Origin of the sequence: Tenacibaculum sp. AHE14PA, from assembly GCF_019278465.1 — a bacterium.
In the GTDB taxonomy this organism is placed as follows: domain Bacteria; phylum Bacteroidota; class Bacteroidia; order Flavobacteriales; family Flavobacteriaceae; genus Polaribacter; species Polaribacter bernardetii.
This window is the reverse complement of sequence record NZ_CP058983.1, coordinates 865,070-1,095,755: the sequence shown is the minus strand read 5'-3', so window position 1 is coordinate 1,095,755 and position 230,686 is coordinate 865,070. Positions and strand designations below refer to the sequence as shown.

The 230,686-nt window shown below is 31.3% G+C and carries 212 protein-coding genes and 6 tRNA genes; 88 read left to right on the top strand and 130 right to left on the bottom strand.

Features of this window, described 5'->3' with window-relative positions; genetic code table 11:
- Window positions 1–224: 224 nt before the first annotated feature.
- Window positions 225–719 carry a metallophosphoesterase gene (locus tag H0I30_RS04970; RefSeq protein ID WP_218773199.1) on the top strand — a complete coding sequence of 165 codons (495 nt, stop codon included), beginning with the start codon at window positions 225–227 and terminating at the stop codon, window positions 717–719.
- Here the strand turns inward: H0I30_RS04970 and H0I30_RS04965 are convergent.
- From H0I30_RS04965 to H0I30_RS04950, 4 genes are all read right to left on the bottom strand, one after another.
- Window positions 705–2,516 carry a tetratricopeptide repeat protein gene (locus tag H0I30_RS04965; protein WP_218773198.1) on the bottom strand — a complete coding sequence of 604 codons (1,812 nt, stop codon included), beginning with the start codon at window positions 2,514–2,516 and terminating at the stop codon, window positions 705–707. The genes H0I30_RS04970 and H0I30_RS04965 overlap by 15 nt on opposite strands.
- A 5-nt stretch (window positions 2,517–2,521) precedes the next feature.
- Window positions 2,522–3,190, bottom strand: coding sequence for a hypothetical protein (locus tag H0I30_RS04960; RefSeq protein WP_218773197.1), 669 nt, complete (start codon window positions 3,188–3,190; stop codon window positions 2,522–2,524).
- A 274-nt stretch (window positions 3,191–3,464) separates the two neighbouring features.
- The gene (locus H0I30_RS04955) at window positions 3,465–4,115 is read right to left on the bottom strand and encodes a response regulator transcription factor (RefSeq protein ID WP_218773196.1); all 651 of its coding nucleotides are present in this window, start codon (window positions 4,113–4,115) and stop codon (window positions 3,465–3,467) included.
- Window positions 4,116–4,340: 225 nt separating this feature from the next.
- A complete protein-coding gene (locus H0I30_RS04950) occupies window positions 4,341–4,778 on the bottom strand; it encodes a DUF4293 domain-containing protein (protein ID WP_218773195.1) in 438 nt (145 codons plus the stop codon).
- Between the two features lie 202 nt (window positions 4,779–4,980).
- Between H0I30_RS04950 and rho the strand changes: the two genes are divergently transcribed.
- Window positions 4,981–6,672, top strand: a complete 1,692-nt coding sequence (gene rho / locus H0I30_RS04945; protein WP_218773194.1) for a transcription termination factor Rho — start codon at window positions 4,981–4,983, stop codon at window positions 6,670–6,672.
- Window positions 6,673–6,721: 49 nt separating this feature from the next.
- On the opposite strand, the gene H0I30_RS04940 is transcribed toward rho, so the two are convergent.
- The 5 genes from H0I30_RS04940 to H0I30_RS04920 all read right to left on the bottom strand — a co-directional run bounded on the left by H0I30_RS04940 (window position 6,722) and on the right by H0I30_RS04920 (window position 12,066).
- Window positions 6,722–7,270, bottom strand: a complete 549-nt coding sequence (locus H0I30_RS04940; protein WP_218773193.1) for a 5-formyltetrahydrofolate cyclo-ligase — start codon at window positions 7,268–7,270, stop codon at window positions 6,722–6,724.
- A gap of 2 nt (window positions 7,271–7,272) precedes the next feature.
- The gene (locus H0I30_RS04935) at window positions 7,273–7,638 is read right to left on the bottom strand and encodes an MmcQ/YjbR family DNA-binding protein (RefSeq protein ID WP_218773192.1); all 366 of its coding nucleotides are present in this window, start codon (window positions 7,636–7,638) and stop codon (window positions 7,273–7,275) included.
- Window positions 7,638–8,249, bottom strand: coding sequence for a DUF4230 domain-containing protein (locus H0I30_RS04930; protein WP_218773191.1), 612 nt, complete (start codon window positions 8,247–8,249; stop codon window positions 7,638–7,640). Before H0I30_RS04930 ends, H0I30_RS04935 begins: the two co-directional genes overlap by 1 nt.
- 92 nt (window positions 8,250–8,341) lie before the next feature.
- On the bottom strand, window positions 8,342–9,613 hold the full coding sequence (locus H0I30_RS04925) for a hypothetical protein (protein WP_218773190.1): 1,272 nt from the start codon (window positions 9,611–9,613) through the stop codon (window positions 8,342–8,344).
- Window positions 9,614–9,645: 32 nt separating this feature from the next.
- The gene (locus H0I30_RS04920) at window positions 9,646–12,066 is read right to left on the bottom strand and encodes a TonB-dependent receptor plug domain-containing protein (RefSeq protein ID WP_255554305.1); all 2,421 of its coding nucleotides are present in this window, start codon (window positions 12,064–12,066) and stop codon (window positions 9,646–9,648) included.
- 919 nt (window positions 12,067–12,985) lie between these two features.
- On the opposite strand from H0I30_RS04920, the gene H0I30_RS04915 reads away from it, so the two are divergent.
- Genes H0I30_RS04915 through H0I30_RS04905 form a run of 3 tightly spaced genes read left to right on the top strand, consistent with a single transcriptional unit; the run spans window position 12,986 to window position 14,392 of the window.
- Entirely contained in the window at window positions 12,986–13,741 is a 756-nt protein-coding gene (locus H0I30_RS04915; RefSeq protein ID WP_218773189.1) for a hypothetical protein, read from the top strand.
- Window positions 13,742–13,743: 2 nt separating this feature from the next.
- Complete coding sequence (locus H0I30_RS04910; protein WP_218773188.1) at window positions 13,744–14,166, top strand: DUF5675 family protein; 423 nt, start codon at window positions 13,744–13,746, stop codon at window positions 14,164–14,166.
- Entirely contained in the window at window positions 14,144–14,392 is a 249-nt protein-coding gene (locus H0I30_RS04905) for a hypothetical protein (RefSeq protein WP_218773187.1), read from the top strand. Before H0I30_RS04910 ends, H0I30_RS04905 begins: the two co-directional genes overlap by 23 nt.
- Before the next feature lie 1,373 nt (window positions 14,393–15,765).
- On the opposite strand, the gene H0I30_RS04900 is transcribed toward H0I30_RS04905, so the two are convergent.
- The 35 genes from H0I30_RS04900 to H0I30_RS04730 all read right to left on the bottom strand — a co-directional run bounded on the left by H0I30_RS04900 (window position 15,766) and on the right by H0I30_RS04730 (window position 53,726).
- The gene (locus tag H0I30_RS04900; protein WP_218773186.1) at window positions 15,766–16,806 is read right to left on the bottom strand and encodes an RES domain-containing protein; all 1,041 of its coding nucleotides are present in this window, start codon (window positions 16,804–16,806) and stop codon (window positions 15,766–15,768) included.
- Between the two features lie 2 nt (window positions 16,807–16,808).
- Entirely contained in the window at window positions 16,809–17,744 is a 936-nt protein-coding gene (locus tag H0I30_RS04895; RefSeq protein WP_218773185.1) for a sce7725 family protein, read from the bottom strand.
- Complete coding sequence (locus H0I30_RS04890; protein ID WP_218773184.1) at window positions 17,705–18,610, bottom strand: sce7726 family protein; 906 nt, start codon at window positions 18,608–18,610, stop codon at window positions 17,705–17,707. The genes H0I30_RS04895 and H0I30_RS04890 overlap by 40 nt, the downstream gene beginning before the upstream one ends.
- Window positions 18,611–18,730: 120 nt before the next feature.
- Window positions 18,731–19,393: an ATPase gene (locus tag H0I30_RS04885; RefSeq protein ID WP_218773183.1), complete on the bottom strand. Its 663-nt coding sequence runs from the start codon at window positions 19,391–19,393 to the stop codon at window positions 18,731–18,733.
- 48 nt (window positions 19,394–19,441) lie between these two features.
- Window positions 19,442–20,107, bottom strand: a complete 666-nt coding sequence (locus H0I30_RS04880; protein WP_218773182.1) for a hypothetical protein — start codon at window positions 20,105–20,107, stop codon at window positions 19,442–19,444.
- A gap of 33 nt (window positions 20,108–20,140) precedes the next feature.
- Window positions 20,141–20,419 (bottom strand): helix-turn-helix domain-containing protein, encoded by a 279-nt coding sequence (locus H0I30_RS04875; protein WP_068704635.1) that lies wholly within the window; start codon window positions 20,417–20,419, stop codon window positions 20,141–20,143.
- Between the two features lie 319 nt (window positions 20,420–20,738).
- Window positions 20,739–21,584 carry an RteC domain-containing protein gene (locus tag H0I30_RS04870; RefSeq protein ID WP_218773181.1) on the bottom strand — a complete coding sequence of 282 codons (846 nt, stop codon included), beginning with the start codon at window positions 21,582–21,584 and terminating at the stop codon, window positions 20,739–20,741.
- A gap of 89 nt (window positions 21,585–21,673) precedes the next feature.
- Window positions 21,674–23,626, bottom strand: coding sequence for a heavy metal translocating P-type ATPase (locus H0I30_RS04865; protein ID WP_218773180.1), 1,953 nt, complete (start codon window positions 23,624–23,626; stop codon window positions 21,674–21,676).
- Window positions 23,623–23,985 (bottom strand): DUF3703 domain-containing protein, encoded by a 363-nt coding sequence (locus tag H0I30_RS04860; protein ID WP_218773179.1) that lies wholly within the window; start codon window positions 23,983–23,985, stop codon window positions 23,623–23,625. The genes H0I30_RS04865 and H0I30_RS04860 overlap by 4 nt, the downstream gene beginning before the upstream one ends.
- Before the next feature lie 55 nt (window positions 23,986–24,040).
- Window positions 24,041–24,457: a Fur family transcriptional regulator gene (locus H0I30_RS04855; protein WP_218773178.1), complete on the bottom strand. Its 417-nt coding sequence runs from the start codon at window positions 24,455–24,457 to the stop codon at window positions 24,041–24,043.
- Between the two features lie 4 nt (window positions 24,458–24,461).
- A complete protein-coding gene (locus H0I30_RS04850) occupies window positions 24,462–24,800 on the bottom strand; it encodes a P-II family nitrogen regulator (RefSeq protein WP_218773177.1) in 339 nt (112 codons plus the stop codon).
- Window positions 24,801–24,914: 114 nt separating this feature from the next.
- Entirely contained in the window at window positions 24,915–26,174 is a 1,260-nt protein-coding gene (locus H0I30_RS04845; protein ID WP_218773176.1) for an efflux RND transporter periplasmic adaptor subunit, read from the bottom strand.
- Between the two features lie 16 nt (window positions 26,175–26,190).
- Window positions 26,191–30,606, bottom strand: a complete 4,416-nt coding sequence (locus H0I30_RS04840; RefSeq protein ID WP_218773175.1) for a CusA/CzcA family heavy metal efflux RND transporter — start codon at window positions 30,604–30,606, stop codon at window positions 26,191–26,193.
- Between the two features lie 123 nt (window positions 30,607–30,729).
- On the bottom strand, window positions 30,730–31,041 hold the full coding sequence (locus H0I30_RS04835; protein WP_218773174.1) for a DUF6660 family protein: 312 nt from the start codon (window positions 31,039–31,041) through the stop codon (window positions 30,730–30,732).
- 138 nt (window positions 31,042–31,179) lie between these two features.
- On the bottom strand, window positions 31,180–31,674 hold the full coding sequence (locus tag H0I30_RS04830) for a heavy-metal-associated domain-containing protein (RefSeq protein ID WP_218773173.1): 495 nt from the start codon (window positions 31,672–31,674) through the stop codon (window positions 31,180–31,182).
- 35 nt (window positions 31,675–31,709) lie between these two features.
- Window positions 31,710–33,485: an efflux RND transporter periplasmic adaptor subunit gene (locus H0I30_RS04825; protein WP_218773172.1), complete on the bottom strand. Its 1,776-nt coding sequence runs from the start codon at window positions 33,483–33,485 to the stop codon at window positions 31,710–31,712.
- Window positions 33,475–33,966 (bottom strand): DUF305 domain-containing protein, encoded by a 492-nt coding sequence (locus tag H0I30_RS04820; RefSeq protein WP_185781728.1) that lies wholly within the window; start codon window positions 33,964–33,966, stop codon window positions 33,475–33,477. The genes H0I30_RS04825 and H0I30_RS04820 overlap by 11 nt, the downstream gene beginning before the upstream one ends.
- A 17-nt stretch (window positions 33,967–33,983) precedes the next feature.
- Window positions 33,984–34,700, bottom strand: coding sequence for a PepSY domain-containing protein (locus H0I30_RS04815; RefSeq protein ID WP_218773171.1), 717 nt, complete (start codon window positions 34,698–34,700; stop codon window positions 33,984–33,986).
- Between the two features lie 3 nt (window positions 34,701–34,703).
- Window positions 34,704–35,294 carry a DUF2911 domain-containing protein gene (locus tag H0I30_RS04810; RefSeq protein WP_218773170.1) on the bottom strand — a complete coding sequence of 197 codons (591 nt, stop codon included), beginning with the start codon at window positions 35,292–35,294 and terminating at the stop codon, window positions 34,704–34,706.
- A gap of 4 nt (window positions 35,295–35,298) precedes the next feature.
- Window positions 35,299–38,025 carry a heavy metal translocating P-type ATPase gene (locus H0I30_RS04805; protein ID WP_218773169.1) on the bottom strand — a complete coding sequence of 909 codons (2,727 nt, stop codon included), beginning with the start codon at window positions 38,023–38,025 and terminating at the stop codon, window positions 35,299–35,301.
- A gap of 12 nt (window positions 38,026–38,037) precedes the next feature.
- On the bottom strand, window positions 38,038–39,393 hold the full coding sequence (locus H0I30_RS04800) for an APC family permease (RefSeq protein ID WP_026775403.1): 1,356 nt from the start codon (window positions 39,391–39,393) through the stop codon (window positions 38,038–38,040).
- Window positions 39,394–39,398: 5 nt separating this feature from the next.
- Window positions 39,399–39,692, bottom strand: a complete 294-nt coding sequence (locus H0I30_RS04795; RefSeq protein ID WP_026775404.1) for a hypothetical protein — start codon at window positions 39,690–39,692, stop codon at window positions 39,399–39,401.
- Between the two features lie 13 nt (window positions 39,693–39,705).
- On the bottom strand, window positions 39,706–40,539 hold the full coding sequence (locus H0I30_RS04790) for a universal stress protein (RefSeq protein ID WP_188598390.1): 834 nt from the start codon (window positions 40,537–40,539) through the stop codon (window positions 39,706–39,708).
- Between the two features lie 6 nt (window positions 40,540–40,545).
- Complete coding sequence (locus tag H0I30_RS04785; protein WP_218773168.1) at window positions 40,546–41,037, bottom strand: nuclear transport factor 2 family protein; 492 nt, start codon at window positions 41,035–41,037, stop codon at window positions 40,546–40,548.
- 20 nt (window positions 41,038–41,057) lie between these two features.
- Window positions 41,058–41,615, bottom strand: coding sequence for a potassium channel family protein (locus tag H0I30_RS04780; protein ID WP_026775407.1), 558 nt, complete (start codon window positions 41,613–41,615; stop codon window positions 41,058–41,060).
- Between the two features lie 445 nt (window positions 41,616–42,060).
- Window positions 42,061–42,612: a DUF3347 domain-containing protein gene (locus H0I30_RS04775; RefSeq protein WP_218773167.1), complete on the bottom strand. Its 552-nt coding sequence runs from the start codon at window positions 42,610–42,612 to the stop codon at window positions 42,061–42,063.
- A gap of 21 nt (window positions 42,613–42,633) precedes the next feature.
- Window positions 42,634–43,086 (bottom strand): heme-binding domain-containing protein, encoded by a 453-nt coding sequence (locus H0I30_RS04770; protein ID WP_218773166.1) that lies wholly within the window; start codon window positions 43,084–43,086, stop codon window positions 42,634–42,636.
- Window positions 43,087–43,635, bottom strand: coding sequence for a DUF3347 domain-containing protein (locus H0I30_RS04765; protein ID WP_218773165.1), 549 nt, complete (start codon window positions 43,633–43,635; stop codon window positions 43,087–43,089). It lies immediately after the preceding gene.
- Window positions 43,636–43,679: 44 nt separating this feature from the next.
- The gene (locus H0I30_RS04760; protein WP_218773164.1) at window positions 43,680–46,013 is read right to left on the bottom strand and encodes a multicopper oxidase domain-containing protein; all 2,334 of its coding nucleotides are present in this window, start codon (window positions 46,011–46,013) and stop codon (window positions 43,680–43,682) included.
- 86 nt (window positions 46,014–46,099) lie between these two features.
- A complete protein-coding gene (locus H0I30_RS04755; RefSeq protein WP_218773163.1) occupies window positions 46,100–46,666 on the bottom strand; it encodes an AraC family transcriptional regulator in 567 nt (188 codons plus the stop codon).
- Between the two features lie 3 nt (window positions 46,667–46,669).
- Complete coding sequence (locus H0I30_RS04750) at window positions 46,670–47,887, bottom strand: TolC family protein (RefSeq protein WP_218773162.1); 1,218 nt, start codon at window positions 47,885–47,887, stop codon at window positions 46,670–46,672.
- Window positions 47,884–51,612, bottom strand: a complete 3,729-nt coding sequence (locus H0I30_RS04745) for an efflux RND transporter permease subunit (protein WP_218773161.1) — start codon at window positions 51,610–51,612, stop codon at window positions 47,884–47,886. The genes H0I30_RS04750 and H0I30_RS04745 overlap by 4 nt, the downstream gene beginning before the upstream one ends.
- A gap of 108 nt (window positions 51,613–51,720) precedes the next feature.
- Window positions 51,721–52,134, bottom strand: coding sequence for a hypothetical protein (locus H0I30_RS04740; protein WP_068704607.1), 414 nt, complete (start codon window positions 52,132–52,134; stop codon window positions 51,721–51,723).
- Window positions 52,135–52,188: 54 nt separating this feature from the next.
- A complete protein-coding gene (locus tag H0I30_RS04735) occupies window positions 52,189–53,448 on the bottom strand; it encodes a site-specific integrase (protein WP_218773160.1) in 1,260 nt (419 codons plus the stop codon).
- A 203-nt stretch (window positions 53,449–53,651) separates the two neighbouring features.
- Window positions 53,652–53,726: transfer RNA gene (locus H0I30_RS04730), tRNA-Pro, on the bottom strand.
- Between the two features lie 175 nt (window positions 53,727–53,901).
- Between H0I30_RS04730 and trxB the strand changes: the two genes are divergently transcribed.
- Window positions 53,902–54,840: a thioredoxin-disulfide reductase gene (gene trxB / locus H0I30_RS04725; protein WP_218773159.1), complete on the top strand. Its 939-nt coding sequence runs from the start codon at window positions 53,902–53,904 to the stop codon at window positions 54,838–54,840.
- A 58-nt stretch (window positions 54,841–54,898) separates the two neighbouring features.
- On the opposite strand, the gene H0I30_RS04720 is transcribed toward trxB, so the two are convergent.
- The 8 genes from H0I30_RS04720 to H0I30_RS04685 form a co-directional block, all read right to left on the bottom strand.
- Window positions 54,899–55,258 (bottom strand): cupin domain-containing protein, encoded by a 360-nt coding sequence (locus H0I30_RS04720; RefSeq protein ID WP_218773158.1) that lies wholly within the window; start codon window positions 55,256–55,258, stop codon window positions 54,899–54,901.
- Between the two features lie 16 nt (window positions 55,259–55,274).
- On the bottom strand, window positions 55,275–57,116 hold the full coding sequence (locus tag H0I30_RS04715) for a PLP-dependent transferase (protein ID WP_218773157.1): 1,842 nt from the start codon (window positions 57,114–57,116) through the stop codon (window positions 55,275–55,277).
- A 150-nt stretch (window positions 57,117–57,266) separates the two neighbouring features.
- Window positions 57,267–57,914, bottom strand: a complete 648-nt coding sequence (locus tag H0I30_RS04710) for a class I SAM-dependent methyltransferase (RefSeq protein WP_218773156.1) — start codon at window positions 57,912–57,914, stop codon at window positions 57,267–57,269.
- Between the two features lie 28 nt (window positions 57,915–57,942).
- Window positions 57,943–59,163 carry a cyanophycinase gene (locus H0I30_RS04705; RefSeq protein ID WP_218773155.1) on the bottom strand — a complete coding sequence of 407 codons (1,221 nt, stop codon included), beginning with the start codon at window positions 59,161–59,163 and terminating at the stop codon, window positions 57,943–57,945.
- A 311-nt stretch (window positions 59,164–59,474) separates the two neighbouring features.
- Window positions 59,475–61,271, bottom strand: coding sequence for an acyl-CoA dehydrogenase family protein (locus H0I30_RS04700; protein WP_218773154.1), 1,797 nt, complete (start codon window positions 61,269–61,271; stop codon window positions 59,475–59,477).
- A gap of 18 nt (window positions 61,272–61,289) precedes the next feature.
- Window positions 61,290–62,480, bottom strand: coding sequence for an acetyl-CoA C-acyltransferase (locus H0I30_RS04695; RefSeq protein WP_218773153.1), 1,191 nt, complete (start codon window positions 62,478–62,480; stop codon window positions 61,290–61,292).
- A 5-nt stretch (window positions 62,481–62,485) separates the two neighbouring features.
- Complete coding sequence (locus tag H0I30_RS04690) at window positions 62,486–64,891, bottom strand: 3-hydroxyacyl-CoA dehydrogenase/enoyl-CoA hydratase family protein (RefSeq protein ID WP_218773152.1); 2,406 nt, start codon at window positions 64,889–64,891, stop codon at window positions 62,486–62,488.
- Window positions 64,892–64,909: 18 nt separating this feature from the next.
- Window positions 64,910–65,368, bottom strand: a complete 459-nt coding sequence (locus H0I30_RS04685; RefSeq protein WP_218773151.1) for a MarR family winged helix-turn-helix transcriptional regulator — start codon at window positions 65,366–65,368, stop codon at window positions 64,910–64,912.
- Between the two features lie 189 nt (window positions 65,369–65,557).
- Here H0I30_RS04685 and H0I30_RS04680 point away from each other — a divergent pair, with 189 nt between their 5' ends.
- From H0I30_RS04680 to H0I30_RS04665, 4 genes are read left to right on the top strand one after another with little or no spacing between them, the layout of a single operon-like run.
- The gene (locus H0I30_RS04680) at window positions 65,558–66,487 is read left to right on the top strand and encodes an ABC transporter ATP-binding protein (RefSeq protein WP_218773150.1); all 930 of its coding nucleotides are present in this window, start codon (window positions 65,558–65,560) and stop codon (window positions 66,485–66,487) included.
- A gap of 3 nt (window positions 66,488–66,490) precedes the next feature.
- Window positions 66,491–67,813 carry an ABC transporter permease gene (locus H0I30_RS04675; RefSeq protein ID WP_218773149.1) on the top strand — a complete coding sequence of 441 codons (1,323 nt, stop codon included), beginning with the start codon at window positions 66,491–66,493 and terminating at the stop codon, window positions 67,811–67,813.
- 13 nt (window positions 67,814–67,826) lie between these two features.
- On the top strand, window positions 67,827–68,672 hold the full coding sequence (locus tag H0I30_RS04670) for a mechanosensitive ion channel family protein (protein ID WP_218773148.1): 846 nt from the start codon (window positions 67,827–67,829) through the stop codon (window positions 68,670–68,672).
- Window positions 68,673–68,719: 47 nt separating this feature from the next.
- Window positions 68,720–69,883, top strand: a complete 1,164-nt coding sequence (locus H0I30_RS04665) for a sigma-54 dependent transcriptional regulator (RefSeq protein ID WP_218773147.1) — start codon at window positions 68,720–68,722, stop codon at window positions 69,881–69,883.
- 100 nt (window positions 69,884–69,983) lie between these two features.
- Here the strand turns inward: H0I30_RS04665 and H0I30_RS04660 are convergent, their stop codons facing one another.
- From H0I30_RS04660 to H0I30_RS04650, 3 genes are read right to left on the bottom strand one after another with little or no spacing between them, the layout of a single operon-like run.
- Window positions 69,984–70,190 (bottom strand): hypothetical protein, encoded by a 207-nt coding sequence (locus H0I30_RS04660; RefSeq protein WP_218773146.1) that lies wholly within the window; start codon window positions 70,188–70,190, stop codon window positions 69,984–69,986.
- Window positions 70,171–70,533 (bottom strand): hypothetical protein, encoded by a 363-nt coding sequence (locus H0I30_RS04655; RefSeq protein WP_218773145.1) that lies wholly within the window; start codon window positions 70,531–70,533, stop codon window positions 70,171–70,173. Before H0I30_RS04655 ends, H0I30_RS04660 begins: the two co-directional genes overlap by 20 nt.
- Window positions 70,533–70,892 (bottom strand): YtxH domain-containing protein, encoded by a 360-nt coding sequence (locus tag H0I30_RS04650; protein WP_218773144.1) that lies wholly within the window; start codon window positions 70,890–70,892, stop codon window positions 70,533–70,535. The genes H0I30_RS04655 and H0I30_RS04650 overlap by 1 nt, the downstream gene beginning before the upstream one ends.
- 155 nt (window positions 70,893–71,047) lie before the next feature.
- Between H0I30_RS04650 and H0I30_RS04645 the strand changes: the two genes are divergently transcribed.
- Window positions 71,048–72,583 (top strand): GH3 auxin-responsive promoter family protein, encoded by a 1,536-nt coding sequence (locus H0I30_RS04645; RefSeq protein ID WP_218773143.1) that lies wholly within the window; start codon window positions 71,048–71,050, stop codon window positions 72,581–72,583.
- Here the strand turns inward: H0I30_RS04645 and H0I30_RS04640 are convergent.
- Window positions 72,580–73,149, bottom strand: a complete 570-nt coding sequence (locus H0I30_RS04640; protein WP_218773142.1) for a hypothetical protein — start codon at window positions 73,147–73,149, stop codon at window positions 72,580–72,582. The two genes, H0I30_RS04645 and H0I30_RS04640, sit on opposite strands and share 4 nt — an antisense overlap.
- A gap of 265 nt (window positions 73,150–73,414) precedes the next feature.
- On the opposite strand from H0I30_RS04640, the gene H0I30_RS04635 reads away from it, so the two are divergent.
- The 3 genes from H0I30_RS04635 to H0I30_RS04625 all read left to right on the top strand — a co-directional run bounded on the left by H0I30_RS04635 (window position 73,415) and on the right by H0I30_RS04625 (window position 74,781).
- On the top strand, window positions 73,415–74,056 hold the full coding sequence (locus tag H0I30_RS04635) for a peroxiredoxin (protein WP_218773141.1): 642 nt from the start codon (window positions 73,415–73,417) through the stop codon (window positions 74,054–74,056).
- A gap of 77 nt (window positions 74,057–74,133) precedes the next feature.
- Window positions 74,134–74,442, top strand: coding sequence for a co-chaperone YbbN (locus tag H0I30_RS04630; RefSeq protein WP_218773140.1), 309 nt, complete (start codon window positions 74,134–74,136; stop codon window positions 74,440–74,442).
- An 81-nt stretch (window positions 74,443–74,523) separates the two neighbouring features.
- Window positions 74,524–74,781 carry a hypothetical protein gene (locus H0I30_RS04625; protein ID WP_218773139.1) on the top strand — a complete coding sequence of 86 codons (258 nt, stop codon included), beginning with the start codon at window positions 74,524–74,526 and terminating at the stop codon, window positions 74,779–74,781.
- 81 nt (window positions 74,782–74,862) lie between these two features.
- Here H0I30_RS04625 and H0I30_RS04620 read toward each other — a convergent pair whose 3' ends face one another.
- From H0I30_RS04620 to H0I30_RS04610, 3 genes are all read right to left on the bottom strand, one after another.
- On the bottom strand, window positions 74,863–75,021 hold the full coding sequence (locus H0I30_RS04620) for a hypothetical protein (protein ID WP_218773138.1): 159 nt from the start codon (window positions 75,019–75,021) through the stop codon (window positions 74,863–74,865).
- Complete coding sequence (locus H0I30_RS04615; protein ID WP_218773137.1) at window positions 75,014–76,450, bottom strand: sodium:solute symporter; 1,437 nt, start codon at window positions 76,448–76,450, stop codon at window positions 75,014–75,016. Before H0I30_RS04615 ends, H0I30_RS04620 begins: the two co-directional genes overlap by 8 nt.
- Window positions 76,451–76,569: 119 nt before the next feature.
- Window positions 76,570–77,199: an NAD(P)H-dependent oxidoreductase gene (locus H0I30_RS04610; RefSeq protein ID WP_218773136.1), complete on the bottom strand. Its 630-nt coding sequence runs from the start codon at window positions 77,197–77,199 to the stop codon at window positions 76,570–76,572.
- Window positions 77,200–77,443: 244 nt separating this feature from the next.
- Here H0I30_RS04610 and H0I30_RS04605 point away from each other — a divergent pair, with 244 nt between their 5' ends.
- The gene (locus H0I30_RS04605) at window positions 77,444–78,715 is read left to right on the top strand and encodes a DUF2851 family protein (RefSeq protein ID WP_218773135.1); all 1,272 of its coding nucleotides are present in this window, start codon (window positions 77,444–77,446) and stop codon (window positions 78,713–78,715) included.
- 49 nt (window positions 78,716–78,764) lie between these two features.
- Here the strand turns inward: H0I30_RS04605 and H0I30_RS04600 are convergent, their stop codons facing one another.
- The 5 genes from H0I30_RS04600 to uvrA form a co-directional block, all read right to left on the bottom strand.
- Window positions 78,765–81,200 carry a zinc-dependent metalloprotease gene (locus H0I30_RS04600; protein ID WP_218773134.1) on the bottom strand — a complete coding sequence of 812 codons (2,436 nt, stop codon included), beginning with the start codon at window positions 81,198–81,200 and terminating at the stop codon, window positions 78,765–78,767.
- A gap of 132 nt (window positions 81,201–81,332) precedes the next feature.
- Window positions 81,333–83,786 (bottom strand): thiamine pyrophosphate-dependent enzyme, encoded by a 2,454-nt coding sequence (locus tag H0I30_RS04595; protein WP_218773133.1) that lies wholly within the window; start codon window positions 83,784–83,786, stop codon window positions 81,333–81,335.
- Between the two features lie 117 nt (window positions 83,787–83,903).
- Window positions 83,904–86,687, bottom strand: a complete 2,784-nt coding sequence (locus H0I30_RS04590) for an aminopeptidase (RefSeq protein WP_218773132.1) — start codon at window positions 86,685–86,687, stop codon at window positions 83,904–83,906.
- Window positions 86,688–86,778: 91 nt separating this feature from the next.
- Complete coding sequence (locus H0I30_RS04585) at window positions 86,779–87,489, bottom strand: TIGR00730 family Rossman fold protein (protein WP_255554306.1); 711 nt, start codon at window positions 87,487–87,489, stop codon at window positions 86,779–86,781.
- A 66-nt stretch (window positions 87,490–87,555) separates the two neighbouring features.
- Window positions 87,556–90,378, bottom strand: a complete 2,823-nt coding sequence (gene uvrA / locus H0I30_RS04580) for an excinuclease ABC subunit UvrA (RefSeq protein ID WP_218773130.1) — start codon at window positions 90,376–90,378, stop codon at window positions 87,556–87,558.
- A 108-nt stretch (window positions 90,379–90,486) separates the two neighbouring features.
- Here uvrA and H0I30_RS04575 point away from each other — a divergent pair, with 108 nt between their 5' ends.
- The 24 genes from H0I30_RS04575 to H0I30_RS04460 all read left to right on the top strand — a co-directional run bounded on the left by H0I30_RS04575 (window position 90,487) and on the right by H0I30_RS04460 (window position 111,907).
- Entirely contained in the window at window positions 90,487–90,714 is a 228-nt protein-coding gene (locus H0I30_RS04575; protein ID WP_218773129.1) for a PspC domain-containing protein, read from the top strand.
- The gene (locus H0I30_RS04570) at window positions 90,711–91,715 is read left to right on the top strand and encodes a TrkA family potassium uptake protein (protein ID WP_218773128.1); all 1,005 of its coding nucleotides are present in this window, start codon (window positions 90,711–90,713) and stop codon (window positions 91,713–91,715) included. The genes H0I30_RS04575 and H0I30_RS04570 overlap by 4 nt, the downstream gene beginning before the upstream one ends.
- On the top strand, window positions 91,715–92,614 hold the full coding sequence (locus H0I30_RS04565) for an SDR family oxidoreductase (protein ID WP_218773127.1): 900 nt from the start codon (window positions 91,715–91,717) through the stop codon (window positions 92,612–92,614). The genes H0I30_RS04570 and H0I30_RS04565 overlap by 1 nt, the downstream gene beginning before the upstream one ends.
- An 87-nt stretch (window positions 92,615–92,701) precedes the next feature.
- Window positions 92,702–94,318: a sodium:alanine symporter family protein gene (locus H0I30_RS04560; RefSeq protein WP_218773126.1), complete on the top strand. Its 1,617-nt coding sequence runs from the start codon at window positions 92,702–92,704 to the stop codon at window positions 94,316–94,318.
- Window positions 94,319–94,329: 11 nt separating this feature from the next.
- The gene (locus tag H0I30_RS04555; protein ID WP_218773125.1) at window positions 94,330–95,229 is read left to right on the top strand and encodes a helix-hairpin-helix domain-containing protein; all 900 of its coding nucleotides are present in this window, start codon (window positions 94,330–94,332) and stop codon (window positions 95,227–95,229) included.
- Between the two features lie 26 nt (window positions 95,230–95,255).
- A complete protein-coding gene (locus H0I30_RS04550) occupies window positions 95,256–96,422 on the top strand; it encodes an acyl-CoA dehydrogenase family protein (protein WP_218773124.1) in 1,167 nt (388 codons plus the stop codon).
- Between the two features lie 309 nt (window positions 96,423–96,731).
- A complete protein-coding gene (gene rpsU / locus H0I30_RS04545; protein ID WP_028888499.1) occupies window positions 96,732–96,929 on the top strand; it encodes a 30S ribosomal protein S21 in 198 nt (65 codons plus the stop codon).
- A gap of 87 nt (window positions 96,930–97,016) precedes the next feature.
- Window positions 97,017–97,904, top strand: coding sequence for a tyrosine-type recombinase/integrase (locus H0I30_RS04540; RefSeq protein WP_218773123.1), 888 nt, complete (start codon window positions 97,017–97,019; stop codon window positions 97,902–97,904).
- A gap of 14 nt (window positions 97,905–97,918) precedes the next feature.
- Window positions 97,919–98,227, top strand: a complete 309-nt coding sequence (gene hpf / locus H0I30_RS04535) for a ribosome hibernation-promoting factor, HPF/YfiA family (protein ID WP_218773122.1) — start codon at window positions 97,919–97,921, stop codon at window positions 98,225–98,227.
- A gap of 99 nt (window positions 98,228–98,326) precedes the next feature.
- A tRNA-Thr gene (locus H0I30_RS04530) sits at window positions 98,327–98,400 on the top strand.
- Window positions 98,401–98,442: 42 nt separating this feature from the next.
- Window positions 98,443–98,525, top strand: a tRNA-Tyr gene (locus H0I30_RS04525).
- Between the two features lie 71 nt (window positions 98,526–98,596).
- Window positions 98,597–98,669: transfer RNA gene (locus H0I30_RS04520), tRNA-Gly, on the top strand.
- A 17-nt stretch (window positions 98,670–98,686) separates the two neighbouring features.
- Window positions 98,687–98,759, top strand: a tRNA-Thr gene (locus H0I30_RS04515).
- Between the two features lie 75 nt (window positions 98,760–98,834).
- Window positions 98,835–100,022, top strand: a complete 1,188-nt coding sequence (gene tuf, locus H0I30_RS04510) for an elongation factor Tu (protein ID WP_218773121.1) — start codon at window positions 98,835–98,837, stop codon at window positions 100,020–100,022.
- 56 nt (window positions 100,023–100,078) lie between these two features.
- Window positions 100,079–100,150: transfer RNA gene (locus H0I30_RS04505), tRNA-Trp, on the top strand.
- A 53-nt stretch (window positions 100,151–100,203) separates the two neighbouring features.
- Complete coding sequence (gene secE, locus H0I30_RS04500; protein WP_218773120.1) at window positions 100,204–100,395, top strand: preprotein translocase subunit SecE; 192 nt, start codon at window positions 100,204–100,206, stop codon at window positions 100,393–100,395.
- 2 nt (window positions 100,396–100,397) lie between these two features.
- On the top strand, window positions 100,398–100,946 hold the full coding sequence (gene nusG, locus H0I30_RS04495; RefSeq protein WP_218773119.1) for a transcription termination/antitermination protein NusG: 549 nt from the start codon (window positions 100,398–100,400) through the stop codon (window positions 100,944–100,946).
- Window positions 100,947–101,011: 65 nt separating this feature from the next.
- Window positions 101,012–101,449 (top strand): 50S ribosomal protein L11, encoded by a 438-nt coding sequence (gene rplK, locus H0I30_RS04490; protein WP_218773118.1) that lies wholly within the window; start codon window positions 101,012–101,014, stop codon window positions 101,447–101,449.
- A 20-nt stretch (window positions 101,450–101,469) separates the two neighbouring features.
- Window positions 101,470–102,159 carry a 50S ribosomal protein L1 gene (rplA, locus tag H0I30_RS04485; RefSeq protein ID WP_218773117.1) on the top strand — a complete coding sequence of 230 codons (690 nt, stop codon included), beginning with the start codon at window positions 101,470–101,472 and terminating at the stop codon, window positions 102,157–102,159.
- Between the two features lie 21 nt (window positions 102,160–102,180).
- Complete coding sequence (gene rplJ / locus H0I30_RS04480; protein WP_218773116.1) at window positions 102,181–102,696, top strand: 50S ribosomal protein L10; 516 nt, start codon at window positions 102,181–102,183, stop codon at window positions 102,694–102,696.
- A 48-nt stretch (window positions 102,697–102,744) separates the two neighbouring features.
- Window positions 102,745–103,116, top strand: coding sequence for a 50S ribosomal protein L7/L12 (gene rplL, locus H0I30_RS04475; protein ID WP_218773115.1), 372 nt, complete (start codon window positions 102,745–102,747; stop codon window positions 103,114–103,116).
- 236 nt (window positions 103,117–103,352) lie between these two features.
- Window positions 103,353–107,165 (top strand): DNA-directed RNA polymerase subunit beta, encoded by a 3,813-nt coding sequence (gene rpoB / locus H0I30_RS04470; RefSeq protein WP_218773114.1) that lies wholly within the window; start codon window positions 103,353–103,355, stop codon window positions 107,163–107,165.
- A gap of 107 nt (window positions 107,166–107,272) precedes the next feature.
- Window positions 107,273–111,544, top strand: coding sequence for a DNA-directed RNA polymerase subunit beta' (rpoC, locus tag H0I30_RS04465; RefSeq protein ID WP_218773113.1), 4,272 nt, complete (start codon window positions 107,273–107,275; stop codon window positions 111,542–111,544).
- Between the two features lie 54 nt (window positions 111,545–111,598).
- The gene (locus H0I30_RS04460) at window positions 111,599–111,907 is read left to right on the top strand and encodes a DUF3467 domain-containing protein (RefSeq protein ID WP_218773112.1); all 309 of its coding nucleotides are present in this window, start codon (window positions 111,599–111,601) and stop codon (window positions 111,905–111,907) included.
- A 49-nt stretch (window positions 111,908–111,956) separates the two neighbouring features.
- Here the strand turns inward: H0I30_RS04460 and H0I30_RS04455 are convergent, their stop codons facing one another.
- Window positions 111,957–112,643, bottom strand: coding sequence for a Crp/Fnr family transcriptional regulator (locus H0I30_RS04455; protein WP_218773111.1), 687 nt, complete (start codon window positions 112,641–112,643; stop codon window positions 111,957–111,959).
- Window positions 112,644–112,746: 103 nt separating this feature from the next.
- Here H0I30_RS04455 and H0I30_RS04450 point away from each other — a divergent pair, with 103 nt between their 5' ends.
- The 13 genes from H0I30_RS04450 to H0I30_RS04390 all read left to right on the top strand — a co-directional run bounded on the left by H0I30_RS04450 (window position 112,747) and on the right by H0I30_RS04390 (window position 126,927).
- Window positions 112,747–115,119 (top strand): heavy metal translocating P-type ATPase metal-binding domain-containing protein, encoded by a 2,373-nt coding sequence (locus H0I30_RS04450; protein ID WP_218773110.1) that lies wholly within the window; start codon window positions 112,747–112,749, stop codon window positions 115,117–115,119.
- A gap of 39 nt (window positions 115,120–115,158) precedes the next feature.
- Complete coding sequence (locus tag H0I30_RS04445) at window positions 115,159–115,491, top strand: cupin (protein ID WP_218773109.1); 333 nt, start codon at window positions 115,159–115,161, stop codon at window positions 115,489–115,491.
- 3 nt (window positions 115,492–115,494) lie between these two features.
- Entirely contained in the window at window positions 115,495–116,160 is a 666-nt protein-coding gene (gene deoC / locus H0I30_RS04440) for a deoxyribose-phosphate aldolase (protein WP_218773108.1), read from the top strand.
- A complete protein-coding gene (gene hemN, locus H0I30_RS04435) occupies window positions 116,160–117,521 on the top strand; it encodes an oxygen-independent coproporphyrinogen III oxidase (RefSeq protein WP_218773107.1) in 1,362 nt (453 codons plus the stop codon). The genes deoC and hemN overlap by 1 nt, the downstream gene beginning before the upstream one ends.
- Window positions 117,522–117,641: 120 nt before the next feature.
- Window positions 117,642–117,809, top strand: coding sequence for a cbb3-type cytochrome oxidase assembly protein CcoS (gene ccoS, locus H0I30_RS04430; RefSeq protein WP_218773106.1), 168 nt, complete (start codon window positions 117,642–117,644; stop codon window positions 117,807–117,809).
- A gap of 59 nt (window positions 117,810–117,868) precedes the next feature.
- Complete coding sequence (ccoN, locus tag H0I30_RS04425; RefSeq protein ID WP_218773105.1) at window positions 117,869–120,067, top strand: cytochrome-c oxidase, cbb3-type subunit I; 2,199 nt, start codon at window positions 117,869–117,871, stop codon at window positions 120,065–120,067.
- A 78-nt stretch (window positions 120,068–120,145) separates the two neighbouring features.
- A complete protein-coding gene (locus H0I30_RS04420) occupies window positions 120,146–120,313 on the top strand; it encodes a cytochrome C oxidase subunit IV (RefSeq protein ID WP_081411167.1) in 168 nt (55 codons plus the stop codon).
- A gap of 11 nt (window positions 120,314–120,324) precedes the next feature.
- Window positions 120,325–121,455, top strand: a complete 1,131-nt coding sequence (locus tag H0I30_RS04415; protein ID WP_338056302.1) for a cbb3-type cytochrome c oxidase N-terminal domain-containing protein — start codon at window positions 120,325–120,327, stop codon at window positions 121,453–121,455.
- Between the two features lie 25 nt (window positions 121,456–121,480).
- Window positions 121,481–122,902: a cytochrome c oxidase accessory protein CcoG gene (gene ccoG / locus H0I30_RS04410; RefSeq protein ID WP_218773104.1), complete on the top strand. Its 1,422-nt coding sequence runs from the start codon at window positions 121,481–121,483 to the stop codon at window positions 122,900–122,902.
- Window positions 122,903–122,987: 85 nt separating this feature from the next.
- Entirely contained in the window at window positions 122,988–123,434 is a 447-nt protein-coding gene (locus tag H0I30_RS04405) for a FixH family protein (RefSeq protein WP_218773103.1), read from the top strand.
- Entirely contained in the window at window positions 123,434–124,132 is a 699-nt protein-coding gene (locus H0I30_RS04400) for a sulfite exporter TauE/SafE family protein (protein WP_218773102.1), read from the top strand. Before H0I30_RS04405 ends, H0I30_RS04400 begins: the two co-directional genes overlap by 1 nt.
- An 82-nt stretch (window positions 124,133–124,214) precedes the next feature.
- Window positions 124,215–125,048 (top strand): universal stress protein, encoded by an 834-nt coding sequence (locus H0I30_RS04395; RefSeq protein ID WP_218773101.1) that lies wholly within the window; start codon window positions 124,215–124,217, stop codon window positions 125,046–125,048.
- A 46-nt stretch (window positions 125,049–125,094) separates the two neighbouring features.
- Window positions 125,095–126,927: a DUF885 family protein gene (locus tag H0I30_RS04390; RefSeq protein ID WP_218773100.1), complete on the top strand. Its 1,833-nt coding sequence runs from the start codon at window positions 125,095–125,097 to the stop codon at window positions 126,925–126,927.
- A gap of 81 nt (window positions 126,928–127,008) precedes the next feature.
- Here H0I30_RS04390 and H0I30_RS04385 read toward each other — a convergent pair whose 3' ends face one another.
- The 9 genes from H0I30_RS04385 to H0I30_RS04345 form a co-directional block, all read right to left on the bottom strand.
- Window positions 127,009–127,716 carry a DUF4369 domain-containing protein gene (locus tag H0I30_RS04385; RefSeq protein ID WP_218773099.1) on the bottom strand — a complete coding sequence of 236 codons (708 nt, stop codon included), beginning with the start codon at window positions 127,714–127,716 and terminating at the stop codon, window positions 127,009–127,011.
- A 39-nt stretch (window positions 127,717–127,755) separates the two neighbouring features.
- Window positions 127,756–129,063: a DUF819 domain-containing protein gene (locus tag H0I30_RS04380; RefSeq protein WP_218773098.1), complete on the bottom strand. Its 1,308-nt coding sequence runs from the start codon at window positions 129,061–129,063 to the stop codon at window positions 127,756–127,758.
- A gap of 31 nt (window positions 129,064–129,094) precedes the next feature.
- The gene (locus H0I30_RS04375) at window positions 129,095–129,754 is read right to left on the bottom strand and encodes a DUF2490 domain-containing protein (protein ID WP_218773097.1); all 660 of its coding nucleotides are present in this window, start codon (window positions 129,752–129,754) and stop codon (window positions 129,095–129,097) included.
- Between the two features lie 73 nt (window positions 129,755–129,827).
- Entirely contained in the window at window positions 129,828–133,061 is a 3,234-nt protein-coding gene (locus tag H0I30_RS04370) for a hypothetical protein (protein ID WP_218773096.1), read from the bottom strand.
- A gap of 120 nt (window positions 133,062–133,181) precedes the next feature.
- A complete protein-coding gene (locus tag H0I30_RS04365; RefSeq protein WP_218773095.1) occupies window positions 133,182–133,346 on the bottom strand; it encodes an Arc family DNA binding domain-containing protein in 165 nt (54 codons plus the stop codon).
- A 2-nt stretch (window positions 133,347–133,348) separates the two neighbouring features.
- Entirely contained in the window at window positions 133,349–134,272 is a 924-nt protein-coding gene (locus tag H0I30_RS04360) for a S9 family peptidase (protein WP_218773094.1), read from the bottom strand.
- Window positions 134,269–134,754 (bottom strand): DUF6141 family protein, encoded by a 486-nt coding sequence (locus tag H0I30_RS04355; RefSeq protein ID WP_218773093.1) that lies wholly within the window; start codon window positions 134,752–134,754, stop codon window positions 134,269–134,271. The genes H0I30_RS04360 and H0I30_RS04355 overlap by 4 nt, the downstream gene beginning before the upstream one ends.
- 2 nt (window positions 134,755–134,756) lie before the next feature.
- Window positions 134,757–134,915 (bottom strand): DUF4177 domain-containing protein, encoded by a 159-nt coding sequence (locus H0I30_RS04350; protein WP_218773092.1) that lies wholly within the window; start codon window positions 134,913–134,915, stop codon window positions 134,757–134,759.
- Between the two features lie 32 nt (window positions 134,916–134,947).
- A complete protein-coding gene (locus H0I30_RS04345) occupies window positions 134,948–135,808 on the bottom strand; it encodes an SPFH domain-containing protein (protein WP_218773091.1) in 861 nt (286 codons plus the stop codon).
- A gap of 122 nt (window positions 135,809–135,930) precedes the next feature.
- On the opposite strand from H0I30_RS04345, the gene H0I30_RS04340 reads away from it, so the two are divergent.
- The 6 genes from H0I30_RS04340 to H0I30_RS04315 all read left to right on the top strand — a co-directional run bounded on the left by H0I30_RS04340 (window position 135,931) and on the right by H0I30_RS04315 (window position 141,034).
- Complete coding sequence (locus H0I30_RS04340) at window positions 135,931–136,719, top strand: S1/P1 nuclease (RefSeq protein WP_218773090.1); 789 nt, start codon at window positions 135,931–135,933, stop codon at window positions 136,717–136,719.
- A 129-nt stretch (window positions 136,720–136,848) separates the two neighbouring features.
- Window positions 136,849–137,361 carry a TlpA disulfide reductase family protein gene (locus H0I30_RS04335; protein WP_218773089.1) on the top strand — a complete coding sequence of 171 codons (513 nt, stop codon included), beginning with the start codon at window positions 136,849–136,851 and terminating at the stop codon, window positions 137,359–137,361.
- A gap of 2 nt (window positions 137,362–137,363) precedes the next feature.
- Window positions 137,364–137,987, top strand: a complete 624-nt coding sequence (locus H0I30_RS04330) for a thioredoxin family protein (RefSeq protein ID WP_218773088.1) — start codon at window positions 137,364–137,366, stop codon at window positions 137,985–137,987.
- A gap of 122 nt (window positions 137,988–138,109) precedes the next feature.
- Window positions 138,110–139,159: an NAD(P)/FAD-dependent oxidoreductase gene (locus H0I30_RS04325; protein WP_218773087.1), complete on the top strand. Its 1,050-nt coding sequence runs from the start codon at window positions 138,110–138,112 to the stop codon at window positions 139,157–139,159.
- 12 nt (window positions 139,160–139,171) lie between these two features.
- Window positions 139,172–140,095: a citrulline utilization hydrolase CtlX gene (gene ctlX / locus H0I30_RS04320; protein ID WP_218773086.1), complete on the top strand. Its 924-nt coding sequence runs from the start codon at window positions 139,172–139,174 to the stop codon at window positions 140,093–140,095.
- A 75-nt stretch (window positions 140,096–140,170) separates the two neighbouring features.
- The gene (locus H0I30_RS04315; protein ID WP_218773085.1) at window positions 140,171–141,034 is read left to right on the top strand and encodes a flagellar motor protein MotB; all 864 of its coding nucleotides are present in this window, start codon (window positions 140,171–140,173) and stop codon (window positions 141,032–141,034) included.
- Between the two features lie 63 nt (window positions 141,035–141,097).
- Here the strand turns inward: H0I30_RS04315 and H0I30_RS04310 are convergent, their stop codons facing one another.
- The 6 genes from H0I30_RS04310 to H0I30_RS04285 form a co-directional block, all read right to left on the bottom strand.
- Complete coding sequence (locus H0I30_RS04310) at window positions 141,098–141,541, bottom strand: hypothetical protein (RefSeq protein ID WP_218773084.1); 444 nt, start codon at window positions 141,539–141,541, stop codon at window positions 141,098–141,100.
- A gap of 63 nt (window positions 141,542–141,604) precedes the next feature.
- Window positions 141,605–144,520 carry an FAD-binding and (Fe-S)-binding domain-containing protein gene (locus tag H0I30_RS04305; RefSeq protein WP_218773083.1) on the bottom strand — a complete coding sequence of 972 codons (2,916 nt, stop codon included), beginning with the start codon at window positions 144,518–144,520 and terminating at the stop codon, window positions 141,605–141,607.
- Window positions 144,521–144,540: 20 nt separating this feature from the next.
- Window positions 144,541–145,191, bottom strand: coding sequence for a diphthine--ammonia ligase (locus H0I30_RS04300; RefSeq protein WP_218773082.1), 651 nt, complete (start codon window positions 145,189–145,191; stop codon window positions 144,541–144,543).
- Window positions 145,191–145,649 (bottom strand): Lrp/AsnC family transcriptional regulator, encoded by a 459-nt coding sequence (locus tag H0I30_RS04295; protein ID WP_255554307.1) that lies wholly within the window; start codon window positions 145,647–145,649, stop codon window positions 145,191–145,193. The genes H0I30_RS04300 and H0I30_RS04295 overlap by 1 nt, the downstream gene beginning before the upstream one ends.
- Window positions 145,650–145,715: 66 nt before the next feature.
- Window positions 145,716–147,143 (bottom strand): VOC family protein, encoded by a 1,428-nt coding sequence (locus H0I30_RS04290; protein ID WP_218773081.1) that lies wholly within the window; start codon window positions 147,141–147,143, stop codon window positions 145,716–145,718.
- A gap of 621 nt (window positions 147,144–147,764) precedes the next feature.
- On the bottom strand, window positions 147,765–149,411 hold the full coding sequence (locus tag H0I30_RS04285; protein WP_218773080.1) for a M1 family metallopeptidase: 1,647 nt from the start codon (window positions 149,409–149,411) through the stop codon (window positions 147,765–147,767).
- Between the two features lie 96 nt (window positions 149,412–149,507).
- On the opposite strand from H0I30_RS04285, the gene H0I30_RS04280 reads away from it, so the two are divergent.
- From H0I30_RS04280 to H0I30_RS04265, 4 genes are all read left to right on the top strand, one after another.
- The gene (locus H0I30_RS04280) at window positions 149,508–150,308 is read left to right on the top strand and encodes an SDR family oxidoreductase (protein ID WP_218773079.1); all 801 of its coding nucleotides are present in this window, start codon (window positions 149,508–149,510) and stop codon (window positions 150,306–150,308) included.
- 65 nt (window positions 150,309–150,373) lie between these two features.
- Window positions 150,374–151,027 carry a fructose-6-phosphate aldolase gene (gene fsa, locus H0I30_RS04275; protein ID WP_218773078.1) on the top strand — a complete coding sequence of 218 codons (654 nt, stop codon included), beginning with the start codon at window positions 150,374–150,376 and terminating at the stop codon, window positions 151,025–151,027.
- 276 nt (window positions 151,028–151,303) lie between these two features.
- Window positions 151,304–152,956: a 2-succinyl-5-enolpyruvyl-6-hydroxy-3-cyclohexene-1-carboxylic-acid synthase gene (gene menD, locus H0I30_RS04270; RefSeq protein ID WP_218773077.1), complete on the top strand. Its 1,653-nt coding sequence runs from the start codon at window positions 151,304–151,306 to the stop codon at window positions 152,954–152,956.
- 1 nt (window position 152,957) lies between these two features.
- Window positions 152,958–153,407, top strand: coding sequence for a DNA-binding protein (locus tag H0I30_RS04265; protein WP_218773076.1), 450 nt, complete (start codon window positions 152,958–152,960; stop codon window positions 153,405–153,407).
- A 69-nt stretch (window positions 153,408–153,476) separates the two neighbouring features.
- Here the strand turns inward: H0I30_RS04265 and H0I30_RS04260 are convergent, their stop codons facing one another.
- Window positions 153,477–154,718: an alpha/beta hydrolase-fold protein gene (locus tag H0I30_RS04260; RefSeq protein ID WP_218773075.1), complete on the bottom strand. Its 1,242-nt coding sequence runs from the start codon at window positions 154,716–154,718 to the stop codon at window positions 153,477–153,479.
- A 92-nt stretch (window positions 154,719–154,810) separates the two neighbouring features.
- On the opposite strand from H0I30_RS04260, the gene H0I30_RS04255 reads away from it, so the two are divergent.
- From H0I30_RS04255 to ftsY, 7 genes are all read left to right on the top strand, one after another.
- Window positions 154,811–155,650 (top strand): 1,4-dihydroxy-2-naphthoyl-CoA synthase, encoded by an 840-nt coding sequence (locus tag H0I30_RS04255; RefSeq protein ID WP_218773074.1) that lies wholly within the window; start codon window positions 154,811–154,813, stop codon window positions 155,648–155,650.
- A gap of 273 nt (window positions 155,651–155,923) precedes the next feature.
- Window positions 155,924–156,532, top strand: coding sequence for a fumarylacetoacetate hydrolase family protein (locus H0I30_RS04250; protein WP_218773073.1), 609 nt, complete (start codon window positions 155,924–155,926; stop codon window positions 156,530–156,532).
- A 40-nt stretch (window positions 156,533–156,572) separates the two neighbouring features.
- Window positions 156,573–157,823, top strand: a complete 1,251-nt coding sequence (locus H0I30_RS04245) for a competence/damage-inducible protein A (RefSeq protein ID WP_218773072.1) — start codon at window positions 156,573–156,575, stop codon at window positions 157,821–157,823.
- A 256-nt stretch (window positions 157,824–158,079) separates the two neighbouring features.
- Window positions 158,080–158,319, top strand: a complete 240-nt coding sequence (gene rpmB, locus H0I30_RS04240; protein ID WP_218773071.1) for a 50S ribosomal protein L28 — start codon at window positions 158,080–158,082, stop codon at window positions 158,317–158,319.
- A gap of 27 nt (window positions 158,320–158,346) precedes the next feature.
- Window positions 158,347–158,529, top strand: a complete 183-nt coding sequence (gene rpmG / locus H0I30_RS04235) for a 50S ribosomal protein L33 (protein WP_028887391.1) — start codon at window positions 158,347–158,349, stop codon at window positions 158,527–158,529.
- A gap of 37 nt (window positions 158,530–158,566) precedes the next feature.
- On the top strand, window positions 158,567–158,719 hold the full coding sequence (locus H0I30_RS04230) for a DUF4295 domain-containing protein (RefSeq protein ID WP_218773070.1): 153 nt from the start codon (window positions 158,567–158,569) through the stop codon (window positions 158,717–158,719).
- A 237-nt stretch (window positions 158,720–158,956) separates the two neighbouring features.
- Entirely contained in the window at window positions 158,957–159,910 is a 954-nt protein-coding gene (gene ftsY / locus H0I30_RS04225; protein WP_218773069.1) for a signal recognition particle-docking protein FtsY, read from the top strand.
- 76 nt (window positions 159,911–159,986) lie between these two features.
- On the opposite strand, the gene H0I30_RS04220 is transcribed toward ftsY, so the two are convergent.
- Window positions 159,987–160,706 carry a hypothetical protein gene (locus H0I30_RS04220; protein ID WP_218773068.1) on the bottom strand — a complete coding sequence of 240 codons (720 nt, stop codon included), beginning with the start codon at window positions 160,704–160,706 and terminating at the stop codon, window positions 159,987–159,989.
- 296 nt (window positions 160,707–161,002) lie between these two features.
- Between H0I30_RS04220 and rimO the strand changes: the two genes are divergently transcribed.
- Both rimO and H0I30_RS04210 read left to right on the top strand, forming a co-directional pair.
- Window positions 161,003–162,355, top strand: a complete 1,353-nt coding sequence (gene rimO, locus H0I30_RS04215) for a 30S ribosomal protein S12 methylthiotransferase RimO (RefSeq protein WP_218773067.1) — start codon at window positions 161,003–161,005, stop codon at window positions 162,353–162,355.
- Window positions 162,356–162,419: 64 nt separating this feature from the next.
- Entirely contained in the window at window positions 162,420–163,157 is a 738-nt protein-coding gene (locus H0I30_RS04210; RefSeq protein ID WP_218773066.1) for a diphthine--ammonia ligase, read from the top strand.
- A 312-nt stretch (window positions 163,158–163,469) separates the two neighbouring features.
- Here the strand turns inward: H0I30_RS04210 and H0I30_RS04205 are convergent, their stop codons facing one another.
- Together H0I30_RS04205 and H0I30_RS04200 are read right to left on the bottom strand one after the other, a co-directional pair.
- Window positions 163,470–163,850 carry a DUF6122 family protein gene (locus H0I30_RS04205; RefSeq protein WP_218773065.1) on the bottom strand — a complete coding sequence of 127 codons (381 nt, stop codon included), beginning with the start codon at window positions 163,848–163,850 and terminating at the stop codon, window positions 163,470–163,472.
- A 10-nt stretch (window positions 163,851–163,860) separates the two neighbouring features.
- Window positions 163,861–164,415 (bottom strand): PAS domain-containing protein, encoded by a 555-nt coding sequence (locus tag H0I30_RS04200; protein ID WP_218773064.1) that lies wholly within the window; start codon window positions 164,413–164,415, stop codon window positions 163,861–163,863.
- A 136-nt stretch (window positions 164,416–164,551) separates the two neighbouring features.
- Between H0I30_RS04200 and H0I30_RS04195 the strand changes: the two genes are divergently transcribed.
- The 4 genes from H0I30_RS04195 to H0I30_RS04180 all read left to right on the top strand — a co-directional run bounded on the left by H0I30_RS04195 (window position 164,552) and on the right by H0I30_RS04180 (window position 170,128).
- Window positions 164,552–165,322 (top strand): TIGR02757 family protein, encoded by a 771-nt coding sequence (locus H0I30_RS04195; RefSeq protein ID WP_218773063.1) that lies wholly within the window; start codon window positions 164,552–164,554, stop codon window positions 165,320–165,322.
- A gap of 87 nt (window positions 165,323–165,409) precedes the next feature.
- On the top strand, window positions 165,410–166,165 hold the full coding sequence (locus H0I30_RS04190) for a LytTR family DNA-binding domain-containing protein (protein ID WP_218773062.1): 756 nt from the start codon (window positions 165,410–165,412) through the stop codon (window positions 166,163–166,165).
- Window positions 166,143–169,157 carry a histidine kinase gene (locus tag H0I30_RS04185; RefSeq protein WP_218773061.1) on the top strand — a complete coding sequence of 1,005 codons (3,015 nt, stop codon included), beginning with the start codon at window positions 166,143–166,145 and terminating at the stop codon, window positions 169,155–169,157. Before H0I30_RS04190 ends, H0I30_RS04185 begins: the two co-directional genes overlap by 23 nt.
- Window positions 169,158–169,651: 494 nt before the next feature.
- A complete protein-coding gene (locus tag H0I30_RS04180) occupies window positions 169,652–170,128 on the top strand; it encodes a hypothetical protein (protein ID WP_218773060.1) in 477 nt (158 codons plus the stop codon).
- Window positions 170,129–170,305: 177 nt separating this feature from the next.
- Here the strand turns inward: H0I30_RS04180 and H0I30_RS04175 are convergent, their stop codons facing one another.
- From H0I30_RS04175 to H0I30_RS04165, 3 genes are all read right to left on the bottom strand, one after another.
- On the bottom strand, window positions 170,306–170,857 hold the full coding sequence (locus H0I30_RS04175) for a CPBP family intramembrane glutamic endopeptidase (RefSeq protein ID WP_218773059.1): 552 nt from the start codon (window positions 170,855–170,857) through the stop codon (window positions 170,306–170,308).
- Window positions 170,858–170,905: 48 nt separating this feature from the next.
- Window positions 170,906–171,568 (bottom strand): ABC transporter ATP-binding protein, encoded by a 663-nt coding sequence (locus H0I30_RS04170; RefSeq protein ID WP_218773058.1) that lies wholly within the window; start codon window positions 171,566–171,568, stop codon window positions 170,906–170,908.
- A gap of 85 nt (window positions 171,569–171,653) precedes the next feature.
- Window positions 171,654–174,116: a DUF5916 domain-containing protein gene (locus H0I30_RS04165; RefSeq protein WP_218773057.1), complete on the bottom strand. Its 2,463-nt coding sequence runs from the start codon at window positions 174,114–174,116 to the stop codon at window positions 171,654–171,656.
- 218 nt (window positions 174,117–174,334) lie between these two features.
- On the opposite strand from H0I30_RS04165, the gene sucC reads away from it, so the two are divergent.
- Complete coding sequence (gene sucC / locus H0I30_RS04160) at window positions 174,335–175,531, top strand: ADP-forming succinate--CoA ligase subunit beta (protein ID WP_218773056.1); 1,197 nt, start codon at window positions 174,335–174,337, stop codon at window positions 175,529–175,531.
- A gap of 90 nt (window positions 175,532–175,621) precedes the next feature.
- Complete coding sequence (locus H0I30_RS04155) at window positions 175,622–176,185, top strand: hypothetical protein (RefSeq protein WP_218773055.1); 564 nt, start codon at window positions 175,622–175,624, stop codon at window positions 176,183–176,185.
- Between the two features lie 127 nt (window positions 176,186–176,312).
- Here the strand turns inward: H0I30_RS04155 and H0I30_RS04150 are convergent, their stop codons facing one another.
- The 18 genes from H0I30_RS04150 to H0I30_RS04065 form a co-directional block, all read right to left on the bottom strand.
- Entirely contained in the window at window positions 176,313–177,401 is a 1,089-nt protein-coding gene (locus H0I30_RS04150; RefSeq protein ID WP_218773054.1) for an ImmA/IrrE family metallo-endopeptidase, read from the bottom strand.
- 27 nt (window positions 177,402–177,428) lie between these two features.
- Window positions 177,429–177,761, bottom strand: coding sequence for a type II toxin-antitoxin system RelE/ParE family toxin (locus H0I30_RS04145; RefSeq protein ID WP_218773053.1), 333 nt, complete (start codon window positions 177,759–177,761; stop codon window positions 177,429–177,431).
- A gap of 144 nt (window positions 177,762–177,905) precedes the next feature.
- Window positions 177,906–179,894, bottom strand: a complete 1,989-nt coding sequence (gene uvrB / locus H0I30_RS04140) for an excinuclease ABC subunit UvrB (RefSeq protein WP_218773052.1) — start codon at window positions 179,892–179,894, stop codon at window positions 177,906–177,908.
- Window positions 179,895–179,962: 68 nt separating this feature from the next.
- On the bottom strand, window positions 179,963–180,244 hold the full coding sequence (locus H0I30_RS13070) for a T9SS type B sorting domain-containing protein (RefSeq protein ID WP_370624110.1): 282 nt from the start codon (window positions 180,242–180,244) through the stop codon (window positions 179,963–179,965).
- A 153-nt stretch (window positions 180,245–180,397) separates the two neighbouring features.
- A complete protein-coding gene (locus H0I30_RS04130) occupies window positions 180,398–182,179 on the bottom strand; it encodes a hypothetical protein (protein ID WP_218773051.1) in 1,782 nt (593 codons plus the stop codon).
- An 81-nt stretch (window positions 182,180–182,260) separates the two neighbouring features.
- The gene (locus H0I30_RS04125) at window positions 182,261–182,785 is read right to left on the bottom strand and encodes a hypothetical protein (protein WP_218773050.1); all 525 of its coding nucleotides are present in this window, start codon (window positions 182,783–182,785) and stop codon (window positions 182,261–182,263) included.
- 124 nt (window positions 182,786–182,909) lie between these two features.
- Window positions 182,910–185,648, bottom strand: a complete 2,739-nt coding sequence (locus H0I30_RS04120; RefSeq protein ID WP_218773049.1) for a T9SS type B sorting domain-containing protein — start codon at window positions 185,646–185,648, stop codon at window positions 182,910–182,912.
- Window positions 185,649–185,710: 62 nt separating this feature from the next.
- A complete protein-coding gene (locus H0I30_RS04115) occupies window positions 185,711–190,234 on the bottom strand; it encodes a T9SS type B sorting domain-containing protein (RefSeq protein WP_218773048.1) in 4,524 nt (1,507 codons plus the stop codon).
- A 51-nt stretch (window positions 190,235–190,285) separates the two neighbouring features.
- Window positions 190,286–191,134 (bottom strand): ABC transporter permease, encoded by an 849-nt coding sequence (locus H0I30_RS04110; protein ID WP_218773047.1) that lies wholly within the window; start codon window positions 191,132–191,134, stop codon window positions 190,286–190,288.
- A 10-nt stretch (window positions 191,135–191,144) separates the two neighbouring features.
- Window positions 191,145–192,041 (bottom strand): ABC transporter ATP-binding protein, encoded by an 897-nt coding sequence (locus tag H0I30_RS04105; protein ID WP_218773046.1) that lies wholly within the window; start codon window positions 192,039–192,041, stop codon window positions 191,145–191,147.
- 121 nt (window positions 192,042–192,162) lie between these two features.
- A complete protein-coding gene (locus tag H0I30_RS04100; RefSeq protein WP_218773045.1) occupies window positions 192,163–192,861 on the bottom strand; it encodes a response regulator transcription factor in 699 nt (232 codons plus the stop codon).
- A 10-nt stretch (window positions 192,862–192,871) separates the two neighbouring features.
- Window positions 192,872–194,437 (bottom strand): sensor histidine kinase KdpD, encoded by a 1,566-nt coding sequence (locus tag H0I30_RS04095; RefSeq protein ID WP_218773044.1) that lies wholly within the window; start codon window positions 194,435–194,437, stop codon window positions 192,872–192,874.
- Between the two features lie 109 nt (window positions 194,438–194,546).
- Entirely contained in the window at window positions 194,547–195,137 is a 591-nt protein-coding gene (gene coaE / locus H0I30_RS04090; protein ID WP_218773043.1) for a dephospho-CoA kinase, read from the bottom strand.
- Window positions 195,137–196,060 (bottom strand): CdaR family protein, encoded by a 924-nt coding sequence (locus H0I30_RS04085; protein WP_218773042.1) that lies wholly within the window; start codon window positions 196,058–196,060, stop codon window positions 195,137–195,139. Before H0I30_RS04085 ends, coaE begins: the two co-directional genes overlap by 1 nt.
- A gap of 80 nt (window positions 196,061–196,140) precedes the next feature.
- The gene (yajC, locus tag H0I30_RS04080; RefSeq protein WP_218773041.1) at window positions 196,141–196,461 is read right to left on the bottom strand and encodes a preprotein translocase subunit YajC; all 321 of its coding nucleotides are present in this window, start codon (window positions 196,459–196,461) and stop codon (window positions 196,141–196,143) included.
- Window positions 196,461–196,928, bottom strand: coding sequence for a DUF1573 domain-containing protein (locus H0I30_RS04075; protein WP_218773040.1), 468 nt, complete (start codon window positions 196,926–196,928; stop codon window positions 196,461–196,463). The genes yajC and H0I30_RS04075 overlap by 1 nt, the downstream gene beginning before the upstream one ends.
- 38 nt (window positions 196,929–196,966) lie before the next feature.
- Entirely contained in the window at window positions 196,967–197,905 is a 939-nt protein-coding gene (gene nusB, locus H0I30_RS04070; RefSeq protein ID WP_218773039.1) for a transcription antitermination factor NusB, read from the bottom strand.
- A gap of 77 nt (window positions 197,906–197,982) precedes the next feature.
- A complete protein-coding gene (locus tag H0I30_RS04065) occupies window positions 197,983–199,083 on the bottom strand; it encodes a Glu/Leu/Phe/Val dehydrogenase (RefSeq protein WP_218773038.1) in 1,101 nt (366 codons plus the stop codon).
- Between the two features lie 161 nt (window positions 199,084–199,244).
- Here H0I30_RS04065 and H0I30_RS04060 point away from each other — a divergent pair, with 161 nt between their 5' ends.
- The gene (locus H0I30_RS04060; protein ID WP_218773037.1) at window positions 199,245–200,999 is read left to right on the top strand and encodes an ABC transporter ATP-binding protein; all 1,755 of its coding nucleotides are present in this window, start codon (window positions 199,245–199,247) and stop codon (window positions 200,997–200,999) included.
- Window positions 201,000–201,080: 81 nt separating this feature from the next.
- The gene (locus tag H0I30_RS04055) at window positions 201,081–201,458 is read left to right on the top strand and encodes a PUR family DNA/RNA-binding protein (protein WP_218773036.1); all 378 of its coding nucleotides are present in this window, start codon (window positions 201,081–201,083) and stop codon (window positions 201,456–201,458) included.
- A 135-nt stretch (window positions 201,459–201,593) separates the two neighbouring features.
- Here the strand turns inward: H0I30_RS04055 and H0I30_RS04050 are convergent, their stop codons facing one another.
- From H0I30_RS04050 to H0I30_RS04040, 3 genes are read right to left on the bottom strand one after another with little or no spacing between them, the layout of a single operon-like run.
- Window positions 201,594–202,640, bottom strand: a complete 1,047-nt coding sequence (locus H0I30_RS04050) for an isochorismate synthase (RefSeq protein ID WP_218773035.1) — start codon at window positions 202,638–202,640, stop codon at window positions 201,594–201,596.
- The gene (locus tag H0I30_RS04045; protein WP_218773034.1) at window positions 202,637–203,488 is read right to left on the bottom strand and encodes an alpha/beta fold hydrolase; all 852 of its coding nucleotides are present in this window, start codon (window positions 203,486–203,488) and stop codon (window positions 202,637–202,639) included. The genes H0I30_RS04050 and H0I30_RS04045 overlap by 4 nt, the downstream gene beginning before the upstream one ends.
- Window positions 203,489–203,905 carry a PaaI family thioesterase gene (locus H0I30_RS04040; RefSeq protein ID WP_218773033.1) on the bottom strand — a complete coding sequence of 139 codons (417 nt, stop codon included), beginning with the start codon at window positions 203,903–203,905 and terminating at the stop codon, window positions 203,489–203,491. It lies immediately after the preceding gene.
- A gap of 56 nt (window positions 203,906–203,961) precedes the next feature.
- On the opposite strand from H0I30_RS04040, the gene H0I30_RS04035 reads away from it, so the two are divergent.
- Both H0I30_RS04035 and H0I30_RS04030 read left to right on the top strand, forming a co-directional pair.
- Window positions 203,962–204,462 (top strand): plasmid pRiA4b ORF-3 family protein, encoded by a 501-nt coding sequence (locus H0I30_RS04035; protein ID WP_218773032.1) that lies wholly within the window; start codon window positions 203,962–203,964, stop codon window positions 204,460–204,462.
- A gap of 3 nt (window positions 204,463–204,465) precedes the next feature.
- Window positions 204,466–205,086, top strand: a complete 621-nt coding sequence (locus H0I30_RS04030; RefSeq protein ID WP_218773031.1) for an L-threonylcarbamoyladenylate synthase — start codon at window positions 204,466–204,468, stop codon at window positions 205,084–205,086.
- 395 nt (window positions 205,087–205,481) lie between these two features.
- On the opposite strand, the gene H0I30_RS04025 is transcribed toward H0I30_RS04030, so the two are convergent.
- Both H0I30_RS04025 and H0I30_RS04020 read right to left on the bottom strand, forming a co-directional pair.
- On the bottom strand, window positions 205,482–206,480 hold the full coding sequence (locus tag H0I30_RS04025) for a glycosyltransferase family 2 protein (protein ID WP_218773030.1): 999 nt from the start codon (window positions 206,478–206,480) through the stop codon (window positions 205,482–205,484).
- Between the two features lie 338 nt (window positions 206,481–206,818).
- On the bottom strand, window positions 206,819–207,262 hold the full coding sequence (locus tag H0I30_RS04020; RefSeq protein ID WP_218773029.1) for a type I restriction enzyme HsdR N-terminal domain-containing protein: 444 nt from the start codon (window positions 207,260–207,262) through the stop codon (window positions 206,819–206,821).
- A gap of 103 nt (window positions 207,263–207,365) precedes the next feature.
- Here H0I30_RS04020 and holA point away from each other — a divergent pair, with 103 nt between their 5' ends.
- The 3 genes from holA to H0I30_RS04005 all read left to right on the top strand — a co-directional run bounded on the left by holA (window position 207,366) and on the right by H0I30_RS04005 (window position 209,768).
- Window positions 207,366–208,367 carry a DNA polymerase III subunit delta gene (gene holA, locus H0I30_RS04015; protein ID WP_218773028.1) on the top strand — a complete coding sequence of 334 codons (1,002 nt, stop codon included), beginning with the start codon at window positions 207,366–207,368 and terminating at the stop codon, window positions 208,365–208,367.
- A gap of 280 nt (window positions 208,368–208,647) precedes the next feature.
- Window positions 208,648–209,313 carry a hypothetical protein gene (locus H0I30_RS04010; RefSeq protein ID WP_218773027.1) on the top strand — a complete coding sequence of 222 codons (666 nt, stop codon included), beginning with the start codon at window positions 208,648–208,650 and terminating at the stop codon, window positions 209,311–209,313.
- Between the two features lie 2 nt (window positions 209,314–209,315).
- Window positions 209,316–209,768, top strand: coding sequence for a DUF1569 domain-containing protein (locus tag H0I30_RS04005; protein ID WP_218773026.1), 453 nt, complete (start codon window positions 209,316–209,318; stop codon window positions 209,766–209,768).
- Window positions 209,769–209,837: 69 nt separating this feature from the next.
- On the opposite strand, the gene H0I30_RS04000 is transcribed toward H0I30_RS04005, so the two are convergent.
- The 13 genes from H0I30_RS04000 to H0I30_RS03940 all read right to left on the bottom strand — a co-directional run bounded on the left by H0I30_RS04000 (window position 209,838) and on the right by H0I30_RS03940 (window position 221,712).
- Window positions 209,838–210,215, bottom strand: a complete 378-nt coding sequence (locus tag H0I30_RS04000; protein WP_218773025.1) for a DUF2200 domain-containing protein — start codon at window positions 210,213–210,215, stop codon at window positions 209,838–209,840.
- A gap of 127 nt (window positions 210,216–210,342) precedes the next feature.
- Complete coding sequence (locus tag H0I30_RS03995; RefSeq protein WP_218773024.1) at window positions 210,343–210,948, bottom strand: MarC family protein; 606 nt, start codon at window positions 210,946–210,948, stop codon at window positions 210,343–210,345.
- Between the two features lie 111 nt (window positions 210,949–211,059).
- Window positions 211,060–211,992: an NAD-dependent epimerase/dehydratase family protein gene (locus H0I30_RS03990; RefSeq protein WP_218773023.1), complete on the bottom strand. Its 933-nt coding sequence runs from the start codon at window positions 211,990–211,992 to the stop codon at window positions 211,060–211,062.
- A gap of 39 nt (window positions 211,993–212,031) precedes the next feature.
- Window positions 212,032–212,763, bottom strand: coding sequence for a tRNA-uridine aminocarboxypropyltransferase (locus tag H0I30_RS03985; RefSeq protein WP_255554308.1), 732 nt, complete (start codon window positions 212,761–212,763; stop codon window positions 212,032–212,034).
- Window positions 212,764–212,823: 60 nt separating this feature from the next.
- Window positions 212,824–213,483 carry a hypothetical protein gene (locus tag H0I30_RS03980; RefSeq protein WP_218773022.1) on the bottom strand — a complete coding sequence of 220 codons (660 nt, stop codon included), beginning with the start codon at window positions 213,481–213,483 and terminating at the stop codon, window positions 212,824–212,826.
- Window positions 213,484–214,371: 888 nt separating this feature from the next.
- The gene (locus H0I30_RS03975; RefSeq protein WP_218773021.1) at window positions 214,372–215,031 is read right to left on the bottom strand and encodes a hypothetical protein; all 660 of its coding nucleotides are present in this window, start codon (window positions 215,029–215,031) and stop codon (window positions 214,372–214,374) included.
- A 54-nt stretch (window positions 215,032–215,085) separates the two neighbouring features.
- Complete coding sequence (locus H0I30_RS03970) at window positions 215,086–215,937, bottom strand: IS3 family transposase (RefSeq protein ID WP_218773467.1); 852 nt, start codon at window positions 215,935–215,937, stop codon at window positions 215,086–215,088.
- Window positions 215,937–216,308, bottom strand: coding sequence for a transposase (locus H0I30_RS03965; protein WP_218773020.1), 372 nt, complete (start codon window positions 216,306–216,308; stop codon window positions 215,937–215,939). Before H0I30_RS03965 ends, H0I30_RS03970 begins: the two co-directional genes overlap by 1 nt.
- A 227-nt stretch (window positions 216,309–216,535) precedes the next feature.
- Window positions 216,536–217,204: a hypothetical protein gene (locus H0I30_RS03960; protein WP_218773019.1), complete on the bottom strand. Its 669-nt coding sequence runs from the start codon at window positions 217,202–217,204 to the stop codon at window positions 216,536–216,538.
- 268 nt (window positions 217,205–217,472) lie between these two features.
- Window positions 217,473–218,150: a hypothetical protein gene (locus H0I30_RS03955; RefSeq protein WP_218773018.1), complete on the bottom strand. Its 678-nt coding sequence runs from the start codon at window positions 218,148–218,150 to the stop codon at window positions 217,473–217,475.
- A 275-nt stretch (window positions 218,151–218,425) separates the two neighbouring features.
- Window positions 218,426–219,220 carry a hypothetical protein gene (locus H0I30_RS03950; RefSeq protein ID WP_218773017.1) on the bottom strand — a complete coding sequence of 265 codons (795 nt, stop codon included), beginning with the start codon at window positions 219,218–219,220 and terminating at the stop codon, window positions 218,426–218,428.
- 617 nt (window positions 219,221–219,837) lie between these two features.
- Window positions 219,838–220,884: an AI-2E family transporter gene (locus H0I30_RS03945; RefSeq protein ID WP_218773016.1), complete on the bottom strand. Its 1,047-nt coding sequence runs from the start codon at window positions 220,882–220,884 to the stop codon at window positions 219,838–219,840.
- Between the two features lie 234 nt (window positions 220,885–221,118).
- Window positions 221,119–221,712: a hypothetical protein gene (locus H0I30_RS03940; protein ID WP_218773015.1), complete on the bottom strand. Its 594-nt coding sequence runs from the start codon at window positions 221,710–221,712 to the stop codon at window positions 221,119–221,121.
- A 311-nt stretch (window positions 221,713–222,023) separates the two neighbouring features.
- Between H0I30_RS03940 and H0I30_RS03935 the strand changes: the two genes are divergently transcribed.
- Window positions 222,024–222,482 carry a helix-turn-helix domain-containing protein gene (locus tag H0I30_RS03935; protein WP_218773014.1) on the top strand — a complete coding sequence of 153 codons (459 nt, stop codon included), beginning with the start codon at window positions 222,024–222,026 and terminating at the stop codon, window positions 222,480–222,482.
- 149 nt (window positions 222,483–222,631) lie between these two features.
- Here the strand turns inward: H0I30_RS03935 and H0I30_RS03930 are convergent, their stop codons facing one another.
- The 4 genes from H0I30_RS03930 to H0I30_RS03915 form a co-directional block, all read right to left on the bottom strand.
- Window positions 222,632–222,958, bottom strand: a complete 327-nt coding sequence (locus H0I30_RS03930; RefSeq protein WP_218773013.1) for a multidrug efflux SMR transporter — start codon at window positions 222,956–222,958, stop codon at window positions 222,632–222,634.
- 67 nt (window positions 222,959–223,025) lie between these two features.
- Window positions 223,026–223,856, bottom strand: a complete 831-nt coding sequence (locus tag H0I30_RS03925; RefSeq protein WP_218773012.1) for a WG repeat-containing protein — start codon at window positions 223,854–223,856, stop codon at window positions 223,026–223,028.
- A 135-nt stretch (window positions 223,857–223,991) separates the two neighbouring features.
- Window positions 223,992–224,441, bottom strand: a complete 450-nt coding sequence (locus H0I30_RS03920) for a MarR family winged helix-turn-helix transcriptional regulator (RefSeq protein ID WP_218773011.1) — start codon at window positions 224,439–224,441, stop codon at window positions 223,992–223,994.
- A gap of 61 nt (window positions 224,442–224,502) precedes the next feature.
- Window positions 224,503–224,934 (bottom strand): hypothetical protein, encoded by a 432-nt coding sequence (locus H0I30_RS03915; protein WP_218773010.1) that lies wholly within the window; start codon window positions 224,932–224,934, stop codon window positions 224,503–224,505.
- A gap of 305 nt (window positions 224,935–225,239) precedes the next feature.
- Here H0I30_RS03915 and H0I30_RS03910 point away from each other — a divergent pair, with 305 nt between their 5' ends.
- Together H0I30_RS03910 and H0I30_RS03905 are read left to right on the top strand one after the other, a co-directional pair.
- The gene (locus H0I30_RS03910) at window positions 225,240–225,395 is read left to right on the top strand and encodes a YqaE/Pmp3 family membrane protein (protein ID WP_218773009.1); all 156 of its coding nucleotides are present in this window, start codon (window positions 225,240–225,242) and stop codon (window positions 225,393–225,395) included.
- Window positions 225,396–225,398: 3 nt separating this feature from the next.
- Window positions 225,399–226,025 carry an SDR family oxidoreductase gene (locus tag H0I30_RS03905; protein WP_218773008.1) on the top strand — a complete coding sequence of 209 codons (627 nt, stop codon included), beginning with the start codon at window positions 225,399–225,401 and terminating at the stop codon, window positions 226,023–226,025.
- A 191-nt stretch (window positions 226,026–226,216) separates the two neighbouring features.
- Here the strand turns inward: H0I30_RS03905 and H0I30_RS03900 are convergent, their stop codons facing one another.
- The 3 genes from H0I30_RS03900 to H0I30_RS03890 all read right to left on the bottom strand — a co-directional run bounded on the left by H0I30_RS03900 (window position 226,217) and on the right by H0I30_RS03890 (window position 228,438).
- A complete protein-coding gene (locus H0I30_RS03900; protein ID WP_218773007.1) occupies window positions 226,217–226,705 on the bottom strand; it encodes a hypothetical protein in 489 nt (162 codons plus the stop codon).
- Window positions 226,702–227,271: a hypothetical protein gene (locus H0I30_RS03895; RefSeq protein ID WP_218773006.1), complete on the bottom strand. Its 570-nt coding sequence runs from the start codon at window positions 227,269–227,271 to the stop codon at window positions 226,702–226,704. The genes H0I30_RS03900 and H0I30_RS03895 overlap by 4 nt, the downstream gene beginning before the upstream one ends.
- Before the next feature lie 138 nt (window positions 227,272–227,409).
- On the bottom strand, window positions 227,410–228,438 hold the full coding sequence (locus H0I30_RS03890; protein WP_218773005.1) for a hypothetical protein: 1,029 nt from the start codon (window positions 228,436–228,438) through the stop codon (window positions 227,410–227,412).
- A 193-nt stretch (window positions 228,439–228,631) separates the two neighbouring features.
- On the opposite strand from H0I30_RS03890, the gene H0I30_RS03885 reads away from it, so the two are divergent.
- Window positions 228,632–230,263 carry an ABC-F family ATP-binding cassette domain-containing protein gene (locus tag H0I30_RS03885; RefSeq protein WP_218773004.1) on the top strand — a complete coding sequence of 544 codons (1,632 nt, stop codon included), beginning with the start codon at window positions 228,632–228,634 and terminating at the stop codon, window positions 230,261–230,263.
- Window positions 230,264–230,686 lie beyond the last annotated feature (423 nt).

Below are 230,686 nucleotides of genomic sequence, written 5' to 3'. Positions count from 1 at the left end.
TGGCTATTTAAAGAAATATAGTCTATTTCTTTAAAATGAAGAATAGGTAGGTTGTTAATATTTAATTTGTAAACATAGGTTAACATCAAAACTTTTAATGTGTTATATGTTTATGGCTCGTTAAAATGAGATAAATACAAGTGCTCCATTAGTGCATTAATAATAGATTCATAATTATATATTATGGATCTATTTTTTATGCACTATTTATTAGTTTTGTAGTAATGAAAAAGATACTCTTACTTTCTGATACGCATAGTTATATTGATGATCAAATATTAAAGTTTGTAAAGCAAGCAGATGAGGTTTGGCATGCAGGCGATATAGGTGATTTAAATGTTACGGATACTTTAAAAAAACACAAACCTTTACGCGCTGTTTATGGTAATATTGATGATAATGATGCGAGAGCAGAATTCCCTTTAGATAGTAAATTTACTGTTGAAGGTATTACTGTTTGGATTACGCATATAGGTGGATATCCAAATGCATATAAACCGAGAGTAAGAGAAGCGTTAAAAGTTGATACACCCAAAATATTTATCAGTGGACATTCGCATATTTTAAAAGTACAATACGACCAAAAATTTAATTTACTACACTTAAATCCCGGCGCTGCAGGTAAGCATGGTTTTCATAAAGTAAGAACAATGCTCCGTTTTGAGTTAAATTTTGGTGAAATTACAAATATGGAGGTTATAGAGTTAGCTAACCGATGAAAATTGAAATGGTTTTTGTTGCTGGATAGGGATGATTATAGAAACTTTAGTTCCTTTGTTATCTTCTGAATTAATAGTGAATTTACCGTTCATCATTTCAATTCTAGCTTCTATTTGGTTTAATCCGATGCCATTATTTTTAAAAGAAGAAGATGAGGTTGAAAATCCAACCCCATCATCGTTAACAAGAACAGTTAGTTGATTCTTCTCTTGTTTTATAATTATTTGAGCATAATTAGCTTTACTATGTTTTAGAATATTATTAGCAAGCTCTTGAATAATATTAAACACTTTTATTTCAAATTCTTGATTATACCTATTGATGTTTAGGGCGCTAACTTTAAATTTTAATTCGCTGTTAGAGAATTTCTTAGCAACATCTTTTAAAGCATACTCTAGCCCGAATTTTAGTAATATAGAAGATACAAGGTTGTGTGATAAATCTCTTACTTTTTGCGAAGCCTCTAATATTATAGCTTGTGTTTTTTCTATCTCTAAAGGAGTAACTCCTTTAAATTGTTTTTTTGTGGCGCTTAAATGCATGTTTGCAGACGATAGTAATGCGCTAACGTTATCATGTAACGTTTCCGCTATTTGTTTTCGTTCAGATTCTTTACCGTCTATTGTAGCATTTAATATTTTTGTTTGAGCATCTGATTTTATTTTTTCGATACTCTGCTGTTGTTTTAAGCTGTTTTCAGATAGTTTTAATTGCAAGTTGTCTTTACGTAACTTATAGTTATAAACCAATCCACCAGAAATAACAATCACCAATAAACTTAAGGCGCCAAAGAGTAAGGTGGTTTTGTCGTCTTTAGCTTTTATTAATTCAGTTTGGTTTTTAACTAAATTATTTTTTTCTTTTTCAAGATCAATTATTTGTTTAGAATGAATTTTTTCAATCATTTTTCTAACTTCACTATCTCTAAGGTTGTCTTTTAAGTCATATGCTTTTTCTTGATACTCGTATGCTTTGTAGTCTTTAAGTAAGTACAGAGTCCAAGCTAAATTATAAAAAAGCTCTTCTTTAAATTTTGTAGCATTAATAGAGTTTGTTTGGTTCACTAACTCTAATCCCTGAAAATAAATTTTTTTTGCTTCTTCATAGTTCTCTTCAATTAAATAGATGCTAGCTAGGTTGTTAAGAGCAGAAGCTTGAAAAGGTTTGTTATTTGTGTTTTCATGAATTTTAATAGCTTTTTTTAAATTTTTTTTAGCCTCTTCAAGTTTTTTTGAGTTAATTAAAATAACAGATAAATTAACATAAGCTTTTGCTTTAATCGATTCAATATTTTGATTTAATGCGTTAATAGCTATTATTTCACGATAATATTTTTCAGCATTGGCATTATCATTGAGATATGAATAATTGCTTCCAATACCTAATAAGGTTTTTGCAAGTTTTTCATCATTATTTGTAAAGTTGTAATCAATATTTTTTTTATCATTAATTAAGCGTAAACAGTCTTTATAGTAGTTGATGGCTTTTTTGTAATTTTTTGTTTTTTCGAATATTTTTGCAACTAAAAAAGTAGATGAAAATTGAATTTCTATATCGTTTTTGTCTTTTCCGAGTTGTATTAATTGCAATGATTTTTCAAGAGCCTTAGTATATTCTTCCTGTTCGTATAATAATTTATATAAATTATGTTTTTTATATAATAAAGAATCTTTTATTTGTAGAAACTCTTTTTCGCTAGAAAAAGAATTTACTTTGCTTTTTCTAGTGAAAGAGTAGTTTATTATTGTAAATAATAATATCGTTATTATAATATTTTTAAAAGAGGTGATTTTCATTTAATTTATAGGAAATCATTTCCTTGTATAGATAATCTTGGTTTTTTCTTGCTCGTAGGTTCTTCAGATCTCCCTTCATATTTATGATTAACAAAATCTAATTTAATTAAATTAGTTGTATTCATCTCTAATTGTCTTGAGAACTCCTGTTGTTTTGCTTTTCCGGTAGCTAAATGTACTTCGTAAGTTTCTATTTCTTCATTATAAACGAATTCTGTAGTAACGTTATTATTAACTGTAAAGTTAAGTGTAAATGTGCCATCTTCATTTTTAGCAATACTATATGAACTTAAAAATTCGGTAACACTACCTTTATGAAACTTAATATCTTCATCTTCAATAGATATTTGCATACGTTTCCCTTTGTTAGCATCTAAAAAACCTATTTTTAATTGGTCTTCCTCAATATTAAAGTCATTGCTGTGTTTAATAGCTGTCTTGTGGTTTGCTTCAGATAAGATGATGTCATTAGAATTTTCAGTGTTTTTAACGGTAGTTACATCTGTGTTTTCTGCAGTGTTGAAGTCTATAGAATAAGCACCGTTAGCATCTCTTTTTAACGTGTATGATTGTAATAAATTTTCAGGATTTGTATCTATAACTTCGTCTTGGTTAGATGAACATGAAGCAAATATTAGACTAAATACTAATAAAAAAGGAGTAAAATTTTTCATGATTTTTAGTTTTAAATTATTTTAAAAGATTAAAAAAATAGCGATGCAATTAAAATATGTGAATTCCAATTGGCATTTAATTTTAGGGGTAAAAGAGAACAAGATAAAAGGTTTTCTATTTTATGCTACTACTAACACTTACATCGCTATAAATTATTATTACTATTATATTTTTTTATTTAGTAGTTATTAGCGATGTACTATTGATAAAGTATAGATTTCGGGGGACATTTTCTTTATTACGGGGGATAAAAGAAAACATTTTGAAGGGTTTCTATACTATATCGTTTCTTACAGCGTACATCGCTAAACCTACTACGTTTTTTACTTTTAATTTTTTATATAAACTTCTACGGTATGTTTCAACAGTTTTAATACTAACCAATAGATGCTCTGCTATTTCAGTAGAGTTTTTTTCTTCAGCTATTAGCTTTAAAACTTCAACTTCTCTTTCTGTTAAGTTACCATACCTTAATCCTTCTTCTTTTATCTTAGCTTCTGTTACATATAGCTCTAATAAGCTACTTTTTACGTCGTCACTAAAATATTGTTCACCATTGTAAACACTTCTTACAGCATTAATAATATGGTCACTAGCACAGGTTTTGTCTATAAAGCCGTTTGCTCCTAATCTTATTATTTCTTGCACTAGTTTTGGGTCGCTTAAACTAGATAGTATCACTGTTTTAATTTTTTTTCTACGCTGTTTAAAGGCTTTTAAAACTTCAATACCATCCATTTCTGGCATGTTAATATCTAAAACTAACACATCAGCTTTGTTTTTAGCAGACCAGTCTACTACTTGTTTTCCTGTTAAAGAGTATCCTTCTATTTCAAAGTCCTCCTCAGTATTTAATAAGGCGATAACTCCATCTATTAAGATTTTGTGGTCATCGGCTATGTGAACTTTAATCTTCTGATTCATCGTTGTTACGTTTACAAATCTATAATATAAAAATAGTGTGTACAATACCCAATAACCCTATTTGTCATCTAAGGGTTAACCCTAACGAAATAGGGTTAACCCTATTTTTGTTAACATTTCTTTAACATTTGGAATGTGGTTTGAGTGATATCGATACGTGACAAAAATAGAAAACCGAGATATAAATCTCGGTTTTTTCGCACTAAATATACTAAGATGTTAGGTTTATCGTAATCTATCGACAGATTTTACAAGATCTTCATCCTTCTTAATGGCTTTATTTGCTAAAACTAACAGCAAAATAACAATGACAGGAAAAAACATCCCAATACCTTTCTCAGAAACTAAAGCTTCTCCAGATAATGTTTGTGACAGATATATCAATATGCCTAATAAAAAAAGGTTTATCAATATGTTTAAACGCCCTAAAACAAATTGCAACTGACGGTTTTTAAATAAAAACAAGGTTACAAATGATAATAAAGCTGAAGCAAAAAATAATATAGGAGCTGTTTTTTCTAAAACAGAAACTCCTGAAAATAGATCGACTATATATATAGGTAGGTTAGTTTGAGAATTAGTCCAAAGACTAAAGATAAACGTTAAACCTGCAGAAATAATTCCTGCAATTAATAAATAGATAGATTGTTTTCTTTGTATCATATTTTTTATTCGATAGCAAATGTAATATTTCTTTTTAGAAAAAGAAATATTACAAGTTAAAATATTTGTATATATTTGTCACGTAAGTAACTGCACACGTCGATAATTATGTAGCCCCTATATAATTACAATCAAATTAAAACTTAAATACAACTATATCTTTTTTTCATAAAGGATTATATATAACTTAATTATTTTACGAATGTTCGAGATTTCGGAATTAAAAACTAAAAAACTAATAGATTTACAAACAATAGCAAAAACTATAGGTTTAACAAAAGTAAGTCAGTTAAAAAAGTTAGATTTAGTTTATAAAATTTTAGATGCACAAGCTGAAACTAGTGCAAATGAAGCTAAACCTGTAGAGGAAAAGCCTAAAAGAAGAAGAATAGAAAAATCTGAAGAAACCCAAAAACAGCCAAAAGAAAAAGTTGTTAAAAAGGTAGCTGTTAAAGCGGAAAAAAAAGAAACTCCAGTTGTTAATAAGGTTGAAGCGGTTAAAGATAAAGTCTCAGAAGAAAAAGAAGTTGTTGAGGTTAAAAAACCAGCTCCAAGACCAAGGCCAAGACCAAGAGCAGAGGTAGAAGCAAAGAAAAAAGCTTTAAGTTCAGAGCAGCAAGCAGAACCTAAAAAACAAACAGAGACAAAAAAACAAGCTACACCGACACCAAGGCCAAGAGCACAGGTAGAGGCAAGCAAGAAGTCGCAACATAAAAATCAGAATGCTAAAAAATCACATAACAAAAGTGGTAATAAGTATAGAGATCCTGATTTTGAGTTTGACGGTATTATAGAAAGTGAAGGTGTGTTAGAGATGATGCCAGATGGTTATGGATTCTTACGCTCGTCAGATTATAACTACTTATCATCACCTGATGATATTTATGTTTCGCAATCACAAATAAAATTATTCGGATTAAAAACCGGAGATACTGTTTTAGGTAATGTACGTCCACCAAAAGAAGGTGAAAAGTATTTTCCTTTAATTAGAGTATCAAAAATAAATGGATTAAATCCTAATATTGTTCGTGATCGTGTATCTTTTGAACACTTAACTCCGTTATTTTCTGAAGAGAAATTCAACTTAGCAGAAAGAGGAAGTTCATTATCTACAAGAATTATCGATATATTTTCTCCAATAGGTAAAGGGCAGCGTGGTATGATTGTATCACAGCCAAAAACTGGTAAAACAATGTTATTAAAGGATGTTGCCAATGCAATTGCAGCAAATCACCCTGAAGTATATCAAATTGTTTTATTAATTGATGAAAGACCAGAAGAGGTTACAGATATGAAACGTAATGTGCGTGGAGAAGTAGTTGCATCTACTTTTGATGAACCTGCAGATAAGCATGTTCGTGTTGCAAATATCGTTTTAGAAAAAGCAAAACGTTTGGTAGAATGTGGACACGATGTGGTAATTTTATTAGATTCAATTACGCGTTTAGCAAGAGCTTATAATACTGTTGCGCCTGCTTCAGGTAAAATATTATCTGGAGGTATAGATGCTAATGCATTGCACAAACCAAAGCGCTTCTTTGGTGCGGCTCGTAATATTGAAAACGGTGGTTCGTTAACGATTATTGCTACAGCACTTACCGAAACTGGTTCGAAAATGGATGAGGTTATCTTTGAGGAATTTAAAGGTACTGGTAACATGGAATTACAGTTAGATCGTAATATTTCTAATCGTAGAATTTATCCGGCTATTGATTTAATTAAATCAAGTACGCGTCGTGATGATTTATTATTAGATGAGAAAACTGTTCAGCGTATGTGGGTGTTGCGTAAATATTTAGCAGATATGAATCCTGTTGAAGCAATGACATTTATTAATGACAGAATTAGAGTTTCTAAAAATAATGAAGAGTTTTTAATTTCTATGAACGGATAGTTCACTGAAATATAATTTATAAAAAATCCCGCTGCAAAGCGGGGTTTTTTTATTTAGGAACAATAATTTGATGTAAAGGAATATCAAATTTATGAGTATCTTCTATTTTTTGTGTTGGAGGGAAAAAATTAAGACCAATCGTTTTGGTATCTTTTCTGCAAGCGACTAGAAATCGATCATAAAATCCTTTTCCGTAGCCAACTCGGTAGTTTTGTTTATCAGAAATTAGCATGGGCACAAATACTAAGTCGATTTTTGTTACCTTAACTTCTTCTGCATTTATAGGTTCTGGAACTCCAAATTTATTTACAGCAATTTTGGTGTCTTCTTTTAGATAAAAATGAGAAAGTGAATCGTCAGTAAAATTACATTGACTCACAATAATTTTTTTATCCTTTTTCCTGAAGAAATCAATAATTGGTTGTGTATCAATTTCATTGAACTTCCGCATCGATAAAAACAAGTGAACATTATTGATATCGTTAAAATCTATATCGAATATTTGTTGATATATGCTTTCTTGAAACTTTGTTTTTTCAACCTCAGTTAAGTTTTTTCTCTTCTGTTTGTATAATTTTCTAAGATCTGATTTTAGCATTTTCACATCGCTTTTAATTCTTCTTGCAGTTTTCTTGTTAAACCTTTTACAATTAAATCATAAGAATGATCTATTAATTGAAAAGCAAAATCGTCAGAAACATCGTTATTTAAAGTAACAGTATTCCAATGTTTTTTATTCATGTGCCAACCAGGGTTTATACTTTCATATTCACCTCGAAGTTCTAAAGATTTATCAGGGTCGCACTTTAAATTTACCTTAGTTTCTCCTTTTTCCCAACTATCCAACCCAGTTAAAGCAAACATTTTATTCATTACTTTAAAAACGAGTGTAACCTCATCAAAAGGAAAATGCTCTGTAACCCCTTTTTTAGTAATACAATAATCTCTTAGCTGTTCTATATGCATTATTTTGATATTTTTTTAGTAGATTCAGGTATTTCTAGCGTAGAGAAATCTAGCTTCCATCCAATTGTTTCTACAAGGTTTTGCATTAAAGAGATAGCCTCTAAAGCTTCTTTGTTTGCAGTTTGCATTAAGTTGCTTTCTGGTATTTTTTGTAAAATATGCTCTTTAGCTTCTTTGTTTACTGTTGTTAAATCATCTGAACTAAACTTGTTTAATAATCCGTTTTGAATGTCGTAAAAACGCAGGTTAGGTTCAACCGAAAAAACTTCTGGCTCCGGAAATTCTGATAAGATTAATATTTTTTTCTTGGTATCGGTATGCATTTTAATTTTTCTAAAATCAAAACCAATATGCACTTTCGCATTAATTAAAATAATAGCTTTTTTCTTACTAGTAAACAAACCTAAAAACTTTTCTTTAGAGTTTTCATGATGATAAATTTCAGCGAATTCTCCTTCGATAGTGATTAACTTAGATACCTTTTTAATTTTATCAAGTAAGATAACAGATTGCTTCTCAGTTAAACTTTTTTTAGTTACTGATGAAAATTTTTGAAAAATAAAATAAGCGCCAATTGCTCCGCCTATTAAGCCTAAAAAAAGTAATTCCATAAATACGAATTTACGTAAAATATGGTGGAGAATAAAAAGGCTTAAGAAAAATCTTAAGCCTTTTATTGAGGGAATAGCAACGTTTTTTTAGATTAATAGATACCTATATAAAATGAATCTGCTCCATTATCAAGTTCGGCACCTTTTGTATAGCCATCAGGTGAAGTACTTTTAGGATCGAAACTATATATGTTCCCTTTTTCACCAAGAGGAGCAATAGCCATATGAAATTTACCATCTTTACCTAAAACACCAGATTGATAATACCACATCCATAAGTTGCTAGGTACATTTAGTTTTACAGCAGTATTGTTATATAAATCAATTCTTGTAACTCCCCAAGGTGTTGTTTTATCGCTGCCACTTCCTATCGAAGCATCATAATAGGGTGCATAAGCAATACCGTTACCAACATAATACCATCCGTTAGCACCAACTTGTGTCATTCCTAATGCAGTAGATAAGTCTAATTGATATGTGTCATCATAGTTTCCGTTTTTAATACGAACTAATTTTGCAGGGTTAGAAGTTAAATGATAAATATCTCCTTTTTCATCTACATGATATACAGGAGCTCTGTAGCCATAAGTAGATCCTTTAGCAACTTCAGATTCTAGTAATACAGGGTTTTTTAAAGAAGGATAATCTACAACTAATGTAGTAGCTTTGTATTCATCGGTTCTAATATTTTCATCAGTATTTGGATCATAACCTCTTTTGGCTACACCGTAATAAGCTTTTCCGTTTTGAATTGTTGGATTGTCAATTCTCCAAATATGTAAACCATCTGCTGTTTGTGGTATTGCTACCTCTTCTTTTTCAGCTAAAGATAAATCTGCAAGTTCAATTCTCTGTAAAATTGCTTTCGCGTCTGTATGTGTGTATACGTCATCTTTATATATTTTTTCGGTATTAATAGCATGTACTAGTGCATCATCTTCGTTAAGAACTTTCCATCGAGGGTAAGCGGTTCCCATTGCTACTTGAACACTTGTTTCTTCTAGCTGAGTGTAATTTGAAGCTCCGTTTATTTCATATTTATAAAGTATACCACCACCATAACTAAGGTTGTATAAAAATTTACCAGAAGGAGTACCGTAAATTCTTGCCGTACGTACCGATGGAACCTCAAAACCTTTACCTTTAAAAGAAATAGAGCCTTCTTTTAATTCAGGAAAAGCCTGAACGAAAGTAGCAGAGTTACCCGTAGATCCTACTCCAAAAGCTACGTTGTAAAATTCTTGAGTACCTGTAGGTGTTTTATCTTCGATAGTATCATTTGATTCGCAACTTATAAACAAGGTACTTGCAAAGGCAGTTGTTAATAGCAATGATTTGCTTATTGATATTAAATTTGTTTTCATAATTGTAATTTATATTTAGATTTAAAATTTGATTAAAATAGTGGTCTATACGTAAGTTTTAAATAAAATGACCTGCCTGGTTTTTGCATAGCCCAATTATCAAAAACTTGCTTGTCGGTGATGTTTTTAGCATTAAAACTTAAGGATGTTTTGTTGTTAGGAGCTGTGTAAGAAATACCTAAATCATGAAGTGTTTGTGTTGGTATGTAGGCTTTTCCTTTGCTAGCTAAGCTTTCCCAGTTTCTGTAGAATTGATGTGTATATCCGAAATTGTAATTAATAGATAGTTTTGAGTTTTTCTTTATAAAGTCATTGAATTTGTATTCTACATAAGTATTTGCAGTTAAATACGGAGCATTTCTTAATCGGTCTTTATAATAAATATATTCTGATCCAAATTCATCATATCTTAAGTTATAACGGGCATTAAAATTAGAAAAATTAGAAGTGATAAATAAGCGATTGTTATAGTTGTACTTTAATTCAAGATCATAACCAGTACTTTTTACTTTACCTAAATTTTCAAAGCCATAGGTGTCTGAAATACTTCCGCTAATTCCTCTTGTAATCAGGTTTTTTATATCTCTTATAAAGAAATTAGTTTCAATATTAAAATGATGTTTTTTTGTAGTGTAAGTTCCTAAAAGAAACCCTAGGTTAAAATTCGTACTTGTTTCTGGTAAAAGAGTATAAGTTGGTTGGATGTTATCACTAGTATTTCCTAATAATTCTGAAATACCAGGCATTCGCAATGCTTTTTCGGCAGAAGTTAATAGGGTTATTTTAGGGGTTATAGCAAACGAAATAGCTGCTCCGTAACCATTGTGACTAATGTCTTTTTTATAAGTAGTAGCAACAATTTCTTGTCCTGCCTTTTTAGGGTCAGATAGTTTTACATCTTGTTTGTACTGTTTATAGAAGAGGTTTGTTTTTAGCTTTTTTGTAAAAAAATTACTTTCATAAGAGTAGCTAATTATTTGCTTGGTAAGATATCTTGTATCTGTTAAATCTCTTTCTGCTTGTGGACGTAGTGGATCGTCAATATCTCTTGTAAATCTGTTATAAAAGTAATGTAGCCCTATTTTATGCTGAGGATGTAGTTGGTAGTAAAGCCCTGTTCTATTGGCTATATTAATTTCTTTGTTTTCAGCTAATGTAGCATCACCTGCTTCTCCGCCATTACTTTGCCAATTAACAGGATCGCCATTATTATCTCTTATGATTTTTCCTAGCCAACTATACATATAAGGAACGGTGTCAATTACAGTACGGTTTGTATGAGAAAAAGAGGTAAAGGTGTTAAGAGATAAACCATCGATTACGATATCCTTTTTTCGGTACTTAAAAGATAGCATCTTACTAGTACGTTTGCTTTTTCTATTGCCATATACAATATCCATAACAGGACCTGTTTGTATATCATTTTCCATGTCAGATATTATTAAACCTAAAGTAATTTCATCGGCCCATTTTATTGAAGTATATCCAATGTTTGTTTTTATTCCTTTAGATTTATATTTGTCATGAAAACGTTCTGCTCTCACGTATTTTATTTTCCCTGTATTTGGGTTTATAACATAAACATTATCGCCCCAAACCTCATAATTATTATCTGTACTATTTAAAAAAGTTGAAACATCTATATTGAAGTTTGTTATAGGGTTTCTGTAGCCACCATCAATATTAACTTGATGTGTATTAAAAGATCCATATGAATATGATGCACTAAGATGTGTATCAATACTTTTTTTAAGAATAATATTAATACCGCCACCCAAAGCATCCTCTGTTAACTCGGCAGGCAAAACACCTTTGTAGGTTTCAATGCGTTCTATCATTGCGGGAGGAATACTTGACAAAGAAAAAGACTCCCCGTAATTTCGAATCGGAATTCCATCAATAAAAACCCTAACAGAATTACCGCTTAAACCATTAAGATTAAAATGTGTGTGAGAACCAAGTCCTCCACTTTGTCTTATTTTAACGCCTGCTGTTCTACCTAAAATTTCGGTTGATTGTAGGTTTTGAATAGCTAACTTTTGAGTGTTCGCTATAGCAACCGAAAACCCTTTTTCTTTAATAACTTTCCCTTTAGACTTACTAGTTATAGTAACATTATCTAACGTGGTGCTTTCGTTGTTTTCTAAAACAATAGTTAAATGATCTGATTTTTTAGTTAAATCTACCTCTACTGTAATTCCATTTGTTTCGTAGGCTTTAATAAAAACAGTGTATTTTCCGGCAGGAATATCAGAGAAAATAAAATTTCCGTTCTCATCTGTATAGGTGTTTTTACTTATTTGTTTAATATAAACCAAAGCTAGTTCAGCCGGTGCACCATTTTTATAGACTACTTTACCGGTTAAGCTTTTTAACGAAGCTTCTTTTGGTGTTTTACTGTAACAGTTAAAACTTATTAGAAGTGATATTGATAATAAATATAAAGCGTTCAAAATTTATTTAGATTAGATTTAAATAGCGAGGCAAATATAATTATTGTTTTTATTTAGATTGGTTAAAAATTAAATATTTTTAATTTATTTTGAAATAGCTAGTTCATAGGTCTGATAAAAAAATAATGTGTTTTATAACAGGTCAATAGCAGTGTAAATCAGATTGAAGTATTTAGTTTTTTCAGCAATGAAAAGAAGGTAAGCTTTGAGAAATAACAGAAAAAACAATATTGTAGTTCTTTTTAAGGCAGAAAACGTCTAGGATTTATAAAATAACGTAGATTAATTTGTTGAAGGAGAGTGGGGGGTAAAACAAAAAAGACTTAAGAAAAATCTTAAGTCTTTTAGTCGGGGTGGCAGGATTATAACTGCTTCCCGTTTATGTTTAATAATCAATAAGTTATGTAATTTTCAAATTACGTGGTAACCGAATGGGTAACTTTATTGATAAGAACTTTCGCTTTGTATTAGTTTACACTTGAGCGATGCAAATATAGCAACCTCAACTTAACAATACAACATAAATTTACGCAAATTTTATGAAAAATAAAAGTAGATTGTAACTAATTAATATACTGATTAATAACTTCTATTTCTATACCTGAATACTCCGAGAATTCACGTATAGTAACAAATTGATGAGGTTCTTTGTCTTGTAATTTTCGGATAGTTTGAAGTAATTTACGCCCATATCGCTCGCTCCTACCTGTTATAAGTTGGATATCTTTTGCATATATACATATTCGTTTGCGATTCATAAGGCTTTATCTAGGGCTTATCTATGCTTTTTCATACAAATATAAAGCCATCTGTGGTTTATTTGGTAAAATCGGTTTATATAGCATTTAACGGAACTTGATTTTTTAATACCTGAATACAAGTTAGTTGTTTTGTTTTATTAATCAAAAAATGAAATATTATGGCAAGACAAACAGGAATTATTAAATTAAAAGGAACTATCGGTGGTATTTCTTTTTACAAAACAAGTGATGGACATCTAGCACGCGAGAAAGGTGGTGTTGATGCCAGTCGTATTGCAAATGATCCTGCGTTTCAGAGAACGCGTGAAAATGGGTCGGAATTTGGACGTGCAGGAAAAGGTGGAAAAGTATTGAGAAATGCTATTCGTATTCTTTTGCAAAATGCAAAAGATAAACGTGTAGTTTCTCGATTAACAAAAGACCTTTTAGCTATCATTAAGACAGACACGACCAATGATAGAGGTTTAAGAACCTTAACAGAAGGGGATTTTAACCTATTATTAGGTTTTGAATTCAATCTAAATGGTAAATTAGGTACTACTTTATTTACACCTTTTGTAAATGCGTTTGACCGTGTTTCTGGGGATGCAACTTTGGACATTGCTCCTTTTTCTCCAACTTTAAGAATTGCAGCTCCTTCAGGAACAACACATTTTAAAGTGGTTATGGGTGCTGCTGAATTGGATTTTGAAAATGAATCTTCAGTTTCTGAAAATGACGAAACAGCTATTCTGCCTTACACATCTGCAGATACAGCAGCTATTGCTTTAACGGCATCATTAACTACTAACTCTACTGTAGATGTTGTTCAGGTGCTTGGTATTGAATTTTATCAAGAAGTAAATGGGCAAATGTATGAGTTAAAAAACGGTGCTTACAATGCCTTATCTGTTGTTACTATAGATACTCCATAATTATGGATTTAATACTCTATAGAGCGTATTACAAAGAGGGTACTAATGGTACTCTCTTTTGTTCTGATACCTTTTTATGTCACACAATAGAGCTTCCCTGGAAAAACAACAAGCGTAATTTATCGTGTATTCCAGAAGGCTCTTATGAAATCGTTACAAGGTATTCTAAACGTTTTCAAAATCATCTTTTAGTTAAAGGTGTAAAAAACAGACGATTGATTTTATTTCATCCAGCTAATAATGCTTTAAAAGAATTAGAAGGATGTATTGCACCAGTAACCTATTTAAGTAATATAGGTATGGGAACTCAATCAAGACCAATGATGCAAAAACTATTGTCTTTGGTACATCAAGCAAAAGACCGTAAAGAATCTATTTTATTAACTATTAAATCACAAAATTATGAACATTGTAGAACGTTATAAAAAACCAACTCCGAAGTTTTTCAAAATTTTAAGAAATATTGGTATTGCTTTAGCAACAGCTGGTGGTGCCATTATTGCAGCTCCAATCACAATGCCTGCAATTGTTGTAACTATTGCAACTTATATGACAGTTGCCGGAACAGTTGCCACAGCTGTAAGTCAAGCAGTTGTTAAAGATGAAGGTAAATCTGAAATTAAAGCTAATGCAACTAACGATGGACCATAATACAAAAGCTAGTTTTTTGGGTGGTATTTTCTTTTCTTCAGTAGTAAATATTGGTGTTGAAGATTTTATCACTACCAGTATTTTAGCTATTGTTGGCGCAACAGTTAGTTTTTTTGTTTCAATTTTTTTGAAATTTTTATACGAAAAGCTTAAAATTAAACTCAAAAAATAGTTTTGGAACTACAAACCCAATAACATTAATTTTAAAAGAGAAACGAAAAAAGCCTAAAAAAAAAGGAAAGAGAAAGCAGAGAACACCAAGCACGATAGTGCTTATCTTTGTTTTCTCTTTCCTTTTTTCAATAATAAATGTTATCTCTTTACGGGGTAACGTGACGTAGGTGGAAGTAATTATTGATGTTGAGGTTGGAAAAAATAAATTAAGTGCATTATGATAATAATGTGCTCTTTTTATGTCCTGTATTTAATAATTAACTCTAATTTTTTACTTAACGAAATGAAGCAAACAAAGAATTTTGATAAAGAAATTAAATGAATTTAGCAGGATTTTTGTGCAGATGAATGAGATAAGAAAAAAATATACGTTTTTTATCGTTTTTAAAAGTTGAGAATTGCGGATGAATTGCGCGCAAAGGCATTCTCAAATTTTAAAAATGTTAGCCAAATGGCGACTGAATGCCGAAGTATGAGTAAGGAAATAATTAAGGTACGTAGTGCGCTGGCAGCAGCGATAATAAGTGTATGGTTTTTTATTTGCATTGTTCTATTTTTCTGATTGGTTTTATTAAAAGTGAATGCTTCGAAAATGTATTTACTGTAACTAAATTTCTATTTTAAAAATGTTGTTTTTATGATTTAAGAATTCGTATTTACTTTTAGTGAAACCAATTTCATCTTATTTTCTTGGCAAATAAAAAATTATACTCTTATTGGCTATTTTTGATTTTATAGGTGCTTTAGAATTACTCTTAATAGTTCTAATTTTTAATGATTTTTAAACTTAATTTATTGAAACTAAAAGGCACTTATAAAAACAATGCAACAATTCCAAAATATTGTTTAAAAATCTAAATGTTATTCATTATTTCCAATGTGAGCGTTGGATGAGTGGATATTTTACATAATAGCAGTTATAGCTACTAAAATATAATAAAATGCCGTAGGCAACCATTGAAAAGATTTTTGCTACTATAACTTCTATTATGTAACATAGCTTGGGATAGCGTTTAAATTATTAGCTTTTGGCAATGTGCAGCTCTTTGCAGTTGTGTAATGAGGCACGAATGAAACAAGCTGTAATGTGCTGCATAAGTGTGGCAATTTAAACGCTATAAAGGAATGGCGAGGGGAACAAACTAAAAGACAGAGGATTTTGAGGAACGAAAAAACTGGGTTTTAGTTTGTGGGGGAAATTATATAGCTGCTTTATGGTGCAAATCAATACCTTCAATTTCATAAACTTGTGTTGTAATACAATTTAATTTTTCAGGATTAAAAATTGCCAAATTATATCCTTCAGAATATAAGGAACTTTGATATTCTACTCCGTCAAAACCTAATGATTTAATGAACTCTGAAATATATTGAGTAGGAATATAATCTAATTGTTTATCTAACTTACGAATTGGTAATGAAATTTCTTTTTGTAATGTTTGAATAAAAGGAACATAAATTAAAAAATCTTCAATTGCTTCATTTTCTGACCAAGGAATTGGATCATCTTTTGGATTCCTTAAATTTAAAATTTTTAAATCTTCTTTTAACTGAAATTCGCCAACAGTTACATAATCAAAGAGTGAAGCTCTTGTTTCATATAAAGATGTTTTAAGTGTATCTGCAACATATAAATAAGAAATACCTTTAGGGTTTGCTCTACCTCCAGTAGTAACTTCTTTTGGTGGATTACCCATTTTATCTGGCGCAAAACCTTTCTTGTCTGAAATACGACAACGGTAAAATATTCTTCCTTTTTTAATTTCTTTATAAAAACTTTCGTGCTCAAAAAAATTGGCTAGTTTTTTTAAATCTATTGTATTTTGAATGTGGTAACGATTTGTATATTTTATTTCTTCTTTAAAATCTTCCCAAATACCGTGAATTTGATTTGTTTCAGAGAGTAATTCTATCTTAATTTCAGAAGATACGTTACTATTAAATAATTCGGTAATATCTTCCATTTCATCTATAAAAATTGCTTTAAATAGTTCTTTGGAATCTTCAACTATATCTGTAGTAAGGTTAAAATCTTTTTTTAAAGATTGTGCTATATCTTGGTTAGAGTTAGCATCAACAGCGTATAAGGACAAGAAATTTCTAAAAAAAGGAATTAACTCTCTAGCTGTATAAATAGATACATTTGTTGATTTACAAAAATTACAGTTACCAACTCTATCATCAGCATTTATTATACTAATGATATAATCACTAGTAAAACAGTTTACACAACAATTCATAACTAAATGTTTTTAATTACTAATTCGATGTGATTCATAATTGACAACTTTTTTAAAGTGCCAAGACCAGGAAAATGACCTCTTTGGTGCAAATCTCGAAAAGTATTTACTGCATTTGTTTGTATATCTTGTTGGTTACACCAAGTAACTAACTTATGTATAGCTTCAGAAAATTTACCACCAATATCTGATACATCACCATTAGAGTCAGACACAAAATGTTTTACTCTTATTCTATCATTACCATCTATATAAGATAAATGTATTGCTACAGCTCTAGGTAAAAATCCTGAATCGGAATAATTATCACCTATAGTAAGAAAATCGCCAAAACCAACAAAACCATCTTCTTGATAATATTTGTATTCTTCAGAAAAGCTGCTTTCTAAATCAAGATAATCTGCATTTTTAGGCATTTCCTTAAAATAATCATCTAGTGATACACGCGTGTTTTGAGCAAACTCTCTATAATATCTTCTACTTGTTTTAGAGAAGTAAATTAAGTTATAAACGATATTAAGATTTGTAGTAAGTAATTCTATATTATTACCGGAAACTTCAGAATTGTGAATTAAGGTAACACCATTAAAATTAAAATTCAAAGCACCTATAAAATCAATAAATGTTTGGATATTTCTTTCGGATTTATCATCCATAATAACAGCTAATTGGAAGTTCTCATAGCCTTGTAAACTTTCTGAAACTACATTAATAATTTCTTGATGCTTTCCTTTTAAATCGCCAACTCTAGGGTTTATAATAATATTAAAATTAACATTTTTAGAGGCTAATTCTTTTAATGTTGATTTAAAAGTTGATGTACTTTTAACTGGTTCTATTACTGGTGAAGTTTTTAATATATCATCTGAAAATATCGAGCATAAATCTCTTAATGCGATTAATTCAAATTGTTTACCTCTAACATATGGGAAATACATACTTTGCTTTTTTGGGATAAAAAATTATCTAACTGTTGGTATTCATTATCAGAAAAGTTTAAAGAATAACATATATGTTTTAATGCTTCTGGAATTTGTCTTTTTTTAAAACTTTCTGGGTTAGAAATATTTCTAAACTTTAATTTTTGAATTACTAATTTTTGAAATTCTAAAATATCAATATTTTTTGACAACTTAAGACATTCTCTGAATATTTGTGTATTAGGCACATTTGGCACAACATTAAAATATGATTTAATTATACTTAAATATTCGTCTTTTCTTAATGTTTTAAATAATGTTTCGTGGTTAAAAACTGATTGATTTACTTTTGCTTCTTTTAAAGTTTTAAGTGCATTTCTATTAGTTAATTCAATAATACCAATATTAGAATTGTAATATTTTGTCAATAAATTAGGAATGTGTTTAGAACTTGTTACAATGTAAATTTTATCAGCAAATTTCTCATAATCTGATATTTGTTTATCTAATTTCTCTAAACCATCAAGCTCTGTTTTTATTTCATAAACACGAGCTTCACCATTTAAAAGCACAAAATCTGCAATAGAATTACCTACTTTAAATTCATTTAAAGCAATGGTATTTTTAAGACTATATTTTTTAATTAAAAGCTTGTTAATTAGTACGTTTTTATAGACATATTCATTTTTATAAACCTTTAATAATGATTTATAAATTTGATTAAGCACCTCAAGATTAGTAGTATTCTCATTAATTTTAGCATATCTGTTTATACGGTAAAATGTATCAAAATAATTATCTTCTCTTACTATTTTTTTAAAATTAGAGGCAGAAAATATTTGAGCTAAACTTCTTATTTGGGTAATGTCGCTAGTTTTGTCCATTATTCAACAAATTTACAAATTTCATTAAGAAGTCGTATAATTAACGACTTTTTCTGTTATAGATTTAAAACACGTCTATTTACTTATTATTGTTTTCAATATTTAAAAGCTATTAAAAATTTAACCACGTTTGTCTTTACTGCTTGAATCGAAACTTATTAAGTTAAACATTTGTCGCATTCTGGAACGTACACGATTACCATATCTTTCTTCTAATTCTTGTGCATTGAGATTGGTTGTAGCGTGAGTTCTTATTTTTCTTTTTAGGAATAAATCGTAACGAGATAAAAGAATTTCTCCCATTACATTACAATCTTTACCAAAATGACGACCAGTTGATTCAACACCTAAATCATCAAAACAATAAAAACTACTATTACCATATTCTTCAATAGTTTTGTAACCAATATTATTAAATGCGAATGTGATATTTCTAGCAGGAATTAGTTCATACGGTTTTTGATGTGGTACCATAAACCTTAATAATTTCATTAAGCTTGTTTTACCACAACCTACTGGACCAGATAATAAAATACCTTTGTATGGATCTATTTCTAATTTTTTGCAAGCTTCAAAATCACTTATAAAATAGACACATAGTTTATATAAAATAACCTCATCTTCTTCATAGATTTTAAAGTTTTTACCAAAGAGCAGTTTTCCTTTTGCATCAAGATAAATTAATATTTTTTTGAAATCGTATGAAATATTATTGTTATTAAATTCTCCTAATTGGTATTGAACACCTCCTTCTTTTATAATATGTGGTTGTATCTTATTCATAGTTTTAGATAGTGAGTTACTGAAATAAGCGCCTTATGACGCAAAGCGTTATAAAGGCTCATTGTAGTTTTTGTTTTTACTTGTCTTTAGGTTGTCTTGATTTTGGCTAACTGCTTTTTGACTTATTTTTGTTTTTATTTCTTCAGCTTTTAGCATCCAATTTTTAGCAGTAGCTTGCCAATTGACAATTTTTGTTTTGCCTCCTACTTTCCAACCAATACCTTGATAATGATTAAAAAATTTTTGAGCTTCAATTATTGGCCATTTTTCTTTTTTAAAAAAAGTAATAACATCATTTTCATTTTTTGGCTGGTCAAGTTTATTAATGTTTTTATTAGTTTGTATATGTTTATTATTAGATACCAGTGCTTGTCCGTTTATAGGATTGTATGAGTCCATAACTTGTTTATAACTTGTCTCAAAATTGAACATCTTAATTTTGCTTCCCTTAAATGGATTGTGTGATGGATAGTAAATAATATACTTCCAATGATTTAGCTCTTTAATACATTTATGATATGTTGATTTAGAGCCTATCTTTGAAAAGCTCATTACTTCTTCTCGATTGATATAAAATTCGTCTAAAAACCGATTGTTATTCCATATTTGGAATAATGCTATATATAAACTTATATGTGTTGGATTTAAACGGTTGTCTTTAGAGAATTGAATAAATACACCTTTTAGGTGTTTTATATAATTAACTTTTTGCATAGAATAGGTGTTTTAGCTGCACTTAAAGTGGCATTAAAACTTGTTGTGTATTCTATTGTCTTGCATTACTTTTTGAATATCATCATAATCGTAATAAATAACACCACCAACTTTAGTGTATGGTAACGTTCCGTTAATTCGTAAGTTTTGTAATGTACCTGGTGAAATACTTAACAGGTCGCGAACTTCTGGTGATTTTAACCATTTTTTAGTGGCTAAACCAGTTTTGTTATTGATGATTGTTTTAATACCTTCTAATAATTCTAATTTGAATTCGTGAAGATCTTCGGTTGTAATAATTGTTGCTGCCATAGTAAACGATTTAAGTTAAAAACAGCTACCACATCAAACTTTCGTTATCAATGGCAGCTATTAAATTGATTTAATTCACGAGTTAGAATGTTTTTCTTAAATAGGTATTCGTGAATCTGCGATTTGACTTTCGTTTAGCAAATATGAAGTGAATTATTGAGTGTTTTTCACAAGTTACACCCAACTTGGGTGTTTTTATATGCTCATATTTAATGAATTATATTTATGTGTTTTAATATTTTACTTGTAAAATATAGGTATTAAAAAAGAGCAAATTCTATGAAAATTATTTGCTCTTTAAAACACCCAAGTTGGGTGTCTATTCATCAGATTCTAGCATTTTATCTACTAAAGATTCTTTTAGTTTATCAATGAATTTTGTTTGATTTATTTTGCGTGAACGGATTTCTAAAAAGGTTCTATAATAATCACCCAAACTAACGTTAAACATTTGTTCGCAAATTAAGGCTACCTCTTTAATATCTGCTGTTCCACTATTTATTACTCCAGAACTATGAAGTGCATAAATGAGTTCTATTAAATCTGTTTTATTACCTGTCCAAAATAATTTTGACTGCTTTTGAAAAGCGTTATAATTTGCTTCCATACCATTGTTATTTTCAAGTTTATCAATTTCAGTTTTTAAATAAATTATTAACATATCATAAGCAAGAATTGTTGCTACAGTAGAATCGTGGCTTGTAGAAAATTTATCATCTGCGAAAAAAGAAAGAGAATCTGGAAATAAACGAATATTAGCTTTTCCTCTAATAAAATATTCGTTATCCAAAAAAGTAGCACCTCGTCTATAATAATGATAAAACTCTAAATTATCATTAAAATAATTTTGCAACCTATCTATATGTTTGTTAAAATACTTTACTTGAGATTTGTTACTACTTCTTGGTCTTTTACTTTCAATGCTAAATAATTTCACATAATAAATTAATTTACTAAAAACTTGAGGCTTAATATTTTTGAAAAAATAGATTTCATCAGAAGTTGATGTTGATTTTCGTTTTAACAAAAGTTCTCTTATTTGTTCAAGAGCTCTTTGAGTTACTTTAATACCTTCTTCAGACTTTTCTAAAACACCTTCAATTTCTTTTTCTAAAAAATCTAAATTAGAATCTAATTTTTTTACTATTCTTTCAATCTTTTTCAACTTACAGTAGTTATGAGGACAATAAATCTGGTTTGTTTAAAAATACTTTACTTTAAAAAAATTAAAATAAATACAATGACTTTAATTATTTAACGCCATTGCATTCGTTGTAATCTTACAGCATTCAAAATTGCTAATAACGCAACACCTACATCAGCAAATACAGCTTCCCACATTGTTGCTAAACCACCTGCACCTAATATTAAAACAACTATTTTAACACCAAAAGCTAAAATGATATTCTGCCAAACAATTTTTCGAGTAGAACGACTAATTTTTATTGCTCTAACCACTTTTGAAGGTTGGTCTGTTTGAATTATGACATCTGCTGTTTCAATAGCGACATCACTTCCCAAACCGCCCATTGCAATTCCAACATCACTCGCTGCTAAAACTGGTGCATCATTAATACCATCACCTATAAAAGCTATTTTGTTTGCTGGATTTTGCTTTAAAATTTCAACTTCATTTAATTTATCCTCTGGTAGTAAACCTCCTTTAGCATTTTCAATATTCAATTCTTTTGCTACTTGTTGGGTAATGGATTCCTTATCTCCAGAAAGCATCATTATATTATTAATACCAACTTTATGTAAGGCTGTAATTGTTTCTTTTGCGTCCTCCTTTAATTCATCTGCAATGACAACATAACCTGCAAATGTATTGTCTATAGATACTAATACTATAGATTCTACAATAGTTTCTGTTTCCTCTAAAACTTTAATATTATTAGCTGTCATTAGGGCTTTATTACCAACTAAAACAGTCTTGCCATTCACGATACCTTTTAAACCTTTACCTGCTATTTCAGTAACTTCGGAAGCCTCATAATCTGCACCTTCATCTTTATATTCCAAAATGGCTTTTGCAATAGGATGTGTGGATTGTTCTTCCATAGCCATCAGGTATTTCATAAATTCGGACTCGTCCCAACCAATAGCTTTGATTACTTTGATTTTGAAAACTCCTTTTGTAACTGTTCCGGTTTTATCCATAACCAACGTATTTATTTTGGTCATTGCATCGAGAAACGAAGCGCCTTTAAATAAAATTCCGTTTTTTGAAGCTGCACCCAATCCTCCGAAATAACCCAATGGAATAGAAATTACCAAAGCACAAGGACAAGAAATCACAAGAAAAATTAAAGCTCTGTATAACCAATCTCTAAAGACATAATCATCTACAAAAAAGTATGGTAGAAACGTAACACCTATTGCTAAAAACACAACTATTGGCGTGTAGATACGTGCAAATTTTCTAATGAATAATTCTGTTTTAGATTTTCGAGCTGTGGCGTTCTGTACCATATCCAAAATTCTTGCAATGGAACTGTCTTTAAATTCTTTGGTGGTTTCTATTTCAATTACACCGTCCAAATTAATGCTGCCTGCAAAAACTTTTTCACCTTTTGCAATCGTATCAGGTTTACTTTCTCCTGTTAATGCAGCTGTGTTGAATGAACCTTTTTTGGAAAGTAGAATACCATCTAAAGGAATTTTTTCTCCCACACGCACTTGCACTTGTTCGCCAATTTCAACCGTTTCTGGACTCACAGACACATAATCATTGTTGCGATATACCAGAGCTTCATTTGGTCTTACATCCAATAATGCTTTTATATTTCCTTTTGCTCTGTTAACAGCTGCATTTTGAAATAGTTCCCCAACTGCGTAAAACAACATTACTGCAACACCTTCAGGATATTCGCCAATAATAAACGCACCAATAGTAGCAATGGACATTAAAAAGAACTCTGTAAACACATCTCCTTTTTTAATACTTTCCCATCCTTCTTTTACTACAGGAAGACCTACTGGCAAATATGCTATACCATACCATACAATACGCAACCAATCTTTAAAAAATGCAACATCAAAATAATCTAAAGCAATGCCAATAATTAGCATTGTAAAACTTATGATTGCTGGAATATAGGCTTTAATTTGACTTGAATTGCCACTATGATCGTGACCATCATCGTGACTATGTTGTTCTTCTGAATCTGGTTTTAAATCTCTTAAATTGACTTTCTTTTTTTTCATTTTGAATTGAATAAATTTTTAATATCATTAGGAATAGGCATACGTTTTAATGGTGGTACATTTGCACCTCCTGTATTGCCGATTGGTATGTGATTAATGAACGATTTCCAACCTCCAACAATTAATCTTATTATTTGTCCAAATACTTCTTTGGTGTTTTTTTGCATTAAGCCAAACTTTAGCATTAACCAATGTGAATAGGTATGCTCAATAGGATAAGATTGACCTATAATGTGACTTCTTTCTAAATGATACCACGCATTAGTAAAATCACTGTTAGCCAAAGCAACTTCAAATAAACCAAGTTCTTTATTATAAGCATCTTTTAAATACTTTGGTATTTTATAATTCAGTTTCATTATTATCTCATTTGATTGTAAAAATATAATACCAATACGTGCAATGGAAGTGCAATTATTGTCCACTACATTTATCACAAATACCTTTTACCACCAAGTTTACGTTTTCTGACACAAAACCATCTGGTACTTTTATTTGAGGAATTTTATGCTCTGTTAAGCAAATAGTTTCATTACAGTTATTGCAATGAAAATGCAAATGCAAATCAGTTTCAATTTCACAGCTGCAATCTTGTTCACACAGTGCATATTTAGTAATACCCGTCCCATCATCTATTTGATGCACAATGCCTTTATTTTCAAAAGTTTTAATAGTTCTGTACAGTGTTGTTCTATCAGCTTTGGCAAATGCATTTTCTATGTCACTTAAAGTAACAGCTACTTTTTTACTTAATAGAAACTGTAAAACCAACAGGCGCATAGCCGTTGGTTTTACTTTATTGTTCTCTAATATTTGCTCTATATTTTCCATACTGCTATAAATTATAGCGTTTTAAGGAATCTCCAGTTTTAATTTGAAAGGCATCCTCGATATTTGCTATATAGATAATGCCGTCTCCAGGTTCTTCCGTTTTGCCATTTTTTAAAATTATTTCAATGGCAGCTTGGGCTTCCTCATTTTGACAAACTAATTCCAACTTAACCACTGGACTATCGGTAATATGAAAATCCAAGGAAGGTCTTGCTCCTTTTGATTTGAATGCGCCAGTACCTTCGGCTTGTGAAAGGGTCATACTTTTAAATCCATTATCGGTTAGTGCTTCAATGATTTTTTGGATACGGTTCGGTTTTATAAATGCTTTTATTTCTTTCATATTATAAATTTTTAGAATGTTAATCGATTTTGAACCGAGCCTGTTTTTTAATTTTTAACTAACTAATTAAGACGATAAACAAACTCGGAATCAAAATCTTTGATTGTTATTGAATTAATGTCCGTGTTCCAGTTCGCCCTTGACCATTTCCGAAGACAGGTTATAAGCTCCGTTTATCACGACTTTGGCATCCTTTGAAACTTCGGCAGGAAGATTGACTTCAACAAAGCCTAAATCAGTAATACCGACCGTTACGGGTATCATTTTGAATTTCATTTTGCCCGCTTCCATTTCTTCATCTTCATCCAAAATGAAAATGAAGGATTGCTCGCCTTCTTTTATAATGGCAGCTTCCGGTACGGCAAAACCCTTTTTCTCGCCCTGCACTATGCGCCCTTCCACATACATACCCGGCAATAGGTTTTTATCCTTGTTTTCAATATCTGCCAGAACTTCCAAAGCTTTTGGGTCTGTATTGAAGGTTTTACCAACAGACCGAACGGTTGCTTTAAGCAGTTCATCTGGACGAGAGGCCGTGGAAAAATATATCTGTTGCCCTTGCTTGATTTGCTTTATGTCCTTCTCATATACTTTGAAGTTGACATAAATTTTTGAGTTGTCGCTTATCGAGAACATTTTGGATTGTTGTGCCACGTAATCGCCAAGGCTAATCATTACTTCATTCACATACCCACTTATAGGCGAGGTAATGGGAACAGCGGAATATATCTGTCCTTCCGCCACTTTGTCCGGGTTAATGCTCAACAGTCTCAATTGGGACCGCAAACCATTGACGCTGGATGTTGTAGAACGAAATTTTGACTGTGCCATTTGAAATTCCTTGCCAGAAGAAACACCTTTATCATAAAGAGTCTGCTTGCGCTCAAAATCCTGTTTCAAAAAGACCAATTCATCATTTTTTTCCTGATAATCTTGTTGCATTGCAATGATATCAGGGTGTTCTATATATGCCAACACCTGTCCTTTGCTTACGTTATCTCCGGGTATTACTTTTATGGAACTCACATTTCCACCAACAAACGGACTGATGTTCGCCTTGTCCTGTGGGAAAAGCTCCAACGTACCTGTTACTTTAATGTTGTTCCCTAAATTCCGTTCCTCCAAAGGTTTCATTTCCAAACCGATGGTTTCGGCCTGTTGTTTTGTAAGTTCGACAACGCCTTCTTCCTCGCTGTGTCCACCTTCTTCCTCTCCTTCATCGTGACCTTCTTCGCCGTGCGCATCCTCTTTGGCTTCATTGGTTTTTGATACGCCTTCAGCTTCGTTATGCCCAAGTTCAGATTTTTGGGCATCGTTACAACTTATAAACATAAGTGCAAATAATACGGTACTTACTAATAGTATATTCTTCATTTCTCTTTTTTTAAGGTTATAAATTGCCCAATTGATATTGCATATCAATGGTTTGTTGGTTATACTGATTGATGTATTGTAAATGGTTTTGTTTAATGCGGATGGCACTATTGAGAATCGTGATGTAATTGACGTAATCTATTTCGCCTTCTTTAGATGCCAATTGTGCGGTGGTAATTTGTTCTTCTGCCAAGAGTAGTGCACCTTCTTCGTAATATTGCAAAATCTTCTTTGTTTTTTCAAGGGATTTGGTCAATTGCGACACACGACTTTCCGTGACGGCCTTTTGTTCCAAATATTGATTCTCTGCTACCATTGCGTCTGCCTTGGCTGCCTTGACCCTCGACTTCTGCGGAAAAAACCACAACGGAATACTAATACCTGCCTGATAGGTGTTGAAGCCTGACACTTCATCCACAACCTGTCTGCCATACGATAAGCTGAATTTCGGTAGGAATTGTGATTTCTCAACGCCCACGTTTGCTTTACTTACTTCGGCATTTTGCAAGGCATATTGCAACATTGGGTTATTCGCTACCGAAGTGGAATCTAATGTCGCCATAAAATCCAATGTTTTGTATGGTTCACTAATCGTTTCAATGGATTCATCCGTTCCCAAATATTGTTTTAAGGCACGTTTGGCTATTTCAATATCATCAAAAGCTTGTTGCCTTAATACTTGAATCTGTTGAAATTCGGAAGAGGCCGAAATAAATTCCAACTTACCTGTTTCTCCAGTATCATACCGAAGCTGGGCAGCGGTCTTAAAATTGGCATAAATACTGTCCAATTGGTCTGCAAAGCGCAACTGTGCCTTGTAATAATTTATTTGGTCATACGCCTGCATCACATTACGCACCAATTGTTGTTCACTTGCCACATAAAACTTTTCTCCCAAGGCAATACGCTCTTTGTAAAACTTCGATTTTGAAAATCCGGAAAGCAAATCAATATTGCCCTGTTGTACACCAACGGTGGTCTGTACTCCAGGAAGATTATTGCCATATTCTTCTTTGCCCGTGAAAACTTGGGTGCTACCAAGGTCAAAACTGGTGCCTTTCATAGCCTTTTCCCGTTCAATAAAAGCTTGGCTCTCTTTAAGGGATGGATAATTCTGTTTTGCCAGAGCAATGGCCTCATCAATGGTCAATGTTTTTGGAATTGTACCATCTTGATTGATGTCTTGGGCAAACGCAGTTCCAGAAGCCATCAAACCGCCAACCATCAATAATACAGTTACAATATTCGTTGATTTGTTGACATAACTTACATCTCCATCGTTATTGTTTCGTTCCTTTCTCGATTCGAGCCAATAATAAAGAATAGGAATAACCACCAAGGTCAGAAACGTTGCCGTAAGCATTCCTCCAATTACTACTGTCGCCAAAGGCCGCTGTACTTCTGCACCACCAGAGGTAGAAATAGCCATTGGGATAAAGCCCATAATTGTTGTAATAGCTGTTAATAAAATGGGACGTAAGCGTTCGTGCGTTGCTTCGTATATTCGTTTTTTTAAGTCTGTCATTCCACTATCTTTTAATTCATTGAATTTGTTTATGAGTATGAGTCCGTTTAATACGGCAACTCCGAAGAGCACTATAAACCCGACTCCGGCAGAAATACTGAAAGGCATTCCACGAATCAACAAAACGAAAACACCACCAATGGTCGCCAAAGGCACTGCCATATAGATCATCAAGGCTTGCGTAACTGAATTTAAAGCAAAGTAAAGCAGAACAAATATTGTTAATAGAACGATTGGAACTACAATCATCAATCGGTCTGAAGCACGTTGAAGGTTTTCGAAAGAACCTCCGTAGGTTACAAAATAACCTGGTGGCAGTTTCACGTCCGTTTCCAATTTTTGTTGAATTTCCTCAACCATCGATTTTACATCGCGCCCACGAACATTGACCCCTACCGAAATACGACGAGAGGTATTGTCCCTTGAAATCTGCATTGGCCCGGGCTTATAGCTGATATCTGCAACCTCCTTTAAAGGTACTTGTGCACCGTTTGGCAGGTCTATGAAAAGGTTTTTTAAGCTATTGATGTCTTGTCTATATTCCTCTGCCAAACGAATGACCACATCAAACCTTTTTTCGCCTTCAAAAATTACACCTGCTTCTTCTCCAGAAAATGAAGCACTTACATAATCATTCAGTTTATCAATGGTTACACCGTATTGTGCCATTTTAGCGCGGTTATATACCACCGTCATTTGTGGCAAACCGCTTGTAGCTTCCACATTGAGGTCAGCCGCTCCGGGAACAGTTCTGATGACTGCTGCGATTTCCTGTACCTTGTCGGCTAACACACCCAAATCTTCTCCGTACAGTTTGATTGCCACGTCCTCACGAACACCGGTAAGCAATTCATTAAAACGAAGTTCCACAGGTTGTGTAAATACGAAATTTACGCCGGGAACGACTGATATTTTTTCTTGTATTTTTTCTATGAGTTCTTCTTTACTCTCTGCAGAAGTCCATTTACTCTTATCTTTTTCAAGAATAATATAACTATCGGCAATATCCATAGGCATTGGGTCTGTTGGTATTTCAGCCACACCAATTCTTGAAACTACTGTTTTTACTTCCGGAAACTCATTGATTAAATTCTGAAGTTTCTCTGAAGCCTCAATAGATTCTGTAAGACTGCTCCCCGGTTTTATCAATGCTTGAAATGCAATATCGCCTTCATCAAATTTAGGGACAAATTCTGCTCCCATATTGCTAAAAATAAATCCTGAAATCAAAAGCAAGGCAACCGCGCCTATAACCACACCTGCCCGAAAGCGAAGTGCAAAATTTAATATAGGCAGATAGATACGATTCAGGACATCCATAATTTTATCACTGAACGTATCAATCTTGTTTTCAAACTTGGCGAACCAACTATTTTGATTTTTAGCAGGTTTTAAAAATAATGATGACATCATTGGCACGTAGGTAAGACAAAGGATAATTGCCCCTAAAACGGCAAAACCAAATGTAAATGCCATTGGTCGGAACATTTTCCCTTCCACACCGGTCAAAAATAGAATCGGTGTAAAAACTATAAGAACAATTAGTTGACCGAAGAAGGCAGAATTCATCATTTTACTTGAAGATTCATAGGCGATTTCATCCATTTCAGCTTGGTTGATGGCGGTTGTGGATTTTTTCATCCGTTGATGAATGTGGAAAACCGCCCCTTCCACGATAATCACCGCACCATCTACAATAATTCCAAAATCGATCGCACCCAAGGACATTAAATTTGCCCAAATGCCAAATTGTTTCATCAAAATAAATGCAAATAATAGACATAAAGGGATTATCGAAGCTGCTATCAAGCCACCACGGAAGCTTCCTAAAAGCAAGACCAAAACAAATATGACGATTAGGGCTCCTTCTATTAGATTGGTTTTAACGGTACTTGTGGTTGCCTCAATAAGTTCACTTCGGCTTAAAAAAGCATCAATATAAACGCCTTCCGGCAGGGATTTTTGAATTTCTACAATACGCTTTTCCACATTTTCGATCACGTCGCCTGGGCTTTCGCCTTTCAGCATTAAAATTTGTCCACCAACAGTTTCGTGTCCATCTTGGGTAAACGCACCATAACGCACTTGATTACCATAGCCTACTTTTTCGGCGACATCCCGTATTAAAACAGGGCTTCCTTTTTGTGTGGTTACAACTGTATTTTTCAAATCCTCGATACTTCGTGCCAATCCTTCGCCACGGATAAAATTGGCTTGGTGGTTTTTTTCAATGTAAGCACCACCAGTATTGGCATTGTTGACTTTCAAGGCTTCAAAGACCTGATTCATTGTAATACCGAAACTTTTCAGCTTATTAGGATTTATTGCAACTTCATACTGTTTTACATAACCTCCAAAAGCATTGACCTCAACGACTCCGGGGACTAATGCCATTTGACGTTTTACAATCCAATCTTGGATGGTACGAAGCTCCATTGCATCGTATTTATCTTCGTAGCCCTCTTTTAATTTTAAGGTGTATTGGTAGATTTCGCCCAGACCTGTAGTTATTGGTGCCATAAATGGCGTGCCGAAGCCTTCGGGGATTTCTCCAGCAACTTCGGTTAATTTCTCTTGTACCAATTGCCGGGGAAGATAAGTGCCTGCCTCGTCCTTAAATACAATGGTAACCACGGACAGCCCAAAACGGGATACTGAACGCAGCTCGATAACGTCAGGAAGATTTGCCATTGCCAATTCTACCGGATAGGTAACAAATTGCTCAATATCTTCAGTACCTAAATTTGGGGCCACTGTAATAACCTGTACTTGGTTGTTGGTAATATCGGGTACAGAACCCAGATTTATAGTGGCCATAGACCAAATGCCCGTACCAACCAATGTCACTATAAATAAGCCAATAATAAATTTATTATTAATGGAAAATGAAATGATTTTATTAATCATAGAAAATGTATTAATTCAGTTAAATTTTTCGATACAATTCTGATATAAAAAATAGAATTAAACGAAATGAAAAGAACCATATAGGCTCAAAAATTGGATATTGTTATCCTTTAAAAAACTGAATTATGCCCTTGGTGGCTGTAAAATGGAAGTAGTAAAATCTTTTTCTGTACTGTTTAAGTAAAGAAAATTTTGTGTAGAAATGTAAGGAAAATCAAGTTTCAAATCTGCAAATTGATAATATGTTGCATTAATATGGCAACATTGGCAAATACAAAAAGGCGAACATAAATCTGAATCTTGGTGTTGATGGTCATCATCCATAGATTGTGAGATTTCTGTTTTAGCATCATCATCAGACGCGACATAATCTGCACAAGGTGCTAAATTAAGAGCGAAAATATAAATTGATAATATAAATGCTATTGATTTCATTATTACAAATATATAAATTATTTAGTGCAATGGTTGTGCAAATAAAATGATTAGTCTTTATTTCATTAAATCAAATTAGAATTTTAGCTTAATATAATTAAAAAAGAGCCTTCCGAAAAAGACTCTTTCATTATTTGCTTAATGGTCGTGATTTGAATGGTCTTCTGATTTCATTTCACTTGACTGATTCATCAACATTTCGTGATCGTATTTACAACAACCTGGTAGATTTTTGTAGGCTTCTTCACTACCAGCTACTTTTTCAGTATCGTAACCTGAAGCTGCTATTGCTTTATGGATTGCCATTGCATCGGTTTTTGTTTCATCAAAGGACACATCAATCTTCTTTTTATCTACATCCCAATTAGCACTTGCAACACCTTCAACACCGTTAGCTGCTTTTTCGATAGTGTTTTTACACATTCCGCAATTTCCTCTTACACCAAAAGACAAATCTGTCATTGCCATATCTTTTGACATTTGTGTAGTGGTTGTTTTTGTTTCTTTTTTTGTTTGACTATTACAACTTGTTACACCTAAAGCTGCTATAACAGCTATACTTAAAATTACTTTTTTACTCACGTCGATTACATTTTTGTTTTTGTGTTCGTGATTTTTCTTTGAAAAATTCATTGTTTTAAAATTTAATTGTTATTATTTGTATTTAATTATTCTATAACTTGTTTTACCTCTCCACAGGTTAGCATTGCTTCGCCAAAATATGGATTGATTACTTTTTCTTCTTTGCTTAACCAATAGGCACCTTTATTACTATCTGCCATTGGACAAAACTCTACATATACCTTTTCATTGATACCAAATAGTTGCACAGCTTTAATTAAATGCGAAGACAAATGTTTAAAATGATTTCTTTGCTCTTTTATATTTGCTGCTTTAGAAATAGCAATTGTTGAAGATTTAATTTCTTTTACTAATGACATCCAATGATTATGAGCTTCATCTTTAACTAATTTCATATCCACATTATTCAAATTATCAAGTAAACTATTTGCATTTTCTGATGCTTTATTTGAGTTATCTTTAACAAACGCATCTTTTAAATTAATATAGCTTTCAAATACTTTTTTTAATTGTTTCTGAAATGCTTTTGATACTTCCAACCGTTCATTCATATTGGTATGGTCTGTATTATTTTTTGATGAATTACTATCCATACCTAAATGTCCTTCGTGACCAGTCATTACTTTTCCTCCATCTTTATTCATCATAGATTTTTTTCCTTGTAATTGTGCTGCTGCATCAACTGTAAAAGTTCCGTTGGTTACAATTTCATCACCATTTTCTAAACCTTTTAATACTTTGTAATTACTACCTATTTGGTTACCTAAAGTTATTTGACGCATTTCAAAAACTGGTTGATCTGGATTGGTTTTTATATATACTACAGAGCGTTCACCTGTCCATAAAATGGCAGATGAAGGCACGAATAATGATTTTTCTTTAGTAGAGGTTACCCCTTTAATTTTCCCTTCAATAAACATTCCTGGTTTAAATACTTCGTCTTTATTATTAAGCACTACTCTTAATTTAACAGTACGTGTTCTGTTATCTAAAATAGGATCAATAAAATCTACTTTACCTTTAAATTTTTTATTAGGATAAGTATTTGTTGTTACGTTTATTTCTTGCCCTTTTTTAAATAAGTCTATTTGGTTTTCGTACACATCAAAGTTTCCCCAAACTGAATTTAAGTTTGCAATTTTTAATAATGGTTGCCCTTGTTTTATATAATCGCCTTGCTCTACTAATTTTTCTGTTACAGTACCAGAGATAGTTGCGTAGACAGGAAAATTTTCTTTTACTTTTCCTGTTTGTTCTATTTGATTGATTTGCTTTTCAGAAAGTTTCCATAATTTTAATTTATTACGAACTGCTTTATATAATGCCGGTTGCGACTCTTTTAATGAAGCTGCTGTAATTAATTCTTGCTGTGCTGCATATAATTCTGGTGAATAAATGGTTGCTAATAATTGCCCTTTGTTTACTTTTTCTCCAGTAAAACTGACATTTAAGCGTTCAATTCTTCCAGAGAAATAACTGACTTGCACAGCATTTGCTTTTTCATTGGCAACAATTTTACCTGATAGTTTAATACCGTTATCGTCTGATTTACTGCTACCTACAATTGATGTTTGAATGTTGGCCAACGCCATTGCATTTTTTGTTAATTTGAATTGGTCTGCTGCTAAACCATCTGCTCCAGCTTCGGCAGGAATTAAATCCATACCACAAATAGGGCAATCACCAGGTTCTGGTTGCATAATTTGTGGGTGCATTGAGCAAGTCCATTTTTGATTGGTTTCTGCTATTTCATCGTGATTATGTTCAGTTTCTTTGTTTGATGAACCACCGAATAACAACCAACCTAATACCACGCCTACTACCAGTAAACCTGCGTATATGACTATTTTATTATTTTTCATTCTCTAATCGTTTTATCATTGCTTTCATTTCTTCTATTTCCTTCTTTTGAGCTTTTATAATGTCCTCTGCCAATTTTTTAACTTCCGGATCTTTAATATCTGCGCGTTCACTGGTTAAAATAGCAATAGAATGATGTGGTATCATTCCTTTCATCCAAAGGATATCACCAACAGTTGATTTTTGGTCTCGTACCAGTCCCAATGCGCCAAGAAAGAGCACAATGCTACCTATTACAATGCCTATATTTTTCTTTTTATCATTATACATATTTTTCATAAAGAAAAACATGATTAATGCCATAGTCGAAATACCCAGACAAACCATATAAAATCTGGTTAAGCTAAACCAGACATGGTCAAATTCATAGGTATTGAGATACATAGTAATGTACATTGCTATAAATGATGACCCTAGCATTAAAAAGAACTTTGTGTAATTGCTCATTCCTTTGTCGTTATTAGTGTGTTCATTTGAATTCATAATCTTTGGTTTTATAGTTAAACTTTACTTTTTCTGTTTTTAAATATTTTTCTAATTGAAGGTGAAGAGGTAAACCACAATAAGAAACCGCTTAATACGGTTATTAACCCTAATAGTGAAAATGCTCTCAAAACAAGGGTATTAAAATTGTCTCTGCCTTCATAGTCCATAGTATGTGTCATCCATAAAAAATCAAACCAACGCCAAGAACGATGTCTTACGGTTTGAAATTTACCATCGTTTACAGAAACATAGGCTTTTAGAGCTTCATCGGTTTTATATGAGATAACATAAGCAGGTAGTAGTTTTTCTCGATACTCGTGATGTTTCCCAGTTTTAGTTATTTGTTCAACAGATTCTACCTCTAAACCACCTTTCATATGGTTTTTGGCAATATAGAGTGCCTCATCTTGCGTAATACTATTTTTTGGCAAACCATCAAAAGCATTATACAACTTGTTTTTATTAATCCAATAGTAAGGTGAATTGCCAATATCCCTTAATTCTATAGTATTTACACCTTCAGCTATACTAAGTTTTGAAGGACTTATTAAATTATTAAACGCTTTGGGTTGATACTCCAAATTTTTAAATTGATCTCCATGTATTTCATCGATGTTTGTCCAACTGAAGTATAAACCACTAATGGTCCAAAATAGGAATTGAATTCCTAAAAAGAGGCCTAAATACCTGTGTGTTTTTCTAATTTTTAAAGCTGTATGCCTTTTTACCATTTTCTATTTTTTAATTGCAAAAGGAAATTCGAGTTTAACTTTTTCCCAAGCCATCGAAATAGTTCCACTTTTATCATTTATTTTGTTGACCTTATACTCTAAATGTTCTGTGATTTCCTCTGATAATGTTGGTGTAATTTTAAATCGAATAACATCATCTTTTTCGTTATACTCATCTTTACCATGTTGCTCCCAGTTTTTATTAATCATCACAGTCCAGTCTCCTTTTGATGGAATTGTAAAAAAACCATATTTCCCTTTAGGAAGCGTTTCTCCATTAATGATTAAATCTTTATTGGTTTCTAACCATGTAGCCATATGAGCGCCTGCTTGCCATACTTGGTCATAACCAACTAAACCACCAAAAATGATTCGGCCTCTTACTCCTGGTGAAGAATAATCAATATGAATATGGGCATCACCTATCATTGCCATAGTAGATTGGTGTGGACTTAATACTTTCTTTTTTGGTATGTTCTCTTTTACTGATTTTGTAGGATGGTTTTTATGTTCATAATTATCTGTTTTTTTAGTTTCATTTTTACAACTAAAGATTGTTGTTATTAATACAAGTACGATTACTAATTTTTTCATATAATTATATTTTAATTGTTTTTAACCTTAATGCATTCACAATTACAGAAACCGAGCTAAAACTCATTGCTAATGCTGCAATCATAGGAGATAATAATATACCGAAAAAAGGAAATAAAACACCTGCAGCAATTGGTACACCTAATATGTTGTAAATCAATGCAAAAAATAGATTTTGTTTGATATTTTTCATCACACTATCACTTAAATTTCTTGCTTTTACAATACCGTGTAAATCGCCTTTTACCAATGTGATCATCGCACTTTCTATAGCAACATCAGTTCCAGTTCCCATTGCAATACCAACATCACTTTTTGCTAAAGCTGGTGCATCATTAATTCCATCTCCAGCCATAGCAACAACATTGCCTTTTTCTTGTAATTTTGCTACTTCTTTTAATTTATCTTGAGGTAACATGCTCGCTTTAAAATCAGCCAAATTTAATTCTGTTGCAACTGCTTGTGCTGTATCATGGTTATCTCCTGTTAGCATAATAACTGCAATGCCCATATTTTGTAATTCTTTAATGGCTTTAGCACTTGTTTCTTTTATTTTATCACCAATAACTACATACCCAACAATGTTTTGAGCAACTGATAAATAAGAAACTGTTTTTCCTTGTTTTTGGAAAGAAGAAGCTTTTTCTTTCATTACTGATGAGATTTTTGCGTTTGCATATTCCATCATTTTAGGATTCCCTAATGCTACTTTTTTATCATTAATAAGGGCTTCAACACCTTTACCAGTAACAGCAGAAAAAGAATTAGATTTTAGAATTTCTGCATTTTGTTCTTTACCATATTTTACAGTAGCTTCTGCTAAAGGATGCTCACTATTTGAATTTAAAGAAACGATATAATTTAAAACCTCATTTTCAGAATAATTATCATCGAAAGAACCAATTTTTTCTACAGTTGGTTTTCCTTCCGTAATTGTTCCTGTTTTATCAATGATTAGTGTATTTACTTTGTCTAATTTTTCTAAAGCTTCCGCATTTTTTATTAGCACCCCATTTTGAGCACCTTTACCAACACCAACCATTACAGACATTGGTGTTGCCAAACCTAATGCACAAGGACAAGCAATAATTAAAACTGCAATTGCATTTACTAATGCATATACATATGCTGGTTCTGGGCCCCAAATTGCCCAAACAATAAATGTAAGCACAGAAATTAAAACCACTATTGGAACGAAGTAACCAGAAACGGTATCTGCTAATTTTTGAATTGGCGCACGACTTCTACTGGCATCGTTTACCATATGAATAATTTGAGAAAGTAAGGTATCACTACCCACTTTTTGGGCTTTCATTAAAAAAGACTGATTCCCATTTATGGTTCCACTACTTATTTTATCGCCTTCTGATTTGTTTATAGGAATTGGTTCTCCAGTAATCATAGATTCATCAACAGTTGTATCTCCTTCTGTTATTTTTCCATCAACAGGAATTTTATCACCTGGTTTTACTTTTAGAATATCATTCAGTTCTATTTTATCAATAGAAACTTCAACTTCTTCGCCATCTACTATTTTGGTTGCTTTATTAGGTGCTAATTTTAAAAGTTCTTTTACAGCAGAATTTGTTTTACTATGCGCACGAGCTTCTAATAATTGCCCCATTAAAACCAATGTTAAAATTACAGTTGTAGCTTCAAAATACACATGTACAGCACCAAATTCTGTTTTAAATTGATCTGGAAAAACATCAGGAAAAAGCATTCCGAAAACACTAAATAACCAAGCTACACCAGCACCAATGCCGATAAGTGTAAACATATTTAGATTCCAAGTTTTTATACTTTTATAAGCACGTTCAAAAAACATCCAAGTCGCATAAAATACTACAGGAATTGATAATACAAACTGAATCCAATTCCAGTTCTTCTGCTCTAAAATATCGTATAATGGATTATTCATTAGCATTTCACTCATTGCTATAAAGAAAATTGGCAATGTAAACGCAACTGCAATCCAAAACTTTTTAGATAATTTTTTATATGTTTTTTCTTCGGCAGAACTATCAGCCTCCATTGGCACTAAATCCATTCCACAAATCGGGCAATCACCAGGTTCATCTTTTACAACTTCTGGGTGCATTGGGCAGGTCCATTGTTCTGTATTTGTAGTTGATAAATTTTGTTCTTCCACTAAATCCATACCACAGACTGGACAATCACCAGGTTTGTCATACGTTTTTTCTCCCTCACAATGCATTGGGCAATAAAAAGTACCTGTTCCTGTTCCTTTTCCTTTAGCTGCTTGTTTTTGTTCTTCTTTTATATGTTGGTGTTCTCCTTGTTTGTGAATACTATAACTACCACCATCCTTTTTTAAAGCTTCTTGAAAGATTTCTAATGAAATATGAGATTCCATTTCTATAGTTGCTTCAGCTTTCTTTAAATCAACGGTTGCTTTTGAAACACCAGCTACTTCTGAAAGTGTTTTTTCTACATGACTTCTACAACCATTGCAAGTCATTCCATGAATGTGATACTTATGTTTCATTTTATCATTATTTGGAATAAGAATACCATATCTGTCTCCATCATTTTTTAAAGCATCTTGAAAAGTTTCTAATTTAATATGAGCATCCATTTCTATGGTTGCTTCAGCTTTTTCTAAATCTACAGATGCTTTAGTAACACCTTCAACTTTTGAAAGTATTTTTTCTACATGACTTCTGCAACCATTGCAGGTCATTCCTTTTATTTTATATGTGTGTTTCATAATTTTAAAGTTTTACATTTTCATCATTTCTTCTTCATCCATTTCCATTCCCATTTTCATATTTCCATCTTTATCTGTGTGTGTTTTCATGAAAAGAAATTGAAACAGAAAAACAAGAGCTATTCCTATACTTGCTACTACAAGTACAAAAGGGTCGTTAACATATTTTAAATAAATGAATGCTGATAAAATAACAATATCCATTACTATTGCTATTATTGGAATAATTGGATTAAATTTTACTTCTTTTTTAAGGTATCTAAAAAGGCCCCAATGAATAGCAATGTCCATAATTAAATAGAAAATAGCACCAATGGAAGCTATGCGAGTTAAATCGAATAAAATAGTTAGTAGTATGGCTAAAGAAACAGTAAAAATTAACGAGGGATTTTTAAGTTTCTTCATTTTGTTCATATCAGGTACTTGTTTCATATTACCCAACATGCCTAACATTCTGGAAGCAGAATATATGCTGGCAATTACACCAGAAACTGTTGCTACAATAGCCAGTAGAATTGTTAAAATTGAACCCCATTCACCAAACAGCGGTTTTGCTGCTGCTGCTAAAGCATAATCTTTTGCTATTATAATTTCTTCAACACTTAATCCACCAGCAACCGACAATGCTAAAACAACATAGATAATTGTACAAACAGCAATTGAAATAATAATGGAACGCCCCACATTTTTATGTGGATTTTTAATGTCACCACCTTGATTTGTAATCGTAGTAAACCCTTTAAAAGCAAGAATTGACAATGCCAAGGCAGCTACAAATCCAAATCCTTCTGGTAAAGCTTGACTATTAGATGCTACATAATTACCTGTTATGGTTGGCAAACCTGAAATTATTAAACCAGAAATTGCTAACAATGAAATGCCTGCTACTTTAATTATTGCTGTAAAAGTGGCTGTAACTTCAATAATTTTATTACCAGAAATATTTATTATATACGCTACTCCAATAAGAATTACACCTAATATGGATGCATATCCAGAATATTCTGGCGGAAATAAGCGTAAAGTATAAGCACCAAAAGTACCAGCAACTAAACTTTCGGCAACTACCATTGATATGTACATTAATAGAGAGAAAGAACCTGCAGCTGTTCCAGGACCAAATGCTTTTGTTAAAAATTTTGCTACACCACCAGAAGAAGGATATGCGTTTGAAAATTTAACGTAAGAATATGAACTAAAACCAACTACTATTGCACCTGCTATAAATGCAATTGGAAACAAGTCACCTACTAACTCTGCAATTTGACCCATTAGCACAAAAATACCTGCGCCAATCATTACACCTGTACCCAAGGAAACAGAGCCTAATAATGAGAGTTTTTGGTTTGTTTTTTTTAGTATGTTCATTTTATTTATTTTAGTTTTTTTCGCATTGCTTCAGAAATGTTTTCTGCATATACACCATAAGCATCTACCAACAATCCTTTAATTCCATTTTTAGATGAAATAGCGTAAAGAACGCTGTTATCATCAGTACTGCTCATTCCTTCAAAACGATGCATTTCATCTACATCAAAATCTTCTGGATGTAATTTTAATTTTAATGAGTTACATTCTATATGTTTTGGGCACATATTTAGGTTATACGTGTATCCGTTTGCTTGTAAAGTGCTTATTGCTTCAGAAAGAGTGTCGTAGCTTTTCATTATTTTAATTTATTTATAAATGAATTGTCATCACAGGTTTTTTCGAGTTATTTGTGATGTTTTCTGCAATACTTTTAGAGAATATATTAGATAAACCACTTCTATTATGTGTATACATTGCTACTAAATCTACTTCATTATCTTTTTGAAAAGTTTCGATACCTTTTAAAATGGTAGATTCATTATAAACGTGCATTTCATAATTTTCTAATTCTGGAAAGTTTGTTAAAAATTCTCTTATTGGCACTATACCATTTTTAATATTATTAAAATCTTTATTTGTATTGATATTTAATAAGTGAATTTTTGAATTACATTTCTCGGCTATTTTAACAACTTGTTTAAAAGCATTAGACATATCTTCCTTAAAATCAGAAACAAAAACAATGTTTTTAAAAGGAAATAGTGTAGCCTCTTCTTTAACAACTAAAATTGGGACGTGGATATCTCTAATAATTTTTTGAGTATTGCTCCCAAAAAATTGTTTTGAGAAATCTTCTTGTGTGCCTTTACTACCTGTTATTATGAAGTCGTGATGAAAATTGTGAGAATGTGCAGAAATTGCTTTTACATCTGAAATAAACTCCAAGAAAGTCCTCGATTTTAAACCTTTGTGTTCCGCATCTTTATCAAGACTTCTTAACTTGCTTTTGGCAATGCCAATCTCTTTTTGAGTATCAGGATAATTATGCTCGTCTGTTTTGTTTAACTTAACCCAGTCTACTGGTGTATGCATTTGATGTAAAAAATGAATTTCAGCATCAAAAAGTGTGGCAATTTCAATTGCTAAATGAGCTGCTTTATCACAAGTTTTTGAAAAGTCTGTTGGAACTAAAATATTTTTCATAATCAATTAGATTTTTAGTTTTTTAAATGAGGTATGAGAATGAATTATCTTCCATTTTCCATCAATTTTTTGCAATATTGATGTTGCTACTCCCTTACTTTTAATGGTTCTTTCTTTTGTGCCTTTGGTTTTATTCCCCTTTAGAACTATAGTGTAGATGTAATTTTCAGTTGTATAAGCATAGGACGAATTTACAGTTGTCTGAATCTCATAATCAGAAAAAATAAAACTTTTAAAATGTCCTAATTCTGGTCCTAAATGGTGAGATATATATTCTTTGTATGTACCTTCTAATTTTCCTTGCTCGAATATGATAGCATCTGGTGTAAAGAGTTCAAAGGTGCCTTTTGTTGTTAAATTTTGTATTGCATCTTTATAAGCTTTCATTACGGCTTTTACTTCCTTTATGTCTTTAGTGTAAGAGGTGTCCTGTGCATTTGTAAGATTAACTGTTAAAAGGAAAACAGTTAATAGAGTAATAAATTTAAGTACTTTCATAATTTAAGTTTTAAAAAGGATTATTTGTTTACATGGATTCTATTGATGTTTGCAATACCAAAAACTAAAACGAAAAAGCTTAAAACAACTTCTAAAATAACAATTAGTTTTCCTGATATAGAAATGGGTACAATATCTCCATAACCAACAGAAGAAAAGGTTATAAAACTGAAATACAAAAACTCGAAAAATTGTAAGAAAAACGAGTTATTGGGAATCGTTTCGAATTTAAAATTTGCTGAATTTAAAATATATAACGCCTGGTAATCTGCTGAAAATGATAGCACAATTAAAATAATTAAGATTCCAAATAAAGTAAGAATGTGTGTCAGTTGATGACTTTCTCCTATTATTTTACTTAACTGTGTAAAAGTTAACCTTACAATAAAAATGGTTTTAAAAAATGCCAAACTAACAATTAAAAAAGGTAGAAAAATACTGTCAGAATCTACAACAATCCATAAGGTATAACTTAAAGATGAAGCAATAACTATGCTGGTAGTAAGTATCACTTTTTTAAATAGTTGTTTATAAAAGTCTGTACTTTTAGATTTTTCTACAGTGTTTTCTTTAGGCATTTTAACTTATTTATTAACTAAATAATTGAAGTACAAATGCACCACCAACTATTAAAAATAATATTATATATACTATATAATTGAACCATTTTTTTATATTAGACTTATTTTCTGTGGCTTGAGAATCGCTTTTACAACATTCTTTCATTTTAATCTCTTATTAAAATAATACTCAAAAATGAGAGTTAGACTGTATCCAATCAACCAAAAAAAATAAGACTTTCTCTCAAATTCAAGCATCTTTAATTAAAATTTTATTTTTCAAATTTATTGTGCCTAACTAGGGAAAGAGCTATTACCAAACTTTAGCATTAGTTACCTTCCCAAACTAGGACTTTTCTAACATCATAAAATCGGGATTTCAACTAAAAACCAACCAACAATAAAAAGTTTCAATTCCTTATTATGAATTAGATATCTGTTTAATTGACCAAATAGATATTTACTAATTATTAATTTCTCTTTGTACCTTTCCGCATTTAAGCATTTTGCTTCCATAATATGGGTTACGCACTTCTTTATTCATACTTAACCAAGCACTTCCTTTTTCATACATTGGGCAATATTGCTCATATAATTTATTAGAAGTACCAGTTATAGCAACCATATCTATAATGTCTTTACTTAAAACCTTAAAATGTTCTCTTTGGTGTGCTATTGGGCTTTTAGATATGTGCTCTGCGTGTTCTATAGCATCAACAATAATATCCTTTAATTCTATTTTTTGAGCATCAGTATATTTAGAAACATCAAAATTGCTTAAACTTTTTTCTAAGGAAGCACCCAATTCTTTTGCTTTTGATTCATCATCTGAAACTAATGCATCTTTTAACATAAAATAATCAGCAAGAACTGCTTCTGCTTTAGAATCTTGCATTTTACTATGATCCATTTTCATATTTCCGTGGTCGTGATTCATCTTTTCTTTTCCCTGTGCATTTATAAAAGAAAATGCTAATGATAGTATTGCTACTATACTTATTTTTAAATTTTTCATTTTTATATATTTAATTATTGTTTATAAACTATCTTTTAATTGGGTGATAAAATTGATTATTTCATTCGTCTCTTCGTTTGAAAACTTTGCATCTTTATGAATTAACGTGTAAGAATCTAAAGGCATCTCTTCGCTTTCTATTTGTTTTATAATTGAACGAAGTTTACTTGCTTTTCTTCTGCTTGACAACGAACCCCATTCACTAAAATTCAATTCTGCTTTTCCGTTTTTAACATGATCTTCTAAAAACCAAGCCACTGGCTGTATTTTATTATACCAAGGATAGGCAGTATTATTACTGTGGCAATCATAGCAAGAAACTTGTAACTTGCTTTTTATGTTATTTGGTACTAGGTTAACCAACATAAAATCGGTTTTTAGTACAATATCACTTTGGTTGCGTTCTGTGGGAATAAATTGTATTCCCACAAAAGCGACCAATAAAATCAACAATATGATTTTAACTATTTTCATTTAGTTAATTTCTCTTTGTACTTTTCCGCATTTAAGCATTTTACTACCATAATAAGGGTTACGCACTTCTTCATTCATACTTAACCAAGCACTTCCTTTTTCATACATTGGGCAATATTGCTCATATAATTTATTAGAAGTACCAGTAATAGCAACCATATCTATAATGTCTTTACTTAAAACCTTAAAATGTTCTCTTTGGTGTGCTATTGGGCTTTTAGATACGTGCTCTGCGTGTTCTATAGCATCAACAATAATATCCTTTAATTCTATTTTTTGAGCATCCGTATATTTAGAAACATCAAGACTGTTTAAACTTTTTTCTAATGAAGCACCCAATTCTTTTGCTTTTGATTCATCACCTGCTACTAAAGCATCTTTTAAATTGAAATAAGCGGTTAAAATTGCTTCAGCTTTTGCGTCTTGCATTTTCATTTTACTGTGATCCATTTTCATATCTCCGTGGTTCATTTTTTCTTTTTTCTGTGCATTGGTAAAAGAAACCGTTAACAATAATATTACTACTACACTAATTTTTAAATCTTTCATTTTATTTGTTTTTAAATTTATATTTGATTTACTACTATTCATTCTTAAAATCTTACTGATAATCCACCACCACCGCCAAAACGATTGTCGTAACTCGCCATTAAAGAGAAATTTCTTGATAGCATATATTCTGCTCCTGCGCTCCAAACTGTTTCTGAAGTGAAATCTTTATTTGTTGGTAAAGTATTTACAAAACCTAAATCTATTTGATATTCATAATAACCGAAAACAGACAGTTTAGGAAAAATCATTATACTGCGTCCTAATCCAATTCTTGGTCTTAATTTATTATCTACTCGAACATCTAAATTGAATAAGTAAGGTGTTAAATAGCGAAGACCGACAACTGCTGTAGTGTTTAATTTGTCTAAACTACCACGTGTTTCATTTTCTATATTTACCCCACCAAATACTCTTAAATAATCGTGTAGATAGCGTTCATAAGTAAATTCTCCTTCCAAATTTTTGTTCCATCCGTATTCGAAAGATGCATTAAATTGATTTCTTAAATTAGAAGTTGTTAAATTAATTGCTGTGTTATTTGAAGCAATATCTGCCAATCCCCAAGAATACCATTTATCTGTTTCTGCGATAATTTTTGAAGCTGGAAATTCATCCATTCTTGGATCTCTTGGGGTGTCATAAGACATTACTCTTGCCATACCACCCATCATATGGTAAAGAATATGGCAATGGAAAAACCAGTCGCCAGCTTCATCTCCATTATTTCCATAAAACTCTAAAGTTACTTTTTGCATTGGTGGCACATTTACTGTATGCTTTAATGGTGAATAATCACCATTTATATTAATTACTCTAAAAAAGTGACCGTGTAAATGCATTGGGTGGTGCATCATTGTAAGGTTATTGAACGTAATTCTTGTTACCTCTTTATTATTTATTTTGATATTATCAGCTTCAGATAATGGCACACCATTCATACTCCAGATATAACGATTCATATTTCCTGTAAGGTTTAATAAAACTTCTTTTACAGGAACATTTTTATCGTAGTTGGTTTTCTCTGGCGACTTCAAATAATCGTAGTTATATTCAGCAAATAGATCCATTCCTTCCATTTTCATTGCTGGCATAGTATTCTCTTTTTTCATCTCCATTCCTGTCATATTAGAATGGTTCATTTTACTCATTGCCATAGTATCTTTTGGTTTGTTCATATCCATCCCAGACATTTTGGAATGATCCATCTTCATTTCTCCATCCATTTTATCCATCTGCATACCATATTCAGCTTTTATTTTAAATCGTTCATCTTTACTTGGACGATATTTTAATGCGTGTGCACCCATTTTCATATCCATTTTTGCCATTTTCATCATCATTCCAATTTTGTCTGGCTTCGGAATTTCTTGTGCTTTTAAAACTTTACCAGTTCCCAAAAATGCTGATGCTGTACCAGAACCATCTTGTGCTGTAATTTTAAATTCTATTTTTCCGTCTTCAGGAATGGTTACAATAAAATCATATGCCTCTGCTATACCTATAAACGTTTTATTCTTTTTAACGGGTATAACATCTAATCCATCCGCAGAAACCAACAGTGGATCTTCGCCACCAAAAGTCATCCAAAAAGAGGTTGAAGCACCACCATCAATAATACGTAACCTTACTTTTTCGCCAGGTTTAAAATCTGCATACTCAATGTTTTCTTCCCCATTAATTAAAAACGCTGGATAATATACATCTGCAATATCTGCTCCTTCCATACGTTGTCTCCAGAAATTAAGTTGTGCACCAAATGCTCCACGAGCAATCACTTTATTTAATGGTGTAGCTGTTCCTTTTTTGATACCATACCATTCGTTACCTCTTTTCAAATTTTTAAGAACACTCATTGGTTTTTCGTTAGTCCAATCAGATAACATCAATACCAATTCTTTATCATATTCTAACGATTTTTCTTTAGGTTGAATAACAATGGAGCCATAAACACCACTTTGTTCTTGCAACATCGTGTGAGAATGGTACCAATAGGTACCAGATTGTTTTATTAGGAATTCGTATTTCTGTGTATGCCCAGGTTCTATAGGTGGTGTATTTAAGTATGGAACACCATCATAAAAATTTGGCAATAAAAGTCCGTGCCAATGCACAGAGGTTTCTACACTCATTTCATTTTTTACATAAATAACTGCATATTCTCCTTCTGTAAATGCTAAAGTTGGTCCAGGAATTGTGCCATTAACGGTCATTCCCATAACATCTTTTCCTGCTTTATTTACAGTTGCTTCACGTAAAGTTATGGTGTGTTCTCTTACTGGAAGGTTGTTTATATTTCCTTCTGTTACTTGTTTCTCTTGTGCAAAAACTATGGTAGTTAAAGCAATAAGAAAAATTGAAATTATTTTAGTTTTCATTTTATTATTCATTTTATTATTCATTTTGTAAGTAATCAAAGTTACTACAGAACAAAAAGGTATTGTATTATAATTATGGTTCATATCTACACAATTTGGTCTAAAGGATTCCTGAAATTTCTCTGCTCATTTTTGTAAGATGATAAGCTCATACCAGTTTCATTTTTAAATTGACTACTAAAATGGTTTACATTGCTATAATCTAATTGCTGACTTATCTCTGTAAAATTATTTTCTTGCAATTGAATCAACTCTTTTGCCTTTTCTATTTTTAACTTTATAAAATACTTTTCTATGGTAATATGCTCCTTTAAAGAAAAAATTTTACTGATTTTTGAGTATTCTAAATTTAATTTTAATTCTAAATATTTAGAAAGTGTTTTATCTAATTGTAATGGTAATTTCTGCAATAATTTAATAATTGTTATTTTAGTTTGTTCTACTAACTTTTCTTCCTGTCCTAATAAAATTTCAAAACCATTTTCTTCTATAGCAGTTTTAATTTTTTCGAAATCATTTTCTGACTCTTCCTCGAAAATTATAGCACCAAGCTCAATATGTTTTAGTTCAATATCTAACTTTTCAAATTTTGTTTTAATGAACATTATACAGCGATTACAAACCATGTTTTTTATAAAAATTTTTCTTTCCATAATTTAATTGGTTAGATAATTAATAATTGTGGTTTGTACGAAGTAAGATTTTATAGATTCTATTTGATTCATTTCAAACTTCAATTGTAACTCTTGAATATCTAAAACATCATTAAAATCTATAGTACCAGTTTCGTAGTTTTTAATTAGAATTTCTTCTGCACTTTTAGCTTGTTTCAGATTTTTAGTTTGTGTTTTATAACTAATTCTTGCAGAAATACGTTCGTTTTTTGCTTTATCTAAAAACGTTTCTAATTTATTTTTTCGTTCTTGCTTCTGTGCTAAAACTTCTTCTTGTTGTAAGCTGTTTTGTTTGGTTTTTGATTTATAACTATTATTAAAAATAGGAATAGAAAGGGTTACCATTGGCATCAAAATATCTTTACCATTATCACTAAAACTAATATTTGGACGTTCTGTAACATTTATATAGTCTAAACCAAAACCAATCATTGGAGCGCTTTCTTTCTGATTTAATAATTCTGATTTTTCTATAGATTGATACAATCTATCGTACTTTAATAATTCTGGATGAACTGATAAATTATTAGTTTTGGTATCAAAATTTTCTGCAGGAAAATTCAAATCACTAACAACATTTATAAAAATTGATTTATCACGATTCAATAACTTATTGAAGGTAGTTTGTTCTGCTAAATACTGTTGATTTAAAATTGCCAATAATTGCTCCATTTCATTTTGGCGCATTTGCAAACGCAATACATCTACCATAGATGCCTTATTAACTTCAACGGATGTTAATGCTAATGTTTCATAAGTTTGAAGTAGTTTTATATTTTCTTTTAAAACATTTTGCTTTGCTTTATTTGCATACAAATTATAATATGATTGGGAAACTGAAGTAATTAGTTTTCGCTTGGCAATTACAATATCTTCATATTTAACCTTTGCCATAGAAGAAACATAGCTTTCTCTGGAAGTAATTGTACCAAACCAAGGCAACATTTGTTTCACAGAAATTCTAAAACGTTGTGCACCAGTTCTGGTTTCTGGTTCACTTACAAAATACCCAACACCAAATTCAGTATTTGGCAATGTATTTACTTCATTCACTTTTTCTGATGCAATATTATATTGCAGTTCAAATTTTTGAATTGCTGGATTGTTTTTAAGAGCTTGCTCAATAAGTACATTTAATTCTTGTGCATTTGAAAAACCAAAAGCCAAAAAACTTATGAGTGTAAAAATTAAATTTTTCATTTGTTTGCTTTTTTTAATTTGAATTCTTCTCTCCAACTATATAAAACAGGTAAAAGAAAATAAGATGTAATGTCTATGACCATTCCTCCAAAAATTGGAATCGCCATTGGAATCATAATATCGCTACCTTTTCCTGTAGAGGTTAAAACTGGTAATAATGCTAAAATTGTTGTAACAGTAGTCATTAAACAAGGACGAATTCTTTTTTCTGCAGCTTCCAAAGCTGAAGCTCGTATGCTCTTTTTATCTGCAGGTTTTTCACGTTTAAAAGTTTGTGTTAAATAGGTTGCCATAACTACACCATCATCTGTAGCAATACCAAACAATGCAATAAAACCAACCCAAACTGCCACACTTAAATTGATGGTTTTCATATTAAATAAGTCTCGCATATTTTCACCAAAAAAGCTAAAATTGAAAAACCAATCTTGCCCATATAACCAAATCATAATAAAACCACCTGCAAAAGCAATGGTTATGGCTGTAAAAACCATAAATGATGTAGCAACCGATTTAAACTGGAAATATAAAATCAAGAAAATAATTGCTAATGCCAATGGAACAATAACAGACAGTGTTTTTTCTGCACGTAATTGGTTTTCATAAGTTCCCGTAAATTTATAACTGATGCCTTTTGGAACCGTTAATTCACCAGAATCTATTTTTTTTTGAAACAATTTTTGTGCATTTTCTACTACATCAACTTCTGCAAAACCATCTAATTTATCAAACAGTACATAACCAATTAAAAAAGTATCTTCACTTTTTATAACTTGTGGACCTTGCTCATATCTAATCGTTGCTAACTCACTTAAAGGAACAGGATTCCCTTTTTCAATAGGAATATAAATGTCTTTTATCGATTCAGGATTATTACGCAATTCTCTTGGATAACGAACTCGAATACCATAACGTTCTCTTCCTTCCACAGTTTGAGTTAATTGCATACCACCAACTGCAACTTTTAGAACATTCTGAACGTCTTCAATAGAAATTCCATAACGTGCTATTTTTTCTCTATCAATATCAATCAGTAAATATGGCTTACCAACAATTCTATCTGCAAAAACAGCTTCTACTTTAACACCTTCTGCTTGTTTTAAAAGGCTCTCTAATTGCAAACCAAAAGCTTCAATTTGTTTTAAATCTTGCCCTTTTACTTTTATTCCCATTGGTGCACGCATACCTGTTTGAAGCATTACCAATCTTGTTTCTATGGGTTGTAATTTTGGAGCAGAAGTAACGCCTGGTAATTTGGTGACTTTGACAATTTCATTCCAAATATCATCTGGAGAACTAATTTCTGATCGCCAATTTCTGTAGTATTCTCCATCTTCATCTTCGATAAGTTGAGACCTTTCGACTGCGCTCAAGGAGACATTTTCAGTATTATTTGGATTTGTTACAAAACCACCATTTTTCAATTCAAAAGCACCATCTTCATTTACTTTATAACGTTGTCTTTTTCCCTCTGAATTTCTCATATATTCAGTTTTATACTGAATCATATTTTCATACATTGACAAAGGTGCAGGATCTAAAGCAGATTCTGTTCTACCAGCTTTACCAACCACAGTTTCAATTTCTGGAATGGTTGCTACTGCCATATCCAATTGTTGTAAAACGCGTTTATTTTCTTCGACACCAGAATGTGGCATTGAGGTTGGCATCAGTAAAAAAGAACCTTCATTTAAAGAGGGCATAAATTCTTTACCTGTGTTATAAAATATCCAAAATCCAAATATAAGAACTGATGTTGGTATCATTAAAAACAACACTTTATTTGCTAATGCCCATTGTAGAATTTGACTATAATATTTTCTAAAAACTGAAAATATTCCTAAAATACCAAAGCAAATAATGGCTACAAAAATTAAGTTGATAAAGATACTTCTGTCAAAACCTAGTGGTCGCCAATATTCTGCAAGTAAGAATATAATAGCAGTACAAGAAATAATGATATTTATAAGGTTGTTATTTTTCTTGTTTAGTTTTCCTATAACAACTAATAAACCATTAACTCCAAAAGCAATTAGAATTACACCCAACCAATAACCACTAATTGTAATTACAATACCAGCCACTATTAAAGCGATATTTATAATATGATTAAAAGATTTTTTTAGTGTTGTTTTTCTGAATAAATAAGCTGCAAAAGGGGGAATTAAAAACAAAGCAATAACCAAAGAAGCTGATAGTGCCATTGTTTTTGTAAACGCCAAAGGTCTAAATAATTTTCCTTCTGCACCAATCATTGTAAAAACAGGTACAAAACTTATAATTGTTGTTAAAACTGCTGTTAAAATGGCACCAGAAACTTCTGCAGTTGCATTATAAATTACTTCGTCTGTAGTATATTTTGTTCCATCTTCACGAGTTTGTAACTTTTTATCATCTAAATGACGAATCATATTTTCGGCGAGAATTACGCCAACATCAACCATAGTTCCTATCGCAATTGCAATACCTGAAAGTGCTACAATATTTGCATCCACATTAAATAGTTTCATCGTTACAAAAACCATTAAAACTGCAACAGGTAATAAACCAGATATTAAAATAGAAGCTCGAAGATTGAAAACCATTACAATAATTACCAAAATGGTAATCAAAATTTCTAATGTTAACGCTTCATTTAGTGTGTCTAAAGTTTCTTCAATTAATTCTGTCCTATCGTAAAAAGGAACAATAGTTACTTGTGATGTTCTACCATCAGCTAAAACTTTTGTTGGTAAACCTCCTTTTAATTCTTCAATTTGAGCTTTTACATTCGTAATTACTTCCATAGGATTTGCTCCATATCTTGCAACTACGACACCTCCAACAACTTCTGCACCTTCTTTATCTAACAAACCTCTTCTTGTTGCAGGACCTAAAGAAACTTTACCAATATCTTTTATTTTGATTGCTGTAAAATCTTCGGATGTAACTACTGCGTTTTCAATATCATCAATCGATTTTATATATCCTAAACCACGAACTAAATATTCAGCTTGATTGATTTCTAAAGTTTGTGCTCCAATATCTTGATTGCTACTTTTAACGGCTTTTACAACTTGATTTAAACCAATATTGTATTGACGCATTAATTCTGGATTCACGTCCACTTGATATTCTTGAACATAACCACCAATTGAAGCAACTTCAGAAACGCCACTTGCAGACGACAATCCGTATTTTACGTAGTAATCTTGAATACTTCGCAATTCTTGTAAATCCCAACCACCAGTAACGTTTCCTTTTTCATCACGACCTTCTAAAGTGTACCAAAATATTTGTCCTAAACCTGTGGCATCTGGACCCAAAGCAGGATTAACACCTTCGGGTAATAATCCGCTTGGTAACGAGTTGAGTTTTTCTAATATTCTACTACGACTCCAGTAAAACTCAATATCTTCTTCAAAAATGATATAGATACTTGAAAAGCCAAACATAGACGAACTACGAATGGTTTTTACTCCTGGAATACCGAGTAAAGATGTTGTTAATGGATAGGTTATTTGGTCTTCTATATCTTGTGGTGAACGACCATCCCATTTAGTAAATACTATTTGTTGGTTCTCTCCAATATCGGGAATAGCGTCTACAGCTACAGGGTTACTTGGTAAAAATCCTGTTTCCCAATTAAATGGTGCATTTACCGTTCCCCAGCCTATAAAGAGAACAAGTAATAATACTGCTACGAGTTTATTTTCTATTAAAAATTTGATGCTTTTATTTAGCATTGTCTTTGATTATTAAACAGTTAGACATAGGTGTTAAGAAAACACCGAATACAAAAAATCATCCTTATGACATACAGCCATAGGATAAAACAGTCTAATGTTTAAAAATCAAATTAAATAAGTCTCGTCAATCTTGAAGATTTGCTTGACGACAAGTGGTGGTTCGTATTCTTCGAAAGAAGATACGTTATTATCTAACCCTTCAAAAAGGTTAATGTAAGTATATACGAAAGAAGCAATAAATACCTGCTGCTCAAAAGTAATTTTATCAACTTGAAGTTGTAATTCATTTTGACCATCAACAGCTAATTGTTCATCACTACAACAATTCTTTTTTGTTATAGAACACCCATCAGTTAATGGGTTTTCCATTTCCATTCCACAGGTTTCTGCTTTATGGAATATAGCTGTATCCATTAAAGTATCTCCACAATAGTGCATATCTACAGTAAATGACATTGTAGAAAATAACACTACAAAAGCCATTAAAAGTGACATTATTTTATGGAATACTTGTTTCATATTGAAAACAAAGGTATAAAATTTAATTCAATTTGAATAGATTTTAACTTTGCTTTAAATAAAACTTGATTGGTTTTTGGTTGTTTTTACACCTTTCTCAAATTTTGCTCTTAATGTTTTCATATCATCACTTACCTTACGTTCAATCACTTTAGCATAAATTTGTGTTGTTGAAATGCGAGAATGACCTAAAAGTTTAGATACTGTTTCAATAGGTACGCCATTACTTAAAGTTACTGTTGTAGCAAATGTATGTCGTGCCAGATGAAATGTTAGATTCTTTTCTATTCTGCATAAATCTGCTATTTCTTTTAAATAAGCATTTAATTTTTGGTTTGACATTTTTGGAAATACAGTAGCATTTGCTAATGCTTTTGGATTTTCTTTATACTTATTAATTAAAGTAAGTGCTTTAGGTAGTATAGGAATTCGTAAGGCATTATTTGTTTTCTCTCTTTTCATAATTAACCACAACTCGCCATCTATCCCATAATTAATATCACTTGCTGTTAAGTTTATTACATCAATATAACTCAAGCCGGTGTAACAGGCGAAAACAAATAGATCCTTTACTAATTGTAATCTTTCAATTGAATAATCTTTTTCTTCAATTTCGTTCAATTCCATTTCAGTTAAATAGCCTCTTTCTACTTTTACAAATTTAGATTTGAAGTTTATAAACGGATCTCTTTCAATCCATTCCAGTTTATAAGATAGTGTAATCATTTTTCTAAAGCGTTCAATATGCTTCATTACAGTATTGTTACCCATTGGTTTTTGGTGATCTGTGGGTGTGAAATTTCTTAAGTATTTTTCAAACTTTAAAATGAAATTATAATCCAATTGCTTTAAATACATATCTGTAACTTTATATTTTACAAAAATGAAATCTGCAATGTACCCTTGTGTTGTGAAGTAATTTTTTTGAGTACCCCATTTGAGTTTCCCTACCATATCTTCATTATGATATTTTATGATATCATTTAAAGAATAATTTTGTTCATCTTCTTTTAGGTAACGAGCCTTAACGGTTTGAGCTGAAGTAATCTTACCTTCGGATTTTAATTCGTTTTTGGATTGGTGAAGCTCTGAAGATACCTGGTCCAAATATGCGTTAATAATTCGAGCCTCTTGGTTGGTTCCTTTTACTTTGTTTTTGGCAGAGCTCCAAAATTCAATTTTAATTTTTCGTTTGAGGCTAATTTCTGCTCTTTTCCCATTTACCGTTATACGTGCATAAAGAGGTGCTTTTCCATTTTTAGCTTTTGATAGTTTGAGCCAAAACAGAATACTAAACGTTGTCGAAGTTTTCATATCTTTCGTCTTTAGTTAAACATTTGTTTACTGACGAAAGTCAAATCAATAATTCGGTTACCTATATACCTATTATAAAATGGTAACCGAATAGGTCACTTTTTTAATCAAATAATATCAAATCTTATGATTGCTTAAAAATCATAAAACCTCGATAATCTTACGATTACCAAGGTTTTGATGTTAATTGATTATTAATTTTGTCGGGGTGGCAGGATTCGAACCTGCGACCTCCTCGTCCCAAACGAGGCGCGATGACCGGGCTACGCTACACCCCGAATAATTATCGGTGTGCAAATGTATAAAAAATAAACACATCTGAAACAAAAAATATTAAAAATTTTCAGAAAAGAATATAGCTTTAGTTTATTGCCTAATAATCAAAATATATATTAAAAAAAGATAATAGAACTAAAAAAAAATTACATTTGTAATTCCAAAAAAATTAAGACGATGGCAGAAAAAATTAAATGTTTGATTATTGGTTCAGGACCAGCAGGATACAGTGCTGCAATATACGCTGCAAGAGCAGATATGAAACCTATTATGTATACAGGTATGCAAATGGGGGGGCAGTTAACAACAACTACCGAAGTAGATAATTACCCAGGATATCCAAACGGAACTGATGGAACAGCAATGATGAACGATTTACAAAAACAAGCTGAACGTTTTGGTACAGATGTTCGTTTTGGAATGGTTACAAAAGTTGATCTAAGTACAGAGATTGGTGGTATTCATAAAGTTATTGTTGATGAAACTATCGAGATAGAGGCTGAAACAATAATTATTTCAACAGGTGCAACAGCTAAATATTTAGGATTAGAAAGTGAACAACGTTTAATTGGTGGTGGAGTTTCCGCTTGTGCTACGTGTGATGGTTTCTTTTATAAAGGACAGGATGTTATTGTAGTTGGAGCAGGAGATACTGCAGCAGAAGAAGCAACGTATTTAGCAAATATTTGTAATAAAGTTACAATGCTAGTGCGTAAAGATCATATGAGAGCTTCTAAAGCAATGCAGCACCGTGTAGATAAAACAGCAAATATTGAAGTATTATATAATACTGAATTAGATGAGGTTTTAGGAAAAGATGTTGTTGAAGGTGTTCGTGTTGTAAACAACCAAACAAAAGATAAAAAAGAAATCGCAGTTACAGGAGTTTTTATAGCGATTGGACACAAACCAAATTCTGATTTATTTATAGATGTTTTAGATATGGATGAAGTTGGTTATTTAATAACCAAAGGAAAGTCTACGAAGACAAATTTACCAGGAGTTTTTGCAGCAGGTGATATACAAGATAAAGAATACCGTCAGGCAGTTACTGCGGCAGGATCAGGTTGTATGGCAGCTTTAGATGCTGAGCGTTATTTAGGAGCTTTAAAATAAGTAACTAAGTTACTCTTAGAATAAAAAAAGCTTCCAAATTTGGAAGCTTTTTTTATGATTAATATTTTTGTTCTTCTATTGATTTCGTAATAGTCGACTCTGTAGTTCCTGTATGTTTGGTTGTTTTACTTTCAATAAGCATAATCAAACATTCTTTTTTTGCGGATACTCGATGATTTACGCCTTTTTTAACAACAAATAAATCTCCTTTAGTCATTGTAAAACTAGGCTCATTTTCAATTTCCATTAATAAAGAACCTTCAGAAATAAAAAACAGTTCATCTTCGTTTTCATGATTATGCCAAGGAATATCTTCTCCTCTAATCTTCGCTAATTTTACATATTGATCATTAACTTCTGATATTATCTTAGGAGAAAAATAATGTTCTATAGTTTTAAATTCGGCGTTTATATTCATGATAGGAAGATTTTAACTAGATGTTTTTTACAAAATCTAAAAACACTTTTTTATGACGGTCAAGATCCATATCAGGAGAAAGAGACACGCGTGCAATATAATCTTTGTCACCTTCTTTAGTGGTTCCTTGTGTTGATGTTGCTGGTATCGTCCAATAACAACCTTTTAATTGTCCGTAACTTACACAGTATTTACTTTCATTCGGAATCTCAGTAATCATTAAATTGATTAACTTTAAATTTAAAGCTCTTTTATAGGTTTCTCTTTCTTCATCAGAATTTCCTTTTGTTGGAAGATCTAAAGAAAAAACAGAAGGAGTAAAGCCTTGTTCAGCTAATTCTTCTGATACAAAATTAATTTTAGCAGCAGGTAAAACCTCCTGAATAAAGTTTACAAATTCACGGGTGTTTTTATAAGCATCTATAATTCGCTGATTCATAGAAGGCATTTGTTTTGCTAATATTTCATACTGAAACTCTGTAGCTTCATTATCGCAAAGATTTAAATGCATTTCTATTTTATCGATTAATGCAGTTGTTTTTTCGTTACCAATACAATAACCAGCAGTACATTGTCCACCACTAGGAAATTTAGATCCACTAGCAAAAGAAATTGTTCTTACAGTTGATAGAATTTCATTTTCACCTAAAAAATGAACATTCGGACAAAATGTTTGATCTAGAATAAAAACAGGATCAATGGCTATTTCTCCAGAAGAAGTTGTGCGTTTTTTACTTAAAACTTCTTTCAATTCTATAAGGTTAGGAACTTCAACTCTAGGGTTTGTAGGTATTTCAGCAATAATATACGGAACAGCATCTTGGCTAGCGATTTTTGCCAACACAATTTCAATACTCTGTACCATATCATTATCACCATCTACCGGTAAATCTACAATTTCAACATTTTCAATACAAGCAGCAACACGCCTTGCTTGGTCATTTGTTCCTCCATAACAATTAGGTGGTACAATTATTTTTATATCTTTTCCGTTATTTTTCTCTAGGGCGTCATGTATCAGTCCCATTAAAATAGCATACTGAATAGATAATCCGCTTGATGCTACTAATGGTTTTGTATTTGCTCCAGTAATTTTTTTAATAGAATTTAAAACACTCGCTTTATTTGAACTATCAATTTTTTCATTTTCAATGGATGTTTTGCTCGTTAAAGCTTTTAAGGCCATAAGAGAATTACTAGGTGTCATAGCAACAGTTTCTCTTCTTCTTACATGCTGAATATCTGAAATATAACTTTCGTTCTTCTCGCCGTTTATAACTAAAACACTTCCTATTTGAGAATGAATATTGATGAAAAAATCAATAGCAGTATTTAAGTTAAGTGAACCAGTTTCATCTTGCTGAGAAATGAATATTGTGCTACCATCAAATTCAGGAGTTTCAGCTGTTTCTTTAAGTTGCTTCAACTCAAATTTATAACCATAAACATGCTGAATAGTTTTAATATCAAAATAGTCAGGTAACTCACCTTTATAAACTATTTGAGTGTTTTTATTTTCTAATAAATTTTTTCTTAAGATTGCTAAAACAGGAACTGTCTTAGAATCAAAACTAATTACGTTTTCTGATTTAAGGTTGTTTAAATTGGCAATTCCCCATTCTAAAACACAAGATAACGGGTGTCCTAAACGAATATAATCATATGCAGTTGGTAACTGATCAAGTGCTTTTAATTCAGAATTATTATTGTTGTATAAAGTTTCAAACTTCTCTAAAAATTCTGTTTTTGCTAATTTTTCATTATAAATATCTAATCGATGTGTTGTAATATTTAACCAACCTGCTGGCATATTTTTTAGTACATCTTTAATATAATTTACTATTTTATTCTCTTGCATAATATTCACTTTTAATAGGTTGCAATATACGTTAATTAGATTTTTTTAAAAATATTGCAACACGTTTTGTTAAGCTTTGTTTATCGCTTATTAACGTTATTTTATTAATGTTTTATAAGTAGTCAAATAAGAATAGTTTACTTACAATTATCATTGTTTATTATTGCTTTTTTTTGCAATTAATATAGTGTGTGTTTCAAAGGTTGAATCTGATTTTTTATACTCTTTTTCAATTATGTTGGTAATAAGCATATTATGGAGTTTTAATTCTTTTTTGATCGTTTCTAATTCATGATAATAAAAGTAAACGCTGTTTCCTGAACTCCCTGATATGAATCCTGATTTCTCGGGATACCCGTTTACAAAACTTAAATATAAAACACCTTTATTATCTAATATGTTAGCACAATCTGAAATAAGTTTTGAGCAATCTTTTTTTGATAAATAAGGAATTATAAATCCGCATATAATTCCATTAAAAGTATTTTGTACTGTTTTTAAGTTTCGGCAATCTAAAACCTGCGTTTTAATAGTAGGATTATTCTTTTTAGCTAGGCTAATCATGTTCGTTGAAACATCTGTAGCTAAAATTTTTAGAGTAGGGTTAAGGCGTAAAATTTGATTTGTAATGTTTCCTGGTCCACAACCAATTTCAAGTATAACCGTATTTTTTTTAGATAGTAAATCGCAAAATATTTTATAAGTGCCGTTGTATAAGTCAAGCTCCATAAACTTCTCCTCATATTGTTTTGCAATAATATTCCAAGTTTTGTGTGTTTCTATATATCGATCTTCCATGTGATATAAAATATTTGTAAAACAGCTATTATTCGGTTTTATTAAATTTTCGGTTCTTACTATTTATAAATTGATGTGTTCGTTTATTAAAACTAATAATTTTACCTAAGCTATCTCTTTTAAAATGAAACCATAACTCTGCATCAACATCAAAAAATATATCTTTATCATAAGCATAAATCGGAATTGATTTTCGAATGATATTTCGCCTTACAACCTGAAACTTAAGGGTGTCATTTTCAATTAAAATGTTATTCCACAAAACTTTACTTTTTTCAAAGAGATAATTACCAACATATTTTTTTAGTTCTTTGGAAGTGATTTTTTTGGGGTTAATAAATTTATTTCGTTGTACTCGTCTTTTTTTTAGATTATACTTTTCACCATTTTTTAAAACATAAAACTTATTTTTCCCTGTTTCTGATGAATCTATTTTATTAAAATAATTAGACCAAAAAGTGTTGTCGTAAATAGCAACATATTTATCTCCAATTACTTCAAATTCATTTTTATGAACAATAATAGCCGTGTTTTCATCAACACCGATACCCAATAATTTTGGTTCAACTTTTAATAACTTAAACATATCATACTGTCGGTTTCTTTCTAAGTGATGTTGGTCGAAAGCTGTGTTTGTAACAAAACCAAAACCAGTATTAAAATCATTAAAGATTTTATAATTATCATTTGGTTTTCGTCCACCTCTTGCTAAATAAGAACCTTGAATAGAAGCACCAGCGGAATGACCGCCAATAATACCGCCACGATTTAAAACATTCTTTAATTCGGTATGTGTTTTTGTATTTAAATAAGCAGCCGAAGTTCTAAACGACCTGCCACCGGTAAGCCAAACAGCAGTAGCAGTTTTTAACGGTTTTATAAAATTATTACTATTTGAAATAAGTGTGTCTCTTGTATGCATAAACTTAATACTGTCAAAACCACGAGAAATAAATTGTCTTTCTAAAATTTTAAAATCAGGATCGTAATTTATCGAGTTTTCATCAAAAGCAGTTGGGATTACCACAAGTTTTGCCGATTTTTCTCCTGCTAATTCATAAAATACTTGCCACATTTCATCAGTCATTCCTCCTCCACCAATTAAAAGCGTTCCATTTTTAGGGCCAATAGATTCATTTTTAGTTTGATTTAATTTATTCTCTTTATGACAACTAGTGAAGAATATGATGAAAATTAAAAATATTGGCGCTAGGTTAAAATTCTTGAATACTACTTTTCTGATTTTCATAATGTGTTTTGTTTCTATAAGTAACCTTATTGAGTTATAAATAAGAAGAAAGTTTTATTTTTTTGTTGGATGGTTTTTTTAAACAAAAACTATTGTTTAAAAATACTATTAATAACTTAAAGTTAAGGGAATAAAAAAAGACCGTCAAAAATTAATTTGACGATCTTTAAACAAACAACTAAATTCTAAAACCTATAAAGTTTAAGAAGATTTTAAATCAGTAATTAGCTATTACAGTTAGATAACAAATTGTTACGCTAACAACTTTGGCTAATTATGAAATATATTATTACTTAATTCCTCTTAGAGGATTAGAAGCAGTACTTATTTTCTGCTTTTAATTTTTCTGCAATAGTGTTACGTAACTCAACTACGTTAGGGTAGTTTGCGTACTTTGTAAAACGCTTAAGACCCATTAACATCATACGTTGCTCATCACCTTCTGCAAAAGAAATAATTCCTTCTTTAGCATTTTTGATAATGATATCTACAGCGTTGTATAAATATAACTGAGACATTGCAATTTGCTCTTTTTGAGAAGCTTCACCAGAACGTTTTGCATTCTTTTCAGTTCTTAAAATAGCAGATTCTGCCATGTAAACTTCAATTAAAATATTAGAAGCAGCAGTTAATAATTGTTGGTGCTGTTCTAAGTCTGGTCCGTATTTTTGAATGGCACCACCGGCAACCATTAAGAATACTTTTTTAAGCTTCGCGATGATTTCTTTTTCTTCAGCAAATAACTCTGAGTAATCTGGAGTATCAAAAGAAGGAATACCTAATAATTCGTTACCAACAGCTGTTGCTGGCCCTAATAAATCAACATGACCTTTCATTGCTTTCTTTACTAACATACCAACAGAAAGTAATCTGTTAATTTCGTTAGTTCCTTCGTAAATACGAGCAATACGAGCATCTCTCCAAGCAGACTCCATTGGAGTTTCTTCTGAGAATCCCATTCCTCCAAAAATCTGAATTCCTTCATCAGCACAATCTTGTACATCTTCAGAAACAGCAACTTTTAAGATAGAACATTCGATTGCATATTCTTCAACACCTTTTAATTCAGCTTCTTGATGACTGCTTCCTTCTGCTTCACGCATTGAAATTCTGTCTTCAATATTTTTAGCAGCTCTATACGACGCAGATTCACCTACGTAAGAATTAGTTGCCATTTCAGCTAATTTCATTTTTATAGCACCAAACTCTGCAATAGGAGTTTTAAATTGCTTACGTTCTGTAGCATATTGTGTAGCGTAAGTGATTACTCTTCTTTGAGAATCTAAACAAGCAGCGGCTAATTTAATACGACCTACATTTAATGCATTCATAGCGATTTTAAAACCACCACCACGAGTAGATAACATATTTTCTACCGGTACTAAAGTATCGCTAAAGAATACTTGACGCGTAGAAGAGGCACGAATACCTAATTTGTGTTCTTCTTCACCTAAAGTGACTCCGTTAGGATTTGCTTTGTCATATTCTAAGATAAAACCAGTAATATTTTTGTCATCACCAATACGAGCAAAAACGATAAAAATCTCAGCAAAACCTGCATTCGAAATCCACATTTTTTGACCGTTGATCTTATAGTTTTTTCCGTCTTCAGTTAACTCGGCAGTTGTTTTACCAGAGTTTGCATCCGATCCAGCACCTGGCTCTGTTAAGCAGTAAGCACCAAAACGCTCACCCATTGCTAAAGCAGGAACAAATTTTTGTTTTTGTTCTTCGGTACCATATAAAGTAATTGGCATTGTACCAATACCTGTATGCGCACCAAAAGCAGTACTAAAAGAACCTGTACCACTTGAGATATAATCACAAGTTAACATGGTAGAAACAAATCCCATTCCTAATCCGCCATAAGCTTCAGGAACAGACACACCTAAGAAACCTAATTCACCAGCTTTACGCATAGTTTCTTCGGTTAAAGCATAATCTTTCTGTTCGAAACGTACTTTATGAGGAATGATTTCACGGTCGTTAAATTCTTTAACCGCTTCTTTCATCATTACTTGTTCTTCAGAAAAATCTTCTGGTGTGAATATATCTTCACATTTTGTTTCTTTTACAAGGAATTGACCTCCTCTTAATAAATCTGCCATTTTTGTTATTTTTTGTTGTTAGTTTAAGAATTCGAAAATACCTGCAGCACCTTGACCAGTACCTACACACATTGTTACCATTCCGTATTTTCCTTGCATATTACGCTTGCGCATTTCGTCGAATAATTGAACAGATAATTTTGCTCCAGTACATCCTAATGGGTGTCCTAATGCAATTGCTCCACCATTTACATTAATGATGTCTGCATCTAATCCTAATTCGCGAATTACAGCTAATGATTGCGAAGCAAATGCTTCGTTCAATTCAATTAAGCTAATATCTTCTTGTTTTAATCCTGCTTGCTTTAATGCTTTTGGAATTGCAGCAACTGGTCCGATTCCCATAATTCTAGGTGGTACTCCAGCGGCAGCATAACTTACCATACGAGCAATTGGTTTAAGGTTTAATTCTTTCACCATATCTTCACTCATAACCATTAAAAAGGCAGCACCATCACTTGTTTGAGATGAGTTACCAGCAGTAACACTTCCGTTCGTAGCAAATACTGGCTTTAAACGTTCTAAACCTGCAATGTTAGATCCTTTACGAGGTCCTTCATCTTTGGTTACTGTATATTCTCTTGTTGCGCGTTTTCCGTTTGCATCTACATAAGTTTCTTCAACTTTAATAGGAACAATTTGATCTTGAAAACGGTTTTCTTCTTGTGCTTTTAATGCTTTTAAATGAGATTGTAAAGCAAACTCATCTTGGTCTTTACGAGAAACGTTGTATTTCTTAGCAACTTCTTCTGCAGTATTTCCCATACCCCAGTAATAATCTGCATGACCAGCTGCAACTGTATCGTAGTTTAATTCTGGTTTAAATCCTGTCATTGGTACAGAACTCATACTTTCAGCTCCACCTGCAATAATACATTCAGCCATTCCTGATTGAATTTTTGCAACTGCCATACTAATAGTTTCTATTCCTGAAGAACAAAAACGGTTTACGGTTACTCCAGGAACATCCTCTGTTTTTAATCCCATTAAAGAGATTAAACGTGCCATATTTAAACCTTGAGAACCTTCTGGCATTGCATTACCAACAATTACATCGTCGATACGACTTTTGTCAAAATCAGGTAACTGCTCCATCATATATTCGATAGTTTCAGCAGCTAATTCATCAGCTCTTTTAAATCTGAACGCACCTCTTTTAGACTTTGCTATGGCGGTTCTATATCCTTTTACTATATATGCTGTTTTCATATTTCTTAGTTTCTTAATGGTTTACCAGTTTTTAACATGTGCTGAATACGCTCTAATGTTTTGCGCTCTGAACATAAACTTAAGAAAGCTTCGCGTTCTAGGTTTAATAAATACTGTTCAGAAACTTTTGTTGGTTCTGATAAATCTCCACCAGCCATTACGTAGGCTAATTTATTTGCAATCTTCTGATCGTGTTCTGATATAAAATTACTTGCTTGCATAGAATCCGTTGCTACCATAAATGCACCTAATGCTTGTTTACCAAGAACTAATACATCTTTACGTGCAGCAGGTTGTGTATAACCAGCTTCAGCCATTAATACAGCGTGCTTTTTAGCTTCAGCAATTTGACGTTCTCTGTTTACAACAACTACATCTTTTCCTTTTTCTAATAATCCTAAATCGAAAGCTTCATAAGCAGAAGTACTTACTTTAGCCATACCAATAGTTAAGAAATACTCTTGTAATACGTTTAACTGAACATCTCCGGTACGGAAAGTGTCAGAAGCACGTAAGGCCATTTCTTTAGAACCACCACCACCAGGGATAACTCCAACACCAAATTCGACTAATCCCATATAGGTTTCAGCAGCGGCAACTACTTTATCTGAGTGTAATGATAATTCACATCCACCACCTAAAGACATACCATGTGGTGCAGCAATTGTAGGAATAGAAGAGTAGCGCATGCGCATCATTGTATCTTGAAAATACTTGATAGCCATGTTTAATTCGTCATATTCTTGCTCTACAGCCATCATAAAAATCATTCCGATATTTGCTCCAACCGAGAAGTTTGCTCCTTGGTTACCAACAACTAATCCTTGGAAATCTTTTTCAGCTAAGTCAATCGCTTTATTTAATCCAGCTAAAACATCGCCACCAATGGTGTTCATTTTAGATTGGAATTCACAGTTTAAGATTCCATTTCCTAAATCTTCAATAACAACTCCTGAGTTTTTAAATACTTCGGTAGTTTTACGAATATTATCTAAGATGATAAATGAATCTTGACCTGGCTTTTTAGTTTGTGCTTTAGAAGTAACATCATAAAAGTAAGTTGCTCCTTCTTTAACTGTATAGAAAGAAGTTTCTCCTTTAGCTACCATTTCGGTAACCCAAGCAGCTGGCTCTTTTCCTTCAGCTTTTATTAATTCGATACCTTTTTCTACACCTACAGCATCCCAAATTTCGAAAGGTCCATTTTCCCAACCGAAACCAGCTTTCATAGCATCGTCAATCTTATATAATTCGTCAGAAATTTCTGGAATTCTATTTTGAACATACGCAAACATTGCTGCGAAGTTTTTACGGTAAAATTCACCCGCTTTATCTTTTCCGCCAACTAATACTTTAAAGCGATCAATTGGTTTGTCAATAGTTTTTGTTAATTCTAAAGTAGCAAAAGAAGCACGTTTTTTAGAACGATATTCCATCGTATCTAAATCTAACGTTAAAATTTCTTTCTTTCCTTCAGCATTTACTGATTTCTTATAGAAACCTTGCCCTGTTTTACTTCCTAACCATTTATTGTCCATCATAGTGTTAATGAAACCTGGTAGTTTAAATAATTCGTGAGCTTCGTCGTTAGGGCAGTTTTCATAAATACCGTTAGCAACATGTACTAAAGTATCTAAACCAACAACATCAACAGTTCTGAAAGTTGCTGATTTTGGGCGACCGATCACCGGACCGGTTAATTTATCAACTTCTTCAACAGTTAACCCTAATTCTTTTACTTGGTGAAATAAAGATTGAATTCCGAAGATTCCAATTCTGTTACCAATAAAAGCAGGTGTATCTTTAGCTAATACTGAAGTTTTTCCTAAGAATTTAGAACCGTAATCCATTAAGAAGTCAGTTACTTCTTGTTTACAATCAGGACCAGGAACAACTTCGAATAATTTTAAATAACGTGGAGGGTTAAAAAAGTGAGTTACCGCAAAGTGCTTTTGAAAATCTTCACTTCTTCCTTCATTCATAAATTTGATAGGAATACCTGAAGTATTAGAAGTAATTAAAGTACCAGGAGTACGATATTTTTCTAATTTTTCGAAAACGATTTTTTTAATATCTAATCGTTCAACAACAACTTCCATAATCCAATCTACATCGGCAACTTTAGCAATGTCATCCTCTAAATTTCCAGTAGTAATTCTACTTGCAAATTCTTTTTTATAAATAGGAGATGGCTTTGATTTTAAAGAAGCTGTTAAAGCGTCATTAACCAAACGATTACGAACAGCTTTGTCTTCTAACGTAAGTCCTTTTGCTTTTTCTTTGTCGTTAAGTTCTCTAGGAACAATGTCTAATAATAAGACTTCAACGCCAATGTTAGCAAAATGACAAGCAATACCGCTTCCCATAATTCCAGAACCGACGATTGCTACTTTTTTAATTCTTCTTGTCATTTGTTTATAGGTTTGTTTTTATACAGCTTTTTTATTGGTACTATTATATACCGTTTTTTCTGTAATAAGTTTGTTTATGGTTGTTGTTACTTTAAAAAATAAATTTAATTCTTCTTCAGTAATATGTTTTCGTACTTCGTTGTTAAATTGATAGACATGACCTTTTGAAATTTGACGCATTTCTTTACCGTAATCTGTAAGTTTTATAATAACGCTTCTTCCATCGGTAGGACTTTTTTCTCTGCAAACAACACCTTTATCTTCCATTGTTTTTAATAACCTAGAAAGGCTTGTAGGCTCCATTCCCATTAACGGACCTAAAGCAGTTGATGGAGTTCCTTTTTCAAAATCTATATTCAATAAAACAAAAGCAGTTGCCATCGTACTGTCATGCTTTGCAGCTTGCTCATTGTACATTTTTGCAACAGCTTGCCATGTGGCTCTTAGTTGGTGATCTATTGATTTATTTTTATCCATGTGAAGCCAAAGATACAGAAATTTATTATGCATGCATAGTATTTTTGAAAAAAGTTATGCGTGCATAGTAAATTTAACACTGAATTAATATGTAACGTTTGCTTTAAAGATGTTACTAATCAATGTAAAAATATGTAAGTTTGTCATTGCTGGTTTGCGACAAACAGCAGCTAATCAACTATAAAATCGATGAATAATTTATTAGAAATTAATAATGTAGTAAAGCGTTACGGTGATTATACGGCGTTGAATAATGTGTCATTGCAAATTCCTAAAGGAAGCGTTTTCGGGCTTTTAGGACCAAACGGAGCAGGAAAAACATCTTTGATTAGAATCATTAATCAAATTACAATGCCTGACAGTGGTGAAATTATTTTAGATGGAGAAAAACTAGCTCCTAATCATATAGAGTATATTGGTTATTTACCAGAAGAACGTGGTTTGTATAAATCGATGAAAGTTGGTGAGCAAGCTTTGTATTTAGCACAGTTAAAAGGATTGAGTAAAGCTGAAGCCAAAAAACGACTGAAATATTGGTTTGATAAATTTGATATTGGTGCTTGGTGGAATAAAAAAATTGAAGAGCTTTCTAAAGGAATGGCACAAAAAATACAGTTCATCGTAACGGTATTACATCAGCCCAAATTATTAATTTTTGATGAGCCTTTTTCTGGTTTCGACCCGATTAATGCACAATTAATAGCAAAAGAAATTTTACAACTTCGCGATGAAGGAGCAACCATAATATTTTCTACACACAGAATGGAATCTGTAGAGGAAATGTGTGATTATATTGCTTTAATAGATAAATCTAACAAGATTTTAGACGGTAAGTTAGATGATATTAAAAAAGAGTTTAGAACAAATACTTTTCAGGTAGGTGTAAACACGGCAAATCCGAAAGATGTTGAAGCTAAGTTGAAAGAGAGCTTTAATGTGCTACCAGCTGATTTTAAATTGTTAAATGATGGATTAAAATTAAATGTACAATTAACCAACGGTAATTCAGCAAATGATTTATTGTCATTTTTAACAACCCAAGGACAAGTACAGCATTTTGTTGAATTAATACCAAGTGCCAACGATATTTTTATTCAGGCAGTAAATAAAAACAATTAAAAGATGAGCAGATTACGATTAATTATAGAACGTGAGTTCATTGCTAAGGTTAGAAATAAATCGTTTATAATGATGACTTTTTTAAGTCCGTTATTAATGATTGGTATGGGTGCGCTGGTTTTTTTCTTGATGAAAAAAAATGACGAAAAAGTTAAGAAAATAGTTTATGTAGATGAGTCAGGTTTGTTTTCTAAAGATATCTTTAAAGATTCTAAAACAGTTAAATACGAAGATTTTACAGCACTCGGAATTGAAGAATCTAAAAAGAAGGTAGAAGATGGTGATTATTACGGAGCGCTATACATCCCTGAAATAGATAGCTTGGAAGTATTGGCAAATTCAATTGAGTTTTTCTCAAAAGATTCGCCAAGTATGTCAATCATGGGGAATTTAGAAAGCAAGGTTGATAAAACATTGCAAAACGAAAAATTAACAAAATTCGGCATTGATTTAGCACAAATTAAAGCATCAAAAATGTCGACAGATATAAAAATGTTTAATTTCTCAGGCGAAAAATCTTCTAAATTAATAAACGGATTAAAAATTGCAATGGGTGGTTTAGCTGGTTATTTATTAATGATGTTTGTGATGATTTATGGTACTTCGGTAATGCGAAGTGTTATTGAAGAAAAAACAAGTAGAATAATTGAAATAATTGTTTCTTCAGTAAAACCTTTTCAGTTAATGTTAGGTAAAATTATAGGTAATGCATCTGCAGGTTTGTTGCAATTTTTCATTTGGGGAATTTTATTGTTGATATTTAGTTTAGTAGCTTCATCAGTTTTTGGAGTTGATATGATAGAAATGCAATCTGCAAAAGTACCCGCAGAACAAATGGAAGCGATGCAAAAAGCAGCAGGAGGTAAAGGTGAAATGATTATTCAGGAAATACTTAGGTTGCCTTTGTTAAAAATGTTTTTCTTATTTATTTTCTATTTCTTAGGAGGTTATATGTTGTATAGCTCATTATTTGCTGCAGTAGGAGCCGCAGTTGATAATGAAACCGATACACAGCAATTTATGATGCCAATAATGTTGCCTTTAATTTTAGGAGTATATGTTGGTTTCGCTACAGTAATGAACGATCCTCATGGGCCTGTATCCGTAATTTTTTCATACATTCCTTTTACATCACCAATTGTAATGTTAATGCGTATTCCGTTTGGTGTAGCTTGGTGGGAAATAGCAATATCAATGTTAATCCTAATCCTTACATTTATGCTAATTGTATGGTTTGCAGCAAAAATTTACCGCGTAGGTATTTTAATGTACGGTAAAAAACCAACGTATAAAGACTTATGGAAATGGATTCGTTATAACGGTTAAATAATTATTTAAAATGAAAGATATATTAAAAGAGATCACAAGTTTTTTAAACATTAAAGTGCCTTTAGGGGGCAAGGAAATAGATATAACAGTAAAAACAATTTTATTGTTAATTATAGCCTTTATAATAGTAAGGTTTATTCTTAAGTATTTTAAAAAATTTGTAAAGAATAGGTTAGAAAAAGAGGATGAAAATAAGTTTGATACTATTTTTTCTTTTGCAAGTTGGCTTCTTTATTTAATTGTTTTTTCAATAAGTTTATCTTCTGCAGGAGTTAATTTAAGTGCTATATTAGTAGCGTCATCAGCATTATTAATAGGTATTGGTTTAGCATTGCAAACTTTTTTTCAAGACATTATATCTGGTGTTTTTATCATTCTTGATAAAAGTGTACATGTGGGCGATATTATAGAGTTAGATGATAAAGTTGGTAGGGTAGAAGAAATAAAACTGCGTACTACAAGAGCTGTAACGATTGATAATAGAGTATTGGTAATTCCTAATCATAAGTACTTAACGAATAGTTTGTATAATTGGACTCAAAACGGAACCACAACTCGTGAAAGCGTAAAATTAGGTGTAGCCTATGGAAGCGATGTGCAGTTGGTTAAAAAATTATTGTTATCGGCAGCAATTTCTCATCCAAAAGTTTTTAGTCATCCAGAGCCAGTAGTATTTTTTGAAAATTTTGGAGATAGTTCTTTAGATTTTAAACTTGTTTTTACATTAAATGATAGTTTTCAGGCACAAATACCAAAGAGCGAATTACGATTTAAGATAGATGAATTGTTTAGAGAAAACAATATTTCAATTCCGTTTCCTCAAAGAGATATTCATATTATTGAAAAGAAAGCATAGTGGCTTGGTTCTTACATTTTAAAAATTATTAAAAAGATAATACATATATGTCGAAAATATTAATAATAGAAGATGAAGCTGCAATCCGCAGGGTGTTAAAAAAAATTATTTCAGAAGAAAATGATGCGTATCAGGTTGAAGAAGCTGAAGACGGATTATCAGGATTTGAAATGATTAAAAACAATGATTATGATTTAGTTTTATGTGATATTAAAATGCCAAAAATGGATGGTGTTGAGGTGTTAGAAAAAGCTAAAAAAATGAAACCAGAAACGTCTATAGTAATGATTTCTGGACATGGAGATCTTGATACCGCTGTAAATACGATGCGTTTAGGAGCATTCGATTATATTTCTAAGCCGCCAGATTTAAATCGTTTATTAAATACGGTTCGTAATGCTTTAGATAAAAAAGAATTGGTTGTAGAAAACAAGCGGTTAAAAAAGAAAGTAAGCAAGAATTACGAAATGATTGGTGAGAGTGATGCGATTACTCACATTAAAGAAATTATTGAAAAAGTAGCAGCTACCGATGCACGCGTTTTAATTACTGGTCCGAACGGAACCGGAAAAGAGTTGGTGGCACATTGGTTACACGAAAAATCAGACAGAGTAAAAGGGTCAATGATTGAAGTGAATTGTGCTGCGATTCCGTCTGAATTAATAGAAAGTGAGCTGTTTGGTCATGTAAAAGGATCTTTTACAGGAGCAAATAAAGATAGAGCAGGTAAGTTTGAAGCCGCAAATGGAGGAACTATTTTCTTAGATGAAATTGGTGATATGAGTTTATCGGCGCAAGCAAAAGTATTGCGTGCTTTGCAAGAAAATAAGATTCAGCGTGTAGGCTCTGATAAAGATATAAAGGTAAATGTGCGTATTGTAGCAGCGACCAATAAAGATTTAAAAGAGGAAATTGCAGAAGGAAGATTTAGAGAAGATTTATACCATCGACTAGCGGTAATTTTAATAAAAGTACCAGCATTAAATGATCGAAGAAATGATATTCCGTTATTGGTAGATTTCTTTTCAGAGAAAATATCAACAGAACAAGGAATGCCAAAGAAAGGCTTTTCGAAAAGTGCCATTAAATTGTTGCAAGAATATGATTGGACAGGTAATATTAGAGAGTTGCGTAATGTCGTAGAACGTTTAATTATTCTTGGAGAGAAAGAAGTGTCAGAAAATGATATAAAATTATTTGCAAGTAAATAGGGATAGTAAAATTACGATTAAATATAAATACCTAGAAGATGTTTTAAAACATTTTCTAGGTATTTTTCGTTAAATAAAATTCCTGTATTCATATAGCACGTTATTTCATCATTTTTTTTGCAAAATTATAAGCACCTAATTTACCAAGATTTGTTGCCAATGTTCTTATCCAATTAGCAATTGACAAATCTTCTTTTAACTGCTCTTTTATCAGTTTAATTTCTTCAACAGAAATATCACGTTTAAGACGTAGTTTTTTTAATTCGGTAGTTATTTCTTGGCTGTTTTTATAGTGTTTCTTCATCATCAAAATATTTTTCAGATAAACTTTTAATAACAAAGTTATCTATACGGTTTCTTACTAAATACGCAATAAGTCCAAAAACAAAAAACAGTAATGCAACTAATATATATCCTAAAAAAGGATTGTTTAAATACTTACCAATAACTGATGACATTGCAACAGCTAAAAATATAAAGGCAATAAGTATAAAAATACCTATAATAGCAAAATTAAAAATCATGCTAAGAGAAGAGGTTAAAACCTGAAAAACTTTTAACTTATAGTATTTTTCAGAATTTTTAATAAAATCTTCGCCTTTTTCGATCGCTCTTTCTGAATTTGTGTGTAAAGATTTAAAAACAGACATTATTTAGTTTGTAATTTTTTATTCTTAGCCTTTAATGTTTTAAGACGCAATTCTAAGTTAGAGATTACATCTTCAGCCTTGTAACTAGCGTCCGTAATAATGGTGTCTAATTTTTCTTCTAACGTATGACTTTTTGTACTTAAAGTATCAGAAACATTGTTTTTTAAAGCTTCAGCTCTTGTAGCAACTTCGTCTTTAAGGTGTGTAGCTTCTGTAACAATAGTTTCTTTTGCAGAAACAGCGCCATCTGCTATTTTTTGTCTTGTTTTACTTCCTTTATCTGGTGCAAATAACACCCCAATTCCGGCACCAACTGCCATTCCTACTAATACTCCAAAAATATTTTTATCATCACTCATGTTTATCTTGTTTTTAGGTTAATAATTATTGATACTACAAAGGTAATTGAGAAGAGAAGCAAGGCTTGACTCAAAAAATATTAATGTTAACTCAATAGCTATTTTTATGCTGTTTAATGCTTTTTCTTGCTTATTTTTGATAAAAATTAAGGTTTATGGCAGTTTTAGGAGGTATTATAAAAGGAATTATTGATATGGCAAACGTATTAGTAAAGAGTGATAATCATATAGAAAATCAAGAAAAGGTTTTAAATGACTTATTAACTACAGCTAAAAATACACAGTTTGGTAAGCAATATAAATTTGAAGAGATCTTAAAAACACCACAATTAGCAGTTCCGTTTGCTAAAGAAGTTCCTTATTTTGATTATGACACAATGAATAAAGAGTGGTGGTTTAAGTTACATGAAGGACAAGAAAATGTAACATGGCCTAATAGTCCAGATTATTTTGCGTTAAGTTCAGGTACAACAGGATCAGAAAGTAAAAGGATACCTGTTACTAACGAAATGTTAGAAGCTATAAGACAATCTGGAATTAAACAAGTGTTGGCTCTTAAAAACTTCGATTTGCCTTCTGATTTTTTTGAGAAAGAAATTATGATGTTGGGTAGTTCTACCGATTTAAATCAACGAAAAGATGACAAAGAAGAAGGTGAAATAAGCGGTATAACTGCAAGTAATATTCCGTTTTGGTTCAAAAGTTATTATAAGCCAGGTGAAGATATTGCTAAAATTGGAGACTGGGATACACGTGTACAAAAAATTGCTGAAGATGCAGAAAAATGGGATATTGGTGCTTTAAGCGGTATTCCTTCTTGGATAGAATTAATGTTGCAAAAAGTAATAGCATATCACAACCTAAATAATATTCACGAAATATGGCCAAACCTTCAAGTCTATACTTCAGGAGGTGTGGCGTTCGGCCCATATGAAAAAAGTTTTAAAGCTTTATTAGGAAAAGAAGTTACGGTGATAGATACCTATTTAGCATCCGAAGGATATATTGCAACACAAGTAAGACCAGAAACAGACGCAATGCAGTTAAATACAAATGAAGGTATTTATTTTGAATTTGTTCCTTTTAAACCCGAGTATATACTCTCGGACGGATCGTTAAAAGATGACGCACCTTCTGTTGGCTTAAAAGATGTAGAATTAAATCAAGATTATGTTTTAATAATAAGTACGGTAAGTGGTTTGTGGAGATATCTTATTGGTGATACAATTGAATTCACGGATGTTGAAAGAGCAGAAATTAAAATTACAGGTCGAACTAAGTTTTTCTTAAACACGGTTGGGTCGCAATTATCTGTTAATAAAATGGATGCAGGAATGAAGCATTTAGAAGAGCAGTTTAATACACAAATAACAGAATATACTATTTGTGCAAAACGACATAAAGATGATGAGTTTTATCATACTTGGTATATCGGAACAGATTTAAAAGAAGATGAATCGCTAGTTGCTGAAAAATTAGACACATTTTTAAAAGAAGCAAATAAAAATTACAAAGTAGCGAGAAGTAAAGCTTTAGAAGGGGTAAAAGTGAATATAATACCTGCTGCTATTTTTCATAGTTGGAGCGAGAGAAATAAGAAAAAAGGAGGTCAAGTAAAAATGGAGAGAGTTATGGGAAGTGAGAAATTTACAGAGTGGGAAGCCTTTGTAAAAGAAGCTTTAAAAGCTTAAGGTTTTAAAGTAACATTATCACGATCGTTAACTAGTTGCATAATTTCTTCTGGAGATAAATAATAACGCTTCATTCTGTTTTTATATGTTTGTGTTATATCGGCATGATTTAAAATGAAGTTTTTAGTTTTCATAATATAATCTTCCATTCCTTGCTGAACAGCAAAATGATCCGCTTTTCTTTCGGCGTTAATAATGTGTTTTTCGAGAAGGATATATTTAAAACCAAACCATATTAATTGAGAATTACTCATTTCTTCATAATCCATAATATGCCCAAGTTCATGACCAATCCAACCAACAAACACATCATAAGGAATATCTCTTGTTCTTAATTCGGTACCTGAGATTTTAAATTTTTCGCTGATGAAAATAACATAATGCCTTGGTTTTTTTCCGAATAAAACGGTTAAAAACTCAGGTTGCGCTTGCATAGTCGATTTTTTAATGTCCTTTTTAAATTTAAAAGTAATAGGTATGTTTTCTAAAGAAGGAAAGTACGAAAGTGCTTTTGTAACCTTGGTTAAAATTTCTTTAGGAATTGTTTTGTTTTTTAAATTGCTCATAGGTATAATTAAGTTGCATCAAAAATAATAGAAAAACTACAGTTAAATTAACGTATATAAAACTATAATTAACTCTTTTAGCTTATATATTTAAAAAGATAAGCTAAAAACTTGAAATAGTATAAAGTAATAACTGTAACTGTTAGGTATAAGTAAAATTGATATAAATATAAAAAATTAGCATCAATTTTTTTCTGTTCTACTTGTTTTGCTTGGTATATTTGTACTCGTTAAAATGAATAATAATCAATAAAAAAATATAAAAATGGCAACAGCAGTAGGTAAAAAATTTCCAGATTTAAATGTAGATGCAATGAACGAAATGGGAGATACGTTCAAAATAAATGTTTTAGAAGAAGCAGTAAATAACAAGAAAAAAGTATTGTTATTCTGGTATCCAAAAGACTTTACTTTTGTTTGTCCTACCGAGTTACATGCTTTTCAGGCAGCATTAGGAGAATTTGAAAAAAGAAATACAATTGTAATTGGTGCCTCTTGTGATACTCCAGAAGTTCACTTTGCATGGTTAAATCAATCAAAAGATAACGGAGGAATTGAAGGTGTTACATACCCAATTTTAGCAGATAGTAATCGTAATTTATCATCAATCTTAGGGATTTTAGATATTTCTGATGAGGTTTTTGATGAAGCAACTCAAACAGTACAAGTTGTTGGAGATAATGTAACATATAGAGCTACTTATTTAATTGATGAAGAAGGAACTGTTTTTCATGAAGGAATTAACCACATGCCAGTAGGTCGTAATGTAAATGAATTTTTACGTTTAATTGATGCTTATGCTCACGTTCAGAAAAATGGAGAAGTATGTCCTGCAAACTGGGAAGAAGGTAAAACAGCAATGAAGCCAAACGCAAAAGGAACAGCTGAGTATTTAGCAGCAAACTAATAATACTAAGAAAGGAGCACGTTCGTGTACTAATTGGGGGATGAAATACACGAACTCCTTTTTAATAAAATAAAACTATGGTACAAGAATTAAGTCAAGATAATTTAGCAGATTTAGTAGCAAACAATAAAAAAGTAGCGGTACAGTTTTCGGCAACTTGGTGTGGTAATTGTCGTATTATGAAACCAAAATTTAAGAAATTAGCTTCTGAAAATGAAGCAATGGTTTTTGTAATTGTTGATGCAGAAAAATTTCCTGAAAGCAGGCAATTGGCAGATGTAAGTAATTTACCAACTTTTGCCACTTTTGTAGATGGTAAGTTTGTAAACCAAGCACAAACCAATAAGTTTGATGTGTTAAAAGATTTAGTAAACGAAGTAATATAATTTCTATCAGCCTGCGCAAAGTAGCGATACTATAATAATAAGGTCTCAACTTTGCTAGACCTGAAAAAACAGAAAAAAATTATGAAATTACCAATTATAAAACACTTAACTTCATTTATTGAAGAAAACGATCAGGATTATATACTAGAAACGATTGAAACATTAGAGGCCTTAACAGAAGTTTCGTCATTAAAAGATGAAGAGTTAGATGTTATTGGTGAGTTGATATCTAATATGTATGGTGCTATTGAAGTTGATAAAATGATTAAAGATGGTACCCCTAAAAAAGAAGCGTTAAATAATTTTATGAAACGTGTTTTAGGATCAATTGATAAATAGTTTTAAGATTTATATACTAAAAATCCCGAGCGTTAAACACTCGGGATTTTTTTGTTGAAGTATTGCTTGAAACAAATAAAGCTATTCCGTTTCTTTTTGTTCGTTCATCTTTTTTACAAGCGCTTTTAAACGCTCTTTATTTCGTTGTTTTTCGAGTTTTACCTTGCTCTCTTTCTGTTTCATTAAGCGCGTATGTTTGGCTTTATTAACAGTGTTTTTTGCTTTTCCTTTTTTAGGCATTTTTAGATTTTTTTATAGCTAACAATCCGAAGAAAGTAATAAATCCGTTTAATACTAATACAAAGAATCCGAAGTCGAAATTTAATTGCGACTTGCTAAAAATACTTATCAAATAAGTAAGTATTGGCGATGCAATGCAAATAGCAGGAACTAACTTGTCTTTTACATTTAGCTTGGTAAATAACCCGAAGGCATATAAACCTAATAATGGCCCATAAGTATAACCTGCAAACTGAAATATTTTAGCAATCACGCTGGCATCAGCAATAAAATATTTAAAAACTAAAATTGTTGCAATTAATATGATTGAGAATAAGATATGTATTTTTTTTCGTGTTCTTTCTTGATTTTTTTCTTTTTTATCAATTTCTAAAATATCAATACTAAAAGAAGTTGTTAAAGAAGTTAATGCGCTATCGGCACTTGAATAAGCGGCAGCTATTAATCCTAGTAAAAAGAATAAAGAAGTTGCTAAGCCTAACTCGCCACTCATGGCAATCGTTGGAAATAATTGATCTTTGTGTGCGTTAATTTCGTTTGTAGTAGCATAATCGGTTAATAAAACACCCAATGCTAAAAAGAAAAAGTTTACAATTACTAACACAAGCGTAAACCAAAACATATTTTTTTGTGCATCTTTTAAGTTACGACATGTTAAGTTTTTTTGCATCATGTCCTGATCTAAACCTGTCATTACAATAGCTATAAATGCACCTGAGAAGAAGCGATTCCAAAAGTAATTTCCAGATTTCCAATCATCAAAAAAGAACATTTTAGATAATTTATTTTCGGATATATAAGAGGTTAAGCTTTCTATTTGCATTTCATCTTTAATGGTAACAATGCAAACTCCTACGGCGATTAGCATAAATAAAGTTTGCAAGGTATCTGTCCAAACAATCGTTTTTATTCCTCCTTTAAAAGTGTATAACCAAATTAATAAAATAGTAATGGTTACGGTTACCCAAAACGGAATTCCGTATGCATCAAACAAAATTAATTGCAATACATTGGCTACTAAAAATAATCGAAAAGCAGCACCTACAGTTCTTGATAGTAAGAAAAAAGAAGCTCCGGTTTTATAGGAATATCTACCAAAACGATCTTCTAAATAGGTGTAGATAGAAGTAAGGTTTAGTCGGTAATATAACGGGAGTAATATCAAACCAATAACAGCATAACCAACAACATAACCCAATACCATTTGCATATAGCTCATTTGCTGTCCTTCAATCCAACCAGGAACAGAAATAAAAGTTACACCCGATAAAGAAGCGCCAATCATACCAAAGGCAACTAAATACCAAGGAGAAGAATTATCTGCTTTAAAAAAAGTATTATTGTTTGCCGATTTACCAGTGATGTAAGAAATAAGAATTAGTACCCCAAAATAGGCAAGAATAAGGAGTATTATGTGTAGTGGTTGCATACGGTTTAATTATGAATTACGAATGTACTAAATTGTAATTGTAAATTAAATGCAAAGGGTTTAATAAATTTTAAATGAACGGAATTGAAAGATTTCAATTCCGTTCATTTATTTTAAGATTACATTTCTATAATTACGTCTTCTATATTTTTACGAACCTTTTTTAGATCTTTCATATAATCGTCTTCCGCTCTAAAACCAACAGGCAATACTAAAACAGATGTTAAATTATGTTTGTCTAAACCTAAAATCTCATCATATTTTTCAGGAATAAAACCTTCCATTGGGCAAGAGTCTATTTGCTCGTTTGCCGCAACAGTCATTAAATTACCCAAGGCAATGTATGCTTGATTTTTGTTCCAAATAGTTAATTCTTCTTGCTTTTTGCTAGCTATTGAAGAACTCAACATTTCTTTAAACGGATTTAAAATTTTATCAGGAGTATTTCTGATGTTTTTTACCAATGAAAAATAAGAATCAATATCATTAGTAGTGTATTCTTTCGGAATACATAAAACCAATACATGTGACGCTTGCAATACTTGTGGCTGATTCCATGAATGAACAACTAGTTGCTCTTGAATTTCTTTGTTTTGAATTACAACCATTTTAATTGGTTGCAATCCGTATGAAGTAGCTGTTAAATTAAAAGCTTCTTTTAAAATGTTTATTTGTACTTCTGAAAGTGATTTATTTTCGTCGAATTTTTTAACAGCATAACGCCATTTTAAATTTTCTATACTGTTCATTCTAATTTATTTAGATTACAAAATTACAATAGCTTTTAATAAAAACAACTATTTGATTATTATAAAAATTGATGAGCCAATAAATTTAATCTTTGATTTTGTTTTACTCTAAAACTGTTAAAGTAGAATAAGTTGCTTTTTCTCTGATTAATACTTTTATAGAGAGATTTAAATTACTGATAAAAAGTGATTTCGTAATATTTTTATATCTTAATGGTCAAAAAATAATTGCTAACTCCGGATTATGAAAGAAGATTTTCTACACTTTTTATGGCAAAATAAGTTGTTTCCTTCAAACAGCTTAAAATCTGTAGCTAACGAAACGATTCAAATAATTAAATCTGGTATTCATAACACAAATACTGGACCAGATTTTTTAAACGCACATCTTAAAATAAATAATCAATTATGGATTGGGAATGTTGAAATTCACATCAACTCATCTGATTGGTATTTACACAAACACGAAGAAGATAAAAACTATGATGCCGTAATTTTACATGTAGTTTGGCAACATGATTCAGCTGTTTTTATGAAAAATAATAAGCCATTACCAACTCTTGAGTTGCATGGTTTAATTGATAAAAACGTACTTAATAATTATCAATCGTTATTTTCTAAACAACTTCGTTGGATTCCGTGTGAGCAACAAATTAATGAAGTAGATTCTTTTTTGATGAGTAATTGGTTAGAGCGATTGTATTTTGAGCGATTAGAAAACAAGGCGGTATTAATAAAAGAGTTATTAGTGAAATCAAATAATGATTTCGAGAGTGTTTTATTTCAGTTATTAGCTAAAAATTTTGGATTGAAAATTAATGGAGAAGCTTTTTTACAGTTAGCGCAATCGTTTGAGTTTTCAATTTTAAAAAAAGTCCGTTTTAATGAATTCCAATTGTCAGCTTTATTATTCGGTCAAGCAGGATTTTTAGAGAGTGAAGTGGAAGATTCGTATTTTATTCAATTAAAAAACGAGTATGCATATTTAAAGCATAAATATAAGTTACTGCCAATTTCTAATAGTTTATTTCAATTTTTTAGAATGCGACCAACAAATTTTCCTACTATTCGAATAGCACAGTTAGTAGCGTTGTTTTTTAAATATCAAAATTTGTTTTCTAAATTGATGGAGTTAAATAAACTAGAAGATTTTTATGATTTGTTTTCAGTAGCAATAGCTGATTTTTGGAAGACACATTATACGTTTGAAACCGAATCAAAAAAATCAGCAAAAAAACTCACAAAATCATTTATAGATTTATTGTTGGTAAACACTGTTTTGCCGTTAAAGTTTGTGAACGAACAAATTAGAGGAGAAGTAAATAGTGACGGTTTTTTTAAATTGATGCAACAAATAAAGCCAGAGAGAAACTCAATAATAACTAAGTTTTCAGATTTAAATATTACAGCTAAAAATGCTTTTGAAAGTCAGGCTTTATTAGAGCTTAAAAACAACTATTGCGCAAAGAAACGTTGTTTACAATGCGCAATAGGTACTAGTTTGTTAAGAAAGTAATAATGTTATATCGAGCGGAGTCGATAGTTAAAGATTGCTCGAGATACTATTATTTTTTAGGGTTTAAAATTGCATCAATCTTCGCGATACAGTCTATGTAATGGTATTTTGTAATACTATTTACAGCTCTTTTACTAGCATTGTTTGTTAAATACTTTAAAGAAGTTAACTCACCGCGAGAAATTGAAGAAATATCAGAGTTTTTAGCACTTTTGCTATTTAGTAAAATACCTAGTCTGTCAATAAAATTCTTTTGTAAATTTCTTCTATAAACAGTTACGTTTTTAGTTGAATTAGCTTCTGAAAAAACACCTTTTCTAAGATCTTTAACCATATCTGCTGCAGCATAAAAATCATCACTAGTAACTTCCGAATTAGTCATTCTTTGTAAGCGGGATTCACTCAATAAACTACTTAAATGACGATTTTGTAAACGCCCCATTCTTTCAACATAGCCCGTGTGATTAATGTTTGCTAAAATATTTTTATCTAATAACCAATTTGGTGTGGTGAAGGTGTTTTTTAATAACCAATTTAACGATTTTTTTTGTTTGCTTTTTGCTAATACCGAATACACATTACCTTGTTGATTAGGTTTTTTGTTGTCTTCAAAAACACCACCAATATTACCAACTACATGGTTTATATAACGATTCCAAACGCTTAATAATTCTCCGTATAACTCATTTAAATCGGTATAATCATTAGTTTGGTCAGAGGTCCATTCAGGTAAATTTGTAGCAACGATTTTTAGGTTTTTAATTCCGTAAGTACTTGCTTTTATTAAATCGTTTCCAATACCTTCAGTTTGTGAAGCAGGGTCAAATCCACCCCTACGTTGATAGCCAAATTTATAAATAGGATCACCTGCTTTTTCATCAATCCATTTATCTAAAGTTTTTACTTCGTCTTTAGGAGTCGTAGCAGTAGGAATTACACGGTATCCCCAATTAATTGAGTAATGATCATAAGGTCCTAACTGACGAATAAAACGAATGTTTTTATCTTCAGGTTGTGCTACGTAATTATAACGAGCATAATCCATAATAGTTGCTGCGATTCCGTTTTTTTGAGTAAAATCACCATCTCGTAAAGATTCTGTTGGGTATGCATAACTTGCGGCCATATTATGAGGTAAACCTAATGCATGACCAATTTCGTGCGCAATAACCATTCGCATCATTTCTCCAATTTCTTCATCAGGAGTATCTAAGGTTCTAGCAGAAGGATTTGCAGCACCAGTTTCTAATAAATACCTGTTTCTGTATGAACGTAAATGATTGTGATACCAAATAATATCACTTTCAATAATTTCACCAGAACGAGGATCAGAAACACTTGGCCCAACGGCATTTCTTGTAGTACTTGCCACATATCTTATTGAAGAATATCTAATATCTTCCATGCTAAATTCTGGGTCTTCTTCCTTGCTCGGTGGCATCTTCGCCATAATAGCATTTTTAAATCCAGCAGTTTCAAAAACTCCAGCCCAATCATCTACACCTTGTTTTATGTATTTGCGTAATTTTTTTGGCGTTGCCGGATCTAAATAATACACAATTGGTTTAATAGGTTCAACCAATTCTCCTCTTGCGTAAGCTTCTTTATCTTTTGGTTCTAACCTCCAGCGGCTAATATACCTTTTACTATCTGCTTTTAATTTTTCTGAATTATAATCTACTGTTCCAACAGTAAAATACCCAACACGTTTGTCAAATAAACGCGGTGTCATAGGTTTTTCTGGTAGTAAAATCATTGACTGATTCATTCTGATACTAATGGTACCTGCATTTCTGTTTGAAGGTGGTTTACTTGCATCAAAAGTAAAATCTTGTATAACTTCAATATTTTTAGGATAACTTTTTATGGTATTGATAAAGCTTCTTTTGCTATCCAATTTTTTTACTTTGTATTGGGTTCTTGATCTACTTCCTATTCCGCTAATTGCTTTAACATCTGAAGAGAAAAATCTAGTAACGTTAATTAAAACAGCAGAAGAATCTTTGCTTTCTGTTTTGATATCAAACGCATATAAAATAGGTTCTAAATTGTTTGATTTTACCGATTTGTAAATTGGTAAAGAATCGTTTGCAATGGCATTATAAGATTTTATTTTTAGGAGGATTTTCTTTTTAAATTGCTCCCAAACGACAACTTGTTCGTTTGTTTTTGAACCAGCATTTATATAACCTCCTCCAAAATTTGAAGGCAATTCTTTAATTCGACTTACTAAAAGCATTTCTTTTCCAAATAAACTTTTCGGAATTTCATAAAAGTATTCTCCGTCGTTTTCATGAACTTTAAATAAACCTTCGTCAGATTTTGTGTCTTTTTTCACAAAATCAGAGTATTTTTTTGTCTTATTTTTAGGTTTAGATTTCTCGGTTGAAGTTTCTTTTTTATTCTTTGATTTTCGTCTTTGCGCATTTATTTCTGAAGGAAAAACAAATGCTAATAATAAAGATAATATTAGTAGTTTTTTCATTGTTTGTGTTGAGTTTTTAATATAAAATTTACTAAAATACCAAAAAGGTAGAACTTTTAAACTTATTGTTTTGTTAAAAAAAATCCCAAACATTTACGTTTGGGATTTTTAATGATTATTGTAATATTATGCTTAGTACAAGCTTTTAAATTTAGCAGGATTTGCTTCATTCATAATCTCGTATACTTTCTCAAAAATATCTTCAGCAGATGGTTTAGAGAAGTAATCTCCGTCTGTACCATAAGCAGGCCTGTGTGCTTTTGCAGTTAAGGTTTGTGGTTTACTATCTAAGTGTTTGTATCCATTTTGATTTTCTACAATTTCTTGTAATAAATAAGCAGAAGCTCCACCTGGTACATCTTCATCAACTACTAATAAACGATTTGTTTTAGCAACCGACTTTACTGTATCGTGATTTAAATCAAAAGGTAATAAACTTTGTGCATCTACAATTTCGATATCGATACCTACTTGTGCTAATTCTTTAGCAGCTTCTTCTACAATTCTAAGCGTAGAACCGTAAGACATTACAGTAATATCTGTTCCTTCTTTTATTGTTTCAACAACACCAATTGGCGTTTTAAATTCTCCTAAATTGGTAGGTAATTCTTCTTTTAAACGGTATCCGTTTAAACATTCTACTACTAAAGCAGGATCATCACCTTCTAATAAAGTGTTATAGAACCCGGCAGCTTTGGTCATGTTTCTTGGAACCAAAACATGAATTCCGCGAATATTATTTATAATTCCACCCATTGGCGAACCAGAATGCCAAATACCTTCTAGTCGGTGACCACGAGTACGAATAATTAACGGTGCTTTTTGTTTACCAAAAGTACGGTAACGAAGTGTTGCCAAGTCGTCGCTCATAATTTGTAAAGCGTATAATAGATAATCTAAATACTGAATTTCAGCAATTGGACGTAAACCACGCATTGCCATTCCAATACCTTGACCTAGAATTGTAGCTTCACGAATACCTGTATCAGAAACTCTTAGTTCGCCATATTTTTCTTGCAAACCTTCTAAACCTTGATTTACATCACCAATATATCCAGCATCTTCTCCGAAAATTAAAGCTTCTGGGTATTTATTAAAGATAGCATCAAAATTATCACGCATAATAACACGTGCATCTACTAAGTTTTTCTCAGCAGCATATGTTGGTGTTTCAGCAGTAATTTTTTCTGTAGCTAATGCTGTTTCACTTAATAGGTGAGCAGAAAATTTTACAGCAGCATTATCTATAGATGCTTTAATAAAGTTTTGAAGTGTTGTTTTTTCTGCAAAATCTTCATCCTTTAAGTAACGTAATGTTTTACGGGCAGCAACCAAAATATCTTTTCTGATAGGTTCAGTAATCGCCGATAAATCATTTTTATATTTATTGATAAATGAAGCATTGTTACTTTTTTGAGCTACTTTTTCTAGTAAATCTACAGCAGCAGCAACTTCTTCTTTTATTTCATTTGTGTAAGCACTCCAAGCATCACGTTTTGCTTTGCTAACTTCTTTTTTAGTTTCTTTTTCTATTTTTATTAAATCCTCTTCAGAATCAATAAATTTTAAAGTAGTTCCGTCTTCATTTTGTAATTCGAATTCTAAAATCCATTTACGCATCTGAGCAAGACAATCAAATTCTTGTTCCCACTGTAAACGCTCTGCAGATTTATACCTTTCGTGAGAACCAGAAGTAGAGTGTCCTTGTGGTTGTGTTAATTCTTTTACATGAATTAAAACAGGTATATGTTGTTCTCTTGCAATTTTTGAAGCTTTGTTATAAACATCAATTAATTGTACATAATCCCATCCGTTTACAACAAAAATTTCGTAACCGTTTGTATCGCTTTCTTTTTGAAATCCTTTTAAAATTTCAGAAATACTTTCTTTTGTCGTTTGATGTTTTGCGTGTACTGAGATTCCGTATTCATCATCCCAAACATTCATTACCATTGGTACTTGCAACACACCAGCAGCATTAATAGTTTCGAAGAATAAACCTTCAGAAGTACTTGCGTTACCAATTGTACCCCAAGCAACCTCATTACCTTTATTAGAAAAATCAGTAAAACCTTCTAAACCATCTACATTACGGTAAATTTTAGAAGCTTGTGCTAAACCTAATAAACGTGGCATTTGACCTGCGGTTGGAGAAATATCTGCAGAAGAATTTTTCTGAGCAGTTAAGTTTTTCCAATCTCCGTTTTCATCTAAAGAATGTGTAGCAAAATGTCCTCCCATTTGACGACCAGCAGACATTGGCTCGGCATCTATATTTGTATGACCATATAATCCAGCAAAAAATTGTTGAGGAGTTAATTGGTTAATTGCCATCATAAAGGTTTGATCACGGTAATAACCAGATCTAAAATCTCCATTCTGAAAAGCTTTAGCCATCGCTAATTGTGGTACTTCTTTACCGTCACCAAAAATTCCGAATTTTGCTTTACCTGTTAAAACTTCTCTACGTCCTAATAAACTACATTCTCTACTTAAGCGTGCAATTCGATAGTCGTTTAAAACTTCATTTTTAAAATCTTTAAAAGAAAGTTGTTGAGTGTTAGCTATTTCGGTCTTTTGCTTCATTATCTTCTGGTTTTGGTGTGCTTACAAAGATAGTTTTTTTAGTTGAAATTTAAAAATTTCAACTATTACTGAATATTCTTCAAAAAAATCAAAAAAAAAGAAGTTTTGTTGAAGTATCTATAATAATCCTCTTCTAAGGAAATTATAAATTCTGTCAATACTTGTGGTGATTACAAATCTAATCTTTGTAGGATATGCTTCTTGTGTAACCTCAAAACCTTCGTTGGTGTAAATAGGAAAGTAAAATTCAAAAATATTAGGGATAAAATTTAAACGTATTCCGTTCTCGTAAAAAAAGTTAGGTGAGGTATCTCTATTTTTAAGCATTGCAACATCATTATAAAATTCTGCCCATTTATATACACTAACACTTGTGTTTATTGATGTTATTAATTGATTCGAAAATTGAGGTTTACTATATTTTGATTTAAAACCAGCTTGATCAATTACAAATTGCTGACTAAAAATTCCTTCGTTTTCAGAACGCCCAAATAAGTTTTGTTCAAATAAATAATCAGAACCACGATTTAATCCGAAGCTAAAATAATCTCCTTCAGATTTGTTATGTAAAAAAAATCCTCCAAAAAAACGAACATCAAAACTTTTGTCCGCCGAGAAAAATTTACGATAACGAAAATCGGTTGTTATTTTACTAAAACTAGAGTTTAATTCCGCATTAATAGCATATTGAGTTCTTTTAATTGCATTAAAATTAGAGTTGATATACCTTAAGTTAAGAACATTATATTTATCACTGGCCTCTTTGGTTTTGCCTAATTCCACTTGTTTATTGACGCTAATTAACCTGGCAATAAAAAGTTTTAATCCGTTTTCGCGCAATGTATTTCTCCTAAACTGAATGCTAACAGAAGGAGCAAACGTAGTGTAATATAACTCTGGTGCATAGTGAAAACTACTTCCGCTAAAACCATAACGAATTTTATAAATTTTAGTTTTCTTAAAAAAATGATTGTAAGAAAAACCGTAGGATCCTGAAAAATTATTGCTTTTTGTACTGAAATTGGGCGTTAGGCTAAATTCGAAATTATGGCTTATCACAGCTTGATTATTGATGTTTACTCCTAAAATTACACCGTCATATAAATTATATTTAAAATCGGGATAATAAAATAATTGATTGTAATAAGGGTTTTCAACATCTGTAAAAAACTGAAAATCTATTGGTTTATTGATAAGTGTATTGTTAACATTTCTGAAATTATCGAGGGAATTATATTCCGGGTAAATGTTTTCGTAATTTAAAGCAAGTTTATCAAAACCTCCTTTTTTAATTTTAATTGTTTTTATAGAATCGGTTCCTGTAACCCATTTTTTAAATATAACCTTCTTTTTTTGGATACCGTATAAAGCTATTGGAGAAGGTATATTTCTTTTGTTTTTTATAGTAACAAGTAAAGAGTCTTTTCCTCTCGTTGTTTTTATTTTAGAAATCTTGTAATCTATTTTTTTACTAGTCTTTAAATAATCATTAAAAAACCATTCTAAATTTTTTGAAGTGTTTTTTTGAAGTAACTCTTTGAATTGATTACTGTTTGTTTCTTTTAATTGATTTTTAGCGTAGAATTCTTTTAAAGACTGAGTCAAAGTATCACCTCCGATATAATCTTGAAGATAGAGCAATCCTAACCCAGATTTGTATTCGCTAACAACCTTTTGGTTAAAATTAGAAAGAGAGTCAGAAGGAGTATTTAATGGTTGGTCATAAAATTTACGTGCACTAAATTGATATACAAAAGAGTATTTATCATTTTGCTTTAGTTTTGATAAATTATATGTTTTAATAGGCCAGTATTTAGCGTATTTACCCAAAACAGTAATATTTGGATAATACTCATCAATATACTTCATCATTAAAAAAGTTTCTAAACCATTTGTAAGCCAATAATCTGTTCGCTGGTTTAGTATTAATGCATCATTTATATATCTTTTAGAAAGTGCTTTAAAAAAGTTGATTTCCCATCTAAAATTCTCAGGAAAAGGTTTAAGCCATCTAGGAAGTCCGTAAATTTCATGTAACGAATTTTTTTTAATGGTGGCAGCATCAATAAAAATTTCATTATGTGGATGTTTGCCTAAAAAACCCTCAATAAAGTCAATTTGTTTATTTATTATTTTGGCAGTAGTGTCTCTAGGTATATTTTTTAAATTTGTGTCTGTTATTATTTTTTTGTCTTTTAATTTAAAGGATTTGAATTGATTTAGGGAGTCAATGTGAAGAAAAATATCTTTTCTTTTTTTACCTTTTAAATAATAGAGCGTGTTACTCTTTTGCTTAATTTTCTTTTGAGGCAGATTACTTTCAATAGTATATTTTTTAGGAATAGAAATGTTTATAGTGTAGTTTGTTAGGTTTTCATATAAATCATCAATATTTAAATTGCTCATCAGTTGCCATTTTTTATTATAAACAGCAGGTGTAATATGCCAAAATCGTAAGTGATATCCGTTTTTAGTTTTTCCGTATCCTGTAAATTTAGCACTTGGAATTTTCACAATATAATTTGTAGCTATAATTAAGCTGTCATTTGGTTTTAAAAGACCTTTTAAAGGTATTTCAATTATATCAGGCTGATTTTCTTTTACATTAAAAGTAGCTTTTTTATTGTTTACTGTAATCTCATGTATTTTGGTAAAACCTTTATCTTTTTCTTTAGAAAAGTAAAAGTCTTTTTTATAATCTTCTATAAGACGTTTTCCTAGTGGAGTATTTTTGTCTTTATAACTATTAGACCAGTTATGTAAAAAAATAGTATTTAATGTATCTGAAGAATTATTATAGTAAACAGTTTTTTGATTGATGTGAAGTAAATCCTTTTTATCATCTAGTTTTGCATCTATTTCAATAGTATTCGTTTGCGCTGTTACTGTATAACAGGACATGAAAAGTGAGATAAAAAAGAGGAGTAATTGATGTTTCAAATTAAAGATAAAAGCTCGTTGAAGAATCAACGAGCTTTTTATGTAATTATTTTTAAAAGTTTGGTTTTAATTCGTTTTTCTTGTAAAATTTATTAAAGTGCTCTACAGCTTCATCAGCAGTATCAACAACTCTAAATAAATCTAAATCTTTTTCACTAATATTACCTTCTTCTAACAAGGTGTTTTTTATCCAGTCTAATAAACCTGTCCAGAATTTTGTTCCTACCAAAACAATAGGAAAACGACCAATTTTGTTAGTTTGAATTAATGTGATTGCTTCAAAAAGCTCATCCATAGTACCAAAACCACCTGGCATTACAACAAAACCTTGAGAATATTTTACGAACATAACTTTACGAACGAAAAAATAATCGAAGTTTAAGTTTTTATCACGGTCAACCCAAGGATTATCGTGTTGTTCGAAAGGTAATTCGATATTTAATCCAACCGAAGTTCCTTTTCCTCTATGCGCTCCTTTATTACCAGCTTCCATTATTCCTGGTCCACCACCGGTAATTACTCCAAATCCGTTTTCAGTTAATTTAAAACCAACTTCTTCAGCTAGTTTATAATAAGGGTCATCTGTTTTTGTTCTTGCAGAACCAAAAATAGACACACAAGGTCCTATTTTACTTAATTTTTCGTACCCTTCAACAAACTCGGCCATGATTTTAAAAATAGCCCAAGAATCGTTTGTTTTTATTTCATTCCAAGTTTTTGGTTGTAATTTTTCTTTAATTTTTCTGTCATCGTTCGGACTCATACTCATAAATTCTTTTATAATTAATGTAACAAATTATATTGCTAATTTACATCTTTAGCAAGCTTGCTAATTTAGTTCTTTTTTTAAAAACTTAGCAGTATAACTAGTTTTATGTTTGGCAACTTTTTCAGGAGAGCCCGTGGCTAAAACATTTCCTCCATTTTTCCCACCTTCCATACCGATGTCAATAATGTAATCAGCAAGTTTAATTACATCCATATTATGTTCAATAATTAATACGGTATTTCCTTTATTTGCTAATTCATTTAAAACATCCATTAAAACACGAATATCTTCAAAATGCAAACCAGTGGTAGGTTCATCTAAAATGTAAAAAGTGTTTCCGGTATCTCTTTTTGATAATTCTGATGCTAGTTTTATACGTTGTGCTTCTCCACCAGAAAGTGTAGTTGATTGTTGCCCTAAAGTAATATACCCTAAGCCAACATCTTTAATTGTTTTTAGCTTGCGATATATTTTAGGAATATGCTCAAAGAAGTTAGTGGCTTCATTAATCGTCATGTCTAAAATATCAGAAATCGATTTTCCTTTGTAACGAATTTCTAAAGTTTCTCTATTAAAACGTTTTCCTTGGCAGGTTTCACATTCTACCTGAACATCTGGTAAAAAGTTCATTTCAATAACACGAACTCCGCCTCCTTGGCAAGTTTCACAACGACCGCCTTTTACATTAAAACTAAAACGACCAGGTTTATAACCGCGAATGGCAGCTTCTGGAGTTTTAGCAAATAAACTACGGATTTCTCCGAAAGTACCTGTATAGGTTGCAGGATTTGAGCGTGGAGTTCTACCAATAGGAGATTGGTCAATATCAATTACTTTATCGATATGCTCTAAACCTTCAATTTTTTTATAAGGCATTGGTTTTTTTACACCACGATAAATATGGGCATTTAAAATAGGATATAATGTTTCGTTTATTAAAGTAGATTTTCCGCTTCCTGAAACTCCGGTAACACAAATCATTTGGCCTAAAGGAAATTTTACAGATACATTTTTTAAGTTGTTTCCGGATGCTCCGGATAGTTTAATAAAATTTCCGTTGCCTGCTCTTCTTTCTTTTGGAACAGCAATTTCTTTTCTTCCCGTTAAGTAATCTGCAGTTAAAGTGTTGTGCGATTTTAAATCTTCAAAAGTTCCTTCACTTACAATTTCACCTCCGTGAACACCTGCACCCGGACCAATATCGAAAACAAAATCGGCTTGTTCAATCATGTCTTTGTCGTGTTCTACAACTAAAACTGAATTACCAACATCACGTAATTTAATAAGTGATTTTATTAGTTTTTCATTGTCTCGTTGGTGTAAACCAATACTTGGCTCATCTAAAATATATAAAACGCCAACTAATTGGGAGCCAATTTGGGTGGCTAATCGAATTCGTTGTGCTTCACCGCCAGAAAGTGATTTAGAAGTTCTGTCTAAAGTTAAATAATCTAACCCAACATCTAATAAAAACTGAATTCTAGTTCGGATTTCTTTTAGTATTTCAGATGCAATTATTAATTGTTTTTCAGAAAGGCTACTTTCAATATTTTTAAACCAAGTAGCTAGCTCGGTAACATCCATTTGTGCTAAATCACTAATGTTTTTATCAACAACTTTAAAATGGAGCGCTTCTTTTTTTAATCTTTTACCTTCGCAAACAGAACAGTTAACTTCATCCATAAAGTCTTTTGCCCAGCGTTTAATAGAAGTGCTTTCTGCATTTTTATGTTGATTATCTATAAATGCTATAATTCCTTCAAAATCTATTTCGTAATTTCTAGTTACACCAAGATCTTTAGAGTTGATTTCAAATTTATCATTACCACCGTGTAAAATAATATGCATCGCGTCTTGCGGGATTTTATTTATCGGGTCGGTAAGTTTAAAATTGTGTCTATCGGCAATAGTTTGTAATTGTTTAAAAATCCAACTACTTTTTTGTTCTCCTAAAGGAATAATTCCACCTTTTTTAATAGAAATAGTATGATCTGGAATTACCTTTTTCTCGTTAATTTGATTGGTAATACCTAAACCGTTACAATTAGAGCATGCACCTCTTGGTGAGTTGAATGAAAATGTATTTGGTTCTGGATTCGGGTATGCAATTCCGGTTGTAGGACACATCAATTCGCGACTAAAATAACGAGGCTTTTCATCGTCAACATCAACCACCATTAAAATATTATTTCCGGTATATAAAGCTGTTTTTATAGTTTCTTCTAAACGTTTTTCTGATTTTTCGTTTACAATTAAACGATCTATAACTACTTCAATATCGTGAGTTTTGTATCGGTCAAGTTTCATTCCTTTTACAATCTCTTTTATTTCTCCGTCTACACGAACGCGGACAAAACCTTGTTTAGAAATTTGTTCGAAAAGCTCTCGATAATGCCCTTTTCTAGATTTAATTAAAGGCGCAAGAACTGCGATGCGCTTTTCATTAAAATCTTTTAAAATTAGTTGCCTGATTTGCTCATCAGAATAACTCACCATTTTCTCGTTTGTATTGTAAGAATATGCATCCGAGGCACGAGAAAAGAGTAAACGAAGAAAATCGTAAATCTCGGTAATAGTTCCTACGGTAGAACGCGGACTTTTATTAGTCGTCTTTTGTTCGATAGAAATTACGGGCGATAATCCATCAATTTTATCAACATCAGGTCTTTCTAATCCGCCTAAAAACTGACGCGCATAAGCAGAGAAAGTTTCAATATATCTACGCTGTCCTTCAGCATAAATAGTATCGAAAGCTAATGATGACTTTCCGCTACCACTTAAGCCAGTAATAACCACCAGTTTTTCTCGAGGTATTTTTACATCGATGTTTTTTAAATTGTGAGCGCGTGCTCCGTATACTTCTATGTACTCTTGTTCTTTCAAAGTGAGATTTTTACGAAAAGCAAAGTTACAGAAACCAAATTTATTTTAAAGCCGATGTTATAAACAAATCATTGTAAATTGGTACCTTGCAATGAAAATAAGTTAATTATGAAATTTATTCATTCGGTACGTCATTTTTTTGAACGCCATGGTTTTGCAGTGTCTTCAAGGTTGGCAGATCGTTTAGGTATGCGAGCTACCAATGTGCGATTGTTTTTTATTTATATATCTTTTGTAACCGTGGGTTTATCTTTTGCTTTGTATTTAACAATGGCATTTGTATTAAAATTAAAAGATATGATTTACACTAAAAGAACCTCTGTTTTCGATTTATGATAAATAATGTATTTAAATCAAGGTTATACAAAGCAATCTTATTTTCAGTATTAATTTTATCAATAGGAGTAGGAGGGTATTTAATAATATTCAATTATTCTTTTATTGATGCTTTATATATGACTATAATTACCATAACTACTATTGGTTTTGGAGAAGTTCATCCTTTTGGTACAGGAGAAAAAATATTTACGATAGGTTTAATATTATCAAGTTTATTTATTTTCGGTTATGCAGTATCCTCGTTTTCTGAATATTTAATTAGCGGTCAGTTTTTTCGTCAACTAAAAATAAAAAAAGTGCAAAAAAAAATAGAAAAGTTAAAAGGGCATACTATTGTTTGTGGTTATGGTAGAAATGGGAAGCAAGCAATAGCTAAATTAAATAGCTACAAAAAAGACGTTGTTGTTATAGAAATGCATGAGGATATTATAAAGCAATTAGACGAAAAAGGAATATTAAATATAGAGGGAGATGCAACAACCGATGAAGCATTATTAAAAGCAGGTATTTTAAATGCCGCTAATTTAATTACCGTTTTACCTTCGGATGCTGATAATTTATTTGTAGTGTTAACAGCAAATCAATTAAATAAAGACTCAAAGATAATAAGTAGGGCGTCTAAAGAAACTTCTTATAGCAAGCTTAAAATAGCAGGAGCAGATAATGTAATTATGCCTGATAAATTAGGAGGTGCGCATATGGCATCTTTAGTTGTTACGCCTGATGTTATAGAATTTGTAGATAGATTAACTATAGAGGGCGATACAACAGCGAATTTAGAAGAAATAGCGATAGATAACCTGCCTAAGGAGTATTTAAATAGCACCATTTTAGATTTAGATTTGCGTAAAAAAACAGGATGCACTGTAATTGGCTATCGAACTACGGATAAAGAATATATCATAAATCCAGATGCTTCGGTAAAGTTAACAGCAGGCGCAAACTTAATTGTTCTAGGTCGCCCAGAGCAAATAATTAAATTAAGAGAGTTGTTTTAATGAAAAATATAGTTGTTACCGGAAGTAATGGTTTACTTGGGCAAACCTTAGTAAACCTTTTATTAAAGGATAAAGAAAAATATACTGTAAGCGGATTTTCTAGAGGGGAAAATAGAAGTGGTAAAACCAATTTTAAATATGTTTCTGTTGACCTTACTGATAAAAAAATACTTCTTAAAAACTTAACAGCATGCAAGCCTGATGTTATTGTTAACACGGCAGCAATGACAAATGTTGATGCTTGTGAAGATGATAAAAAAGCATGCGATCTATTAAATATAGGTGTTGTAGAATTGTTAAAAGAATATTCAGAAGTAAATAACATACATTTAATACATATATCTACCGATTTTATATTTGATGGTGAAAGTGGTCCTTATAAAGAAACCGACACTCCAAATCCGCTAAACTATTACGGAGTATCTAAATTGAAATCAGAAAATATTTTAACAGCCTCTAAAATAGATTATGCGATTCTTCGCACTATTTTGGTATACGGCAAAGTGTTTGATATGACCCGAAGTAATATTGTATTGTGGGTAAAGAAGAGTTTAGAGGATAAAAAACAAATTACAATTGTTAAAGATCAATTTCGTATGCCTACTTATGTTGAAGATTTGGCGCAAGCGTGTAAAATAGTAATAGATAAAAAGTCTACAGGGATTTTTAATATTTCATCAAACACGTTATTAAGTATTTATGAGATTGCACAGCAAATAGCAGATGTTTTTAAATTAGATAAAAGTTTGATTAAACCGATAGCAACAAATGATTTAAATCAAAAAGCAATTAGGCCATCTAAAACAGGATTTGATTTATCTAAAACAAATAAAGAATTAAATTTTCAACCAAAATCATTTAAAGAAGATTTGCGAAAATTTAAAGAAAAGATAATGTAAAGCCACATTTAACGCATAAAACTTGTCGGAAGTGCATTTTTTTTAGGATATTGCGCATTACAAAATATAAAAACTAACATATTTATTATGAAGAAAAGACTTCTTACGTTGTTATTATTAATAACACCGTTGTTAACATTTGCACAAAGCAGTACTACAGATAAAATTGATACAATTTTTAAAGATTATACAGGTTGGTTTGTAAAAGCTATATTCTATGAAATTCCTTTCTCAGAAACTTTTCAAATACCTTGGGTACTTATCGTGTTAATAGGAGGAGCTTTATATTTTACTTTTTATTTTAAATTTATTAATTTCACAGGCTTTGTGACAGCAATTCAGGTTGTTAGAGGTAAATACGAAGATATTGAAAAGCACGGAGTAGATAAATTATACGGAGATCAAACTCCAGGAGGAGATGTTTTTGAAACTATAAAAGATGAAGGAGCTGACGGAGAGGTTTCTCACTTCCAAGCATTAACAGCTGCATTATCTGCAACGGTTGGTTTAGGTAATATTGCAGGGGTTGCAGTAGCATTATCAATAGGTGGTCCGGGAGCAACATTCTGGATGATCATAGCTGGTTTATTAGGGATGGCTTCTAAATTTGCAGAATGTACTTTAGGTGTAAAGTATAGAGATGTTGGTGAAGATGGTACTGTTTATGGTGGTCCAATGTATTATTTGACAAAAGGATTAAAAGAAAAAGGAGCAGGAGGCTTAGGTAAAGTATTAGCAGTTTTATTTGCAATATTTGTTATTGGAGGTTCTTTTGGTGGTGGAAACATGTTTCAAGCCAATCAAGCAGCTGCACAGTTTACCAAATTATTTGAATTAACAGGGCCAAATGCAGGAATGTATTTTGGATTAGTAATGGCGGCATTAGTAGCTGTAGTTATTATTGGAGGAATAAAAAGAATTGCCTCTGTAACAGAAAAAGTAGTGCCTTTTATGGCAGGAATATATGTGTTAGCAGCTTTAATTATTTTATTTGCTAATTATTCATTGATAGATGATGCTTTTATGTTGATATATGAAGGAGCTTTCTCTGGATTAGGAATTGCAGGTGGTTTAATTGGAGTAATGATTCAAGGTATTAGAAGAGGTGCTTTTTCAAATGAAGCAGGTGTAGGTTCTGCAGCAATTGCACACTCAGCAGTTCGTACAAAATATCCAGCGAGTGAAGGTATTGTTGCTTTATTAGAGCCATTTGTAGATACAGTGGTTATTTGTACAATGACAGCTTTGGTAATTATTATTACAAATTTCGACGGGCAGTTTATGCAGTATGGTGTAGAGATTAAAGAAGGAGTTGAATTAACAGCAATAGCGTTTGATTCTGTAATACCTCACTTCTCAATCGTATTAACAATTGCAGTTATTTTATTTGCATTTTCTACAATGATTTCTTGGTCTTATTACGGTATGCAAGGATGGAAATTTTTATTCGGTAAAGGAAAAATTACTGATTTAGTTTATAAAGTATTATTTTTAATGTTTGTAGTTATAGGTGCTTCTATTAGTTTAGGTGCAGTAATTGATTTCTCTGATGCAATGATTTTTGCAATGGTTGTACCAAATATTATAGGTGTAATTATGTTATCTCCGGTTATTAAAAAAGAGTTAATAAAATACACCAATGCAATTAATAAGAAAGAAGAAGCAATTGAAGATGGCGCTATAGATGTTAACGATCATATGTAAAATTCTTTAAAATGAAAATATTTAAATCCCATTTCTGGTATAACAAACGCCAAAGAAATGGGATTTTCTTTTTGATATTTATTATAGTTATTCTTCAGTTTGTTTATTTCTTTTCAGATTTTTCTTCGGATCCAATAACGGATACAAGTTCAAAAGAGTTACTAACTTTTCAGAAACAAATAGATAGTTTAAAGAGTGTTGAACTAGAAAAAAGGAAACCTAAAACTTATCCCTTTAACCCTAATTATATTACCGATTTTAAAGGAGAACAATTAGGAATGTCTCTTCAAGAAATTGATAGATTGCATGCTTACCGGGCACAACGTAAATTCGTAAACTCAGCACAAGAGTTTCAGGAAATAACAAAAGTGTCAGACAGTTTATTAAATAAGATTTCACTTTATTTTAAATTCCCAGATTGGGTTGTAAAACGTAATAAGTTAGCATCAAATAATAAATCAAAAGTTAATTCAGTGTATAAAGAGACACCGAGTAAAAGAACTTCGGTAACAACTGATGATATAAATAAAGCCACACAGCAAGATTTTGAAGCTGTTAATGGTGTTGGTGAAGTGATTTCAGAAAGAATCATAAAATATCGAAAAAAACTACAAGGTTTTTCTTTTGCATCACAATTAAACGAAGTGTGGGGAGTTGATAAATCAACTGTAGCTAGAGTTGTAAAAAGGTTTAAGATTTATGAAAAACCACAAATTCAAAAAATAAATATAAATACGGCTACTTTTAAGGAGGTTTTAAAAAATCCATATATTGATTACGATCTCTGTAAAAAGATTTTTGAATATAGAGATGAGGTAGCTGAACTTCAAAATATTGTGGAAATAAAAAACATTGACGGTTTCCCTATTGAGAAATATGACAGAATAGTTTTATATTTGAAAGCAGAATAAACAAACAACAAACAGAATATATAATTATGAATAGTATGTACTTTACTGAAGAACATGACTTTTTTCGACAGAGTTTTAAGGACTTTTTGCAAAAAGAAGTTGTTCCTCATATAAATAAGTGGGAAAAAGACGGAACCGTTGAGCGTTTCATTTGGAAGAAATTCGGGGAAATGGGTTATTTCGGATTAAATCAACCAGAAGAACACGGTGGTTTAGGTTTAGATCTTTTTTATACTGTGATTTTTTTAGAAGAATTACAAAAAATAAATTCAGGTGGTTTTGCAGCAAATATGTGGGCGCACGCTTACTTGGCAATGACACACTTAAATAAAGAAGGAGACGACAGAATCAAAAAAGAATATTTAACTCCCAGTATTAACGGAGATATGATAGGATGTTTATGTATTTCTGAACCTTTTGGTGGTAGTGATGTTGCAGGTATGAGAACTACTGCAATTAAAAAAGGAGATACCTATGTAATTAACGGATCTAAAACATTTATTACAAACGGTGTGTATTCTGATTACTTAGTAGTTGCAGCAAAAACAAATCCGGAGGATAAACATAAAGGAATGAGTATTCTTTTGGTAGATAGAAATACACCAGGAATTTCATCAACAAAGTTAGATAAACTAGGTTGGAGAGCTTCAGATACGGCAGAAATTGCATTTGATAATGTAGTAATTCCTGCAGAGAATTTAATGGGCGAAGAAGGAAAAGGCTTTCCGTATATAATGCAGCATTTTGCTTTAGAGCGCTTAATAATGGCAATCAATGCACATGCAAGAGCTGAGTTTGCTGTAGATTATGTGATAACATATATGAGCGAAAGAGAAGCTTTTGGTAAAACATTAGATAAGTTTCAGGCGTTACGTCATAAAGTAGCAGAGATGGCATCTAAAGTTGATATGTGTAGAGAATATAACTATTCGATTACAAAAAGACTAAACGAAGGTGTTTATGTGGTAAAAGAGGCGAGTATGAGTAAAATGCTATCCACAAAAATGGCAGATGAGGTTATATACGACGCTTTACAGTTATTAGGAGGTTATGGTTATATGGAAGAGTATCCGTTAGCACGTTTATTAAGAGATAGCCGTTTAGGACCAATTGGTGGAGGTACTTCTGAAATTTTGAAAGAAATTATCGCAAAAATGATTATAGATAAGAAAGAATATAAGCCAGCAACCTAATATTGTTGATTGTCGTTTTTGCGAAAATGCATTTTCTGCATCGCAAAAATGATCATAGATAAGAAGGAATATAAACCAGCAACCTAATTTTACCTTTACATTGAAGATATTTTGGGCATTCCCTTTCAGGTCGCGCTTTACACTATATCTTTTTTATAAAAAAAATAAAAAAGGATGCCGTTTCAATCGCTAATGCGACAGTGAAATTTAAAATAAGTAAAAATTTAATTGTTAATTAAAAAAGACTCAGTACATTTGCAGTCCTAAAAATAAAAATTTAGAGACTACAATGAAGGGAGGTGCTAACACATGTTAATTATTCCAATTAAAGAAGGAGAGAATATCGATAGAGCGTTAAAACGTTATAAGCGAAAGTTCAGAGACGTAAAAATCTTAAGACAATTACGCGACAAAAAACAGTTTAACAAACCATCTGTCGTTAAACGTGCTCAAATGAAAAAAGCGTCTTACGTTCAAGGATTAAGAACGAAAGAAGAAGTAAGCTAGAAATAGTTTATAAAGAGTAATATAAAACCTGTGTTGATTTATCAATACAGGTTTTTTTGTATATTTATTTCAATAAAAACAAAACCAATGCTTGTAGCAGCTTTCTTAAAATATTTAGAGCACGAAAAAAACTATTCTATAAACACTATAAATGCGTACCGAACAGATATTGTAGCATTTAAAGATTTTTGTGTGGCTGAATTTGAGCAAGAAGAGTTAACGACAATTCATTACAATCAAATTAGAACATGGATAGTGAGTCTTGTTGATAAGCAAATTTCGAATAGAAGTATAAATAGAAAAGTGAGTTCTTTAAAAACTTTTTACACCTTTCTTCAGAAAGTAAAAGAAGTTGAAGTTAATCCGTTAGCAAAACACAAAGCACTAAAAGTTCAAAAAAAAATACAAGCACCTTTTGATGAAAAAGAAATACAAAAAGTATTGGCTATTTTAAATGAAGAAGTAGATTTTGAATCAGTAAGAAATAAGTTAATAGTAGAGTTGTTGTATTCAACAGGTATGCGAAGAATAGAGCTGATTAATATTAAAGAAAAAGATATCGATTTTAGTAGGCAATTAATAAAAGTTTTGGGTAAAAGAAATAAAGAGAGGTTTGTAGTGCTGTTGCCGTCTATCTTAATTACTTTAAATCAGTATTTAGCGTTAAAAAAAGAAAAAGAATTAAAAGGAGTAGAGGAGCTTTTGATAACCAAAAAAGGGGTTGAAATTTATGAAACTCTTGTGTACCGAATAATTAATTTGTACTTTAGTAGAGTGTCCACAAAAGCAAAAAAAAGCCCACATATATTAAGGCATGCTTTCGCAACACATTTACTTAATAATGGTGCGTCGTTAAATTCGGTTAAAGAATTACTAGGGCATTCAAGTTTAGCCGCTACCCAAGTGTATACGCATAATAGCTTGGAGCAGATAAAAAAAGTGTTTAACAAGGCTCACCCTAGAGAGTCAAAATAAAGATTTAAAAAATTATGAAAGTATTCACGCAGTCAGTAAACTTTACAGCAGATAAAAGTTTGATAGATTACATTGAAAAGAAGATAGAAGGTTTAGAGAAGTTTCATGATAAGATAGTTGATGTAGAAGTTTTTTTAAAAGTTCAGAAAACAAGTGAGAAAGAAAATAAAATTACAGAAATAAAAATAAATATTCCGGGAAGTGAATTGATGGTTAAAAAACAAAATAAAACCTTTGAAGAGGGTGTAAATATTGCTGTTGACTCATTAAAAAGAAGCTTAAAAAAATCAAAAGAAAAGCATCGAGATTCATTAGTATCATAAAAAGATAAAAAATAATCTAAAAAAGCTTTAGAATATAAAAATTACTTTATACATTTGCAATCCGTTAGAAATAGCGGATTGTTTTTTATGACAATAAAAGCCGATGTAGCTCAGCTGGCTAGAGCAGCTGATTTGTAATCAGCAGGTCGGAGGTTCGAGTCCTCTCATCGGCTCAAAATAAAGAAAGTTCTTTAACATAGTTTTAAATTACCAAAGGGGAGATACCAAAGCGGCCAACTGGGACGGACTGTAACTCCGTTGTCTTACGACTTCGCAGGTTCGAATCCTGCTCTCCCCACTTTTTTAAAACCGATTAGTTAATATATCAAGCTTCAACTTTTGATTATTAATGAAAGGTTTTAAAAATACGCGAAAGTAGCTCAGTTGGTAGAGCGTCAGCCTTCCAAGCTGAATGTCGCCAGTTCGAACCTGGTCTTTCGCTCTATAATAATTATCCAGGCCGGTGTAGCTCAGTTGGTAGAGCGCATCCTTGGTAGGGATGAGGTCACCGGTTCAAATCCGGTCATTGGCTCTTTTTTAGAGTTTTTTTAAAAAAGAATTTAAAGTAACACTAAATATATTTAACTAAGAATTAAAATTAATAATCATGGCAAAAGAAACTTACGATCGTTCGAAGCCCCACTTAAACGTTGGTACAATTGGTCACGTAGATCACGGTAAAACTACATTAACTGCTGCTATCACTAAAGTATTAAGTGATGCAGGATTCTCTGAAGCTAGAGATTTTGATCAAATCGATAATGCACCAGAAGAAAAAGAAAGAGGTATTACAATTAACTCTTCTCACGTTGAATATGCAACTCAAAACCGTCACTACGCGCACGTAGACTGTCCAGGTCACGCCGATTACGTAAAGAACATGGTAACGGGTGCTGCTCAAATGGATGGAGCTATATTAGTAGTAGCTGCAACAGATGGTCCAATGCCACAAACTCGTGAGCACATCTTATTAGGTCGTCAGGTAGGTATTCCACGTATGGTTGTTTTCTTAAACAAGGTGGATATGGTTGATGATGAAGAGTTACTTGAGTTAGTTGAAATGGAAGTAAGAGAATTATTATCTTTCTATGAGTATGATGGAGATAATGGTCCTGTTGTTGCTGGTTCTGCTTTAGGAGCTTTAAATGGTGAACAAAAATGGGTTGATACTGTTTTAGAATTAATGGCACAAGTTGATGCATGGATCGAAGAGCCTTTAAGAGAAACTGAAAAGCCTTTCTTAATGCCTATTGAAGATGTATTCTCAATTACAGGTCGTGGAACTGTTGCTACTGGTCGTATTGAAACTGGTATCATCAATTCTGGTGAAGCTGTAGATATTATTGGTATGGGTACTGAGAAGTTAACTTCTACAGTAACTGGTATCGAAATGTTCCGTCAAATCTTAGATAGAGGTGAGGCAGGAGATAACGCTGGTATCTTATTAAGAGGTATTGCAAAAGAAGATATTAAAAGAGGGATGGTAATCTGTAAGCCAGGTTCTGTAACTCCACACGCTAAGTTTAAGGCTGAGGTGTATGTGTTGAAAAAAGAAGAAGGTGGACGTCACACTCCATTCCATAACAACTATCGTCCACAGTTTTACGTACGTACAACTGATGTAACAGGAAATATTGTTCTTCCTGATGGTGTTGAAATGGTTATGCCTGGTGATAACTTAACTATTACAGTTGATTTAATCCAACCAATTGCATTAAACTTAGGTTTACAGTTCGCTATCCGTGAAGGTGGTAGAACAGTAGGTGCAGGTCAGGTAACTGAAATTTTAGACTAATCAATTAGTTTACATTATAAAAAGGAGTCTCTTAAATGAGAGACTCCTTTTAAAATACGGGCGTAGTTCAGCGGTAGAGCACTGGTCTCCAAAACCAGGTGTCGGGAGTTCGAATCTCTCCGTCCGTGCATAATCAAAACGAGTTGCGATTAATATCGTAACTCGTTAAAAGGATAAGAAAATGAATAACTTTATACAATATATTAAAGGTTCTTTTGAAGAACTAAATACAAATATGACTTGGGCATCTCGTGAAGAGGCACAAAAGTCTACTGTTGTTGTTGCTGCATTTACAATTGTTTTTGCTTTAGTAGTAGCAGGAGTAGATAAAGTTTTTCAAACAGGATTAGATAATTTCTTTAAAATGTTTTAATGATGGCTGATTCAGTAATGAAATGGTACGTAGTTAGAGCAGTAGGAGGACAGGAAAATAAGGTTAAAGCCTATATTGAAACTGAAATCGCTCGTTTCGGATTGACAGATTACGTAAACCAGGTAATTGTACCAACCGAAAAAGTTATTCAAGAAAGAAACGGAAAAAAAGTTAACAGAGAGAGAGTTTATTTTCCGGGTTATGTAATGGTAGAAGCTAATTTAGCAGGTGAAGTTCCTCACGTAATTAAGTCAGTGACAAATGTTATTGGTTTTTTAGGTGAAACTAAAGGAGGAGAGCCAGTGCCTATGCGTAAATCAGAAGTAAACAGAATGTTAGGAAAAGTTGATGAACTTTCTGTAAAAGATGAAAATATTGTAATTCCTTTTAATATAGGAGAAACAGTAAAAGTAATCGATGGTCCTTTTAATGGTTTCGACGGGGCAGTTGAAAATATTAATGAGGAGAAGCGTAAATTAGAAGTAATGGTTAAGATTTTCGGTAGAAAAACTCCATTAGAATTAAATTATACGCAAGTAGAAAAAATATAATCGTTACACCTATATTTAGATGTGTTTAAAGCTTCCATTTTAAACAAATCATTAAATCTTAAACAATGGCAAAAGAAGTAAGTAAATTAGTTAAACTACAAGTAAGGGGAGGTGCTGCGAATCCGTCGCCACCAGTTGGACCCGCTTTAGGTGCTGCCGGTGTTAATATCATGGAGTTCTGTAAGCAATTTAATGCACGTACACAGGACAAACAAGGTAAAGTATTACCTGTCGTGATTACTGTTTATAAAGACAAATCTTTCGAGTTTGTTGTAAAAACACCACCAGCTGCAGTACAATTATTAGAAGCGGCCAAAATTAAGAAAGGTTCAGGAGAACCAAATAGGAAAAAAGTAGCAAGTGTTTCTTGGGATCAAATTCGAGGAATTGCAGAAGACAAAATGGTTGATATGAATGCCTTTAAAGTCGAATCTGCAATGAAGATGATTGCCGGAACTGCTCGTTCTATGGGATTAACAGTAACAGGTGATGCACCTGCTTAAACTTTAAAAGATATTTAGAAATGGCAATTACTAGAAAGCAAAAAGAAGCTCGTTCTAAGGTAGATAGCTCTAAAGTTTACAGCTTAAAAGATGCATCAGCTTTAGTTAAAGAAATTACAACTGTAAAGTTTGACGCGTCAGTTGATTTAGCAGTACGTTTAGGAGTAGATCCACGTAAAGCAAATCAAATGGTACGTGGAGTTGTAACATTACCACACGGAACAGGTAAAGATGTTAAAGTATTAGCATTAGTTACTCCAGATAAAGAAGCTGAAGCTAAAGAAGCGGGAGCAGATTATGTTGGATTAGATGAGTACCTTCAGAAGATTAAAGGAGGTTGGACTGATGTTGATGTTATTATTACTATGCCTAGTGTTATGGGTAAGTTAGGACCATTAGGTCGTGTGTTAGGACCAAGAGGTTTAATGCCTAACCCAAAGACAGGTACAGTAACTATGAACGTTGCAAAAGCAGTACAGGAAGTTAAAGCTGGTAAAATTGACTTTAAAGTTGATAAAACTGGTATTGTACATGCTGCGATCGGAAAAGTATCATTTGATGCTCAGAAGATTCAGGAAAATGCAAATGAGTTATTACAAACGTTAATTAAATTAAAGCCAACAGCGGCTAAAGGAGACTATATTAAGAGTATTTTTATGTCTTCAACTATGAGTCCTAGTGTTGCTGTAGATGAAAAATCTGTATCATAAGGCAGTTAAAACTTTTTAATTATGACAAGAGAAGACAAATCACAAGTAATACAAGATTTAACAGCAAGATTAGCAGATACAAGTATCATTTATTTAGCAGATATTTCTGCTTTAGATGCAGTAACTACATCTAACTTACGTAGAGCATGTTTTAAAGCTGGCGTAGAATTAGCTGTTGTTAAAAACACTTTGCTTTCAAAGGCAATGGAAGCTTCTGATAAAAATTTCGGAGATTTACAGGATGTTTTAAAAGGTAATACTTCAATGATGATTGCTGAAGTTGCAAATGCACCAGCAAAAGTTATTAAAGAGTTCAGAAAAAAATCAGACAAACCTTTATTAAAAGGAGCATATGTTGAAGAGGGAGTTTATGTTGGAGATGACCAATTAGACTCACTAGTTAACATTAAGTCTAAAGAAGAACTTATTGGAGATATTATCTCGTTATTACAATCACCTGCTAAGAATGTTGTTTCAGCATTACAATCAGGAGGTAATAAATTATCAGGTATTTTAAAGACGTTATCAGAAAAATAATTTCGCGCACTAATAAACTAAATAATAAAAATTTCAAAAACAATTAAAATGGCAGATTTAAAAGATTTCGCAGAGCAATTAGTTAACTTAACAGTAAAAGAGGTTAATGAATTAGCTGATATTTTAAAAGATGAGTATGGTATTGAGCCAGCAGCAGCAGCAGTAGCAGTAGCAGGTCCAGCAGCAGGAGGAGATGCAGCAGAAGAGCAAACTGAATTTGATGTAATCTTAAAAGCAGCAGGTGGTTCTAAATTAGCTGTAGTAAAGTTAGTTAAAGAATTAACTGGATTAGGTTTAAAAGATGCTAAAGCAATCGTTGATAGTGCACCAGCACCAATCAAAGAAGGAGTATCTAAAGATGAAGCAGAAGGTCTTCAAAAATCTTTAGAAGAAGCAGGAGCTGAAGTAGAGCTTAAGTAAGCTATACTCCCGAGTTAAAACGGGATAAAACAATTAAGGTTTAGGTACTAGGAACTCATGTTTCTAGTCCTAAACCATTTTGTGTATATATTCGTTCTTTATTTTATTACTGTTTTACACTAGTGATAATACGACTATAAAGAGCTGATTTTAAGTCAGCAAAGCAATTAAAATTGCATTATTGAAACGAAATAGTTTCAAAAAATAATATTTTTAATTTAAAAATAGCATCTCTTTTGGCAACGATAAACACTACTGAAAGAATTAACTTCGCATCATCGCAATTAGGTACCGACTATCCAGATTTTCTAGATATACAGGTAAAGTCATTCCAAGACTTTTTCCAATTGCAAACTAAAGCAGATGAGCGTGGTGAAGAAGGTTTGTACAAAACCTTCATGGATAACTTTCCGATTACAGATACACGTAATCAATTTGTATTAGAATTTTTAGACTACTTTGTAGATCCACCTAGATATAGCATTCAAGAATGTATAGAAAGAGGATTAACACATAGTGTACCATTAAAAGCAAGATTAAAGCTTTATTGTACAGATCCTGAACACGAAGATTTTGAAACAATTGTTCAAGATGTGTATTTAGGTACAATTCCTTACATGACTAATTCTGGTACCTTTATTATTAATGGTGCAGAAAGAGTTGTGGTTTCTCAGTTACACCGTTCACCTGGTGTTTTCTTTGGACAATCTTTCCACGCAAACGGAACCAAGTTATACTCTGCAAGAGTAATTCCTTTTAAAGGATCTTGGATAGAATTTGCAACTGATATCAATCAAGTAATGTACGCTTATATTGATAGAAAGAAAAAATTACCAGTAACTACGTTATTCAGAGCCATCGGTTTTGAAAGAGATAAAGATATATTAGAGATCTTTGATTTAGCGGAAGAAGTAAAAGTTTCTAAAGCAGGATTAAAGAAGGTATTAGGGCGTAAACTAGCAGCTAGAGTTTTAAAAACTTGGCATGAAGATTTCGTTGATGAGGATACAGGAGAAGTTGTATCTATTGAGCGTAACGAAATAGTTTTTGACCGTGATACTATCATAGAAAAAGAACATATTGATGAAATAATCGATGCAGGTGCTAAAACTATCTTATTGCATAAGGTAGATAATGACATGGCAGATTATGCAATCATTCACAATACATTACAGAAAGATCCTACCAATTCTGAAAAAGAAGCAGTAGAACACGTATATAGACAATTACGTAATGCTGAGCCGCCAGATGAGGAAACAGCAAGAGGAATTATTGAAAAATTATTCTTCTCTGAACAGCGTTATAGTTTAGGTGAAGTTGGTCGTTTTAGAATGAACACCAAATTACAGTTAAACGAACCAATTGATCAGAAGGTATTAACAAAAAATGATATTATTACGATTATCAAATACTTAATTGAGTTAATTAACTCGAAAGCAGAAGTAGATGATATCGACCACTTATCTAACCGTCGTGTAAGAACTGTTGGTGAACAATTAGCAGGTCAGTTTGGTGTAGGTTTAGCTCGTATGGCTCGTACTATTCGTGAAAGAATGAATGTACGTGATAACGAAGTATTTACTCCGATTGATTTAATTAATGCGAAGACATTGTCTTCAGTAATTAATTCGTTTTTTGGTACTAACCAGTTATCTCAATTTATGGATCAAACCAATCCATTAGCAGAGATTACGCACAAACGTCGTTTATCTGCACTAGGACCTGGAGGTTTATCTAGAGAAAGAGCAGGTTTTGAGGTTCGTGATGTTCACTATACACATTACGGTCGTTTATGTCCGATTGAAACGCCAGAAGGGCCGAACATTGGATTAATTTCATCTTTAGCTGTATTTGCAAAAGTTAATAATTTAGGTTTCATCGAAACGCCTTATAAAAAGGTAATAGAAGGAAACATCGAATTAGATCAAGAGCATATATATTTAAGTGCTGAAGAAGAAGAAGGAATGAAATTTGCACAATCTAATCTAGAGATTAATGCAGATGGAGATTTTGTTGGAGATAAATTAATTTCACGTGAAGGGGGAGATTTCCCTGTAGTTACACCTACTGAGATTGATTATATGGATGTTGCTCCTAACCAGATAGCATCTATTTCAGCGTCGTTAATTCCTTTCTTAGAGCATGATGATGCCAACCGTGCATTAATGGGATCGAACATGATGCGTCAAGCAGTTCCATTATTACGTCCAGAATCACCAATTGTAGGTACAGGATTAGAGCGTAGAGTTGCTAAAGATTCTCGTATCTTAATCAATGCTGAAGGTGCTGGAGTTGTTGAGTATGTTGATGCTAATAAGATAAAAATTAAGTATGATAGAACTGATGAAGAGCGTTTAGTAAGCTTTGACTCTGATGATATTTCATATAACTTAATTAAGTTTAGAAAAACGAATCAAGGTACGAACATTAACCTTAAACCAATTGTAAAAGTTGGTGATAGAGTTGAAGAAGGTCAAGTACTTTGTGAAGGTTATGCAACACAAAAAGGAGAATTAGCTTTAGGTAGAAACATGAAAGTAGCCTTTATGCCTTGGAAAGGGTATAACTTTGAGGATGCGATTGTAATTTCTGAAAAAGTTGTTCGTGAAGATATTTTCACTTCTATACATATTGATGAATATTCTTTGGATGTTCGTGATACGAAATTAGGAGCTGAAGAATTAACAAACGATATTCCTAACGTTTCTGAAGAGGCTACAAAAGACTTAGATGAAAACGGAATGATTCGTATTGGAGCAGAGGTAAATCCTGGTGATATCTTAATTGGTAAAATTACACCAAAAGGAGAATCTGATCCAACTCCTGAAGAAAAATTATTAAGAGCTATCTTTGGTGACAAAGCAGGTGATGTAAAAGATGCATCATTAAAAGCTTCGCCATCATTAAGAGGTGTAGTAATTAATAAGAAATTATTCAAACGTGCTGTAAAAGATAAAACAAAACGTGCTCGTGATAAAGAAGCAATTGCAACTTTAGAGGCATCTTATGTTCATAAGTTCGAAGATTTAAAAGATGTATTAATTGAAAAATTATTCAATTTAATTACAGGAAAAACGTCTCAAGGTGTATTTAATGATTTAGGAGAAGAGGTTTTACCAAAAGGTAAAAAATTCACTCAAAAAATGTTAAATTCTGTTGGTGATTTTACACACTTACACGGAACTTGGACGACAGATAAAGACTTAAATAGATTAGTTGTTGAATTAGTTCACAATTATAAAATTAAAGTTAATGATTTACAAGGTTCTTTACGTCGCGAGAAATTTACTATTTCAGTAGGAGACGAATTACCAGCAGGAATCTTAAAACTTGCAAAAATTTATGTTGCTAAAAAACGTAAATTAAAAGTAGGAGATAAGATGGCAGGACGTCACGGAAACAAAGGTATTATTGCTCGTATTGTAAGAGCAGAAGATATGCCTTTCTTAGAAGACGGAACACCAGTTGATATCGTATTAAATCCATTAGGAGTACCATCTCGTATGAATATTGGTCAGATTTATGAAACAGTTCTTGGATGGGCAGGTCAAAAATTAGATCAAAAGTATGCTACACCAATTTTTGATGGAGCAAACATTGATCAGATTAATGCCTTAACAGATGAAGCAGGAATTCCACGTTACGGACATACATATTTATATGATGGAGGTACAGGGAAACGTTTCGATCAACCAGCAACGGTAGGTATAATTTATATGATTAAGTTAGGTCACATGATTGAAGATAAGATGCATGCGCGTTCTATCGGACCTTACTCATTAATTACACAACAACCATTAGGAGGTAAAGCTCAGTTTGGTGGTCAGCGTTTTGGAGAGATGGAAGTTTGGGCACTTGAAGCATATGGTGCATCGAGTATCTTACGTGAGATCTTAACAGTGAAATCTGATGATGTATTAGGTAGAGCCAAAACTTACGAGGCAATCGTAAAAGGTGAAACTATGCCAGAACCAGGTTTACCAGAATCTTTTAACGTATTAATGCACGAACTGAAAGGTTTAGGATTAGACGTTAAATTAGAGGAATAACAAACAGTGAAATATTGGTAGGTAATTATTTTAATTACCTACCAATAAATCATTTTAAATATACGCTTCATTAGAGGCAAATTTTTAATTCGAATCCATTACTCATTATGGCAAGAAAGAACGAAAAATACACTGTTAAAAAGTTTAACAAAATTTCAATTGGTTTAGCATCACCAGAGTCTATTTTAGGCGCTTCAAGAGGTGAGGTTTTAAAACCAGAAACTATAAACTACCGTACACATAAACCAGAAAGAGATGGTTTATTCTGTGAACGTATCTTCGGTCCTGTAAAGGATTATGAATGTGCATGTGGTAAATACAAACGAATCCGTTATAAAGGAATTATTTGTGACCGATGTGGAGTAGAAGTTACTGAGAAAAAAGTACGTAGAGATAGAGTAGGTCACATTAATTTAGTGGTACCTGTAGCTCACATTTGGTATTTTAGATCATTACCTAACAAAATGGGATACCTTTTAGGTTTGCCATCAAAGAAGTTAGATATGATTATTTACTACGAACGTTATGTAGTAATTCAACCAGGTGACGCTAAAACTGTTGACGGAGAGCCATTACAAAAAATGGACTTCTTAACAGAAGAAGAGTATTTAGATATTTTAGATACACTTCCACAAGAAAATATGTATTTAGATGATACAGATCCTACGAAGTTTATTGCTAAAATGGGAGCTGAATGTTTAATTGATTTATTAGAAAGAATCGATTTAGAATCATTATCATTTGAATTACGTCACAAAGCAAATACAGAAACTTCTAAACAACGTAAAAACGAAGCTTTAAAACGTTTAAATGTTGTAGAAGCTTTTAGAGATTCTCAAAAAAATAGAGAAAACAACCCAGAGTGGATGATTATGAAGGCGGTACCAGTTATACCACCAGAATTACGTCCGTTAGTGCCATTAGATGGTGGTCGTTTTGCTACTTCAGATTTAAATGATTTATACCGTCGTGTAATTATCCGTAACAATCGTTTAAAGCGATTAATGGAAATTAAAGCACCAGAGGTTATTTTACGTAATGAGAAACGTATGTTACAAGAATCAGTAGATTCATTGTTTGATAACACACGTAAATCATCTGCAGTAAAAACTGAATCTAACAGACCATTAAAATCTTTATCTGATAGTTTAAAAGGTAAACAAGGTCGTTTCCGTCAAAACTTATTAGGTAAACGTGTTGATTATTCTGCACGTTCGGTAATTGTTGTTGGACCAGAATTAGCATTATCAGAATGTGGATTGCCAAAAGATATGGCAGCAGAATTATACAAACCTTTTGTTATTCGTAAGTTAATAGAAAGAGGTATTGTAAAAACTGTAAAATCTGCAAAGAAAATTATAGATAGAAAAGAACCTGTTGTTTGGGATATTCTAGAAAATGTAATTAAAGGGCATCCAGTTTTATTAAACCGTGCACCAACATTACACAGACTTGGTATACAAGCATTTCAACCAAAATTAATTGAAGGAAAAGCAATTAGATTACATCCACTTGCTTGTTCTGCCTTCAATGCCGATTTTGATGGGGATCAAATGGCAGTTCACTTACCATTAGGACCTGAAGCTATTTTAGAAGCACAGTTATTAATGTTAGGATCACACAATATCTTAAACCCTGCTAATGGTGCACCTATTACGGTACCATCTCAGGATATGGTATTAGGTCTTTATTACATGACTAAAGAAAGAAAGTCTACTCCAGAAGTGCCTATTAAAGGTGAAGGATTAACTTTCTATTCTCCAGAAGAGGTTATTATAGCCTTAAATGAAGAAAAAGTAGACTTAAATGCAGGTATTAAAGTTCGTACACACGATGTTGTAGATGGACAAGACGTTACTAGAATTATAGCAACAACAGTTGGTAGAGTTTTATTTAACGAAAAAGTACCAAAAGCAGCTGGATATATCAATGAGGTTTTAACTAAAAAATCATTAAGAGGAATTATTGGAGGGATTTTAAAAGTTACCAACATTCCTGCTGTAGGAAGTTTCTTAGATGAAATTAAAAATATGGGATATAGATATGCCTTTGAAGGAGGTTTATCATTCTCATTAGGAGATATCATTATTCCAGAAGAAAAACATAGCATGATTGCAGAAGCTAATAAAGAAGTGGATGTAATTGTAGGAAACTACAACATGGGTATGTTAACACAAAAAGAACGTTATAACCAAGTAATTGATGTTTGGGGATCTACGAATAATAGATTAACAGAATTATCTATGAAGCGTTTACGTGAAGACCAACAAGGATTTAACTCAGTATTTATGATGTTAGACTCTGGAGCACGTGGATCTAAAGAGCAAATTCGTCAGTTAACAGGTATGCGTGGATTAATGGCAAAGCCTAAAAAATCGACAGCTGGTGGTGGAGAAATTATTGAGAATCCAATTCTTTCTAACTTTAAGGAAGGATTATCTATTCTTGAATATTTTATATCAACACACGGTGCACGTAAAGGATTAGCCGATACCGCATTAAAAACAGCCGATGCAGGATATTTAACACGTCGTTTAGTAGATGTATCTCAAGATGTAATCGTAAACGAAGTTGATTGTGGTACTTTAAGAGGGTTAGAAGTAGCTCCATTAAAGAAAAATGATGAAATCGTTGAATCTTTAAGTGATCGTATTTCAGGTCGTACATCATTACATAATGTTTATGCTCCAAACTCTGAAGATCTTTTAGTTGGTTCAGGTGAATTAATTACACCTAATTTAGCTGATAAGATTCAAGCATCAGGAATTGATAAAGTAGAAGTTCGTTCTGCATTAACATGTGAATCTCAAAGAGGTATTTGTGAAAAATGTTACGGACAATCTTTATCAACAGGTAAAAAAGTTCAAAGAGGTGAAGCAGTTGGTGTAATTGCAGCACAATCTATTGGAGAGCCTGGTACACAGTTAACATTACGTACATTCCACGTTGGTGGGGTTGCAGGTAACATTTCTGAAGAGAATAAGTTAATTGCAAAATTTGATGGTAAAGTTAAGATTGAAGATTTACGTACTGTAAATGGTAAAGATAGCGAAGGTAAAGAAATTGAAATCGTTATTTCACGTACAGCTGAAATCAAAATCATCGATAAAAAGACGGATATTGTATTAAGCACAAATATTATTCCTTATGGGTCGATTATCTTTAATAAAGATATAAAAACCATCAAAAAAGGAGATGCAGTATGTCAATGGGATCCATTTAACGGAGTTATCGTATCAGAATTTGATGGTAGAGTTAAGTTTGACAATTTAGAGCAAGGTATTAATTACTCTGTTGAAATTGATGAACAAACTGGTTTCCAAGAAAAGGTAATGATCGATTCTAAAAATAAGAAAATCATTGCTTCATTAATTATTGAAGATGCTGATGGTAATGCTTTACGTTCGTATAGTTTACCAGTAGGTGCTCACTTAATGGTTAGTGATGGCGACAAAGTAGCGTCTGGTCATACATTAGTTAAGATTCCACGTAAGTCTGGTAAAGCAGGGGATATTACAGGAGGTTTACCACGGGTAACAGAATTATTTGAAGCACGTAACCCATCTAACCCAGCAGTAATTGCTCAGATTGATGGTGTAGTATCTTTTGGTAAAATTAAGCGTGGTAATCGTGAGATTATTATTGAATCTAAAACAGGAGATATTACTAAATATTTAGTGAAATTATCTAACCAGATTTTAGTTCAAGAAAACGATTTCATTAAAGCAGGTATGCCGTTATCTGACGGAGCAACAACTCCTATAGATATTTTAAATATTAAAGGACCTTCTGCAGTACAAGAATACTTAGTAAACGAAATTCAAGAAGTATATCGTTTACAGGGTGTGAAAATTAATGACAAGCATTTCGAAGTAGTAGTTCGTCAAATGATGCGTAAAGTTAGAATTATTGATTCTGGAGATACTTTATTCTTAGAGAATCAATTAATTCACAAAAACGACTTTATTACAGATAACGATGCTATCTACGGAATGAAAGTTGTTGAAGATGCTGGAGACTCAGAGAATTTACAACCAGGTCAAATGGTTTCAGCTCGTCAATTAAGAGATGAAAACTCAATTTTACGTAGAGCAGATAAAAACTTAGTAGCCGCTCGTGATGCTCAGCCAGCAACAGCTGAACAAGTATTACAAGGTATTACTAGAGCTTCGTTACAAACGAAGTCGTTTATATCAGCAGCGTCATTCCAGGAAACGACTAAAGTATTAAACGAAGCCGCAGTAAACGGTAAAATAGATACCTTAGAAGGATTAAAAGAAAATGTAATTGTTGGTAAACGTATACCAGCAGGAACAGGAATGAGATCTTACGATCGTCAGATTGTTGGACCTAGTGATGAAATGGAGAAAAATTTATAATTTCTAATACAAAAGGCCTCTAAATTTTAGAGGTCTTTTTTTATAACTTATATTATGGAAGAAAATAAAGATCCACAATTAAATATTGAATTAGATCAGGATGTTGCTGAAGGAACATATAGTAACTTGGCAATTATTAATCATTCAGTGTCTGAATTTATAGTAGATTTTATAAACATAATGCCGGGTGTACCTAAGGCAAAAGTAAAATCGAGAATTATTTTAACACCGCAACATGCTAAAAGACTAACAAAGGCTTTGGCGGAAAATGTTAGAAAATTTGAACAAGCCCATGGTGAAATAAAAGATTATGAGCAAGTACCAATACCGATGAATTTTGGAGGAACAACCGGTGAAGCTTAAAAACTTAAAACGTCTATTATTAGACGTTTTTTTTGCTTTAAAAAGAAAATTAAAACCCTGTAGAAATATCTTTTAAACCTTTATTATCAAGTATAAAAACTTCCTTTCCTTTTAAATTGATTAATTTTTTCTTTTTAAATTCAGAAAGTAAACGAATTGCTGATTCGGTAGCTGTACCAATAATATTAGCAATATCTTCTCGAGATAAAAGTATATCTAAAGCTCCATTTTCATTTTTAGCAAATCTTTCATCAAGACTTAGCAATGTTGCAGCTAAACGTTGTTTAACAGTTTTCTGAGCCATATCAACAATAAAATTATCAGCGGTTTTAAGAGATGAAGCCATGTTTTTAAGAATATCCATGGTAAACTTCGGATTATCTTCTAAATCTCTCACAATTTCTTCTTTTGGAATAAAACAAATTTCCATATCATTTACAGCAATGGCTTTTAAGTTAGAACTTTCGTCGTTTATTAAGCTACGTTCTCCTAATAAATCTCCTTTTCTTACCAAATTTACAATTTGATCTCTACCATTGTCACTCATTTTCGAAACCTTACAAACACCATCTTTAATACAAAAAACACCATTTATATGTTCGCCTTCTTCAAATAAAACGGTTCCTTTTTTTATTGTTTTAGACGTTTTACAACCAGCAATCCTAACCAATTCATCTTTTGTAAGTGATTTTAAAGAATTAAATTGACGAATGATACATTGTTCACATTTGCTCATGGTGGTAGTCTGTTAAGGAGATTCAAAGATAGCGAAAAGCTGATAAATATCATATTTTTATAAGGGTTGATATATGATCTTTGTAGTAGGCAAAAGAGTAAATATGGAAAACACAATATGTTTTCATTGTGGTAACGAATGCGATACTAAAACCATTTCTGTAAAAGAGAAGTTTTTTTGTTGCAATGGATGTAAAACGGTTTTTGAAATTTTTTCAGAAAACGATTTAACATGTTATTATGATTTTCAAAACAATCCAGGAGCTATTCCTGAAGAAATTAAGGGGAAATACGATTTTCTTGACAACATAGCTATTGTTGATAAACTGTTAGAGTTTAATGACGGTAAGATACATGTTGTAAATTTATATATTCCACATATACATTGTAGTTCGTGTATTTGGGTACTAGAAAATTTGCACAAACTCCAAATAAATATTAGTGCTTCGCAAGTTGATTTTCCTAAAAAGACAGTACGGATTACGTATAATTCTGAAACCATTTCATTAAAAGAAATAGTAGTACTGTTAAGCTCTATAGGCTACGAGCCTTATATTAGTTTAGAGGATTATGAAGTAGGAAAGAAGAAGGTAGATCGAAGCTTAATTTATAAATTAGGCATCGCTGGATTTTCTTTCGGAAATGTAATGTTTTTATCATTTCCAGAATATTTTGAAGTATCCGGTTTTTGGTTAGAACATTATAAAGGAATCTTTCGTTGGTTAATGTTTATATTCTCATTGCCTGTAGTTTTTTATGCTGCGCAGGATTATTTTATTTCGGCTTATAAAGGATTGCGTTCTAAAATTTTAAATATTGATGTTCCGATTGCCTTAGGCGTCGCTGTTTTATTTATAAGAAGTTCGGCAGAAATTATTTTTGATTTAGGAACAGGTTTCTTTGATTCTTTAACAGGATTGGTTTTCTTTTTACTGTTAGGTAAGTTTTTTCAGCAAAAAACTTACAATTTCCTGTCTTTCGAACGTGATTATAAATCGTATTTTCCGATTGCTGTTACAAGGATTTCATCCGAAGGAAAAGAAGAAAATGTACAGATATATGATGTTGAAAAAGGAAATAGACTGCTAATTAGAAATCAAGAATTAATTCCCGTAGACGGAATTTTGATAAACGGTGATGCTAAAATTGATTATAGTTTTGTTACAGGAGAAGCAATTCCTGTATTAAAGAAATCAGGTGATAAATTATTTGCAGGGGGAAAACAATTATCTGGAATTATAGAAATGGAAGTTTTAACGTCGGTTTCACAGAGTTATTTAACACAATTATGGAGTAACGATGTGTTTAAAAAAGATAAAAATTCGTCTTTTAAAACATTAACAGATCGTATTAGTCAGCATTTTACAATTACAATATTATTAATCGCATTTATTGCTACTGCATTTTGGTTGTATTTTGATGCAAGTAAAGCGCTAAATGTATTTACGGCAGTGTTAATTATAGCGTGTCCGTGTGCCATTGCTTTAGTTGCACCGTTTACTTTAGGAAACATGTTGCGTATTTTAGGTAAGAAGAAATTTTATTTAAAAAATGCTACTGTGGTAGAGCAATTAGCAGCAATTGATAGTGTAATTTTTGATAAAACAGGAACTTTAACAACCAGTAAAGAAAATGAAATTGATTATAAAGGTGTTGAGTTGTCATCCGAAGAAAAAGCACTATTAAAAAGTACGTTGCGAGCTTCAAACCATCCGTTAAGTAGAATGTTATACGGTTCTTTAAAAGAAGAAATGATTTCTGTGACCAATTTTAAAGAGTTTACTGGAAAAGGGATTGAAGCTACATCAAAAGAAACCAAAATAAGAGTTGGATCTTCTTCTTTTGTGAAAAATACGGAAGAACAAATTAATCTAGATACCTCTGTTCATATTCGTGTGAATGATGAATATAAAGGAAAGTATATTTTTAAAAATGCCTATAGAAACGGTGTTGGAGATTTGTTTTCTGAATTAAATTTTAACTATAATTTAGCTGTTGTTTCTGGTGATAATGAAGGAGAAAAGAAATATTTAGAAACGTTGTTACCAAAAAACACTTCGTTTTTATTCAATCAAAAGCCAGCAAATAAATTGCATTATGTGGAAGAATTACAAAATAAAGGAGCGCATGTAATTATGATTGGTGACGGACTTAATGATGCAGGGGCCTTGGCACAGAGTAATGTCGGAATTTCATTGTCAGAAAATATCAATGTGTTTTCACCTGCTTGCGATGCTATTTTAGATGCTTCTAAATTCAATCAAATAGCGAGTTATATGAAAGTTTCAAAAAAAGCAATTAAAATAATTAAGTATAGCTTTATACTTTCTTTATGTTATAATTTAATAGGATTGTATTTTGCAACAACAGGTCAGTTAAAACCTGTAATCGCAGCAATTTTAATGCCTTTAAGTTCTATTAGTATTGTGGTATTTACAACTGTTGCAACAAATTTATTAGGAAGAAAAATAAAATAGTAATTACCAAATCCGTAATGGATATTTAATAAAAAATATATGAAGATAGCATCATTTTTAGAAGAGGTAAATTTCAATGAAAATAAGCCAGCAGTGTCATTATTACTGGATACTGATTTTTCGAAAGAAATACGAATAGTATTCAAAAAAGGACAGATAATGAAAGATCATCAGGCGCCTTTTTCTATTATTGTTCAGGTATTAAAAGGTTGTATTGATTTTGGTTTAGAAGGAGAAGTAAAACAATTAAATACAGGTGATTTAATTTCATTAGAACCAAAAATAATTCATAATCTTACAGCTGTAGAAGAGAGTGTTGTGCGATTAACTTTATCGAAATTAGACACTATAAAGAGAGTTAAAAACATATAAATTATGCAAATAAATAAATATATAGATCATACACTACTAAAAGCAACAGCCACAGAAAGTGAAATTGTAAAGCTATGTGCCGAAGCCAAAGAGCATAATTTTTATGCCGTTTGTGTAAACGGATCGTATGTTAAATTAGTAAAAGAAGAGTTGCAAAACACGAATGTGAAAATTGCGGCTGTAATCGGATTTCCTTTAGGAGCGATGACTACAGAAGTAAAAGTTTTTGAAGCACAAAATTGTATTGAAAACGGAGCATCAGAAATTGATATGGTTATTAATATAGGTAAATTACTAGATGGCGAAATTGCGTATGTTGAAAATGAGATTAGATTGATAAAAGAAGCTATTGGTAAAAACACATTAAAAGTGATTTTTGAAAATTGTTATTTATCAAAAGGACAAATTAAAGAGGTATCGCAATTAGCGGTTAATGCAGGAGCAGATTTTATAAAAACATCTACAGGATTCGGAACAAGCGGAGCAATTACAACTGATATTCAAATAATGAAAGAAGTTACGAATGATAAAGTGCAAATAAAGGCTGCCGGCGGAGTGAGAGACAAAGAAATTGCTGAAGAATATATTACTATGGGTGTAACTCGTTTAGGAACATCATCGGGAGTGTCTTTAGTTACAAAAGGAGTCTCAGATAAAGGTATATATTAATGAATTCACTTATACAAAAATATAATATTCCGGGTCCAAGATATACGAGTTATCCGACGGTTCCGTATTGGGATAACGAAACGTTTTCGAAAGAAAACTGGATTGAAACATTTAAAAAATCATTTATACAAAGTAACGCTACAGAAGGAATTAGTATTTATATCCATTTACCTTTTTGCGAAAGTTTATGCACATTTTGTGCCTGTCATAAACACATTACAAAACGTCATGAAGTGGAAGAAGATTATATAGACACTGTTTTAAAAGAATGGAATTTATATACTGATTTAGTAGATGAAACACCTATTATAAAAGAGATTCATTTAGGTGGAGGAACACCAACTTTTTTTTCAAAAGAACAGTTAAAAAAACTTATTGATGGATTATTTGTTAACGCAAAAAGACATGAGAATTACGAATTTAGTTTTGAAGGTCACCCTAATAATACGACAAAAGAACAACTACAAACCTTGTTTGATGTTGGCTTTACACGTGTAAGTTATGGTGTACAAGATTATAATGAGAAAGTACAAAAAGCCATTCATAGAGTGCAGCCTTTTGAAAATGTGGAGAAAGTAACGCGTTGGGCAAGAGAGATAGGTTACGCATCTGTTAGTCACGACTTAATTTTCGGATTACCATTTCAAACTAAAGAAAATGTAATTCACACGATTAATAAAACGAAAGAATTACAGCCCGATAGAATTTCTTTTTATAGTTATGCACATGTACCTTGGGTAAAAGGTGTTGGTCAACGAGGGTTTAACGAACAAGATTTACCAAAAAATGAAGAGAAGCGTGAATTGTATGAAATAGGTAAGGAGCTGTTCGCCGAAATGGGTTATGTAGAAATAGGGATGGATCATTTTGCTTTAAAAACAGATTCTTTATATAAAGCAACTCAAGAAAAAACATTACACAGAAATTTTATGGGCTATACAGCCAATAAAACACAGTTAATGGTTGGTTTAGGAATGTCGGCAATATCAGATTCTTGGTACGGATTCGCACAGAATGTAAAAACGGTAAAAGAATATCAAAAAATAGTAAACGAAGGAGAAATTCCTGTTTTTAGAGGACATATTTTATCCGAAGAAGATTTAATTATCCGAAAGCATATTTTAAATATTATGTGTCATTTTTCCACTTCGTGGGATGTTGAGCATTTACAGGTGAAGAATATTGAAATCCTTTTAGAAAAATTACAAGAAATGCAATCAGACGGTTTGGTTTCTATAGCAGGAAATATTTTAAAGGTTCCTGAAAAAGCAAGACCATATGTGCGTAATATTTGTATGGCGTTCGATAAAAGATTACATAAAAATAAGCCAGAAACGAAGTTGTTTTCAATGACTATTTAATTATATAACTCGAAGAAATTCTTCGAGTTTTTTTTATTTTAAAAATAACGAAACATGACAAATGTCATATTTTAAGAAAAGCTTCACAAGTATCTTTGATGTATAATTATCAGGCAAGATATGAGCGTTATTTACTTACTACTTACACTAAGTATTTTAGTGGCATTAATTTTTTTTATTGCATTTATTGTTTCAGTAAAAAATGGGCAGTACGATGATTCGTACACGCCATCTGTTCGTATGCTTTTTGATGACGAATTGGTCAAAGATGAAACAAAAAAGTCTTAGACTGTTTTTATGAAAATGAATAAAAAAAACTAACAATAGATATTAAATTCAATTAAATTATGGAAATGCAACAATTTTATTACGATAATAAGATCGTAAAAAAATTCATTTATGCCACACTACTATGGGGAATTGTAGGTTTCTCAGTAGGTTTATTACTGGCATTAATGTTTTTATTCCCAAATATTACAGACGGAATTTCGTGGTTAAGTTTTGGTCGTTTACGTCCGTTACACACCAATGCCGTAATTTTTGCATTTGTAGGAAATGCAATTTACGCAGGAGTTTATTATTCGTTACAGCGATTGCTTAAAGCACGTATGGCGAGTGATTTTTTAAGTAACTTTAATTTCTGGGGATGGCAATTAATTATTGTTGCAGCTGCCATAACACTTCCTTTAGGATATACAAGTTCTAAAGAATATGCAGAGTTAGAATGGCCTATAGATATTGCAATCGCATTAGTTTGGGTAGCTTTTGGTGTAAACATGATTTGGACAATCTTACAAAGAAGACAACGCCATTTATATGTAGCCATTTGGTTTTACTTAGGAACCTTTGTAACCGTTGCAGTATTACATATCTTTAATAGTTTAGCGTTACCTGTTAGTTTCTTAAAAAGTTATTCAGTGTACGCAGGTGTTCAAGATGCCTTGGTGCAATGGTGGTACGGGCATAACGCCGTAGCATTTTTCTTAACAACCCCGTTTTTAGGGTTGATGTATTACTTTGTTCCAAAAGCAGCAAACAGACCCGTATATTCATATCGATTATCAATCGTTCACTTTTGGTCGTTAATATTTATTTATATCTGGGCAGGGCCTCACCATTTATTATATACCGCTTTACCAACTTGGGCACAAAATTTAGGGGTTGCATTTTCAATTATGCTACTAGCACCTTCTTGGGGTGGAATGATAAATGGATTATTAACACTTCGTGGAGCTTGGGATAAAGTACGTACAGATCCTGTTTTAAAATTCTTTGTAGTGGCAATTACCGGTTACGGTATGGCAACTTTTGAAGGGCCAATGCTATCTTTAAAAAATGTAAATGCAATTGCACACTTTAGTGATTGGATTATTGCACACGTTCACGTTGGTGCTTTAGCTTGGAATGGGTTTTTTACTTTCGGGATGATTTACTGGATGGTTCCAAGAATGTTTAAAACAAAATTATACTCTACAGCATTAGCTAATTTCCATTTTTGGATTGGTACTTTAGGAATCATAATGTATGCATTACCAATGTATGTTGCAGGTTTTGTACAAGCATCTATGTGGAAACAATTCAATCCAGACGGTACATTAGCATATGGTAACTTTTTAGAAACAGTGGCTGAAATCATCCCAATGTATTGGATGCGTGCTATTGGAGGTAGTATGTTTATTGTTGGGGCATTTGTAATGCTATACAATATGATAAGAACTGTAAGATCTGGTAGCGATGTTACTGATGATTTAGCAGAAGCAGCTCCGTTAACAAAAGTGTCTAAAAACAGAACTAAAGGAGAAGGATGGCATACTTGGTTAGAAAGAAAACCAATCAAATTAACCATTTACGCAACTATAGCAATTTTAATAGGTGGTGTTGTTCAGATTGTGCCAACATTATTAGTTAAATCTAATATACCAACAATATCTAGTGTAAAACCATATTCACCTTTAGAATTAGAAGGACGTGATATTTATATTCGTGAAGGATGTGTTGGGTGTCACTCTCAAATGGTGCGACCATTTAGAAGTGAAGTAGAGCGATATGGAGAGTATTCTAAAGCAGGGGAATTTGTATACGATCACCCGTTCTTGTGGGGGTCTAAACGTACAGGGCCAGATTTACATAGAATTGGAAGCAAATATTCTGATAGTTGGCACTTAAATCATATGTATGATCCACAAAGCACCTCACCGGGTTCTATTATGCCAGCGTATCAATGGTTGGTCAGAAATAAATTAGATAAAAGTAATACGGAAGGGAAGATGAAAGCAATGGTTTCTCTTGGTGTTCCTTATTCAGAAGAAGAAATAGCAAATGCGCAAGCCAATATGGATGCACAAGGAACTAAAATTCAAGAAAACTTACATCAAGATCCTGATTTTGCTAAGAGCTATGCTTCAGATAAAAAGTATGCAGCCGAAAATGGCCAAGTTTTCATAGAAATGAAAGATCGTGAAATTGTCGCTTTAATTTCTTACCTACAAAGATTAGGTACTGATATAAAAGTAAAAGATGTTCAAAAACAATTAAGTAGACAATAGTCTAATAAATTATAAATAACATTTAAGAACAAGTGTTAAAATATTAAAAATTCACTAAGCGAGTAAAAATTAGAAATTATGTTAAAATTCGTAAAAAACCATATGGAGAGCATTACAGGTATAGAAATATACCCGATGATCTCATTAACAATATTCTTTACCTTTTTTATGGTGTTATTTTGGTGGGTGTTTACTGCCAAAAAAGAATATATAAGTAAGGTAAGTGATTTGCCTTTAAATGACTAAAACAAAATATTATGAAAAAATATATTCAATCAATAGTATCTTTTCTTTTTGTTTTTTCAATGCCATTTATTTTAGCAGCGGCATTTAAGGCATATGAAGAACCTTTTAATTTTTTAGAAAATTCGTTAGTCTGGTTTATAGCAATTGGTTTTGGTTTGGTGGTGCTTTTAAAAGAGGTTTTATCGAACACCGTTGTAAATAAAGCAAATGAGTTAATGCCAAAGAATTACACAAGAGTGCAATCTGTAACCTCATTTCTGTTTACATTTTTAACACCTTTTGTGCTAGCAAAGGCTATAAGCTCTTATGAAAACCCATATAATTTCTTAGAAAACCCTTTAGTTTGGTTAGGTCTTATTGCCTTTGGTTTTGTTTGTATCGCTAAAGAAATACTTACAATTACTGGTGTTAAGAAAATAGAGGAGGTTGCTATGATTAAAGCAGGAGTAAATCCTGATGAAGTAGATCATTGGGCTTGGGCTAGAAAGTTAATTACTAAATGGACAGAAGCTAAAGCAGTAGAGCAAGAAGAAGAAATTATCTTAGATCATAATTATGACGGAATTAAAGAGTTAGATAATAACTTACCGCCATGGTGGGTATACATGTTTTATGCAACGATAATTTTTGCTGTAGTATATTTAGTAAGGTTTGAAGTACTAGATGGTTATACGCAAGAGATGGAATATGCAGAATCTGTTGCAGTTGCTAAAAGAGAATTAGCAGCTTATAAGTCAACATCAAAAGATGCAGTTATCGATGCTGAAACAGTAACATTTTTAACATCAGAAAGTGATTTAAAAAGAGGTAAAGCAGTATATAACTTAAACTGTGCTGCTTGTCATATTGGAGATGGAGGTGGAGGAATAGGACCTAATTTAACCGATGAATATTGGTTGTTAGGCGGCGGAATTAAAAACGTTTTTGCAACGATAACTAATGGTGGTAGAGACGGAAAAGGAATGGTTGCCTGGGGCAAAACATTAAAGCCTGTAGATATTCAAAAAGTAGCAAGTTATATAATGTCTATGCAAGGTACCACACCTGCAAATCCTAAGGCAGCACAAGGTGATTTGTATAAAGACGAGTCGCAACAAGTAACAGAAGAGGTTACAGCAATAGCAAAAGATAGTTTACAATAATAGTATTTGGTTTTAATAGTTAACAATGGAGACACCCAAGAACGAACAATTTAGAGATAGTATTGGTACCATCAATAATGAAGGTAAGCGTGCTTGGGTATATCCTAAAAAACCAAGCGGACGTTTTTATAAGTACAGATCGTACGTTAGTTATTTTTTATTACTGATTTTATTAACTGCGCCATTTATTAAAATTAATGGAAACCAGTTTTTATTATTTAATGTAATAGACAGAAAATTTAATATTTTCGGATTTCCTTTTTGGCCACAAGATTTTCACTTATTAGTGGTTTCAATGATTGTGGGCGTTGTTTTTGTAATTCTATTTACCGTTGTTTTCGGACGTATTTTCTGTGGATGGATTTGTCCGCAAACCATATTTTTAGAGATGGTTTTTAGAAAAATAGAATATTGGATTGATGGAGATAGAGGAAAACAAATCCGTTTGGAAAAACAACCTTGGAATGCCGAAAAAATTAAGAAACGACTATTAAAATGGTTCCTGTTTTTTATCATTTCATTTTTAATTGCTAATGTGTTTTTAGCCTATTTAATAGGTGGTGATACGGTTATTGATTATGTAACAGGTAATCCGTTAAATAATACAAACACTTTAATTTCTTTATTAATATTCACGGCAGTTTTCTACTTTATTTTCACATGGTTTAGAGAGCAGGTATGTATTATAGCTTGTCCGTATGGTAGGTTGCAAGGTGTTTTATTAGATAATAAAACAATTAATGTTGCTTATGATCATGTACGTGGAGAAGGGGTAAAAGGAAGAGCAAAATTTAATAAAAAAGAAGACAGAGCAGCTAGTGGAAAAGGAGATTGTATTGATTGTTTTCAATGTGTAAACGTATGCCCTACAGGAATTGATATTCGTAACGGTACGCAATTAGAATGTGTAAACTGTACCGCTTGTATAGATGAATGTGACCATATGATGGAAAACGTTGGTTTGCCAAAAGGGTTAATTCGTTTTGCAAGCGAAGAAAATATTGAAAAGAAAACACCTTTTAAATTTACGGCCAGAATGAAAGGATATACTGCCGTTTTAGGAATTTTAATAGCCGTTTTAATAGGAATGTTATTTTTAAGAAATGATGTTGAAGCTACAATTTTACGATTACCAGGGCAATTATATCAACATAAAGAAAACGGAATTATTAGTAATATTTATACCTATAAAGTAATTAACAAAACAACCAAGCAGATTGATGATGTAAGTTATAAGTTACTTTCTCATAAGGGAAAAATAGAAACGGTAACACATCAAAGTTTTGAAGTTCCGAAGCAAGGATTAGCAGAAGGAACTTTGTTTATAGAATTACATCAATCAGAAATGAAAAAAGAAAAAGTAAATCTTAAAATAGGTGTGTATAGTGGTAATAAGTTAATAGAAACTACTAAAACTAACTTTTTAGGACCAAGAAGTTATCGATAATAAATTTGTCATTACGAGGAAGTAATCTCTTAATAAATTAGCAGATTGCTTCATTTTATTCGCAATGACGTTAAAAACAAGAAAAATGAAACTAAACTGGGGCACAAGTATAGTAATCGTAATTATTGCATTTATGAGTTTTATAATGTATTTCGTTATATCAATGAGTACAGGTGAAAATTACAATCACGATTTGGTAACTGAAAAGTATTATCAAAAAGAATTAGAATTTCAAGAAAATATTGACGCAACAAAAAATGCAAAAGATTTAAAAGAAAATATTATAGTAAAAAGAGTACCGGAAGGTTTAAGGATCTATTTTCCAACAGAATTTAATCCTACTGATATTAAAGGAAAAGTGTTCCTATATAGACCATCTAATAAGCAATTAGATTTTGAAATACCTATTTCAATTTCTAATACATATTTGCTCGTGCCTGAGAAACGTTTGTTAGGTGGTCGTTGGAACATTACTGTTTCTTGGAACTATAAAAATAAGACATATTTATATCAAAAAGAATTAATTTATTAATGTTTATATCTGCGATCATATTTGGTTTGGTAGGTAGTTTTCATTGTATTGGTATGTGCGGGCCAATTGCTTTTATGTTGCCCGTTGATAGGACAAATAAGATAAAACAGTTTTTTCAAATACTTAGTTATCACTTAGGGCGTTTATTCACCTATAGTTTAATTGGTTTGTTGTTTGGTTTTTTAGGGAAAGGTTTTTATTTCTTCGGATTTCAACAGCAACTTTCAATTATAGTAGGTGTTTTAATGATTTTGACTATTGTTTTACCAAAGGCTTTTCAGAAATATAATTTTTCAAAACAGCTGAATAGGTTTATCATGAAAGTTAAATCAGCTCTTGGAAAAGAATTAAAGAAGAAAGGAAATGATACTTTTTTTACCATCGGTTTTCTAAACGGATTTCTTCCTTGCGGATTGGTGTATATGGCTGTTTTCGGCGCACTAGCAACAACGAATGCTTTGTCTGGAAGTTTATATATGTTTATTTTCGGATTGGGAACAATTCCGTTAATGACCATCGTTATTTATGTAGGTAATTTTGCGAACGGATTAGTGCGAAAAAGAATTCAACAAGTAATTCCGTTTGTAGTTGTTTTTATAGGTGTTTTATTTGTATTACGAGGTTTGGGTTTAGGAATTCCTTATGTTTCACCTTTACCTGTAACCAATTTAGTAAACACAGTACAAGGTTGCCATTAAGTTAATTACGTATCAAAAATCTTCTTTTTTCTGATATAAATTTAGTAACTTTATAGGAGTAGTTAAACTTAAAAAACACATTATGAAAAAAATAATAATCCCTGTCGATTTTTCGATTCATTCAGAAAATGCATTACAAACAGCTGCTTTTTTAGCAAAAGAGAATAATGCAGAAATTGTAGTAGTTCATATGTTAGAATTATCAAATTCATTAATTAATCAATCAGATGAATCAGCTAATCAAGAAACTTTTTTTTATTTAAAATTAGCAGAAAAAAGATTTAAAGAATTCCTAGATAAAGATTATTTATCGGATATTAAAGTAACGCCGATAATTAAGCATTTTAAAATTTTTAGTGAATTAGATGAATTAGCTAAAGAAGAAAATGTAGATTTAATTGTAATGGGTTCGAAAGGAGCTGACGGATTAAAAGAGATGTTTATTGGTTCTAACACCGAAAAAGTAATTCGCCATGCGCACGTGCCTGTAATGGTTATTAAAGAACAACCAATTACTAAAAAAATAGAAAAAGTAGTTTTTGCATGTGATTTTACCAATGACGATGTATCTCCTTATATAGAAGCTAAAGCTTTTTTTAATAAATTAGGAGCTAAATTACAACTAGTATACATAAACACACCTACCACAAAATTCAAAAACACGAAAGAATTAGAAGAAGAAATGAAAGTGTTTTTTAATAAAGCCAATGAAAGTGCGAGCAGTATTAATGAGGTTAAAATAATTTCTGATTACTCGGTGGAAAAAGGAATTTTATATTTTGCTAATGCAAGCAATGCAGATATTGTTGCTGTAGCCACTCATGGTAGAAAAGGAATTTCTCATTTCTTTGAAGGTAGTATTTCAGAAGATATTGCTAATCATAGTAAATTACCAATAGTTTCATTTAAAATATAGTGTTCATCTAATTTTGTATCTTTTCCGATATAAAATAACTACAAAGATGAAACTAAGATTAATTACAATTTCAGCTTTAGTTTTTACTTGTTTTTTACAATCGTGTAAAGAAGATGTAAAAACTAAAGTTATTACTAAAGAAGAAATTTCAGAACATTCCAAAAAAGCAAATACCTTTTTCGACGAACAATTTAAAGGACATTTAAATCGTCACCCAATGGATCAAACCTACTTAGGTATTAAAAAAGATGCAGATAAATGGAATGATATTTCTGATGCATTTGCTAAAGAAGAATTAGTACATACCAAAAATGCATTAACATGGTTAAAGGATTCTTTAAACGTAACTAAGTTAAATGCAAGTACTAAGTTAAGTTATGATTTATTTAAGCAGCAGCTAAAGAATGAAATAGCAGATTTTAAATATCGTTTTCATACATATCCTGTAAATCAAATGCACGGAATGCAGTCTGAAATTCCGGCATTTTTAATAAATATGCATCAGGTAACATCAACCAAAGACGCTGAAAATTACATCGCCAGATTGCACAATTTAAAACCTTTATTTAGTCAATTAGTTATTAACTTAAAAGAACGAGAAAGTAAAGGCATTATGCCTCCTAAATTTGTTTTTGCAAAAGTATTAGAAGATTCTAAGAACTTGATAAAAGGAAAACCTTTTGATAATTCAAGTAAAACAAGCACATTATTAAACGATTTCACGAACAAAGTGAATAAACTAACTATTAATGCCGAAGAAAAAGAAGCATTGATCGAGAAAGGAATTGTGGCTTTAAAAGAAGGAGTTTTACCAGCATATAAAAACTTAATTTCAACTTTAGAAGCTCAAGAGAAAATAGCAACTACAGATGCTGGCTCATGGAAGTTTCCTGAGGGAGAAGCTTTTTTTAACAATGCTTTAAAAAGAACTACAACAACGAACTTAACATCAGAAGAAATTCATGAAATAGGTTTAAAAGAAGTAACTCGTATTCATGATGAAATGCGTGTTATAATGAAGGGCACAGGTTTTGAGGGATCTTTAAAAGAGTTTTTCGAATTTATGAAGAAGGATAAGCAATTTTATTATGCCGATTCTAAAGAAGGAAGACAGGTTTATATGAAAGAAGCAACGCATATGATTGATAGTATGAAAACTCGATTAGACGAGTTGTTTATAACAAAACCAAATGCTAAGTTAATTGTAAAAGCAGTAGAACCTTTCAGAGAAAAATCAGCAGGAAAAGCATTTTATCAACAGCCAGCAATAGATGGATCAAGACCTGGTACTTATTACGCTAACATGTATGATATGGCAAGTATGCCGTCTTATCAAATGGAAGCTTTAGCTTATCATGAAGGAATTCCTGGTCATCACATGCAAATAGCAATTGCACAAGAACTACAAAATGTACCCATGTTTAGAAAGTTTAGTAGTTACACTGCTTATATTGAAGGGTGGGGATTATATTCTGAATATATTCCTAAAGAAATGGGTTTTTATGCAGATCCATATTCCGATTTTGGTCGTTTAGCAATGGAGCTTTGGAGAGCTTGTCGTTTGGTTGTTGATACTGGTATTCATACTAAAAAATGGACACGTGAACAGGGAATTAAATATTACACAGATAACACTCCAAATGCTGAATTAGATGCCGTAAAAATGGTGGAACGTCATATTGTAATGCCAAGCCAGGCAACGGCTTATAAAATAGGAATGTTAAAAATATTAGAGCTTCGTGAAAAGGCAAAAGAAGCTTTGGGAGATTTGTTTAATATTCGCGAATTTCACGATGTAGTTTTAACCAATGGTCCGTTACCTTTAAATGTTTTAGAGAACTTAGTTGATGTGTATATCAATAATAAAAAAAACAAGTAAACAATGGTTGTAACATAACTGTTAAACAAAAAACTCGATACAATTAGTATCGAGTTTTTTTAAATTTATGAAAAGAAGCCATTATTTAGCGCCTTCTTCAGCTTTTATTCGGTTGATAAACTTATTTAAGCGTTTACCATAATTAGAGTTCTTTACTTTATCGGTTAAATTATTATTAATAGTATCTAATAAAATAATATTAGCATCAAATAATTCAGTTAAAGCAATATATGGTGCAGCTTCACTATCTGCATTGTTTTTAGCAAACTGAGTCGTAAATAAAAAACGTTTACGTATCATTTTTTTGTAATCTGAGTCTAATTTTGCAATTAATTCTTCATCATTAGCTTGACGAGCTTCTAAATTTTTCTTAACAAAATCTAATCGCCTATCTTTAAATCTTTGGTCAAAATCACGGTATTTATCCATTACTTCTTGATTTTTAGATCCTTTTATTTCTGGACTAAAACCAAACTCTTCTAATTTATCGTTGATGGTGATTTCTCCTTTTTCACCAAAAAACATCAATCTCTTTTCATCGGTATTTCCATCAAAAGTTAAATAATACATTTCAGGAGACTCAACATTATCGGTTAAAATAAATTTATCATCGCCTAATAACGCTACAGAATCTACAGATACTATTAAAGTATCGTTCATTTTCTGAAGGTACAATGTACCTTTTTTTAATCCTTTAATTTGACCTTTAACAATCATGTTTCCTTCTTTCTTAGAAGAACAAGCAAAAGCTAATATTGAAAACGCACAAATGGCGATAAGTTTTTTCATGTTATTTTAAATTTAGAGTTGCAAATATGCAGAATTCTCTTATAAAGTAGCAGATATTTCCATTAAAATTGTACATAAAATTGCACCAACAGTTCCAATTGCATATCCAAATACCGCTAATAAAACACCAACAGTTGCTAATGAAGGATGAAATGCTTGTGCCACGATAGGGGCAGAGGCAGCACCACCAACATTTGCTTGGCTACCTACAGCTAAGAAGAAATAAGGGGCTTTAATTAATTTAGCAACTAAAATTAACAAACCAGCATGAATTGCCATCCAAACAAAACCGATAGCTATTAAACCAACATTATCAAAAATCATTGTTAAATCCATTTTCATACCAATAGTTGCTACTAAAATGTAAATAAAAATACTTCCTATTTTACTAGCTCCTGCTCCTTCATAATTTTTTGCTTTGGTGTATGATAAAACAATAGCAATAATGGTTGAAATACTAATTAGCCAAAAGAAGCCTGAGCCTAAAAAGGTAAAAATATTTCGCCACGTTTCTGACTGAATTTCAGCAACTAAATCGCTAAAAAACGAACTTAAAAAAGAAGCTGCAAAATGCCCAAAACCAACAGTTCCGAATGCAATAGCTAACATAATCATAAAATCAGTTAACGTAGGGTTTCTTTTAACGCCTTGTGTAAATTTAGACACACGTTCTTTTAAATCTTCAATAGCTGAGGTGTCTGCACCTAACCATTTGTCAATTTTTTCTTTTCTACCAATTCCTATTAATAAAATAGCCATCCAAACATTTGCAATTACGATATCAACAAATACCATTCCGCCATATTTGGCAGGATTATATTGGTAAATTTCTAGCATTGCAGTTTGATTTGCTCCACCACCAATCCAACTTCCTGCCAGTGTTGAAAGTCCACGCCAAACTGCATCAAAATCTGCACCACCAACTGTTTCTGGAGAAAATAAAGATATTAATAAAATAGCAATTGGTCCACCAATAATAATTCCGACTGTTCCTGTAAAAAACATAATTAATGCCTTAGAACCTAAGTTGAAAATTGCTTTTAAATCGATACTTAATGTCATTAAAACTAATGCTGCAGGTAGTAAAAAACGACTAGCAACATAATACAATTGAGATTTTCCTTTTACAACTTCACCAGTTACGGTTGCAGTTTCCCATTCGGGAGAAATCACGCCAAAAGTAGTGAAAATAGCAGGTATAAAATAAGCCATAAAAAGACCTGGTACTATTTTATAAAATTTAGGCCAAAATCCGTCGGTTTTAGATTCTGTATAAAATACAAATCCTAAGGAAATCATTAAAATTCCGAATACAATTGCATCGTTTGTAAAAGTTGGTGCGCTCATGTTTTAATTAGTTTTTTGCTAAAGTAGGTTTTTATTTCTTCTTACGATGATCTGTGCTAATAGCAACACCTAAGAGAATTCTATTAAAATTACCGTCACCATTTACATTTATTCTTTGGTAGCCAACTTTAAATGTTGTTTTTTTAGATGAGTGATATTTAAAACCTGCGCCCAACCAATTTTGATTGTAAGCTTCATCATCAAAATCAAAAAATACTTCATTGTATAAATAAGTACTCCACTTTTCGTTTAAAGGATGGCTTAACCCGATTTGATAGCGTAAAAAATGAGAAGTTGTTGAATTAAAAAAACGTTGTTCAGCTCTAAATCTATGAGCAAAACCAAGTTTGTTTATTTTATGTTTGATATTAAAGTCTTCATAAATACGGTGTTCATTAACTTCACCTCCGTCAACGTCAAAAGAACCATCGGTATTTAAATACGAATAGCCTAAAGTAGCGCTCATATTTTTATTGATTTTGTAGTTTCCACCTAATCGACCAATAAATTGCTGTAAATCATCACCAATTTCAAAAAAACGAAAATGAGCCATCGTTTTTAAACTCAACTTATCAGAAATTTGATGAGAACCGTTGTACATATACCAAGCTCCTAATTCGTTTTGAGGAGTGTTCTGAGCGGTGTTTTTTAATGAGAATAAAATAATAAAGATAAAAATTGCTTTTTTCATAATGTATGTAATTTTAAAATCTCCTACGCTAAAGGGTAGGAGATTTTTAAATTTAATTAAGTTTCAAAAATAATTAATTTATAGAAAAAGTACTAGTTTTTTTGAAAGGAGAAATTTCAATTTTTTCAACAGTCGATTTATACTTTTTCCAATCTTCAGAAAAGAAAATATTTGTTTTTTCTATTCCTTTAGTATAAGATTTTTTAAACTGATTTATTAATTGTTTTTCAGTTGCTGTTTGTTTGCCAAATCTACTACCAACATACCAACGAGCTGTACTAAAACGATTGTTTATTGTAACTTCAGGATTGCGAGTAATTCCTTGTCTTTTATCAATTGTACCTAAATACATTGCGATTAAAGTATCAATTTTTTTGATGATTTCTTTTGATGCTTTTATTTCTACCTTGTATTTCTTTTTATCTTCTTTGGTAAATTTAGATTTTAAAGAAGTTGCTGTGTTTTTACTTTCTACCAATTGTTTTACAACACTTGCCATTTTTTCTTGATAGGTTTCCAACTCTTTGCTAGCAGCGTATTTTTGATTGATAGCTTCATCTGATATTTGTAATCTAGGATCAAATTCAACTTTAATAATTTGTTCAGAAACGGCATCTCCAAAAGTCATTTTTAACTTGTAAACTCCTGGTTTTACAGTAACACCTCCAGGTTCTCTAGTTTGCTTTCTGATGCGCCTTGAAGCTCTAGCAACACCTTTTTCTCTTAGATACCACGTAGTTTTGTGTAATCCGTTTTCTTTAGGGGTTTTAAATTTCAAGGTTCTTATTTTTCGAGTTCCATCAAAAATTTCTAGTTTAATAGAATCGTGTTTAATCTTGTTTTTATCTTTTTTAGAGTTATCAGCCGCGCTCGAATTGGCCTCTTTTTTGTTTTTCGTTTTGTCTTGTTTCTTGCTTTTATCTTCTTTTTTCTCAACTTTCGGATTGTTGATGTAATAAGAAATTTGTGCACCACGTTTTCTGTTTTCACCTTGATACATAGCATCGGCACCAAACCTACTTCCTGTTGGCTGTTGGCTAGCTGCCTGATAAGCAGTTGGTGGAGCAAACAAGGTTAATTTTTGATTGGTAACATTACTTTTTGCCATAGCACGTAGTGGGCGAATATCATCTAAAACCCAAGCAGCTCTACCAAATGTACCAATTACTAAATCGTGCTCACGAGGATGAATTACTAAATCTTTTACAGGAACAGTAGGGAACCCGTTTGTCCATTTAGTCCATTTTTCACCAGCATTTAAAGAAATGTATAATCCGTCATCGGTTCCTAAAAACAATAAATTTTCATTTTCAGGATCTTCAATAATACAAAGCGCATAGCTTTCTACATCGTTTTCATCAACAATACGTTGCCAAGTTTTTCCGTAATCTTTAGTTCTGTATGCGTAAGGTGTGTAATTAAAACGTCTGTAATCGTTGGCAACTAAAAGTGCTTCACCTTTATTTTTGTTAGACGCTTTTATTTGTGTTATCCAAGAGTTTTTAGGTAAGTCTTTAATGTTGTTAGTAACGTTTGTCCAAATTTCACCACCGTTTTTTGTGATGTGAACTTGTCCGTCATCAGTAGCAGCCCATAAAACATCTTTTTGTAAAAGAGAAGGCTCAATCACTAAAACGGTACAGTGATTTTCAGCACCAGTAGCATCCATCGTTAAACCACCACTTTCTGCTTGTTTTAATTTTTCTGGATTATTGGTTGATAAATCAGGCGAAATCACCTCCCAAGTTAATCCTTTATCGGTTGATTTATGCACAAACTGACTTCCGAAGTAAATTGTTGAATTATCAAAAGGATCAATATTAATAGCTGAATTCCAGTTGAAACGTAATTTTACATTCGCATCCTTATGGGTTGGTTTTACGTTGTAATTATTACCTGTTTTATAATCGTATCTAGAAACAGAACCTTGCTGACTCATCGTCCATCCATAACGCGAATCATCTTTATCAGGAACTACATCAAATCCATCTCCAAAACTTATTTCTTGCCAGTAACTATTTCTAATTCCTTGAGATTTCCAGACATAAGCAGGGCCGCGCCAAGAACCGTTGTCTTGCATTCCTCCGTAAACATTATACGGATATTCATTATCAACATTAATATGATAAAATTGAGCAACAGGAAGATTTCCTATAAAACGCCAAGACTTTCCGCCATCTTTGGTGATGTTTAATCCGCCATCATTACCATCAATCATAAATTTTCCATTCTTCGGATGAATCCACCATGCGTGATGATCTGGATGGATTCCGTTATCAACACCGTAAGCAGGCATTAATTGTTTGAATGATTTTCCGCCATCTTGCGAAACATTGATGTAGGTAAAAACGGTATATAATCTGTTTTCATTCTGCGGGTCTACATAAATTTCCGAATAATAAAAAGGACGATTTCCAATACCTGGTTTATCGTTTATTTTTTTCCATTTAAATCCGCCGTCTTCACTTTTATAAAGCGCGTTCTTTTTAGCTTCAACTAAAGCATAAATCACATCTGGATTGTTAGGAGCAATGGCAACACCAATTCTACCTAATTCTCCTTTCGGAAAACCTTCTTTTTCGGTAATTTGCTTCCAGTTTTCACCACCATCGTGTGTAATGTACATTCCGCTTCCTTTTCCACCAGACTTAAAAAACCAAGGATCGCGTTTGTGTTCCCACATGGCAGCTATTAATTTATTAGGATTTGACGGATCCATAATTAAATCGGCTGCACCTGTTTTTATATTGTTGAATAAAATTTGTTTCCAAGTTTTACCACCATCAGTAGTTTTATAAACGCCACGTTCTTTATGCTCACCCCAAGGCGAACCAATGGCACCAACATACACAATATCAGGATTTGTAGGATGAATAATTACACGATGAATATGACGTGTTTTTTCTAACCCCATAGCTTTCCATGTTTTACCAGCATCTAACGATTTGTAAATTCCGAAACCACCATTTAAACTATTTCTAGGATTTCCTTCACCAGTTCCTGCCCAAATAATACTCGGATTTGATTGCTGAATTGCTATAGCGCCAATAGAAGCAGTTAATTCTTTTTCGAAAATAGGTTCCCATTTAATTCCGCCCGAAGTAGATTTCCAAATTCCTCCTGATGCAGTACCAACGTACATTATTTCGGGATTCGTTTCTACAACATCAATGGTTGTTACACGTCCCGACATTCCTCCAGGACCAATGTTTCTAGGTTTCATGTTTTTAACTAAATCCATCGAAAATTCTTGAGAAAACACAAGCGATGTAATAAGTAAAAATAAGACAGAAAATATTCTTTTCATTATAGTTAGTTTGATTTGCAGAACAAGTTACAAAATAGAAAACCACTCAATATTTACCGAGTGGTTTTTAACATTTTATTAAGATTTTGGAAGTGAATAAAATTGCTTCAAAAATTAAATTTATTCGTCTTTCTTTTTAGGTTCGCGTTTGGCTTCCTTCAATGCTTGCATTAGCATCCATTCTATTTGGCCGTTTGTAGAACGAAATTCGTCAGCAGCCCATTTTTCAATAGCTTTAATCATATCTTCGTTTACGCGAAGCGCAAATGCTTTCTTTTTTGCCATAGTTATTTTTTTACAAAAGAGACAACGGTTTTAATCAGTTTATCGGATAAAGGATAATCAGCAGAAAAATAAGAATTCATGTTGTTTTCATCTTTATCAATATGTTTTAACACATGATTCATATTTTCTATAACTACTAATTCAGACTTCGAATTAGATATATGTAATGTTTTTGCATCTTCTATTGACACTTGTAAATCTTTCGTTCCGTTAATGATTAATACAGGAATATTTATTTTTTTAATCTCTTCGGATGGATTGTATTGCATCCAGCTTTTAAAAAAAGGTGTATTCTGTGGATTAAACATTGTTACTAAAGAAGGATTTACTTTTTTTATAGTACCAGTTTCTTTTAATTCTTTAAAATGTTCTTGTAGCGTATTAACAATAAGCGGGTTTTTGGTTTTCATTTGATCAACTATTTTCTGATCGATAAAACCAGACGGCCCTGCTAATGAAATGTATTTATCACTGTTTTTACTAGCTAACATTGCTACTAATGAACCTTGACTGTGACCGATTAAAACAATTTCTGAAAACCTGGTATCATTTTTAAAATGGGAGATTACTTTTTTTGTATCAGAAATAAAAGAGTCAAACAAGATTCCTTTTTTTAATGCTGCCATGTTTTTTTTATTAGCAGTTCTCTTATCGTAGCTAAAAAAAGCAATGTTATGTTGGTTAACGCTGTCGCGGAATTGTTTTATATAGTTGGCTTTAACGTAAGGAAGTTGGTTTCCGTTTCGGTCAACATTTCCAGAACCGTGAATCCAAATTAATAACGGAGTTTTATCCTCAGAATACGTTAAGGTTCCTGGTAATTCAATTCCGTTATTTTTTATTAATATTTCTTCAGATTTTACTTGAGCAAAAGCAACTACAATACTAAAAGTATAAAAAATAATAAGCGCGATTATTCTAATCATGATAATTTGTTTTTATAGGTTTCTAAAACACGAGTAGCTTCATTTTTTTTCTGAGAACCAATTAAGAATTTTTTACCATTTTTAAACTCGAATAAGATGCCAATATTTCCTTTTACAGTATATGAGTTTAGCTTAATTCCCCATCCGCCGTAATCGGTAATTGGTTTGTATTTTATAACTCGAACATTTTTAATGGTTTCCCATTTAATTATCTTAAATTTAGATTGAATAGGAGAAAAGCGATAATAAATTCCGGTTTTATCTATTCTTGTTTTTAATTTTAAATAGAAGAAAAACACTGTAACTAATAAAAAAACACTACAGGTAATTATTAAAAAATTATTTGATGTAGGCTTGCTTCCGAAAGGAGTTTTTAATATCAACTGTTGATAAATACCAAAGAAGAAAAATAAGTTTAGGCCTAAAAACACAAGCCAAATCCACCATTGTGTAAAACGTTGTTCTTCTTTAAATATTTTCATTATTACCTATTCTTGTTACGTTCAAATATAATGCCCCCAGTACTTTGAAATATGTTATTTACAACCCAACCTTCTCTTGCATATTGATTTAAAAGATCTTCATACTTCTGAGTTCTATTCCTTATTCCTAATTTTGGTTGTACCACTTTATATTCTTTCATAATATGTTATTTCTTGATGAATTATTTTTTTTTTAATGACTTAAAGTTCCTGCGTTAACTACTGGAGAAGCTTCTTTATCACCACATAAAATAACTAATAAATTACTAACCATAGCAGCTTTACGTTCTTCATCTAATTCAACAATTTGTTTTTTATTTAATTCTTCTAAAGCCATTTCAACCATTTCTACAGCACCTTGCACAATTTTATGACGTGCAGCAACAATTGCTGTTGCTTGTTGGCGTTTTAACATAGCGCTTGCAATTTCTTGTGCATAAGCTAAATAACCTATACGAGCTTCTAAAACTTCGATTCCGGCGATAGATAAGCGCTCATCTATTTCTTTTTCTAAAGCTTCACTTACTTCATTTACACTAGAGCGAAGTGTAATATCTTCATCGTGCCCTTCATCAGCAAAATTATCATAAGGGTACATGCTTGCTAGTTTACGTACTGCTGCATCTGTTTGTACACGAACAAAGTTTTCATAATTATCAACATCAAAAGCAGCTTTATAAGTTTCCGTAACACGCCAAACTAAAATAGTAGAAATCATTACAGGATTTCCTAATTTATCATTTACTTTTAAACGCTCGCTATCAAAATTACTCGCTCTTAACGAAATTGTTCTTTTTTTATATAAAGGATTCGCCCAGTACAAGCCATTGTCTTTTATAGTACCAACATATTTACCAAAAAGTAAAATAACTCTAGAATTATTGGGGTTAACTAAAATAAAGCCAAACATTCCTATAAGTCCAATTATAGCAATAGGAATAAAAATTGGAGTTTCATTTATTATAGATGTTGTAATTCCGCCAAAGAATAATGTTAAAACTATTAGTAACATTAAATAACCGTTTGCTGGTTTTATTATTTTTTCTGCTTTCATGTTTCGTTTGATTTATTGTGATATCATTTTGATATTGTAAAGATATGCTTAATTTTTTGTTAAATCCAAATTTCCAAATGAATATTTTTATATTTTAGCAAAAAATTAAGATAGTTTTATTTATGAAAACGAAAATATTATTAGTGTTATGTGCTTTTTTTATAAGTGCTTCATCTATTGCCAATAATGATGATGTTTGGGGTCAAACAGGTCATAGAACAACAGGTAAAATTGCCGAAAACAACCTGACAAAAAAGGCAAAAAGAAAAATAGCTGCGTTATTACAGGGTGAGAGTTTAGCTTTTGTATCTACGTATGCAGATGAAATAAAATCAGATAGAAAAACATTTGGTAAATATTCTACTTGGCATTATGTAAACATGCCTTTTGATGTTAGGTACGAAGCATCTGAGAAAAATCCAAAAGGTGATTTAGTTACCGGAATAGAAGAATGTGTAAGAGTTTTAAAAGATGAAAAAAGTTCGGTTGAAGACAAGCGTTTTCATTTAAAAATGCTAGTACATTTAGTAGGAGATCTTCATCAGCCAATGCATATTGGAAGAAAGGAAGATAAAGGAGGAAATGCTACTCAAGTTCAATGGCACGGAAAAGGGTCAAACTTACATAGAGTTTGGGATACCGATATGATAGAAGGTTGGAAAATGAGTTATGTTGAACTGGCAGAGAATGCTAAAGATTTATCAAAAGAACAAATAAAACAGATTCAAAGAGGAAGTGTAGTTGATTGGGTACATGATACACACGGAATAACTAAAAAAGTATATGGATCAGTAAAATCGGGAGATAAATTACGTTACCGTTATTCGTATGATTATTTTCCCGTTGTTAGAGAACAGTTACAAAAAGGAGGTTTACGTTTAGCTAAATTATTAAACGAGATTTTTTGCTAAAAATCATTTTTTTAAATAAATACAAAAGCTCGAAAGGTAATCTTTCGGGCTTTTTAGTTGTTAATATTTCGTTAATTAGGCTTGTTTAAAAATATAATCAATTAATTTAGAGGTAAATAAAAATGAAGCATGTATGAATTTCGATTTTTAATACTTTTTGTTTTGATAATTTCTTCTTGTAAAAAGGATCAAGAAACAAAAGAAGCGTCAACAAAGCAAAATGAAATAATCACATTAAATTATAACGAGTTAAAGCCGTTTTTGCATAAAAATGATGATAAAACGTATGTGATTAATTTTTGGGCTACATGGTGTTTGCCTTGTGTAAAAGAATTGCCAGCTTTCGAAAAACTAAACAAAGAGTTTAAAGATAAAAATGTTGAGGTTATTTTAGTGAGTTTAGACTTTTCAAAACAAATAGAAAGTAACCTAATTCCGTTTATAAAAGAGAAAGAAATAAAATCGAAAGTATTGCACTTCGAAGATAAAAATGAGCAATTCTGGATTCAGGATATAGCAGATAGTTGGTCGGGATCAATACCTGCAACACTTATTTATACTAAAAATAAGAGAAAGTTTTATGAGCAATCGTTTCATTACGAAACCTTAAAGAATGAATTACAAACCTTTTTAAATCAATAAATATGAAAATTTTTAAAATAGTATTAATGTTTGTTGTAATTGCAACAATTTCAGCATTTACAATAAATGAAACGAAAGGATATAAAGTAGGAGATGTAGCGTCAGACTTTAATCTTAAAAATGTAGATGGTAAGATGGTTTCTTTGGCTAATTTTAAAGAAGCTAAAGGTTTTATTGTTGTTTTTACCTGTAATATGTGTCCGTATTCTGTAGCAAACGAAGATCGTTTAAATGCTTTGGATAAAAAATATAGTAAAAAAGGATATCCAGTAATTGCTATCAATCCAAATGATCCTGAAGTATCAAAAGGAGATAGTTTTAACGACATGAAAATTCGTGCAAAGGAAAAAGGATTTACTTTTCCTTATTTATTTGACGAAGGTCAAAAAGTATATCCAATGTACGGCGCAACAAAAACACCACATGTGTATATTTTAAATAAAACAGCAGGTAAATTAATTGTTGAATATATAGGCGCTATTGATGATAGTTCTAGAGACGAAATCAATGTATCTGAACGTTTTGTAGAAGATGCTGTAGATGCTTTGTTAAAAGGTGATAAACCTGCTAAAAAATATACCAGAGCAATAGGTTGTTCAGTTAAAGATAAAAGATCTTTAAAGTAAGAGAAGCAAATTTATAAAATCTTTAAAAGAATAAAATACTACCTAAAGACTATATTAAAATTATAGTTTCTAGGTAGTATTTTGTTTTTACCTTTGGTGTGTAAAACGATAAAGAAGAACAAATGTTAGATTATGTAATAATTGGAGGAGCACAAGCAGGATTATCGATGGCTTACCATTTAAAAAAAATGGAAAAAAAGTTTGTAGTTATTGATGGTGAAAAAGAGATTGGCGCTTCTTGGTTAAATAGATGGGATTCTTTAAAATTATTTACACCTACGGAGTACAATCACTTGCCTGGTATGAAATTTAACGCTTCAAAAGGGCATTATCCTACTAAATTTGAAGTTAGTAATTACTTTAAATCATATGTAGAAAAATTTGAGATTCCTTTACAATTAGATACGCTAATTACCTCTGTAAGAAAAAATGAAAAAGGGTTTTATGTTTCTTATAAAGATGGTGAAATTCAAACCAAAAATGTAATTGTTGCTACAGGGCCGTTTCATATTCCGTACACACCGCCGTGTCATAAGAAAATATCAGAAACTGTTTCTCAGATGCATAGCAACTACTATAAAAGAGTAGATCAATTACAAAAAGGAGATGCGTTGGTTGTTGGAGCAGGAGATTCTGGGTATCAAATTTTAGATGAAATATCTAAAGATAAAAACAGAACCGTTTATTTTTCTGGAAACACAAACGTAAAATCATTACCACAACAGTTTTTAGGTAAAACACTTTGGTGGTGGTTTACTTTAATTGGTTTTTTAAGTTATAGTAAATATAGTTGGATTGGTAAACGAATTAACTCATCTGTACAGCCAGTGATTGGTACAGATGTTAAAGAAATTTTGTCTAGAGAAAATGTAATCGCTGTTGGAAGAACAAAAGATGCTTTAAATAGTGAAATAGAGTTCGAAAAGGATAAAATATCAACGATTAAAAATATTGTTTGGGCAACTGGATATCGCCCAAATTTTAAATGGATAGAAGGTTTGGAGTTAGACGAAGATGGTTATCCTAAAAACTATAGAGGCGTAAGCAATATAAACGGCTTGTTTTTTATTGGTTTACCTTGGATGTTTACTCGTGGCTCTGCAACTTTAGGTGGCGTTTCAAAAGATGCCAAATATTTAGCAGATATTATTAGCAAGAAAAATAAACAATAATACTTTAAGAGTATGCAACAAACTACCAATACTATTTTAATGGTTCGTCCGGCTAGTTTTAGAATGAACGAGCAAACAGCTATAAATAATTATTACCAACAAGAATTGTCTGGTATGCTGCCCGCTACAATTAATGCAAAAGCACAGCAAGAATTCGATGCTTTTGTAATTAAGTTAAAAGCTTTAGGTATTAACGTTATCGTTGTTGAAGATACTAAAGAACCAGATACACCAGATGCTTTGTTTCCTAATAACTGGATTTCTTTTCACGAAAACGGAGATGTTGCTATTTATCCGATGTTTGCTGAAAATAGGCGTTTAGAAAAACGAGAAGATATATTAGAAATATTAGAAGAAAAAGGTTTTGAAATTAAAAATGTAATTGATTATTCTGCAGCCGAAGAAGAAGGTCTTTTTTTAGAAGGAACCGGAAGTATGATTTTAGATCGTACATATAACAAAGCATATTGTGCTTTATCGCCAAGGGCGGATGAAGAATTGTTCATTGAGTTTTGTGAAGATTTTGAATACACTCCTGTAGTATTTACAGCAAACCAAACTATAAACGAAAAACGAGAAGCTATTTACCATACGAATGTAATGATGTGTGTGGCAGAAAATTTTGCTATCATCTGTTTAGAAGCTATTGATGATAAAAAAGAAAATAAAAACGTGTTAAAACATTTAAAATCTGATAGAAAAGAAATAATAGCTATTACCGAAAAGCAAGTAAATCAGTTTGCCGGTAATATGTTACAAGTAAAAGGGGCTAATGACCAACGTTATTTAATAATGAGCTCATCAGCATATAAGTCCTTGACAAAAGAACAGTTACAAAAAATAGAAAAGCACAATGCAATTATTCATTCACCATTAGATACAATAGAATTTTGTGGAGGCGGAAGTGCACGTTGTATGATGGCAGAGATATTTTAAAATAACAAGGGTTGTTTATACTATAAGAGATAATAATACGTTTAACATTACTTAAACTATTAAAAACAATCAATAATGAAAAAAGTATCCCTTCTATTAATTGTCGCAATTATTGCAACATCTTGTGTTTCTAAAAAAAAGTATGTTGAGTTAGAACAACGATATACCAACACTAAAGGTACTCTTCAGAAAACAGCATTAGAAAAAGAAGAACTAGAAGCTAAGTTTGCTAAAATTGAAAAAAGAGTAGACAACTACAATACCAAAATAAACTCTTTAAAAGGAATCAATTCAAACCTTAAAGAAGAAAATGATGTAAAATTAGATATGGTTGAAGGAGCTGTAATATCTAATTCGATGAAAGTTAAAATGCGTAAAACTTTAGCAAATGTTGATGCTGCTGAATTAGCAGAAGCTAAAACATTAAAGGATTCTATGGATTTAGCAGTTTCTTATAAACTTAAAAAATCAATTAATGTTCCTGAATTACAAAACTCTGACGATATTAATGTAAATATCGATAAAACGGTAGTAATGATATCTATTTCAGATAAAATGCTATTTAGAACCGCTAGTTATAAGGTGAATAGTAGAGCATACAAAACGTTAAAGAAGTTAGCAGAGATTATCAAGTCAGAACCAAGCATGGATGTAATGATTGAAGGGCACACCGATTCAAGAAAAATTCATAATGATGTAATACAAGATAATTGGGATTTAAGTGTAAAAAGAGCTACATCAATAGTTCGTATTTTAGAAAAAAAATATGGCGTAAACCCTAATAGATTAATTGCTTCGGGTAGAGGTTCATCTTTACCTTTAGTAGATAATAAAACAAGCGCAAATAGAGCTAGAAACAGAAGGACTAAAATTGTTATTTTACCTAATTTAGATAAGTTTTTTGGTTTATTAGCAGAAGAAGAGGTGATTCAGCCATAGTATAAAAGACTTTTAAAAAAAACCTCCGATCTTAATCGGAGGTTTTTTTGTGCTTTAAATTGATTAAATAATTACTGGCTTATAGTTTTTATAATATTGCATTAAAATAAAAGAACAAATAACTGAAGAAGCAATTCCCTCAATAGCTAAAGCGAATACAACTAAACCAAGACTTAAATTTTGTCCCCAGAAAGCAGAATCTTCTAAAATATTTATAAGAGAAGGGTTTATGAAATCTACATAAAATATTAGGCCTATAATCGTAAATCCAACGGCAACAATAGAGGTTCCTATACCAACAGAAAAATTATTAAAATATAAAGATTCTTTATTTGCATTGATATTCGTTTTTATGGCATTGTTTATTCCCCAAAGAACAAAGGCAAAGTTTAAGAAACGTAATTCTTGAACATGATCTAAACCTAAAACTTTCATCAATAGAAAAAAGCCGACGATCCCTGCAAAAATTAATAAAGCATTGTTAATTATTATTTTAGTACTACTCATAACATGGTGTTTTAAATTAACATATGCTTAAAAATACAAAATAAATGCATGAAAATCAACTAATTAAATAAAGGCTTCTTTTAGGATCGTAATTGGGTGTTTAGCAATGCGCTTGGTTCCGTCATAAATTTGATGGCGACAACTCGTTCCTGCTGCAGCAATTTCTGTTTCTATAGTGCAGTTTCTAATTTTTGGAAATAAGGTGTCTTCACCAACTTGCATACTTACTTTATAGTGTTCTTTTTCGTACCCAAAACTACCCGCCATACCACAACAACCAGTGTTCATGATAGTAACTTTGTAGTTCTTCGGGATATTTAACATCGTAAAACTAGCGTGTGTTGATGATAATGCCTTTTGATGACAATGCCCATGAATTTTAAGTTCCTTGCTTTTTAAAGTAAATAAAGAGGTGTTAATATTGCCTTTTTTAATTTCAGAAGCTAGAAACTCTTCAATAGTAAAAACATTTTTAGCTATTTTTTCTGCGGATGATTTATCTTCAGCTAAACGAATATATTCATCTCTAAAAGTTAAAATAGCAGAAGGTTCGATTCCTATTAGTGGAGCTTCATCAGAAATTAAATCTTTAAAAATAGCAACATTTTTATTCGCCAATTCTTTGGCTTCTTTTAAAAATCCTTTAGAAATATGGCTACGACCGCTTTCTTCGTGTTTATTATATTTTACTTCGTATCTTAATTTTTTTAGAACTGTTACAGCGTCTTTACCAACTTCGGCATCGTAAAAATTAGTAAACTCATCGTTAAATAAATAAACAGTTTTTTTAGAGGTCATCTCGTCTGCGCTCGAAGTGGCAATTTGTTTTTTTAACCAACTATCTAAAGGCTGCTTTCCTAATTTAGGAACCGAGCGTTGTATGGCAACTCCCATTATTTTTTTAGCCAATAATGTATTGGTTAAAAAGTTTGTTATTGTAGGAACTTTACTTCCTAATTTATTATATTTTGCATTATTTGCAAATAAACTACTACGAAAAGAATAACCGTTGGTTTCTTGATATTGATATAGAAATTCGGCTTTCATAGAAGCTATATCAACATTACTTGGGCATTCTGTAGCACAAGCTTTACAACTTAAGCATAAGTCTAAGACTTGTTTTAATTCTTTAGAATCGAATTTGTTTTCGGCAGTATTATTTGTTAAAACTTCACGTAACATATTGGCTCTTGCTCGTGTAGTTTCTTTTTCATTTTTGGTAGCTCTGTAACTCGGACATAATGTTCCGCCAGCTTCAGGAGATTTACGGCAATCACCAGAACCGTTACATTTTTCAGCCAATTTTAAAATACCTTCACTTTCAGAAAAATCTTGTAATGTTTTTATAACAGGTTCTTTTCTGTCGATTTCATAACGCAAGTTTTTATCCATCGGAAAAGCATCTGTAATTTTTCCTTTGTTAAATACGTTATTCGGATCGAAAGCTTTTTTTATTCGTCTTAATAATTCGTAGTTTTTATCGCCAATCATTAATGGAATAAACTCTGCACGTACAATTCCGTCACCATGTTCACCACTAAACGAACCTTTATATTTTTTTACAAGTTGGGCCGTTTCAGTTGTTATCTTTCTAAATAAAACAACATCTTCTTGCTTTTTTAAATTCAATATCGGGCGTAAGTGTAATTCCCCAGCTCCAGCATGTGCATAATACACGGCATCTTGCTGGTATTTATCCATTATTTGGGTAAACTCTTCAATATATTCTGGTAAGTCATTTAAAGCAACTGCAGTGTCTTCAATACAAGCAACGGCTTTCATATCTCCCACAATATTACCAAGTAAACCTAATCCGGCTTTTCTTAAATGATGCACTTTGGCAATGTCATTTCCATATACTTTCGGATAATGATACCCGAAGTTATTTGCTTTTAAATCTTTTATTAATTCGTCTGCTTGTATTTCTGCTTCTTCAATAGTGTTTGCAGAAACCTCTAGCATTAAAACAGCTTCAGGATCGTCTTGTAAAAAGAAGCGATTTTTAGCTTGTTCTCTATTGTTTTTGGTGCAATCTAAAATTACTTTATCCATTAATTCACACGCATATAATTTGTGCTTCATAGCGGTTACGGTAGCTTTTAAGCTTTCATTTACACTCGTAAAATGCGGACAAACCATAATGCTATAAGTAGGTGGTAAGTCGTTTAAATGAATGGTGATTTCGGTTGAAAAAACTAACGTTCCTTCACTACCAGATAAAAATTTAGCGGTATTAATAGTAGGTTCATTTCCACCGAATAAATCAGAGGTTAAAAACTCATCTACTGCATAACCTGTATTTCTACGATGAATTTCTGGCTTAGGAAATTCATTTATTATTTCTTGTTGAATTGCTTCTTGAGAAAGTTCTGTATAAATGGTTCTGTAAATAGTACCTTCTAAAGAGTTCTCTATTTTTTTTTGGTTGAATTCTTGCGAAGTAATTTCGGTAAAAAGAACATTACTTCCGTCAGATAATAATCCTTCGATAGCTAACACTTTATCGCGTGTAACTCCGTAACGAATAGAAGTGCTTCCTGATGAATTATTCCCCACCATACCGCCAATCATGCAGCGGTTAGAAGTTGAGGTGTTTGGACCAAAAAATAATCCGAAAGGTTTTAAGAATCTGTTTAAATCATCTCGTATAATTCCTGGTTGAACAGTGATGGTTTTTTGCTGCTCATCAAAAGCTAAAATATTGGTAAAATGTTTAGAAACGTCAACAACAATTCCATCACCAACACATTGACCTGCCAAAGAAGTTCCTGCAGCCCTCGGAATTAAAGTGATGTTGTTTTTTGTAGCAAAATCAATTAAAAGTTTAAGATCTTCACTATCCTTCGGATAAGCTACAGCTAGCGGAATTTTACGATAAACTGAAGCATCTGTGGCATATAGAGTTTTGTGTAAATCATCAAAAAATAATTCACCTTTTAAACTCTTTTCTAAATCTAGTAATTGTGTTGTTTTTGCCATTATCTAAGCACCTAAAAGGTTTACAATATTGTTTTTAAATAGTAGTATTTATCGTTCTCAATAACATGAACTTTGTTTACTACTATTTTATGTTTAAAAAAAGGAGCATTTAAAACCATAGTGTGATATTCTCCATTTTCTCCACAAATATCAATATTTAATTTCTTTTTTAAATCATTAATAGCGGTTTTATCAAGAGTTCTACCAATCCAATCGCTAGTTAAATCTTCTTTTTTTACTAATGAAAATATTACTGTAAAATCATTCGTAATTAATTCGTTTAGTATATAGATTCTTTCTTTTTTCCATAAAGGATTATATACTTTCATGCCAGATTTTAGCGAGCACTCTTCAATCCAATTAGTATGTCCATCGACTTCATCAATATCACCAGTAACTAAAGTATCAATCTTATAATTTTTTTTTAATTGTTGGATAGTATTTTCGTAACTTTCTTTTATCGGAGCTGTTACTGTTAGTAATAAGTGAGGAATGCCAATAGCTTTTACTTGTTTTTTTATCAAGTGAATTGGATGTGCTTTAAAGTCAGGGTTTTTAGGAGCAAAGGTTATTAAATGTGTAATTGTGTAACCTGCTTGTTGCGCTTTAAAAAAGGCCAAAGCACAATCTTTTCCTCCTGTCCATAAAACTGCTGTTCTATTATTTGTCATTATTCTATGGGTATATTTCTCTTAAAGCAAGTATCAAAACAAATAAAAGTATCGGTCCCTGCAACACCATTTATTAAATGAACATTATCGTACAATATTTTTTGTAAATGTTCATTGTCAGTAGCGTACACTAATATAAAAATAGCATAAATACCCGATACAAAATTACATTCGGTAATTTCTGGGATTTTTTTTAATTCATACATTACGTCTTTTGCAAAACGAGCTTCTCGTAAACGAATGCCAGTATAAGATTTTGTTTTGTAACCTAATTTGTTTTCCTCTAAAACAAATTCGGCATTTTTTATAACGCCTTCAGCGGTAAGTTTTTTTATACGTTGGTGTACTAAAGAATTTGAAACTTTTAATTCTTTAGCTATTTGAGAGTATGCTTTACGAGCGTCTAACCGTAACTTTAATAATATCTGCTTGTCTATATAATCAAATTGATTTTTCAAAAGAATGATTTTGTTATATTCTATTAGTATGAGTTCAAATTATAAAAAACACCAACTTTTTTAAAGTTAAGCATTTATTTGAGCTAAACACTTTTCAATCGTTTTGTCTTGTGTATTTTCATACCAAGTTGTTAATTTAAACACAGATTCTCCTAAATGTTTTTCAAATAATAATTGATTAGAAGTTTCTTCATATTCTCGTTCGGCATCATCTGTACCTAAGTTTGAAGCGAAAATTCCTGCTGCACTTACGGGTAAGAAATCTTCATAAACCATTGGTTCAGTAGTTAAATAACCATCTTTTAATAATTGGTTTACGTCTGATTTTGTATGCGTTTTATCTTTTGATAAACTTTTTATTTTATCAGTAGTAAAGTAATGGAAATAGGCTAATTCTTCTGATTGTAGTTCTTGATAGGTGTCAGGGAATTTTTTAAAATTTTCTTTTAATAATTGGTTGTACTTTAAAGCATTTTCAGCATTTGGAGATCCACCAATTGTTTTACGTGTTTTATCTAATAACTCATTATATAAGTCTTGTCCTTTTTTGGTTAATGCCACACCGCGCTGTTCAATTTCTCCAAAACGAGCTTTATGTTCTCCTGTTTTTTCAGTTCCTGTTTTACCTTTAAAAGTTACTTTTTCAGTTAAAGCTTTAAAACTTGTTTGACGAAGTAAAATTGGACACTTTCTTGTTGGTGGTCCTTCTATAATATCTTTTGGAGTAATATTGCGAGCTTCCATAGAACTTTGCACCTTATCAATATCTAAAGTTCTTGGTGTTAGGTGATTGATGTGAGGGCCTTTAAAAGCAACCACATCAGCAATTAATCTGTGCTGACCTACTAATGCTTCGTACATTTCGTGATCTACTGTAGCAGTTTCATGCCAACGAAAAGTTTCTAGCGCTTCTTTAACAAAAGTATCGGCATCTTCTTTATTTAAACCATTTTCTTTTTCAGATTTGTCAATTAATTCCAGCGCTTTTATAGTGAAAATTTGACGGTTTTCTAAAATAGTTTCAATATTAGTACGCAGCTTATCATCATCAATTAGGTCTAAACGTAATAAAGAAGTGAAAATTCTAAAAGGAGCTTGGTTAAGTGCTGTGTTCTCTATAGCTCTAAACGCTGTTGAATGAACAGGAACACCAGCGGAAGCTAAATCATAATAGCCAAGAGGAAACATTCCCATAACTTTAAATAGGCGCCTCATTGTAAATAACTCATATGGTTTACCTAAGCGAATTGCTCCGTGACGCTCCATATTTAAACGAGTAATTTCTCCAGTACGTTCTAATTGTTCTTTTATTTCTTTAGATCCTGAAATAACATTGTTGTTAATTTCCTGAACTAAATCAAGTAGTTCACCGTAAAGAGGTACTTCATTTTTATACATATCAGACATCGTTTTAGAGAAGCGATTACGAATGTATTCGGGTGAGACAAATGTCTTTTCAGTCTTTAAACTTTGTACAGTATTTATTGATGACATAATTTGTTTAATTTTAACGCAAAATAAATAAATTTAATCCTTAATTTATGTTTTAAAAATTAATTTCACTTAATAGTGGTTGTTTATGTGTTGTTTTGGTTTTAAAACTGTGTTTATTTTAAAAGAAAAATAATTTTAATTAAAAAAGAGATTTTAAAAAATCAATTTGACTTTTTATAAAACAAGTACTCTTTAGACGATTAGATGAATAAATGTTTTACGATAAATTATGATTTTTGCGACGAGAAAAAAACTTTATCTCTAATTAATTTTGTAGATAGAATTTTAGGAGGTAAAATATGAAGGAGGTTTGGAGTTTTTTGTAAAAACAAAAACATCCATTTTATACAAAATGGATGTTTTTTTATAGTTTACTTTTAATTAATTATTGATAGCATAACTTGCTGCTTTCCCTAATTCTGATAATTGACTCATTGTTGTTTTAAAAACACCTAGTCCCCACTTGTGTAATTGTTTAGCCATAATGTAATAGTTTGTGTTAAAATTTCCCTTACACAAATTTACATGTTTTAATTGGTTGTTTTGCAGTGTTATAAGTCGTTTTGTGTAGTTGGTATTAAATAATGTATAGTTGGTGTTTCTACAGTTGTTTTGTAAAACTTACTTCACTTTTTTGCTTTTAACATAAAAATTGTCATCAACTATAATTTCGTTAGAATTAATGCTAATAGTTAGCCATTTTTCAGTCGGATTTAACTGTTGTTTTTTATCATTAACAAAAATGTTTAAAGGCATATTAAAATCAGCAACAACACTATTCCAGCGATAAGAAAGCTTATTGTTCTCTATTTTATATTCAAAAACAGGAATTTTAACAGTACGTAAATATTGATCAAAAATGGTGCTTAAATCAATTCCGGATTGTTGCGAAATATAGTTTTCAACTTGTTTAGTATTTACGGTTTTATGATAAAAAACAGTGTTTAATCCGCGTAAAATTTGTCGCCATTTTTCATCATCATTAATTAAGGTTCTAATGTTGTGTAGCATGTTGGCTCCTTTATAATACATGTCTCCAGAACCTTCACTATTTACATTGTATTGACCAATAATAGGAATATCGTTCTGAACACTTCTACGAGTTCCGATTACATATTCTTTTGATGCTTTTTTACCGTAGTAATAATCTAAAAATAAGTTTTCAGAATAGGCAGTAAAGCTTTCATGAATCCACATGTCAGCAATATCAATGTTGGTAATGTTGTTAGCAAACCACTCGTGTCCAGATTCGTGAATAATAATAAAATCGAATTTTAAACCCCAGCCTGTTCCTGATAAATCTCTACCTAAATATCCGTTCATATATTTATTTCCGTAGGTAACTGAACTTTGGTGTTCCATTCCTAAATACGGAGCTTCTACCAGTTTAAAACCATCTTCATAAAAAGGATATTTTCCAAACCAATGCTCAAAAGCTTTCATCATTTTTGGAGCATCTTTAAATTGTTTTTTTGCTTTTTCTAAATTATCACGCAATACATAATAATCCATATCAAGCATTCCGTCCTCACCATTATATTTTTCAGAAAAATGTACATAATCACCAATATTTACATTTACGCCGTAATTATTAATTGGATTATTTACAAACCAATGATAAGTTGTTGTATTGTCATTATGTTGCTCAGTTTTACGTAATTTCCCGTTAGAAACATTCATTAAGTTTTTAGGAACACGTACGCTAATTGCCATGCTATCTACTTCGTCATACATGTGGTCTTTATTAGGCCACCAAACACTAGCGCCTAAACCTTGGCAAGAGGTAGCAGCAAAATGATTTCCGTTTTCATCTTTTTTCCATGAAAATCCGCCATCCCAAGGAGCATTTTTTGCAACTTTCGGATGTCCCTCGTAATACACATCTAACGAATTTATATTTCCGATTTGTTGAATGTCTTTTAAATGAATAAAATGCGCATTTCCGTCGGTAACTACTTTTAATTTTTTTCCGTTCTGAATTACTTTCGTAATTTTTAAAGGAGCCTGCAAATCAATTTGTAAAACATTGTGAGGTTTTAAAACTTTATACTGTACCGTGTTTTTTCCGTTTATAAATTTCTTGTCAGGATTTACGGTAATGTCTAAATGATAGTAAGTTAAATTCCACCAAATTCTTTCAGGGGTGATTGATCCACGAAGTGAATCTTGCTTTGTAAATGTTTTAGTGTGTTCGAATAACGATGTTTGTGCTAATAAACTAAAACTAATTAGAAAAAATAAAATACTAAAAATTGATTTTTTACTCATAACGATTGTGTTCTTACAACGAGTTGCTAATATAAGTGTTTAAAGTCTTTTTTTATTATAGCGAACTTTAAGATATTTGTATAAAATTAAAAATTAATGTCGAAAGTAATATTAATAACAGGAGCTTCTTCTGGAATAGGAAAAGCAATTGCTACTTATTTACACGCTAAAAATTATACAGTTTACGGTACAAGTAGGAATCCTGCTAAAGTAAAAGTACCTTTTAATATGGTTGTTTTAGATGTTACGGATGCTAAAACAATTGATTCTGCAGTAAGTACAGTAATTGAAAAAGAAGGCAAAATAGATGTGTTAATTAATAATGCAGGTAAGGGAATAACAGGATCGATAGAAGATACTCCTACTGATGAAATGCGTGCTAATTTTAATACTAATTTTTTCGGCGTTATAGATGTGGCTAAAGCTGTATTACCCCAAATGCGAAAGCAAAAATCGGGAACAATAATAAACGTTACTTCGATAGCAGGTTATATGGGATTACCTTTTAGAGGTATTTATTCAGCAAGTAAAGGTGCTTTAGAATTGGTAACGGAAGCTTTAAGTATGGAGGTTAAAAGTTTCGGAATTAAAGTAATAAATGTGGCGCCAGGAGATTTTGCAACCAATATTGCATCAGGAAGATTTCATACACCCGTCTATGAAAACTCAGCATATAAAGAGGCGTATACAGAGAATTTAGCTTTAATGGATGGTCATGTAAATTCAGGAATGGATCCGAAAGTGATGGCAAAAGCAATTCATCAAATTATAGAGAAAAAAAATCCTAATATTCATTATAAAATAGGCGGATTTATGGAGAAATTCTCAGTTGTTTTAAAACGAGTTTTACCAGATAAAGTTTATGAAAAGCTGTTAATGAACCATTATAAATTGTAAATTTGCAAGGCTTTAGAAAGCAGGATTTTAAATAAATTAGAACACAATCATATAATATATATAACATGAAATTTTTTATAGATACAGCTAACTTAGATCAGATTAAAGAAGCACAAGCTTTAGGTATTTTAGATGGTGTAACCACAAATCCGTCTTTAATGGCAAAAGAAGGAATTACAGGAGAAGTAAACATTATAAACCACTACAAAGCAATTTGCGAATTAGTAGAAGGTGATGTTTCTGCTGAGGTAATTTCAACAGATTTTGATGGAATGGTAAAAGAAGGGGAAGCTTTAGCTGCTTTAAATCCTCAAATCGTGGTAAAATTACCAATGATAAAAGACGGAATAAAAGCTTGTAAATATTTTTCATCAAAAGGAATTAAAACAAACGTAACGTTAGTGTTTTCTGCAGGTCAAGCTTTATTGGCAGCAAAAGCCGGCGCAACGTATGTTTCTCCGTTTATTGGGCGTTTAGATGATATTTCTACAGACGGATTAAATTTAATCTCAGAAATTCGTCAAATTTATGATAACTATATGTTCGAAACACAAATTTTAGCTGCATCTGTGCGTCATACAATGCATATTATTGATTGCGCTAAATTAGGTTCTGATGTAATGACAGGTCCTTTAAGTGCTATTGAAGGTTTGTTAAAGCACCCATTAACTGATATTGGTTTAGCAAAGTTTTTAGAAGATTATAAAAAAGGAAACTAGAAAATAGTTATTAGTGTTTAGTTGTTAGGACGAACTCATTGCTAAACACTAATAATTTAAAGGTTAAAAATAATTAGAAGCTATTTCTTGCTTTTCACTATATCTTTTTTATGAAAAATAAAAAAGGATGCCGTTTCAATCAGGGCTAACCTTGTTTAGTAACAAATAGCAAAATTAAGAATGGTTTTTAGTATTTAGTTTATTTTAGTTTTTGGCGCTCACTAATAACTAACTACTAAACACTAATAACTTTTAAATCTTAAAAAGATTTAAAGAATGTACCCTAAAAAAGAACTCGCACAATTAGTTATTTCAGCTTGTGATCAATTTAATATTGATACAGTTGTAATATCACCAGGATCAAGAAACGCTCCGTTAACTATTGGGTTTTCAAATCACCCAAATATAGAAACGTTAAGTGTTGTTGATGAGCGAAGTGCTGCTTTTTTTGCTATGGGAATTGCACAGCAAAAACGCAAACCGGTGGCAATTATTTGCTCATCAGGTTCGGCGTTGTTAAATTATTATCCCGCAATAGCGGAAGCTTTTTATAGCAATATTCCGTTAATAATAATATCGGCAGATAGACCTAAGCATTTAATTGATATTGGCGACGGACAAACCATTCGTCAAGAAAATGTATTTGAAAACCATATTTTGTTTTCTGCGAATTTAGTAGAGGAAAAAAATCAATTAGAAAATAATAGCGATTTATTAGCAGAGGCATTACAAACGGTAATCACTAAAAAAGGGCCAGTGCATATTAATGTTCCTTTTAATGAGCCGTTGTATGAAACGGTTGCTGATTTAAAAGAATTTAATTTTCCGAACGTCATTGCGAACGAAGTAAAGCAATCTGTTAACTATCAAAAACTAGCTGAAATTTGGAATGCATCCACTAAAAAAATGATTTTAGTGGGAAGTAATTTTCCGGATGCTGAATTACAAAATATACTTAATAGGTTTGTTGAAGATGAATCAGTGTTGATTTTAACAGAAACAACTTCAAACTTATACCATCCAAAATTTATCAATGCGATTGATAAACTTATTTTTCCGCTAACTGAAACTGACTTTTTAGAATTACAACCCGATCTTCTAGTAACTCTAGGAGGAATGGTAATTTCTAAAAAAATAAAACAGTTTTTAAGAAAGCATCAACCAAAACAACATTGGCATATTGATGAGTTAACGGCAATGGACACCTATCATTGTTTGTCTGATTTTATACAAGAAAAGCCTGTTGATTTTTTACAAAAAATAGAAGGAAAAAAAAACATTATAAAAAGTAACTATCAAAAAGATTGGTTAGTTGTAAATAAAGATAGAAACGCTAAACATGATCATTATTTAGCTGATTGCGAATATTCTGATTTAAAATCTTTTGAAGCTGTTTTAAAATTTATTCCTGATAATTATCAGGTGCAAATTAGCAATAGTTCGATAATTAGATATTCTCAACTGTTTAATTTAAACGCGACCTTGCGCGTGTTTTGTAACAGAGGTACAAGTGGAATTGATGGAAGTACAAGTACAGCTGTAGGAGCTGCATTTGCAGATAAAGAACCTGCAGTTTTTATAACCGGAGATTTAAGTTTTTTTTACGATAGTAATGGGTTGTGGAATACTAATATTCCGAAAAACTTTAGGATCATTATATTAAACAATGATGGAGGTGGGATTTTTAGAGTAATTCCCGGGCCTTTGTCAACCAATGCGGCAAGGTATTTCGAAACTCCGCATAGCTTAACTGCTGAGCATTTGGCAAAAATGTATAGTTTTAATTATATGGCTGTTTCTAATTTAGAAGAATTAAATATTGGGTTGAAGGATTTTTATAAAACATCAAATCATCCAAAAATAATGGAGATTTTTACTCCGAAAGAAATAAATGACGTAGTTTTAAAGAACTATTTTAAAAACTTATAAAATGGAATTAGAAGACGGATTACAAGAGGATTCACAAAATAGATTACAAGAAGGAGATCAGGTAAATTTAAAAATTATTGAACAAACTCCATTAGGATATACTGTTTTAATTGATGATGAATTTGAAGGTTTGTTATTTAATAACGAAGTGTATCAAGATATCGAAGAAGGTATGGAAACTTACGGTTATGTTAAAAACATCAGAGAAGACGGTAAGATTGATATTTCTTTACGACCTCAAGGTTTTAGAAATGTAATTGATACAGATGCAGATGTAATTCTTAGAAAGTTAGATGAAAAAGGTTTTTTAATGCTTACTGATAAAAGCTCTCCTGAATCAATTAAGTTTAGATTGCAAATGAGTAAAAAAGCTTTTAAAAGAGCTATTGGTGGTTTGTATAAGGATAAGAAAATTGTTTTAAAAGAAGATAGAATTGAGTTGTTAAAATAAGCAAACAAAGACAAAATAAAAACGGCGATTTAATTATTAAGTCGCCGTTTTTATTTTAGATATACTACTTTATTTATCGTCTTCTTTTTCCTCTTCATTATCATCCTCTTCAGGAAAATCTTCAATAATTTCTTCTTTAGGTTGACTTTCTTTAAGATCTGTTACACGTTTAATATTTTCATAAAAAGCATTCGCATTTGGGTCCGAAGGTTCCATTTTACCATAAGCAGCTTTGTAGTAAAACTCTGCTTTTTCGTAATCTTTTCCTTTTTCGTAATACTTTCCTACATAAAAATCACCAATATGAGAATCAGGATATTTAATCATTACAAAATCACCTAAAACACGCAAATAATCACCATCTAATTTATCAATAACAATTCCTTCAATGGCAAAAATATCATCTAAACGAACATTTAAATTCGATCCATATAAATATTGAATATCTAAATATTTTTGTTCAACATATTTTATAGCCTCTAAAGGACCTAGCTCCTTAATATTTGTCTCAAATTCGTTTTTAGTAATCTTAGCATATAGATAAAACATTTTCTCGAAAGCTCTTGGTATTGTTTCACCAATAACAGATAAATAGTTAGGTGCATTCGTGAATTTATCGAATGTAATATGCATGTTTTTAGCATTAAAAGAAGATAAGTAAGTTCCTATTTCGCTAAATCGATCGTTTTGTTTCGGATTTATATACTCTTTATTGTTACTAGCATAGATAAAATAAGAGTTGTCGATAGTTCCTAGTCTATCTAAAGAATATGATTGAATTCTGCTAGCGCTAAACTGTGTAAGTTCGGGCGTAATACAAAGATATGAGTTAAAAATTGGCTGCGCATCTTTTAAGAAATAAGTAACAAAATCGGCTGCTTTTCCTTGACCTGCAATGGTCATGAAAGGAGAAGTTCTGTAGTTTAATTCCATATGCGGAATCAATTCGTTCTTTATAAATTTTTGAAATTTTTCGGCAGTTGTCGTTAAAGCATTGTTTGAAGGAATAATAGAGATATCTTCATTGTAGGTATTGCTCATATTTATTCCAACAACTATTTGTCGTGGAGCTTTATCTGTATTAGCATATAATTTAGCATTACCCACATACATGTCAAAAAGATATTGATCACCTAAAACAATAGCTAAAGGATAACTAACAGTTTCATCATTATCGTAGTTTTCAGGAATGTAAATTTTTACAGATCTACCTTTCGTAAATTCGATAGAATTAATTTTTTCGGTAATTATTTTTTGCGAAAAAAGGCTGGTACTTAGTAATAAAGTAACTAAAAAATATAGTTGTTTCATAAGATTCGTATTATATCGTTCAAATATAGAAAAGAAAAACAAAGTTATTATGTTATTTTTGCTCTACTTACTAACGATAATATTTTAAAATTATGATACAACCTCAATGGAAAGTTGCCAAAGAGTATGAAGATATTACTTATAAAAAGTCGCACAATGTAGCGAGAATAGCATTTAACCGTCCAAATGTGCGTAATGCATTTCGTCCGCATACAACATCAGAATTGTTAGATGCTTTTCAGGATGCGCATGAAGATACGAATATAGGAGTGGTATTGTTATCTGCGGAAGGGCCTTCAACTAAAGACGGGATTTGGAGTTTCTGCTCTGGTGGAGATCAAAATGCACGTGGTGAAAAAGGATATGTAGGTAAAGACGGTTATCATCGTTTAAATATATTAGAAGTACAGCGATTAATTCGCTTTATGCCAAAAGCAGTAATTTGTGTGGTTCCGGGTTGGGCAGTTGGTGGCGGACATAGTTTACATGTTACTTGTGATTTAACTTTGGCAAGTAAAGAACACGCTATCTTTAAGCAAACCGATGCTGATGTAACTTCGTTTGATGCAGGATATGGATCGGCATATTTAGCAAAAATGGTAGGGCAGAAAAGAGCTCGTGAAATTTTCTTTTTAGGAAGAAATTATTCCGCGCAAGAAGCGTATGATATGGGAATGGTAAATGCGGTTGTACCTCATGACGAATTAGAGCAGACAGCTTTTGATTGGGCACAAGAGATTTTAGAAAAATCGCCAACATCTATAAAAATGTTGAAGTTTGCAATGAACTTAACAGATGACGGAATGGTAGGTCAGCAAGTATTTGCTGGTGAAGTTACACGTTTAGCATATATGACAGATGAGGCTAAAGAAGGTAGGGATGCATTTCTTGAAAAAAGAAAACCAAACTTTCCAAAAACTTGGATTCCATAGAGCGGAGTATTTAGTTTGCTATCGCAACGAAGTGGAATGAAATAATCTATGTAAAAGATTGCTTCATTTTATTCGCAATGACGTTCTAGCTTAAAAATTAATCATGTCATTACGATGAAGCATGACGAAGTAATCTTGTGGTTATATTGCTTTATTTTATTAGCAATGACGTTCTAGCTTAAAAATTAATCATGTCATTACAAGGAAGTATGACGAAGTAATCTTATGGTTAGATTGCTTCATTTTATTCGAATAGACACCTTTATTTTAAATATGAAAATAATTTGTATTGGGCGTAATTACGCCAAGCATATCGAAGAATTAGCAAATGAAAAACCAGAAAATCCTGTTGTTTTTCTGAAGCCAGATTCAGCAATCCTTCCGAAGAAAATGCCTTTTTTTATTCCGCCTTTTTCTAATGATATTCATTATGAAGTGGAGATTTTGGTGAAAATAAATAAAGTAGGAAAACATATTTCTCCTAAATTCGCTCATAAATATTATGACGAAATAGGATTGGGAATTGATTTTACGGCACGTGACGTGCAAGCAAAATGTAAAGAAAAAGGATTGCCTTGGGAAAAAGCAAAAGCTTTTGATGGTAGTGCCGTTATTGGAACATTTTATCCGAAAGAAGATTTTAACTTAGATAATTTTTCTTTTCAGTTACATAAAAACGAGGAGGTAGTTCAGGATGGAAATTCAGTATCGATGTTATGGAAAATAGATGAATTGATTAGTTATGTGTCGCAATATTTTACCTTAAAAAAAGGAGATGTTATTTTTACGGGAACACCAGCAGGAGTTGGCGCTGTAAAAGAAAATGACATTTTAACTGGTGTTATTGAAGGTAAACAAGCTTTTGAAATTAAAATAAAATAATTATAAATTCCGCTTTTGCGGGATTTTTTTTAATAAGCATATGAACGCAGAAATAATAACAATTGGAGATGAGATTCTTATAGGTCAAATTGTGGATACAAATTCACAATGGATTGGGCAGGAATTAAATAAAATAGGCGTTTCAGTATATCAAATAACCTCTATTCAAGATGAAAAGCAACATATTTTAAATGCTTTAAAAGAAGCGGAAAGTAGAGCAGATATCGTAATTATAACAGGAGGCCTTGGCCCGACAAAAGATGATATCACTAAAAAAACAATTGCCGAATATTTTAAAGACGATGAGGTTGTTGAGTATCAGGAGGTAATTGAACATATAAAAAGTTTATTCAAAAAAATAAAGCACCCTTTTAACGAAGTGCAAAGATACCAGGCACAGTTGCCATCTAAGGCAACTTTATTAATGAACTATTTCGGTACCGCGCCAGGTATGTGGTTTTATGAAAATAATACTGTTTTTGTTTCATTGCCAGGCGTGCCTTATGAGATGAAAGGATTAATTACGAATGCGGTATTGCCTAAAATTCAAGAAAAATTTAAATTACCATTTATATCGCACACAACAATAATGACGGTTGGTGTTGGTGAAAGTGTTATTGCCGAAAGAATTGAAGCGTGGGAAAATAACTTACCTGCACACATTAAATTAGCGTATTTGCCATCGTTTGGTAAAGTAAGATTGCGAATTTCAGCAAAAGGAGCTGATAAAGAATTTATAGAAAAAGAAGTCGCAAAAAGTGTTTTTGAGCTAAGTGCCTTAATTTCTGACGTTATTGTTGGTTATGATGAAGAAGCATCTATAGAAAGTAGTGTAGGTGGTTTGTTAAAGAAATTCAATAAAACGGTAAGTGTTGCTGAGAGTTTAACAGGTGGTAGAATAGGAGCTGATTTAGTTTCTGTGGCAGGATCTTCTGCTTATTTTAAAGGAGGTTTTATTACCTATACGGCAGAATTAAAAGAGCAATTACTAGGAGTGCCAATGCAATTAATTGAAGAATTTACAGTTGTAAGTAAAGAGGTTGCTAAAGAAATGGCAATTGGTTGTTTAGAGCAGTTAAAAACGGATTATGCCATTGCGGTAACAGGAAACGCTGGGCCTACTACAGATAATAACAATAAGAATGTAGGGTTGGTTTATATTGCTATTGCCGAAAAAAATAATGTAGAAGTATATGAGTTTGATTTTGGGCAACCGCGAGAGAAAGTATTAAATAGAACAGTTACAAAAGCACTAGAGTTGTTGCGAGAAAATGTTTTAAAAAAAAAATAAAGTGTTGTTCTTAAGTGTCTTGCTGTTAATATAAAGGTCTTTCTATAATAGTCTTCAAATATTTGATAATATAAGTTATATTTATTAAAATAATTTGTAAATTTGCCGACTGTTACGATTCCGATGGGCTAGATGCTTAGCTTCAGTTAGAATATATCAAAAATAATAAGAATTTAAATGAGTTTTTTTTGCGCAATCAATATAAATGCGTAAATTTGCACCTCGTTTAGAAATAATACTAAAAACTGTCAAGAAGATGTCTAGAGTTTGTGAACTTACAGGAAAAAAAGCTATGGTTGGGAACAATGTTTCTCACGCATTAAATAGAACTAAAAGAAAATTTAACGCTAATTTAATGACTAAGCGTTTTTATATACCAGAAGAAGATAAATGGATTACTTTAAAAGTATCTGCTTCTGCATTAAAAAATATTAATAAAAAAGGAATCTCTGCAGTAATTAAAGATGCTAGAGTAAACGGTTTCTTAACTAAGTAATTCCTTACTAGATAAAATTTTACAGAGATGGCAAAAAAAGGAAACAGAGTTCAGGTTATTTTAGAATGTACTGAACACAAAGCAACTGGTAAACCAGGAACTTCACGTTATATTACTACAAAGAACAAAAAGAACACTCCAGATAGAATGGAATTAAAGAAATTTAATTCTATCTTAAAGAAGATGACAGTTCATAAAGAAATTAAATAATTATAAGTTTTTTTAAACTTTAAATAACCCATATAACATGGCAAAGAAATCAGTAGCATCGTTACAAACAGGCGCAAAAAGGTTAACTAAAGCGATTAAAATGGTAAAATCTCCAAAAACAGGAGCTTACACATTTGTTGAAGCTATTATGGATCCTGCAAAAGTAAATGATTTTATCGCGAAAAATTAATACTTTTACTACAAAATAAACAAAAGCTACTTTCATTAGAGAGTAGCTTTTTTTTTGTGCTAAAAAACTGTATTTTTGAGCGTTACCCTTCGGGTCAGGCTTTTGGCAGTCGCTCTCTGCGAGGAGCTTCAACAATGCCGCAATCCTTAACGCGAAAGTAATCGTGTAATGACAATTTGACTATATAATAAGTTTGGTATAGTTTTTAACCTATATAAACGATTATAAAATTTAACTATGAGTTTTTTTAAGAAAATCTTCTCAAAAGAGAAAAAAGAAACATTAGACAAAGGATTAGAGAAAACAAAATCTAGTTTTTTCTCTAAACTATCTAAAGCTGTTGCCGGAAAAACAACAGTAGATGATGATGTTTTAGATAATTTAGAAGAAGTATTAGTCTCTTCTGATGTTGGTGTAGATACTACGTTAAAAATTATCGAAAGAATTGAAACTAGGGTTGCTAAAGATAAATACGTAGGAACAGAAGAGTTAAATCAGATTTTAAGAGAAGAAATTGCAGGTTTACTTTCTGAGACAAACACAAAAGACGATACCGAATTTACCGTTCCAGCAAACACAAAGCCATATGTAATAATGGTGGTGGGAGTAAACGGAGCAGGTAAAACAACTACGATTGGTAAATTAGCATCTCAGTTTAAAAAGCAAGGATTAAAAGTTGTTCTTGGAGCAGCAGATACGTTTAGAGCGGCTGCAATAGATCAATTACAGGTTTGGGCAGATAGAACAGATGTTCCTATAATTCGTCAAGAAATGGGTTCTGATCCTGCTTCTGTAGCGTTTGATACGGTAAAGTCGGGTGTAAATCAAGATGCAGATGTAATAATTATAGATACCGCAGGTCGTTTACACAATAAAGTTAATTTAATGAATGAGTTAACGAAGATTAAACGTGTAATGCAAAAGGTGATTCCAGATGCACCACATGACGTTTTATTGGTTTTAGACGGTTCTACAGGTCAAAATGCTTTTGAACAAGCAAAACAGTTTACCAAAGCAACAGAAGTTACTTCTTTGGCAGTTACCAAATTAGATGGAACAGCAAAAGGAGGTGTTGTAATTGGTATTTCAGATCAATTTAAAATACCCGTAAAATATATCGGAGTAGGAGAAGGAATAGACGATTTACAAGTGTTTAATAAATACGAGTTTGTAGATTCTTTTTTTAAATAGGTGTCATGATAATAGAACAAAAAAAACTCCTTGAAAGGAGTTTTTTTGTTTTAAGCTATAAGCTTATAATCTACAGTTAAAAGACTTTTATAGTTAAGCGTAGCATTACTCTTACGGATTCTAAATAAGATTTTTGTATATTAGTTACAGTAGTGTTTTCTAATAATTTTTGTTTCATTTCATTTGATGCTCCAAAGAAATTTGCACCTATATCAAACCCATAATAATCATTTCCAACTCCAAAACCAGTGGCGTATTGTGCATGTTTAATTATCTCATCATTTTGTAAAAAAATAGATTTTGTTCTACCAACTTGTCCAAAGAAATAGAAATCAGAATTTAGATTTGGTTTTAATTGAGTTTCAAAGAAATAACCTTTATGGTTTATATTTTCTCCAAAATAGTACTTGTCATAACCAGTAGAGTTTATTCCGCCTGAAATTACAATACCAGGTGTTAAATAATAATCTAGTTTAATTTCTCCACCGCCATTATTTTGTATAAAATCTATTTCACATCCTGCGCATATAGGTACAGCTTTACCGTCAACCAAAATTCTTTTACCATTTTCATCCTTTTTATCACCACTAACGAGTATATTCCATCCAAAAATAAAAACATTACCTATGGAGGGTAATACTTCTCCTTTTAAAGCAAATGATAGGTTCATTTTTCTCATTAGCAAATTAAGTGTTGTCTCTTCTTTGTTTTTTTTGAGGTAGGAATACTTTTTACTTTGAGCTTTTAAATTTAATGTGATAATACTAAAGACTGTTACGAGTAGTATTTTTTTCATAGTTTTTTTGTTTTACTTAAGAATTTTAATCAATGTTTGTGCCGTTTATTTTAGATTTTCTTATTTTTTAATGTTAATTAGTTGTGTTTTTATAGTTTTATATATTGTTTTACTAGGTATAAGCGTTATAATAGTTGACTAATAGAATGTTTTTATTTAAATTAAATGTATTGAATAATAGTTTTTAATTTTTTTAAAAAGAAAACCCTTTGTAAAATAAGGCCATGCTTCTTTTAATTTTAAAATAGAAAGATATATTTAAAACGTATCTTTGCACTCTAAATTTTTATAGTATAATGCGCACAAAATCACCAAAGCAAAATAAAATAAACGTAGTTACCTTAGGCTGTTCTAAAAATATTTATGATAGTGAAGTTTTAATGGGACAATTAAAAGCCAACGGTAAAAACGTAGTTCATGAAGACCCAGAAGATGATGGTAATATTGTTGTAATTAATACTTGTGGTTTTATAGGTAAGGCTAAAGAGGAAAGTATTGATACTATTTTGCATTATGCACAGCGTAAAGAAGCAGGAGAAATAGACAAAGTATTTGTTTCTGGTTGTTTAAGTGAGCGTTATAAGCCAGATTTAGAGAATGAAATTAAAAATGTAGATCAGTATTTTGGTACACATGAGTTACCAGAATTATTAAAAGTATTAGAAGCAGATTATAAACACGAGTTAATTGGTGAGCGTTTAACAACAACACCAAAACATTATGCTTATTTAAAAATTGCTGAAGGTTGTGATCGCCCATGTTCTTTCTGTGCAATTCCTTTAATGAGAGGAAAACATAAATCGACACCAATTGAAGAAATTGTTATTGAAGCTACAAAGTTAGCAAAGAAAGGAATTAAAGAATTGATGTTAATAGCACAAGATTTAACCTATTACGGATTAGATATTTATAAAAAACGTGCTTTAGCTGATTTATTAAAAGAATTGGTAAAGGTTGACGGAATAGAATGGATTCGTTTGCATTATGCGTTTCCTACAGGTTTTCCGATGGATGTATTAGATGTAATGAAAAACGAACCGAAGGTTTGTAATTATTTAGATATTCCGTTACAGCATATAAACACCGAGATTTTAAAATCGATGAAGCGTGGTACAACCCACGAAAAAACAACATCGTTGATTCATAAGTTTAGAGAAGCGGTGCCAAATATGGCAATCCGTACTACTTTAATTGTTGGATATCCGGGAGAAACTGAAGAGCAGTTTCAGGAATTAAAAGACTGGGTAGAAGAAATGCGTTTTGAAAGAATGGGAGCTTTTGAGTATTCTCATGAAGAAAATACTGGTGCTTTTGTTTTAGAAGATGATGTACCTGCGGATGTAAAGTTCCGTCGTGTAAACGAAATTATGGAAGTACAATCTCAAATTTCTTGGGAATTAAATCAAGCAAAAATCGGAAAAACTTTCCGTTGTTTATTTGATAGAAAAGACGGAGAATATTTTTACGGTCGTACAGAATTTGATTCGCCAGATGTAGATAACGATGTAATTGTAGATGCTACGAAACATTATATAAAACTAGGTGAATTTATAGATATTAAAATTGATGAAGCTGGTGATTTTGATTTGTACGGAACTCCGTTAGTGAAGCAAGAAAAGCCAACGAGCTTAAATCAAAAGAGAAAATAATTAAGAATTCAAAATCCTGCTTTTAGCGGGATTTTTTATGCTTTAAATTCTATAATTTAGCCTTATGAAAAAAGCATATTTTAATTGGAGTTCAGGAAAAGATTCGGCATTTGCATTGTATAAAGTATTGCAGCAAAAAGAATATCATATCGAAAAGTTGATAACGAATGTAAACGAAGATTATCAACGTGTTTCTATGCACGGACTTCATGAAAACTTATTAGAAGCACAAGCAGAAAGCATTGGTATTCCTTTAGAGAAAATATATTTCCCTGCGGATGTAACGATGGATTTGTATAATGAGAAAATGCTTGAAAAAACTGCAGAGTTAAAATTAATAGGATTAAATCATGCTGTTTTTGGAGATATATTCTTAGAAGATTTAAGAAAATACAGAGATACAAAATTACAAGAAGTTGGTATTACAGGCGTGTATCCGTTATGGAAACAAGACACGAAAGAATTATTGAGAGAATTTTTAGCACTCGGTTTTAAAACGATTACGGTTTGTGTAAATGCTAAAAAACTAGGAGAAGAATTTGTTGGTAGAATCATTGATGAAGATTTTATAAATGAATTACCAGATGATGTTGATGTTTGTGGTGAAAATGGTGAGTTTCATACTTTTTGTTTTGACGGACCAATTTTTAGTAAACCAATTGAATTTGAAATAGGTGAGAAATTGCTAAAATCATATACGTTAAATAAAGATGATTCTCAGAACTGTCATAAAGGCACGTCAGAAAAAGTTAAAAATTACGACACTAGTTTTTGGTATTGCGATTTAAAACTAAAAGAATAAGAGCCTGTTTAAACTTTTAATAAAGTGTTTTTTTAGATATAAACGTCATGCTGAATTTATTTCAGCATCGCATAAAATTAAGAAGGATGGCAAAATAGGATGTGAAACTGAAATAAATTCAGTTTGACGGATTCGGTTTTTAGGGTGAAATATTTTTTAACAAGTTTTAATTTTTTAAAATTGTATCATAGGTTTTTAGCCCCGATTGAAGCATTTGTTTGAGCTCTTTTTTTGGTTTTTTTTCAAAAAAAAAGCGAGTGCGTAAAGCGGGAAATAGCTTCAAATAAATTTATAGCTAGTGCTTATTTTGTTTTAAAAGAGTGCTGTTATAAACTTTAAAACTGATGTTGCTGGAGTGTTTTCGTAACACGTTTTGCAGTTGTTGTACATAAACAGGCAATCTATTAAATCGGTAAGCATGTGTAGTAAAAGACCGATACCAATTATGCGATATGGTTTTTTAAAGAACAATAAAATTACGTAGCCAATCATGGCGAAATAAGAGTGAAAAAGATGAAAGCCGAAGCTGCATCTGTTCGGCTGAAATATTGGCGTAGATAATAAATGATCTAAATCTACCAGCATGGTTGCTATTAAAATTAAGTAGACTTTTTTCCAATCACTTTTAAAAAATAAATAGGCAATTATAAGCGGAAACCCGAAGTGTAAGAAGTAGTGAATAAATGTTTGCATCTTAATAAAGTTAAGCAACTTCTCTTTCTAAGGCTAAAAAATGAGTGGTTCCTGATCTAGAAAACAACGGAAAAACATTCAACTCACATTTGTAAGTAGATTTGTCTTTTCTGTAATTAACAATAACTTCTTTAAATGGTTTATTGGCTAATATTTTTTTACGAATGCTACTTTTTGTAGCTTCAGATGTTTCTTTGCCTTGTAAAAAGTTAGCTGTTTTTTGCAAAGCATATTCTTTGTTGTAGCCTGTCATTTTTTTAAAGCCATCGCTAACCCAAATTATTTTCTTGCTGGTGTTTGTTATTACAAGAGATTCGTAAACATTGTCATTTAAAATTTCAGCAATTTCATTTTTCCAGTTAAAATTATTTGCAAGTGCTTTAAGGCTGTTTATATCTTCTTTGGTTTTGTTATCGAAAAATAAATCGTGTATTCCCCAACTTAATAAATTAATATTTTGTTTTGGAGATGGTTGTATTAGCGCCTTAGTTTCTGCATACTTTTCTTTGCTTAAAGAAGATAGGTACACATCTAAGCACATCATGTCTAACAAATTATTTTTCATAGAAGTTAAGTTAATTAATATTGTAAAAGTAAGGAATTAATGTTTTTAAAAATCTTTAAACTGAATAATGTACAACATATTTTGTCTTGGATTATAGCTACTTGTATAAAGACATACAATATGATTATATTTGAATATGAATTTAGATTTTAAAGAATTAAAAGAGTTTTTAGACGACAAAGTTATTGAGTTTAATACTCCTAATTTTATAGCTGAAGACCCTATTTCTATTCCGCATAAATTTTCATTAAAAGAAGATATTGAAATAGCTGGTTTTTTAGCAGCAACAATTGCCTGGGGTAATAGAAAGATGATTGTTAAAAACGGGAACCGTATAATTGATTTACTAGATAATTCGCCCTACGATTTTATAATGAATCACCAAGATTCTGATTTAGATAGGTTAGAGGGGTTTGTTCATAGAACTTTTAATCCTATCGATTTAAGGTTTTTTATAAAGGCTTTAAAAAATATTTATGAGAACCGTAACGGTTTAGAAGCTATTTTTACAAATCATGCTTCAGAAGATTCTTTGCAGCCAGCAATTCATGAGTTTAAAAAAATATTCTTTGAAATAGCGCATCCGGCAAGAACAACAAAACATGTTTCGGATCCTTATAAAGGTTCTGCTGCTAAAAAAATTAACATGTGGCTAAGATGGATGATTAGAAATGATGAAACAGGGGTAGATTTTGGACTTTGGAAAGGTGTTTCTCCTTCAGTTTTATCATGCCCTTTAGATGTTCATTCTGGCAATGTAGCACGAAAGTTAGGAATGTTAACTCGCAAACAAAATGATGCAAAGGCATTATTAGAATTAGATACCTCTTTACGAAAATTAGATAAAGATGATCCGGTGAAGTACGATTTTGCTTTATTCGGATTAGGTGTTTTTGAGAAATTTTAAAATAATTAGAATAACTTTAAAACGGCTATTTGCAGCGTAAACTAATTCAGAAATGTATAAGATCTCTAATAAACTAAATTTACAGCTATGATAAAAACAATTATTGTTGATGATGAATACAATGCTAGAGAGTTTTTAGAAAAGTTATTAAATAGATATTTACCAAATCAGTTTTTAATACTTGATAAATGCGAAAGCGTTGATACAGCTATTGTAGCTATTGAGAAGCACGAACCTGAATTAGTTTTTTTAGATATAGAAATGCCTAATAAAAACGGATTTCAATTATTAAAAGAAATTGAAAAAAGAAAGTTTGATGTTATTTTTACAACAGCGTATTCTGAGCATGCTATAAAAGCAATTAAAGAAAACGCTTTAGATTATTTATTAAAGCCTATAAACTATATAGATTTGTTAGAAACGGTTAAACGTTATAAGCTAACATTAAAAAATAACGTTCAGGATAGTAATTTAAAAGAGATATTAAATCAAATAGATATAGGTGATACTAATTTTAATAAAATAGCCTTACCAACAGATTCGGGTTATGAAATTGTAAATCCTAATAAAATATTATACTGCCAAGCAGATAGTAATTACAGTTCTGTAACGCTTGTAAACGGTAAAAAAATAACGTTGTCTAAAACATTAAAATATATTGATGAATTATTGCCGAAAACTAATTTTCATCGAATTCATAAATCGTACTTAGTAAACTTAAACCATGTTGTTCGTTTTAATAAAACGGTAGATTTATATTTAGAATTAAATAACGGAGAACAGCTACCAATAGCATCAAGAAAAAAAGAAAGCTTTTTAAATGCGATACTTCATAAAAAATAAACTACTAATTTTTGTTTGTTTGTTGTGCTATCAGTTAGCATTTACACAAACATATACTTCTAAAAACTATACTACTTTAGATGGTTTACCTAATAAAAGTATTTATGCTATAAAAAAAGATAGTAGAGGTTTTTTGTGGGTGGGTACTGGTGCTGGCATTTCCAAAATTAACAATGATGTAATCACAAATTTTTATGAGGAAGATGGTTTAGCATATAATAATTGTTGGGCTATTGAAGAAGATAGTAATAAAAACATGTGGTTTGGAAGTTATGGAGGAGGTTTAACTTTTTTTGATGGTAAAAATTTTTCAGTCTTAAACACATCAAGCGGATTAATTAATAACCATATTCGTAAGTTGTTTTCTTATAAAGAAGATGTTTTTGTAGGTACAAAAAACGGTGTATCTGTTATAGATATTAATTCTAAGAGTATTACAAATTTAGTGTATGAAAAAGATGATAGGTTTCAAGTAATGGGCTTCTTTGTATATGAAAACGAAGTTTATATTCAAACTTACCGAAGTGGTTTATGGAAATACGATAAAAATAATAAGAAACTAATCTTTTTACACCATAAATATAATAGTGTTTTTTCGATATTTAAGTTGGATAACGCGTTGTTCGTTAGTTTTGATGGGTTTGCTTACAAAAACAAATCTATTAAGAAATTTAATATTCAAGATTATATAAGCGGAATTAAACCAACTAGTGAGTTTGGAAATAGCGTTTTTTGGAGTTATACAGCTGATAATAAACAAAATATCTACGGAGTTGCAGATGGGATCAATTATCCTACTGGCGGACTTTATGAAGTATCTAATAAACCGGTATCAAAGCAAAACACTTTGTTAAATATTAAGAGCACCAAACAATGGTGTATTGATTATGATAAAAGCAATAATAATTTATATGTTGGTACTTTAGATAAAGGAGTGTTTAAAGTTAATTTGAATAAAGAAATAGCCTTTTTTAATGAGGTTAAAAATGTTATAGACATAGAAGTTAAAGATACTATAACTTATGTTTTATCAGAAAAAGGATTATACATAAAATCAAAAAATAGTACTAGTTATATTTTACCTAAAGATTTTTATTCAAAAAAAAACTATTTTTTTAATCATAATAAAACACTAATATCTGAAGAAGATGCAAGGGGTCAATTTCAAAACAATAGTCTTAAAAATATAGAATTCAGAAGTATTAAAAAAATTAATGATGATATATGGGTTAATACTACAATTGGATTATTTAAACTGTCTGAACAGAACTCAATAGAAAAATATTTACCTATTTACACAGATTCGTTTTACTTTACATCAAAAAATGCTGCTTTTTTTCAAAGACCTTACTCACATGTTTATGCATTAGAAAATCTTCATAAAAAGGTAGAAACAATCATTTTTGATCTTAAAAATAAAGAGAATCCTAGAGATGTTGTTTCGATTGAGAAAGTAAACAATCAGTTATATTTCTTATCAAAATCTTCAGGTCTTTATAAATATCAAAACGAAAAATTTATTTCATTTCTAAAAAATGATATTTGGGATGAAAAAGAACTCACTCAAGCTGTTGTTAATAATCAAGATCAATTAGTAATAGGTACCTCTAGAGGTGATGTTTTTATAACTGAAACCTTAGATTATTTTAAAGTAGTAAAAACTATTAAAAATAAAAATATTATAGGTAATAGTATCTTATTTTTAAAAATATATAATGATTATTTAATTATAGGAACCGAAAGAGGAATTAATCTTTATAAGGATGATAATATCACTTTTTTAGATAAAGAGCAGGGTTTAAATAATACATTATTTACATCGGCAGTTATAGCTAAAAATAAATTATTGGTTGGAAGCGAAATTGGATATTACGATATAGATTTAGATAAAGTTATAGCGAATCATAAAGCAAAAACATATAATTTTAGTATTACAGATATACAGGTAAATTATGAGAAAATAGCTTCGTATAATTATCATTGGTTTCAATACTTTAAAAAAACGATAGAACTACCATATAATAGAAATACAATATCTTTTACATATGTGGTTAAAAACCATCCGTATCCTAATAAATTAAAATATAGGTATAAAATAACTTCTATTGAAAATAGTAAATGGAGTAATTGGACTGTTGATAATACAATACATTTAAACTATTTAAAAAATGGTAATTATAATGTAATAGTAGAAGTTAAAGATTACAGTACTGGTCAAACCTATGCTGAAAATATATTAGAAATAACGATACTTCCTCCTTTTTGGAAAACATGGTGGTTTATGTGTATTTGTATAATTGTTGTACTATTTGTTCTTTATAGTATTTATAAGATTAGAGTTAGAAGAATTAAAAAAGAAGAAGTTTTAAAAGAAGCTATTTATAAAAGAGTATCAGGAACTAAAATAGAAGCTTTACAAAGTCAAATGAATCCTCATTTTATTTTCAATGCAATGAACTCTATCCAGAATTTTATTATTGATAACGATATCGATAATTCATTAAAATATATGGGAGAGTTCTCTAAATTAATACGAAAAACACTTTATAATTCATCACTTCAATATATTAGTTTAGCAGAAGAAATTAGTTATTTGCAAACGTACATTGAGTTAGAAAATTTACGTTTTCAAACTAAAATTCATACTTCAATAATTTCTAATAATTTAGATACAGAAGAAATTGCAGTTCCACCAATGTTATTGCAGCCAATAATAGAGAACGTATTTAAACATGCCTTTAATATTAAAGTTGAAAAACCATTATTAACAATAGAATTTACCCAAAATAATGATTCACTAATTTGTGAAATTACGGATAATGGTAGCGGCTTTGATGCTAATAGTACAAAAAGTAAATCAAAAGGAATTAAGTTGGTAAAAGAGCGTTTACATTTATTAAACCTACCAGAGGACTCGCTAGCAATAACATCAATAGCTTTAAAAGGTACGGTAGTAACGGTAACTTTAAAAATGCGTACGTTAAATAATTAGTAATAAAATAAGTGTTTTATTTCTTTTTCTTTGAAGTATAACATCTACTGTTGATTCAATAAAAATTTCTTATTTAATATTAAAAGTGAACTAAAACTGTGCTAGGGGGAATAGTTTTTTGCTTTATATGCTATCAGTAGAATTTTAATTCTAAAAATAAAAAAGAGCTTATGGAAATATCATTACACAGAAGAAAAAGAACATCTAATAGTTTAGTAACGGTTAAGTTTTTAATTATACCTGTAATACATGGAGGTGTTATCTACTGGCTTAAAAAAGTTTAAGTAGTAAAACATTTTAATGGGTTTTCTTATCAGATAACCAATGTACAATCAGTGTAGGTTTTTGCTAGTTATAGTTATGATAAACTAAATCGCTAAAACTACTTTATAAGAAAAATAGAACGATTACTGTAAAAACCTATGCGTTAAATAAGTAGCGAAAAAATATGTGTTTTATTTCTTTTTCTTTGAGGAAACTTTAAAATAAATAAAATGAAAAAAACATTACTTTTTACATTACTATTATTAACATTGGCTAGTTGTTCTTCTTTAAGAACAGGGGTGTCATCTATACCAATGTATGCTCCTAAAGCAGAGATAAACCCTATCAGAGCAAATGTTGATATTGACATGGATAAAAAACTAGTAGGAAAATCAACATCTTCTTACTTTTTATTATTTAGAGTAAATGGAGATAATAAGTTTGCAGATGGAATGTCATATTCATCAGAGTCTAAATTATCAGGAATTTTAAATGCCAGAGAAAATAAAACAAAATCTTCAGCAGCTTATAATGCTTTACATAATTCAGGAGCAGACATTATTGTTCATCCTAATTATGTTGTAGAGATAAAGAATTATATTTTGTTTAAGCAAATTAATGTAACTGTTTCCGGGTATGCAGGTTACTTTAAGAAATTTTATCAAAAAGAGTATTCTGATAATGATGAGGAAACAGTAAGAAAGTAATAAAACAACAACCTACTGTTAATAAAAAAGATACTTTTAAGAATATCATCAATGAAGTGTAAAAGATAAAAAAAAGGGGATTTATCTTAACTTTTAAATGTTATGAAAATTAAAAGGTTTTAGTAAAAAATTCTCAGTAGGTTGTTCTTAAAATAGCACATTTATATGTGCTATTTTTTACATTAAATCAGTAGTAAAAGTAATTAAAACAAAAAACACATTATAACTAGCGTGTAAAAGCATACTCCAGGTTAAACCGAAGCGAACTCTAATAAAACCTAAATAACCGCCTAGTATAATCTGCGGTGCTACTAAAATAGGCGCAAGTAAAAGTACATTTGTTGTTATTCCGAAATTAGATAAATGGATAAATCCAAAAATTAAAGCGAAGGCATAAAAAACTACTTTAAAATATTTCTTACTTTTAAATAATGTAATAGGAGCTCTAAATAATAATTCTTCTAATAAAGGGGCCGCTATTCCTGCATATAAAAAGACTTTTATTTTAGACATTCTTTTCATTAAATCTTCCATGGCATGCGTATTCATGTCAACTAAACCCAAATACTCTATTAAAGCAAATAAAGGTGTTAAAGCTGCACCTGTAAGTATGCTAATAATAAGTAAATGCAAGAATTTTTTGAATCGATAAGAATTCTCTTGATTTGTATCTTTTTCTAATACCGGGTTTTTTAAGTACCCAACTAATTCTTTAAATGTATCTTTCATAATAAACTTTATTTACTTGTTAGTAGTAAAAAAGATTAGTTTGTTACATTAACCTACAATGACTCCATCTTTCATAGTTAAAGTACGATCGGCCATTTTAGCCAATTCTTTGTTGTGGGTAACCAGTACAAAAGTTTGTCCGAATTTATCTCTTAACTCAAAAAATAAGTTGTGTAAGTTTTCTGCAGAAGTAGAATCTAAATTACCAGAAGGTTCATCAGCAAAAATAACTGAAGGTTCATTTATTAAGGCTCTAGCAACCGCTACACGCTGTTGCTCACCGCCAGAAAGTTCATTAGGTTTGTGGTTTTCTCTATGTGACAAGCCTAAGAAAGACAATAATTCTTTAGCCCTTTTTTCGGTAGTTATTTTAGATTTGCCACCAATAAAAGCAGGAATACAAACGTTTTCTAAAGCTGTAAATTCAGGTAGTAATTGATGAAATTGAAAAATAAAACCAATGTGTTTGTTTCTAAAAGACGAAACTTCTTTGTCACTTAAACCTTTTATAGCACTATTGTTAACCAATAACTCATAGTTTTTATTTACTTGAGGTTTATCTAAGGTTCCTAAAATTTGAAGTAATGTAGTTTTTCCTGCTCCCGAAGGACCAACAATAGCTACAATTTCTCCTTTTTTAATATGAAGATTAACACCTTTTAAAATTTCAACTTCTCCATAATGTTTATGGATGTTTTTAGCAATAATCATAGTTATATATTCAATGTAACGAATGTATAAAAAAGAAATCAGATAACGTTTAAAGGTTATCTGATTTCAAGTTATATATAAGAAGTTAAAAAATGTTTTTCAAGTTGTTGTAGTCGATAAAATACACAAAACGAACAGAAAATGTATGTCGGTTAGACTCTTTTAAAAGAGAATTTAAATTCTCAGAAAAGTTCTGATTTGCATTATCATTAAAGTTTGATATAGAATTTCTGTAAAAAGCAATTAATTGACTACCAGGAGCAAATTGCCACAAATAATTTACATCTAAATTCCAACTATTAAAATTTGTATCATTGTTATCATTGTAATCACTCGGTATTAATTCACCTTCGTTACCTAAAGTATAATATTGGTTTTCATAAGGTACTTTACTCCAATTATGTCTAAAAGACATCGAAAGAGATGATCTTGTACTAAAACTATATTTACCTGTTAAAGAATTATTATAAGTGGTCCAATCTCTTTGTCCGAATATTGTTTCATCTAAAAAAGGTGCAAGCGTAGCGTTTTCATCTATGTCGCTCTGACTAACTTCGGTAGTAAAACCCTGATCGTTATTAGTTTGATTATACCTAAAGGCATAAATTAAAGAAAATTTATTATTAAATCGGTATCTTGGTGATACTCTAAATCCATAACCTTCTTTAGGATTGTCTTTAAAAAAGTTGTAATACCAATCATAATCTATGGCAAACTTTTTTCTGTAATCAGTAGATCCCCAATGATTAATATTTACTCTTTGTGGTCTTTTAAAATAGATACCACTTGTGTTACCTTGCCTTGGTTCGTTAAAATCTTTACTTTCACTATTGTAGTTTATGTTTCCACCAAAACCAAAACGATTTTTGGTTTGTGCACGAAAAGATAAATTTTGATATCTACCAATATACGTACCTGATTCATGTAAGAAATTAATATTGTAGGATGTACTTATTCTGTAGCTATTAAATATTCCCTTAGGTTTTAACGTTTCATAAGAAGCAAAACCATAAAGAGTTTGTTCGTTATTGTTAAATAAAATACCTAAATCATTTGGATTAAAATCTTTATTTTCAAAATTATAACCAATTTCACCTCTCCAATTACCAGATTGTTTACCTACACTAGTATCAAAAGTATAACCGGTGTTAGGGTTGTCTTCATCGTCATAAATATTACTCATTTTAAAAGAACCATCAATATTGTAATTACTTCCTTTATCCTCAACATGCCATAGTAAACCAGAAACGTTTGCGTCTCTAAAGTTACCATTTCTAGTAACATTGGTATTAATTAATGTAACTGATGAATTTTGATTAAACTGTTGATCTAGCACTAAAATATTATAGTTAGAAAATGGATTTAGAACCTCTGTTCTGATCTCTTTTGTGTCGTTATTCTGAATTTTGGCTTCTGTTACGTCGGTAATTGCGTTAAAAAAACCAATACCCAATCCTTTTTTTGTTCTTCCAGAAATTTTTATAGCATTTAGCATTTGAACTTTTTCAGGAGAATCTATTAAGGTTTCGGTGTTTTCATCTACAGAAGCAGATGCAATGGGAGCGCCTCCAATTCGACGAGAGTAAAATAAACGACCTTTGGTAAACAGCTCAGTTCCTTCTGTAAAAAACTGTCTTTGTTCAGAAAACTGCTGTTCAAAAGGCCCTAAATTTAAACTAACATCATCAAAACCAACTTGCCCAAAATCAGGAATTAAAGTCGCATCTAGTGTAAAATTTTCGGTAAGACCATATTTAACATCCATACCAACACTCCAGTCAAAATCAGTTTTCCCTTCAAAAGAAGTTGTTGTTGCTGATGCATATGGATAAAAATTTAAACGAGTAGGAGGTGTAATGTTTTTAAAATTTTCAATTAAACCATCATACTGTGTCCAGCTTCCTTGTGTGTTATCAATAGGGTTCCAAGTAAAACGTGCATTTAAGTTTTTAACTTCTCTATGAAAATTTACACCCCAAGATTGTATTGGTCTGTTAGCAAAACGCAAAGCACGATAAGGTATTTTCATTTCTACAGCCCAATGATCGGCATTTACTTTAATGGCGCTTTTCCAAACGGCATTCCAATTATAATCTTCATTTCCAGATGAAACTTTCGAATCTACCTGAACGCCAGATGCTGTTACAATAAACATAGTAGGGTTTTGCCCGTCATCATTTGGGTTTATCATCAACATAAAAAAATCAGAATTCCCAATATTGTCTCTACTGTTAAATTCAGCAGGTATTAAGGAAGTATCGGGTGTATACATTTTAGCACTCACATAAATAGCCTGATCATCGTACACTAATTTAACTTCTGTTTTATGAGTGTTTGGTGCTTTTTCGCCATTTGTAGGGCGCAGCATTATAAAATCTTTTGCAACAGGCACGTTGGTCCATAAAGCTTCATTTATAATTCCGTCAATCTTTGGGGGAGAAGACACGCGCGTAGCGTTCATTTTTTTTCTATTCTGATTAATTTCTTGAGCTTTAACTCCTTTAGAAAAAAACAAAATAACAAATAGTAAGGTGGTACTTTTATACATAGTTAGTTTGTAGCGTAAAATAATTTGCGAAAATATTTATGAATTACGCCTGTAAATCATAAAATCATGTTAATTACTTTAAAGACATGTTAAAAAAAGAACTGTTACAGTTAAAATGTTAAAGAAATGTGAAAATAAAAGTTGTAATAATTATTGTAAATAGTAATGTATTATAAATTGAATTTGTATTTTTGTTCGACTTTAAAAATTCATATCTAATGAACTTACACGAATATCAAGGTAAAGAAATATTAAACAGTTTTGGGGTTCGTATTCAACGCGGAGTTGTTGCAAATACACCAGAAGAAGCTGTTGAAGCGGCAAAGAAATTAACAGAAGAAACAGGTACAGGTTGGCACGTAATTAAGGCACAAGTACACGCAGGTGGTCGTGGAAAAGGTGGTGGAGTTAAGTTGGCTAAAAACTTAGATGAGGTAAAAAGTATTTCTAATGATATTTTAGGAATGATGTTAATTACTCCTCAAACTTCAGCTGAAGGTAAATTAGTAAACCAAGTTTTAATCTGTGAAGATGTATATTACCCTGGTGCAAGTGAACCAGATGAATATTATATGTCAGTTTTATTAAACCGTGCAACTGGTAGAAACATGGTTATGTATTCTACAGAAGGTGGTATGGATATTGAAACTGTTGCTGAAGAAACACCACACTTAATTTTTACAGAAGAAATTGATCCTGCTTTAGGATTAATGCCTTTTCAAGCACGTAAAATTGCTTTTAACTTAGGTTTAAGTGGTGCTGCATTAAAAGAAATGACAAAGTTTGTTACTGCTTTATATACTGCGTATGTAAAATCAGATTCTGCAATGTTCGAAATTAACCCAGTGTTAAAAACATCAGATGATAAAATAATGGCTGTTGATGCTAAAGTTACTTTAGATGAAAACGCTTTATATCGTCATAAAGATTATGCTGCAATGCGTGATATTCGTGAAGAAAATCCTATTGAAGTAGAAGCGAAGGCTGCAGGTTTAAACTATGTAGATTTAGATGGTAATGTTGGATGTATGGTAAACGGAGCTGGTTTAGCAATGGGAACTATGGATTTAATTAAACAAGCAGGTGGTGAACCAGCTAACTTTTTAGATGTTGGTGGTACTGCAGATGCGGAACGTGTTGAAAAAGCTTTCGGAATTATCTTAAAAGATACGAACGTAAAAGCAATTTTAGTAAACATTTTTGGAGGAATCGTTCGTTGTGATCGTGTTGCTCAGGGAGTTGTAGATGCTTACAAAAGTATGGGAGACAGAATTAATGTACCTATTATTTGTCGTTTACAAGGAACAAATGCTAAAGAAGCAAAAGAATTAATTGACAATAGCGGAATGGAAATTATTTCTGCTACTGAGTTTCAAGAAGCAGCAGATAAAGTTGCAGAAGTTTTAGGAGCTTAATAATTAGTTTTTAGTTAAATATATAGGAAAACCCTCACTTTTAAAGTGAGGGTTTTTTGTTTTATCTTGTTGCACTATAAATACTACATAATGAGAAAATTATTAATCTTTATTTTACTTCCTTTTCAATTACTAGCACAAGAAAAATCAAATTCCGTCTTGTTTTGGAATACTTTACAAACTCATTGTGGAAAAGCATTTGAAGGAAAAATAATAGCAGGAGCAAAAGAAGGCGATGGATTTACAGGAGAGAAATTAGTAATGCATGTTCGTTCTTGTGAAAACAATACAATTAGAATTCCGTTTTTTGTTGGAGATGATAAATCTCGTACCTGGGTTTTTACGATGAGTACCGATAAGTTAATACAGTTAAAACACGATCATCGACACAAAGATGGCTCGGAAGATAAAATTACGCAATATGGAGGTTCAAACCCCAATACTGGATTACCAAACATTCAGTTTTTTCCTGCGGATAAACATACAGCCAATTTAATTCCGTATGCTTCTAATAATGTTTGGTGGGTTACTATAGATGAAACTAGTTTTACGTATAATTTACGTAGAATAGGAACCGACAGATTGTTTTCTGTAAAGTTCGATTTAACAAAAGAAATAGAGACTCCAAGTGCTCCTTGGGGAAGTGAAGATTAATTTTTGACTATTACGTCAATAATTGCTAAAACGATACTATATAAATATTTTAGCTACTGATTGATTTTTTAAGAGATATGGTTATTATTTTTAGGTTTCGTTATAGCGGATGTTGGGCATTCTTTTTTTAGGCTAATGTTATAGGTACAAAAAAATCATTCCCTTCTCCATAGGCAATTATTTGTTTATGTTGTAGTCTTCCAATTATAATTGCAGGGTGAGTTTTAAACTTTTTCGAATAATTAACTATGTCATCTTTTGTGATTTTTTTATTACTCAGAATTTCTTTTTCCTGACTCTCTGTTAATAGCCAATTCGAAGCAAATGAATCAGCTTGTTTTTCAAATTCTTCATTCTCACCATCAATATCTATATTTTCAATTGAGATGTATTTTTTTCCATGTAATAAAATATGTCCTATTTCATGGAAAAATGTAAACCAAAAAATATCATTTCTTCTAAATCGCCCACTTAACTGAATTAATGGAGTGTCATTTATCCATCTTGTAGAACCATGAATTGCGGCTTTTGGTAAACAAGGGGTATGTACAAGTTTAATTCCAACTGACATACACAAACTTTGTAGCTCTAAGAAATAGTTATCAGGTTGATTAGCCATTAGTTTTTTTACTTCAGGAAGTATTTCTTTAAGTTTAATCTTGCTGTATTCTTTACTAACTATTTTAGAGGCTTGTATTTCACCTTGTCTTAACCAAGAAGCTATTACAGATGCATTTTCTTGATTTTTTAACGAAATTCTAAAAGCAACCTTCGTGCGTTGATTATAATAATAGTCTTCAAAACCTTTTTGAGAAGCTACATTAAAAAAGTTAAATAAGTTGATAACTTTCTCTTTAGCAACTCTTGTTTTAGGTACCCATCCCAAATTAGCCATTTTTGGATATGGAAAAGTAGATGACCATTCTATGGCATTCTCTATATTAGCTTGATAACTAACTCTAGCCTTGTATTCATCATAATTTTTTTGTGCTTCAAGCCAAAAATGAACAGGTATATTTAAGACTTGTTCGAATAATACAGCCATGTCAGGAGTAATTGAACTCTCTCCTTTTAAAACTGCTGAAATTGTTTTTTCAGGTTTTCCCGTTTTAACAGCAAATTCTTTAGCTCTAATACCGTTTTCTTCTAACGACTCTATTAATATTTCTTTAGGATGTGTTACGCTTTCTGGATAATATTTGTTGATTGTTTCCATAATAAATAAACGTTTAAATGTTTTTGTTTAGTGGTAATCATCAATTTCAATAATTTCCACCCCTTTAATTTCTACCCAAATATACTTTCCGTCATTATCGATTGGTATAGGGGGTTCTTGTGGTTCAAAAATTAATCTATAAGGATGGTCTAGGTCACAAGCCCATTGCCCTTTTCGATCACTTGTTAATTCATGAAACCTACCTGGTTGAAATCTTACATCTTCTAAAGTTTTTGAAGCTTTTAATTGATCGAGCCTCTGTTTATATTTTTTGAATCTTTTTTCACCTAATTTTTTTGACCCTGTTCGATCATTATTGGCATATTTTTCTAATTTATTATCGCTAAATTTTAAATCCATTGCAAAGATATAAAATTATTAACATTATGTGTTAATTAAAATGTTAATAATATTTTTTCATAAATGATATCCATTATTTCAATGATGGATATCATTTTCTAGCTAATTTACTTGTTTTAACTTTAATAATCAACGCAAATATTTCTACAAATTCTTTCTCAAAATAGCAATTTCATCACGCAATTGGGCGGCAACCATAAAGTCCAATCCTTTGGCGGCTTCTTCCATTTGTTTGCGTTTGGCGCGAATACGTTTTTCTATTTCTTCTTTAGGTAAATATTGTAAATCTTGCTCTGCAGCTTTCTGTATTGCGTTATCGTATTGATAAGTAGCTGTGGTATCTTTAGAAAGCGTATTGTCTAGTTTTTTATTTATTTGTGTTGGTTTAATTCCGTTTTTAGTATTGTAATTAATCTGTTTTTCACGCCTACGATCGGTTTCATCCATGGTGCGTTGCATACTATTGGTAACTTTATCGGCATATAAAATTGCGAGCCCGTTTACATTTCTTGCTGCTCTACCAACAGTTTGGGTAATAGATCGGTGGCTACGTAAAAAACCTTCTTTATCAGCATCTAAAATAGCAACTAATGATACTTCAGGTAAATCTAAACCTTCACGAAGTAAGTTTACACCAATTAAAACATCAAATATTCCCTTACGTAAATCTTGCATTATTTGTACGCGCTCTAACGTATCAACATCCGAATGTATATAACGACAACGAACTTGAATTCTGGTTAAATATTTAGCCAATTCTTCAGCCATTCGTTTGGTTAAAGTGGTAACTAAAGTACGTTCGTCTTTTTCTACACGAATTTGAATTTCTTCAATTAAATCATCAATCTGATTCAAACTTGGACGCACTTCTATTACAGGATCTAATAATCCGGTAGGGCGAATTACTTGCTCTACAAAAACACCTTCGGTTTTTTGCAATTCATAATCGGCAGGCGTTGCAGAAACATAAATTACTTGATTTTGAAGCATTTCAAATTCATCGAACTTTAACGGACGGTTATCCATCGCAGCAGGTAAACGGAATCCGTATTCTACCAAGTTTTCCTTTCTACTTCTGTCACCGCCATACATGGCATGTGTTTGCGGAATGGTAACATGGCTTTCATCAATAACCATTAAATAATCTTCCGGAAAATAATCTAATAAACAGAACGGGCGCGTACCAGGATCTCTACCATCTAAATAACGAGAATAGTTTTCGATACCCGAGCAGTAACCTAATTCACGAATCATTTCTAAATCGAATTCGGTACGTTCTAATAATCGTTTAGCTTCTAGATGTTTACCGATTTCTTTAAAATAATCGACTTGTTTTACCATGTCTTCCTGTATTTTATGAATCGCATTTTGCAATACATCAGGCGAGGTAACAAATAAGTTTGCAGGGTAAATAGTTAGTTCGGTTAATTTTTCAATTACTTGATTGTTCTCAATATTAAAAGTTTCAATTTCTTCAATTTCATCACCAAAAAAATGCACACGATAACCGCTATCTCCGTACGACGGATAAATAGTAACAACATCACCTTTTACTTTAAAAGTTCCGCTTTTTATCTCTATTTCAGTTCTAGAATACAAACTGGTAACCAATTGATGTAAGAATTTTGTGCGCGAAATTTGCTGATCTACTTCAATCGGAATTACATTTTTCTTAAACTCATTCGGATTTCCGATACCATACAAACAAGAAACAGATGCAATTACAATAATATCTCTACGACCCGAAAGTAGGGAAGAGGAAGTGCTAATTCGCAAACGTTCTATTTCATCATTTATAGATAAATCTTTTTCGATAAAAGTACCTGTAACAGGAATATATGCTTCTGGTTGATAGTAATCATAATAAGATACAAAATACTCTACAGCATTGTTCGGAAAAAATTGCTTAAACTCAGAATATAATTGAGCTGCCAATGTTTTGTTGTGTGCCAACACCAAGGTAGGTCGGTTTACTTCGGCAACAACATTGGCAACAGTAAAGGTTTTACCAGAGCCCGTAACACCCAATAATGTTTGGTGTTTCTCGTTGGAATCTAGTCCGTTTACTAATTGTTTTATTGCTGTAGGCTGATCTCCTGTAGGTTTAAAATCTGAGTGTAATTCAAAGTCCATACAACAAAAATACGGATAGTTTTATTGATATACTATTGATGATTTAGAAGTAATTTACATGGTAACTATTATTTTCTTAACAACGAAAAATGACTTTTTTTTCTGCGTATTTTTCCGTTTTTATCAAGTAGCATAGCATCGTACCAATAATCTGTAGAAGGTAGTTTTTTACCGTTATAAATTCCTCCCCAACCTCGGTGATCTTTACTAGGTATTACTGCAACTCTTTTACCGTAACGATCGTAAATATTTACGGTAATCGACTGAAAAAAATCATTATCAATACCTAATATTTTCCACGTATCATAAACTCCGTCTTCGTTAGGCGTACAATGTTTCTGAAAGAATATAATAGGTATTTCATCAGAATAAGTTGTTCCGCAACCATTTTTATCTCTTACCTGTATGGTATAGATTCCACCTTCTAAATTCGAAAATGTATGACTAAAATTATTTATTCCGTCAATGAAATTATTAGAATCATTTAAAGCATATTCATAATTTCATTCGCCTGTTACGGTAATTGTAATGCTATTATCATTTAAAGTATCATCTGTCGTATCAATATTAACAATAAAAGCTTTGCTTGATGTAGTTACGGTAAATTTGTTATATCCCACGCACGAGTTTTCTAAAAGTGTATTTGTTGAATAGGCTTCAACTTTATATATTCCTTCTTCGGAAGCTAAATAAACAGCGTTTGTTGCATTGGTAATTAGTAGTCCGTTTTTATACCATTGATACGTATCGGAAACAGTACCTGTTGATGCATCTAAAGTTACCGTTGCAATTGGTAAAGTGTCTTTTGGAATATTAATACAAAGAGGAATGGGAATTGAATTTCCTTGTGGATTTGGTAACGAATTCACAACTAACTTAAAACTAGTAATCGAAAAACAAGAGCTAGCAGGTATTGGTGTAATTCGTACAAAAATGTCTGAATCGTTTGTAAATAAATCATCTTCGTAAGGTGCAACTATCGCATTTAATTGCGCATTTGCATCGTTAAGAGTTCTATAAAAATCAATTGTATGTGTGTTTGTTGTAATTGTAGGATTAAGTGTTGTTATCTCGGTTATTTTTAAAGAGAAATCATAAAAACCTTCCCCAGATCCTAGACTATTTGTAGCATCAGGATTATTGGCATTTAAATCAGTTTCACAGATATAAACATCGGTTAAGTTAGTGTTTGATGTTGTTGAATTTGTAACGCTTAAGGTAATATCGCCTAAAGCAAAACAATTAGAATTGTTTGCCGGATTGAAACTCACACGAACAACAAGTGTTTCTGGATTTGTTTGGTTTATATAATTTGTTTTAGGTAAAGGATTTAAAAAGTTGATATCGGACTGCTCAAAAAAATCGACATTAACATTCGTGGCATTGTTTGTTAATTGCGCTTCTTGGGTTGTTAAATCGAAATTTGTTCTTCCATCAGAAGGATCGGTATCACTATCACATTGATTAAATATGGGAATATTTTGAATTGTTGGTTGTGGCACAAATTCAATATCAGTGCTCGCAGTTAAAGTTGTGTTACACGCATTATTTAATTCGATTGTGAGGTTATAATTTCCGTCACCAAAATTAATATAATTTGTTGTTAATATAGAATCGGTTCCGATAATATTTCCATCTTTTTCCCAACTATATGTTGCACTGGGTTTTATTCTACCAGCCTTTAAACGATAATCTCTACCAGCACAAAAAAACTGTTTTCCATTACTAATTATTGCACCATTGTCTGCATTTAAAATAGTTGTAGGTAAAAAGTACGACTGTATGAAAGGAGGAAGGCCTTGAGAGGATTCTCTTCCGTTTAAACTAACACCATTATGCACATAATTTATAGTATTTTTATTACTTTCAGGCGAGTTGATTACACTCAAATAATTTTGTCTATTCACAGCATGATAAATTTTTCCGTTAGGTCCAATTTGTAAAGCTGCCCTAGAGCCAGAATAGGTGTAAAAAGCATTACCTCTTGAGTTGTTAATTGTATTTATATCGGCATTAGAAACATCAAATTGATATAAGTTTGCTTGACCACCATTAGAAGATGTTCCTGTAGAAATATAAAGTTTGTTTCCTGAAATTGAAAATTCTACTCCGTAACCATCACTAAAATCTAAGTCTAAACTCCGCTCATTGCTAACGATACCTGTAGTGGTATTAAAATCATACAAAAAAGAACCAGATTTAGCAGCTGCCATTGCTAATTTTGTTCCGTCGGGCGATATTTTTAAATAACCTCTACTAGATAATGTGCCTAAAGTTGTATTCATATTTGATTGAATAGGCGTGTTGTTAACTCCGGCAGAAGTTACTTCATAAGTATAAAAACGTTGTGTATCGGCAGTAATTACTCAAAAACTATCACAAGTTTTGCCAATAACAGCGGTTATTTTTTCTGTAGCAGAATTGATTAAAGGGATGTTTTTTGTGGTGATATCTCCATTCCCCCCATTTAAACTCATATTTATAATAGAGTAGTTTACTCCGTTAAGATTATTTTCTTGAGCATCAACAGTAAAAAGGTAAAATATACTTGGTATTGTTGGGTTTAGTACAATTAAAGCAGATTGAGAGCTTGAGCTATTTCCTAAAAGTCCAATTCCGTTTGGCATTATTGTGTGATTTCTATTCCAAACAGTTGCTCCGTCAGAATAAAAAAGAAGATTTCCGTTTTCATCAGCAATAGAAGAGCATCCTTCAAAAGTGTTTAATTGCCCATTTGTAAGCGCAATAGGATTGCCTGAGCTAAAAACAATACCAGCATTTCGGCCAAAGTACCATATGTTGGCTTCTTGTTGAGTAAAAGCTAAGGATGTGTTGAGGAGAAGAAAAAAAGGGAAACTATTTTTTTCATTCTTTACTATTTTGTTATACAAATTTACATAAAGAATTAGGTTTGACTGTCAGGTAAATAACTGATTATGTACTAAATTTTACATATATAAAGCCCTAATGAAATTTATTAGGATTTTGTTTTGTTATAAAAAGTGTTTTATATAATTACTGCTTTCGGAGAGAGAAGTGGCCCTTTTTGTCTATTTTTTTATCATTTAAATCTGTTAGTTTTGCATGAAACCAATAGTCATTTGATGGAAGATTTTTGCTGTTAAAAGTACCATCCCAACCTTTGTCAGCATTTTGATTATTAAAAGTATATACTATTTTACCGAAACGATCAAAAATTGAAATATTAATTTTTTTAAAGAACTCAGGAGTAGCTCCTCTTATAATCCAAACATCATTTATATCGTCATTATTAGGTGTGAAAAACTTAGGGAAACCAATCACACCAACATTTGTTTGTATAGGAGGTTCGCAATTATTAATATCTCTAACATAAATAGTTCTTACACCAGGTTCAACATTGTTAAAAGTGTGATTTAATCCGTTGTTAAAGAATGTTATATTATCAAGAGAGAATTCATAACTACTATTTCCCTTAAGATTAACAAAAATAGTATTGTTTTCATTTTCAGTATCCACTACTATTTGGTTAAAAATTGGAGCATCTAGGTTAATAACTGAAAACTCTTGGTAGTTAGCACATTCAATACCGTTTTGATTTTTATAAACAGTAAGAGAAAAATTTTCGATTTTTGTAAGTGTAAATTCTCTCTGGCTAGCGATTATATTACCCGATTGATCTCTCCATTCAAATCGATCATTTGAAACACCACCATCTAATATTATAGGTGGTTGTGAGCTTGGATTGAAGCATAAGGTATATCTATCCTTTATTTTAATTATAGGTACAGTATTAACGATAATTTCAACAGGCTCTATTCCACCGCATCCCAAATCTGTATCTATTCTCACATAAATTGTTGTAGAAGAAGAAATAAAAGGTTTTCTTATGTCAATTAAATTAGAAGTGGTTTGAGCTTCAATTAAAGAAGGGTAAAATCTAACTTCTTCTTTATTAATTAAATTATATTGAGTTTTAATTTCTTCTTTTTTCTTTTTTAAATTAAAAGCTCCTTTAGAATCATTATTTATTTTATCGCTGCTATCACAAGTATAATAATTAGGTATAGAATCAAGTTTTACAAACTTAGATTCAATAAAAAAGTTAGTAATGTTAAAACAGCCTTTGTTAGATATTACTTTAACAAAAAGTTCTTGAGGATTACTTTCATTTAAAAAGCTTTCAGGGTTTGAAATTTTATTTTCGTCATTTTCGGCATCTAAAATATTTTTATAAAAAACAAATTCTGTTCTAGAGGTATTTATAACAACTTTATTGTTAATGTCATTTAAATCGAAATAATCGATACCGTCATTATTAGCATCGCATTGGATTAGTTCTTGATTAGCAATGACTTCAGGTAATGGGTAAACAATAACTTCCTTATAGAAAGGGGTTACTGTACCATTCATTGTAACCAAAGCGGTTACAAGGTATTTACCTGGTGTTGTATATTTATGGTTAGTTGATAGCCCTGAAGAGGTAGTGCCGTCACCAAAATCCCAGGTAGCAGAAGTTATAGTACTGTATGCGTCTAGGCTAAAATCAAAAATATCACTGATACATCCATTTTCAGAAACAATTCTATTTCTAAAATAAGATTGAATAAAATTAGGTAAGCCCCTGTATGAAAATCCGTCTCCTAGATTTATTGCGTCATGCTGATAATCACAATCTTCACCAAGTTTATTTGGTTCGTTAATAACACCAATAGTTTTATAGGGTATTATGTCAAAACCAGTATAATAACCCTCATCGCTAAATATATTTATACTGGTTGATTGAGCTACATATATTTTACCATCAGAAGCTAACTGTATTGAGCTAGGACTTCTGATAGAATTAGGAATAGGAAATAAACGATTACCTCTATAATTTTCTTCAGGATGATTAAGTGGTAACTGCATAATATAATAAACACCACTACTATGCTTAGATGGATAATACAGTAGTTTAGAATTTGGTGAAAAAGAAACACCGTAGCTAGAGAAACCTTCTGTAAAAGAAGTAAGTAAGGTTATGTATTTGTATCTAGATAAAGAACCTGTTGTGCTATTAAAATTATATAAATATATAGATGTTCTAGCAGATAAAGCTATTTTACTACCATCAGGGGAGGCTTTCATTTCACCTATTATTTTTTCTGTTCCTCTACTAAGTTCAGTCTTTACAGGTGCTCTTTCAACGCCATCTTTTGTTACTCTATACGCGTGAAAAAGATGATTCATACCTTCATACGACTCACTTCCATAAGTTATCACCCAAATATCTTTTCCGTTTTTGTGGTGTACAGCTGTAATTTTACTACTAGTAGAGTGGGTTAATCTCATGTTTTTATATTTTACTCTTCCTAAAGGATATCTGCTAGATATTTCTATTTCAGAGAAATAAATACCTGGGTATTGTAAAGGTGAATTTAACTCTGTAGTTCTAGTCGTAAAAATATAAAACGTAGAATCGCTATTAGGTTTAGGAACTATTATAGCGGGTTGTGCATTTTCTGGTTCGCCAATTAAGTTTTCACCATTTATCATTATTTGATGATTCTTATTCCAAACTGTTTGTCCGTTTGTATATAAAACTAAATTACCTTTTTTATCTGAAATAGATGAAGAGCCCTCATGGGTATTCATTTCACTATTGTTTAAAATATCTAATTTACCCTCGTTAAAATGCAAGCCAGCTTTATCTCCAAAATACCAATTATCAGCTTCTCGTTGAGAAAAGCAAAACAGGTAAGAAAATAACAATAAAAAGGTAAAAAACTTATTCATAGCAAATGATAATTTTAATACGGTTAGCTAACTTACAAAAAAAACATCTGTTTATTAGTTAATTATCTTCTCAATAATGAAAAATGTCCTTGGTATTGGTGACTTTTTCCATTTCTATCTACAAGTTGAATTTTAAACCAATAATCGTTAGATGGTAATAGTTTGCCGTCATAAGTTCCGTCCCAACCTTTATCATCTATAGAAATAACAGCAACTACTTTACCTTGTCTATCAAAAATAGTAATATTACTAGAAGGATAAAAACTAGAGTTAGCTCCTTTTATTTTCCAAGTATCATTTTGACCATCTCCGTTTGGAGTTAAGAATTTTGGATATTCAACGACAGCTATTTCTAACTCAGCATCTGGCTGACACCCATTTTTATCTCTAACCAAAACAGTATAAAAACCACCTAATATATTATTAAATAAAGGCTCGTCTTGAAAACCGGTTATACTATTATTTTCATCAATAATAGCAAACTCGTAATCACCGATACCTAAATTTTGATTCTCGGTAATTATTTTAATTGAGTAATTATCTAATCCACTATTATTTGTGTCGTCAATAATAACAAGATCATCGCTTGTTAAAGTTGGACTTATAGATTCGTTTACGATGACTTCTCTGTTTCTTTTACAGCCAGTACCATCTTGCATAGTAGCAGATATAATATAAGTTCCGCCTACTGTTGCATCGTAAAAAGCATCAGTACTAAGAATTGTAGGATCCCCTTTTAATGTCCACTCATAATTATATGTTGCAGCAGGATTTATAGGTTCTAACCTTGTTTGAGGATTGTTTAAACAAACAATTACAGGCGTATCAACAGTAAAATCTGGTAATGGATTTATGATAATGTTAAATGTTAAATCATCATGAACACATGAGGTATTATTATTTACAACTCTAACATATATTGTTTGATTGTTTACTGTATTTTGATATTTGTTATCATTTAAAGCATTAGCCCCAGATTGCACATCTGCTAAGTTTTCATGAAATGTAACAGTGAAATTACTGTACTCACTAGCGGTATAGTTTGTTAATATTTCAGGGATTTTATTTTTTAGCGTAATATCTCCGTTAATTCCGTTTGCATCATCAGAATTTGTATCGGTATCATTATCACAATCTATATAGTTTGTGGCTGTGCTTAAAGGGATATTAGGTTCTGGATATATTACTAATTGTAAAGTAGCAATACCATATCTACAATTTGTCGTTGTATTTAAAATGCTAATGTAAATAATTTCGGTAGCAGGATCATCGCCTGATAAATCTGCAGGAAAATTGGTAAAAGCAGGGTCGTTTGTATAACTTGTTTTGTTAAGAGGCAATACACCATCAATAGCATTATCACGAGTTCGGTGATAGGTAATATCATATAAACTAGCATCTCTACCGTTAAGAACATCGATATCTCTTTCTGATAAATTAATGTCTTGCGCAAGTCTGTTTCTAGAGTCACCATCACTTGCTGTAGCAATATCACAAATTTCTAGATCAGGAATTGTGTTGGTAATAGTTGGTAGTGGATTTATAATAATATCAAAAGAGGTGTGACCGTTAAAACAACCAGTAATATCGTTCACAACACGTACATAAACGGTTTCTAGATCTCTTGTTTGATTTGTATAGGCAGTATCGTTTAGTATAGGTGAATTCCCTGAGTTAGCATTTGCTGCTGAGGTGTGAAAGGTAACGGTAAAGTCTGTAGTTGATTGCGAGCCTCCTAAAATATCATTAACACGATCTCTTAAATTTATGTCATTATTTTGACCATCGTTAAAAGAACCACTATCAAAATCATCACAAAGATTAAAATCTAAAACTTTATTGTTAACAGGAGGTTGTTGTGCTAAAATTGTAAAGCTCCCTAAGCCTTGGCAATCATTATTTGTTTTGTCGATTATTTTTACATACAAAGATTGCGATGTTAGTGCAGGAACATTTGTATTACGGTAGTTTGATGTATTTATTATATTGTTAGTTATTGCATCTCTATCTGCAATAGTTTCAAAAATTAACACATCTAAATTAGGTCTGTTTGCTACTGGAAAAGTAGCTTTAATATCAGTTTCAACAGAGCTAAGGTCGAAATAAGTAATTCCATCTGTATCATTATTGTTAATAGTGTCATTACCATCAACATCTAAAAAATCATCACAAACAGCAAATTCTTCAGTATAAGCAACATCTGAGGCAAAACCAACAACAATTTCTATCCTTGAAATTCTATAACAAGTTTTATTGGAAATTGTTCGTACCCAAAGAGTATCACCATTAGTAACAGGATGAGCTGTTTGGTTTATTATTTCGGCAGTATTATTTATAGCATCGTTTTCAGTAGGGTAGTATTTATAAGTTTCGTTTGCATAGTTTGTAGAAATACTTTTTTCAGCTAAAGTTAAATTCACTGTAGTTATTAAATCGGCATCTGTATCGCACTGTCTTAAGGTTACAATATTATTTGCAATTACAGGAAGTGGATCAACAATTAAATTAAACGATTTAGAAGTGTCATTACAAGCAGTATTATTAATGTTTTCAACGCGAACATAAATTAGTTGAGAGTTAACAGAAGTATTACTATAAGGGATGTTTTTGTCTATAACATCTGTGTTTTTATCAGTTTCAGCTCCAGATAAAGTTGTATGATATGATATTTCGTAAACGGCAGGATCTAGAGGGCCTAAAATTTCAGCATCTTTTGTGTTTAATAAAAAGGTAGAAATAAACCCATCAGTATCCGTTCCTATTGAAGTGTCATCACATTGTTCATAATTTGTAGGGGTTTGTGGAGTGGGATTTCCTGTGACAGCTAAAGTGAATTTTTTTATATCATAACACGCATTTGGTGCAGTTATATTGTGCATTCTTGCATAAATAGTTTGATTGTTAAATGCAGTTGGATTTGTATACGGATTTGTAAGTTCATTTATATTAGCGTCAGCATCAGTTTGAGATAAAAAATATTTTACTTCAAAAACAGCTGGGTCCTGACCATTTAAAACCTCAGTAGTTACGTCATTTTGCAAATCGAAAGTATTGAAACCATCATTGTCAATGTCACAAAAGAAAACATTAATTGGTTGCGTAGCAGAGGTAGCTTCGTATACTTCTAATTTAAAAATACCTTCTAATGTTGTTGTGTCGCCACAAACATCGGTAAGTGATACTTTTAATTTGTAATCACCTGTATTTGATATGGCTAAATTAGTTAGGTTAAGGTCTTTGGTGGTTGATATAGGTGTTGTATTAGTATTGTAAAACCACTCATATGTTATTACAGATCCGACCTGAGCAACAACATCTTCAGGAGAAACACTTAAGTCTTCACCAACACAGTTTTGCTCTGTTTGGTTATTAAGAATTTTGCCTGTTGTAGTGTCTGTAATTTCGATAGGAAGTAATAGAGATGATAAAAACGGAGGTAACCCCTGTGTAGCAAATGCTCCTCCTAAATCAACTGATTGATGAGAATAATTACAAGCAGCTCCTAATTCTTCGGGATTGTTTACGACACTTATCTTTGTACTTTTATCACTAGTCCAATATATTTTACTATCAGGGCCTAGTTGAAGTGCACCTCTTGTGTTGAAATATGTGTGAACTGTATATCTAGAAGTATTAACATCTGTTAATGTTGGTTGTGTTATATCGTACTGAAAAAGATTTTCGTTAGCACCATTAAATTCACCTGTAGAAAGATATAGCCTTCTACTAGAAGTTGAAAATTCAACTCCGTATGCATTTTCAAAGTTAGTGTTTAATGATTGTGGAGTTGCTTCATTGTTAAAATTAGATACTTTACCTGTAACATCATCAAAATCGAATAAAAAAGCTCCTTCTCTCATATTAGCCAAAACGAGCTTGGTGCCGTCTGGAGATACTTTTAAATAACCTCTTGGGTCATTAGCAAATAAACCGTTGATATTTGAAACAACAGGATTGTTAATATCTACACCATTTTCATCAACTTTATAGGCGAAAAAAGTGTTGTTAGTAGCAAAAGAAATTACCCAATACGTATTACATGCATCTGCTCTTACGGCTGTCACTTTTTCGCTCCACTGATCTTTTAAAGCACTTGTATGAAGTTCCGTTGGGCCATCTGTAATATCACCAAATCCACCATCTTTTGTCATGTCAACAGTATAATACCAAAACCCATATTCACCACCATTGGGAGTTCTAGCACCTACAGTAAAAAGATAATAAATATCATCTTTTTTTGGAGCAGGAATGGTTAGAGCTGATTGTGAACTTGATGAATCTCCTTTTAATGTTTGTCCACCAGAAGTGGTGTCAGAAAAAGGCATTGGGTTATTATCTTTATTCCATATAGTTAAATTTCTTGCATCCGGATTTGGGGCACCAACATAAAAAAGTAATTCACCTTTTGAATTTGAAAAAGACGAACATCCTTCTACTGTATTAAGTTCGCTATTAGCTACAGGTATTGGTGAACCTGAGTTAAAATCTAAAGCAGCATTGGCACCAAAATACCAAAAATTGGCTTCTTTTTGACTAAAAGCAGAAATCGTAATTAAAAAAAATATAGAGAATAGTAGTTTTTTCATTCTTAGGTGTTTTCTTACTGAAAATAGAACAGCTAAACTACTGAATACCCTCTATAAATCTCGTTTTTTTAACAATAAAAATGAAGCATAGATAAAAATAAGCGTCCAAATTAAAACTATAACAATATTAATGTAATTTACAGAGTAGTCTTTAGTAAAGTTTTCACCTATTTGATTGGCAACCGATTTAACAGCTCCTAACCTAGTAAATGGTTCTTTTATCAGGTTAGCCATAGCTTCTAAAGGGAAAAATTGCATTACTGAATTAACCGCTTCCTCAGTACTTGTTTTTAGGTCTTTAAAAGTCCAATATAAATAACCTTTAAAAATACTTTCTATAATTAACCATACCACCATTGCTGCAACAGCAAATGCTGATCGTTTAATTAATATACCTAAGAATAGGCCAAAAGAAAAGAAACCAACTAGTTTAATAAAAAAAGCAAGAAGGTAGTTTAAGTCAGAAAAAATAATAGATAACTCATTGAAGTCAGAGTAAATAGCGCCTAATATTAACGAGGTAACGAAAACAAAAATAGTTGAGATAAAAGCAAATGCTATAACGGTGTAGAATTTTGAAAGAATGAATTCTTTTTTGCTTAAACCATCAATTAAGTTTTGTTTTAATGTTTTATAACTGTATTCATTAGCCATCATAGAAACAATTACAAGTAGTAAAAAGAATTTAAAAGTGGCTGCCATATAAGTATTAAAATGCCATATGTAAGGAAAGTTAAAAATGCCTTGATCTGCTAAATGAAATTTAATTGGACCAATATCAAATTTAATAGCTGCAATTAAGGCGATTGAAGTTAATAAAGCAAAATATATGATTGATAGAACTTTACTAGCTCTACTGTATTTAAGTTTATGGAATTCTATATATAAAAGACGTAGCATGTTTGTTGAATTAGTTATTTGTTAAATCTAAAAATTGTTGTTCTAAGCTTAGTTTTCGCTTAACTAAGTGGGAAACAATTACTCCGTTTTCGTATAAGTGTTTGTTTAATTGCGAAGCAGAAATTTCATTTTCTAAACGAGCAGTTACTAAATCACCTTCAACATCAACTGTTGCTATTTCGTAATAGTTTTTTAAAACATTTACTAGTTTATCTATATCATCATCTGTTTTAACTTCTATAACTCCGTTTGAAACAACCATATTGTCAACGCTACCACTATACAGTTTTACTCCGTTTCTTATAATAAGAACATGTGTACAAACCTTTTCAACTTCGTCGAGTAGGTGAGATGCAAGTAAAATTGTAGTTCCGTTTTTGGCAATATCTTTAATTATTTGACGAATTTCATGAATTCCTTGTGGGTCTAATCCATTAGTAGGTTCATCTAAAATTAATATTTCAGGATCATTTAACAAAGCAGAAGCAATTGCTAAACGCTGTTTCATACCTAAAGAGTAGGTTTTAAATTTACTGTCTTTTCTTTCGAAGAGGTTAACTACTTTTAATTTTTCATCAATTTTATCGGCTGAAACTCCTTTGATTTTACAAATTAATTGTAAGTTCTGAACAGCTGTCATGTATGGGTAAAAATTAGGGCGTTCAATAATGGCACCTACTTTTTTTAAAGCTTCATGAGTAGATAGCTTTCCATCAAACCAACTAAAACTACCAGATTTTTCGTTAACTACATTTAAAATAATACCTAAAGTAGTTGATTTTCCACTTCCGTTAGGCCCTAAGATTCCGTAAACATTTCCTTTTTTAATATCAAAAGAAAGGTTGTTTACCGCGTGGACTTTTCCGTATTTTTTATCGAGGTTTTTTATTGATAAAATTGTTTCCAAGTTTTTCGGTTTTGTTGATTATGTGTATTCGACGACTAACTAAAATTAATGTTACAATTTATAAAAAAGAAAAGACTTCCTGGGAAAAGGAAGTCTTTATTAATAGTTTATGATTTTGTGCTTATATTTTTTCTAATAATCTAAATCCTTCACCATGAATGTTAAGTATTTCAACATTTTCATCGCCTTTTAGGTATTTACGGAGTTTAGCAATATAAACATCCATACTACGAGAAGTGAAATAATTATCATCTCTCCAAATTTTTGTTAACGCTAATTCACGTGGCATCAAATCATTTTTATGAACAGCCAACATTCTTAAAAGCTTGCTTTCTTTTGGTGAAAGTTTTTGAGCTTCGCCACCATTAAGTGAAAGATGACGTAGTTTAGAATTAAAATCGAATCCACCAATTTTAAACTCAAACTCATCTGTATCGCTAGATTTTTCGTTTTCTTTACGTTGTAAAATAGCTTTTATTTTATGTAATAAAACTTCAGAATCGAAAGGTTTATTTAAATAATCGTCAGCTCCTACTTGGTAACCTCTTAAAACATCTTCTTTTAATGTTTTAGCGGTTAAAAATATAATCGGAATTTCTTTATTGGTAACACGAATGTCTTGCGCTAATGAAAAACCATCTTTACGAGGCATCATAACATCTAAAATACATAAATCATATTCTCCGTTTTTAAACATGATTAACCCATCTATCCCATCTTTAGCATGTGTAACGTTGTAGTCATTTAATGCTAAATAATCTTTAAGAACTGTTCCGAAATTCGGATCATCTTCTACTAAAAGTATTTTTTTGCTTCCCATTTTTTTGATTTTATATTAACGGTATTTTCACTGTAAATAAGCTTCCTTTACCTTTTTCACTTTCAACATGAACAGTACCTTGATGACTGTCTATAATTTCCTTAACATAAGCCAATCCTAAACCATGACCTTTAACGTTATGTATATTTCCTTTATGCTCTCTATAAAATTTATCGAAAACATATTTCTGAGCATTTCTACTCATTCCAATACCTTCATCTTTTATCTTAAAGATAAAGTATTTATTTGTACTCTCTGTATAAATATCAATTTTAGGGCTTTCATCAGAGTATTTTATGGCGTTTTCTAACATATTTACTATAATATTAGTTAGATGAAATTGATTACCAAGCACTTCTGTTGATATTGCTTTAAAATGAGATGTTACACTTCCTTTTTTATCATCTACTAGCAACTGAATATGTTCAATAGCTTCCTCTATAGTGTCGTGCATATCAGTAGCATCCTTACTAATTTCTATCTGATTTTTCTCTAACCTAGAAATTCGTAAAACATTTTCTACCTGACCGTGCATACGTTTGTTTTCTTCACGTATCATTTGTACATAGCGCTTTACTTTTATTTCGTCAGATATGATTTTTGGGTTTTTAATCGCATCTAAAGCTAAGTTTATAGTTGCAATAGGCGTTTTAAACTCATGTGTCATATTATTTATGAAATCTGTCTTTATTTCAGAAATCTTTTTTTGACGTACTAATTGATATAATGATGTTGAAAAAGCTGCAATAATTATACCGATAAATAATAATGATAATCCTAAGATTTTCATCATTCCTGATAATAAATTTTTACGTTCATCAGGAAATTTTACATATAACTTGTATTCACTATTGCCATTATCATCTGCAAATAAAGTATGATAAGCATCATTTGGTTGAATATTAAAGTAACCAGATTTTAATTGTGTAGCCAAGCCTTCCTCATAGACACAGTATTTAAAATCTTGATTAATATTCATTTTTACCAATTCTTCTCTTATAGTATTGTTTAGTTCTTGATTACTTATGCGTTCGTTAATTGGGTAAATTTTATTTCGTTGTAGAAGCATATCTTCAGTTAATCTTCTATTAAACTTCGGATATGTTTTTACGGTCGAAAAACTATTTTCTTCAATAAAAGAATTAAAATCTTTATTAGTTGATTTAATTACTTGCGAAGAATAAAAATCTTGTTTACCGGTATAGCGTTTAACAACAATAGAATCGTTGTTAACAAAATCACTTGGCATTTTTATGCTTTCAGCTAAAAGTGTTGTGCCAAACGTAAATTTTCTTTTGTTGGTTGTGTCTATCTGTTGAAATAAATAGGTGTCTATTTCAGCTTCAGAAACAAACTTTCTATCGTTAAGAAATTCTTGGTTGTTCTGAACAAATTCAGCGTACTCTCTATCCTTAATCCTTTCAGATGTTTTTGCTAATGCAATTTTAATATTATTGTCAAATTGTTGTTGCTTACTCTTTATAGAATCCTTAATCCAATATACTTGAACAGCGATAATACCTATTAAAGAAATACTCATTAATACAACAATGAGAATGAAGATTTTCTTACCCATTATTCAAAAATAAATCAATAAAATGAAGGAATGTTTGCTTTTAACTTAGATTAACAAAGTTACTGAAAAATTAAGATAATTTTAACAAAAAATATTTAAAAAATGTAAGTTACCTAGTGATTTTTGTTAAATTATTATGAATATTTAATGTTTGCTCTTCGGTTTTGATAAAAGTAAGATTTTCAATTACATAATGAGATTGCAATGTTTTTTTTGATTGACTCCATTGATTTTTAATCCTATTTTTTACAGCTTCTATTGTCGTATTATCCCTTTCTAAAACACGTTGAATTCTAATTTTTTCCGGAGCCGTTACAGTAATTATTTTATCACAAAAAGTATTGCTTCCATTTTCAAATAAAATGGCATTTTCATATAAAATATAATCTTTGTGATTGTTTTTAAGGATGAAATCTTGTAAATGTTGGTTAACGATAGGATGCACGATGGTATTTAAAACACTTAATTTCTGCTTATCTTTAAAGACAATATTAGCTAAATAAGGTCTGTTAAGGTTGTTGTTTAAGTATACATCTTTACCGAACTCAGCAATTAATTGCGTTTTAATCTCAATAGAAGAGTTCATTAATTTTTTAGCTTCATCATCCGCAATATAAATAGCAATGTTTTTAAATTTAGAAAACATTTTTACAACAGTTGATTTTCCGCTGCCAATACCGCCTGTTATACCTATTACCATTAGTTATGTATTAAAAAGTCTATTTTTTTAGGAACTATTCTAACAACAGAGATCGAATCTGGAAGTTCTGTTAATTTTGGCGTTAAATAGGTAGCTTGATTGTTTTTTACCTGATTATAATCACATTCTATTTTAAATAAATTAGCATCTACTTTATTAAAGTTTTTTAAGCCTACTTTGTAGATTATTTTTACTTTTTTAGGGAAAATATTTATTTCTTTAGGAGCGTTTTTTATTGAAACAGGAATCTCTATTTCACCTTCCGTAAATTTATCGACAAAAACACTTATTTCAGCAGATGTAATATTAGGTTTAATATTTGGCGGAGTATTTATAGAGGCGTTAATTTTAATGTTTTTTGCAACATTGTCTAAATTTATCGGTTCTAACTCTAAAAAAGATATATTCTTTAATAAAGACTCTTCTCCAGAAATTAAAACGGTATTAGGTTTTACGATTACGGGAGATGATAAGTCATGGCCAAGTTTAAAATTTATATCTAAATTGGTGATTAAAGGAACTTCTTTAGAATGCAATGTTCCTATTTTTAGAGGAATTGTATCTTTTTGAATACTAATTAATTCAATACCAGATTTTAATTGGCTTTGTACCTCTGATTGCAATTTTTCTGCATAAAAATAATAATCAACATCTTTTTTTCTATTCGCTTTTTCTAAATTTAATACTACTTGATCATTTGAAAAACTAGTAGAAATCAATTTAAAACCACTTCCTTTTATAAGTAATGGGATTTTTTTTATAGGAGTTTCAATAATTGTTTTTTCGATAGATAAATTAGTATACACCGTGTCAATAGCTATCTCAACAGTGTATTCTTTTGATAGATTTATTAATAACCAAAAGAGTATAGAGGCTAATAAAAAACCGAAAAAAGTTTTAGGTATGTTAAAAATGTTTCTCAAAGTATATAAATATTATGCAATCTACATAAAAAACAAAAAAGAGCGCTAGTTAGCGCTCTTTTTTATAATAAATACATTAATTACTTTTTAACTTCTGTATTTAATTTTTTGCTTAATTCCATTGAAATGGCAGAGCGTTCAAATTTAATTTTTCCAGCACCAGTTTCAATAGTAATAGTGTTGTCATTATCATTAATTTCAACAATTTTACCATGAATACCACTACTTGTAATTACTTTACTTCCCTTTTGAACTGTTGATTGAAATTTCTTTTCATTTTTTTGACGCTTCATCTGCGGACGAATAATCAAAAAATAAAAAACACCAATCATGGCAACAAAAGGAAGCATGTTCATAATACTTTCTTGTGTACTTGCTTGTAAAAAAATAGATGCAAACATTATATCGCTTTATTTTTAGGAGTTACCATACCTGAAATCTTTAAAACTTCTCTACCCTTTGTTGTGTTGGTCGTTAGTGTTATAGATTTAGACTGTCTGTTAGGTTTACCATTTGTGTTAAAACTAACTTGTATCTCACCGGTATCTCCAGGAGCAATAGCTTCTTTAGGCCAAACAGGTACTGTACAACCACAACTTGCTTGTGCATTAGTAATTACTAAATCTCCTTTACCAGTGTTGGTTACTGTAAAAGAAGTTTTTACTACTTCTCCTTCGGTAACAGTTCCGAAATTATATTCTTGCTTGTCAAAAGATATAGAAGCTGCTCCTGCGTTAATAGAAACATCTCTTTTTTCAGCGTTTTCTACGTTTTCTTTTTTTACTTTAGATGATGCATTTTCTTGCCCACAAGAAACTAACATTCCTGTTGAAAGAACAAATGCAATTGCTACTGCTATTTTCTTCATTTTAATATATTTTAATTGATTTGTAAAAATAATAATTTTTATAATAATCCCCTACCAATTTTAACCATCTTCTCAGAGGCAAGGTAGTCTTTAGATAATTTATCTAAAACACCATTAATAAAATAACCACTTTTATTGGTAGAATAATCTTTAGCAAGTTCTATGTACTCGTTTATACTAACTCTTGTAGGTATTGAAGGGAAATGTAAAAATTCGGTAATAGACATTTTAATAATAATCATATCGATATCCGCAATTCTATCTACTTCCCAATTCGGAGTTTTATCTATAATATCTTCTTGATATTTATGTTGATGTAATACCGTTTTAGTAAATAAGTTAGATACAAACTGCTTGTCTTCACTATCTTTATATAAGCTTCCTAAAATAAAAGGATTCTGAGCTTTTTGTTTGTTTAATGACTTTACAATCCAGGTATTTACAAAAGGAATATCATCTACCCAAGAAATCATTTTATCTTCAAAATAATCTGCTAATTTTTCATTTGGCGCAATTATTTCTTTAAAAAATTCGATAATAAATTTTTTGTCTGTAGCGTATGAATCATCAGTAGTAATCATATATTTTTTATATAAATCACTTTCTAGTAATTCATCTAAAATAATACGTACATATTCATTGTCAAACTCCCAATAATTAAGGTTGTTAAGTTCAACATAGCCTTCTAAACTTACACTTTCGTTAAGTAAGTTGATAAGTTTGTTGTTAATAAACTTGGTGTTTGGGTTTAAGTCTTCTTTAGTAACAAGAATCTTCTTTTTAGAAAGTTCTATTCTTTTATGAGCTAATTTCTGAACTTCAACTAATAACTGAAGGTTAAGAACATATAAATCATACATTTTCTGAATACTGTTTTGCAAGAATTTTTCTTCCTTTACAATATTATCACTTTGCGATTGCTGCATTGCATAAACCGACTGCATTACCTTAACTCGAATATGTCTTCTGTTAATCATTTTAAAGAACTTTAAAAAAAAGAGCGATAGAAACTATTTCTAACGCTCTGCAAAAGTAAAACTTTTTTGTTTTTTATCTAGCTATTTTGCTCTTTTTTACGAGCATCAATTCTTGCTTGTGCAATATTAAAAGCAGCTTGGTGTGTTGTGATACTTTCTTTATCAGCTAAGTTAAAAATATCTAAGGTAGTATTGTAGATGTTTTCAGTTCTTTTTAAGCTTTCAGCCTTGTCGTAACCTACAACTTCTGCATATACATTTATAATTCCACCAGCGTTAATTAAGAAATCAGGTGCGTAAGCAATTCCTTTTTCTCTTAATAATTTACCGTGTTTTAACTCATTTGCTAATTGATTATTTGCAGCACCTGCAATAACCTTCGCTTTTAACTGTGCAATACTTTCGTCGTTTACAGTGGCACCTAATGCACATGGAGCATAAATATCAACATCTAATCCGTAAATATCATTTCCTAAAACTACGTTTGCACCGTATTTTTTACTTAGTTCTTCTAGACGAGCTTCGCTTATATCATTTAAGATAACCTTTGCTCCTTCATCAGTAATATGTTTTACTAAAGTTTCGCCAACGTGACCAACACCTTGAACTAAAACTTTTTTACCTTCTAAATTGTCTGTTCCAAAACGATATTTAGCAGCAGCTTTCATACCCATGTAAACACCGTAGGCAGTTACAGGAGATGGATTTCCAGATCCTCCGATAGCTTCAGAAACACCAGTTACGTGTGGCGTTACTTCGCGAATAACATCCATGTCGCGAGTTTCCATACCAATATCTTCGGCAGTAATATAACGTCCACTTAAAGAGTTTACATATTCTCCGAACTTACGCATTAAAGCGTCATTTTTTTGAGTTTTTGCATCCCCAATAATTACAGCTTTACCACCACCAAGATTTAATCCTGTAATAGCAGATTTGTAAGTCATTCCGCGAGACAAACGTAATACATCGTTAAGAGCCTCCCATTCATTATTATATTGCCACATTCTAGTACCGCCTAAAGCAGGTCCTAAAGTTGTGTTATGAATACCAATTATTGCTTTTAAACCTGTATCTTCGTCATTGCAAAAAACGATTTGTTCGTGATTGTCAAAAGATAACTGACCAAATACTGGGTCATTCTTAAGGTCTTTAGTATCAATGATTTCTGATGTCATTTGTATTGTTTTTTAATTTGAGGTTGTTTTAATAATCTCAAAAATTCGAGGGCAAAAATAAGAAATCGTTAAAACATAAGCAAAAAAAGAGACCTAAATTGTGTTATCTTTAACAAGAAAGCTTTTTAAACCTTAATTTTTAACAAAAAAACATTTTTAAATTGAAATCATTACAATATCTTAATAAGTACTTTATTAAATACAAATGGAGATTATTATTAGGAGTATTAATAACAGTATTAGCAAAAATTTTAACACTTAAAATCCCTGATTTTGTTGGGGATTCTTTAAATATTGTTGAAGACTACCAGTTAGGTAAGGTTACAGACTTATCACAAGTAAAAACAGTTTTACTTAATAATATATTATTGATAGTAGGTGTAACTTTACTGGGTGGTTTTTTTACTTTCTTAATGCGACAAACAATCATTGTGATGTCGAGAATGATTGAGTTTGATCTTAAGAATGAGATTTATCAGCAATACCAACGCTTATCTAACAATTTTTATAAAAAGAATAGAACCGGCGATTTAATGAATCGTATTAGTGAAGATGTATCTAAGGTTCGTATGTATTTTGGACCTGCAATTATGTACTCTTTAAACATGCTGGTATCTCTAGCAATTGGGTTTTCTCAGATGTATGCCATTTCTCCAAAACTTACGTTATATACCATGATTCCGTTTCCTATTTTATCGGTTTCTATTTTTGTGTTAAGTAGGCAAATAAATAAACGTAGTACAATTGTTCAGCAATACTTATCAAAATTAACAACATTTAATCAAGAGTTTTTCTCGGGAATTAATGTGGTGAAATCCTACGCGATAGAAGAAGAGGTAATTGCGTCCTTTGATGAAATAGCAAATCAAAGCAAGGAAAAGAACATAGAACTATATAAAATACAAGCTTTATTTTTTCCATTAATGATCTTATTAATAGGTCTTAGTAATATTATAGTACTGTATATAGGAGGTAAACAATACATTGCAGGCGAAATTCAACTAGGAGCAATTGGGGCATTTGTAATGTATGTAAATATTCTTACTTGGCCTGTAGCAGTAGTTGGTTGGGTAACTTCTATGGTGCAGCAAGCTGAAGCTTCGCAACAAAGAATTAATGAATTTTTAGAAGAGATTCCTGAAATTGTAAATACTACAGATGTAACGACTGAGGTTGCAGGAGAAATTGAATTTAAAGATGTGTCTTTAACGTATGAAGATACTAATATTACGGCTTTAAATAAAGTGAGTCTGGTAATTAAAAAAGGAGAAACCTTAGCTATTTTAGGTAAAACAGGAAGTGGTAAAACAACAATAATTAATTTAATTTCTCGTTTGTATGATGTAAGTGAGGGAGCGGTTTTAATTGACGGGATAAATATTAAGGAGTGCAATTTATATGATGTAAGAAGGCAAATTGGTTTTGTGCCACAAGATCCGTTTTTGTTTTCTGATACGATTCAGAATAATATAAAGTTCGGAAAGGAAGATGCTACAGAAGAAGAAATTATAGCCGCAGCAAAAAATGCGGTGATTCATGATAATATAGTCGATTTTAAAGAGGGTTATAAAACTATTTTAGGAGAACGAGGCGTTACTTTGTCGGGAGGACAAAAACAGCGAACATCAATCGCTAGAGCTATTATAAAAAATCCTAAAATTTTAATTTTCGATGACTGTTTATCTGCTGTCGATACAGAAACTGAAGAACAAATTCTATCAAATCTAGAAAAAGTATCGAACGACAAAACCACAATTATTATTAGTCATAGGGTTTCATCAGCAAAAAATGCTGATAAAATTATTATTTTAGATGAAGGTAAGATTATTCAGCAAGGTGTTCATAATCAATTAATAGAAACAGTAGGTTATTATAAAGAGCTGTACGAACAGCAACTTTTAGAAAAAGAAATGTAAGGTTTCGTATTGCCAAGTCAATTATTTTGTTAGATTTGTTGAGCAATTTTAAGTAAACAATTATTATTTAAGAAACGAATTATGAGTGAGAGAGAGAGAGTAGAGCAAGAAGAAATTTTTTCACAAGTTTTAAGAGCAGGAAGAAGAACCTATTTTTTTGACGTAAGATCTACAAAAGCAGATGACTATTACTTAACAGTAACAGAGAGTAAAAAATTCACCCATGATGATGGTTCTTTTCATTATCAAAAACATAAAATTTACTTATACAAAGAAGATTTTTCTGACTTTAAAGAAATGCTAAATAAAGCAACAGACTTTATTGTAAACGAAAAAGGATCTGAAGTAATAAGTGAACGTCACCAAAAAGATTACAAAAAAGAAGAAGAAACAACAGGAGAAGAGCAGGAGGTAGCTTCAGCAGAAAGTTTTACAGACGTTTCTTTCGATGATATTTAAACAGAAGATAACTGAAGCAAAAACTTAAATACAAAACGTATTTCGTATTTAAGTTAGCGCTAAAAAAATCAATTCAAATTCAATTTACACATAAAAGCACTAACTGTTAAAGGTTAGTGTTTTTTATTTTTACAGTTATAAAACTTTTTTCATTGTTTTTGTTTTGGCAATAGTTTCTTGCCATTCACTTTTTGGGTTACTTTCTTTGGTGATTCCGCCACCAACAAAAATATATGCTGAGTTGCCTTTAATTTCCATACATCTAAGGTTTACAAAAAGCTCAGAAGTGTTTTTTTTATCAATTTTTAAATTCAATTCGCCTAAAAAACCAGTGTAATAACTTCGGTTATAGTTTTCGTTTTTTAAAATAAAGGTTTTAGAGGTTTCTAAAGGTAATCCGCAAACAGCCGGAGTAGGGTGTAGTTTTTTTATTAAAGTCGAATTTTCCGAATTCATTTCTCCAGAAATTAAAGTTCTTAAGTGTAATAAATTCCCTGCTTTTATAGTTTCTACAGTTCCTTTTGCTGTTTTATTACAAATACTTATAAGTTTATCTGTTATATAATCGGTTACAAATTGTTGCTCTTCAATTTCTTTTGGATGCCAAGAAACATTGGTTGTGCCATTAAAAACTTGTGTTCCTGCCAAAGACATTGTTTTAAAATTGTTGTCTTTAATTTGTACTAAAGTTTCTGGCGTTGCACCTAACCACATTCCAACTTTCGGATGAAACCATATATAAGTGAATGCGTTTGGATAATTCGAAAGAAGCTTTTTAAATGTTTTAATAGCGTTAAAATCTGTAGCTTTTACTTCTTCTTTTCTAGATAAAACAACTTTTTTAAATTGATTTTCATCAATTGCTTTCACTCCTTTTTCAACTAAATGAATATGTGATTTTTCTGAAGAATAATCATGAGCAAAATTATTTTCATCAATTAAATCAATCTTAAATAAGGCTTCTTCTTCGTGAAAAAGAGAATGTTCTTTAGGGAGTAAAATAGCAGCATTTTTATCATCAAAAGGCGCAAATATAAATCCACTTTCGGTATACTCTTTCGAAGTATATAAATTATCGTTTTTTTGAAACCATCCTTTTAATAATGTAGCATTCGGTTTTCGATAAACGACAAAAGGGAGCTTGCTTTCGAGAGCTTTTTCTATGCTTAAAAATATAGTCAATCTAATTGATTTAGTAATTGTTGTTTAATTTCTTTAAAGTTGCTCCATATTAATCCATGGCCAGCATTATCAATAGTAGTTAATTCGAACTGCTCTTTAGGAAATTGATTTTGTAAGAATAAAGAGTTTTCAAAAGGAACAATCCAATCATTGGTTCCATGAATACTTAAAATTTTATTAGGAGATGATTTCCAGTTGTTTTCAAAATACTGTAAATCTTTTTTATGTGATATTTTCTCTTTAGAAGCCTCTTTCCAAATTGCAGGAATCAACCAGCGCGTTATTTTCCATTTGTATAAATTAATAGCCCAAGGCATCGGTTCTACTTTACTATAAACCGCAGGAGCTAGTAAAATAACTTTCTTTACCTCTTTTTTTACCGCTAAAGCAATTGGTCCGCCATAAGAATAACCGACTAAAATTGTTTTTTTAGGATGTAAGTTTTTAATAATATCGTGTAGCATATCACGCTCAAAAGCAATGCTTTCTTGTACCGAGTTCGAATCTTTATAATTGTAACCAATTCTGTCATAAGAAACCATATTCGTTTTAGTTAACAGCAAACTATCAGTCATATACTCAATAAAATCGGTAGATGAACCAATGGTTCCATGAACAAAAACCAATGTAGGCAATGTAGTATCTTTTTGTATGGTTAGCTTTCTGAATTTATAAGAAGCGAAGGTTTCGTGTGTTATTGTAGGTTTTATACTACTATTAATAAACTTGCCAATTATTTTTTTGTCAGATTTTGGCGCGGAGAAACTAGAGAATAAGTAATATATAATTACAAGCGCTAAAAAGAAAAATAGCGCCGTGATTTTAAAAATTTTCTTAAATAATTTCATTTACTTCTTATCTAAAACAATGTTGGTTATTTTGCATAAAGAAATCAAATTATCTTCTTCATCAACAATTTTAACCTCCCATAAATGCGTTGTTCTTCCTTGGTGAATCGCTTTCGCGGTAGCAAAAACTTCTCCTTCTCTTTTACTCTTTAGATGATTAATACTCAATTCGATCCCTTTAACGATTTTACTTTTATCATTTAAGAAAAAGGCAGAAGCAGAACTACCAACAGTTTCTGCTAAAGCAGCTGTTGCACCGCCGTGTAAAATTCCATAAGGCTGATGTACTTTTGAATTTACAGGCATTTTTGCAGTTAAAAAATCAGCACCAACATTAATGAACTCAATTTTAAGAGTTTCCATTAAAGTATCTTTATTGTAGCTGTTAAGTATATCGAGAGATTGTTGCTTATTCATTTTGCTATAATTTTCAGTCAAAAATACGTATTTTTGCGGCGACTAAAAATGATAGAATGTATAAAGTACGTGTAATATTAGACACCAAAAAAGATGTAATTAGAACATTAGTGGTTAATGAAATAAAATCATTAGAAGATTTACATTTCGATATCGCTAAATCGTTTGGTTTTAACGGACAAGAAATGGCTTCTTTTTATCGTACCGATGAAGATTGGAACCAAGGAGAAGAAATTCCGTTATTCGACATGGCAGAAGCAGGCGAAGAAACATCAATGGCAACGTGTGTTTTAAAAGAAACATTGCCAAGCTTGAATGATAAACTTATATATGTGTATGATTTTTTACAAATGTGGACGTTTTATGTGGAAGTTGTAGAGCAATCAGACGAACTAATTACCGAATCTAAAATAATCTTAACAGTAGGTGAAATTCCTGACGAAGCACCAGAAAAAGAATTTAAGGCAGATAAACTTTCAGATAGTTTAGATAACGAATTTGGTGATGACTTTAATGATTTTGAAAATATAGACGATTTCGATTTTGATAAATTTTAAGATATGGCACAATTCATAAAACTGTATAACGACAACCCGAACCCGAAAGAAATAGCTAAAATTGTAAAAGTGTTACAAAATGGCGGTTTGGTAATTTATCCGACAGATACTGTTTATGGATTAGGCTGCGATATTACCAACACAAAAGCATTAGAAAAAATAGCAAAGATAAAAGGCGTGAAGTTAGAGAAGTCTAACTTCTCGTTTGTTTGTAATAATCTAAGTCATTTATCAGACTATGTAAAACAAATAGATACAGCTACTTATAAGATTTTAAAAAGAGCGTTGCCTGGGCCATACACTTTTATTTTACCAGGAAGTAACTCTTTACCAAAAGTGTTTAAAAAGCGTAAAACTGTAGGTATTCGTGTGCCAGATAATGCAATTGCGATAGCTATTGTAGAAGCTTTAGGAAACCCGGTCGTTTCAACGTCTATTCACGATGAAGACGAAGTGGTAGAATATACTACCGATCCTGAATTGATTTTCGAGAAGTGGCAAAACATCGTTGATGTTGTGGTAGATGGCGGTTTCGGAGATAATTACGCATCTACAGTTATCGATTTAACAAACGATTTACCAGAAGTAATCCGTGAAGGAAAAGGAAGTTTAGATATTCTGTAAAGATTTTTTTCAGCTACATATATCATATGGTATTTGAAGCTATTTCCCGCTTTCTGCACTCGCTCTCTGCGAGGAGCTCAAACAAATGCTGCAATCGGGGCTAAGTCTTTTTATGAATTTCCGAGTATCGTAAACGTTGTTCCGAATTTATATCAATACTGAACGCTCTTATTATGCGAACCTGAAACAAGTTCAGTTTGACGAATTCAATAGCGTAAGAATTGCTAAATAATAAGCAAAAGAATGTTGAAGATACTTTTGCGTTTAGTGTTTTACTTTTTACATCATTCCGAATTTATTTCGGAATCATATCTAGTGAATCACAACGGTTTATTAAGTAAGTTTAATAATGAACTCAAAAAAGAGAAGCTACTAAAAAAATCAATAAAAAAGAGCTATTTCAATTCTTTAAAAGCAGTTTTTCCTAGCGCATAACATTGCCAAACAACAGAAGTATGTTTGTTGTAATCCACTTTCTTTTGTAGTTTTTTTCTTTTTCCTAAAAATTTAAAGAAGTTTGCGTAAAAACTAATATGTGCTTTTAAAATAGCAAGTGTGTGTTTTGGTTTTAACTCTGCTAAGAATTTCAGACCAGCGATTCCGTCTAAAATTAAACGAGAAAAAATAACGAATAGAAACCATTTTCTAGGTACGTTCTTAACAACGTTTAGTAGGCTGTTCCTAAAGTTTAAATATGTTTTTTTAGGGTTGATAGCTTCCAATGTTGCTCCGCCAACATGATATACAGTTGAATCTCCCACATATTTTATATCAAAACCTTCGTTTTTAGCACGCCAACATAAATCTATTTCTTCCTGATGCGCAAAATAATCTTCATCAAAACCTTGTAGTTGGTGATATACTTCTGAGCGGATAAATAAACAAGCTCCCGATGCCCAAAAAATATCAGTAGTGTCGTTAAATTGTCCGTTATCAGTTTCTAAATGATTAAAAATACGTCCGCGACAATACGGATAGCCGTATAAATCTATAAATCCTCCACCCGCACCCGCATACTCAAATTTCGATTTATCTTTAAAATCTAAAATCTTAGGCTGAATTATGGCTGTATTTGGGGCTGTTTTAAAAGTAGTTAAAATAGGTGTTAACCAGTTTTTAGTAACTTCAATATCTGAATTTACTAAGCAATAAATATCAGCATCAATATGTTGTAAAGCATCATTGTATCCTTTAGCATAACCGCCGTTAATACTGTTTTTTACAATTTTTACAGTAGGGTAGTTTTGCTTGATAAACTGAATAGAATCATCAGTAGAAGCATTGTCGGCTACATAAACTTCGGCTTCTTGCGAGCTAAAATTTACGACCGATGGTAAAAACTGTTCTAACAATTTTTTACCATTCCAATTTAATATAACGATGGCTGTTTTCAAGAGAGCGAATTTACATTTTATGTTCTTGTTTATTGTAAAAACGAGTGAAATTATTTTTTATAGAGAATTAATAAGTAAGACTTCTCGATACATTTTTCATTCTTCAAAATACTCGAAGTGACAGTTTGTTTATAATTAATGTGTTGTCAGTTCGAGTGAAGCTCTTTTTTAGAGCTTTGTATTGATAACTAATTAACTAGACTTCTCGATACATTTTTCATTCTTCAAAATACTCGAAGTGACAGTTTGTTTTTTATAATGTTTTGTTAGTTCGAGTAAAACTCTTTTTTAGAGCTTTGTATCGAGAACTAATCGGTGAAGCTTCTCAAAGTAGCCACTTATTTATAATCAGGAATATCTTCTAAAAATATATAGGTTTCATTTTCTTTATCGAGTTTGCAAAAATAATGTTGTAATCCGTTTGTAACAACTAAGTAATTAGCATTTAACTTTAAGTTATAGCGTGCAATTTGATCGAAAGTATCTTGTGCCATTTTAATTTTTGGAGCCTTACATTCTACAATAATATTAGGCGTTCCATCCGAAGAGAAAATAACAATATCAGTACGTTTTTTTAAGTTGTTTATGGTTAGTTGTTTTTCAATAGCAATTAAAGAAACAGGGTATTTTTTTTCATCAATTAAAAACTGCACAAAATGTTGACGTACCCATTCTTCTGGAGTTAATACCAAGTATTTTTTTCTCCATTTATCAAAAATAAGCGTCTTATTTTCGTTACTTTTGAGCTTGAATGTATAGTTAGGGAGATTCAGTTTTTGCATGTTTCAAATATATGTAAAAATAGAAACTCATTGCGAGCAAAGCGAGGCAATCTTAAGTTAAAGATTGTATTATTTTCTTCCAAGTAATACCTTACTTAAAGTTATGAACGAAATTAAAAATATTATAGCAGATATAAAAGGAGGAAACATTAAGCCTGTTTATTTCTTAATGGGTGAGGAGCCTTATTATATCGATAAAATTTCTGATTATATTGAAAAAAATGTACTTGACGAGTCTGAAAAAGGATTTAATCAAGTAATAATGTATGGTCGTGATGTTTCTATTGATGAAATCGTTTCGTCAGCAAAACGATATCCGATGATGGCAGATCGCCAGGTGATTATTGTAAAAGAAGCACAAGATTTAAGTCGTACTATTGATAAGATTGAGGCTTATGCTGCAAATCCGCAACCAACTACGGTTTTGGTTTTTAATTATAAATACAAAAAGTTAGATAAACGTAAAAAGGCCTATAAAGCGATTGCTAAAAATGGATTGATTTACGAGAGTAAGAAATTATATGAAAATCAGGTTGCTGACTGGATTCGTAGAGTTTTAGGCGGTAAGAAATTCAATATTGAGCCCAAAGCATCTCAGATGTTAGTAGAGTTTTTGGGAGTTGATTTAAGTAAAATAGCAAACGAATTAGATAAATTAACTTCTGTTTTACCAAAAGACACCATTATAACCGATAAGCATATTGAAGAAAATATCGGTATCTCTAAAGATTTTAATAATTTCGAGCTTCGAAAGGCTATCGGTCAACGAGATGTGGTAAAGGCAAATAGAATTATTAATTATTTTGCGCAAAATCCTAAAAGTAATCCGTTAGTAATGACTATTTCGTTGTTAAATAGTTTTTTTACACAACTATTAATGTATCACGGGTTAAAAGATAAATCAAAAGGTTCTGTAGCAAAGAATTTAGGTGTGAATCCGTTTTTTGTTGATGATTATAGTTCGGCTGCAAAAAATTATCCAATGCGAAAAGTATCACAAGTAATAGCTTTGTTAAGAGAGGCAGATGTAAAAAGTAAGGGAGTAGGAGCCAATCAATCTCATGCAGATATTTTAAAAGAATTACTGTTTAAGATAATGCATTAAAAAAAGCATTCGTCAACACGAACAAGTTTTTACAATATATTACATTTTGTAATGATGAGATTCCGAAATAAACACGGAATCAATTTGAAAGATAAACTTCGAAAAAGATAATTACCTGTTATCAATTATGAAATATGTCCGTCAATCTGAATCTGTTTCAGATTCGCATAATAACTAAATGTTATTCATTGCGTATTATCTCAATATAATTACTCTTTCTTGTCATTTGACAAGTTCTATTATAAATAGCCGTAGTATTTTTGATGTAAATATTAAACGTATGACGCCAGATTTACCTCTTTACCTTTCAATTTCATTTCTACTAATAACTGCTTATGTAATTTTCGCATTTGTAAAATCGAACAACTTAAAAAAAACAACTTTACCAATAATATTGGGATGGTCTGTACTAATTTGTATACTTGCCTATAATGGAGTTTACCATTACACAGAAGGCGATACGTACTCTACCTTTCCATTGGTAATGGCACCTCCTGCATTATTTATCATATACTTAATTAGAAATAAGTTTTACAAAAATAGAGATGTTCGTTGGAGTACCGCAGTACATATTGTACGCTTTCCGGTTGAATTATTGTTGTTTGAATTAGCCATTAGAGAATTATTACCAATGGAAATGACTTTTAAAGGTTGGAATTTTGATATTATACCTGGTATAACTTCTATTTTATTATTACTTTGGATGCAGTATGGTGCAGTACACAAAAAGTTGTTATTAGGATGGAATATTTTAGGGTTACTCTTTATTTTATTCATTCTAACAAACGGATTTTTATCACAAGAACTATTGTATAAGAACTTTGGTTATACAGTACCAAACACAGCAATTACCTATTTTCCTATCATATTATTAGGGGGTGTAATTGTGCCAATTGTAATTTATACACATATTTCAGATATTATTTTACTAGCTAAAAAAGCATAAAAATGAAGAATATTTTTAACAAAGAAGTTACTAACGAGGTAATTAATAGAATAGAACAATTAACTCCAACAAGTCAACCAAGTTGGGGTAAAATGAGTGTTGCCGAAATGCTAGCACATTGTTGTGTTACTTACGAAATGGTGTATACAGATAAACATCCAAAACCCAATGGTGTTGTTAGAATGTTGCTTAAGGTGTTTGTAAAAAAGGCAGTGGTAAGTGAAACTCCTTTTACTAAAAACGGAAGAACAGCTCCGCAATTTATCATTACTGATGAACGTGAGTTTACAACAGAAAGAAAACGCTTGATAGCTTTTATAATTAAAACTCAAGAATTAGGAGGTGCGTATTTTGAGGGTAAAGAATCGCACTCTTTTGGTAAGTTAACAAAACAAGAATGGAATAATTCTTTTTACAAGCATTTAGAACATCACTTAACGCAATTTGGCGTTTAAATAAGGCATTGCTGTAGGTACAATTATTGTTGCTAAACTAAGATAGACAGTTGCTTTGTTAGTAAGATTTTATTTTTTTTCTTTTCGTAAAATTTTCTCCATTTTACGTCCTTTAGCCAATTCATCAATCAGTTTTTCCATTTGACGGCATAGCTTGTATAGTTCAAATTCTTCGGCTATTTCTTCAATTCGGTATCCGCAAACTACTCCTTTAATCATATATGCGTTTGGGTGAATTGTAGCTTGCTTAAAAAAGGTTTTAAATGTTACTTTTTCTTCAATAAGCGTTTGTAGTTTGTTTTCGTTAAAGCCGGTAAACCATTCGAGTACTTGATGAAACTCTTCTTTTGTTCTACCATTTTTTTCTAACCTATTCCAGTAAAGCGGGTAAATAGAAGCAAAGATCATACTTGCAACTTTCTCATTTTTTTCGGCGGTAACTTTCATTTTTACTGTATTTAAATTGTTTTATGTTTGCACGAGAGGTTATTTACTACATGACTTGATTATTAAAACCAAGTAAAAAAGTTATAAGAGCTTTTAAGCAAGGTTTTTATTATAGTTTTTTTATGTTTTATCCAAAATAGCTGCTTATACCAGTTAATATACTTTGTACTGCATAAGAAGCTAAAATAAGGCCCATAATTTTACTAATTACCGTAATACCGTAATCACCTATTCGTTTTTGTAAATGATTTGCTCCTAAAAGGATAAGACAAGTAATTCCGATTACAAGTAAAACTATTACCGTGGTGATAGCTTGTTGTTGAATTGAGTAAATATGATTATCGGTCATTAAAACAACAGCCATAATTGCCCCTGGAGAGGCTATAGAGGGAATTGCAATAGGAAATATGGTAACGTGTTTATAGTCTGTAATTCTGTTTTTTTCTAGCTCAGGTTTTCCATCACCGAATATCATTGTTAAAGCAAACAAAAATAGAATTACACCACCTGAAATTTGAAAAGCATCAAGTGATACAGACATACCTTCTAAAATAAGTTGTCCGATTATAATAAAAAATAAAAGTATCAGAAAAGCTATTACAGCTGCTCTAATAGCAATCTTCTTTTTATGATGTAAATCAAATTCTTTAGTCGCTTCGAGGTAAACAGGTATTGAACCAATTGGGTCAATTACTGCAAAAACAAAAAAGATTGTAGTTAAAAATTCTACCATTTTATTTTATTTCGGGTTTAGTAGCGCAAGTTTTAAGACGCTCTTTATAAATAACAAATTTAAGGACTAATCGTATTGATAGTAAATTAATTGATAATTTTGTTTGATGTTTTATTTAATTTGATAATCCTTAATGATCGTTTTAATGCCTTCTTGATAAGAAGTTACTTTAAAATCGGGGAACTTATTCTTAAACTTAGAAGAATCAAAGATATTATTGATGGTGTAACGAGGCAGTAATTCTTGTGTTTCTTTACTATTACTACTAAAAAAAGAGGCTATTTTTAATACAAACGAATTTAAGACATCATATTTAATAGTACGCCCTAATTGCTTGGAGATTTCGCTGATAATTTCTTTATAAGTAAGTCGGTTATCATCGCAAGGTAAGTGCCAAGTTTGACCATAAGTTTCGGGGTGGTTTGCTATTAGTGCCATTGCTTTACTTGCATCAGGTGTGTAAATTAATGTTCGTAATACGTTGTCGTTTAGTAATACTTTAGGTTTTTTGTTGGCTTTTAGTTTTTCGAAAACAAGAGTGTTTGTTATTCCTTTTGTTTTACCAGGACCATAAAACTCAGGAGCTCGGCATATAACTGCTTCAATTTCTTTTTTTGCTATTGCTTTTAGTAAAAGTTGTGCCGTAATTTTTTTAGCAATGCCTTTTTTGCCTTCAGAATTTAACTGGGTGTTTTCTTTTTGAACTTTTGTGTTTTGCGGATAGGCATATGTATTATCAAAATAAACGAGTTTACAATTGTTGGCCTTGCAAGCATTAATTACATTCTGCATTATTTTGGGCCAATTGCTTAACCAAACATCAGATTTATAGGGTAGGCCAACGGTCATGTAGGCAATATCAGCATTTACCAAAGCTTTATTTACATCTTCTGAGTTGAGTAAATTCCCTTTGTATAAAATATCGTTCGGATGTACTTTTTTAGGGTTTCGTCCCACTAGTTTTATGTTGTTGGTATAATTGGTTCTTAATTCTTTTGCCAATTCCTCACCAATTATTCCGTTAGCCCCTAAAATTACTTGCATGTTTTATCAATTTTTAAATTTTGCTATCAGTTGTTGCCCTTACAATTGCTCTTTTTCGAAAATAACATTTCTTTCGGTATTTTTCTTGTACATGTTTTTGTTAATCATCTCTTTATTTGCGGTAACACCATCGTTTTTATTATTAGGGTTTAGTGTATATTCGAGTTGATGGTCTATCATTTTTTCGAAAGGAAGCAAGAAGTTTTTGGTATCACATTTTTCTAAATTACCCTTGTTAAGTAGATTTATTACGGTGTAAACAGACTCAATTGTGCTAAGACAAAGCGCTGCTGGCTGCTGCTTAATTATAAATTTTGATTTAATGTTATTATCGAAACTCACTCTTTTTAGTTGTTGCAAGTTGGTACTTAGTTTAAGCATTTTACGAGCGCAAGGCCAGGTGCCATCAAGAATAAAAATGTATGGATTATTGCCCATAAAGGAATTTATTTCGACACTTTTTCTAGTAGAGATATTAAAGCTGTCTTTACCAGGGTACAGCAAGAAAGCATTGTTTTTTTTATTGGCAAGTATTTGGTTTACGCGGCTATTATTGGTAAAATCTATGCCAACAATTACCTCTGAGTTTTTAAGTTGAAGGTTTGTTATATGACCGGTTCCGCTTTTTTCTTTTCTGTACTCCTTGGGGTGCATCAGAATAATAAAACGGGTATTGGTATGAAAAGGATTAAGATGTTTACATAGGCAGGTGCTGTTAGGCCGCATACATGTGTAACATTTAATCCTTGGTTTTTTTATATCAACTTGCAAGATAACTATCTTTTTAATTAGGTTCGTGTAAAGTAGTTAAGAGGCTTGTTTTATATGCTTTTAACTTCTTACAAATTTACCTAATGATTCTAGAAGTTGTGGGTTATCATCTAAAGCAATTTTAGCAATTGCATAAAACTCACTCATCCAGTCGCTTATAGCGCCAACAGCAGCGTCTTTTAGTTTGGTGGCATCTTGACTTTCTCCTTTTTCTTTTAAATAATCGGCTCTTGCAGTTTCTAAAACGGTTATTAAGGTACGTGTTTCTTGCAATTCGGTAGGTGTAACTTTTAGGCGTGCTAAAGCTGTTTCTATTTCGGTATTTCCGGCAGCTACGGCATAAAATTTCTTAACGGTTTCTAACCATTTTATATATATGGTAGGTAAGCTGCCTGTTAGGCCTAGTTTTGTTAATAGGTTTTCATCTTTTCTAAAAACTACTTTTCCTTTTTTTCGATGTAAGGAGTATTCGGTTTCTAGCTGGCCTTTAATGGTAGAAAAGTTGTTGTAGGCAATGGTAGTTTCGTCATCTTCTGTTTTGTTGGCATCGTAAGCTTCTCGCGCATTTGTTAATAAGGTTTTTCCTTCGTTTAAAAGTGCATCTTCGTAGCCAAACTCTGCCATTGTAGTGGCTATTTCTGTTTGTTTTTCTACATTTTCGAATGCTACACGATATTGCTCTAAAGTTTCTGCTTCAGTTAATGTTCTTTTTTTTCCCATTTTGCTTTTTTTAAGGTTACTATACTATTTGCGTTTCTCTTAGCGCTACTCGCCAGTATTTTATGTGTCTTTTTCTGTTTTTTACCGTTTTTGTTGTGTTTTTTACCGTTTTTGTTGTGTTTTTTCTTGTTTTTATTGCGTTTTTGAAGGCTCTTAATGTGTTTTTACTTGCCCTTATTGCGTTTTTGAAGACTCTTATTGCGTTTTTTACCGTTCTTATTGCATTTTTGATGGCTCTTGTTCCATTTTTTTACGTCTTTATTGTGTTTTTACGCAATATTTTGATGTTAAGGTACAAATAGTTTTTTGCTATTCATAGTTATTTGGTTGTTTTTCAGGTGTTAAGGTTGTGTGTTGTTCCTGTTTTAGGATATATACACCGGCGTTTTTGTTATGAACGAATTGTTATGTTATGCGGAATTAACTTATTGTTTGCTTGGCAAATTGGTGTACGCAATTTGTGTGAAATTTGATTGGTAAGGCTTTTTTTAAAAGTATAAAAGCTCATGGTACTATTTAATAGTAATATGAGCTTGGTATATTGATGAGGTGTTTTTAAGGAAGATTTTTTTATTTGAGTGTTGGGCGATATTTACCTTTTAGCTTTTTTATTTTTGTTTATATAGCTTTTTTCATAACAATAATATTGATCAAGGAAGTGTCTTAAGTTTTGACTCTTATTGTTTTGAAGTTCATGTTCTACACTTGCATCATTCATAATGTGTGTTACGGTGTTGTATATGGTTTCGTTGCGTGTTTGAGTGCGAGGATTTTCCGAAGGAAAATCAGAAGCTAGTAAACCAGCAACAAACTTTGGTTTAGCTAAAACCAGCAATTAATTTTATAAGGTGTTAGGCAAATCGTTATTTTTTATAACCCAATTTATATCTATTCTAATGTAAATTTATAAGTAGAATTTCCAAAAGCAATAACAATCATTACTTCACCTTTTGAATGTACTAATTCATTGTATATTTCGCTTTGTGCCCAATCATAAAATCCATATTTTATTTGTCTTTTTATACCTCCTGACGGACTTGTTGTGAGTTTTTTGTATCCATTTATTATAATTGCGCCTTCCCTGAAAGCTAAGTAGCTTAATTTAGCTTTTATTTTTTTCCCTTCTGATGTTTTAATGGAAATTATTCCCTTCTTGATATTTTTGATGTCTACTTTAAGGTCTTTGTATTCATAAAGTTTGAATTGAATAGTACCGTTGAAATTTTGTGTTCCTTTTATTGATTTTTCAGCATATTGCAAAGTAGCTTTAATTTTTCTCTCTGAATAACCTAATTTCTTTAGTTTTTGCTTCATAAATTCTTTATACTCGTCTAAACTCTTAAAGTTAGGTACCTCTTCTAAAATAGTTTTTACAAGTAAAGGGGAACTACTAGTTGCTGAATTAGAAAAAGAACCTATTGAAGCATTCATTTGAACTTCTCCTATTTTGTCCCCAAATTCATCTACCAAATCTGTCTTTTCAAAAAGTGATTGAGAATTAATAATATTTACATAAAGTAAAAATAAAAGGATTGTTTTTATTTTCATAGTCTTTGGGTTTAATGTCTTGTCCTGAAATATGGCTACAGGTTAAAATTGATTTTAAGCTGATAATTGATATACCATATTAGGTGTTTTATAGTCTAAAGATAAGTGTAATCTTATTTCGTTGTATAAATTAATTGCATTTTTTGCCGCTCTCTTTGCTTGTGCCACGTTATCAAAGGTTTGGTCTAGATAAAATTCATCTTTTAAAATACCATTTATGCGTTCGGCTATCGCATTTTCATAACAATGATTTTGTTCGGTCATACTAATACTTATCTTTTTTCTTTTGAGTATTTGTGTGTATACATTACTACAATACTGTATTCCTCTGTCTGAATGATGAATAAGTTGTTTAATGTTTTTAGCTTGATAAATAGCCTTATTAAGAGCTCTTACACATCCTTTTAACTCCAAACTATCACTTAGGTCGTAACCTACTATTTTTCTAGAATGCATATCAGTTATTAAAGCCAAATAGCAAAACCCTTTTACGGTTCTAATGTATGTGATATCAGATACCCAAACTTGGTTATTTCTAGTAACTTCCAGGTCTTTTATGATGTTGTTATATTTATAAAAACGATGATAAGAGTTCGTGGTTCTAGCATTTGTTTTTCTTCTAAGGGTTAACATTTGATGCTTTCTAAGCACCTTAAATAAAGTATCTCTGCCAACTTTAATATTAGCTTTATTAAAATCTATATTTAACGATTTTACGAGTTTTCTTACACCTTCTCTAGGAAGGGATTTGCGTCTTTTTTTAACGATGTTAATAATTTGTTGTTCTAGTTTTAAACGTTTATCAGCTCTAGATTTGTATTTATAATACGCGTCACGCTTATGACCAAAACAATGGGTTATAGTCTTTAAAGAAGCAAATCCCTTAGATTTTTCTTTAGCTTTAATTAAGGCTTTATACTTAACTTTTTTTTTAGTTCAGCGATAGATTTATAGCCTAAATCTTCAGCAGCTACTTCAAGATAGGATTCTTCTACCATAGCATCGATATCTTTTTTTAGGAGTAGTTTTTTAAGCTGTTCAACCTCTTTTTGAAGTGCTTTAATTCTAGATATTTCGTCTTTAGTTTCCACTTTTACTCTGGTATTCATTAAGTCTTTACGATTGTACTTCTTAATCCACACATTTACTGTTGTAGGAGCAATAGAGTAGAGTTTACAAAGTTCGCTCTTTGTGTGTTTTCCGATGGCAAGTTCGGCTAATATTTTTAATTTAAAAGGTTCACTGTAACGTCTAATTACTTTGTCATTTCTGTACATAATGTTTAATATTATGTAGCCTTATTTCAGGACGGGTCATAATGTTTGCCAACGTGTTTTTGTATGGAAAGTTGCGTGGTTTAAGCAATAAAGTTAGCAAATAAATCACAGATAGAAAGTCTGCGAGGATTTTCAGAAGTAGGCGAGAACAAGCAATTACTTATAGCCATTGTTGTACACCGTTTTTATTTTTTCAATTTTAAAACTTCTTGTGATAATATTTTTTTCTACCAGTCATCTTTCTCGCCACTAATTAAATGTTTGTCTACTTTATTAATCCATTGATCAATTGTATATGCTAATTTGATTTTCATTTGTTCATAGTACTTTGAATAGATTGACCTTACTTTCCCTTTTTTAAACATTTGGCTCCACTCTGTTTGAATATGGTCATTGACATAACCAGATGAACCAGCAGGAGTGACTGTTATTTTGTATCGACCGTCTTTAGTTTGAACACTTACATTATAATAAAATCGACTTAAACGTACTCCATCAATGAATTGAACTGTCCAAGTAGTTTGTCTCTGATTTTGATTTCTTAAATCTGAATCACCAGCACTTGCAAAATCTGAAATAGATTTAGAATCACCATTTACAGCAGATAAAGCACCTCCCCACGCACTATTACTACGCATTTGTTTAGTCATAATATTTGCATCTTGCATCGGTTGAAATGTAGAAATAAAAGCATCGATAATTTTTGATGCATTTATTGTAGAATCTACCTGAATTACTCCTGTATAATATTCATTTGCAGTTCTGTTTTCTTGCCATTTCATATTTTCATTGGCTGTAGGGATACCACCATAGGTTTTTTCAATTTTTTTTGTGTTTTGTCCTGAAATGGTCAATGTAAAACATAATAATCCGATTATTAATATTGCTTTTTTCATTTGTTATTTGTTTGAAAATTAACTTTTTATTCTCTTTGTTTCTTGAGTACGCAAATGTTGTTCTTAATTGCTACTAACGTTAAATATATGGCATGTTGGGCAATAAATAAGCGATTATTATCGGTTTAGCCACAAGCCAAATCTTTTTATTTTGTTTTAATTTTTCTCTTTTAATACCAAATCAAAAATTTGGCGGACTTTTTAAATATACACAAACCTTTCGGTTAAGCACTTATTAGCTATGTTTTATATACCGCGTTGTAAGTAGTTATTTTTTTCTACTATATTTTGTGATATCAACGTTTCCAGCCTTAAAATTACCTTTTTTTACTTGCTTATTAAGTTCAGCTAACGATTTGTCAAATTCCTCAGAATTTTCAAAAGTTGAACTAATATAAGGTCCAGTTTCTATTCCGTTTGGTCCAATCCATCCAAATTTAATATTTGAATAAAGTTTTCTTCCTATTTTAAACCATAAATCGTTTAAGTCTTTATTGACTTTTTCTGTCAGTTTGAATTTAGTTAAGACTTTAGTGTGTTTTTTTGGAATAGGATATCTACCCCAATATGGTATTGCATCTGACAAAATCGTCAGTAATTTTCTCTCATTTTTATCAAATGATATTGAATCAATCTTGTCAATTAGTATTACTAAGTTGTGATTAGAACTAATTTCAGGAGATATCTTTCCATCTGAAACATAAGCATTGTTTTCAGATATCAAGAGTCCTTTCAAGATGTTTTCAATAGAAAATCCATAATTCAAAAAGTAGCCTCTTTCAAGTCTTAAACCTTTTTCGTTTTCTGGGTATCTATTTATTTCTGTACCTGAATTAGTGAAAATGAGTTCCGCAATTTCTTTTAGTTCTTCAGAATAGTCTAACCAAGAAGTAGGTGCAGAGTCAACATCAAATGTATATTGTTTATTATCTTCAAATTTCCCCATTGGATTGACTAATTACTTACAACGTCTCGGCTATGGTTAGTACGGGAATTAAAAGTAATGAACTTTCGATTAAGCACTTAGCCAAAACTTTTTATTTTGTTTTATTTTTTCATTTTAAAAGCCAAATCAAAAGATTTGGCAGACTTCATGAAAATACAATAAACTTTGAATTAAAAACGAAAACCCGTATTAATTATAGCCATTGTTAGCCTACGTTTTTATTCCTTATTTAGATGTTAATAAACTGGTCTGTTTCTATAAAGTTAGGAATTTATTTAATCAAAATACTCTCTGAACTGATTGACCACTAATTCCGTATACCAAAGTAAATAAGGCATCAGTTTTAATACTTCATATTTTTTTCCATTTATGACAGTCATAGGTTTAGTTTTGAATTTAAAATCTCCAGAAACTTCTTTCAAAGGATGATTTGATAAATATTCCATTATTACACCTCCCTTTGTAATATTGTCAATAAATATTTTAACATTTGGTGGGCAATTTAAGGTTGCTTCTTCATCTGTTCTAAATTTAATTTGACCTGATTGTTCAAGAGAGTCTGGTGGTAATTCAAATTCTAAAGGAATTCGATGCTTGTCTATATTACTAATAGAATTAAGTAAATACAAAGGGTCATCTTGCGGAGTTCCTTCAACATTATTATTTTCTCTTTGAAATGGTTGAATTAATTTAAGTTTTTCAGAAACGGATTGAGGCAATTGAATTAAAAGCTGTCTGGTTTGATTTATAAAATCTTGTTCTTTGTAATAAATTGGAAACTTTAATTTACTTGGTTTATCTGGAGGGCTTTTTACCTTTAGTGCAAGTAGATATATTAGGTTATCTAATAAGCTTCTTAAATTATGAATACAATCTCCAAAATCTAATTCCCATTTTTCAATTTCTACAAGTTCAAGAGTGCTATCTACTATTATTTTAAATCCTTTTTTATCGGGTAAAAATTCACACCTACAATCAATTTGATTTTCTGAAGACCATTTTTCAAAATCGGCTAAAATACTATTAATATGCTCAAAAGCTCTTTTCAGTTTTAAGTCAATTTTTTTCATTTTATCTTAATGTAGGCTAACTCGTTATATAAGATACTTTATTCCTTTTATCACTACTTTAAAAAGGATAATATAAATAATTAGCGATTTTCTTGTAAATATAGCAAAATAAATAGGAGTGCTTGTTAGAGTTTGCGCCAATTTATAGAAGGTTTTATGCAAGTAATACCTGGTGTGATTTAAGTGGTTTATAATGAGCATCTGTTTAGTGTCGCGTTGCTGTGGTGGGGGTGACATTTTGGTTGTAAGATATTAAAAGCTCAGAATACTATATAATGGGCTTGTCTGTTTTAATTGTTCCTTTAAAAGGAGAACAGATTTCTCTAAATGATGTTCTTTTAAAAAGTGCTCTAGATGAAATTCTCTTGCCATATTTTTTTAAAGTATGCTAACGTAAAGATGATATGAAATCGTTTTAATTTTTATATCAGCAGTTAAAGGAAGTTAGTTGAGAAAACTAAGAATGTTAAGTTTTGAATTAGTTGAAAACGCTTATTTAAAAGCTATAATTCATAATTTAAAAAAGTAACCAAAGTCGAAGATTTTGATGTGTACGCTTAGGAAGTAAAAGAATTAGATTTTTAGAATATTTCAATTAAACAAAACATTAATAAGTACTATTCTACCTTAGCATTTCTCGGCTTAATATATAATTGCTGGACTAAAACAATGACAATAACGGTAATTGGAGTTGCTAAAACTAAACCCCAACCGCCAGTTAAAATACCCATAACCAATTGTGAAATAATTATTAAGGCAGGCGGCATATTTATAAGTTTTTTCTGGATAAGTATAGTAATAAAATTACTTTCAATAAACTGTATAAGCATATAAAGACCTATTACAATTAAGGCTTTTTCTGGACTTTGGGATAAGGCTAATAAAACTGCAGGAATTAAGGCTATAATTGGTCCGAAATTGGGAATAAAGCTTATTAAACCTGCTAAAAAGGCTAAAACCAACCAAAGTGGTATGCCAATAACTGCTAATCCTATGGCGGTTAATACAAAAACAATAAGCATGGACAACAATTTGCCTTTTAACCAATTACGTAATTGCGCTCCTAATTTATTTAAAACGTCTTTTGCTTTATTTTGTTTTCTAATAGGCATAAGTTGTACAATGCCTTTAGTATATATTTTTGGAGAAACGGTAAAGAAGATTCCAATAAATAAAACCACATATAAATCTCCAAATACACCAAAAGAAGATTTAAAAAAGCCTCCAGCAAAATCCTGAGCTTTTTTAATTGTTTTTTCAGAAGATAATTCTTCAATTATGGTTTTTCCAATAGAAGTATCTTGTAGTTTAGATTTTGCAGTATCTATGGTTTGAGGTAAATTTTCCATAAGTTCAGCCGTTTGTGACTGTACCTTAGCACCAATGAGCCAGAATAAACCAGAAAACAAAATCAATATGGTAATAATTGAAATAGCTACACAAATACCATCTTTCCAATTTGTTTTTTTCTGAATAAAATCACTAATACCTCTAAAAACTAGGGCAATTAAGGTTCCTGCTAATACTAAAAGAAATACTCTAAATGTAGTTTGAATTAATAAAATTAAACCTACGGTAATTACAACATATTTAATAACCACACTTGTCTTTTGCTTAAAGGTTAGCTGGTTAGTAGAATTTTTAGAAGGTAAATTATTTTCCATCGGTATAGTTGTTTTTTATATCAACTAATTTAAACTAAAATAGGTGAATTGTAATATGTATTTTAAATGATATGAATTTAGCACTCTTTAATCGTTACAAACAGTTTTGTGTATGATTTCGTTGCGTGTTTGAGCAACTAATTTAGCAAATACAAACTGAATAGAAAATCCGCAAGGACTTTTGTAAGTAGGCGAGAACCAGCAATTAATTATAGCCATTGTTGTACACCTTTTTTATTGTAGCGTTGTGATTAAAACTCCTTCATGAGCATCATCCCACTGTTCCTCATAATTTGAACTATAATATATAGGAATTGGTTGTTTGATTTCCCATCCTATCAATTTTTCTAATGAAAGATATTCTTTTAAACAGATCTCCAATAATTTATCAATATCATCCAATAGATCTTCAATTAAATAATTCCCATTTTCACCAGCTTCATTCAAAGCTTCAGAGCAACCAATTTGCTCCAAACAATCCACCGTAACATCTCCTATATCATCATAATTCTCTTCGCTCTCAAATTTATATAGATTAAGCCATCCTTCATATCGACTAATTCGTATACTTAAGGATGTAATTTCTTCAGTATTCTGAATCTTTTTTGGAAATAACTCAGAAACTAAAAACTTTCCTAATGTATTATCTGCAATACTTTGAATGAAACTTTCAACCTGAGCTAGTAAATTTTCCTCTTTTATTATTTCTCCTAGTTCTTCTTTTTCATATTTAAGAAAAGCCTTTGTTATTTTATCATATATCGTGATGATTTGAAGTTTAGATTTTTCTGTTAAACTAGAGGTGTTGATTATTTTTTTAATGTCCATTTTGATTGATCTTTATTAATATTGTACAACTCTTTATACAAGATACCTTATTCCTCTTATCTTTATTTTTAAAAGGATATATTTTAAAATAGTTAGCGTTTTCTTGTAAATGTAGCAAAATAAAGGGAGTGTTTGTTAAAGTTTACGCTAATTTATAGGGGTATATGCAAGTAATAAATGTAAGATTTAATTGCTTTGTAATAAGCGTTTGTTTAATGTCGTATTACTTTCATAACAATGTCATGTTGGTTTTAAGATGAAGATTACTTAATACTTATCTTTGCGTAATAACTAATAAGCCTGGTAGTATTATGAATTTAGATACAATTAATTTAAGAGATCTTAAGAAATTGAGGTTAGCGCGTCATTGGTCTCAAGAGCAGTTATCAGAAATGAGTGGGTTAAGTGTAAGAACCATTCAAAGAGTTGAAAAAGGAGAAAATGCGGGTTTAGAATCCTTAAAATCTTTGGCAGCAGTTTTTGAAATTGATATTGCTACTTCAGATAAGAAGGAGGAAGTAGATCAGCTTAGAAAAGAGGAGGATTATATTGAAAACCTAAAAGGGTTTTATAAGCTTTTAGGGATTGCTTTATTAAGTTTATTGGTTCCGTTTATTCTTGCATTAAACGATTCGGATTTATGGTCTGTATTTTTGTGGGTATTACTTTCTTGGGGAGTTTTACTTGGGATTTATTCTCTTACTATTTTTGATTTTTTTGGTACATCTTGGAAACAAAAAATGGTTAACAAGAAATTTAAAAAGAAGTAACGGCTTTTAATAAGATAGTGTGTTTGTGTAAGCAGCGTAAAAGAGTTAGTTATTTAGGCTTGTCTTAATTATAGAGTTTTATAAACGGCTAAAACCATTGTTTAGATTATTAGAGCGCCTATTAGCAGTATATGTTTTGATAATGCTGATTAATGTGAAACTACTTTTAAACCTATAATTGAGGTAATTAATGTCATGATAAAAAATAGTCGCCAAAATGTGGCTGGTTCTTTAAAAATGATAATTCCGATTAAAACTGTTCCTACAGCGCCAATACCTGTCCAAACCGCATATGCAGTTCCTATTGGTAGTTGTTGCGTGGCTTTTACAAGGAGCAACATGCTTATTGCTAAACAAATTAAGAATGCTATGTACCAATAGGTTGCTTGAGTGCCTGTTGCTTCTTTTGCTTTACCTAGGCAAGCAGCAAAAGCTACTTCAAATAGCCCGGCAATTATTAATAGTATCCAATTCATTGGTGGTTGTGTATGCTTTATTGTTAGATTTAGTATCTAATTTGGTAAATAGTGGGTTGGTAAATGTTTATTTTTTCTTCTTTGTGGCAATTCTGATAAATTCTCCTTGCCTGTTGTAATAGTATTCATTTTCTGATGAAAACTCTTTTTGTGCTATTATAAATTTTTTATAATTAGTAATAAACTCAAAGTTAAACGGAACTATAACCTTACCTTTTGTGTTTATGCAGCCAAACTTTTTACCTTTTTTAACCACAGCAACACCTTTAAAAAATGGTTTGGCACTGTCATATAAATATGGAGCGATTAATTCTCCTTTGTTATTTATGTAACCTATTTTACTTTCCTTTTGTACTTTAACATACCTCAATCCATCAGGCTGAATTCTTCCGAAATTGATAGTCCAATCAAATTGATAGTCTATAATTGTGTTATTATTAGAGTCTATAAAACCATATTTACCATTTTTTTGAGCAAAAGCTAAATTGCCATAAAAATGACCAAGATTATCATAATCTAAAGGTATTAAAATTTCTTTTTTATAGTTGATATATCCCCATTTGCCGTTTTTTACAACTAATATCCAATTTTCAATTTCGGTATTTAAACTAATCAATTCATAGCCTTCTTCAAAAGGTATAATATAATTCCCTTTTAAATCAATTACAGCAAATTTATATGTTTTGCCATTTTTGATAGAAACTGCTGCGTAGTCATTATTTTCGAAGTAAGTACCAGTAGCATATTGTGGTTTAATAACAATTTTATTATTCTTATTAATGTAGCCTATTTTCCCATTTTCTCTAGATCTAAATGTGAAAAGTTCATTTTTTTCTGGCTCTTGAGCATATGAATCAAAAGAAATAGTTAAAAGTAATATGTATAATAGTAGCTTCATTTAATGTTTACTTAGGCGTTTGTTGCGTGTTATAAGTACTTAATTTTAGCACATACAAATCTAATGGAAATCTGTATGGATTTTAAGCTTAAGTTAGCACAAGGCATTAATTGTATATGGATTTAGATACTTTTTTTAGTTGTTTTTATCCGTAGTAATAATTTTATCCAAAATATTTTTCATAGTTTCCATATCCTTTTTATCTATCGAAAAACAATCTAACTTATCAATGAGTTTTTTTGGTATTCCGATTGCTTTCTTATACGAGTCATTTCCTTTTTGTGTTAATGAAATAATGACCATTCTTTCGTCTTTTTTAGAACGAGTTCGTTTTATAAAGCCATTTGTTTCCATTCTTTTTAGAAGTGGTGTAAGGGTGTTGGTTTCTAAAAGTAATTTTTCACAAATTTTTTTTACAGGAATTTCATTTTCTTCCCAAAGCACCAATAAAACTAAATATTGAGGATAGGTAATATCTAACTGCTCTAGTAAAGGTTTATATTGTTGGATGAGTAACCTAGAAAGAGAATATAGCGGAAAACAAATTTGATTTTCTAATTTAAGTTGCTCGTGATTTTTTTCCATTTGTATAGGTTTTATACAGTTTAATATTTTTTAGCGCTTAAATTGTTTGTTTAAAATAGCATTATTTTTTTAGTCTGTTTTTTAAAAAAGACAATGCACCTGTTGACCATAATGCCCAAAGAATTAATATAGGTTGAAAAAACAATCTAATTAACCTTTTACTATCTGTATTTAGTCCAAAAGAGTCTATTTGATTTACATATTGATTGATGTTTCCTGGAAAAATCAACACAAAAAAGATCGCCAATGCAAGTCCTGTTTTAATTTTTAGTTTTCCACCTAGTATCATAAGAATTCCAAAAGCAATTTCTACTACACCAGATGCAAGCACAACAATATCCATTAAACCTTCATCTGTTGATAACCAAGTAGGCACTTGTGCAAGAAATTCTGTTCTTAAAAAAGTTAAATGCCCAATTCCTGCATAAAGCATAAAGGAACCCAGCAGAATTCTAAAAATGTTTTTTACTGTATTCGTTTTTGTGTTATTCATATTGCTTGAGTTTTAATCGTGAACGATACAAATTTATACATAAAGTAGGGTTTTGCCAAATATATTGTGATTTTTACTTGTTACTAAATCGTTATAACCAAAACATTGTTTTATTTATGTTGGTTTTTAAATATTGCTGTTTTTTAATAGTTTTTAAGCTTGGTTCTTAATTTAATCCGACTTATATGATCGATCAATCATAATCGGTTAACGCTTTTATTAAATGCGCTAATGTTAAAATGATTCAAGTTAAGTTGAAGCCTAGAAGTGTTATAATTTTGTATCGAACCAATAAAACATAAATTATGTCGATATTAACCATACTATTAAGTTTTCTTTTACCACCATTAGCAGTGTTTTTAAAACATGGGCTAGGAACAGAATTTTTAATAAGTCTTCTTTTAACACTTGTAGGCTGGATACCAGGCGTTATTTATGCTTTATTTATAAATAGTAAATAAATTATGAAAAATATATTAGTAGCAGGTGCAAATGGTACCACAGGAAAAAAAATAGTACAACTTTTAAAATCATCGCAAAACTTTAATCCGATTGCCATGGTAAGAAAAGAAGAACAAGTTGCGCAATTTAAATCGGAAAATATAGATACTGTATTGGGTGATTTAACAAAAGATATTACACATACGGTTAAGGATATAGATAAAGTAATTTTTGCAGCGGGATCTGGAGGGAAAAACGTGATTGAAGTAGATCAGGAAGGCGCTAAGCGATTAATATCAGCGGCTAAAATGGCTAATATTAATAAGTTCGTTATGTTAAGTTCTATGGGAGCTGATAGCCCAGAAGCGGCAGGAGATTTACAAGCGTATATGAAAGCGAAGCAAAAGGCAGATGACCATCTTATTAAAAGTGGGTTGAATTTTGCAATTGTAAGACCCGGAGCATTAACGAATGGTGATGGGAAAGGAAAAATAATGTTAAAAGAAAAGCTACATAAGCAAGGAGAGATTAGTAGAGCAGATGTTGCCGAAACTCTGGTATTAGCTTTAAATGATGACGCACCAAATAATAGGGTTTTCGAGATTATAGAAGGTGAAACCGTAATTGGTGAAGCGATGCAGCAATTATAAACGTAAGCGAGTTAGATTTTATCTAAGTCACAAATTAAATATGAAAATTAAAAGAGTAACTAATAATGGCGGTTTGCGAAAGTGAACTTGATTAGCAAACTTTATAATTTTATAAAAACAAAAAAAGAGATATTTAGCGATATCTCTTTTTTTTATGAAACAAGAAGTTAAGTTGTTGTTTATGAGTTGTATTATCGATTTATAAAAATAGGAATCATTATAATCATAAAAAAAGCAAGCATCATTTTTAAATAATAATTTGTGATAAATAAGCCTGTTGAAATTAATAAATAATCATCACTTGTTGTTTCAATTTTTCCGCCAGAAAAGTAATCACTTTTATAAGTAGCTATTGTTTGGTTATTATCAGTTAAAATCCATTGACTACCCCAAAAATCTTTTTGAGTCCAAATAAATTCTTTATCTTCAATTTTTACGGTTGCTCTAGTTTTAAATGAATGGTATTTAATACTTCCTATTACTTTTTTTTCTGTAGTATTTTTAATCAAAAAATCACTACTGAAAACCCCCTGTTTTTCAAACTTAAATTTTTCGTCATTCAGTTCTAAGTTCGCAGTGTCAGAAAACCATTCAGCATTTAAAACGGCTATATTTTTATTAGCTTCTGTTAATTTGGTTGAGGTATCAAAGAAGTCTTTGCTCCATTGCAATTTTTTCATAATTGCCATCCAAAATTTATCCCAAATTTGCCTGTAAGACCTCGTTGTTCAGGAGCACTAGAGAAACCAAGATTACGACCTATTCCACCATTTATATCGATCAAGAATCCAGAGTCACTTATCCATTTCCAGCCAATACCTACACCTACCGCTGTTTCAAAATAAGATTCAGTATTTGTTGAGCCTCCAAAAAAGGAATTTATATCGTCTTTATAGGTGTAGAATTTTAAAAAGCCTTCACCATAGAAACCTTTAGCACCATAATCTTCTTTTGAAAAAAAGTACTGTCTATAATAAGGAGAGAAAGAAAACACCTCTAAGAGATCTGATCCATTTTCATTATCAAAATTAATATTTAGATCTGCACCAATAGCACTGTACTTATTTAAAGCGTACTCATACCTTGGATTAAAAGCAGGAAAGACTAGTCCGGCAATTATATCTAGGCTAATGCTATGTCGTTTTATTTTAGATAGTTTGATTATATCTTTTTCACTTTCAGTCTTGTTTTGGGCTACTGTAAAAACGCTTATGCTTAGTAATATTAGAAATAATTTTTTTTTCATTAAGTTAGGTTATTAGGTCCAAAAATTTTTATAAAGAGTTTATGGTGGATAAATTGTGAGTTTTAAAGAGCTAATTTAGTAAATATAAACTGGATGGTTAATCCCCAGGTAAGTATGGATTTAGTGTGTGAAGTTGCACTAGGAATGAATTATATGTTGTATGGCGTTATTTATTCGGTTTTTGAATTCAATTTTGTTGTCAACAAATAATGCTAAATTCTTGTATTTTCTTTTTACCCCATAAAGTCCAATTAATTCATTTTCTTTTTTCAAACGGATTATAATATTATGACCTTCCAATTCTCCTAAAAATGATAATTTTTTAGTTTCTTTATTTACCTCTATATCTTTCGATGAAATTTCTACTATGTCAATATTTTTTAGATCAATAGTTGTTTCCGACATAATTCCATACCGAAGAAATAGCATATCATTTTCGATTGATATAGGTCTTTTAAGTATTGACTTTAAAAGGCCAAAAACTTGAATTCCAAAATAAACGCTAAAAAAAGTGAAAACCCAAGCGGCAAAACTACTCCATTTTGTAAGTAAAATGTGTAAAACAACTGTTTCGATTGTAACGATAAATATAATTGCAATTAGTAAAGTTATTGTTCCGCTATCCTTATAATATGAGAATTCATTTTCTTTTAAAACTCTTTTTTTCCAATAAATAAAACCATAATAAAAAATAGCAATTTCTGTTACGACAAGAATTACAACATTTTTGGGCAGTATTTCATAACACGTATTCTTTAGAGTAGTAAAAAAATCAAAAGAAACACCCTTTTTTTGTTTATAAAATTTTATTCCTTTTCTAATATTATAAATCACATATGATAAAACTGATAATTCGACAAGTGGTAGAACCCAAGTTTTAAATATGTTTAAATACTGCTGATTTTCTTGTGGAAGTATTATTGAGCAAATGATTAACCCTAGAAATAAAAATGGAATAATAGTAGTTTTTGGAATGCTGGTTTTTTTAATTAATAAGAAGTAAATAAAGGGAGCAGTGAATAAAAGATCAAATGTAATTCCAGCAGATAAACTATTAGTGTTCATTTGAAACAACGAAGTTTTGGCAATGAAAGCCATCAACCCAAAAATCAACATTGGTATTCCGAATATTATTAAATTTTTCTGAATGTTTATTATTTTATTCATCTATTTTTTTAATTATTTCCAACTCGTTATATCCAAAAACTCATTCAATTCTTCCCGATTATAAAATAAGGGCCGTATAATGTATTAGTAATTTTTTCTTGTAAATATAGCGAAATGAAGAAATAGCATTCCTTAAAGTTTTTAATAAGTTATGCACAGTTTTTGCTAATTTCGCGATTCAAAATACATACGCATGATTACTGTAGATCAATTAACGGTTGAGTTTAGTGGAAAAACCTTATTCAAAGATGTTTCGTTTGTTATAAACGAAAATGATAAAATTGCTTTAATGGGTAAAAACGGTGCTGGAAAATCAACTATGATGAAAATTATGGCAGGAGTTTCTAAAGCTAGTAAAGGCGGAGTTAGGAGCCCGAAAGATACAGTAGTTGCATACTTGCCACAGCATTTATTAATGGAAGATAATTGTACGGTTCGTGAAGAAGCTTCTAAAGCTTTTGATGCTGTTTTTAAGATGAAAGCTGAAATGGAATCATTAAATAAGCAGTTAGAAACACGTACCGATTACGAATCGGAAGAATACATGAAAATTATTGAGCGTGTTACCGATTTAGGCGAAAGTTATTATGCGTTAGAAGAGGTAAATTACGAAGCTGAGGTAGAAAAGGCGCTGAAAGGATTAGGATTTAAACAAGAAGATTTTGACCGTTTAACAAGCGAATTTAGTGGAGGTTGGCGTATGCGTATCGAATTGGCTAAAATTTTATTACAAAAACCCGATTTAATTTTACTCGATGAACCTACGAATCATGTAGATATCGAATCTGTGATTTGGTTAGAAAATTTCTTATTAAACAAAGCCAAAGCAGTAGTGGTAATTTCGCACGATAAAGCATTTATCGATAATATAACCAACCGAACTATTGAGGTTACCATGGGAACGATTCACGATTATAAAGCTAATTACTCACATTATTTAGAGCTTAGAAAAGAACGTCGTTCGCACCAAATAAAAGCGTATCAAGAACAACAAAAAACAATTGATGATATTAAAGGCTTTATAGAGCGTTTTAAAGGAACGTATTCTAAAACCAATCAAGTTGCATCGCGAGTACGTATGTTAGAAAAAATTGTTCCAATAGAAATTGATGAAGTAGATACCACTTCGTTAAAACTACGTTTTCCGCCATCGCCACGTTCGGGAGATTATCCTGTAAAAGTAGAAAACTTAACCAAAAAATACGGTGATTTAACCGTTTTTGAAGAGGCTATTTTTTCAATTTCTCGTGGTGAAAAAGTGTCGTTTGTTGGACGAAACGGTGAAGGGAAATCAACCATGATTAAAGCAATTATGGGAGAAATAGATTTTGATGGTGAATGTGGATTAGGACATAATGCTAAGGTTGGCTATTTTGCACAGAATCAGGCATCATTATTAGATCCTGAATTAACAGTTTTTCAAACGGTAGATGAGGTTGCAGAAGGTGACGTGCGAACGCAAATAAAAAATATTTTAGGTCGTTTTATGTTTGCTGGTGATGATATTGAAAAGAAAGTAAAAGTGCTTTCTGGAGGAGAGAAAACACGTTTGGCAATGGTTAAATTATTGCTAGAACCTGTAAATGTGTTAATTTTAGATGAGCCTACCAATCACTTAGATTTACGATCTAAAGATGTGATAAAAGAAGCGTTATTGCATTTCGACGGAACCTTAATTTTAGTATCTCACGATCGTGATTTCCTGCAAGGTTTATCAGAAAAAGTATTCGAATTTAAAGATCAACGTGTTATTGAGCATTTCGAAACTATTGATGCTTTTTTAGAACGTAATAATATAAAAGCGTTAAAAGAAATCGACTTATAGAATTATTTTTTGAAGCAATTTCCCGCTTTCCGCACTCGCTTTTTTTGAAGAAAAATTAAATAAAGAGCTCAAACAAATGCTGCAATCGGGGCTAGAAATTTGTACTAAATTTTATATTTAGAGTTTAAATTTTTATAGAAAGGAAATAGTCAATTGAATCCGTTAAACTGAATTTATTTCAGTTTCTCATCCTGATTTGCTACAATTTTGTCAATTCGAGTGATTTTAATGACTAAAAGGAATTATAATTGTATCGAGAATTTGAATCGTTTTATTTTGATGTTAAAAAAGTTCTCGATACAATTTTTTGAAGGAAAAAAATCACTCGAACTGACAGTTTCTTTTTAAACAAGCTCTTAAACAAAAAACACCGTTAAATAATTTTAACGGTGTTTTGTATAAATAAATAAGATATTAAAATAG

Excerpts from the sequence above, each read along its gene's own strand:
- H0I30_RS04960 (WP_218773197.1), bottom strand. The coding sequence starts at position 3,190 with ATGAAAAATTTTACTCCTTTTTTATTAGTATTTAGTCTAATATTTGCT.
- H0I30_RS04910 (WP_218773188.1), top strand. The coding sequence starts at position 13,744 with ATGGATTTAATACTCTATAGAGCGTATTACAAAGAGGGTACTAATGGT.
- H0I30_RS03980 (WP_218773022.1), bottom strand. The coding sequence starts at position 213,483 with ATGGGAAAAAAAAGAACATTAACTGAAGCAGAAACTTTAGAGCAATAT.
- H0I30_RS04810 (WP_218773170.1), bottom strand. The coding sequence starts at position 35,294 with ATGAAAAAATTAGTAATCGTACTTGTATTAATAACAACAATCTTTAGT.
- H0I30_RS04835 (WP_218773174.1), bottom strand. The coding sequence starts at position 31,041 with ATGAAATCAATAGCATTTATATTATCAATTTATATTTTCGCTCTTAAT.
- H0I30_RS04325 (WP_218773087.1), top strand. The coding sequence starts at position 138,110 with ATGTTAGATTATGTAATAATTGGAGGAGCACAAGCAGGATTATCGATG.
- rplL (WP_218773115.1), top strand. The coding sequence starts at position 102,745 with ATGGCAGATTTAAAAGATTTCGCAGAGCAATTAGTTAACTTAACAGTA.
- H0I30_RS04670 (WP_218773148.1), top strand. The coding sequence starts at position 67,827 with ATGAAAGATATATTAAAAGAGATCACAAGTTTTTTAAACATTAAAGTG.
- H0I30_RS04355 (WP_218773093.1), bottom strand. The coding sequence starts at position 134,754 with ATGAAAATATTTAAAGAAGAACAACGTTTTACACAATGGTGGATTTGG.
- H0I30_RS03935 (WP_218773014.1), top strand. The coding sequence starts at position 222,024 with ATGAATTTAGATACAATTAATTTAAGAGATCTTAAGAAATTGAGGTTA.
- H0I30_RS03960 (WP_218773019.1), bottom strand. The coding sequence starts at position 217,204 with ATGAAAAAAGCAATATTAATAATCGGATTATTATGTTTTACATTGACC.
- H0I30_RS04890 (WP_218773184.1), bottom strand. The coding sequence starts at position 18,610 with ATGGACAAAACTAGCGACATTACCCAAATAAGAAGTTTAGCTCAAATA.
- H0I30_RS04335 (WP_218773089.1), top strand. The coding sequence starts at position 136,849 with ATGTATGAATTTCGATTTTTAATACTTTTTGTTTTGATAATTTCTTCT.
- H0I30_RS04630 (WP_218773140.1), top strand. The coding sequence starts at position 74,134 with ATGGTACAAGAATTAAGTCAAGATAATTTAGCAGATTTAGTAGCAAAC.
- H0I30_RS04950 (WP_218773195.1), bottom strand. The coding sequence starts at position 4,778 with ATGATACAAAGAAAACAATCTATCTATTTATTAATTGCAGGAATTATT.
- H0I30_RS04150 (WP_218773054.1), bottom strand. The coding sequence starts at position 177,401 with ATGGAAACAATCAACAAATATTATCCAGAAAGCGTAACACATCCTAAA.
- H0I30_RS04590 (WP_218773132.1), bottom strand. The coding sequence starts at position 86,687 with ATGTCCTGTTATACAGTAACAGCGCAAACGAATACTATTGAAATAGAT.
- H0I30_RS04710 (WP_218773156.1), bottom strand. The coding sequence starts at position 57,914 with ATGGAAGATCGATATATAGAAACACACAAAACTTGGAATATTATTGCA.
- H0I30_RS04130 (WP_218773051.1), bottom strand. The coding sequence starts at position 182,179 with ATGAATACAACTTTAGGCACATTATCTAGTAGAGGTTATTTAAAAATA.
- H0I30_RS04185 (WP_218773061.1), top strand. The coding sequence starts at position 166,143 with ATGCGATACTTCATAAAAAATAAACTACTAATTTTTGTTTGTTTGTTG.
- H0I30_RS04815 (WP_218773171.1), bottom strand. The coding sequence starts at position 34,700 with ATGGTAAAAAGGCATACAGCTTTAAAAATTAGAAAAACACACAGGTAT.
- H0I30_RS04895 (WP_218773185.1), bottom strand. The coding sequence starts at position 17,744 with ATGTATTTCCCATATGTTAGAGGTAAACAATTTGAATTAATCGCATTA.
- H0I30_RS04195 (WP_218773063.1), top strand. The coding sequence starts at position 164,552 with ATGAATTTAGATTTTAAAGAATTAAAAGAGTTTTTAGACGACAAAGTT.
- H0I30_RS04310 (WP_218773084.1), bottom strand. The coding sequence starts at position 141,541 with ATGAGTAGTACTAAAATAATAATTAACAATGCTTTATTAATTTTTGCA.
- H0I30_RS04095 (WP_218773044.1), bottom strand. The coding sequence starts at position 194,437 with ATGGGTAAGAAAATCTTCATTCTCATTGTTGTATTAATGAGTATTTCT.
- rpmG (WP_028887391.1), top strand. The coding sequence starts at position 158,347 with ATGGCAAAAAAAGGAAACAGAGTTCAGGTTATTTTAGAATGTACTGAA.
- H0I30_RS04290 (WP_218773081.1), bottom strand. The coding sequence starts at position 147,143 with ATGTCATCAATAAATACTGTACAAAGTTTAAAGACTGAAAAGACATTT.
- H0I30_RS03900 (WP_218773007.1), bottom strand. The coding sequence starts at position 226,705 with ATGAAAAAATTGCAATGGAGCAAAGACTTCTTTGATACCTCAACCAAA.
- H0I30_RS04115 (WP_218773048.1), bottom strand. The coding sequence starts at position 190,234 with ATGAAAAAACTACTATTCTCTATATTTTTTTTAATTACGATTTCTGCT.
- H0I30_RS04900 (WP_218773186.1), bottom strand. The coding sequence starts at position 16,806 with ATGAATTGTTGTGTAAACTGTTTTACTAGTGATTATATCATTAGTATA.
- H0I30_RS04715 (WP_218773157.1), bottom strand. The coding sequence starts at position 57,116 with ATGCAAGAGAATAAAATAGTAAATTATATTAAAGATGTACTAAAAAAT.
- H0I30_RS04705 (WP_218773155.1), bottom strand. The coding sequence starts at position 59,163 with ATGAAAATCAGAAAAGTAGTATTCAAGAATTTTAACCTAGCGCCAATA.
- fsa (WP_218773078.1), top strand. The coding sequence starts at position 150,374 with ATGAAATTTTTTATAGATACAGCTAACTTAGATCAGATTAAAGAAGCA.
- H0I30_RS04280 (WP_218773079.1), top strand. The coding sequence starts at position 149,508 with ATGTCGAAAGTAATATTAATAACAGGAGCTTCTTCTGGAATAGGAAAA.
- tuf (WP_218773121.1), top strand. The coding sequence starts at position 98,835 with ATGGCAAAAGAAACTTACGATCGTTCGAAGCCCCACTTAAACGTTGGT.
- H0I30_RS04315 (WP_218773085.1), top strand. The coding sequence starts at position 140,171 with ATGAAAAAAGTATCCCTTCTATTAATTGTCGCAATTATTGCAACATCT.
- H0I30_RS04680 (WP_218773150.1), top strand. The coding sequence starts at position 65,558 with ATGAATAATTTATTAGAAATTAATAATGTAGTAAAGCGTTACGGTGAT.
- H0I30_RS03910 (WP_218773009.1), top strand. The coding sequence starts at position 225,240 with ATGTCGATATTAACCATACTATTAAGTTTTCTTTTACCACCATTAGCA.
- H0I30_RS04625 (WP_218773139.1), top strand. The coding sequence starts at position 74,524 with ATGAAATTACCAATTATAAAACACTTAACTTCATTTATTGAAGAAAAC.
- H0I30_RS04220 (WP_218773068.1), bottom strand. The coding sequence starts at position 160,706 with ATGAAAAAAATACTACTCGTAACAGTCTTTAGTATTATCACATTAAAT.
- H0I30_RS04180 (WP_218773060.1), top strand. The coding sequence starts at position 169,652 with ATGAAAAAAACATTACTTTTTACATTACTATTATTAACATTGGCTAGT.
- H0I30_RS03945 (WP_218773016.1), bottom strand. The coding sequence starts at position 220,884 with ATGGAAAATAATTTACCTTCTAAAAATTCTACTAACCAGCTAACCTTT.
- H0I30_RS04735 (WP_218773160.1), bottom strand. The coding sequence starts at position 53,448 with ATGAAAACTTCGACAACGTTTAGTATTCTGTTTTGGCTCAAACTATCA.
- H0I30_RS04640 (WP_218773142.1), bottom strand. The coding sequence starts at position 73,149 with ATGAGCAATTTAAAAAACAAAACAATTCCTAAAGAAATTTTAACCAAG.
- H0I30_RS04875 (WP_068704635.1), bottom strand. The coding sequence starts at position 20,419 with ATGGCAGCAACAATTATTACAACCGAAGATCTTCACGAATTCAAATTA.
- hemN (WP_218773107.1), top strand. The coding sequence starts at position 116,160 with ATGAATTCACTTATACAAAAATATAATATTCCGGGTCCAAGATATACG.
- H0I30_RS04940 (WP_218773193.1), bottom strand. The coding sequence starts at position 7,270 with ATGCTAAAATCAGATCTTAGAAAATTATACAAACAGAAGAGAAAAAAC.
- H0I30_RS04765 (WP_218773165.1), bottom strand. The coding sequence starts at position 43,635 with ATGAAAGATTTAAAAATTAGTGTAGTAGTAATATTATTGTTAACGGTT.
- H0I30_RS04445 (WP_218773109.1), top strand. The coding sequence starts at position 115,159 with ATGAAGATAGCATCATTTTTAGAAGAGGTAAATTTCAATGAAAATAAG.
- H0I30_RS04915 (WP_218773189.1), top strand. The coding sequence starts at position 12,986 with ATGGCAAGACAAACAGGAATTATTAAATTAAAAGGAACTATCGGTGGT.
- H0I30_RS04770 (WP_218773166.1), bottom strand. The coding sequence starts at position 43,086 with ATGAAAATAGTTAAAATCATATTGTTGATTTTATTGGTCGCTTTTGTG.
- H0I30_RS04415 (WP_338056302.1), top strand. The coding sequence starts at position 120,325 with ATGAAAAAATATATTCAATCAATAGTATCTTTTCTTTTTGTTTTTTCA.
- H0I30_RS04740 (WP_068704607.1), bottom strand. The coding sequence starts at position 52,134 with ATGAAACAAGTATTCCATAAAATAATGTCACTTTTAATGGCTTTTGTA.
- H0I30_RS04550 (WP_218773124.1), top strand. The coding sequence starts at position 95,256 with ATGAATAGTATGTACTTTACTGAAGAACATGACTTTTTTCGACAGAGT.
- H0I30_RS04565 (WP_218773127.1), top strand. The coding sequence starts at position 91,715 with ATGAAAAATATAGTTGTTACCGGAAGTAATGGTTTACTTGGGCAAACC.
- H0I30_RS04395 (WP_218773101.1), top strand. The coding sequence starts at position 124,215 with ATGAAAAAAATAATAATCCCTGTCGATTTTTCGATTCATTCAGAAAAT.
- H0I30_RS04300 (WP_218773082.1), bottom strand. The coding sequence starts at position 145,191 with ATGACAAATAATAGAACAGCAGTTTTATGGACAGGAGGAAAAGATTGT.
- H0I30_RS03950 (WP_218773017.1), bottom strand. The coding sequence starts at position 219,220 with ATGAAAAAAATTGACTTAAAACTGAAAAGAGCTTTTGAGCATATTAAT.
- H0I30_RS04825 (WP_218773172.1), bottom strand. The coding sequence starts at position 33,485 with ATGAAAAATAATAAAATAGTCATATACGCAGGTTTACTGGTAGTAGGC.
- H0I30_RS04010 (WP_218773027.1), top strand. The coding sequence starts at position 208,648 with ATGACGCCAGATTTACCTCTTTACCTTTCAATTTCATTTCTACTAATA.
- H0I30_RS04375 (WP_218773097.1), bottom strand. The coding sequence starts at position 129,754 with ATGAAAAAAGCAATTTTTATCTTTATTATTTTATTCTCATTAAAAAAC.
- ccoN (WP_218773105.1), top strand. The coding sequence starts at position 117,869 with ATGGAAATGCAACAATTTTATTACGATAATAAGATCGTAAAAAAATTC.
- H0I30_RS04120 (WP_218773049.1), bottom strand. The coding sequence starts at position 185,648 with ATGAATAAGTTTTTTACCTTTTTATTGTTATTTTCTTACCTGTTTTGC.
- H0I30_RS04575 (WP_218773129.1), top strand. The coding sequence starts at position 90,487 with ATGAAATTTATTCATTCGGTACGTCATTTTTTTGAACGCCATGGTTTT.
- ftsY (WP_218773069.1), top strand. The coding sequence starts at position 158,957 with ATGAGTTTTTTTAAGAAAATCTTCTCAAAAGAGAAAAAAGAAACATTA.
- H0I30_RS04210 (WP_218773066.1), top strand. The coding sequence starts at position 162,420 with ATGAAAAAAGCATATTTTAATTGGAGTTCAGGAAAAGATTCGGCATTT.
- H0I30_RS04570 (WP_218773128.1), top strand. The coding sequence starts at position 90,711 with ATGATAAATAATGTATTTAAATCAAGGTTATACAAAGCAATCTTATTT.
- H0I30_RS04165 (WP_218773057.1), bottom strand. The coding sequence starts at position 174,116 with ATGTATAAAAGTACCACCTTACTATTTGTTATTTTGTTTTTTTCTAAA.
- H0I30_RS04230 (WP_218773070.1), top strand. The coding sequence starts at position 158,567 with ATGGCAAAGAAATCAGTAGCATCGTTACAAACAGGCGCAAAAAGGTTA.
- H0I30_RS03920 (WP_218773011.1), bottom strand. The coding sequence starts at position 224,441 with ATGGAAAAAAATCACGAGCAACTTAAATTAGAAAATCAAATTTGTTTT.
- H0I30_RS03965 (WP_218773020.1), bottom strand. The coding sequence starts at position 216,308 with ATGTACAGAAATGACAAAGTAATTAGACGTTACAGTGAACCTTTTAAA.
- H0I30_RS04350 (WP_218773092.1), bottom strand. The coding sequence starts at position 134,915 with ATGAAAGAATATAAAGTGGTACAACCAAAATTAGGAATAAGGAATAGA.
- hpf (WP_218773122.1), top strand. The coding sequence starts at position 97,919 with ATGAAAGTATTCACGCAGTCAGTAAACTTTACAGCAGATAAAAGTTTG.
- rimO (WP_218773067.1), top strand. The coding sequence starts at position 161,003 with ATGCGCACAAAATCACCAAAGCAAAATAAAATAAACGTAGTTACCTTA.
- H0I30_RS03990 (WP_218773023.1), bottom strand. The coding sequence starts at position 211,992 with ATGCAAGTAATTTTAGGGGCTAACGGAATAATTGGTGAGGAATTGGCA.
- H0I30_RS04175 (WP_218773059.1), bottom strand. The coding sequence starts at position 170,857 with ATGAAAGATACATTTAAAGAATTAGTTGGGTACTTAAAAAACCCGGTA.
- H0I30_RS04255 (WP_218773074.1), top strand. The coding sequence starts at position 154,811 with ATGATACAACCTCAATGGAAAGTTGCCAAAGAGTATGAAGATATTACT.
- H0I30_RS04620 (WP_218773138.1), bottom strand. The coding sequence starts at position 75,021 with ATGCCTAAAAAAGGAAAAGCAAAAAACACTGTTAATAAAGCCAAACAT.
- H0I30_RS04885 (WP_218773183.1), bottom strand. The coding sequence starts at position 19,393 with ATGAATAAGATACAACCACATATTATAAAAGAAGGAGGTGTTCAATAC.
- H0I30_RS04925 (WP_218773190.1), bottom strand. The coding sequence starts at position 9,613 with ATGAAAACAAATTTAATATCAATAAGCAAATCATTGCTATTAACAACT.
- deoC (WP_218773108.1), top strand. The coding sequence starts at position 115,495 with ATGCAAATAAATAAATATATAGATCATACACTACTAAAAGCAACAGCC.
- holA (WP_218773028.1), top strand. The coding sequence starts at position 207,366 with ATGAACGAAATTAAAAATATTATAGCAGATATAAAAGGAGGAAACATT.
- ccoG (WP_218773104.1), top strand. The coding sequence starts at position 121,481 with ATGGAGACACCCAAGAACGAACAATTTAGAGATAGTATTGGTACCATC.
- H0I30_RS04970 (WP_218773199.1), top strand. The coding sequence starts at position 225 with ATGAAAAAGATACTCTTACTTTCTGATACGCATAGTTATATTGATGAT.
- H0I30_RS04005 (WP_218773026.1), top strand. The coding sequence starts at position 209,316 with ATGAAGAATATTTTTAACAAAGAAGTTACTAACGAGGTAATTAATAGA.
- H0I30_RS04685 (WP_218773151.1), bottom strand. The coding sequence starts at position 65,368 with ATGGATAAAAATAAATCAATAGATCACCAACTAAGAGCCACATGGCAA.
- H0I30_RS04865 (WP_218773180.1), bottom strand. The coding sequence starts at position 23,626 with ATGAAAAAAAAGAAAGTCAATTTAAGAGATTTAAAACCAGATTCAGAA.
- H0I30_RS04760 (WP_218773164.1), bottom strand. The coding sequence starts at position 46,013 with ATGAAAACTAAAATAATTTCAATTTTTCTTATTGCTTTAACTACCATA.
- yajC (WP_218773041.1), bottom strand. The coding sequence starts at position 196,461 with ATGTTTGCATCTATTTTTTTACAAGCAAGTACACAAGAAAGTATTATG.
- H0I30_RS04155 (WP_218773055.1), top strand. The coding sequence starts at position 175,622 with ATGAGAAAATTATTAATCTTTATTTTACTTCCTTTTCAATTACTAGCA.
- H0I30_RS04800 (WP_026775403.1), bottom strand. The coding sequence starts at position 39,393 with ATGAACATACTAAAAAAAACAAACCAAAAACTCTCATTATTAGGCTCT.
- H0I30_RS04820 (WP_185781728.1), bottom strand. The coding sequence starts at position 33,966 with ATGAATTCAAATGAACACACTAATAACGACAAAGGAATGAGCAATTAC.
- H0I30_RS04045 (WP_218773034.1), bottom strand. The coding sequence starts at position 203,488 with ATGAAATTATTTAAGAAAATTTTTAAAATCACGGCGCTATTTTTCTTT.
- H0I30_RS04305 (WP_218773083.1), bottom strand. The coding sequence starts at position 144,520 with ATGGCAAAAACAACACAATTACTAGATTTAGAAAAGAGTTTAAAAGGT.
- H0I30_RS04965 (WP_218773198.1), bottom strand. The coding sequence starts at position 2,516 with ATGAAAATCACCTCTTTTAAAAATATTATAATAACGATATTATTATTT.
- H0I30_RS04065 (WP_218773038.1), bottom strand. The coding sequence starts at position 199,083 with ATGACATCAGAAATCATTGATACTAAAGACCTTAAGAATGACCCAGTA.
- H0I30_RS04020 (WP_218773029.1), bottom strand. The coding sequence starts at position 207,262 with ATGCAAAAACTGAATCTCCCTAACTATACATTCAAGCTCAAAAGTAAC.
- H0I30_RS04745 (WP_218773161.1), bottom strand. The coding sequence starts at position 51,612 with ATGCTAAATAAAAGCATCAAATTTTTAATAGAAAATAAACTCGTAGCA.
- H0I30_RS04190 (WP_218773062.1), top strand. The coding sequence starts at position 165,410 with ATGATAAAAACAATTATTGTTGATGATGAATACAATGCTAGAGAGTTT.
- H0I30_RS04700 (WP_218773154.1), bottom strand. The coding sequence starts at position 61,271 with ATGGCAGATTTATTAAGAGGAGGTCAATTCCTTGTAAAAGAAACAAAA.
- H0I30_RS04055 (WP_218773036.1), top strand. The coding sequence starts at position 201,081 with ATGAGTGAGAGAGAGAGAGTAGAGCAAGAAGAAATTTTTTCACAAGTT.
- H0I30_RS04345 (WP_218773091.1), bottom strand. The coding sequence starts at position 135,808 with ATGAAAGCAGAAAAAATAATAAAACCAGCAAACGGTTATTTAATGTTA.
- H0I30_RS04370 (WP_218773096.1), bottom strand. The coding sequence starts at position 133,061 with ATGAAAAGAATATTTTCTGTCTTATTTTTACTTATTACATCGCTTGTG.
- H0I30_RS03925 (WP_218773012.1), bottom strand. The coding sequence starts at position 223,856 with ATGAAGCTACTATTATACATATTACTTTTAACTATTTCTTTTGATTCA.
- H0I30_RS04645 (WP_218773143.1), top strand. The coding sequence starts at position 71,048 with ATGGCAGTTTTAGGAGGTATTATAAAAGGAATTATTGATATGGCAAAC.
- secE (WP_218773120.1), top strand. The coding sequence starts at position 100,204 with ATGAATAACTTTATACAATATATTAAAGGTTCTTTTGAAGAACTAAAT.
- H0I30_RS03975 (WP_218773021.1), bottom strand. The coding sequence starts at position 215,031 with ATGAAAATAAAAACAATCCTTTTATTTTTACTTTATGTAAATATTATT.
- H0I30_RS04860 (WP_218773179.1), bottom strand. The coding sequence starts at position 23,985 with ATGAAACTGAATTATAAAATACCAAAGTATTTAAAAGATGCTTATAAT.
- H0I30_RS04040 (WP_218773033.1), bottom strand. The coding sequence starts at position 203,905 with ATGAATAAGCAACAATCTCTCGATATACTTAACAGCTACAATAAAGAT.
- H0I30_RS04855 (WP_218773178.1), bottom strand. The coding sequence starts at position 24,457 with ATGGAAAATATAGAGCAAATATTAGAGAACAATAAAGTAAAACCAACG.
- H0I30_RS04000 (WP_218773025.1), bottom strand. The coding sequence starts at position 210,215 with ATGAAAGTTACCGCCGAAAAAAATGAGAAAGTTGCAAGTATGATCTTT.
- H0I30_RS04880 (WP_218773182.1), bottom strand. The coding sequence starts at position 20,107 with ATGCAAAAAGTTAATTATATAAAACACCTAAAAGGTGTATTTATTCAA.
- H0I30_RS04075 (WP_218773040.1), bottom strand. The coding sequence starts at position 196,928 with ATGAAGAAAATAGCAGTAGCAATTGCATTTGTTCTTTCAACAGGAATG.
- H0I30_RS04100 (WP_218773045.1), bottom strand. The coding sequence starts at position 192,861 with ATGGGAAGCAAAAAAATACTTTTAGTAGAAGATGATCCGAATTTCGGA.
- H0I30_RS04785 (WP_218773168.1), bottom strand. The coding sequence starts at position 41,037 with ATGAAAGTACTTAAATTTATTACTCTATTAACTGTTTTCCTTTTAACA.
- H0I30_RS04750 (WP_218773162.1), bottom strand. The coding sequence starts at position 47,887 with ATGAAAAATTTAATTTTTACACTCATAAGTTTTTTGGCTTTTGGTTTT.
- H0I30_RS04615 (WP_218773137.1), bottom strand. The coding sequence starts at position 76,450 with ATGCAACCACTACACATAATACTCCTTATTCTTGCCTATTTTGGGGTA.
- H0I30_RS04340 (WP_218773090.1), top strand. The coding sequence starts at position 135,931 with ATGAAAACGAAAATATTATTAGTGTTATGTGCTTTTTTTATAAGTGCT.
- H0I30_RS04595 (WP_218773133.1), bottom strand. The coding sequence starts at position 83,786 with ATGAAGCAAAAGACCGAAATAGCTAACACTCAACAACTTTCTTTTAAA.
- H0I30_RS04780 (WP_026775407.1), bottom strand. The coding sequence starts at position 41,615 with ATGCCTAAAGAAAACACTGTAGAAAAATCTAAAAGTACAGACTTTTAT.
- H0I30_RS04795 (WP_026775404.1), bottom strand. The coding sequence starts at position 39,692 with ATGAAAAGCTACGACACTCTTTCTGAAGCAATAAGCACTTTACAAGCA.
- H0I30_RS03885 (WP_218773004.1), top strand. The coding sequence starts at position 228,632 with ATGATTACTGTAGATCAATTAACGGTTGAGTTTAGTGGAAAAACCTTA.
- H0I30_RS04400 (WP_218773102.1), top strand. The coding sequence starts at position 123,434 with ATGTTTATATCTGCGATCATATTTGGTTTGGTAGGTAGTTTTCATTGT.
- H0I30_RS04145 (WP_218773053.1), bottom strand. The coding sequence starts at position 177,761 with ATGGATTTAAAATTTAGCGATAATAAATTAGAAAAATATGCCAATAAT.
- H0I30_RS04170 (WP_218773058.1), bottom strand. The coding sequence starts at position 171,568 with ATGATTATTGCTAAAAACATCCATAAACATTATGGAGAAGTTGAAATT.
- H0I30_RS03915 (WP_218773010.1), bottom strand. The coding sequence starts at position 224,934 with ATGAATAACACAAAAACGAATACAGTAAAAAACATTTTTAGAATTCTG.
- H0I30_RS04405 (WP_218773103.1), top strand. The coding sequence starts at position 122,988 with ATGAAACTAAACTGGGGCACAAGTATAGTAATCGTAATTATTGCATTT.
- H0I30_RS04845 (WP_218773176.1), bottom strand. The coding sequence starts at position 26,174 with ATGAAGAATATACTATTAGTAAGTACCGTATTATTTGCACTTATGTTT.
- H0I30_RS03930 (WP_218773013.1), bottom strand. The coding sequence starts at position 222,958 with ATGAATTGGATACTATTAATAATTGCCGGGCTATTTGAAGTAGCTTTT.
- H0I30_RS04675 (WP_218773149.1), top strand. The coding sequence starts at position 66,491 with ATGAGCAGATTACGATTAATTATAGAACGTGAGTTCATTGCTAAGGTT.
- H0I30_RS04265 (WP_218773076.1), top strand. The coding sequence starts at position 152,958 with ATGGAATTAGAAGACGGATTACAAGAGGATTCACAAAATAGATTACAA.
- H0I30_RS04655 (WP_218773145.1), bottom strand. The coding sequence starts at position 70,533 with ATGTCTGTTTTTAAATCTTTACACACAAATTCAGAAAGAGCGATCGAA.
- H0I30_RS04955 (WP_218773196.1), bottom strand. The coding sequence starts at position 4,115 with ATGAATCAGAAGATTAAAGTTCACATAGCCGATGACCACAAAATCTTA.
- H0I30_RS04260 (WP_218773075.1), bottom strand. The coding sequence starts at position 154,718 with ATGAAACAACTATATTTTTTAGTTACTTTATTACTAAGTACCAGCCTT.
- H0I30_RS04660 (WP_218773146.1), bottom strand. The coding sequence starts at position 70,190 with ATGATGAAGAAACACTATAAAAACAGCCAAGAAATAACTACCGAATTA.
- H0I30_RS04840 (WP_218773175.1), bottom strand. The coding sequence starts at position 30,606 with ATGATTAATAAAATCATTTCATTTTCCATTAATAATAAATTTATTATT.
- H0I30_RS04390 (WP_218773100.1), top strand. The coding sequence starts at position 125,095 with ATGAAACTAAGATTAATTACAATTTCAGCTTTAGTTTTTACTTGTTTT.
- H0I30_RS04635 (WP_218773141.1), top strand. The coding sequence starts at position 73,415 with ATGGCAACAGCAGTAGGTAAAAAATTTCCAGATTTAAATGTAGATGCA.
- nusG (WP_218773119.1), top strand. The coding sequence starts at position 100,398 with ATGGCTGATTCAGTAATGAAATGGTACGTAGTTAGAGCAGTAGGAGGA.
- H0I30_RS04030 (WP_218773031.1), top strand. The coding sequence starts at position 204,466 with ATGGCACAATTCATAAAACTGTATAACGACAACCCGAACCCGAAAGAA.
- H0I30_RS04775 (WP_218773167.1), bottom strand. The coding sequence starts at position 42,612 with ATGAAAAATTTAAAAATAAGTATAGTAGCAATACTATCATTAGCATTT.
- H0I30_RS04420 (WP_081411167.1), top strand. The coding sequence starts at position 120,146 with ATGTTAAAATTCGTAAAAAACCATATGGAGAGCATTACAGGTATAGAA.
- H0I30_RS04380 (WP_218773098.1), bottom strand. The coding sequence starts at position 129,063 with ATGAGCGCACCAACTTTTACAAACGATGCAATTGTATTCGGAATTTTA.
- H0I30_RS03995 (WP_218773024.1), bottom strand. The coding sequence starts at position 210,948 with ATGGTAGAATTTTTAACTACAATCTTTTTTGTTTTTGCAGTAATTGAC.
- H0I30_RS03940 (WP_218773015.1), bottom strand. The coding sequence starts at position 221,712 with ATGGACATTAAAAAAATAATCAACACCTCTAGTTTAACAGAAAAATCT.
- H0I30_RS04610 (WP_218773136.1), bottom strand. The coding sequence starts at position 77,199 with ATGAACAGTATAGAAAATTTAAAATGGCGTTATGCTGTTAAAAAATTC.
- H0I30_RS04035 (WP_218773032.1), top strand. The coding sequence starts at position 203,962 with ATGTATAAAGTACGTGTAATATTAGACACCAAAAAAGATGTAATTAGA.
- H0I30_RS04560 (WP_218773126.1), top strand. The coding sequence starts at position 92,702 with ATGAAGAAAAGACTTCTTACGTTGTTATTATTAATAACACCGTTGTTA.
- H0I30_RS04250 (WP_218773073.1), top strand. The coding sequence starts at position 155,924 with ATGAAAATAATTTGTATTGGGCGTAATTACGCCAAGCATATCGAAGAA.
- H0I30_RS04245 (WP_218773072.1), top strand. The coding sequence starts at position 156,573 with ATGAACGCAGAAATAATAACAATTGGAGATGAGATTCTTATAGGTCAA.
- H0I30_RS03955 (WP_218773018.1), bottom strand. The coding sequence starts at position 218,150 with ATGGGGAAATTTGAAGATAATAAACAATATACATTTGATGTTGACTCT.
- H0I30_RS04935 (WP_218773192.1), bottom strand. The coding sequence starts at position 7,638 with ATGCATATAGAACAGCTAAGAGATTATTGTATTACTAAAAAAGGGGTT.
- rpoC (WP_218773113.1), top strand. The coding sequence starts at position 107,273 with ATGGCAAGAAAGAACGAAAAATACACTGTTAAAAAGTTTAACAAAATT.
- coaE (WP_218773043.1), bottom strand. The coding sequence starts at position 195,137 with ATGGTAATAGGTATAACAGGCGGTATTGGCAGCGGAAAATCAACTGTT.
- ctlX (WP_218773086.1), top strand. The coding sequence starts at position 139,172 with ATGCAACAAACTACCAATACTATTTTAATGGTTCGTCCGGCTAGTTTT.
- H0I30_RS04600 (WP_218773134.1), bottom strand. The coding sequence starts at position 81,200 with ATGAAAAAACTACTAATATTATCTTTATTATTAGCATTTGTTTTTCCT.
- H0I30_RS04455 (WP_218773111.1), bottom strand. The coding sequence starts at position 112,643 with ATGAGCAAATGTGAACAATGTATCATTCGTCAATTTAATTCTTTAAAA.
- H0I30_RS04450 (WP_218773110.1), top strand. The coding sequence starts at position 112,747 with ATGGAAAACACAATATGTTTTCATTGTGGTAACGAATGCGATACTAAA.
- ccoS (WP_218773106.1), top strand. The coding sequence starts at position 117,642 with ATGAGCGTTATTTACTTACTACTTACACTAAGTATTTTAGTGGCATTA.
- nusB (WP_218773039.1), bottom strand. The coding sequence starts at position 197,905 with ATGATTAACAGAAGACATATTCGAGTTAAGGTAATGCAGTCGGTTTAT.
- H0I30_RS04555 (WP_218773125.1), top strand. The coding sequence starts at position 94,330 with ATGAAAATATTTAAATCCCATTTCTGGTATAACAAACGCCAAAGAAAT.
- H0I30_RS04585 (WP_255554306.1), bottom strand. The coding sequence starts at position 87,489 with ATGAGTCCGAACGATGACAGAAAAATTAAAGAAAAATTACAACCAAAA.
- sucC (WP_218773056.1), top strand. The coding sequence starts at position 174,335 with ATGAACTTACACGAATATCAAGGTAAAGAAATATTAAACAGTTTTGGG.
- H0I30_RS04690 (WP_218773152.1), bottom strand. The coding sequence starts at position 64,891 with ATGACAAGAAGAATTAAAAAAGTAGCAATCGTCGGTTCTGGAATTATG.
- H0I30_RS04205 (WP_218773065.1), bottom strand. The coding sequence starts at position 163,850 with ATGCAAACATTTATTCACTACTTCTTACACTTCGGGTTTCCGCTTATA.
- H0I30_RS04365 (WP_218773095.1), bottom strand. The coding sequence starts at position 133,346 with ATGGCAAAAAAGAAAGCATTTGCGCTTCGCGTAAACGAAGATATGATT.
- H0I30_RS04200 (WP_218773064.1), bottom strand. The coding sequence starts at position 164,415 with ATGAAAAATAATTTGTTAGACATGATGTGCTTAGATGTGTACCTATCT.
- rplJ (WP_218773116.1), top strand. The coding sequence starts at position 102,181 with ATGACAAGAGAAGACAAATCACAAGTAATACAAGATTTAACAGCAAGA.
- H0I30_RS04930 (WP_218773191.1), bottom strand. The coding sequence starts at position 8,249 with ATGGAATTACTTTTTTTAGGCTTAATAGGCGGAGCAATTGGCGCTTAT.
- menD (WP_218773077.1), top strand. The coding sequence starts at position 151,304 with ATGTACCCTAAAAAAGAACTCGCACAATTAGTTATTTCAGCTTGTGAT.
- H0I30_RS04805 (WP_218773169.1), bottom strand. The coding sequence starts at position 38,025 with ATGAAACACACATATAAAATAAAAGGAATGACCTGCAATGGTTGCAGA.
- uvrB (WP_218773052.1), bottom strand. The coding sequence starts at position 179,894 with ATGGACTTTGAATTACACTCAGATTTTAAACCTACAGGAGATCAGCCT.
- H0I30_RS04905 (WP_218773187.1), top strand. The coding sequence starts at position 14,144 with ATGAACATTGTAGAACGTTATAAAAAACCAACTCCGAAGTTTTTCAAA.
- H0I30_RS04850 (WP_218773177.1), bottom strand. The coding sequence starts at position 24,800 with ATGAAAGAAATAAAAGCATTTATAAAACCGAACCGTATCCAAAAAATC.
- H0I30_RS03905 (WP_218773008.1), top strand. The coding sequence starts at position 225,399 with ATGAAAAATATATTAGTAGCAGGTGCAAATGGTACCACAGGAAAAAAA.
- H0I30_RS04330 (WP_218773088.1), top strand. The coding sequence starts at position 137,364 with ATGAAAATTTTTAAAATAGTATTAATGTTTGTTGTAATTGCAACAATT.
- H0I30_RS04360 (WP_218773094.1), bottom strand. The coding sequence starts at position 134,272 with ATGATTAGAATAATCGCGCTTATTATTTTTTATACTTTTAGTATTGTA.
- H0I30_RS04695 (WP_218773153.1), bottom strand. The coding sequence starts at position 62,480 with ATGAAAACAGCATATATAGTAAAAGGATATAGAACCGCCATAGCAAAG.
- H0I30_RS04665 (WP_218773147.1), top strand. The coding sequence starts at position 68,720 with ATGTCGAAAATATTAATAATAGAAGATGAAGCTGCAATCCGCAGGGTG.
- H0I30_RS04540 (WP_218773123.1), top strand. The coding sequence starts at position 97,017 with ATGCTTGTAGCAGCTTTCTTAAAATATTTAGAGCACGAAAAAAACTAT.
- rpsU (WP_028888499.1), top strand. The coding sequence starts at position 96,732 with ATGTTAATTATTCCAATTAAAGAAGGAGAGAATATCGATAGAGCGTTA.
- H0I30_RS04830 (WP_218773173.1), bottom strand. The coding sequence starts at position 31,674 with ATGAATTTTTCAAAGAAAAATCACGAACACAAAAACAAAAATGTAATC.
- trxB (WP_218773159.1), top strand. The coding sequence starts at position 53,902 with ATGGCAGAAAAAATTAAATGTTTGATTATTGGTTCAGGACCAGCAGGA.
- rpmB (WP_218773071.1), top strand. The coding sequence starts at position 158,080 with ATGTCTAGAGTTTGTGAACTTACAGGAAAAAAAGCTATGGTTGGGAAC.
- rplA (WP_218773117.1), top strand. The coding sequence starts at position 101,470 with ATGGCAATTACTAGAAAGCAAAAAGAAGCTCGTTCTAAGGTAGATAGC.
- rplK (WP_218773118.1), top strand. The coding sequence starts at position 101,012 with ATGGCAAAAGAAGTAAGTAAATTAGTTAAACTACAAGTAAGGGGAGGT.
- rho (WP_218773194.1), top strand. The coding sequence starts at position 4,981 with ATGTTCGAGATTTCGGAATTAAAAACTAAAAAACTAATAGATTTACAA.
- H0I30_RS03890 (WP_218773005.1), bottom strand. The coding sequence starts at position 228,438 with ATGAATAAAATAATAAACATTCAGAAAAATTTAATAATATTCGGAATA.
- H0I30_RS04755 (WP_218773163.1), bottom strand. The coding sequence starts at position 46,666 with ATGGAAAGAAAAATTTTTATAAAAAACATGGTTTGTAATCGCTGTATA.
- H0I30_RS04285 (WP_218773080.1), bottom strand. The coding sequence starts at position 149,411 with ATGAGTAAAAAATCAATTTTTAGTATTTTATTTTTTCTAATTAGTTTT.
- H0I30_RS04650 (WP_218773144.1), bottom strand. The coding sequence starts at position 70,892 with ATGAGTGATGATAAAAATATTTTTGGAGTATTAGTAGGAATGGCAGTT.
- H0I30_RS04460 (WP_218773112.1), top strand. The coding sequence starts at position 111,599 with ATGGAAGAAAATAAAGATCCACAATTAAATATTGAATTAGATCAGGAT.
- H0I30_RS04385 (WP_218773099.1), bottom strand. The coding sequence starts at position 127,716 with ATGAAAAAACTTATCGCCATTTGTGCGTTTTCAATATTAGCTTTTGCT.
- H0I30_RS04720 (WP_218773158.1), bottom strand. The coding sequence starts at position 55,258 with ATGAATATAAACGCCGAATTTAAAACTATAGAACATTATTTTTCTCCT.
- H0I30_RS04110 (WP_218773047.1), bottom strand. The coding sequence starts at position 191,134 with ATGCTACGTCTTTTATATATAGAATTCCATAAACTTAAATACAGTAGA.
- H0I30_RS04605 (WP_218773135.1), top strand. The coding sequence starts at position 77,444 with ATGAAAGAAGATTTTCTACACTTTTTATGGCAAAATAAGTTGTTTCCT.
- H0I30_RS03895 (WP_218773006.1), bottom strand. The coding sequence starts at position 227,271 with ATGAAAAAAAAATTATTTCTAATATTACTAAGCATAAGCGTTTTTACA.
- H0I30_RS04790 (WP_188598390.1), bottom strand. The coding sequence starts at position 40,539 with ATGAAAAATATTTTAGTTCCAACAGACTTTTCAAAAACTTGTGATAAA.